We start from the raw sequence: 230,686 nt of genomic DNA on the forward strand, positions 1-230,686 counted from the left end.
TTTCTTCAAAGGCTACTCTATGATTTTGTAATGTTTCTTTTAAGCTTATATTCAAACTTTTCACATTGAGCATGACACGAATTTCTTCTAAACTATATCCTAATACTTTAAGACTCACTATTTTTGGGAGCGCTAATATATCTCTATCTTTATATACACGGTGTCCTGAACTTATATTTTTTTCAGGTTTAAGCAGGCCAAGTTCATCGTAATACTGTAGTGTCCGTATTGATATACCCGTTCTCTTTGAAAACTCACCAATTGAATAGCCTTCCTTTTTGCTCATCCTATACTCCTCCTAACAATATGTTTACAAAAATCATACTCCCTCACGTAACTGTAGGTTCAAGCCTTTTTTCAAAAAAGAATGAATCAAGTCCCTCACTGCATATATTGAACTATACCTTTTCTTAAGGAGGGCTTGCTTGATGCGTACTCCTTTATCCTTTGATAAAGATACTGCCATATTGTTAGCATCTTGTTGTGAGTTAACGTATGAACAATATAAACAAAATGGGATTTTTGAAATACCTGATGGATTCCAATATGTACAAGGCTTTCAAGGAAAAGCGATTCAAACGATGGAATGGTTTGGGTTCATATTAGAATCTGAAGATACGATTATTGTAGCTTTTAGGGGCACACAAACAGATACAGATTGGATTATCGATTCACTCGTCAACCAAAGGCCATACCCATACGCTTTAAATAGCGGAAATGTTCATAACGGTTTTCTTTCAATTTATGAATCTTGCCGGGATTCTATTATGGATATGCTCGTGTCATTACCAGCCCATAAGAAACTTCTTGCAACAGGCCATAGCTTAGGCGGTGCGCTCGCCACACTACATATACTCGATGCGCGTATCAACACCGCCTTCGCACAGTACGGTCTTTATACATTTGCCTCTCCCAAAGTGGGCGATATTGCATTTCGTAATTATTATAAACTACAAGTAGCTAGTAGCTTTCGCTTTGTTAATTTATTTGATGTCGTTCCTCTTCTCCCTCCGCGCAATGTCCATTTTAATGAACAAGACTGGGAATATGCACATGTTCATCACAACATGACTTTTACAAAAAACACAAAATCTATTACAAATAATCATGCCATGACAACATACAAAACATGTCTGACTTCTCATTTTTAACCAGTAAACAATTGGAAATTAAATATCCTTATACTATAATAATATATGAAATTATTTTTCGGATGAGGGGACCTTACATGCTAAAATTTATCTTTGCACTTTTTCTCATTGTAATTTTTACGTTTACGGGTTTCTTTACATTTTCATACTTTGCGACTGGAGAATATGGTGGAACAGGTATCATGTATACTGCCATCCCATTTCTTTCTTAAGCAAAAACGGAAAAACGAGCTTAATGAGATTAAGCTCGTTTTTTAGCAATTATATTCCTCTTTTAAAAGTGAATACACTTTAGCGTCCCTATACGTATTATTCATTTTTACACTTTGTCTCCATGAATAAAAGTCCCTTCAAAAGGGACTTTCACTTAATACTGTGTAACCGCATTACCAATACTCCAAATCTCATTACTATACTGTAAAATCGTTCGATCACTCGCAAAATGACCAGACTGTGCAATATTTAAAATCGACATTTCTAGCCACTTCGTTCGGTTTTCATACGCTCTACCAACAGCTTCTTGCCTTTCCGCATATGGACCAAAATCTCGCAAAACGAAGTATTCATCATTTTGAATTACAAGTGAATCATAAATCGCTTCAAATTCAGCTCCCGACTGTGCAAAGAAACCATTCGTTAACTGATCTACTACTTTTTTAATATGCATATTGTGATGATAATAATCACTTGCACGATATCCACCATTTTGATAGTAATGAAGAACCTCTTCCGCTGTTAAGCCAAAAATGAAACAGTTATCATCACCGACCCGGTCTTTTATTTCAACATTAGCTCCGTCTAACGTTCCGAGTGTAATCGCACCATTCATCATAAATTTCATATTCCCTGTTCCTGATGCTTCTTTACTCGCAGTTGAAATTTGCTCACTCACATCCGCAGCTGGGAATATATCTTCCGCTAAAGACACTCGATAGTTTTCTAGAAAGATAACTTTCATATATTGGCTTACGTACGGATCATTATTTACTTTCCTTGCGAGTTCATTGATTAATTTAATAATTTTTTTCGCATAGTAATAGCCAGGTGATGCTTTCGCTCCAAAGATAAAAGTACGCGGATAAAATGTAAAACTAGCATCCTCTTTCAAACGGTTATACAAATATAAAATATGAAGAACGTTTAATAGTTGTCGTTTGTAAGCATGTAGTCTTTTTACTTGCACATCAAAAATAGAATTAGGATCAATTGTAATCCCCATTTTATTATGAATACGCTCCGCTAAAATCTCTTTACGCTCTTGTTTTACCTCTGCAAATTTTTCTTGGAAACTCGCATCGTGTTGAACTGTTTGCAGCGCTTGAAGCTTAATCGGTTCTTTCTTCCACTCTGTTCCAATCGCCTCTGAAATCAGGTTTGTCAGCTGCGGATTCGCCTTCATTAACCAACGTCTATGAGCGATTCCATTCGTTTTATTATTAAACTTATCTGGATAAAACTCATAAAACAATCGCATTTCACGTTGCTTTAAAATTTCCGTATGAATTTTTGCTACACCATTTACGCTATGGCTACCGACAATTGCTAAATGAGCCATTTTCACAAGATCATGCGCAATAATCGCCATCTCTTCAATACGATGCCATTCATATGGATAACGTTCCCAAAGTTCATGACAGAAACGTTCATTAATCTCTTCAATAATCATATAAATTCTCGGTAATAACGGTTTAAAAATGTGAATTGGCCACTTCTCAAGCGCTTCTGATAACGTCGTATGATTCGTATAAGAAATCGTTTGTGTCGTTATGTGCCAAGCTTCTTCCCATGCTAGTTTTTCTTCATCTAATAAAATACGCATTAGTTCTGGAATCGCCAAAACTGGATGTGTATCATTAATATGAATCGCGATTTTCTCATGTAATTGACGAAGGTCACCATATCTTTCTCTATGCATACGAACGATATTTTGCAAACTTGCTGATACGAGGAAATACTGTTGCTTCAAACGAAGTATTTTCCCCTCATCATGCGTATCATCTGGATATAAAAACTCCGATACAGCCTCTGTTTCACGCTTATATTTCAAAATATCTTTGCAATTTTGCGGGAAAGGAACTGGTTCAGCATTCCAAAGTCTGAGTGTATTTACAGTACTCGTCTCATAACCTACTACTGGAACGTCATATGGTACTGCCATAATCACTTCTGCATTCGTATGCCTGAACTCTAAACGCCCATCAATGTATAGCGGTTCAACATTGCCGAAATAACTTACTTCTACAGCTTGATCATGCCTTCTTACTTCCCATACGTTTTCATGAAGAAGCCACTGTTCTGGAAATTCAACTTGATAACCATCAACAATTTTTTGATCAAATAAGCCATGTTTGTAACGAATTCCACAGCCATGACCTGGTAAGTTTAAAGATGCAAGTGAATCAAGGAAACAGGCTGCTAATCGTCCAAGTCCACCATTTCCAAGACCTGCATCTGCTTCCACCTCTTCTAATTGTTGCAAAGAAATCCCAAGCTCAGAAAGTCCTTGCTCACATACATCCCTGATGCCTAAATTTAATATGTTACTTCCAAGCAAACGCCCAAGTAAAAACTCAATGGATAAGTAATACATTTGCTTTTGCTCTCCAGACCGATAACTTTCGTTCGTTGCAATCCATTGACTATTCATATACTCACGTACCATGTACCCAAGCGTATTGTATTGATCACGAGTTGTAGAGTCTTTAAAACTTTTACCATACATCGTCTCTAACTTTTCTAGAAAAGCTGATTTGAAACTTTCAACATGAGTAAACATTTCTTCACCACCTACATGTTATTCCATGAGACTTTTATACAATTTCTTATAGGCAAGAGCTGATTTCTCCCAGCTATAATCTTCAGTCATCGCTTGTTTTACAAGCTGCTCCCATACCGGTTTATCATGATAAAATTCAATCGCACGAAGAACCGTGTGCAACATGTCATGCGCATTAAAGTTCGTGAAACTGAAACCATTTCCTTCTCCAGTTTCTTCGTCATAAGATTGTACAGTATCATTTAATCCGCCTGTCTCTCTTACAATCGGAATTGTACCGTACGCTAATGCGATAAGTTGTCCAAGTCCACACGGTTCAAATAGTGATGGCATTAAGAATAAATCACTTCCCGCATACACTTGGTGGGCTAGTTCTTCATTAAATCCGATATACACTTTTACCTTCTCAGGATACTCGTATGCCATCCACTCAAAGAATTGTTCATATTCAGAATCACCTGATCCTAAAATAATAAATTGCACATCTTCCTCCATTATTTCGCGGAATACAGTACGTACTAAATCAAGACCTTTTTGCTTCGTTAATCTCGTTACCATCGAAATAATTGGTGTATCTTCTTTTTCTGGCAAACCAAAATAACGCTGCAAGGCGCGTTTATTTTCATTCTTTTCCTCTAATGACTCTGCATCATACTGAGCAGTAATATACGAATCTGTTTCTGGATTATATACGCTCGTATCAATTCCATTTACGATGCCGCTAAGCTTACCATTATTTTTTCGTAACAACCCATCTAACTTCTCACCGAAAAACTCATATTGAATTTCCTCTTTGTATGTCGGGCTAACTGCTGTAATTTGATCAGAAGCGATAATTCCGCCCTTCATAAAGTTCACATTTCCATAAAACTCTAGCTGCTCACTATGAAAATATTCATCACCAAGTTCTAACAAGTCGTACATCACTTCAGGAGGAAATACACCTTGGAACTGCAAATTATGAATCGTATACACCGTTTTAATATGCTCATATAATGGATTATCTTGATACTTTTCACGCAGTAAGAAATTCACCATAGCTGTATGCCAATCGTGGCTATGAAGAACATCCACTTCGAAATCAAGATGCGGAATACACTCTAAAACTGCTTTCGAAAAATAAGAAAAACGCTCTCCGTCATCATAATGACCATATAGAGAATCTCTCTTAAAATAATATTCATTATCTATTAAGTAATACGTAATCCCGTCTTGCTCACCTTTTAAAATTCCGCAATATTGATTTCTCCACCCAAGCGGGACGTTAATTACTTTATGTAACGTACATCCATCCCTTAATTTTTGCGGAATAAGACTATAATTTGGAAGTATAATGCGAACGTCCACGCCTAATTTTTTTAGCTCTTTTGGGAGCGCACCTGCTACATCAGCTAATCCTCCCGATTTAACAAATGGTACACATTCTGATACTGCAAATAAAATATTCACTTGTTGTCCCACTGCACGAAAAGCTTATACGACTTCCCTTGCAGCTTCCTCCCTTCGAGTTTTCATTTGAATGAATGCTTTAATCAGTGGAGGAAAAACCCCCACTGATTCTTTTAAGAATAACTATTAATCGTACTGTTTTGAATGCTTCCTTTTTCTACAACATATGGCTCATCGGCGTTTCCTTTTAGTACAACACCGTCACCAATTTTCACGTCTTTATCAATAATAACACCGTCTATTATGCAATTATCTCCAATTTGGCTCTTTTGCATAATAATACTATTACGAACAATTGAACCTTTTCCAATTTTAACAGAACGGGAGACAACACTATTTTCTACTTCACCCTCAATAATACTGCCGTTTGCAATCATCGTATTTTTCACTACTGCACTCTTCATATAACGAGTTGGTGGCTCATCTTTTACTTTCGTAAAGATTGGTGCTTCTTTCTTAAATAATTGCTTCCAAATAGAAGGCTGCAAAATTTCTAGGCTATGTTTATAGTAACTTTCAATAGAATCAATAATAGCTACATATCCTGTATGTTCGTACGTAGTAATATGCAGTGATTTCCCGCTCTTTTCTCTCACTACATCAAATAAACTGTATTGCTCCACATCTTTATATGTCTCAAATAAGTCTAGCAATAATTGTTTCTTTAACACATATGTTTGAAGCGAAACCCCTTCATGACAAACTTCAGTAATATCTGCAGACGTGTGTATATGTCGCTCTAACACCGCTTGAAAGTTTAACGCTGTTACAAGATGGCTATTCGTAATAACAACATATTCTTCTCTGCTTCTTAGAAAATAATCAATATGTCTTCTAAAATGTGCAAAAGATCCAAATTCGTCATGATCACATTGGCAGTTCGGTGGGAATAAAAACAGTCCATCACGCTTTCTATCTAAATCCCACTGTTTTCCTGAACCGACATGATCCATTAAAGAACGATTTTTATGACTTGTAAAAACCGCCACGCTATGAATATTAGAATTCACCATATTTGAAAGCATGAAATCAATGAGGCGATAACGGCCTCCAAACGGTAACGCCGCTAATGAACGATGCCCTGTTACTTTCTTTAAGGAAGGAAAACTTCCCGTTGCATTAATAATTCCTAACATTTTTTCTCCCATTCATTTCATCCCCCTTTTCTATTTTCCTTCAGCAATTAGTACTACATCATCAACATTTTTTTCTGGACGAATTATTGTCCCATCTTCAATAACCATTTCCGATCCAACGATCGCTCTTTCAATCACAACGTTTTTACCAATCTTTGCCCCCGGCATAACGACAGAATCGATTACCATACTACCTTCTTCCACCGTCACTCCTTGGAATAAAACAGAATGCTTCACGTCCCCTTCAATGACGCACCCTTCATTAATAAGTGACTCTTCTACTTTTGCCTGCTGTGCAATATATTGAGGCGGCTCGTTTGGATTTACAGAATAAATGCGCCAATTACGATCGTTCAAGTTCAACGATGTTTCATCGCGAAGTAAATCCATATTCGCTTCCCATAAGCTTTTCACCGTTCCAACATCTTTCCAATATCCTTCAAATGGATACGCCATCAACTTCTTCCCTTCATCTAACAAGAGCGGAAGTACATCTTTTCCGAAGTCATTACTAGATTCAGGGTTTCTTGCATCCATCTCTAAATATTCTTTTAAAATAGCCCAGTTAAAAATATAAATTCCCATTGATGCAAGATTACTTCTTGGAAATTGCGGTTTCTCCTCAAATTCAACAACTTCCATCTCTTCATTTGTATTCATGATGCCAAAGCGACTTGCTTCATCCCACGGCACTTCAATAACAGAAATCGAAACGTCCGCTTCTTTCTCAATATGGTAATCTAGCATTTTGCTGTAATCCATTTTATAAATATGATCGCCTGATAAAATAAGGACATATTCTGGTTCATACTGACTTAAATAGTTTAAGTTTTGATAAATAGCACTTGCCGTACCTGTATACCACTTCACACCTGAAGACTCCGCATAAGGAGGTAACACAGTGACTCCACCGTTTACACGATCAAGATCCCAAGCATTTCCGATTCCAATATAATTATGAAGTTCTAACGGTTGATATTGTGTTAAAATCCCCACCGTTTCAATACCGGAGTTTGCACAGTTACTTAACGTAAAATCAATAATGCGATATTTACCACCAAATGGAACAGCTGGCTTGGCTAAATTTTTTGTTAATGCACTTAAACGACTACCTTTTCCCCCTGCTAGTAACATTGCTACGCACTTTTGTTTTTGAGCCATCTTGTTTTTTGCTCCCCTTTCTCGTCTTCACTGGTCGTAATATGGATACGCCAAATGGTGGAATTGTAATTTCTACATGTGCCGCTTGATTATGATATGGCTCTAGAATCGTCTTGAGACGTTTCTTATTCACTTGCCCCGATCCGCCATATTGCGCCGAGTCACTGTTTAAAATTTCGTTATAGTACTCGAAATCTGGTACACCTACTTTATAGTTTTCATATGTAGCTTTCGTAAAATTACATGCGACAACTAACGCATCTTCCTGCTTATCCCCTTGGCGGATAAACGAGAAAATACTTTGCTCATTATTATTAGCATCAATCCACTGAAATCCTTCAGGCGAGTGATCTAACTGCCAAAGTGGTTTTGAGCGCTTATACAATGCTATGAGCTCTTTAAAGTAATCATGCATATTACGATGCATTTCAAAATCATGTAAATTCCAATCTAAATCTTCAAGGTCTTTCCACTCATCAAATTGCCCGAATTCTCCACCCATAAAGAGTAATTTCTTACCTGGATGAGTAAAGAAATATCCATATAATAAACGAAGCTGAGCAAACTTATCCCAGTAATCTCCCGGCATTTTATTTAATAACGACTTTTTCCCATGAACGACTTCATCATGAGAAAGCGGCAATATGAAGTTTTCAGAGTGAGCATATATTAAAGAGAATGTCATTTTCTCATGAATGTATTTCCGGTACTCTGGCGCACATTCCATATATTTCAGCACATCATTCATCCAACCCATATTCCATTTATAATTGAATCCAAGCCCACCCTCGTATGTTGGAGCTGTTACAAGTGGCCAAGCTGTTGAATCTTCCGCTGTCATAAGAAACTCTTCATCTTCTGCAAACACGGCTTCATTTAACTCTCGTAAGAAAGAAACAGCGTGTTCATTGCTTTGCTCTTTTCCTTCTTTATTCCAGTACAGCATATTCGCAACTGCATCTACCCTGAAACCATCAATATGGAAATGCCTCATCCAAAATAACGCATTTGAAATTAAGAAATTACGTACTTCTCTCTTCCCTAAATCAAAATTAACAGTTCCCCATACCAGGTTTTCTTGTACGTCTCTATCTTTATATTCATAAGTCGGTGTCCCATCAAACAAATATAAACCGTGAGCATCTTTACAAAAATGCCCCGGCACCCAATCTAAAATGACACCGATTCCATATTTATGACATTCATCGACAAAATACATCAAATCATGTGGCGTGCCGAATCTACTTGTCGCTGCATAATATCCTGTTCCCTGATATCCCCAAGAACGATCATATGGATGCTCAACAAGCGGCATAATTTCAATATGTGTAAATTGATGTTCCACCACATACGGAATGAGCTCCTCGGCCATTTCTCTGTAAGAATACAGAGCGCCATCCTCTTTCTTTTTCCAAGAACCGAAATGTAATTCATAAACTGTCATCGCTTCTTTATAAATCGATTTTTTCTTTCTCTTACGAATCCAGTTTTTATCATTCCATTCATATCCCTCTATATCAAAAACTACAGATGCCGTATTTGGTCTTACTTCTGCATATACTGCATAAGGATCCGCTTTTAAAATAACGTCACCATCCATCGTTTCAATCGCATACTTATATATATCATTCTCTTCAATATGCGGTGCAAACAAGGACCAAATCCCCTCTTCTGTCACTTGTAGCATCTTATGTTGCTCATAATCCCATTCATTAAAATCCCCAACAACACTCATTGCTTTCGCATGAGGAGCCCATACTGTGAATCGTACACCTCGCATCCCATCTTCCGTCACAATATGTGCCCCAAAGATGTTATAACTGTCATAGTACTTTTCTGTATGAAACTCATCTCGTTTCACTTCTTCACAATTTATTACATCCAATATGTTCACCTCACTAAGATGACAGAAATTTTAAACACTTTAACTGTTTCTGCAAAAAACTGAAATATCCTTGTTGTTTTTAAAAAATATTCGTTTTTTTCTTAAATTTCATTTAAAATGTTCACATTTATCGTGTAAAATATCGAATTTTGACGAATATTCATTGCGAACGCTTTATTCCCCTTACTATTTCTCACCTTTCATTGTTGCTCAATATTTATTTTATTGGTTTTTCTCTGTATTTCACGCTCTTTCCACGTAAAATACAAACAAAATAATCTTTCATAAAAAAATGTTTCTCAACATTTTTTGTCACAAAATTTATTGAAATGTAAAATTCATAAGCATATACTTGTTCTCAATAACGAACAGCATGCTTCGCAACTATAATTCATACTGAAATACTATGTTTACTTATTTCATACTCGTTGCGAATGTTTGCTATAAAAATCAAACTAGGGGGCTTTCTTATGTCATTGAAACAAAAAGTAGGAATGGGAGTTGTCACTGCATCACTAGGCTTATCACTTACATTTGGCGGTGTATTCGCCTATTTCAGCGACTCCGAAACATCGGGTAATTCATTTCAAGCCGTCTAACTACAAAACTAGGTACTGAAAAAGATGGTAAGCTGCTTGGCCAGTATTATTACGCACGACCTGATGAAAACCTTGCAGGTGATGTAAATGGAGATAAAGTCATTGATATTAAAGATGCTGAAATTATCGCTAGCAACTATGGTAAAAAAGGAGTATCTGTAAAAGACGGCGATCTTAACAAAGATGGTATTGTCGACGAAAAAGATATTCGTTTCGTTGAAAAGAACTTCTTGAAAAAAGGGCCAGATGCAGCTAAATCACAAACGCCTGTTGAAAAATCAAAAAGCGGTACACTTGCAGATATTTTAAAGAAATTAGGATTAACACCGAAAAAATAACACATAAAAGCACTCTATTCGAAAATAGAGTGCTTTTTTCTATAAATGACCCTTATCCAGCAAAAGGGGTATATTGGGGATATACAAGGGAAACCGGAAAAGGAATTTATATTAGATTATATAAAAACTCAGAGGTAGGAAGCAGTTTCCCGCCTCTGAATTATTAGCAGTTATTATAGTACTGGTGCCATTGTTTCTTTTAATACTTTTACAGAATGAGCGAACTTCACTTTTTCTTCTTCGTTTAATTCAAGTTCTACGATTTCACGTACACCTTCGCGGTTAATAACAGCTGGAACACCTACGTAAGCATCTTTCTCACCATATTGACCTTCAAGGTATGCAGATACAGTTAATACGCTGTTCTCGTTGCTTAAGATCGCTTTAGTTACACGAAGTAGTGACATACCGATTCCGTAGTAAGTTGCGCCTTTACGTTCAATAATGTGGTAAGCTGCATCGCGTACATTTTCAAAGATTTTATCTAAATCTTCTTGGTTATACTGTTCGTTGTTCGCTAAGATTGTTTCTAGTTTTTGTACACCTACAGTAGCGTGGCTCCATACTGGAAGTTCAGTGTCACCGTGCTCACCAACGATGTAAGCATGAACGTTACGTGGATCTACATCTAAGTAGTCACCTAACATGTAACGGAAACGAGCAGAGTCTAAAGTAGTACCAGAACCGATTACGCGCTCTTTCGGTAAACCAGATTCTTTCCAAGTTACGTAAGTTAAAATATCAACTGGGTTAGTTGCAATTAAGAAGATTCCATCGAATCCGCTATCCATAATACCGCGAACGATTTGTTTAAAGATCTTTGTATTTTTCTCAACTAAGTCTAAACGAGTTTCGCCTGGCTTTTGTGGTAATCCAGCAGTGATAACTACTAAATCTGCATCTTTACAATCTGCATAGCTACCGCTCCAAACTTTTGTTGGTGCTGGAGAGAATGGTACCGCATGGCTTAAGTCCATTGCTTCTCCTTCTGCTTTTGCTTCATTAACATCTACTAGTACGAATTCTTCAGCTACACCTTGGTTGATCATTGAGTAAGCGTAACTACAACCTACAGCTCCTGTTCCTACTAATACTACACGATTGATACCTTTTTTCATGGTAATTTCCCCTTCCAATTGTTTACATCTATTTTTTATTATTGTTTAAGTAATTAATTAAAATACTAATTTAATGTTGTTTAACTTCTTTACATTCATATTGTAGCACGGATTATTGTGAATTCCTTCACAAATTATGACCTATTTGTGAACTTTTTCACATAGAGTGTAAAGTTGATGGAATAGGTGTGGAATCCATACCAAATTAGGTGTTTTCTTTAGATTGTGAATAAAAATGTATGATTCGATTACTCACTGTAACTAAATTTACTTTCTATCCTAATATTCACAAAAAATGTAATCACATTATAAGATTAAACTGACTGATCACATCATACCCTAACAAGATGGACGTCAATTAGCTTATATAGAATACTGTGAAATAAATGAATTAGCCTATACTTTATCACCTCCCTTTTAACCATTACTATATATTAAAAAATATCCGTTAAAATTACGCATTCTTTTCTAGTAATAAACCATCCAATATAAGTGATAGGCTATGCAAAGCTTTAGACAACTGCATCTCTGCATCTTCAGAATTCGCAATCCAACAAGCAAGGTCCACTAGTCCGCCATTTATGAATCTTGCTAAAGCTTCACAGTCCGTCTTTTCAATAATAGAGTCCTTCATTAATTGTTGAAGTATCTCCGCCATCGTCGTTAAACATTGCGACTGTGATGATTGATAATAACTATTTCCTAATACTGCCGGTGCATCTCGAAGTACGATTCGCTGAATTTCTGGATTAAGTGCCATTGTTAAATAAGCTCGACAGCGCCCAACAAATCCTTCCCAATTTCCTTCCGCCTCATCTGATACTTTCCGTAATTTATTATCCATTTCCATATCAATTTCTTTTACAACTGCTTCTAGCAATCCTTTTTTATCGCCAAAATGATGATAAATTGCACCACGCGTTAAACCGACAGATGCAGTAAAATCATCCATAGATGTGTTTACATATCCAACTGTACCGAAAGCCTCTCTTGCTGCACTCAGCAATTTAGCGCGTGTTTCAATGATCATTTCTGCTCTTGTTTTTTTAACCATCTTTTCCTCCTACTTCTATTCATTCTCTTTATTCAAAATGAATCCCATTATAGTATCGTTCTCTATATAAAAGAATAACTCCTTTTAACGTTAGCTCTCCATCCAGAGATAAAACATTTCAATTGACATACGCACCGTATGTTAATATGATATTGGCATACGGTGCGTATGTCAATTTTTTCTAGCTTACAAGATAATATAACTTCTTACTTATACCCTAAATTGACTCACTGTCCCTTTTTATAGAAGGTATTAACGACACAGAGGAGGAGTTACAAGAATGAAGAATGTATATGTAAACGTCAAATACTTTGGTGATTATTATGTTTAATTCCTACCGTGAGATTTTCAGTGCTTCTGGTACAAAAGGATTCTCATTAGCAGGCTTTATAGCTCGGATGCCCATATCAATGATGGGGATTGGTATTGTTACAATGTTATCTCAGTTACGTGGTGACTATTGGCTTGCCGGAGCCGTTGCAGCCACCTTCACATTATCATCAGCTTTACTAGCTCCTCATATTTCTCGTATGGCTGATCAATTAGGGCAATCTCGTATACTTCTTCCGACTACAGGTATCAGTGTTTTCTTTACGATTCTCTTACTTCTATGTACGAAATATGAGGCTCCTTATTGGACGCTATTTCTATCCGCCTTATGTGCGGGTTGTATGCCAAACATGTCGGCCATGGTACGTGCACGTTGGACTAAACTATACCGTGGATCTCATAAATTGCATACAGCATTTTCCTTCGAATCGGTCGTCGATGAGCTTTGCTTCATCATTGGTCCTGTATTATCCGTCAGTTTAAGTGTTATGTTCTTCCCAGAAGCAGGACCACTTTTATCATGTGTTTTTCTTACAATCGGGGTATGCCTATTTACCATGCAAAAAAGCACAGAACCACATGTACATCCCCACGACATTACAAACAAAGGAACAGTATTTAAAATTGATACATTACGAGTGCTTGTATTCACACTCATCGCTATAGGTACTATATTTGGCACAATAGATGTAGTTAGTGTGGCTTTTGCTGAGCATCAAGGAAACACAGTAGCTGCTAGCTTTGTCCTTTCCGTCTATGCAATCGGTTCATGCCTGGCAGGTCTTATTTTCGGCACTCTTAAACTCAGTACTCCACCATATAATCAATTTTTAATAGCAGTCACACTATCAATGGTAACAATGCTGCCACTAGTTTTCGTAAACACTATTGCTTGGCTAGTAGTTATTGTTTTCTTTGCAGGCTTATCTGTTGCCCCTACTATGATTATTACTATGGGACTGGTGGAAAAAATCGTACCTGAATCAAAAATAACCGAAGGAATGACCTGGGCAATTACAGGACTTGGTATTGGAGTCTCTCTAGGATCAGCGGTAGCTGGTTTAGTTATTGATACTTTTGGAGCTCGCGCAGGATTTAGTGTGGCTATTATTGCAGGAGGCCTTGCCTTAACTATTGCACTTTTAGGATACAAAACTCTCCACTCCGCATATAGTCATGCTGTTATGAAACCGGATGGGCATTCAGCGGAGAGTTAAAACATATTCAAAAAATGGGATTACCTCTTCTTATGTATAAAAAGAGGTAATCCCATTTAAATTAATATAACTTTTTTGTATCGTATCTTGAACGATATCCTCTGCTTCTGCTGGTGTTACTCCAATTTTAAGCAAATATCTATAAATACTTTTTGATGTTTCTATAATGACCTTTTCATACCCCATCGCTCTCTCCTTTCTATTAGTTAGACGGTTCAAATAGAAAAAAGTATACAAAAATCTATAAAAAAAAGCAGACTATGAAAAGTCCACTTTTATACAACAAAAAAGAGATAGCAGATTATGCTATCTCTTTTAGTATGACCCGTACGGGATTCGAACCCGTGTTACCGCCGTGAAAGGGCGGTGTCTTAACCACTTGACCAACGGGCCAAAATCTGGCAGAGAAGAAGGGATTCGAACCCTCGCACCGCGTTCGCGATCTACTCCCTTAGCAGGGGAGCCCCTTGAGCCACTTGGGTACTTCTCTATAATATGGCTCCGCAGGTAGGACTCGAACCTACGACCGATCGGTTAACAGCCGATAGCTCTACCACTGAGCTACTGCGGAATAATTATGGTGGGCCTAAATGGACTCGAACCATCGACCTCACGCTTATCAGGCGTGCGCTCTAACCAGCTGAGCTATAGGCCCATAAAAAGCGGGTGAAGAGAATCGAACTCTCGACCAGAGCTTGGAAGGCTCTTGTTTTACCACTAAACTACACCCGCATTAAATTAAAAATGGTGAGCCATGAAGGATTCGAACCTTCGACCCTCTGATTAAAAGTCAGATGCTCTACCAACTGAGCTAATGGCTCATTTTGAAAGTGGTGCCGGCTAGAGGACTTGAACCCCCAACCTACTGATTACAAGTCAGTTGCTCTACCAATTGAGCTAAGCCGGCTTGCGATTTCAAAATGGTGGCTCGGGACGGAATCGAACCGCCGACACGAGGATTTTCAGTCCTCTGCTCTACCGACTGAGCTACCGAGCCTTTATGTAAAAAAATGGCGGTCCCGACCGGGGTCGAACCGGCGATCTCCTGCGTGACAGGCAGGCATGTTAACCACTACACCACGGGACCATTTGGTTGCGGGGACAGGATTTGAACCTGCGACCTTCGGGTTATGAGCCCGACGAGCTACCGTACTGCTCCACCCCGCGATGATATAATATTTAATTTAGAAAAAATGGAGGAGGTAGAGGGATTCGAACCCCCGCGCGACTCTCGCCGCCTGTCGGTTTTCAAGACCGATCCCTTCAGCCGAACTTGGGTATACCTCCGAGATATGAACTTTGAGTGGTGGACCTTGTAGGACTCGAACCTACGACCGGACGGTTATGAGCCGTCTGCTCTAACCAGCTGAGCTAAAGGTCCTTTATGGTAGCGGCGGAGGGGATCGAACCCCCGACCTCACGGGTATGAACCGTACGCTCTAGCCAGCTGAGCTACACCGCCATAAGTTATATTCAAATAAGTGGAGCCTAGCGGGATCGAACCGCTGACCTCCTGCGTGCAAGGCAGGCGCTCTCCCAGCTGAGCTAAGGCCCCATATTTTGAAAATATCGGGAAGACAGGATTTGAACCTGCGACCCCCTGGTCCCAAACCAGGTGCTCTACCAAGCTGAGCCACTTCCCGTTAATAAAAAACGCGCCCGAGAGGAGTCGAACCCCTAACCTCTTGATCCGTAGTCAAACGCTCTATCCAATTGAGCTACGGGCGCATATGGTGCCGAGGGCGGGGGTCGAACCCGCACGGTGGTCACCCACCGCAGGATTTTAAGTCCTGTGCGTCTGCCTGTTCCGCCACCCCGGCATGTCATACTGAAAATTGGAGCGGAAGACGGGATTCGAACCCGCGACCCCAACCTTGGCAAGGTTGTATTCTACCACTGAACTACTTCCGCAAGACATGTTTGAGTTATTTTATTAAAAGTGCGGGTGAAGGGAGTCGAACCCCCACGCCAAAGGCGCTAGATCCTAAGTCTAGTGCGTCTGCCAATTCCGCCACACCCGCATATTATAATTTAAAAAGAAAAAATGGGGCGACTGATGGGAATTGAACCCACGAATGCCGGAGCCACAATCCGGTGCGTTAACCACTTCGCCACAACCGCCATGATTTTCTGGTGCCGACTAGAGGACTTGAACCCCCAACCTACTGATTACAAGTCAGTTGCTCTACCAATTGAGCTAAGTCGGCTAAATGGTGGAGGATGACGGGATCGAACCGCCGACCCCCTGCTTGTAAGGCAGGTGCTCTCCCAGCTGAGCTAATCCTCCGAATTGCCTGGCAACGTCCTACTCTCACAGGGACAAGGTCCCAACTACCATCGGCGCTAGAGAGCTTAACTTCCGTGTTCGGTATGGGAACGGGTGTGACCTCTCTGCCATCATTACCAGACTGTATTCATTTAAGACAAGAATTATCATAACTTATTCGACATTTAAAGTCAACAAGTTTTTTATATTCTTTCAAAACTAGATAACATTGCTTCATATTATATGGTTAAGTCCTCGATCTATTAGTATTCGTCAGCTCCACATGTCACCATGCTTCCACCTCGAACCTATCAACCTGATCATCTTTCAGGGATCTTACTAGCTTACGCTATGGGAAATCTCATCTTGAGGGGGGCTTCATGCTTAGATGCTTTCAGCACTTATCCCTTCCGCACATAGCTACCCAGCTATGCCCTTGGCAGAACAACTGGTACACCAGCGGTGCGTCCATCCCGGTCCTCTCGTACTAAGGACAGCTCCTCTCAAATTTCCTGCGCCCACGACGGATAGGGACCGAACTGTCTCACGACGTTCTGAACCCAGCTCGCGTACCGCTTTAATGGGCGAACAGCCCAACCCTTGGGACCGACTACAGCCCCAGGATGCGATGAGCCGACATCGAGGTGCCAAACCTCCCCGTCGATGTGGACTCTTGGGGGAGATAAGCCTGTTATCCCCGGGGTAGCTTTTATCCGTTGAGCGATGGCCCTTCCATGCGGAACCACCGGATCACTAAGCCCGACTTTCGTCCCTGCTCGACTTGTAGGTCTCGCAGTCAAGCTCCCTTATGCCTTTGCACTCTACGAATGATTTCCAACCATTCTGAGGGAACCTTTGGGCGCCTCCGTTACACTTTAGGAGGCGACCGCCCCAGTCAAACTGCCCACCTGACACTGTCTCCCGGGTCGATGAGACCCGTAGGTTAGAATTTCAATACAGTCAGGGCGGTATCCCACCAGCGCCTCCACCGAAGCTAGCGCTCCGGTTTCAATGGCTCCCGCCTATCCTGTACAAACTGTACCAAAATTCAATATCAGGCTACAGTAAAGCTCCACGGGGTCTTTCCGTCCTGTCGCGGGTAACCTGCATCTTCACAGGTACTATAATTTCACCGAGTCTCTGGTTGAGACAGTGCCCAAATCGTTACACCTTTCGTGCGGGTCGGAACTTACCCGACAAGGAATTTCGCTACCTTAGGACCGTTATAGTTACGGCCGCCGTTTACTGGGGCTTCAGTTCAGAGCTTCGCTTACGCTAACCCCTCTCCTTAACCTTCCAGCACCGGGCAGGTGTCAGCCCCTATACTTCGCCTTACGGCTTCGCAGAGACCTGTGTTTTTGCTAAACAGTCGCTTGGGCCTATTCACTGCGGCTTTCCGTTAAGAAAGCACCCCTTCTCCCGAAGTTACGGGGTCATTTTGCCGAGTTCCTTAACCAGAGTTCTCTCGCACACCTTAGGATTCTCTCCTCGCCTACCTGTGTCGGTTTGCGGTACAGGCACCTTTTATCTCGCTAGAAGCTTTTCTTGGCAGCGGGGAATCAAAGACTTCGCTCCATAAGGAGCTTCCCCATCACAGCTCAGCCTTCACGATAAGCGGATTTGCCTACTTATCAGCCTAACTGCTTGGACGTGCACAACCAATCGCACGCTTCTTCTATCCTTCTGCGTCCCTCCATTGCTCAAACGATAAAGAGGTGGTACAGGAATATCAACCTGTTGTCCATCGCCTACGCCTGTCGGCCTCGGCTTAGGTCCTGACTAACCCTGAGCGGACGAGCCTTCCTCAGGAAACCTTAGGCATTCGGTGGACGGGATTCTCACCCGTCTTTCGCTACTCATACCGGCATTCTCACTTCTAAGCGCTCCACCAGTCCTTCCGGTCTGACTTCACTGCACTTAGAACGCTCCCCTACCACTGATACCATTGGTATCAATTCGCAGCTTCGGTGGTGTATTTAGCCCCGGTACATTTTCGGCGCAGAGTCACTCGACTAGTGAGCTATTACGCACTCTTTAAATGGTGGCTGCTTCTGAGCCAACATCCTAGTTGTCTAAGCAACTCCACATCCTTTTCCACTTAATACACACTTTGGGACCTTAGCTGGCGATCTGGGCTGTTTCCCTCTTGACTACGGATCTTATCACTCGCAGTCTGACTCCTAAGGATAAGTCATTGGCATTCGGAGTTTGACTGAATTCGGTAATCCGATGAGGACCCCTAGTTCAATCAGTGCTCTACCTCCAAGACTCTTACACTTAAGGCTAGCCCTAAAGCTATTTCGGGGAGAACCAGCTATCTCCAGGTTCGATTGGAATTTCTCCGCTACCCACACCTCATCCCCGCACTTTTCAACGTGCGTGGGTTCGGGCCTCCATTCAGTGTTACCTGAACTTCACCCTGGACATGGGTAGATCACCTGGTTTCGGGTCTACGACCACGTACTAAACGCCCTATTCAGACTCGCTTTCGCTGCGGCTCCGCCTCTTCAGCTTAACCTCGCACGGGATCGTAACTCGCCGGTTCATTCTACAAAAGGCACGCCATCACCCATTAACGGGCTCTGACTATTTGTAGGCACACGGTTTCAGGATCTCTTTCACTCCCCTTCCGGGGTGCTTTTCACCTTTCCCTCACGGTACTGGTTCACTATCGATCACTAGGGAGTATTTAGCCTTGGGAGATGGTCCTCCCAGATTCCGACGGAATTTCACGTGTTCCGCCGTACTCAGGATACATTCAAGAGAGAACGAAGTTTCGACTACGGGGTTATTACCCTCTGTGACGGACCTTTCCAGGTCGCTTCGTCTACCTCGTTCCTTTGTAACTCCGTATAGAATGTCCTACAACCCCAAGAGGCAAGCCTCTTGGTTTGGGCTAGATTCCGTTTCGCTCGCCGCTACTCAGGAAATCGCATTTGCTTTCTCTTCCTCCAGGTACTTAGATGTTTCAGTTCCCTGGGTCTGTCTTCCATACCCTATGTATTCAGGTAAGGATACCATACCATTACGTATAGTGGGTTTCCCCATTCGGAAATCTTCGGATCAAAGCTTACTTACAGCTCCCCGAAGCATATCGGCGTTAGTCCCGTCCTTCATCGACTCCTAGTGTCAAGGCATCCACCGTGCGCCCTTTCTAACTTAACCAAACTAAAATTAAAAAAATATGAGCTACACTGTTATCTAGTTTTCAAAGAACATACATTTAAACTTGAGAGATAGTTCTCTCAAAACTGAACGAAACAAAACAAGTCAACGTTTATTGATGAACTGCGTTCATCAATTCTCCATAGAAAGGAGGTGATCCAGCCGCACCTTCCGATACGGCTACCTTGTTACGACTTCACCCCAATCATCTGTCCCACCTTAGGCGGCTGGCTCCATAAAGGTTACCCCACCGACTTCGGGTGTTACAAACTCTCGTGGTGTGACGGGCGGTGTGTACAAGGCCCGGGAACGTATTCACCGCGGCATGCTGATCCGCGATTACTAGCGATTCCAGCTTCATGTAGGCGAGTTGCAGCCTACAATCCGAACTGAGAACGGTTTTATGAGATTAGCTCCACCTCGCGGTCTTGCAGCTCTTTGTACCGTCCATTGTAGCACGTGTGTAGCCCAGGTCATAAGGGGCATGATGATTTGACGTCATCCCCACCTTCCTCCGGTTTGTCACCGGCAGTCACCTTAGAGTGCCCAACTTAATGATGGCAACTAAGATCAAGGGTTGCGCTCGTTGCGGGACTTAACCCAACATCTCACGACACGAGCTGACGACAACCATGCACCACCTGTCACTCTGCTCCCGAAGGAGAAGCTCTATCTCTAGAGTTTTCAGAGGATGTCAAGACCTGGTAAGGTTCTTCGCGTTGCTTCGAATTAAACCACATGCTCCACCGCTTGTGCGGGCCCCCGTCAATTCCTTTGAGTTTCAGCCTTGCGGCCGTACTCCCCAGGCGGAGTGCTTAATGCGTTAACTTCAGCACTAAAGGGCGGAAACCCTCTAACACTTAGCACTCATCGTTTACGGCGTGGACTACCAGGGTATCTAATCCTGTTTGCTCCCCACGCTTTCGCGCCTCAGTGTCAGTTACAGACCAGAAAGTCGCCTTCGCCACTGGTGTTCCTCCATATCTCTACGCATTTCACCGCTACACATGGAATTCCACTTTCCTCTTCTGCACTCAAGTCTCCCAGTTTCCAATGACCCTCCACGGTTGAGCCGTGGGCTTTCACATCAGACTTAAGAAACCACCTGCGCGCGCTTTACGCCCAATAATTCCGGATAACGCTTGCCACCTACGTATTACCGCGGCTGCTGGCACGTAGTTAGCCGTGGCTTTCTGGTTAGGTACCGTCAAGGTGCCAGCTTATTCAACTAGCACTTGTTCTTCCCTAACAACAGAGTTTTACGACCCGAAAGCCTTCATCACTCACGCGGCGTTGCTCCGTCAGACTTTCGTCCATTGCGGAAGATTCCCTACTGCTGCCTCCCGTAGGAGTCTGGGCCGTGTCTCAGTCCCAGTGTGGCCGATCACCCTCTCAGGTCGGCTACGCATCGTCGCCTTGGTGAGCCGTTACCTCACCAACTAGCTAATGCGACGCGGGTCCATCCATAAGTGACAGCCGAAGCCGCCTTTCAATTTCGAACTATGCAGTTCAAAATATTATCCGGTATTAGCCCCGGTTTCCCGGAGTTATCCCAGTCTTATGGGTAGGTTACCCACGTGTTACTCACCCGTCCGCCGCTAACTTCATAAGAGCAAGCTCTTAATCCATTCGCTCGACTTGCATGTATTAGGCACGCCGCCAGCGTTCATCCTGAGCCAGGATCAAACTCTCCAATAAAGTTAGTTTGTCTAGCATCTAAAAATAAAAATTGACGTTCACGTTGTTTGTTTCGTTCAGTTTTCAAAGAACTTATCTGCCGCTTCAGAAGCGACTTCATCATATTAACATCTTCATTTTTCGATGTCAACTATGTTTTTCAATTTCTTTTTTGTCGTTTTCTGCGTTTCTGCATCAGCGACGTTTATTAATATATCATGTGAAAAAATGAAATGCAACACCTTTTGAAAACTTTTTTGAAACCAACTACATTTCTTTTTTAATATCATATACTTAAACGAAACATCTCTTTCATTTCTAAGTAATTCCTACATATATTCTATAGAAAGTCACTCTGTCAAAAAACGTTTCTTTCTATATAAAGTGAAACTTTAATCAGTGGGGTGTTCATCCCCCACTGATTATTAGCCTTCACCAATCGGGCATTTACGGGCAGTCGTCTCCCACCTAACTTTCTCGCATTCGGCGAATTTTGAGGCGGGGCTGACTGCCCGTTAATGTGGGATAAACGTTTTATTCATATACCATATCATACAAGGAGGAATATACATGGACTACACCGACTTATTAATAAAACTAGGTCTCTCGGCTATTTTAGGATTCGCTATCGGTTTAGAGCGCGAATTAAAACGTAAACCACTCGGCTTAAAAACGTGTTTAGTTATTTCTATTATTAGTTGCCTCCTAACTATTGTTTCTATTAAAGCAGCTTACAACTTACCACATACCGATCATATGAATATGGATCCACTTCGACTTGCCGCTCAAATTGTATCAGGAATTGGTTTTTTAGGTGCCGGTGTAATTTTACGCAGAGGAAACGATAGTATTGCGGGGTTAACGACCGCCGCTATGATTTGGGGTGCTTCTGGCATCGGCATTGCCGTTGGAGCTGGTTTCTATATCGAGGCTATTTTCGGAATGTGTTTCCTTATGATTAGTGTAGAACTTATACCATTAGCGATGAAATACGTCGGTCCTAGATCATTTCGCCAACGTGATATCGCAGTGAGACTCGTTGTACGAAATATGGACAATATCCCGACCGTAATTGAAGAAATAAAAGAAATGGATATAAAAGTTAAGAACATGAAGCTCAAAACATTGGAAAATGGTTCGCACTATTTACATTTAAAATTGTCTATCGATCAAAAAAGACATACTGCTGATGTTTATTATGCTCTTCAGCATCTTGAAAGTGTTCAACAAACTGAAGTTGAAAGTATGTATTAATTATGAAATGAACTCTCTTTTTAATTAGAGAGTTTTTCTTTTTTCTATAATGGTAACAATGAATGTAGTCCTGAAAAGTAAGGAGGAATAGGAACTTGAAATCCCGTCCGAATTTAGTAGATACATTTCGTGATTCCATTATTTTCCGTTTAATTTGTTTTATTATTGTACTTACTGCCTTCTCCGGCTTTCTTATACATATATTAGAGCCATCTCACTTCACCACATGGTTCGACGGGGTTTGGTGGTCAATCGTTACCATTTTCACCGTTGGATACGGCGATTTCGCCCCCCATACAACGATAGGAAAACTTATTGGTATATGTATTATTTTATTAGGAACGGGATTTTGTTCTTATTATATGGTTCTATTCGCTACCGACATGATTAATAAACAATATATGAGAATTAAGGGTGAAGCAGCTGCTACCTCTAATGGTCATATGATTATCGTTGGCTGGAATGAGCGTGCAAAACATGTTGTAAAACAAATGCACATATTACAACCGGACCTTGATATCGTTTTAATTGATGAAACACTTTCTTTACTTCCAAAGCCATTTCATCATTTAGAATTTATAAAAGGTTGTCCGCATCACGATCAAACTTTATTAAAAGCTAACATTACAACAGCTCACACTATATTAATAACAGCGGATAAAGAGAAGAACGAAAGCTTAGCAGATACACAGTCCATTTTAAATATTTTAACTGCAAAAGGACTTAATCCAAACATTCACTGCATCGCTGAACTTCTTACTTCTGAACAAATCCAAAATGCAACGAGAGCTGGCGTATCAGAAATTATAGAAGGAAATAAATTAACGAGCTATGTATTTACCGCTTCTCTTTTATTCCCTTCCATTTCAGGTGTACTATTCTCACTTTACGATGAAATCTCTGATAACAAATTACAACTGATGGAGATTCCCCCGTCCTGCACCGGACAATCCTTTGCAAATTGTAGCTATACTCTTTTAAAGCAAAACATTCTCTTACTAGGTGTAAAGCGCGACGAACAATATATGATCAATCCAGTTCATTCTTTCATTCTCATCGAAAGCGACATACTCATCGTTATTCACCATTAAAAAAATGATTTTCTAGTTCTTGTACCAATACTTTACCAATATTGACATACTTTCTTTTCACATCTCCATCTGGATCTTGCGGCTCCGCAAATTGATCCAATCCACTCGTTCCAGCTGTTAAAGCATTAACATTATCATCTAGTTCGTCTTGATATACGTGCGAAAGAATATACGGTGTTTCAAGACGGACTATTACACCAGGCACATCTAGTTCCCCATCCACCGCTGTAAATGGTACGCGTAAAAATTGATACCCTTCTTCTTCGTCGATTTTATAATCAAAGCATCCTTTATCATAATCCCAATTACCGCCAATACTATATCCAAGTGGTTTCATAACCTCTTCTAACTTATATAACGCATATGTACATCCTTCTAATTTTGATTGAATCGGAATCAAGCCCATCCCTCCTAGACTTTTCCTTTAGCATACCCATTCTAGTTTGAATATACCGATGTACCTTTCAATAAAATAATAAAAAGCGACCGGAGACCCGATCGCTTTTCATTATTTTAAACGCTCTTCTAATTCTGCTTTTAATTCTTCAAATCCTGGTTTCCCAAGTAAAGCAAACATGTTTTTCTTGTATGCTTCTACTCCTGGTTGGTCAAATGGATTTACGCCTAATAGGTAGCCGCTCATCGCACATGCTTTTTCGAAGAAGTACACAAGGTAACCGAATGTGTACTCATTTAATTCAGGGATGTTTACGATTAAGTTTGGTACTCCGCCATCGCTATGTGCAAGTAATGTACCTTCGTATGCTTTTGTGTTTACGAAGTCTATCGTTTCACCAGCAAGGTAGTTTAATCCATCTAAATCGTTGTCGTCTAATTCGATTTTTAGTTCGTGTGTAGATTTACCTACTTTAAGAACTGTTTCGAATAGGTCACGACGACCTTCTTGAATGTATTGACCTAATGAGTGTAAGTCAGTTGAGAAGTTTGCTGAAGATGGGAAAATACCTTTTTGATCTTTTCCTTCACTTTCACCAAATAACTGTTTCCACCACTCAGAGAAGTAGTGAAGTGCTGGCTCATAGTTAACAAGCATTTCAATTGTTTTCCCTTTATTATATAGAGCATTACGAACTACTGCGTATTGGTAAGCTGGGTTTTCTTCAAGTTCTGATTTCGCGAAATCATTATGACCAGCAGCTGCACCTTTCATCATCTCTTCAATGTTTAGGCCACTTACAGCGATTGGCAATAAACCTACTGGTGTTAATACAGAGAAACGACCGCCAACATCATCTGGAATAACGAACGTTTCGTAGCCTTCATTATCAGATAATGTTTTTAAAGCACCGCGCGCTTTATCTGTAGTCGCATAAATACGTTTGCGTGCTTCTTCTTTTCCATACTTTTCTTCTAATAATTTACGGAAAATACGGAATGCGATTGCAGGCTCTGTTGTTGTACCTGATTTGGAAATAACGTTAATAGAAAAGTCTTTACCTTCTAGTACGTCCATTAAATCTTTCATGTAAGTGGAGCTAATGTTTTGTCCAACAAATAGCACTTGTGGAGTTTTACGTTGTTCTTTAGAAAGCGTGTTATAGAAAGAATGGTTTAACATTTCAATTGCTGCGCGTGCTCCTAGGTAAGAACCACCAATACCTACAACAAGTAAGATGTCAGAGTCATTTTTAATTTTTTCTGCGCATTTTTGAATGCGAGCGAATTCTTCTTTGTCATATTGAAGCGGAAGCTCTACCCACCCAAGGAAATCGTTCCCAGCTCCAGTTTTTTCGTGGATTGCATGATGTGTTACTTTTACTGCATCACGTAAATAAGTTAGTTCATTTTCACCGATGAAGGATAACGCTTTAGAATAGTCGAACGTTACATGTGTACTCATCTTTTTCCCTCCAATTATGTATATGTATTTCTGTATTCACTTTAGCGAAACTAAAGTTGTAAATCAAGCGATTCAACAATTGTAAACGTAACCATTATTTATTTTTTAGAAAAAGTTCATTTTTTGCATAAAAATTCGAATTTTTCGGTATAGATGTATATACATCGTTTTTCGTACATTTTTCATGTATAAAAACAACAAAACTATACCATTCTATAAAGGAGTTAAATTTTCTTATTAACTCCTTGCTTGCTCACGCTTCACATTAAGGGGGGCTTTTCATGAGTACCTTGCAACGTATCGCATTAGTCTTCACTGTAATCGGCGCTGTTAACTGGGGACTGATCGGGTTCTTCCAGTTTGACTTAGTAGCGGCTATTTTCGGGGGACAGAACTCAGCTCTTGCACGTATTATTTACGGCATCGTTGGTATTTCTGGGCTTATCAATCTCGGCTTACTATTTAAACCATCCGAGAATCTTGGTACTCACCCAGAAACACATGAAATTCAATAGTCAGTATGTCTTTTTCGCCTCCGACATACGAATATGATTGCATGCAATCATATTTGCAAATATATATATCATAAGTCACAGTAAAAGAGGAACGCTCATATGCGTTCCTCTTTTACTTTATTACCTCCGACTCTTCAATCCATTCTGCTAGCTTTTCTCGCAGTGTATTAAATCCGTTCTCTGATGGATTCGGTATAAGAATTCGTCCTTGCTTTCTTTTCGCCGCTTTTAACGATAAACTCATTTTTCTGTGTTCTTCATCAATTGAAAGTACTTTTACTTCTACTGTATCTCCGACCTTTAAAAAGTCATGAATGTCTTTTACATACCCATTTGTGATTTCAGATATATGCACAAGTCCTTGTGTTTCTGCATCCAAAGCTACAAATGCACCGTAATCTTGAATTCCAGTTACTTTCCCTGTTACAACCACTCCCGTTGTATATTGTTCTGACATGTGAAACACTCCCATACGTTTACCATTTTCTCTACAATTGTAAATAGCAAAGCAGATGTATTTATTGTTAAATATCCGATTAGTGGTAAGTATCCTAAGTAAAACACCGAGGATACTTCCACCTTATATTAGTAAATTATACCACTTTGATAGAACTCATTCAAAATTCACGAAAAAATTTCCTATAATACGTATAATTCTCCAATATTAGGATAGAATACTAACACATGGCTTTCTAGTATTCCCCCCCTTTTATGGACAAAACGTATTGTGTTTTGTCCTTTTTTTATTCTCTATGAACCGTTCCATTCTCTTCATTGCTTCCATAAGTTGCTCAAGCGATGTTGCATACGAACAACGAATAAATCCTTCACCACTCCCGCCAAACACATTTCCAGGAACAACAGCCACTTTTTCTTCTAATAATAATTGTTCTGCAAATTCTGCTGAAGATAGTCCAGTTGAAGCTATAGAAGGGAAGACATAAAATGCCCCGCCTGGCACATGACATGTTAAGCCCATTTCATTGAAAGATGTCGTCATAAAGTTACGACGTTTTTTATAGCTATCTCTCATTCGAATTACTTCATCATTTCCCCCGCGTAATGCTTCAAGCGCTGCAAATTGAGACATCGTCGGTGCACACATCATTGAATACTGGTGGATTTTGAGCATTAATTCTGAAAATTGAACAGGGGCTGCAATCATCCCAAGACGCCATCCCGTCATGGCAAACCCTTTTGAAAACCCTGAAATTAAAATCGTATGGTCACGCATATTTTTAATACTCGCGAAACTCGTATATGCTTCGTCGTATACGAGCTCTGCATAAATTTCATCCGATAACACGATTAAATTATACTTCTCAACAATAACAGCTAGCTTTTCTAATTCGGATTTATTTAACATTGCGCCTGTTGGGTTATTGGGAGAACAAAGTAATATTGCCTTTGTTTTCGTTGTAATAGCTGCTTCAATTTGATCTGGCTGTACTTTAAATTCATCTTCTAATGAAGTCGCCACTGGAACTGGGACCCCGCCCGCTAACGTAACAAGCGGTGCATACGAAACGAAACTTGGTTCAATAATAAGTATTTCATCATCAGGGTTTACAATAGCACGCATCGCTACATCTAGCGCTTGACTCGCTCCAACTGTAACAATGATTTCATCATTCGGATCATAAGATACTGCAAATTGTTTTTTTAGATACTTTGCTATTTCTTGACGGAGCTCCAATAATCCTGCATTTGCTGTATATGACGTATATCCTTGTTCTAAAGAACGAATACATGCTTGCCTTACATTCCAAGGTGTAACAAAGTCCGGCTCTCCCACTCCAAGTGAAATAACACCTTTCATACTTGCCGCTAAATCAAAAAACTTTCGTATACCGGACGGTTGTAAAGATTCTGCTACTCTAGATAGGTCAAATTGCTTCACGGTGTCACCACAATTCTCTTATCATCATCTGTCTTTTCATAAATAATCCCCTCATGTTTATACTTCTTCAAAATAAAATGAGTTGTCGTTGAAACGACAGATTCAATTGTTGCTAATTTCTCAGAAACAAACATCGCTACTTCTCCCATCGTCTTTCCTTCTAATGTAATAGAAAGGTCATATGTCCCAGACATTAAATAAACGGATTTCACTTCTGAATAGCGATAAATTTGTTCAGCTACTGCATCAAAACCGACACCACGCTTCGGTGTAACTTTCACATCAATCATCGCCGTTAAACCAGTATGTTCTTTCACTTTTGTCCAATCGATATGTGTTACATAGTCCACGATAATCTTTTCACTTTCTAATTTCGTAACCATTTTTTTCACTTCTTCTACTTCTATATTTAACAACTTCGCTAATGTATCTACAGATAAACGACTATTCTTTTCAAGACAAGCTAATAATTCCAATTCTTTCTCTGTCACCATATAAATCATCCTTCCTTTCAGTTTCTGTCTAAATTATACAAATACTCTTTCCAATTTGAAAAGAAGATTTTTTTTGAGAATTATGTCAAAATAAAGTGAAACTTTAATCAGCGGAAAAATGCGTGATAAAGCGAAAGGGGATGGAACCGTGAAACCAAAAGTATATATTGCCGAACCAGTTCCAACATTTGTAGAAAACTATTTATCAGAACACTGTGATTTTGAAAAATGGGATCAAAACGAGAAAGTACCTCGTGATGTTCTATTAGAAAAAATAAAAGATAAAGATGGGTTATTAAATTTCGGATCTACTATAAATGAAGAGTTATTGCAGGTTGCTCCTAATTTAAAAGTAGTAAGTAACATTTCTGTTGGCCATGATAACTTTGATTTAAAAGCGATGGAAAAACAAAATGTTATCGGAACGAATACTCCATATGTGTTAGATGATACAGTAGCCGATCTCGTTTTCGCTCTTATGTTATCTGCTGGTCGCCGTGTTTGCGAACTCAATTCCTATGTAAAAAATGGTGAATGGAACGCTGAAATTGGAAAAGAACACTTCGGACTAGATGTACATCATAGTACGATTGGTATTATCGGAATGGGACGAATTGGAGAAGCTGTCGCAAAACGAGCGAAATTCGGCTTTGATATGAATGTCCTTTACTATAACCGTCGCCGTAAAGAAGAAGCTGAGCAAAAATTTGATGCTACATATTGTGATTTACAAACTTTAATCAAACAATCTGATTTTATTATTCTTCTTACTCCATTAACAGATGAAACGTATCATCTTATCGGTGAAAAGGAATTTTCACTAATGAAAGAAACAGCAATATTCATTAATGCTTCTCGCGGGAAAACAGTAGATGAAACTGCATTAATTCATGCGTTAACAGAAAAGAAAATATTTGCAGCCGGCATCGACACATTTACACAAGAGCCGATTCAAAAAGAGAATCCGCTCTTATCATTACAAAACGTTGTAACTTTACCGCACATCGGATCTGCAACATTAAAAACTCGACAGCAAATGGCAATGACAGCTGCTGAAAATTTAGTAGCAGGATTACAAGGAAAAACACCACCTAATATTGTGCGTGGGTAATTATAAAGTGAAACTTTAATCAGTGGGGGTTTTGTCCATCCCCCACTGATTATTAGTTGAACCAATCGGGCTTTTACGGGCAGTTATCTCCCACCTAACTTCCTCGCATTCGCCGAATTTTGAGGTGGGAGTCTACTGCCCGTTAATGCGGGATAAATAAGCGAAAGTCAAGATGACGATGTCATCTTGCCTTTTTTTGTTAACATATTTTGTTTCTTGCCGGGAGATGATATGAACAAAAATCAATGGAGTGACAAAAAATGAACCATGAATGCAAATGCCCTTACTTCACTTTTTCCACTCGCGGGACTACTATTCATTACGAATTGTATGAACATAATACTAAAAAAGAACGACCTACTTTCGTACTCGTTCACGGCTTCCTCTCTTCCTCATTTAGCTATCGACGACTCATTCCTTTACTAACAAAGGAAGGTACAGTAATTGCCCTTGATTTACCACCATTCGGAAAAAGTGATAAATCTCATCTCTTTAAATATTCTTATCACAATTTAGCAGCTATTATTATCGATTTAATCGAACATTTATCTCTCTCGAATATTGTATTAGTTGGCCATTCTATGGGCGGACAAATTTCACTCTTTGTAAACCGTTTACGCCCTGAATTAATTTCAAAGACGATTTTACTATGTAGCTCTAGTTATTTAGCACGCGCAAACTTACCTTTACTGTACTCCTCTTATTTACCGTTCTTCCACTTATACGTGAAGAACTGGATTATTCGAAGGGGCATCGTCCATAACTTAATGAATGTCGTTCATGACCATTCATTAATTGACAATGAAATGATGGAAGGCTATGCTGCTCCTTTTTATGATGATCGTATATTCCCTGCTTTAACTCGAATGATAAGAGACCGTGAAGGTGACTTATCTTCAACTGAATTACAAAAAATCGAAACCCCAGTATTACTCATTTGGGGTGAAAAAGATCGCGTCGTCCCTGTACATGTAGGACACCGTCTCCATAAGGACCTACCTAATTCAACTTTCATTTCTTACGAAAATACAGGGCACTTACTACCTGAAGAAAAGCCCGATCATGTTTATGAAGAAATTATTACGTTTGCGACGCAATAAAGTGAAGCTTTAATCAATCAGTACAAATGAAAATAAACAAAAAGGCTGTCGTAAATTCCGACAGCCTATAACGAACAACTTCCGCCTTCTTTTAGTACGAGTAACTCTACTGCTAATTTTTCGCATTTTTCAAGTGCAGGTACTTCTTCAAAAGACATAAAGTATATATGTTGAATCTTCTTTGCGATGTATTTCGGATCATCAAACACACTTACGACGTTTACAACATCGCTCGCTTCTGTTTCATAAAACTCCGGTCCCATTTGAAACGGATCCCAATTTTTCACAACCTCAACCATTTTGTCATATGCACCCATCTGCTTCCCGCCTTTTCACTTTTTAATGCTTTTCTTTATCGTATCACATCAGCTATTCTATAAGAAGAGTGAGAATTTTCATAACTTAACAGTTTGACAGAAGAAAGGAGCAAACATATGCAACTATTTCATAAAACGGTAAATCGTCGCGGAACGCATAGTACAAAATGGGATACATATAAAAATGAAGAACTCATCCACGCTTGGATTGCCGATATGGATTTTGAAGTACCAAAACCAATTCAAACTGCATTACAAAAACGCACAGAACATCCTATTTTCGGCTATACACTTCCTCCTGAAAATATTGGGGATATCATTTGTAATTGGACGAAAAGCCAATACAATTGGGAAATACAAAAAGAATGGATTGTATTTAGCGCAGGTATCGTTCCAGCTCTTAGTACGAGCATACAAGCTATAACGAAAGAAGGAGAAGCAGTACTCGTACAACCTCCTATTTATCCACCATTTTTTGAAATGGTCAAAACAAATAATAGACAATTATGTGAGAGTCCCTTATTTAAACAAAATGGCATATATAAGATAGACTTCAAGCATCTAGAAACTCAATTTAAACAAGGTGTAAAACTAATGCTTCTTTGCAGCCCTCACAATCCTATCGGGCGCGTTTGGACGAAAGAGGAGCTAACAAAACTCGGTACGTTATGTACGCAATATAATGTAACCGTTGTCGCGGATGAAATTCACGCCGATATTATTTATAGAGGCCATACTCATACACCGTTTGCTTCTTTATCTGAAGAATTAGCAGCACGCACTATTACTTGTATGGCTCCGAGCAAAACATTTAATATCGCTGGATTACAAGCATCGATCATTATTATTCCGAATGAAAATCTCCGTAATGCCTTTATGTCTATCCAATATAGACAAGGATTCCACGGATTAAATACATTTGCTTATACAGCAATGCAAAGTGCCTATACAGAATGTAATGATTGGCTAAATGAAATTCGATTGTATGTTGAAGATAACGCTCAATTTGCTTGTGAGTATATTCAAAATCACATACCAGCTCTTTCTGTAATTAAACCAGAAGGTAGTTTTTTACTGTGGATTGATTGTTCCCACTTGGATCTTTCTCAAGATGAACGAACAGCATTGCTTGAAGAGAAAGGTAAAATCATCGTTGAGCCTGGTGAGAAATACGGAACAGGTGGAGAAGCCTATATCCGAATTAACATTGGCTGTCCTAGATCTGTTTTAGAAGAAATTTTAAACAGACTACACCATACATTCTCATAACAAAAAAAGGAGGCTATCCCAAAATGATTTTGGGATAACCTCCTTTTTTTGGTAAATCGATATAATTCCACTTACTATCAGGCGGTTTCACAACAAAAGCTACCATTCACGGTAGCTTCTATTTTTTCTTCATATCCGACACTTTTTTTACGATAACACCGCAAGCAATTCGGCCACCAGATTTACCCGTTGGTTGTGTCATACCATCATCAGCGTTTTCTGTAATAATAATAGACGCTCCATCTTTTCTATGAATCGTCGTTTTTCCTTCTTCAAGCGTTATATGCGGAGCATCGATTTCTGCTTTAATCTTTCCCGGACCGTCTGCAACTACGTTCGGTAAATCACCATTTTCCGCACCTTTCGGATTCAAGAGCCCATGTTTTTTATTATCCGGATTAAAATGATTCCCAGATGATTCGAAACGTGGCGCTTTACATTCTCCGATTTCATGCACATGTATCCCGTGTGGTCCTGGTGTAAAGCCTTCCGCTTTAATCGTAATTTTCACTCCACTTGTTTGCTGAACTACTTTTGCAGTCCCAACTTCATCACCTGAAGCATTATGTAATTTCACATCAATTTCTTTCGGCTTCCCTTGGTCACAACCCGCCATTAGAAATAATAAACAACAACTGAAAAAAAGCCGTCTTTTCATTCAATTCCCTCCAAAATGCTTTCTGCCCTTAGATTGTCCGAGCATAGAGGGAAACATACAAAAATGAATTACCGTTTCTTTTCAGCTAAAAGCTTTTCTTCTACTTTCTGTAATCGCTCTGCTTCTCGTTTTGATACACGAATAAACATACGCCACGTAGCGACCGCACCGATGATAAATAGAACGCAAACAATACCTGGAATAATATACTCCGTTTTATCTTCTGGAAAATATAAAGGCATCATATGAAACACTCCTTATCGGGGAATTTATAGTAAGAATAAACATCAGAATTTTCTGTTTTATCATCTTAAATTATAATTGAAGCCTGTCATATTCTCAAGGGGGCGTTCCGAAAGCGAATGATTTCTTTGACTCCTTCGCGCACTTTCCTTACTATAAACTTGAGGTGAAAAATATGAGCGAAACATTTGAAATTGGTGAAATCGTTACTGGTATTTATAAAACTGGAAAATACATCGGCGAAATTACAAATAGCCGTCCTGGCAGTTACGTCGTAAAAGTACTAGCTGTTTTAAAACATCCAGTGCAAGGTGACTTACATAACGTAAAACAAGCTGACGTACCATTTTTCCATGAAAGACGTGCTTTAGCTTTTCGTGAACAGACGAACATTCCAGAGCAAATGGTGAAGAAATATGAAGGAGAAATTCCGGATTATACAGAGTCACTAAAATTAGCATTAGAAACTCAAATGAATTCATTTTCTGAAGATGATTCACCTTTTGCGGGGCGTAGTCTAGAAACACTTCAGCAATTGAAGCAAGATTACAAACTTTAAAAAACAAAACGACCAAATTACATATTTTGCAATTTGGTCGTTACTGTGTACTCACTTTCTTTAACACTTTCGAAAAATCAATAAGTTCCCCTAATGTCGGAGGTGCTGGTTTGACTAAATACTCTTTATCTTTTTCTACTAACTTAAAAATATTATATGTCGTCATCGCATCATCAAGCGCACAATGATGCTTTCCTGTTCCTGCTTTTCCATACGCCTCAATTGCTTTCCACAGCCCTGTTTGATTTCTCTCTCCAAAAAACTTCTTATACTCAAGCGATAAATCACGACACTGTCCAAAGAATGGAAATTCTACTCCCGCCATTTCACAGTTATGCTTTAAGACTTTCATATCCATATTTCCCCACGTTACAATCGTCGGTTTACCACTCTTTTCATATTCTGCAAGTTTCTCAACAAGTTCATGAAAAGAAATTCCTTTGTCCACTACTTCCTGTTTAATTCCTAAAAATTTTTTACATCGATCCGTTAAAGACGGAAATGTTTTCGGTCTAATATGCGATGAATACGTATCTTCCACCTTACAACCAACAACTGAAACGAGTCCGACCTCAATAATTTCTGGGAAAAAACCTTTTGGCTTTTTTCTATGCTGGGGCATCGTAAACTCAAAGTCTAAAAACAAAAATCGTTGTTCATCCATACGATCCCTTCCTTATCATATTTGTCATTCCTTTCTATTTGACACTCCTACACGAACAAGCTCGAATGCTGATTCGATTTTAAATATTCAGATTGGATGTATCTTATATATATGTCAGATGCCCACAAATATTTTTAAAAATAAGAAAAAATGACCTATGCAGAAAATATGACAAAATAAACCCTTTCATTTACATCCGCCATTTTTCTACTTTATAATGACGTTATGTGTGTTTCATCTAGTTAATTTTTTGACACACTAAGAAAAGTGAATGAAAGGAGATGAGAGTTTTGCACGAAACAACGCAAGAACTCGCAAACTGGCAGTATTATTTCGCTATCGCAGTCTTTTTAATTACATATGCCATTATTATTTCTGAAAAAATTAACCGTGCTGTCATCGCACTTCTTGGTGCAGCATTCATGGTAATTGCAGGGGTCGTTGACTTACACAATGCCTTTACGAAACATATTGAATGGGGAACAATTACATTACTCATCGGTATGATGATACTCGTAAACATTACAAGTAAGTCAGGTGTCTTCCAATACGTTGCCATTAAAGCCGCAAAAGGAGCACAAGGAAATCCAATTAAAATTTTAATTTCACTTTCCTTACTTACCGCGCTCGGTTCCGCATTTTTAGATAACGTTACAACAGTACTTCTCGTTGTTCCAGTTACTTTATCTATTACGCGCATCTTGCAAGTAAATCCTGTTCCATATTTACTTTCTGAAATTATTTTTTCAAATATCGGAGGAACAGCAACATTAATTGGTGATCCGCCAAACATTATGATTGGTTCTGCAAATAAGCATTTAGATTTCAATGCTTTCTTATTCAACTTAGCACCTATCGTAATCATCATTATTGCTGTTACGGCAACAATTCTTTACTTCATGTACCGTAAGCAATTAATTGCTGATCCTGTACAAATTAAAAAATTAATGAGCTTAGATGAAAAACAATACATTAAAGACCCAGTATTAATGAAGAAATCTTTAACAGTACTTGGCCTTACTATTTTAGGTTTCATGACTCATTCCATTTTCCATATTGATGCAGCTATCATCGCCTTAACTGGCGCTACTGTGCTTATGCTAATCGGTGTGAAAGAGCATGAAATTGAAGAGGTATTCGCAAGTGTAGAGTGGGTAACAATCTTCTTCTTCGCGGGACTATTCGTACTCGTTGGAGGACTTATTGATATCGGGCTTATCAAAATGTTAGCTCAAAAAGTAATTGGAATAACAGGCGGAGATATTTCTCAGGCATCTATCCTTGTTCTATGGGTATCTGGTATCGCCTCTGCAACAATCGATAACATTCCATTCGTTGCAACAATGATTCCACTTATTAACGATATGGCAGTTGGGCTAGGTTTATCACCTTCTGACGCACAAATCGACGTACTATGGTGGGCATTAGCATTAGGGGCTTGCTTAGGTGGAAACGGAACATTAATCGGAGCTTCTGCTAACGTAATCGTAGCCGGAATCGCAAGTCGTGAAGGACATAAATTCAGCTACATGGAATTCCTTAAAGTCGGCTTCCCAATTATGATCGTTTCATTAATCATTTCTCACATTTACATTTACTTACGCTATCTTATGTAGTAGAAAAAAGCGCCCTGCTCAGCAGGGCGCTTTCGTTCTTTTTTCAGCATATCAGAATTATTATAGAACCAAATATATCGACCGCTCGACAACTTTGATACGCCTACTCGTTATACCTCACCGGCTCATTCCGAATAATGAACAAATGAATCGGCAAGAAAACCGAAAATGTGATTGTATGAATGATCGTAAATAGTATGGAATTCGTTCCGTATCTATCCAAAATAGCATAGATAAGATAAATAGACAGTACAAGTGATACAGCTGTTGCTAATATATATAGAATTGGTACGAAATTAAAGATGAAGCATCCAACATATATGCCAAATACTTTCCACCCTGCTTCTTCTTTTAAGAAATCTGGTAATTTATCTTTCGCTAAATCACCCCATATCTTACTATTTATAAACGGAATAAAAGCAAGAACACCATCAGTTGCACCATCATTTTTCGCCATCGTATAAAGTGCAAAAGCCGTTAACAAATACGAAATAATTGCCCAAATTATTATAACAAGCATAAACGCAAAACTAAGAGCAAAGAAACCTGCTAGTACGCCTTGATCTTCCATCTTATCCTCTCCTCTCTCTTCTCAACATATTTCATTACAGTGCAAGTTATGTTTTAAAATTTAACCAAACTCTTTGTATAATAAGAAGAGAAAGATAATGAGAGAGGAGTACATACCTATGCATCCATTTGTAAAGGCATTACAAGAGCATTTTACAGCTCATCAAAATCCCGAAAAAGCAGAACCGATGGCACGTTATATGAAAAATCACTTCCCGTTTCTCGGTATTCAAACTCCTGAGAGAAGACAGTTATTGAAAGACGTAATTCAAATACATACTCTCCCAGATAAAAAGGACTTCCAAATTATCGTGCGTGAACTTTGGGACCTACCAGAACGTGAATTTCAAGCTGCCGCACTCGATATCATGCAAAAATATAAAAAACACATAAATGAAACTCACATCCCATTTTTAGAAGAACTTATTGTCACAAAATCTTGGTGGGACTCTGTCGATAGCATCGTCCCTACATTTTTAGGTGCTATCTTTTTAAAACATCCAGAATTAATTTCTGCATATATTCCAAAATGGATTGCATCAGAAAACATATGGTTACAACGTACCGCTATTTTATTCCAGCTAAAATACAAACAAAAAATGGATGAAGAACTCCTTTTCTGGATTATCGGTCAACTACATTCCTCAAAAGAATTTTTCATTCAAAAAGCAATTGGCTGGGTCCTTCGCGAATATGCAAAAACAAAGCCAGATGTAGTATGGGAATACGTTCAAAACAACGAACTCGCTCCACTTAGTAAACGTGAAGCAATTAAGCACATTAAGCAAAATTACGGAATAAATAACGAAAAAATAGGCGAGACTCTATCATAGATAGGCACGCCCCTCTATTGTGATTTAAAAAAGAACGTGTTAAAATATGTTCATTATTATTAATATAAGTAGCGATGACGGACTTATAAGTACTTGCACAAAAAGCGATTCAGGGATAGTGAAAGCCTGAAGCTGCAAGGAAACGGCAGTCTCGAGCAATACGTGATGAAAGTGGATGTGCAAAATGCACATCAACTAGGGTGGAACCGCGGGTATATACAAGCTCGTCCCTAGGCATGATTGCCTAGAGACGAGCTTTTTTTGTATTTTAAAATTAAAAGCGCAAGCGGCTCGCTCAGAATGTGAGGGGGATGGAGCTTCTGACATAGATGCGTTTTTGCCTCGGCGGAAGAAGCGAAGCCACCGAACATTCTAGCCGCTGGAGCTGGATATACCTAAAAGCGGAGGTGACTTGCTCAGAACAGAAGGGCATTGGAGCTCCTGACGAAGAGGCGCTTTTTGCCTCACAGGAAGGCGCGAAATGACCGACTGTTCTAGTCACCAGCGCTGGAGCTAGCGGAGATGCCCCGTTTCCAAAGTACCCATCACGTCATCGCAAATACGTTAACTTTCAAAAGGAGGATTTTATTATGTATTCAATGGAACAAGTTGTAAACTTAGCGAAACATCGCGGTTTCGTTTTCCCTGGTTCTGAAATTTACGGTGGTCTTGCAAACACATGGGATTACGGTCCACTTGGAATCGAATTAAAAAATAACGTCAAAAAAGCTTGGTGGAAAAAATTCATTCAAGAATCTCCACACAACGTTGGTTTAGATGCTGCTATTTTAATGAACCCAAAAACTTGGATCGCTTCTGGCCACGTTGGTAACTTTAATGATCCAATGATCGACTGTAAAAAATGTAAAGCTCGTCACCGTGCTGACAAATTAATTGAAGATGCATTAGACGCAAAAGGTATCGAAATGGTCGTTGACGGTCTTACTTTCGACCAAATGGCTGACTTAATGAAAGAACATGAAGTAAAATGCCCAGATTGCGGTAGCCAAGAATTCACGGAAATCCGTCAGTTCAACTTAATGTTCAAAACATTCCAAGGTGTTACAGAGTCTAGCACAAACGAAATCTTCCTTCGTCCTGAAACAGCACAAGGTATTTTCGTAAACTTTAAAAACGTACAACGCTCTATGCGTAAGAAACTTCCATTTGGTATCGGCCAAATCGGTAAAAGTTTCCGTAACGAAATCACACCTGGTAACTTCACATTCCGTACACGTGAATTCGAACAAATGGAACTTGAATTCTTCTGTAAGCCTGGTGAAGATTTAGAGTGGTTCGCATTCTGGCGTGAAACTTGTAAAAACTGGTTACTTTCACTTGGTATGACTGAAGAAAGCATGCGTCTTCGTGACCACGGTGAAGACGAATTATCTCATTACAGTAACGCAACAACTGATATTGAATTCAGATTCCCATTCGGTTGGGGCGAACTATGGGGCGTTGCATCTCGTACAGACTTCGATTTAAAACGTCATATGGAACACTCTAACGAAGACTTTAACTATATCGATCCACAAACGAATGAGCGTTATGTGCCTTACTGCATCGAGCCATCTCTAGGTGCAGACCGTGTAACATTAGCATTCTTATGTGATGCATATGAAGAAGAGCAATTAGAAAACGATTCTCGTACAGTTCTTCGTTTCCACCCTGCTTTAGCACCATATAAAGCAGCTATCTTACCATTATCTAAAAAGCTATCTGAAGGTGCTACTGAAGTATTCGCAGAACTAGCTAAAGACTTCATGGTAGACTTTGATGAAACTGGTTCTATCGGTAAACGTTACCGTCGTCAAGACGAAATTGGTACTCCATTCTGTATCACATACGACTTCGACTCTGTTGAAGACAAAGCTGTTACAGTACGTGACCGTGACACAATGGAACAAGTTCGTATGCCAATTAGCGAACTAAAAGGTTTCTTAGAGAAAAAAATCCAGTTCTAATTATAAAAAAGAGGCGCTCTATTGAGCCGCCTCTTTTTACTTTTCACGTTTTTCTTTAATTGCTACTGTACATCTTGATATACATAGTAACTCATCATTTTCATCAATGATGCGAATATCCCAAACCATTGTCGATTGCCCTCTATGTATTGGTGTTCCGATTGCTGTTACAATTCCATCTTGCTTTGAGCGAATATGATTTGCATTAATTTCTAATCCGAAACAAATACATTTTTCTTGATCAATTAAATTGTATGAACCAACACTTGCCACAGTTTCTGCTAATGCAACAGATGCACCACCGTGTAAAAATCCAAACGGCTGATGCGTGCGTTCATCAACAGGCATTGTAGCAACTACTTTATCCTCTGTCATTTCTAACAACTCAATTCCAAGCGAATCCATTAAAGTTTTTGACATATCGTTTTCAACCTCTCTCACTTTAGATCAAATGTATAATTTTACCTGTTTAATTTCAAACTACCTATAACACTTATATAAGGAGGTTTCACCTAAATGAAACAGAAATTTTGTATACTATTGCTTATGTTCTCCTTGCTGACTATTGTACCAAATTGTGCAATAGCAGCCAAAGCATCCAACCTGACAATCAACGTTAAGACTGTAACGCAAAAAGGTAAGAAACCTTATATAGAATATCAAATTAATAGGCCTTCCTTTCACAACTTTTCTGATTCAAAATTTCAAAATAAGCTGAATTCCTATTACAAAAACTCTACTGCCAAATTTAAAAGTAAATTAGAAAAAGAAGCTAAGAAATATTATAAAGAAACAGAAGGATCTAGCACACCTTTTCATCCATACGTTGCAAATGTTGACTATAAAGTAGCTTTAAACAAACCACCTTTCCTCAGCCTATATGTGAATTACTATCAATATACAGGCGGAGCGCACGGACTGTATACGTGGAAGGCAAATACATTTGATTTAAACGAAAAAAAATTATTACACTTAGACGATTTATTTCAACAAGAGGATAAATATAAAGAAATAATTCGCACAGAGATTGTAAGACAAATTAAACAAAATGAAAGCATTTATTTTCCTGATGCAGTCGAAAAAGTAACGAGCACTAAAAAGTTTCACTACTTTTTAGAACCGGATAATCTTGTAATTTATTTCTCTTTATATGAAATTGCTCCTTATTCAAGCGGAATTCCACAGTTTCGTATTCCATACACATTGCTTAGAGACTATTTAAAGCCTTCTTATCAAAATATTTTGATTGACAACAAGTAAATATTTTCGCTACGATAATGTTAACCTAAACACAACTGGAGGTTAACATTATGAAGAAGCTTCATGTTTTAGATTTAGCATTAGCTGCCATGTTCGTCGCTCTTATGGCTATTGGTGCAAATATTGTATCGTGGGCACCATTCTTACAAATAGCGGGCATTCCATTATCTATGCAACCATTTTTCGCAATTTTAGGAGGTCTTCTTCTTGGGAGTAGACTTGGGGCATTATCAATGACTGTTTACATGCTTGTTGGAGTAGCAGGTGCGCCAATCTTCGCTAACTTCAAAGCTGGATTTGGAGCACTTTTAGATCCTACTGGTGGTTTTATTATCGCATTTATTATCGTTGCTTACGTATCAGGAAAACTAGTAGAACAAAAAGAACGACCAACATTCAGCACCTTTGCAATTGCTTCTTTCGTCGGAATCATTTTAACGTATATTATCGGTACTACTTATATGTACGGGGCAGTCAATATTTTCATGGGTGGTAATATGAGTTATAAAGCTGCCTGGATGATTATGATGTGGTTCGCAGTAAAGGATATTGCGTTTACAATTATCAGCGCTATTATCGCACCTCGCATATACTATGCTGTACGTCGTTCCGCTTATCAGCATTCTCATTCGACGATTTCATAATAAAAAAGGAGCTGTTCCTATAGGAACAGCTCCTTTTTTATTATATTAAGACTCTTGCTTCATTTGCTCGTCTAAAACTTTCTTCATCATTACTAGCATATCATCACGTAATTCTGGGTGCTGCAATGCCATTTCAATTGTCGTTTGAACGAATCCTAATTTTTCACCAACGTCATAACGCTTTCCTTCAAAATCATATGCAAATACACGTTGAATTTCATTTAAGCTTTGAATTGCATCCGTTAACTGAATTTCGCCACCCGCTCCAACTTGTTGCTGTTCCAAGAACATAAAGATTTCAGGAGTTAAAATGTAACGTCCCATAATCGCTAAGTTTGAAGGCGCAGTACCTTGCGCTGGTTTTTCAACGAATTTACGAACTTGATAACGACGTCCCTCTTGCTCTAACGGATCAATAATTCCGTAGCGATGTGTTTCTGCTTCAGGAACAGTTTGTACACCAATAACAGAAGAAAGTGTTTTGTCATACTCGTCCATTAATTGACGTAAACATGGTTTTTCAGCTTGAACGATATCATCGCCTAATAATACTGCAAACGGCTCATCTCCAATGAATTTACGTGCGCACCAAACAGCATGTCCTAATCCTTTTGGTTCTTTTTGTCGAATGTAATGGATATCTACCATTTTAGAAGAAGCTTGTACTTTTTCAAGTAACTCATACTTTTTCTTCTCTAATAAGTTTTGCTCTAATTCAAATGCGTTATCAAAATGATCTTCGATAGAGCGCTTTCCTTTACCAGTAACGATAATAATATCTTCGATGCCTGATTTTACTGCTTCTTCTACGATGTATTGAATTGTTGGTTTATCTACAATTGGAAGCATTTCTTTTGGCATTGCTTTCGTTGCTGGTAAAAAGCGTGTTCCTAATCCCGCTGCCGGGATAATTGCTTTTCTCACTTTTTTCATGACAAATACCCTCGCTTTTCATTCTAATTCTCTTAGTAAAGTGTAAATTTATAACACTCGCTCGTAATAATCCTCTACATCAAACAAAACTACAAGAAAAGAGGAGGCCGTTCTCCGTTCTCCTCTTTTCCTATCAGTAGCACTCTATTCTATTATAAACGATTCATAATATCTTCTTTAATAGTAAGTAACTTTTGTTCACTATTTTGTAAGGAATCATCTTGTACACCAAAGTAGAATTTAATTTTCGGCTCTGTTCCAGATGGACGTAAGCAGAACCAAGAACCATCTTCTAATTGATATTTTAACACATTTGATTTCGGTAAGTGAATCTCTTCCTTATTTCCATCTTGTAACGTTGTAATGATGCTTTCTTTATAATCCTCAACTGCAACGACTGTTAAACCAGCTACTTCTTTCGGAGGATTCTCACGGAATGTTGCCATCATCTTTTGAATCTGTTCGGCACCATCTTTTCCTTTTAACGTTAACGATACAAGGTCCTCACGGAAGAACCCATACTTCTTAAATACTTCTAGCAGACCATCGTATAACGTTTTACCTTGTGATTTGTAGTATGCAGCTACTTCACATGCAAATAGGACGGATTGCACCGCATCTTTATCACGGCAGAATGGACGGATTAAATAACCGTAGCTTTCCTCATAACCGAATTGGAATTCATATTGTCCACTTTCTTCATACTGTTTAATTTTTTCACCGATAAATTTAAATCCAGTTAACGTATCAACTGTATCTAAACCGTATGCTTTTGCGATTGTACGGCCAATTTCAGACGTTACGATTGTTTTTAAAACAACACCGTTTTCTGGAAGCGTTCCGTTTTCCTTCTTTTGTGATAATAAGTAATCAAGCATTAACGCACCTGTTTGGTTACCAGTTAATACTTGGAACTCACCATCGTAATTGCGAACTGCTACACCTAGACGGTCTGCATCAGGATCTGTTGCGATTAACACGTCTGCGCCTACTTTTTCACCGTCGCGAATTGCATACTCAAACGCTGCATGCTCTTCTGGGTTTGGTGATTTTACTGTAGAGAAGTTTGGATCTGGTAACTCTTGCTCTTTTACAACAGTTACATCTGTAAATCCAACTTCTTCTAAACCACGGCGTACCGAAATATTTGATGTTCCATGCAATGGTGTAAAGACGATTTTTAAATCTTTTCCTACTTCTTTCACCATCTCTTTATTAATAATGACATTGTTCAATTCTGCTGCATACGCATCATCTACTTCTTGTCCAATTATATGTAATAAACCGTCAGCTTTTAATTGCTCAACATCAGCAACTTCAACTGTTAATTCATTCTCTACTGCATTTACGTAGCTAATTAACTCATCAGCTTCCTTTGGAGGCAACTGGCCACCATCTTCACCATATACTTTATAACCGTTATATTCGGGCGGATTATGGCTTGCCGTAAGAACGATTCCACTTGCTGTATGTAAATGACGAACTGCGAAAGAAAGCACTGGTGTTGGACGTAAGCTTTCAAATACATATGTTGTAATACCGTGTGCACCAAGAGTAGCAGCTACTTCCATTGCGAATTCAGGTGATTTATGACGAGAATCATACGCGACAACAACACCGCGTTTTTTCGCTTCTTCACCTAATTTTTCAATAAACATAGCTAATCCTTTTGTTGCTTTACGAACTGTATATACATTTAAACGGTTCGTACCAGCACCAAGTTCACCACGCATACCACCTGTACCGAACTCTAGATTTTTATAAAAGCTATCCTCGATTTTCTTCTCATCTTGCTTCATGTTTTCTAGCTGTTCTTTTAATTCTGCGTCTAATTCTGCATATGAAAGCCAGCGACTAAATTCTTGTTTCCAATTCATACTTCCATCTCCTCTCGCCTGTCGTACCTTCATTATATGAAAAAAACAACCTGAATCTCAATATTTTTTAAAATCTAGCAGGATTTTACTATAAATATTTGTATACACTATGGTTAAATACTCCACCAAAGGGAATGAGGATTATGCAAGAATGGGGCTTGTCAGAAGAGCTCAAAATAAAAACAAAGCAGATGATTGAAATTGCTGAAAAAGAATTATCAAACATGAAGCATGCAATCGATAAAGAAGATGAATGTATTTTATGTAAAATGGAAGATATTCATCATATGTTAACAAATGTACAGACGTTAGCAGCTACATATTATATTCAAGCATATTTATCACCTTATACGGAAAGTTCACATTTCATCACTACAGCTGTCCAACATTTAAGCGCTCGAAAACACGGTGCTCTTATTATTGTGGAACGAAGTGACGCTCTTGATTCTTTCATTCAAACTGGAACGACATTAAACGCACACTTAACCGCGCCACTACTTGAATCGATTTTTTATCCAGGGAACCCTCTTCATGACGGAGCCGTTCTCATTAAAAATAATCATATTGTCTCAGCAGCTAATATTCTTCCATTAACAAAAAGCATGGAAATCAATCCTGAGCTAGGAACACGTCATAGGGCTGCAATTGGCTTATCCGAGAAAATTGATGCACTTATATTAGTTGTCTCTGAGGAAACAGGGCGTACTTCATTCGCTTTAGGCGGGACGTTATATACGATTTCTTTATAGGACGAATCTTTCACTATGTAGCACTTTTTGGAACGGTAAAATAATAAATGAAATTATATCAACCGTAACTCCAAATATATCGATGTTTCGACAAGGAGTATCGACTTACCGACAAAAACTTACAATAGTCATACCATATCAATAAGAAAAGGCTATCCCAAAAATTTGAGACAGCCCTTTCTTCAAAATTATTCTTCTCCGAAACGCTCAACAATTGTTGCAAGTGTACGCACCATTGCACCTGTTGCTCCAGATGGTCCTAAATCATGTGCTCCTGATGTTTCAGATGTTCCAGCGATGTCTAAGTGTACCCATGGTGTTTCTTCTGCAAATTCACCAAGGAATGTCCCAGCCATAACCGCATGTCCTTCACGGCCTGGTGAGTTATTTAAATCAGCAAATTTACTGTTCTTGACACGTTCTTTATCACGTTCAAAAATCGGCAATTGCCAAATTGGCTCATCCGTTTCCATAGAAGCCTCTAACACTTGTTCAAACAATTCTTCATTATTTGTCATCGCGCCTGTTGTATGATTTCCAAGTGCAACAATTACACCGCCTGTTAATGTTGCAACATCAACTAAGTAATTTGCGCCAAGTTTCTTCGCATACGTAATACCGTCAGCTAACGCTAGGCGACCTTCTGCATCTGTATTTAATACTTCAATTGTTTTTCCGCTCATAGATGTAATAACATCATCTGGCTTAAATGCTGTACCACTTACAACGTTGTCAGTTGATGGAATAACAGCAATTACATTTTGCTCTGGGCGAAGTTCACCGATGATCTCCATCGCGCCAAGAACAGCTGCAGCTCCGCCCATATCACCTTTCATACCAACCATGCCTTCACGTGGTTTTAAAGAATAACCGCCTGTATCATATGTAATCCCTTTTCCAACAAATCCAATTACATCTTTCCACTCTTCTTTTCCTTTATAAATAAGAGCGATCATTTTTGGCGGTTCAGTAGATCCTTGGTTTACTGCAAGTAATGCACCCATACCAAGCTCTTCCATCTCTTCTTTCTCAAGAACCTTATAATCCATATCGTATTTTTCTGCTAATTCAACTGCATACTCAGCAAGCTTTGTCGCTGTTAATACGTTTGGCGGCATATTTACAAGCGTACGAGCTGAATTCGTTGCACGTCCATGTACGTATCCTACCGTTAATGCTGCTTCAATTTCTTGTGTATCTTCTGCTGTAATAGCCGTAAACTTCTCTAATTCTACACGATCCTTTTTATCTGATTTATACGTTTGTAATTCATATGTACCAAGACCTTGTACTTCTGCCGCAATATGAGCTACATCAATCGCATCTAATTTATCTGTCACGAAAGAATCAAGTAAGATTGCTGCATCTTGTACTTTTGCTGCTTGTAACGCTTTAAACGCCTTACCAAGAGCAGCACGTAACGTTTCCGTTGTATATGACTCTTTCTTACCTAAACCAACAAAATAATAACGTTTAACATTTGTTTTTCCTAAGCTATGTACTTTTGAAATTGCTTTCTTCTTAGTTGAAAGTTCTTTTTCTTCTAATAAAACTTGTAATTGTCCTTCAAACGCTTTATCCAGTTCTTGTACAAAGCTACTCGTTTTATCTTCTTCAAATAAGGCAACAATTACCGCTTCATGACTTACTAATTCTTTTTGTACTTGAAACATGTTCAGACCCCCTAAATTTCTCTACGTCCATTATAACTTTATTTTCGATAAAATGCGACAATTCTAAATTCTGTTATTTCATATAAAGTGAAACTTTAATTAACAGGGGTTTTGTTCATCCCCCACTGATTATCAGCCCGCACCAATCAGGCGTTTACGCGCAGCAGGGCTCCCACCTACCTTCTTTGCTCCAGCTGAATTTTGAGGTGGGAGTTTTACCGGCCGCAAATAGCAGGATAAAGATGCTATCTCCAATATCTTCTATGGTGAAATAAGACAAGAAAAAAGTCTAGCGTTATTACCACTAGACTATCTTTGTTTTAAATATTGGCCACGAAACACTTGCATCGTTTCGTCTTGATTTAACATCGTTAACTCTTCTTCCGAAAACTTGCCATTTCCTATTTTCACTATATACACATTTACTTTTTTCTTACCCCATTGGCTATAAACGTCTTTCACCGTATCATAATATAAATCGAGACGATTTCCTTTTATAGCACCGCCCTTATCAGCTACAACACCATATCCGTAACCTGGCACGAATAGAATTGTCCCAAGCGGGAATACGCGTAAATCGGCAGCGATTGTGGAATATAAATCCCTTTTTGCTTTAACACCTGAATATGTAATGCCATACTCTGGATGCCCCGGCCTCTTTCCAGTCGACTCTATACCTGATGTATAACCAGTTGCAGTCATTTCTATAACACGATATTTAGACCAGTCATTTGCCTGCTCTAAAGCATTTATCACTTCTTTACTCGGAGCAACTTTTTTCTCAATTTCTGCTGCATGTACTTCTTTTACACTTGTTCCTTCATATGATTTTATAATCTCTAATAAAGAAACTCCTGTGAAAGCCTGCCATGTTACGCATAATGCGAATGCAAGTAAACAAGTCATCATAATGCGAATACAATATCGTTTTAACATTTTTATATTCCACACTCCTTCATCGTTAATCATTCCCTATACGATGAAGGAATATGCAAAAAAATAATCTCCAAATTGATTGGAGATTAAAACATTTGATATCCACTTTTTCGAAGTTTTTTAATTATGATTCCTGCTAAAGCAGCACCTACTAATCCAGTAGATAGAATAAACACATCTGCGTGTCCTAAATGCGATACACTTGTCCCAAATGAAGAAAATGTTTCTTTTGGCTTTGAAAAATAGTCCCATACACTCGCTTTATTAATAATAAGCATACAAATAATCGGATATACAATAACCATTACCCACGTAGCCCGCAAAATCATGTTGAGTAAAAATCCAATTCCAAAAAATAAAATAAAGAACAACATCATTGAAATAAGTAGTACCGGTATACTCACTTCTTCTCCCTCTCCTTCGCATACGCCGTAAACACATGATAAGCCGTATAACCAAATTGCTCTCCTGGATTTAATGTTTTGTCCATTTCAAAATGCGACTCTGCTCTTCCTTCTAATAAATATTTGATGAGTACAGAAGTATTTTGATCATCTGCAATATTTTCTGGATGTAAAAAAGCTACTTCCGACAATTCTTTCTCCTGTACGATAACGTCTTCTCCCTCTGGCTCTAGAAGAAAAATAATCATATTATCACTAATTTCATTATGAATAACACCTGAGCGAATACCAATAATCCCCTTTACATGAGCAACAATGCCTGTCTCTTCCAAAATTTCACGTTTCACAGCTTCATCAACAGTCTCGCCTTCATTAACAAAACCAGCAGGTAAAGACCATTGCCCTTTCAATCCACCGTATTTTTTCTTAACGAATAGCCATCTCCCATCTTCTGTAGCTACTAAGCCACTGACAGCTAACCACACTTTCCCTCGCTTCCCCATGATATAACCTCCTCCACCAAAACGAACAGAATATTCTTTCTTTTTTATATATTATACTATATTTTCAATACGAAAAAAGCAGAAACAGCTCATAGCCGTTTCTGCTTTTTCTACTATATATTAAAAGAACTTCAATTTACCTTTTTTAAGAACTAATAAAGGTCCGCCTAGTAAGAATAAGTAACGGTTGTCGATTACTTTCTTCATGAATGAAGCTTTCCAACCTGTTAACTTTTTACCCATAACAACGCCCATTGCATCGTCATGACCTAATGAACATACAGATCCTTTATTATCAAATGCGAACTTTTTCATTTCACCTTTGCCGCGAACTAACACAGTTAAATTGTGTGCAATATTATAACCTTCTTGAATTGCAATCTGTGCTGTTGGTGGGTATGGACGGTTAATCTCTTCGTTGATGATTAACGCTGCATCACCAACCATGAATACATCTTCATGACCTGGAGCGTGCATGTACTCATCCACTTTAATACGTCCGCGCATTGCTTCAAATCCAGACTCTTCCACAATACCATTACCACGAACACCTGCAGCCCAAACTACAGTTTCAGATTTAAGAAGTTCAGCATCATCACCGTTGGCAACGATAATACCTTCTTCAGTTGCTTCCTTAATTGCTGTACCGATGCGGAATTCTACACCTTTTTTCTCAAGTTGTTTTACAGCGTACTCTACTAATGCTGGATCGAAACCAGGAAGTGCTGTTGGAGCAGCTTCTACACAGATGATACGTGCTTTTTCACGTGGAACATCGTACTCTTTGCAAAGTTCAGGAATACGGTTTGCAAGCTCACCTACGTACTCGATACCAGTAAATCCAGCGCCACCAACAACGATTGTTACTAACTCATCACGTTTTTCAGTCGCATATTGAGCGAATTTTCCTTCCATATGCTCACGAATTTGACGAGTTGCATTAATGTTAGTGATTGAGAATGCATGCTCTTTTAATCCTTTAATTCCGAACGTTTCTGATTCGAAACCAAGACCGATTACTAAGTAATCATACTCTAATTCACCATCTTTTAAGATAATATGTTTTTCAGCAGCTTTAATCTCTACTACTGTATCTTGTACAAAGTTCACTTTATTTGTATCGATAACGTCTTGAATATCTAGACAGATTTTATCATCTTGTAATGTACCAGCTGCACTCTCATGTAACCAAGTTGCTTGGTAGTGATAGCTGTTGTTGTTTACTAACGTAATTTCAGCTTCACTTACAGATAATGTTTTTTGCAGACGAACAGTCGTAATCATCCCGCCATAACCTGCACCTAAAACTACGATTTTTGGAGTCTTCACTAAATCACAACCCTTTTCTTTATATAATAGTAATAAAAAATAATACCAAGTACTAAAAACTCTATTTGTCAAGAATGTGGAATTTATCACATTCTATATCATAACAAAACGCAGTCAAAAAATCGTACGAAATTTGTCATAGAAATTTAACATAATACTTCCCTATATTAGTCGGTTTCATTCCATAATTCAAGCACCTAGAGAATTATCAATATTTTAAAATAACATAGCGTTTTCAAGGGTTTTTCAGCCTTTTTTTCATGTATTTTCCTTTCGCTATATTTTATACAATTCTAAAACATCTATGTGCAAACTTACTTATTATTCAGTCGTTTTCAGAAGTATTATTAACTGAAATATGCTATCATTTATTTGAAAGTGTCATCATTTGCAGGATTTTCATGTACATATGAACAATATATGAAATCAATATTAAAATTCCATCATCTATAGGGGGAATGAAAATGACAGAAAATCAAAAAGTTTACGACATAACGATTATTGGTGGTGGCCCAACAGGACTATTCACCGCATTTTATGGCGGAATGAGACAAGCAAGTGTAAAAATTATTGAAAGCTTACCTCAACTTGGAGGGCAATTATCCGCACTATATCCCGAAAAATATATTTATGATGTAGCTGGATTCCCAAAAGTGCGCGCACAAGAGTTAGTTGATAACTTAAAAGAACAAATGAAAAGGTTCGATCCAACTGTTTGCTTAGAGGAAGCTGTTGATACGCTTGAAAAACAAGCTGACGGTATATTTAAACTTGTTACAAATAAACAAACTCACTACTCTAAATCTGTCATTATTACTGCTGGTAATGGTGCTTTCCAACCACGCCGCTTAGAATTAGAAGGCACAGCAAAATACGAAAAGAAAAACTTACATTATTTCGTTGATGATATGAATAAATTTGCTGAAAAACGCGTCGTTGTATTCGGCGGCGGTGACTCAGCAGTAGATTGGACAATGATGTTAGAACCGATTGCGGACAAAGTTACAATTGCTCATCGCCGCGACAAATTCCGTGCACATGAACATAGCGTAGAAAGCTTAATGAATTCCCGTGCAGAAGTAAGCACACCTTACGTTCCAGTTGAACTTATCGGTGATGATACTATTGAACAAGTTGTTCTTCAGCACGTAAAAACAGAAGAAAAAATTATCATCGATGTTGATGACGTAATCGTAAACTACGGCTTCGTTTCTTCACTTGGTCCAATTAAAAATTGGGGCTTAGATATTCAAAAAAACAGCATCCTCGTGAACTCAAAAATGGAAACAAATATTCCTGGCATTTACGCTGCTGGTGACATTTGTACATATGAAGGAAAAGTAAAACTCATTGCTTGCGGCTTTGGTGAAGCACCGACAGCAGTAAACAATGCAAAAGCTTACTTCGATCCAAACGCAAAACTTCAACCAATGCATAGCTCAAGTATGTTTTAATATAGAAATGAAAAGAGCTCCTTTTACATGAAAGGAGCTCTTTTGTTATAAAGATCCCTAATCCAAATTACCTCTCTTTCTTCACAGCTATGTACTTTAGAAAAAAATACCACATACTCCTAAAATAGGTTACAATAAAATAGAACGTATGTTTCATTCAATGGAGGGAAATTTTATAATGAAAGAACCTATTATCATTAAGAAAGAAGCTTTCCAAGCAATCGGTGTTTCTATTACGACGACAAATGAAAAAGAGGCATCTACTGAAGGGAAAATCCCACAACTTTGGAACCAATACTTCCAAGAACAAATCATGCATCACATCCCAAATCAACAAACAAAAGAAACATTCGCTTTCTACTCAAACTACGAATCAGATGAAACTGGTACATATCAATTTACTATTGGCATGCCTGTTTCTTCATTAGAAGACGTTCCTGAAAATATGACAGCCTTAACAATACCTGCCGCAACGTATGCGGTATTTACAACGAGAAAAGGTCCTGTGTCTGAAGTCATTTGTGAAACTTGGGAATATATTTGGCAATGGTCGAAAGAAAACAAACGTGCTTTTACAACAGACTTTGAGCTTTATGACGAAAATGCAGTAGATCCAAATAACGTACAAGTGGATATTTATATTGCTTTAGCGTGAATGACAAAAAAGAAGATACCCTTTGGTATCTTCTTTTTTGTCGTTAAATAGCCACTGTGCAAATTCATTATTATTGTCTACAATGAGAAAGTGCAGTATAGAAATATTAGAAACTGTATAAAGTGAAACTATACTCAGTGGGGGTTTACGGGCAGTTGGTCTCCCGCCTAACTTCTTTGCCCTAGCCCAATTTTGAGGTGGGAGACCAACTGCCCGCAAATAGCGGGATAAAACGATTGTTAATAAGTTTTTTAGTCTAAATTTGGTACATAGAAAGGAAGCAATATGGAGGAACTACAACAAAATAAATCTGCTTTAGAAGGAAGCGGAAAACCGTTATTAAAAAATACGAACTTCCTTTTCCTTTGGGCAGCTACTCTCTTTTCAAGTTTTGCTTTAGCCTTTTTTACTTTTTCACAAACATGGTACATAGCAAAAACATTAAACCTTGAGGCTTCACTCGGTATTGTTTTCGTGGCTCTTAGTGTTCCAAGACTCATCTTTATGATTATCGGCGGAGCATTAGCTGATAAATTCCCGAAAAAAAATATTATGTTTTACTCTAATATTATTCGCGCTATTCTTGTCGCAACCATTCTCACCTGGTTCATCGTCGGTGATGTAACACTATATACATTTGCTTTGTTTGCTTTGTTCTTCGGACTTGCTGACGCTTTCTTCTGGTCAGCAGATGGATCTATTCTGCCTGAACTTGTAGCAAAAAGCCGTTTAACACAAGCAAATTCACTTACTCAAATGACAAACCAAGGATCGGTCATCTTGGGCCCTGTACTTGGCGGTATTCTCATTAAATTTACGAACTATGAAACAATCTTTTCAATTACAATCCTGCTACTCATTATCGCTGCGATACTCGTTCAAAAAATACAATTTACAGTACCCGAAAAAAATGAAACAGATAAAGGCATGTTTACTTCTATTAAAGAGGGAATTTCATATGTAAAAGAATCACCATTTCTTTCAACTTTCCTTATATGTAGCGCCTTTTTAAATTTATTTTTAATCGGCCCAATGCAAGTAGGCTTCCCGCTCTTCGTCAAAAACGTTCTGCACGGTGATTCACTTCAGTTTAGTTACTTAGAAGCGTCTGTTGGCGGCGGGATGGCGATAGGAGCTGTCATTGTCGGATTAAAAAACATTAACCGCAGACGTGGTCTATTTTGTATTATCATGATGCTACTGTCTGGTGTATTCTTCCTAGCCATCAACTTTAGCACCGTACTTTGGCAAGCGTTGTTAGCTGGAATGTTTTACGGTATTACAATTGCGATGGCTATCGTTCCACTTATGGCGATGATTCAATCAACAGTAAAAGAAGAGATGATGGGACGCGTTATGAGCTTACTCATGCTTTCATCGATGGGATTCATTCCGCTCTCTTACGCATTTACATCGCTTGCACTTGGGATAGGCATTCCAATTGTAACGGTTATGAAAAGCGGTGCAATCGCTGTTATCGTCTTTGTACTATTTGTAGCAATTCGTGTTCCAGTTGTAAGAAAGTTCGATTAGCTACTTGGAGTCATGTATTATACGCATGGCTCTTTTTTAAATGGATCGAATAACGGTATTCCCTTACTTCTCCTTAATGCCGCTCCCCACTCTAATCCAATTTCTAAAAATAAATCTCGCATCGTACTATACAATAGTGCTCCAACATCTTTACGAATTTCTCCGTACTTATACGCTCTCACAACACTTTTCACCCTCCAAATTAAATTTCCACGCACTTCTTCATCAGCTAATATTCCCTCTAATAAAGCACCTTGCTCTAATAATCCGCTCTTTTTATAAGCAAGTTCCACCTTACTCCAAAATATATTAATCTTCTTCGGATTACTCGCCATCGGCACCAGTGCATATATAAAAGGCTTAGGTATATCGTGACGACAATACGTTTCATCAAGCTCGTACGTTACTTTTCTTTTCTCTTTTATTTGTGGAATGTTTTTAGAAAGAATTGTTTCCCCCTCATTTTTTTGCTCGTTTCCACTACTGCCATCTGTACGATCATCACTTTCACATGCGGACATTTTCATACGGTCATCCATGCGGTCAATTGCAGATTTAAGAAATACATATAAGTTTGCACTATATCCCCCGCGCTTATATCTTTCTTTTGTCGCAACACGTTTTATAATTCCTAGCTCCTCTAACTTTGCAATCGAGCGGCGTACCGTACGAATACTCTTTCCAACATTTGTAGCAATCGTCTCCATTAACGGACAAGCAACTCCCACTGTTTTCTGTTTCTCATTCACTGCATACTTTCCTAAAAAATGAATAATGATAGCATCCGTTTTATTCAATTGAAATCGATAGCACTTCAAAACTTGTTTTTGATATGTATTAAACTCTTCTTTACTTCGAAATTGACTATATGGTTTCATTAAATTATATAAGCTTCCCATTTTTATCACCTCACTTATAGGTAAGAAATAGGCAGAGAAATTGGCGTGATATTTAATATTTTTTATCCCGCATTAACGGGCAGTAAGACTCCCACCTCCAGATTCGGCGAATGGGAGGAGGTTAGGTGGGAGATCAACTGCCCGTAAAAGCCCGATTGGTTCAACTAATAATCAGTGGGGGATGGACAAAACCCCCACTGATTAAAATTTCACTTTATTGGAGATGAAAATATGATTGTAATTAGTGCTTGTTTAGGTGGTATTGCTTGTCGGTATGACGGTAACGATAATCTCGTTTCACAAATAGAAGAGTTATTACAGAGGGAAGATACCATCCTCGTTTGTCCCGAAGTATTAGGCGGTTTACCAACACCACGCCCTTCTGCTGAAATTATCGGCGGTAATGGCGATGATGTTTTAGATGGAAAAGCAAAAGTAATGACGAAAGAAGGACAAGATGTCACGGAGGCTTTCGTGCGTGGTGCTTATAAAGCATTAGAACAAATAAAAGATTTAAACCCAGAATATATAATTTTAAAAGAACGCAGTCCATCTTGTGGTAGTTCTACTATTTACACAGGGGAATTTAACGGCAATAAACAAACTGGTTACGGAGTGACAACTGCTTTATTCCGCCGACATGGATTTAAAGTAATTTCAGAAGAGGATTTTGAGAACGAAAAAAGGAATTGACCCTGTTCGTCAATTCCTTTTCCATCTGTCTTATTTCACACCTAATTTTTCTTTCACTTTCGCAGGAAGCTCGTCCTTTTTCACTTCTTCCCAAGCTGTTACACCTTTTTTATCTGAGTGGTATACGCGTAGGAATGCTTCTTTACGAAGATTTTTTTGCGCTATGAATTCTAATTCTTTCTCTTTACCATCTTTATCAAAACCAGTTAGTTTATATTCGTAATCTTTATACGGCTGACCATTATCAGCTTTACCATTATATTCTTTTCCATCTACTGTAATTTGAACGTAATACTCATCTTTACCCATACGGTTTAAATCACAGCCAACTAACAAACTTGCGAATACAACTAAAATACTAAAAAGTGCAATATATCTTTTCATTTCCTTCACCTCATGTGTTTTTCTTATATTGTTATCTTAAGGCCTAAGCTTTAAAGAAGAAATTCAAAAACATGACATGAACATTACACTTTTGTAAGATAGTAAATTAAAACTTTAATCAGTGTTTTTTCATTGAAAACGTTATTGACACTCATCTAGCCTAGTCATGACAATCTATTAACGCCAATAACGTCTTCCACGCCAACTTTTCCACTTGTCACGAATCTTATCACATAATTTTCTTATACCGCTTATTACACCCTCTATTACGCACTCTATTATGATATCTATTACAAGGTAACTTACGAATCTAATTATAGGTTTAATCACATATCTCCCTACGAATTCAAAAACATCGTCGATCTTGCGTCCCCTTCTTCTTGCATATATTCGTTATCTTTGTCATGCTCTTTTTCTTTTTAGCGCAAAAGAAAAGACCTTCCTAACGATTTGGTTTCATCGCTAAAAAGGTCTTTATATGCAACCTACCCATTCAATTTCCACTTAGAATAAAGGGATGAAAAAACTTAGCAATCTTCTGGCTTACCAGCATTCGACGCTGTACGGAAAGATGATCCGCATCCACATGATGCGATCGCGTTTGGATTGTCGATTGTGAATCCGCCGCCAAGCATAGATTGCTTATAGTCAACTTTCACTCCCTTTACAATCGGAGCACTTTCTTTATCGATAACAAATTCAACACCGAAAAACTCAAGAACTGTGTCGTCTTCTTTTGGTTCTACTTCAAATCCTAAGCCGTAAGAAAGACCACTACATCCGCCGCCATGTACAGCAAGGCGCACGTACTTCTCTCCATCTTCAGCATCTTTTAACATATCTTTAATTTGAAAAGCCGCTTGTTCTGTTACTTCAATCATGAAATACACCATCCTTTCTGTTCTCATTCTATTATACATCTTTACGCTTCTATCTTGTACTCATACACTCCGCGGCAAATTATTTCCGCAGGTCCTTTCATTAATACATTTCCTTCTTCTGTCCATGCGATCATTAAGTCGCCGCCTGCTAAGTGAACCGTAATTTCTTTACCGTGTTCCATTTTCCCATTTAAAATTGCCGCAACGACAGCTGCGCATGCTCCTGTCCCGCAAGCTTGTGTTACACCAGATCCTCGTTCCCAAACGCGGAAATTCATCTCTTCATCATTCAAAATCTCGATGAATTCAACATTCACTCGCTCTGGGAACATTTCATGCGTCTCAAGAACCGGTCCTAACGTTGTAAGAGGCGCTTTTTCTACATCATCAACAAAAATAACCGCATGTGGATTCCCCATTGAAACAGCTGTAAATGCATAACGGTGATTATTGTATAAGAAGTTTTCACGAATAAATGGTGTTTCTCCTTCACCAAGCATCGGTATCTCTTCACGTGTTAAACGAGGTGCTCCCATGTCGATTTTCGCTAATGTAACTTTGTCATCTTCTACCGTTACTTCTGCCGTAACAATACCAGCTAACGTTTCAATTGTGAAAACTTTACCTTCTACTAGTTTATGCTCATACGCATATTTCGCTACGCAGCGTAAACCATTTCCACAGCTCTTTCCTTCTGAGCCATCGTTATTAAACATGCGCATTTTTACTGGTGCCACGTCAGAAGGACAAATTAAAATCATTCCATCTGCACCAATACCAGTATTAATATTTGAAACCTTTTCCGCTACAATTGCTAAATCTTCTTCTCTAATTTGTTCCTCAAACATATTTACATATATATAACTATTTCCAAGACCATGCATTTTTGTAAAAGAAAATTGGCTCATTTTTATTCACTCCAAAAATAATTTATTATTTCAAGTATAAAATGCATGCTTTTAGAACACAATATGAATGTCCCCCGTTTCTCATATTTGACAGTGTTTTGGCAATAAGCCGTTCTTACACAAATCGTGTAAGAAAAAAGCCCTTCTAAAAGGGCTTTTTTTTTCGAAATAAACACTCCTAATAAAGTGAAACTTTAATCAGTGGGGGGACGGGCAACAGGGCTTCAACCTAAATTCTTTGCTTCAGCTGAATTTTGAGGTGGGAGTCTTACTGCCCGCAAATAGCGGGATAAATGAAAAAAGAAAAACGTTGCCTGTTTGCAACGCTTTAAAACATTGGATTTTCATCCATATAATCATATACATTATTTACAAGTTCTTCTACTGTTGCACCTTGTACCACTTCACCATTTACAAGTGCAAATGGACCTTCAAAACAGATGCCACAATATCCTAAACAACCATATTCCATTACGTCTAAATTAGGATCTTTTTCTAATTTTTCTAAAGCTGCTTGCGAACCGCTTGCAAGGTTACCTACACAAAATTCGATTAATGGTTTAATCAAAACTCTCTCCCCCCTGTATCTCTAAACAAATTACCATTTACTTTATATGGTATGTGCATACCTAATTTGCGAAACGGATAAGTAACCCTCTCTACTTGTTACCATTCCACTTTATTTATAAGAAGAAAACTAAGCTGTTTCTTGTTGTTTTCGTTATATATTCTAAACTATTTAGTTACTTCACTATTTCACTTCATAATAGATGGTCTTCTTTATATAACATACTACTCATAATGAAATAGTAAATAGTAACTAGAAAATGAAAACCACTTACTTTACTTTTCTTCTTATTGTACAACAGAGTATTCATTCATGCATTGTTATTTGTTCACAAATTCGATATAATTTGATTGTGTAAAGTCAAAATATTTTATTAATATAAAATTGTATGATTAGGGGATATTTCAACAGAAAAGGGGTAATCCATCATGAAACACCTCGTACTACTAGGTGGTGGCTACGGTGGAATGAGAATTCTGCAGCGGCTACTTCCAAACAACCAACTTCCAGATGATGTACAAGTGACATTAATCGACAAAGTACCATATCATTGCTTTAAAACTGAATATTATGCATTAGTTGCGGGTACAATTTCAGAAACGCATATTCGCATACCGTTTCCTGAGCACCCACGTCTCAATATTCAATACGGAACAGTAACAAATATTGACCTCGAAACGAAGGCCGTTCATCTCGATGGCGGTGAAACGATTCAATATGATGATTTAATTATCGGGCTTGGCTGTGAAGATAAATATCATAACGTTCCTGGGGCAAAGGAATATACACATAGCCTACAATCAATTGAACAAACACGTAAGACATATGAACAATTAAATAGCTTAGAACCAAATGCAACAGTAGCTGTCGTTGGGGCTGGTTTAAGCGGCGTTGAAGTGGCAAGTGAACTTCGCGAAAGCCGTTCAGATTTAAAAATCTATTTATTTGATCGAAAAGATAGAATTTTATTCCCATATCCAGAGAAATTAAGTAGATACGTAGAAGAATGGTTTGTAAAACATAAAGTTACCATTATACGAAACTCTAACATTACAAAAGTGGAACCAAACATTGTATACAACCATGATGAACCACTTGAATGTGATGCAATCGTCTGGACAGCTGGTATTCAAGCAAATGAAGTTGTTCGAAACCTTCCAGTAGAACAAGATGGTAGCGGACGGGTTGTTTTAACGAAATATCACAATATTCCAAATAACGAGCACGTTTATGTCGTAGGAGATTGTGCAGCACTTCCACACGCACCATCTGCTCAACTTGCTGAAGGTCAAGGAGAACAAATTGTCCAAATATTATTAAAACGTTGGAATAATGAACCCCTTCCTGATGAACTGCCTGTTATTAAATTAAAAGGTGTTCTCGGTTCTCTCGGCAAAAAACACGGATTTGGTTTACTAGCAAACCAACCATTAATGGGACGTGTACCGAGATTATTAAAATCCGGTCTTCTTTGGATGTACAAATATCATAACGGTTAATACTTTAAAGGCTGCCTACATAGTAGACAGCCTTTTTCTATTCATTTTTAAAAAATAACTTTCTCAATATAGATTCACGAAACTTCCCTATTTTAATATTAAAAACTATCAATTAAAAGTGTATGCTATATGTAAGAGTTGTTTCATTTTATTATTTTCTTTAGGACCGAATACGTTCGGTCTTATTTTTTATGCTATAAGTACTACACATAATAGGAGGCATTTCATTTCACTTATGAACTTAACAAAACTAAATAATCAAATAGAAGTGAAAAAGAAAGAATTAATCCACCTCGTTGAAAAATATGGATTTTCTCACGATAAAGTCATTTCTCTCAGTCAAGACTTAGATCGCTTGCTAAACTTATTAACGAAGCTAACTTCCGTCTCAAAACGATCTAATCCTACAAACAAAGAAAAAAGATGTTCCCTCTGAATAGACTTTATTTTTCTATTTTTCTCCCTTTTTGATACGATATAACTAGAATCAGAAAGGAGCAATTTATGTTTATATTAAAAGACATCATATATAAAGATATTCTACACATTCCTTATTTACAGATTCAAAAAGAAAAAACAACTTGTATTATCGGTGAAAGTGGTAGTGGCAAAAGCACATTACTTCGCATGTTAAACGATTTACAATCACCAACATCTGGCACAATTGAATATAACGGAAAATCTATTTTAGATTATCCTCCCATTCAATTACGCCGTGAAGTTGTCATGCTCGGACAAACTCCGCCTATTTTTGATGGAACAATTAAAGATAATTTATTAATGGGACTTCGATTTTCTGAAAAGCCATTTCCAAATGACGATGCCCTGCAAGGCGCATTAACGACTGTTAGCCTAGATAAAAAATTAGAAGATAACGCCTCTTCTTTATCAGGTGGCGAAAAACAAAGACTTGCTTTCGCTCGTATTATACTAATGGATCCGCCCGTCTATTTATTAGATGAACCAACTTCGGCACTAGATGGTGACACAGAACGCCGCGTTATGAAACAATTCACTCTACTGGCAAGAGAAAAGAAAAAAACAGTTATCTTCATCACGCACTCGCAACAACTTCCAGAAGAAATCGCAGACGATATTATTGAAATTAGTAAAACAAACGGTGCAACTAGAAAGGAAGTGCTATCAATTGAAGGGCGTTATTGAACTACAAATTTGGCAACTTGCAGCTGCATATATTTTCATCCTTATTTTAATCGGGCTTGTGAAATTAAAAGGAATACCGCGTGAGAAACAAATTACAATTGCTACATTACGTATGACAATTCAGCTCGTACTAGTCGCATATGTTCTTACATACATATTTGAAAATAGTAATCCGTTTTATACAATAGCTCTCATTACTTCTATTACTACATTTGCGATTTTCAATATTTATAAACGAGTTAATATTCCAATGTCAAAAGAATTAAAACGAGTAGCCGCCCTCTCCATGATTGCTGGATCAATTGGCCCTCTTCTACTATTTATCTTTGTCATTATCGGACACGATCCTTGGTATGCTCCGCAATATATCGTTCCTATTGCCGGCATGCTAATCGGTAACGCTATGACAGGTATTTGCCTCGGGGCAAACACCTTTTTAAACAGTATGAAATCACAAAGAGACCATATTGAAGGTGCACTTATGCTTGGCGCAACTCCAAAACAAGCAGCTGCTCCGCTCATACGGGACGCTTTCGATTCTGCTATTTTACCAACAATTAATTCCATGGTCGGAATGGGAATTATAAGTCTTCCAGGCATGATGACAGGACAAATTTTATCCGGTGTATCACCATTTACAGCTATCCAATATCAAATTGCGATTATACTTGGCATTTCTGGAAGTACAGCTTTCTCTGTTATTATCTTCTTACAGCTTGGGTATAAAACGTTCTTTAATAAGCGGTGCCAGTTGAAAGAAGTTGAAGTACAATCATAAAAAAGACGCTCTGCAAGTTACTTACAGAGCGTCTTTTTTCTTTGCTAATCTTACGCTTTCTTAACGAACTGTGATTTTAACTTCATAGCTCCGAAACCATCGATTTTACAATCAATATCGTGATCTCCTTCAACTAGACGGATACTCTTTACTTTCGTACCAATCTTTACAACTGAAGAAGTTCCTTTTACTTTTAAATCTTTAATTACAGTAACAGCATCGCCATCTTGAAGAACGTTTCCGTTCGCATCTTTTACAACTTTTGCACCATCATTACTTTCAGCTTCCGCTTCTTGACCCCACTCATGGGCACATTCTGGACATACGAAAAGAGCGCCATCCTCATACGTATATTCTGAATTACATTTTGGACAATTTGGTAAAGTAGCCATAAATTCATTTCCTCCGTTCATTATTTATACGTAAAAATCAAATCGAATTTTTACATGTCGATAAATAAAATTTGTATAGCATTTCTTTATACTGCCATAGTCTCACGTTATTGACAAGCCTACCTCAAATTCTCATTTTTTATTGTATTTTACAAAATTTCAATTAGTATGGCGTTTGTTTACTAATGTTTTTCTCTTCTTGTTACATATCCTTTCTCATAAATAAAAAGAAGAATCTTCATTAGACTCTTCTTTTTGCGATACATCATTATCTATTTATATTAATACCAGGCATTTTCTTCAATATAAAATTGATACTCTTCTGCTTCTTCTTCATTTAACTTTTTATCGTTTAAATAAATTTCTTTCCATTCAAATCTCTGTTTATCTAAATACACAGCGAACTTAATCTTTACATCCTTTTTTTCCTCATAATCATAACCAGTAAATTCTACTATATCAAAACGTCCTTCTTTTTTTACATACGTCCATTTTGGATCATCAGTAAAAACTTCCAATGTAATCCCTTCATCACTTAAACGAACTACATCTTTTATATTCGGTTCCGTCGGTAAATACGATAACCCATAACCAGCTGCACCAAATACTACAAATAATAACGCATTTAATCCAAGCATAATCCCAACATGAGTGCCACCCTTTGTTTGGAAGTAATAATTGTGTTGTGCATCAGATAACTCTTTTGCCTTATGTAAAACGCGAACTGTATGCTTGTAATATAAACGATTCCCTTGCCATCCAGTAAATAGCATAGTTCCGAAATAAACAATAAAATCGATCCACATCGGGATATCTATAAAAACAGAGGTAATTAAAGTAGGAACTCCTACTAATGCAATAATAATAAATAATTTATACATTTTGCGATAAGCTAACCACAATAATGGGAAGAAAAAGGCTATCCAGTTCCAACTATTTCCCTTCTCGGGATCTTTTGCTTTCCCCCACTTAAAGTCGTAATATGCAGTATTATTTCTCACAACTTTATGTAACTCTTTAGGAGCTATCGCTTCCTGTAAAACAGTGTCCTTCACGTACATCATCCTTCTCTTATTTCTATATAACTTTATTGTATATCTATAAAAAGAAGGAATCTAACAAAAAATAGTTATATTTCATAAAAATGAACAAAAATCGAATACATTCCGACAATTATCCATTCTATATTCCATTTTACTATTAAATATATTAGAATACTCATATATAAGACATTTAATACACTATGTTAAACATCTTGTATATTGGCAAAAAAGGATGTATCAAAATCATTTTGACACACCCTTCTCCTATTAAACTACTATTGTAATATGACCTAGCCTAAAATCTCGACTTAAGAGACTTCACAAATTAGCTCTCTACTATTTCAAACATATTTCCACTTACACAACTATCCCACATTACCCTTCACTTTCTCAATAACATCTTCTATACGCTTAGCTATACATTCTGGCTCCCAATCTCCCTCACCATGCATAGCTGTATAAACCGGACAATTTTCATCATTACTATCTACAAAGATCGGGTCTCCGAGATAGGAATCTATCCCAATTACAATCCAACCGTCTTTCCACTCTCCGTCTTCATTCCCGATTAAGCTTTGCCCTTCATCATCAAAGCTATAACCAAGTTGCCCTTCTTCTATTTCTTCACTATTAAATAATTCTATTGTCATTGGTTCAAATTCACACTCTAACTCAATTTCATTATCCTCAGCGCGATCTACATGTGCTAAAAGTTGTTTAATTTTATTGTGGTTAATCATAAGATTTTCTCCCTCTATTGCGCAATTTTTTAATTAACTATAATATACAAAATAAAGTTTATAAAACTATTATTTGAGGTGACCTAATATGAAGACTACACTTTGGGCAGAAGATGACTATTTAAAATTAGCACCTATTAACGACGAACTAATAAAAAAAGCAGAAGAAGTACTAAACGTAAAGCTCCCAGAATCGTACATAAATCTTCTAAAAGAACAAAACGGAGGAACTCTTCGATTAGATGCTCACCCTACTTCAGAGCCAAATTCTTGGGCAGACGATCACGTTAATGTTTCTGGATTATATGGCATTTCTTTTGATGAAAATGAGTCTAGTATTTTAGAGAGCCATTATTTAATTCAGGAATGGGACATGCCTGAGAATATCGTGCTTTTATCTGGTGACGGACATACGTGGATTGCACTAGACTATCGAAACGTAGCTGAAAATCCTCCAGTTATATTTATCGATAATGAATTTGAGGAAATTATTGAATTAGCACCTAACTTTGAAAGTTTCTTACAAAACTTAACTACATACAATTATGATGAAGATGAAGAGTAAACCTATCTCTAAAGGAGTGCGCAATAGTGCAAGATTTCATTATAAAGTGAAACTTTAATCAGTGGGGGTTTTGTTCATCCCCCACTGATTATTAGCCTTCACTAATCGGGCTTTTACGGGCAGTTGATCTCCCATCTAACTTCTTTGCTCCAGCCGAATTTTGAAGTGAGAGTCTTACTGCCCGTTAATGCGGGATAAACATCAAAAAGAACAGTCTATTGCATAATGTTTCACATGAAACTATCCATATTTTAGATTATCTTTCGACTTCTCATTCCTTGCAAAGTACTTTTTCATTATATAAAAATAGTAAAAGCATCCTTTATATGAAGGATGCTTTTACTATTCACCTACCACTTCCCCCTACACTCTTCAATTACATACAGCAAATACCGCTTCGTCATATCAGCCCGTCTCCACCTAGAGAGCTTTCGCTTTCCTTCTGGATTCTGCCTCATTCGCTCTACTTCTCTTAATAAAGGCTCCCACTTATGAGAGTAAAGTTTCAACATGTATTGTAATCCTCTATCTTTTGAAACAATTGTTTTATGATCTAACGTATATAAAATACGTCCCATCGTAACGACAGCTGATTCTACCCATTCTTCTATGAAAAATAAATAAGGACGCTTCGCTTTTTCAAGCCAGTAATGTTCTACGTTGTATTTCATTGTATTTACTACATCGTCCCACTTTATTTGAAAGGAAAGGTCTTCTACTTCTTTCCCGCTAACTGTAATACCTTGATTTTTCAATGTCCACCATGTGACCGCGTTAATATCCCAATGACCAATATCAGCCTTACCATCAGTACAATACACGTACTCATTTATTTCATGATTGTATTTCCCTAAGTCAGCAAGCGGAATATACATACCATCCATTCTTTTACCTAACGTACTTTTACTAATTTTTTTATGCAGTTCTATAATTTGTTGTTTTTCAGCTCCATTCACGGAATCACTTATTACCGTAACAAAATCAACATCGCTCGTTTCTATATGAAATGCTCCTAGCGCGATTGATCCGTAAATATATACCCCGACTATTTTTTCATCCGAAAAAATTCCTTTTAATTCTACTATGTACTGCTCCATTAATTGCTTTACTTCTTCTGGTAAAGCATGTTTTATTCCATTCTCCACATCTATCCCTCCAATAAAAAAAGCCTTCGCAAATTCGCAAAGGCTTCATGCTTTATAAATATTTCTCGATTTCTTCGTAAACATCCTTCAAACGAGGATTTCCTTCTCCAACAATCTCTCCATTCACAAGAACGACTGGATAAAATAAATCTTCTTCTACTACGCGCTCTGCGAATGCTTTTTTATCTTCATCTTCTTGTTCTTGTTGAAAATCAATATACTCGAAATTAAATTTATTTTCTTGTCCTTCATATTTACGACCAATCGCCGCTTGTAACCACTCAAACGTTTCTGTTGAAGATGGCATTCCAACGCAGCTCGCACAAATTACTTTCGTCCCATACACTTGCACATTAACCATTTCTTCTCCCCCACTTCTTGTTTCAACAGTATATTCAGATGTCTTAGTACATAAGCACATCATTTTACAAACTTATTCCATACCCCTATACTGAAAAAACACGTTGTACACACGATATAATATTTTGACAATAAAACAAGAAGAGAAAAAATAGATTTTCCCCTCTATCTTGATTATAATAAAACTGATGAAAGGAGTCGATAAAAATGGAAAACCCACATATGCAAGAACAGGTACTAGAGGTATTAGATAAATTACGTCCATTCTTACTTCGCGATGGCGGAGACGTTGAATTAGTAGACATTGAAGAAGGTATCGTAAAATTACGCCTTATGGGTGCATGCGGAAGCTGCCCAAGTTCTACAATCACACTAAAAGCTGGTATCGAACGCGCATTACTTGAAGAAGTACCAGGCGTTATTGAAGTAGAACAAGTATTTTAATCTAAAAGCGGAAGCGGCTCGTTCAGAACAGAAGGTCATTGGAGCTCCTGACGAAGAGGCGCTTTTTGCCTCACAGGAAGGCGCGAAATGGCCGACTGTTCTAGCCGCTGGAGCTAGATATTAATTAAAAGCAGAAGCGGCTCGTTCAAAGCTACTTCTAAGAAAAGAGACCAAATTTGGTCTCTTTTTTTGTACGCAAACAAGACATACTCCCCTACACTATTAACATCATAAAACAAAATTGGAAATCCTTCTCAAAAAATGCGATAATTAATATATAGTGAATCGTTCACACATATACAGCGAAAAACATAGGGGGGACGACGTATGCCAAAAATAGGGAGTACTTTTGTAACAATTCAAGAATTAGAGCAGAAAAAAGAATATTTATTAAGTCTTTCACCCGTTATACCGACATGGAATACGAGCTATCAATTTTTATTTAAAGAAATACAACAAGAATTATTAAAAAAGGTAAATGAAAAAATTGAAAGACACCACATTATTTTAACTATATGTACAGATCAAAAAGTAGGAGCATAGCTTCTTATTATATAAAGATAGACACGGGTATCTGTTGTGGTATAAAAAAAAGACCTCAATTGGTCTCTTTTTTATACGTTTAAGACAGCCAATCTAATTTCCTAATGCCTAACTTATCAACAGGTAAACGAAATGACTCGTAAAAATGATTCATAAATTGCTCAGTGCGCCTCACATCATGTAAAATGATTTCTAAACGGGCTCTATATATGCCTTTTTGTTCTTCGTTTCCTGTTTGATAATATCGTTCAATTGTTTCAAAGTAGTGAAGCGGGAACAGAAGCCTTGCGAATAATAAGCGCCAACCAAATGAAGAGAGCGAATAATTACGTTCATAATCTGCAATGAATTGAACTACCGTTTGCTCCCAATCTTTCTTTTTTTCTATCATCATATAGCGAATACATTCTGCTATATCTCTACTTGGGTGATCATATACCCAATCAAAAGGAAGTTTTAAACGCTTCGTTTGCTGCCATAATAAAGGTGTAAATCGTTCTTGGCAAATTGTTGCTGCGTCAGTTATTTGTGGTGTATCGTCCATTTCTGTATCGACAACATATTGAATTGCATTTTCTGCAACTCCTAAGTAATACGGGAAGGATTCAATAAACAATTGATCGAATACGTCTGAAGGATGGTTCATCACTTGCGATTGCCAAAACCTTTCTAATTGGTCGAGCCTTTTTTCCCATAGTGCTTTCCATTCACCAATGCGGCTTAATTGCTCAACTTCTTCTGGAAAGAATGCGCCACGTTTATGGAATATAGAAAGCTCACTTCCTAATGATGTAGCATGTCGCTCTAACATACGCATACCTTTTAATAAGCAGTAATTTTTTTCTTCTATCTCACTTACATAGTAGCCGTGTATAGTCGGAACGAAAGTCGAAACAGTTATATCCCCTTGCTGGTTCATATAATCACTGAGCTTTTTCATCTCTACAAGTACTTCTTCCTCCATTTCTCCAATTGGAACAAGTACATAAATTCTGTTGCGAATCCAAAAGCTTTTATAGGGGCCAAGGGGGATTAATTCTTTAACATGCATGTGATAATGCTCATAAATATGCTGAATCATCGCAGTCGCCACCTATGGTTTTTCTTTATATATATGAGCTTGTGCTCGCCTTTCATTCCTATGCACATGATAAAGCAATGAAACGTATACAAATACTAAAAAGAAAAAAAGGTGATAAACATGAAAGACTCAAATCAACTACAAGAAAGAGCATTACAACTATTACAAGAGCGCGGTGTAACAATTGACGATATTGCTGATCTTGTTCATTTTCTTCAAAAGAAATACCATGCAAATTTAGAGATGTCAGAATGTCGTTATAACGTTGAGCGTGTACTATCAAAACGAGAAGTACAAAACGCTCTTATTACAGGCATTGAACTTGATGTCCTTGCTGAAAAAGGAATGTTAAGTCAGCCGTTACAAGATATCGTAAAACGCGATGAAGGACTATATGGAATTGATGAAGTCATCGCACTTTCAATCGTTAACGTGTACGGGTCAATTGGCTTCACGAACTTTGGATATATCGATAAATTAAAACCAGGTATTTTAGAATACTTAAATGATAAATCAACTGGAAAGGTGCATACATTCCTTGATGATATCGTTGGCGGAATCGCTGCCGCTGCTTCAAGTCGTTTAGCGCACCGTGCTGAGCATTCGGAATAAGGGGTCTAGGCCGTCAGTTTCATACTGACGGCCTTTCATATTCCATAAGCATGAACTCTCTTCCACGGCTCAAAAAAAGAGGTCCTACTTGAAATCCAATGTTTTTATACAGCCTAATCGCTCTCTTATTGAATGTCGCTACACTCAGTCGAAACATTTTCGAATTCAATTCCTCAGTAGCAAATGCTATTCCCGCTTGAAAAAATATTTCCCCCATCCCTTTCCCTGTTAACTCCGGCTTCATTCCAAGCCCAATATCTACTACATCTTCTCCCCTATATAAATTAGCATCTCTTCCCCCTGGCACTTGTGCATTTTCTCCAAAACAAAAATAGCCGATGAATTCTCCATTCTCTCCGCAACAACCGTAATACGTTCCATCTAGCAACTCTTCTATTACTTCAGCATCTCCCGAAAAGCTATATAACGTATAGGGATTTTCATACTTCCACGTATTTATTTCTTTCGCTTCTTCTTCTGTTAACTTATGTATATCCATTCATCTCGCTCCTTATCAAATACTCTACTAATCTATATGTATTTACTCATTCATTTTCCAAACTTGATTCTCCTCTAATCGTAATATGCATAGTTACATACGCACACCCCTTTAAAAAATGCTAAGATTTATTTGAATCGCTGTTGTTACACTTCTTGATTAAGAAAGACTGTTAACCGGAAAATTAACGTCTTATCAAACTCAAGCAATTGGCACGTTTTGTCATCATGAAAGACACTCGAAAGAGTGTCTTTTTTCTATACCTGAGCAGGACCTGCTCATTTACAAAATTAATGCATAAATTAATATAACTCTTTAAACGCATTATTCCCTTTCTATATGTTGCGGCGTTCGTTGCGACATATTCGGATAATAAAAAGCACTCCAGCCAGAGTGCTTTTTACTTTCAAACAAGGAGGTTACATATATGGATAGTACTCTTGTATTTAACTTTGGTATCGGTATTGTTATCATTTTATTCGTCTTCTTTGTTCTTTGTATGAGTGGAGTATAGCAATCTTTTATGCTGACAACTCCTTTAAAGTATCACTCAATTTAAACTTTCTTAATTGTAATGAAGCAATCATTGCTGCTCCTGCTCCGAGTATAATGCTAGCTAGTGCCAATATTAAAACTTGATTATACGGAATGATAATAACCGTTAACTCTAAGCTTGATAACACAATATAACTAAATACAATTCCACCTAAAACCCCAATACAACCAGCTATCGCTCCAAGTAAAGTGCCCTCTAATAAAACAATCCGTCTCATTTGCTTCGGAATAGCTCCTACCGCACGAATCATACTAATTTCAGCACGTCTTTCATGTAAACTTGAGACGATCGCATTCATTAACCCTATACCAGAAATAATGAAAACAATTACAACTAACAAGCGAATTAACATCATCATTTGCGATAATAACTGTTCTTGTTCTTTCAATAAATCATAACTGTTTATAACTTCTACATTCTCTTTATTATTTGTAATTTCTTTTACTTGCTTCTTAATCTCTTCAAATGATTGATTAGAATTTGTCATAACTTGAATTGCTTCATATCCTTGTACATGAAACTTATCTCGTGCCCATTGTTCACTCACAAAAATATCTGATCCTCTTAACCTTAATCCTTGCTCAATTATCGAAACGACTTTAATCGTTTGTTTTTCTTTCCCTTTCCCTTTCCCTTGTACTTCAATCGTATCATGCAACTGAATCCCTAAATTTTTAGCCGTTTCTTTCGTAACGACTCCCTCACCATCTTGTAATGGCTTATTTAAATTTTGTCCTGAAATCACTTTCGCCTTCGTTACTTTCTGATACGCTACAATATCATTACCCACAACCTCTATTGAATCATAATTAAAATTATTTTTTCTCGCATGTTCATACCATTCTTGATTTGCCTTTTTAAAGTCATAATTTATAAGTTTTGCTGTAAAATCAGTAGCATTCCCTACACTTGCATCTACACCGTCAACTTTTTTAATCTTCTCCATCCAACTAAACGGTAAAACCTCAATTCCTTGCGAATCCATCGGTACACGTACTACTAAATCAGCTGGTAAATGCTTTTGTAATCCTTTCTTCGTACCTTCATACATAGAGTTTACATACATTGTTCCAACAAGGGCTAACATAAAACCAAATGCTAATATAGCAACTGACACAGCTGCCTTATTACGATAACGAATTACATTTCGACTACTAATCGTCGTTTCAATTCGAAATATCATTTGCAAAGGTTTCGCAATAACTGGCGCTATTATACGAATAAATAGCGGAATCGCAAATAACAAACCAACTGCAAATAACAGTGCTCCAATCGCACTTGGATTAAAACCGACATACTGTTCTAATACGTTACCCGCTAGTCCAATAACAGTACCAATAATTAAAATGCTACAACTAAAAGCACTCCATCTTTTTTCTGTTTTCTCATTACTAGGAAGACCTGGCCGAAGTGCTTGAACTGGTGGAATCTTCCTAACCATGAAAGCTGGTATAATAGCCCCTATGACAGACATAACAATCCCTAGTAAAAATGTAATGAGTAAAATCTCACCTGAAATCGAGAATGATTCTTTCCCTGCACTCTCAATATTCACCCATTTATTAATGAATGATGCCGCGATTGTTTGCGTACCTGCCCCAAGAATAATCCCTGCTAGCGATCCAATCGCTCCGATGCATAAAGCCTCTAATAAAACGACTAATATAATTTGATTTGGGTTACTACCAAGTGCACGTAATAGTGCCCATTGCTTAAATCGACTTCTGACAGATAAGAAGAAACTTCCCATTATTAAAAGGGCTACAACAAATAAGGCAATACCACCTAAACTAAAAATTAACGGTTTCATTACATTTAGTCGTTCAAATGCCTTATCGACATAAGTACGTTGGTCCACCTTTATATTTTCTATCTTCTTATTTACATCAAGAGCAATTGCCCTTTTCACATTTACATCCTGTGCTTTCACTTGAACGAGGTTGAATTGATTTTGTAGATTTAGTTCTTTTTGAAGCCAACTAATTGGAAAATAAGAACCATGCCCCATTGCCGCCATTAACGGTGGATTCAAAATCCCAACAACTTTCACAGTCTTTTCTCCATGCGGCGGAAACGGCAGCTTGATCATATCTCCTACACGTATATTTTCACGGTCTGTATAACCTTTTGTCAGTGCTACTTCAGCACCTTCTTTCGGATATCGACCTTCTGCAATCTTATAAGAACGCATTTCTGGAGAATCTTGCTCAACACCCCAATAAGACGGCTTTCCTGATAGCTCTTTATAATTTGGTAAAGGATACGGTATAAGTACTTTTGATATTTTTTCAGCGTTTTCTAAGCCAACTATCTCTTTTAAACTTTCATTATTTAAATACATATCATTTTTTATATATCCAAATTGCAAATTATAATCTCCATAACGACTTACTACTTGTTCCTTCACACTTTGCTCGACTGATTGATTGCCTAGTAATAACATCGTCGCTAACATAACACCTAAAGCTGCACCGAGGGCAATCAACATATTTCGCAACCAATTTTGTTTCATCGATTTTACCGCATACTTAATTACCCATCGCATCACCTTTACCTCCTACTTTAAAGTGACGATTCATAATCTCTTGAATTTGAGTAACTTGTTGCGGGATATTTCGAAATTTCCACCCTTTACTTTCAGTATGCTCATGAATCACCTCACCATCTAATAAGAAAACGACTTTATCAGCATGGGCCGCTACGAACGGATCGTGCGTTACAATGACAGCTGTTTGCCCTAATTCATCACATGCATTGCGAAGTGCCGCGATAATATTTTTGCTGTTTTCTGAATCTAACGCCCCTGTTGGCTCATCTGCTAATATAATAGCCGGCTCATTTGCAAAAGCTCTTGCTATCGCAACCCTTTGCTGTTGCCCACCTGATAACTGTGCTGGTAAATGCTTTTCTTTTCCTTTCAATCCAACGAGCTCTAATAAACGATTTGCTGTCACCGTTGCCTTCTTTTGCGAAACATTATCTAATAGTAAAGGCAACCCTACATTTTCCTCCGCATTAAACACTGGAATTAAATTAAACTGCTGAAAAATAAAACCGATTTTATGCCTTCTAAATAAAGCGAGCTCTTTTTCTTTTAATGTTGAAATCTCTGTACCATCAACTCGAATACTACCTACCGATGGAATATCTAATCCACCTAACAGCTGAAGTAAGGTCGTTTTACCCGATCCACTTGCCCCCATAATACAAACAAAATCTCCTTTTTGAATTTGAAGATTAATATCTTTTAAGATCTTTACTTTACTATCCCCAATATCAAATGATTTTTCTAACCTTTCAATTTCAATAATATTCATCCCAATATCCCCTTCTCTCTATTTACCAATCTATATATTCTATTCGGAAATGCAAAATCCCTACTATTTTGTATTTTTTTGTCACATACTAACATTTATATTAACCGGTAGTAAGTGCCCGATTAGTGTGAGCAAATAATCAGTGCGGGATGGCCCACCCACCGATTAAAGTTTCATTTTATTTCTCATGTCAGAAAAGTTGATTCTCGCAACGAAAGTAACCATAATAGTTACACAAATATATAAAAACTATTCACATATCCACAAATAGGAGGAAGAACAATGAAACATGTAATCGTTTATGCACACCCGAATACAGAAAGCTTCAACCATGCAATTTTAGAAACTGTAAAAAGTGAATTAGAAAGAAAAGGGCATGAAGTGCGCGTTCGTGATCTATACGAATTAAATTTCAATCCAGTATTAGGTGCTTCCGATTTCACCTCATTTTCTCAAGGAAATACACCAGAAGATATTAAAGAAGAGCAAGAGCATATCTCTTGGGCTGATAGCATTACATTCATTTACCCCGTTTGGTGGGCAGGACTTCCTGCTATTCTAAAAGGATATGTTGACCGCGTATTTAGCCACGGCTTCGCTTATGCTTACGGTGAAAATGGCATTGAAAAGTTATTAAGCGGTAAAAAAGGATTATTATTATCTACAATGGGAAATACAAAAGAAGCATACACAGCAGGCGGTATGTTTGACGCAATGAAGAAAACAGCGGATGTTGGTATTTTTGAATTTACAGGCATTGAAACACTTGAGCATACATTCTATACAAGTGTTCCTTCTGTGGATGACAGTGTGCGTAAACAATATCTTGAAGAAGTTAAAGACGTAGTGAATCGTGCGTTTTAATAAAAAAACTCCGGTTATAACAACCGGAGTTTTTATTTCATCATCAATTTCGGAATATATCTTTGAAGAATGCTTTCTAATTCATTCATATCTTCCTGTCTAATAAGTAAATTCACATTATCATTCATTTTTTCTCGCCCGCGATATAAAAATATATTTTCTTTTGGATTTTCCCATGTTGATGTTTTATAGCCTTTTAATTCTTCGTATGAATAATAGTTCAATCCGTCTATTACACCTTTTTCATATATTTGTACACTTTTAATAAGATTGATCGCTATTAAAATCATAAAACAACTTGCTACAGCATAACTACCTGACTGAATGAGAAACTGTTCAAATGTACCAATATCACCACTTACGTATTGAGCATATATATACATACATTGTCCGATAAAGTACGCTGGTCCAAGTAAGGCAATCCAACGTCGTTTCACCCGAGGATATGTTGCAATGAGTTTTCCCGCGCTTTTTTTCATTTCATTTATTTTATATATCTTCCATAGAACAAAGAATAAAACACATAATGTAAAAATAAACATAATACATGACATCCAGTACACTCTTATTTTCCCCCTTCACATCATTACATATAAATTTTACATTTTAAATCCTTATAGTACATATGCAATTGTGCATAAAAAAACAGGCAACCGTTCCCGGTTACCTGCCTTTCATTACATCTTCTCAATCCACTCCGTCAAGTTGTGCACAACTTGCGTCGGTTGTACTTCATATTCTGTTAACTTGTCCACAGTTGTTACTCCAGTGTGGACAAGAAGGGTATGCATACTAGCATTTATCCCCGCTAAAATATCTGTATCGTAGTTATCCCCAACCATTAAAGCTTCTTCTTTTCCTATGCCAAGCACTTTTAACGCTTGTTCCATAATGATTGATTCTGGTTTACCAATAAAGATTGGGTCCACACCTGTTGATACTGCAACAACTGATGTTAATGAACCGTTACCTGGTAATAATCCGCGCTCAGTCGGAATTGCGATATCCCCATTTGTTGAAATAAACGTTGCACCGTTACGCACAGCAAGGCACGCTTTTGCTAATTTTTCATATGTGATATCGCGATCTAAACCAACAACAACGAAATCAGGATTTTCATCCACAAGTTCAAAGCCTTTTTCCACAAGTGCAGCATGTAAGCCCTCTTCACCAATCATATATACAGTTGCATCTTGTTTGCGCTCATAAATAAAGTTAGCTGTAGCCATACTCGTTGTGAATACTTGCTCCGCTTTCGCTGGAATATCGAAACGAACAAGCTTTTCTGCAACTTGTTCTGGTTTACGAGTTGAGTTATTTGTAACGAATAAATATGGAATACCGCGCTCTCCTAACGCTTTTACGAAGTCGCTTGCTTCTTCAATTTGCTCTTCACCGCGATACATTGTACCGTCTAAGTCAATTAAATAGCCTTTATACATCTGTTTGTCTCTCCTTCTATGCTAACGTTCTCACCTATCATACCACTCTTATATTAACCCCTTTTTCAAAAGAAAAAAACGCTTTACCTTAAAGCGTCCCATAACGTTCATTTTTTCTCTTTTATTTGGTACGAACAATTACAATCGCCCACGCACATGTTCGTTAGCGCTTTCACATTTGCGCCTGTAAATAACCGCTTGTACATATCTTTTTCATCTTCACACACTTGCGGGAATTTCTCCGCTATTTCCTTTAACGGACAGTTTTGCTTTTCAAGTATGAAAGAGCGTTCCCCATCTCTCTTTATTTGAACCATATAACCATTTTTCTCTTGCATAGCAGCTATTTCCTGTACTTTATATGCTAAATTACTTTGATTACTTATCTTCTTTTGCAACTGCTCTTCCATTCGTTTCGTTCTCGCTTGTAAAACGTAACGAAGTATTTTTTCATCGCCCATTCGAGCTAAATCATCTAGTATTTCAATAGCAAACTGCTTATATTCTTTCGGGAATGTATCTTCTCCCTTTTGACTTAATCCATACAAATATGTTGGGCGTCCAACTTGCTGCCTTACCATCTTTGAATAAATTAGCTCATCATTTTCTAGTTTACTTAAATGTCGACGAATCGCCATCTCTGTAACTTCTAAAGCTTCGGCTAATTCTGCTACAGTATGCTCTCCTTTTATCTTCAGTAATTGTACAATCTCTTCTCTCGTAGTACGTGCTTCCCCCATAGCTCACCCTTCTCCCTTTTCTTTCTCCTATACAATATAAGATCCCCAAAGGAATTCCCGGGGATCTTATAAGCACAATTATTCTGGTACAAATGCAGATACAGGTCCTAATTCCTTTTCTAAATAACTGTGAATATTCGCTGGGTATTTCTCTACCACGGCGATATGTTTTTGAATCGTCTTATATAATTCATCATGATTCATTTGAATATAATCTTGCGTAAGCATTTTTCGAAGAAGAATAATTTCTTTAATATGCGCTCCCTCTTCTCCACTTATAACTCTCTCGTCCATTAAAATATCAATAATATCTTCGTAACTTCCTGGATCGCGCATAATAAATCCATCAATCATCGCATTCCCTACATCTAATATACAATCGATAATAAGATGCGCCATGCGCTCTAATGCGTAAAATTCAAACTCGGTTTCATATGTCTTTTTCTCTTGAAATGTATTTGTTGCTCGTTCTAAACATACTAGCATTTGTTCTATTTTTTTTCTGTCTACGAAGTACATGAATGTCACCTACCTGGAAATTAAAGCATTTACATTTTAATTGTAACGCTTTCTTCTGAAAAAATCGACAATTTTTCGAATTCACCTTTTCCTCGTTATTTGTTATAGTTATATTTGTATGATTTTTGAAATTGGAGGAATGCAACCTTGGAACGTGAACTCGCACTAGAAATTGTCCGTGTAACAGAAGCAGCAGCCTTAGCATCCGCACAGTGGATGGGCCGCGGAAAGAAAAACGAAGCAGATGATGCAGCAACTACAGCTATGCGTGATATGTTCGATTCAGTAAACATGGCAGGTACAGTTGTAATCGGTGAAGGAGAACTTGATGAAGCACCGATGTTGTATATTGGTGAAGAACTAGGAACAGGTAACGGTCCAGAAGTAGATATCGCCGTTGACCCATTAGAAGGTACAAACATCGTTGCGAAAGGCCTTGCAAATGCAATGGCAGTTATCGCAATCGCAGATAAAGGAAACCTTCTTCATGCTCCGGATATGTACATGGAAAAAATCGCGGTTGGTCCAAAAGCAGCTGGTAAAATTAGCTTAGATGATCCAATTGAAAAAACAATTGATATTGTAGCAGAAGCAAACAATAAAAAAATTCGTGACCTAACGGTTATCATCCAAGAACGTGAACGTCATCAAGATATTATTGACCGTGTTCGTGCAAAAGGTGCACGCGTAAAACTATTTGGTGATGGAGATGTTGGTGCATCAATCGCAACAGCTTTACCTGGAACAGGTATCGACTTATTCGTAGGTGTTGGCGGAGCTCCAGAAGGCGTTATTTCTGCAGCAGCATTAAAATGCCTTGAAGGTGAAATGCAAGCTCGCTTAGTTCCAATGAACGAAGAAGAAGAAGCTCGTTGTCGTGAAATGGGATTAGAAGATCCTCGTCAACTTCTTATGTTAGATGACTTAGTATCTGGTGATGATGCAATCTTCTCAGCAACAGGTGTATCTGCTGGTGAATTATTAGACGGCGTGAAATTCCTTGGCGGAGATTTAGCTGAAACATATTCTATCGTAATGCGTTACAAAACAAGAACAGTACGTTTCATTAAAACGCATCACCATTTAGATCATAAACCACACTTAAACTTAGATATTTAATAAAGGAGCCATGTGTATGGAAGAACGTTTCTTTCTGTACGACGATACAGTCGCTACAAAAACGCGTTTCGTTAGCTTTTTGGGGGAAAATGAGCGTCATGATTTAGCGCTTCTATACTCCGATCGTCATTACGGTAAAACGATAGTCCTTGATATGCAAAGCAACAAATTTGCTATCATCGGTCCTGACGATTTAAATGAACAAGGCTACTTAGAGCATGCATTTTCGATGTCTGAAGAAAATGCAGAAGAATTACGCTCATTTTTATTTGAACTTATATAATTTATCTGGTGCACCAGCTATGTTAGCTGGTGTTTTTTTACAATTTATATTTTGAATTTTCAATCTTATGTGTTATACTTATGAACAAATCTATTTGGATAGAAAGGACGTTATCTGCGTATGCCAACATTTACTTTGTAATGGACCAGCAATTGGATAGCATTACTCTCAAAAAAGCACCGTGCTTTTTCAAGGGAGTAGTCTGCCCATTCCCATTACAAAGGAACGTAACGCATCTGTAGTATGATGTTTACGGAGGTTCCTCTTGGGGGAACCTCTTTTTATTTTTGTCTACTTCTTATGTCTTCATACTACAAGACATCCAAATAGCTGTATTACGTTCCTTTACCAATATATAAGAGGTGAAGGAAAATGCAGAAAGTACAACTTTCTTGGAGTTTATATAAAAACGAACTAGCAACAATCGAAAAGTATTGTAAAAATTGCAGACGCACTACCCTATTTACTGACACGAACATTCGCAGACATAATGCAAACGGAAAGAATATATACCGATTTGCAATTTATAAATGTCCGAAAGATCATACGTGGAATCAAAAACTTCATATTTATAAATCATTTACTGATCACGTCGAAACTGTCGATATGACTCAGCAAGAACAAACGGAAACAAGTACTACCATTTCCATTACACAATACAAAGAAAGTGGTATAGCCGAAATAACGATCGTATTAGACATAGTTTTCGGTTCCCACCGGATTGATAAAGTGTTATCCACATATATTTCAGATTGGAGCCGTGCACTCATTGTGGAGAAAATTAAAAATGGAGCTATCCAACTAAATGGACAACAAATGAAACCAAACAAGACGCTTTCTGAAGGTGATTACATTTCAATTTGTTTGTAAGGAGGACTCTCATGTTAAAGGTGAGAAAAGGTACGATTGATTTATTGAATGACTTAGATGTAATGTATACAGCATGCAAAGAAGCACTCTTACAGAACCAAATTTATCAATGGGATGATTCTTATCCGACGCGAGAACACATTTCCTATCATCTAGAACAGGCCGAATTGTATTGTCTATTCCAAGATCAAGTACTTGTCGGTGCCGTCGTCTTAAACGAAGCACCGTCTCCAGAATACAAACTAATTGACTGGTCAGAAATAGACGGACGCTTTCTTATCGTCCACTCTTTTGTCATCCATCCGCTCGCGCAAGGCAAAGGATATAGTAAAGTACTATTATCCTTTTGGGAAAACGAAGCAAAACAAAAAAACTACACTGGAATACGCCTAGATTGTTTTACAGGTAATCCGGTTTCATTAAGCCTATATGAAAAAAATAATTATATTTGCCGAGGTGCTGTCTATTTCAAAAGTAAACAGCCTCCTCATAATTGGTATAACTGCTATGAAAAAATCCTCTTACAATCGTAAGAGGATTTTTTCATTTCTTCACTTTTCGTAATACAAAGTGTGCACAACCGAAGTTACAGTACTCGTATAAATACTCTGATAAAGTACTAATTTTCGTATCATATGTCGAACGTTGATTACTATCATCAAAGAATCCGCGCAATCTAAGTTGCTCATAACCCCAGTCTCCAACGATATAATCATATTTATTTAAAATTTCTGCATAGCGCTCTTTAAGTGCTTCTTCACTAAAACCGTCACGAAAGTTTTTAATTACTTCGTACTGAACATTATTAACGCTCACCGTAGTATGAATCTCTTGCTTTTGCTCCATTATGAACTTCCTCTCTAAGCATTCTTCTTTTTATCGTATCACAAAGCATAACAACCAACAATTTCAAATACAAAAAATTGAAAATTAGTGCATGCTATGGAGAAGGAGGTGCTACATCGTGAAAAAACAAATTATACTCTCTCTTCTCACTCTTTCCTTATTTGCAGGCTGCCAATCAACTAATAAAGCCGAAATGGAGCGTGAAGAAGGAAGTCGTGTTCTTGTTTCCAACAAAAACGACATGTATCATACGGAAAATACAAATACACGGCTCACAAGGGTGGGCTATTCATCTAAACAAAAACATGAAGTATCTAACAAACAAGTAGGCGCCATTAACCGTGAGAAAGTCGCTGAAATGATTACAAGCATGACAGTCAAACTTCCTGACGTCACCAATGCCGCTACACTCGTTACCGACGACGAAGTGTTCGTTGTATACCGTGCAAACACAACGGATCCGAAACTCGTAACAGATCAAGTATATAAAACTGCTTTGTCCATCGTTCCTCGCTATTATAAAGCATATGTATCAACAAACCAAAAGTTGATTTCTCAAATTCAAGGTCTTCAATCTGGCAGCTTAAACGATAAAGAATATGAACAAAGTCTTGATATGTTAAAACGTGAAATGAGCGATAATCCTCATTTGAACAATACGGGGGATCAAACTTTAAATGACATGATTAAAAAATAAAAAGGTGGAGAAAACCTCCACCTTTTTACTATTTCTTACGATCCGCATAAACCTCCATCGCATCACACATAAACTGCGCTAAACCTTCACCAAACTTATCAATATTTTTCGTAAAACGCTCATCAGCAACATACATTTGACCGAGTCCCTTAAAGGCCTCTAATGAATATTCACCGAAGTTTTGCAAGTAATCGTACCATACCCCGATTGCGGATTGCGCCTCTTTAGAATCCGGTGCTCCATTTCGAAGTGTTGCTAGATTTCTGTAAATATTATTAAACTCCTCCTGTTTCTCTTTAGACATCCCCTTCGCTGTTTTATTCGCTTTATCTACAGCCTCATCTCCCCATCGTTCACGTGCTTCTTCTTCGTACGGGTTATGACTAAAATCAAATCCTTCAAATTTCTCTTTATTCGTCATATCAATCTCTCCTTTTGTATGCTGAATTGTTTTATTAATCGTCGCTATCACCTTATCTAACCTTGCACGCTTTTCAAGAAGCATTTTCTTATGAAGCTGTAGTGCTTCTTCATGATCAAATGATGGACTCATGATAATTTCTTTAATCTTCTTCAAAGGGAAGCCTAGTTCTTTAAAAAATAAAATTTGCTGCAGTGTCTCTAAATTTTCATTGGAATACAGACGATATCCAGACTCTGTCGTCTCGTCTGGGGTTAATAACCCAATTTCATCGTAATGATGCAGTGTGCGCACACTAATTCCAACTAAATTAGCTACTTCTTTTACCTTCATTGTCATGTGTATCTCCCCCTTAGTACATACAATAAAGTATGACGCAACGTTAGAGTCAATAAGTAAATTCATTTATCTCTAAAAGTTTCATCTCTCCCATATTTCATGCATAATAGATATGTACATATATTAGAAAGCGGTGAAAGTATGGTTTCAAATACTGTAATTGCCAGCATCATATTTCAACTCGTTGTTTCGGTTCTGGTCCCAATTATTGTACTCGTTTATTTCCGTAAAAAATATAATATTAATTGGAAAGTGGTCGGCGTTGGTGTTCTTATCTTTATTGGATTTACCCAAATTCTCGAAACACCGTTCCACCTATTTATGCGTGGTAATCCAGCAATCGCTCCATTTTTAGAAAATCCGTATGTCTTTGCAATTTATGGCGGACTAACTGCTGGTATTTTTGAAGAATTAGGACGCTTCGTTGCCTTCTTCTTCCTACTAAAAAAATATCTAGAATATAAAGATGGCTTCGCTTATGGAATTGGTCATGGCGGGATTGAATCCATTTTAGTTGGCGGATTCTCTGCATTGCAGACACTTATATTCGCTAATGCTATTAACAATGGTAGCTTCGCTCAAATGGCAGAAAAACTACCACAATTAAATCTTGTAAAGGATATGTTAATAGAACAACCTGCCTATTTATACTTACTCGGTAGCCTAGAAAGAATTATGGCACTCGTGCTGCAAATTGCCTTCACAATGCTTGTCGTATACGCAGTAAAACAAAAGAAATACATTTTCCTTGTTTACGCTATATTATTCCACGCACTTGTAGACTTTTTCGCAGCACTTTACCAAACAAAAATGATTAACATCTTTGTAGCAGAAGGAATTACTCTTCTCTTCGCGATTGGTGGTTTCATTCTTATTCGTAAAATGAAAACGAAATTAGTAAGTGTGCCATATAAAAAATAACCCACCAGTTGGTGGGTTATTTTTTATATGGATTTTCGTAGTGATGATAACTTTTCCCCCCTTGCAGCTCCCTCTTTGTTTCCGCATCTATAACGATGTACTTTTGGAACTCATCTACTTCATCTTGAGAAAAGGAAGCGAAAAAATAAAGTGAAACTTTAATCAGTGGGGGTTTATCCACTGATTATTAGTTGAACCAATCGGGCTTTTACGGGCAGTTGATCTCCCATTTAACTACTTTTCTTTAAAACTGAATTTTGCGGTGGGAGTCTTACTGCCCGTTAATGCGGGGTAAACTTGGCGATCAGGGTGAATAAAAAAATCTTGAAACACCACGCTACTCCGACAACCCACGGCTGTTTTTTGTCTGAAAGAAAATTCTTCATCGGGCACTTCTTTAAATAAAATCTTTTTCCGAACACTATATTCTGCATTTTTATATTCTTTATACACCTTTTTATCTAACTGTTCGTAAAACACATCCTCACTCACAAATGGCTTATTTCGATTGCTTGGATAGTCTAATTTTTGATTTGATTGTGCATATGCTGTGGACAATTGCGTGAGAAAACAAATACTGAATACAATGCATATCATTTTTTTCATAATTGCACCTCAAATTTTCATTATCCACATTACTTTTCCACATACTTATATCACTATTCCGTTTCCAATAAAAAGGAATTTTTTCCACATTTGTCGAAGTATATAGCGTCAACTTGAAAGATGGGGATGAATTATGAAGAAAATTATTGTAATACGACATTGTTCCGCAACTGGACAAAAACGTGATGCCGAATTAACGTTTGCCGGAAAAGATCAAGCTAACACCCTTGCTGCATTCCTCTTAGAAAATCAGCTACAAATAGATCATATTATTTCGAGCCCATTTGTCCGAGCTATCGATTCCATTCGGCCCTATGCGATTCAAGCTAACCTATCTATCGAAGAGGATGAACGATTAGCTGAACGTATATTAAGCAACGTTCCGATGGATGATTGGATGCAAAAACTAGAATCTACTTTTACAAACATAGATATTGCCTTTTCAGGCGGAGAGTCAACAAAACAAGCAACGGACCGTGCTATATCGCTTATCCAAGACGTTTTAAAGTTAAACCATACTACAACACTACTCGTTACACATGGAAACTTACTTACGCTCATTTTAAAGCACTTTGATCGTACGATCGGCTTTAGTGAATGGAGAACTTTAACGAATCCTGATGTTTACGAAATTACAATCGATGAACAAAGTTTCATAAAACGATTATGGGAAGCATCGTCCAAGTAGTATCCCTTTCCAAAACACTCAGTTGACGCCACGAGAAGAGACTGTATTAACAATAGAGAGGGGTATCATTCCATATGTATGAAGATGTACTTTCTTTACTACATAAAACAAATGCTTCTTATGAAAAATTTGAACACGAACCAGTACTTGACTATGAAACAGATCGTATCGTTCGTGAAAGACTTGGTTTGCAAGGCACTCCAAGTAAAAGCTTATTTTTAAAATCAAAATCCGGGGAGCATTACGTATTCTTTACGTTAGAAGGCACTCGCCTCAACCGAGGAGAGATGAAAGAAATAACAGGAGAGAGCTTATCTCTCTGTTCTCCTAATGAGCTAAGAGAAGAGACTGGTTGCACTCCTGGATGTGTAGCTCCTTTCGGTTATTCACAAAATGTAACGATTATTGTGGACAGTTCAATTTATACTTACGATAAAATTTTAATTACACCTGGTGTACCTGAATTTACAATTGAATTATCCACAGAGGAATTAAAAAAGATTTTATCCACATGTCAAAATAAAGTTTTAGAGTATAAGAAAAAAGAGAGCTAATGATTAGCTCTCTTTTTTCATTATTTCGCTTCTGCTGTTTTTTCTTTTGCAGAACGTACTTGCTCGTCCGCATGATAAGAAGAACGTACAAGTGGACCAGCTTCACAGTGGCTAAATCCTTTGCTAAGTGCAATTTCTTTTAGCTCTGCAAATTCTGCTGGTGGATAATATTTAATAACTGGTAAATGCTTCTTAGATGGTTGTAGGTATTGTCCAAGAGTTAAAATATCCACATTGTTTGCACGTAAGTCATCCATTGCTTCAATTAAATCTTCTCTCGTTTCACCTAAGCCCAGCATAATGCTCGATTTAGTTGGAATATCAGGCTGCATTTCTTTTGCTCGACGTAAAAACTCTAATGAACGGTCATATTTTGCTCTAGCGCGAACTCGGTTAGATAATCGACGTACTGTTTCAATGTTATGGTTCAAAATATCTGGTTTTGCATCCATTAACATTTTTAAGTTTTCTTCTACCCCACCCATATCAGATGGTAATACTTCGATAGACGTGAATGGATTTTCACGACGTACAGCGCGTACTGTTTCAGCAAAAACAGCTGCTCCGCCGTCCTTTAAATCATCACGTGCAACCGCTGTTATAACAACGTGCTTTAAGCCCATTTGTACTACAGAATCTGCTACGCGTTCTGGCTCTTGTAAATCAAGCTCAGTTGGTAAGCCTGTTTTAACCGCACAAAAACGACAAGCACGTGTACAAACCGCACCTAAGATCATAAATGTTGCTGTTTTCCTTACAGCCCAGCATTCATGAATATTCGGACATTTCGCCTCTTCACAAACTGTATGAAGATTCTTAGAACGCATCATTTTCTTTAAGCCTGTATAGTTTTCATTCGTGTTTAACTTAATTTTCAACCATTCGGGCTTGCGCTTATACTCTGTTTGTTTTGTCATGGTTATCAACTCCGCACAATATGAAATAGTTTACCGTGTTCGCTTCTTTCAATGTAACATATCTATTCTAACGTATGAAAGCGATTTGCTCAAATGAAGATTCTAAGATTTTTTCCAATCGTTCCCTATAATGAAATACTCCGTATATCCCACACTAAAAAGAGTGATGTTGTGAAAGGAGTCTATTTCATGCTTCGAAAAATTTCTCTTTTGCTTTCGATTTGCTTTCTTCTCCACCAAAACATCGCTTACGGTGAAGATAATCAGCAAAGCATATATGAAAAGCGCATGGCACTATATAAAGAAACTGAGCAATCTTCCGGTATTCCGTGGTATTACTTAGCCGCAATGGATCAATACGAAAGAAACATACGGAGCGTAAGAAAAAATATTCCGAAAAAACCAGATGCCATCATTTCCCTTTATTTCAAACCTGAAATATGGGCTGGACCTGTTAATAGTAATGATACTCTCCCCCATACAATTTCTCTATTTGGCGGAATGGGTTTAGATGGTGACAAAGATGGATTTGCAAATGCAAATAACGACCGTGATCTTCTGCATACAGCAGCAACTATTTTAAATAAACAAGGAACGTCGGAAGACCGTATTAACATTATGCTTTGGGAATATTATAGACGTGCAAAAACAGTTGAATTAATTACAGAATACGCCCGAATTTATAAACATTATGGACGCATTAATTTAGAAGGTAATGCTTTCCCTCTCCCGATTCGCAGCGATCATAGCTATCGTAGTACTTTCGGTGCTGGTAGAAGCTTTGGTGGCAGGAGGATTCATGAAGGAACCGATATTTTTGCTGGATATGGCGTACCAGTACGATCAACTTGCTATGGCGTTATTGAAACAAAAGGATGGAATCGTCTTGGTGGATGGCGCATTGGTATTCGTGACCTTCATAATAATTACCACTATTACGCTCATTTAGGCGGGTTCTCTAAAGAAATACAGCTCGGACAAATTGTCGAACCAGGAAAAGTAATCGGATTTGTCGGTAGTACCGGCTACGGTCCTCCTGGTACAGCTGGAAAGTTCCCGCCTCACTTACATTTCGGCATGTATAAAGACAATGGCTATACAGAATGGGCTTTCGATCCATACATGCATTTAAGCCTTTGGGAACGAAAAGAACGAGCAAATACAAAACGATAACCGTAGCAAATTGCTACGGTTATTTTTTATAAATAAAAATCAATAAAACACTACTGACTAATTATCCGTTTTCTTTTTATCTGGTACAACAACACCCCCACTTCCGTAATAAGTAGGCACTTCACCTTGAACGATGCGCGTCGCAATCGGAATGTTTTGCTTCACTTTAATTTCTTTCGTGCGTAACGGAATCATAACTTGTAACGTCACTTCCACTTCCATAATAATTTTGATCGCCGTATTATTAATTCCTTGCGGCTCAACTAATTGTTTAATATCCGTATTCACATGACCAATTGGCGTAAAATTAATCGGAATATCCGGTCCTATATTACCAAGAAGCGCATTATCAGTTATGCGCCCAAAAGGAACTGACATAGATACCCCATTCTCTTCAAAAATACCAAGTGCTTTCGTATCCCCTTTTTCTACTTGTTGTAAATATTTTTCTATGTATGCAGTAGTCGATGTTAATATTTCATTTACTTGTTTTGTATTTAAATCAATTGTAGATACTTTCCCGTTCCTATCCGTTTGTACTTTCATTAATGAATCTACATCAAACCCTTCATTAATTCGGTCTTTTACCGCTTTCGTCATAACTGCTGTTGCCATTTTATGAGTCTCTGTTTCCCCATACTTAATTAACGTTGGCTGAATACTTTTATTTACAATCCATAAACCTTGAACTACCATTACGATAAAAATAATAAATGAAATAAGCAGTATATACCGAAAGGAAATCGGTCCCCTTCGAAACCGCGAATTTTTCGAACGAAATATGCCCATAAGAAAACCCTCCTTCTTATATTATTTCTATGCAAGAAAGAGGGATGATATATGCTTATCTCATTTTTAATAGTGCATCTTTTCCGATTGTGCCTACCGGAATACCTAAAGCTTCGGCTCCAGTCGTTACTGATTCCAGCGGTGCTTCAAGAAGTTGTTCAATCGTTCTTACACCAACCGCACGGCCAGCAATAATTCCTCGATCACCTAACTTCTCATTTAGAAGACCTACATCTAAAGCACCGCACATAATATATCCTTTATCGCTCATTACAGCTAGCAAATTTGTCTTTGGAAGTTTTACGCTAACAGCAATGAACGTATAGTTATCAATTATAATTGGCTCTACATTAACCATAGTTCACACTCCTCTCTTTCTTATCTTTATGACAAGAGAAAAATGAGTGTTACAAGTTAACTAGCCTATAGTTTGACTGAAGATGTATAAGTTATCAACATGTCTGTTAACACATCTCTAAGCAATTCCGGCATATAATATTGTTTGTCAGAAAGTGTGGATAGCTCTGGGTATAAGTACCCGAATGTAAACATATCAATCGTTCCTACCGTATATATACGATCTAATTCCAGCGATTCCCCGTTAATTAATACATCTTCCAGTAAAATTTTATTCCCCGGAATCGTATCTGGAATGACTTCTACACCAGCGTAAATCATTTTTCCCATCACTTTTCCACGAAATCCGAATCCTTTTACCTCAAGGTTCTCCATATTCGGACGACGCGCTTTCAAAATAACTTCTCTTAACGTTTTCCCTGGTACTTTTAACATACATGGATTAATTGGATGTGGACAAATCCGATGAATATCTCCGCGCGTCACAACACCTTCATTTAATCCCTCAAGAAGTACACCAGCATTCACCATCCCAACATCCGCATTACACCACTCTTTAAGTGCACTTGCCAACATATGAGAAAACGTCGTCTCCTTAAACCAATCAACCGGCAATGATTCTTTTAAATGAACGACAGGCTCAGCCATTATCTGTTTACTTTCTTCCTTTAGCATTTCAATTGTGGATAACGGCTCGCTATAAGCACCTAACCGTTCTGTCTTAATCGCTCTACCGTCTTTTTTCAACAGTCTCTTCGTCTCTTTATCCACAGTAAGCTGAACGTGACCAACGTAATGTCCCCACTTTTCACAACAGCAAAGCAAGGTATTATCCACAAGAACACCGCGCTCAAATAAATGATGCGTATGTGCCCCTAAAATAACATCTATATCATAATGCTCCGCCATATACTCATCCATACTTTTTCCAAGATGAGAAAGCACAACAGTAATATGAGCTGTATCCTTAACTTCTTCTAAAATAGACTCTAAATGGATGATTGGATCTTCAATATGCCAATCGAGCATATGATAAAACTCTGGATAAGCTACCGTTAATCCAATAAAGGCAATCGTAATCCCATCTGTCGTTGTATGTAATTTATAAGGCTTCGCCCACGCTGGACGTACACCCTCTTTTTCAAATAAGTTCGCTACAAGCACCTCAAAACCAGCATCATCATATAGACGATTCAAATGCTCTTTCGCCAATGTAATTCCTTCATTATTTCCGATCGTTACATAATCATATAACGCCTCATTTAATAATTTTGTATTCCCAAGTCCATTTGTCGCTTCCGAAATACTATGAAAACGATCCACATGATCGCCAATATCCACAGTTAAAACAGTCTCTCCCGCTTCCTGTCTTCGCCTTTTCTCCCCTTGTACAAACCGAGAAATTTGCGGCCAATTTTCAAAATGACTATGTATATCGTTTGTATGATAAAGGTGGATGATCGTTTCTTTATTTATATTCAGAGAAAAAACCTCCTCTCAGTTCCTTACTGCCATTTACGCTATACGTACGCAATAATCCTGTAAATACTTTTCGTCTTTTCTTGCTATTTTACATTGTACTCGCATTATAAGAAAAAGCCAAAGATTGCCCTTTTAATATGGAAAACTTTATATTACTTTTTCTAGTCTGTTGAGTAGTTTGAGGGGGAGAATTTTTCGAGAGGTTTAGGGAGCAATGCAGCGGATTTGTCAGTATCTTTGTCTTACTTCCATATAGGTGCTCCTCTCGTATTTAAATGTTGAGGGGGATATGAGGGACTTCTTTTGTCTTACTTTGTCGACAAATCGATATTCCTTGTCGAACCGCTGATATATTGAAATAATCGCCGATATATTCCGAGTTGTGGTCGATATATTTGAAAAATCGTCGATATATTTCATTAAACACCCACCCGGGTATCTTACAGTCGAACCCGAATATACAACATAAAAAAGCGCCCTGCTATGCAGGGCGCTTTCTTCATACATATATTATCCAGTTCCAGCGGCTAGAATGTTCGGTGGCTTCACTTCTTCCTATGAGGCAAAAAACGCCTCTACGTCAGAAGCTCCATCCCCCTCACATTCTGAACGAGCCGCTTCCACTTTAAATATTAACCAATAGAACCTTCCATCTCAAACTTGATTAGACGGTTCATTTCAACTGCGTATTCCATTGGAAGTTCGCGAGTGAATGGCTCGATGAAGCCCATTACGATCATTTCTGTAGCTTCTTGCTCAGAAATACCGCGGCTCATTAGGTAGAATAATTGTTCTTCTGATACTTTAGATACTTTCGCTTCGTGCTCAAGTGAAACGTAATCGTTTTTGATTTCGTTGTAAGGAATTGTATCAGATGTAGATTGGTTATCCATGATTAACGTGTCACACTCGATGTTAGAGCGAGAGTTTTTCGCTTTTGGTCCGAATTGTACGATACCACGGTAAGTTACTTTACCACCATGCTTCGCAATCGATTTAGAAACGATTGTTGAAGACGTGTTTGGTGCTAGGTGAATCATTTTCGCACCAGCATCTTGGTGTTGGCCTTTACCAGCAATCGCGATAGATAATGTTAAACCACGAGCGCCTTCGCCTTTTAAGATAACTGCTGGGTATTTCATCGTTAATTTAGATCCAATGTTACCGTCAATCCATTCCATCGTTGCGTTTTCTTCACAAACCGCACGTTTTGTAACTAGGTTGTATACGTTGTTCGCCCAGTTTTGGATTGTTGTATAACGGCAATATGCATCTTTCTTAATGATAATTTCTACTACCGCACTATGAAGTGAGTTAGTCGTGTAAACAGGTGCTGTACAACCTTCTACGTAGTGTACGTGTGCGCCTTCGTCTACGATGATAAGCGTACGCTCGAATTGTCCCATATTTTCAGAGTTAATACGGAAATACGCTTGAAGTGGTGTATCAACTTTAATACCTTTTGGAACGTAGATGAATGATCCACCAGACCAAACTGCAGAGTTTAATGCAGAGAATTTGTTGTCTGTTGGTGGGATTACTTTTCCGAAATGCTCACGGAAAATATCTTCGTTCTCTTTTAATGCGCTATCTGTATCTTTGAAGACGACTCCTAGATCTTCTAGGTCTTCTTTCATGTTGTGGTATACAACTTCAGATTCGTACTGTGCAGATACACCAGCTAAATATTTTTGCTCAGCTTCAGGAATACCTAATTTATCAAATGTCGCTTTAATTTCCTCAGGTACTTCATCCCAAGACTTCTCAGATTTCTCAGATGGTTTTACGTAGTACGTAATTTCATCGAAATCTAAGTCGTTTAAGTCGCCGCCCCATTGTGGCATTGGCATTTCATAGAACTTATCCAGTGATTTTAAACGGAAGTCTAACATCCACTGTGGTTCTTCTTTCATACGTGAAATCTCTTCAACGATTTCTTTTGTTAAACCGCGTCCAGCACGGAAAATCGAAACGTCTTTATCCTTGAAACCATATTTATAATCGCCGATATCTGGCAGTTGCTTCGCCATGTTGGTGTGTCCCTCCTTATATAACCTCGTTTTTAGGAACCTTTAACATTACTTATCTTCGTTTAAGCCCTTTTCTAACGCTTTCCACGCTAATGTTGCACATTTAATACGTGCCGGGAACTTGCATACGCCTTGTAATGCTTCAATATCTCCTAAATCAATGCTGTCATCATACTCTTTTCCTAGCATCATGTCAGAGAAAATTTTAGAAAGCTTAAGGGCCTCTTCAATTTTCTTTCCTTTTACTGCCTGTGTCATCATTGAAGCTGAAGACATTGAAATTGAACATCCTTCGCCTTCAAACTTCGCTTCTTGTACAATACCCTCTTCTACTTTCATCGTAAGTTGAATACGATCGCCGCAAGTTGGATTGTTCAAGTTAACGGTAACACTATCTTCTAACACGCCATGGTTACGAGGATTTTTATAATGATCCATAATAACTTGACGATATAACGTATCTAAATTATTAAATGACATTTGTGAAATACTCCTTTGTCTTGATTAGTGATTCAACAAATGTATCAATTTCTTCTTTTGTATTATATAAATAGAAGCTCGCACGTGCTGTAGAAGAAGCTTTTAGCCACTTCATAAGCGGTTGTGCACAGTGATGTCCTGCGCGAACCGCAATGCCTTCTACATCTAATACAGTTGCTACATCGTGAGGATGTACGTCTTCAATATTAAATGTAACTAGACCAGCGCGATGCTTTGGACCATAAATTGTAACGCCATCTACTTCTGATAGTCTCTCTAAAGCGTATTGCGCTAATTCATGTTCATGCTTTTCAATATTATGAAGACCGATTTCTTCTAGGAAATCAATTGCCGCACCAAGTCCGATTGCATTACCGATAATCGGTGTACCTGCTTCGAACTTCCACGGAAGCTCTTTCCAAGTAGACTCTTGTAAGTCTACGAAATCAATCATTTCACCACCAAATTCAATTGGTTCCATATTGTTTAGCAATTCTTTCTTACCATATAATACGCCGACACCTGTTGGTCCGCACATCTTATGAGCAGATAATGCGTAGAAATCACAGTTTAAATCTTGTACATCCACTTTCATATGAGGTGCACTTTGTGCTCCATCAACGATCATGATTGCACCGTTTTCATGTGCGATTGCTCCGATTTCTTTTACAGGGTTAATCGTTCCAAGTACGTTAGAAACGTGCATGATAGAAACGATTTTTGTATTCGGTGTAACTGTTTGACGAACATCTTCTAAAGAAATTGTACCGTCTAGTTGAAGCGGAAGGTATTTTAAAGTTGCACCAGTTTTCTTCGCAACTTGTTGCCACGGAATGATGTTACTATGGTGCTCCATGTAAGAGATGACGATTTCATCGCCTTCTTTTACATTATCAAGGCCATAGCTAGCTGCTACTGTATTTAATGCAGTTGTCGTTCCGCGCGTGAAAATAATCTCTTCCATTGATTTCGCATTAATAAACTTGCGAACTTTCTCACGTGCACCTTCATACGCGTCGGTAGCTTTCGTACCGAGCGTATGAACACCGCGATGCACGTTAGAATTATATTCTTTATAATAACGTTCTAACGTTTCAATGACTTGAATTGGTTTTTGAGAAGTTGCTGCACTATCGAAATATACAAGTTGTTTGCCGTTCACTTTTTGATCAAGAATTGGAAACTGTTTGCGTATTTCATGAATATTCATTAGCGAACTTTCCTTTCAATTACCTCAACAAGCTGTGCCTTTACTCCTTCAATTGGAAGCTCATTTACTACAGGTGCTAAGAATCCATGGATGACTAAACGTTCTGCTTCGCGTTTTGGAATACCACGGCTCATCAAGTAGTATAATTGGTACGGATCTACGCGACCTACTGAAGCTGCGTGACCTGCCATTACATCATCTTCGTCGATTAAAAGAATTGGGTTTGCATCACCGCGAGCTTTTTCATCTAACATAAGAACGCGAGAAGATTGTTGTGCATTTGATTTAGATGCACCGTGTTCAATCTTACCAATTCCGTTAAAGATAGATGTTGCACTATCTTTTTGTACACCGTGTTTTAAAATCCAACCTTCAGAGTGTTTACCGAAGTGAACAACTTTAGTTGTAAAGTTTTGTGTTTGGTTACCACGACCAATTGTTACTGTTTTTGTATCAGCATATGATCCGTCGCCCATTAAATTCGTAACGTTCTCTGAAATTGTGTTTCCGTCATTCATAAGGCCTAGAGCCCAATCAATACGGCCGTCACGTCCAACAATGCCGCGGCGGTTAACGTAAGTTGTTACGTCTTTTGCTAATAGATCAACCGCACCGAATTTCACTTGTGCGCCTTGTTCCACAATTACTTCTGCTACGATATTTGCAATACCTTTAGCATTTTCATTTGCAACGTAGTTTTCTACATATGTTGCAGTACTGTTCGCATCAACTACGAATAATACGTGGTTATATACGTTAGCTTCTTCGCCGTCTACTAAGAATACAGCTTGAAGTGGAGTTTCAAGAACAACGTTTTTCGGAACATATACGAATGCACCGCCGTTGATTAATGCAGCATGAAGTGCAGTTAGACGATGCTCGTCTACTTTCACGCCGTCTTTCATTAAGTACTTTTGTACTAATTCAGCATGCTCTGTTGCAGCTGTTACGATGTCTGTAAAAATAACACCTTTTTCTTTTGCTTCGTCTGCTAAAGAAACGAAAGCAGTTGTACCAGTACGTTGTACTAATACGCTGTTATTTTCATCGATTAAGTTTTTCACTGCTTCTGGAAGCTCTGTTAAAGAACTTACAGGCTCTTGCTTAGCAGCGTCGCCTTTTCCGATAAAGTCCCATTTTTCAATTTTCGTTTTATCAGGCGTTGGCATTGGAAGTTCAGTTGCTTGTGCAAGAGCTTGTAAGCGGAACTCAGTCAACCAAGCAGCTTCGTTTACTTCGCTTGCGCGCTGACGGATTGTTTCTTGATCGAAAGGTAATGTACCGATTGTCATGTTTATGCTCCTCTCTTACGCTTCTTGCTCTGCTGTTTCGTCTTCAATACCTAATTCTTTTTTAATCCAGTCGTAACCTTCAGCTTCTAGACGTTGTGCAAGCTCAGGGCCACCAGATTTAACGATACGACCGTTCATCATAACGTGAACGAAGTCTGGAGTGATGTAGTTTAATAAACGTTGGTAATGCGTAATCATTAGGCAGCCGAACTCTTCGCCGCGCATTTGGTTAATACCTTTAGATACAACTTTTAATGCATCGATATCAAGACCTGAGTCGATTTCATCTAAGATTGCGATTTTTGGCTCAATCATCATTAATTGAAGAATTTCGTTACGTTTTTTCTCTCCACCAGAGAAACCTTCGTTTAAGTAACGTTGTGCCATTTCTGGATCCATTTCTAGGAATTCCATGTTTTTATCTAAAGTACGGATAAATTTCATAAGAGAAATTTCATCGCCTTCTTCACGACGTGCATTAATTGCAGAACGTAAGAAGTCCGCGTTTGTTACTCCGCTAATTTCACTTGGATATTGCATTGCTAAGAATAGACCTGCTAGCGCACGCTCATCTACTTCCATTTCTAATACATCTTCACCGTCGATGATGATGCTACCTTCTGTTACTTCATACTTTGGGTGACCCATAATCGCAGAAGATAAAGTTGATTTACCTGTTCCGTTAGGTCCCATAATTGCGTGGATTTCTCCACCTTTTACTTCAAGGTTTACACCTTTTAAAATTTCTTTGCCATCGATTGATACGTGTAAGTCTTTAACCGTTAATGTAGAACCAGCCATCTCAATACCTCCATTAATCCTCTATATACATTTTAAAAATTACTAAAACGTTCATATTCTCATTTTATTCTCATTCTAATCTTATATCAAATAAAATGATATCGCAAACACTAAGAAAATGTAACAATTTTTTCACAAATGTATATAATTATTTCCTTTACATCCTCTTATGATACACCTTTCTTCTTATATATATAAAGAAAAAAGGACTGGATGATTCCCAGTCCTTCCCAGCACCTATTCATTTACTGGAAGTACAGCACCTTTATATTCTTTATTGATAAAGTCTTGAATTTCTTTTGAATGCAATACGTCTACTAACTCTTTAATTTCTTTTTTCTTCTCGTCACCTTTACGAACTGCGATAATATTTGCATAAGGAGAGTCTGATCCTTCAATTGCAATTGCATCCTTTGTTGGATTTAATTTCGCATCAATTGCGTAGTTTGAATTAATAAATAAAGCATCACCTTCATTGTTTTCGTACAGCTTCGGTGAAAGTCCAGGTTCTACATCTGTTTTAAACTTTAAATTTTTCGGATTTTCTACAACATCTTTTACTGTTGCTTTAACAACATCTACACCGTCTTTTAATTTAATAGCGCCGCCTTTTTGTAACAATGCGAGCATACGGCCACGCTCCGCTACGTTATTACTCATAATAACTGTTCCGCCATCTGGAAGTTCTTTTAAACTTTTATATTTCTTAGAATAAATGCCCATTGGCTCTAAATGGATTTTTCCTGCGTTTACAATTTTATATCCCTTTTCTTGAATTTCTTTATCTAAGTAAGGAATGTGCTGGAAGTAGTTCGCATCAATTTCTTTATCCGCTAACGCTTTATTCGGCAGAACATAGTCCTGAAATTTTTTAATCTCTAATTTAATACCCTTTTTCTCTAATATCGGCTGTGCTTTCTCTAAAATAACAGCGTGCGGCACGTTAGAAGCTCCAACAACAAGCTTATTCTCCTCTTTCCCCCCGCAAGCGGCTAATGTAAATACAGATAATGCTGTAACAACTGACAATAGAATCTTTTTCATATGATGTCCCCTTCTCCCCTATAGTTATGTAGTAAAAAAAGGACCGGCATACACCAGCCCTTTTTCCGCAATTATTCTTTTACAGGAACAACTGCCCCTTTATATTCTTTAGTAATAAAGTCTTCAATTTCTTTAGAATGCAGTACTTCTATAAGAGCTTTAATCTCTTTTTTATCTTTATCGCCTTTACGAACAGCTACTACGTTTGCGTATGGAGAATCATCGCCTTCAATTGCAATCGCGTCTTTTTCTGGGTTTAATTTCGCATCAATCGCATAGTTAGAATTAATTAGAACAGCGTCGCCTTCTTTATTGTTATACACTTGTGGCAATAGACCCGGCTCGATATCTGTTTTGAATTTTAAGTTTTTCGGATTATCCGCAATATCTTTTGGAGTTGCTTTAACTGGCTCTACTCCGTCTTTAATTTTTAAAATGCCTTCTTTTTGTAAAATTGCTAAACCACGACCATGATCAGTAACAGAATTACTCATAATAATTGTCGCCCCGTTTGGAAGTTCTTTTAAGCTCTTATATTTTTGAGAATACACACCAATCGGTTCTAAATGAATTTTTCCTGCTATTTCAAAATCATATTTCTTATCTTTAATCTCTTTTTCTAAATACGGAATGTGCTGGAAGTAGTTTGCATCTAATTCTTTATCTGCTAACGATTTATTCGGTAACACGTAGTCTTGGAATTTTTTAATCTCTAACTCAATTCCTTTTTTCTCAAGTAACGGTTTTGCCTTTTCTAAAATTTCAGCGTGCGGTACGTTAGAAGCACCAACAACAAGTTTCTTTTCATCTTTATCTTTCCCGCCACAAGCAGCTAACCCAAAAATTGAAGTTGAAATAAGTGCTGTAAGTAATAATTTTTTCATTTGAAATATCCCCCTGTTTTCATTATCTTTTATCTATTCGAGTCGTTAAACTATCACCAATCCACTGAATTAAAAATACAACGAGTAATACACAAATTGTCGCAACGATTGTTACATCGTTATTTCCACGCTGGAATCCCTCTAAGTAAGCAAGTGTTCCAAGACCACCAGCACCAACAACACCTGCCATTGCTGTATAGCCTACTAAAGCAATAGTCGTAACCGTAATACCAGATACTAACGCTGGTAACGATTCTGGAATTAACACCTTCAAAATAATTGTGCTTGTTTTTGCTCCCATCGCTTTTGAAGCTTCAATTACACCTTTATCAATCTCGCGAAGCGCGATTTCAACCATTCTCGCGTAAAACGGTGCTGCACCAATAATTAAAGCTGGCAGCGCTGCACTCGCTCCGAGTATTGTTCCAAGAAGAATCTTTGTGAACGGGATTAATAAAATAATTAAAATGATGAACGGTATAGAACGGAAAATGTTTACGAACGCTCCAATCACCGTATTAATCGCTTTATTTTCCCATAAATTATCTTTCGCTGTCATAAAGAGTAATAATCCTAAAATAAGTCCTAAAACAAATGTGGCAAGCGCTGCGATTGCCGTCATATATAACGTTTCACCAGTTGCTTCTAACATTTGATTCCAATCAATATTTGCGATTAACTTATCCATGTGCAATCACCTCCAGCTCTACTTGATCTTGATGAATCCCTTCTATTGCTTGCTGGATCGCTGTTTCTTCACCATTTAAATGAACGACTAAACTTCCGTAAGATCCGTTATTCGTTTGCGCGATATTTCCTTGCAAAATGCTAACTTCTATATCACCGCGCTGCATTAACCTTTGAAGTACCGGTCTTTCTACCGCTTCACCGACAAACTGCAAACGAATTACTTTTCCATCTGGATACTTTTCTATTAAACTTTCAATCGTTTCATTCGTATCTTCAGAATCAGTTAACTGCTGTACAAATCGTTTTGTAATGTCTTGCTGTGGATTACGGAATACGTCAAGTACTGGACCCGTTTCTACGATTTTCCCTTTCTCCATTACAGCAACTCGATTACAAATTTTGCGAATAACGTGCATCTCATGCGTAATCAATACAATTGTTAAGCCGAGACGCTTATTAATATCTAACAATAAATCTAAAATTTGATCTGTCGTTTCCGGATCAAGAGCTGACGTTGCTTCATCACATAAAAGTACTTGTGGATTATTCGCTAACGCTCTTGCAATCCCGACGCGCTGCTTTTGTCCACCACTTAGCTGAGATGGGTACGCGTCTCCTCTTCCTTCTAATCCAACAAGATGAATTAACTCATCGACACGTTTTCTTCTCTCCGCCTTATCGACACCTGCAATTTCAAGTGGGAATGCGATATTTTCACGCACAGTTCGTGACCAAAGTAAGTTGAAATGCTGAAAAATCATTCCAATTTCTTGTCTTGCCTTACGAAGTTCATTTCCAGTAATCGCTGAAATCACACGATTCGCAATTGTAATTTGGCCAGAAGTTGGTTTCTCTAACTGATTAAACAATCTAATTAACGAACTTTTCCCAGCGCCACTATATCCAATAACACCAAATATTTCACCCTTATCTACTTTTAAGTTGGCGTTATCTACAGCAGTGACATCACCGCTTTTTGCCTTATATATTTTCTTTACATTTTCTAATAAGATCATGATGTTCACCCCTTTTTTGTTTGGATAGACTCTGCAATTTTTTTATTTTTCATGCGTGTAGTCCATCGTTATAGCTCCTCTTATTATTTGAATGTCCTCCGCATTCAAACGACAAAAAACCTTTCCGCTTCTAGAGAAGCAGAAAGGTTTTTATGCGTATATAACAACATTATCCCTCTCTCTCATCTCTCAAAGCATTTGCTTTGCAGGAATTGGCACCATTTCAACATAAGTTGACGGTTGCCGGGCTTCACAGGGCACAGTCCCTCCACCTCTCTTAATAAGAGAAATCAGATTAAATTTTCGTCTGATTTAAAATTTATGAAATTGTCTATATTTTATGAATTGAATTGTATCAATATCCACACGCGCTGTCAACAGAAATTTTCGTAAAAAAAGAAACTTCAGAATTTTAAGCTCCGACTGACATCGGTTTACATATATGAAACATCGATTCAACTAATAACATCGTTCGATACGTTCCAGAATATTGTACCCGTCCATCACTCATTAACTTTTGCAACCTCATATTTCCAGTCACTAATTTTTGTACATCCTCTTCCTCTAAACAAACGATTTGTTCCGTTCCTCTCGCCTCTTTCAAAAGTTCTATATAATCTCTTGAAATTTGTAACGAACAGCATTCATCTCCAAAACGAAAATTAACAGTTCTTTCTCCTTGCCTTAAAAGCGGTTCTAAATGATATTGACCATTAGCGTAATTTACAAATGATTGAAGCAAAGAATATAATTTCATCCTAAACCACATCCCTCATATCACTTTCTATTACATACCATTCCCTCTTATTAAAGGGCAATCCTGTTATTTTCGCTCGACAAATACTGTATCTATCACGCATGTCGACATATTTCCCAAGAAATATGTCGAGGCGGCAAAAACTTTGCCGCCTACTTTAATTCCGTATATAAATATTCAACCGAATGAAATGCATATATTTTCTTCATCAGTGTCCCATTTTCAAAAATAAGTAAACACGGTACACTTTCTATCCCATACTTTTTCGCTAAATGCGGGGCATAATTTAAATCTAACATTCCAATTTTCAAATCTTCAATCGTCATCTCAACGACCGTTAACATCTTCTTTGCCAATTGGCATGTTCCACACATTGGTGTATACACATATAACACTGTTTTTTCTTCATTTCCTATTAGGGCTGTAGCTTCGGCACCTGTCCAATCAATCACTTCTATCATTCCTTACCGTAAATATTCTGTATAAACGTCAATGTCTGCTCCCCATAATACATTTGCTAAATGTGAAGAAGGTGCAGTCGCCACCTCGCGATACGAGCGATCAATATAAATATGCTCTGCTTGTGGAAATTCTTTTCGGAATTGTTTCCTTAACTTTTCTCCTGCATCATCAGCATCTACTAGCACATATACATCCTTATCAAAAAATTGATCAATGAGCTCATCCATTTTCGACAAACCAATTGTACCATTTGTACAAACAATTTCCACTGGTTCACGAATAATAGATTCAATCTTTCTTCTATCCGATTTACCTTCTACAATAATGACTTTTTCCACATAAATCATATGTCATCACCCGATCACCATATACTATACAACCTTTAACTTAGTATATAGTATATTCGTTATTTTCATGTTGTTTCCTGTTTATTTTTGCAAAAGAAAAGCGGAACCGACTGTTTAGCCCTGTTGGCTAAGGTTCTTTCGTACAGAAGACGCTTTTTGTCTTCTCGTACGGAAGGTTCTTAGACATGAAGGGCTAGGAGGTGGAGCTAGACAATGAAAAGCGCAAGCGGCTCGCTCAGCATGAAGCCTCCATGAAAAAAGTTTTTCAAAAACGTTCTCCTACATAATAATTAATATATATGTTTTTAAATTCATTATGTACACAACATAAAAAAGGACAGCACAAAGGCTGTCCTTTTTCTTCGACTATAATTAGTCTTGGTTTGTCATTTCTGCATATTTTTCTGCAGTTAATAACTTCTCAACTTGGCTTGCATCAGAAAGTTCAACTTTAACCATCCATGCACCCTCGTATGGAGATTCGTTAACTAGTTCTGGTTGGTCACTTAATTCTTCGTTTACTGCTACAACTTTACCACTTACAGGTGCGTATAATTCAGAAACTGTTTTAACAGATTCTACGCTTCCGAATGGCTCGTCAGCTTGGATTGTTGCACCTACTTCAGGAAGTTCAACGAATACGATATCGCCTAACTCACCTTGCGCAAAATGAGTAATACCGATAACAACCGCATTACCTTCTGTTTTTACCCATTCGTGTTCTTCAGAGTAACGTAAATTATTTGGAATGCTCATGACTGTACCTCCAGTGAATGTATTAATTATGTAAAAATACCTTATTGGTACTTTTTCCACACACTTTCAAACTGCTCTTCGTTAAAACCAAGTGTTACACTCGTTCCATCTGTTACAATTGGACGTTTAATTAACATGCCATCAGATGCTAAAAGCTCATACATTTCGTCTTCGCTTGCATCCTTTAACTTATCTTTTAAACCAAGTTCGCGGTAACGCATTCCACTTGTATTAAAGAATTTTTTTAATGGTAATTCACTTTTCTCATGTAAATTACGTAAATCTTCTTTTGACGGTGGATTTTCAACAATATGAATCATCTCATATGCTACATCGTTTGCCTCAAACCATTTCTTTGCTTTTTGACATGTGCCACATTTTGGATATGAATAAAATGTTACTGTCATAAATTCACCTACTTTTTTACTAACCTTTACCTTTATCATATAGAAAACATTTTATTATTTCAAACGATTATTCGCTAAACTTTTACTTATTTCGTGATAATTTTTAATAATCCTGCTAATTTTTCTTATTTTTCCGCCATTTATTAAGAAAAAATAAATATATAATTTTTTTAAAATTTTTTCTCATCCCACGCCGAACATATATCTTAAACAAACGTTTGATTAATTTCATATTTTTCTACCTCAGCCTTCGGAATACGTAGATTCTTTTATACCGAACATATACCTTAAACAAACGTTTGATTAATTTCATGTTTTTCTACCTCAACCTTTGGAATACATAGGTTTTTCCCTACCGAACATACCTCTTAAACAAACGTTTATTTAAAAATAAAAAGAGCCCTTTTACAGGCTCCTTCATCATCGACTTAAATAGTCCGAAATTGTTTGAAATACTATGATATACATATTATGAATATTTTGATCGGAAACAGTATCATTATATAACCCCATACCCCAATACTGTCCTTCAGGGCTTCCCATGTTTACAAACCCTTGCGTATACATCATCGCTCTATCTCTTGGCGCATTGTCATAATCTAAATCTTTTTCAGTAAAAATCAAATATGGTCTATCCTTTAAACCGATAAAAAATACTGGTTTCTTTAATGATAAAAATAAGTCCGTATACTGTTCCTTTGATGCTTCTTGAAAATATTCTTTCATGACGAGAAAACCATCAACCTTTGCTGATTTCTCCTGCATCTCCTCTAACTTAACGTTTTCAAACTTTATATTTCTAAACGTATCTTTCGGCTTTTCACCAACAACTCCAATTACGAGTGCTCTCCCGTTGTATTCTAATTTCTCTCCTTCTTTATCCTTTGCACACCCAGTACTCACTAGGCATAACAATATAAAAACTAAGAAATAAAATGAACGCTTCATATAGCACCCTCCCCCTCTTTTAAGTCAAGTGACAAAAATGTAAGGTGAATTCAAGAAAATGTAAGTAAAATCGATAGCCCAATTGGATTTTCTATATTATAATCAATTGAATTTATTTACATTACTAAAACATAGGAGATTATCATGAAGAAATTTAAACTTTCATCTCTTCTTCCGTTAAGTTATATACTTCTACTCGTACTCGTAAGTCCCCTTTACGATGTATTAAATAAATCTACTGTTCACGCAGTAGATGTCACAACTGTAGTAGATGATTGGATTCCATTTGTGAAAGCATTTATTATTCCTTACTTACTTTGGTTTCCATACTTATACGGTGCACTTATTTATTACTGTTTTGCTGATCGAAAGCAATATTATGTCACTTTAAGTAGTGTAATTCTTGGAAAACTTGCTTGTTTTTCGATTTACTTTTTTTGGCAGACAACTGTACCACGCCCAACCGTCGTTGGAACAGATGTATTTTCCGAACTAGTCCGCTATATTTATAGTATTGATCAACCAGTAAACTGTTTCCCAAGCATTCATGTCCTTACGACATTTGTAATTATGTTAGCTGCCTTTAAGCGTAGAGAACAGCATACTTTGGAATATTACATCCTTACTTTCTTCGGTACGCTTATTATTTTATCAACATTATTTACGAAGCAGCATGCATTTGTAGACGCCATTTCTGGAATGACGCTTGCAAGCGTACTTTACTTCGGCGTTCAGTTGTTATTAGCAAAAGAAACCGTACGTGTTCCAGTAAAACAAAATCAAAAAATGTAAAAAGCAGACTGTGGCTTCAGTCTGCTTTTCTCTATATTAAGGAGATTTTCAAATTAAGATTGTGGTACAGTCATGTCACCAGAATGAATACGACCTGCTTTTTTAAGAGCAATGTAAAGTATATAAGAAACAGCTACTGGAATGATGATATAAGTGATTACCATCGCTGGGACAACTTCCCACCCTTGGCTGGAAATTAAATTAATTGGTGCGATAAGAGAGCTTAATCCAAGACCTGCAATTTCTTTTCCTGCTTCCAGTTGGAAAATTAGTGCCGATACTGGGCCAACTATTGCACTGGCGACGACAGTTGGGACGAGAATCATTGGATTTTTAGTAATGTTCGGTAACTGCACTTTTGGAGTACAAAGTGCCTGGGCTAATATGCCACCTAAATTATTTTCTTTCGCTGAAATAACAGAGAATCCGATAAATTGAGCAACACATCCTGCAAGTGCTGCACCGCCTGCAACACCATCTAAGCTAAGCGCTATCGCTAACGCAGCTGATGAAGCTGGAGAGATAAGTAACAATCCCCAAACTACAGCAATCACGATAGAAGCGATAAACGGGCTACCAGCTGAACTATCTTTAATGAATGCTCCAACTGTATTTAAAACTGGGCTAATATTTTGAGCTAACCAAATACCGACTAAACCAGAACCTAATATTGCTGCAAATGGAACGAGCATCATATCTAAAGCAGTTTTTCCACTTAATCGTTTACCAATATAAACTGCTAAAGTCGCTGTTAATAATGCACCGATTGGTTCACCTGTTTTAATGATAAGACCAGCTTCAGTAATTGAAATTGAACCAGCTCCAATTGCTCCAGCTACCATCGCTGAGAAAATTACGAGTCCGTTTGCACCAAGCATAAAAGCAATTCCGGCTCCAATTGCTGGTGCCATAAGTGATTTTGCAACAACTCCGATTGTAATAAGTAATGGGATATCAACAATTCTTCCTATATTTTCGATCAGTAAACCAATTCCAAGGGATACGAAAATACCCTGTGCGATTCCGGCAGAAGCTTTAAACACACGAGACATTATATATTCCTTCATTTGTTTCACCTTCTCCTATAATTTAGTAACCAATTGTTTTCATATAATCGCGTAAAACATCGTTTGATTTTGCAAAGCGACTTTCTTCATCTTCTGATAAGTTTAGTTCTACCACTTCTCTTACACCGTCTCTAGTAATAATTGCTGGTACTCCTGTACAAATATCGTATTCGCCATATTCACCATCTAAAATGGCTGAAACAGCGATAACACGGTGATCATCATTGAAAATTGAGCGAGCAATATAAGCTAAAGAATTTCCGATTCCGTAATAAGTAGTTCCTTTACGCTTATAAATTTCCCATCCAGCTTTTGCAGTCTTCTCAACAATTTCATCTAAATCTATTTCACCAAATTGGTCTTTTTTCTCTTCTAAAATTTGTAAAATCGGCTTTCCACCAACAGTTACGTGAGACCAAGCAACCATTTGAGAATCACCATGTTCTCCTAATGAATACCCATGAATACTACGAGGGTCTACATGTAACATTTCAGATAAAATTGTTCTTAAGCGAGAAGAATCTAGTGATGTACCTGTACCAATCACACGATTTCTAGGTAATCCAGATAGCTTCCACACTTGATATGTAATAATGTCAACTGGGTTCGATGCGAGTAAGAAAATGCCATCAAATCCACTTTCCATTACGCCACCAACAACACCCTCCATAATCTTAGCGCTGGCTCCTAAAGTGTCTAAACGACTTTGTCCAGGCTTCGGCGCTGGTCCTGCTGTAATAATGACAATGTCCATATCTTTGCAGTCTTCATAACTTCCTGCATATACTTTTGTTCTTGTATTTGTAAAGTTAATGCAGTGCGATAAGTCCATCGCTTCTCCAACTGCACGTTCATGATTTATATCAATTAACAATAGCTCTTCGCAAATCCCTTGGTTTACAATGGAATACGCACAGCTTGATCCAACTAATCCAGTACCGATAATTGCAATTTTTCTTGTGTTTCTATTCATAGCAATCTCTCCTAATTGATTATGTAGTCTATTTCTTTCGTTCTTTACACCCCTAATTATAGAGGTTCTCACGATAGAAACCATGGATACTTTGTGAAATATTGAGCAAAGTTTTTGTCCTTTTTGTGAATTGTTATATTTAATTTTCGTCATATTTGTTACAACTGAAAAAATATTTATTATGTATTTATTGACATATACCAAACAAAAAAACGAGCGAATCCATTCGCTCGTTTTTTTCATCACACTATTCCGCACTTAATTGACTTTTCAATTGCTGTACAATCATTGGATTAGCAGGCGCTGCCGGTTTGTAATAACTCTTTTGCTTTGCATATTCATACATATTACGTTGACGCATCTCATCTTGATTACGAATTTGAATTAACGTTTGATGTAACTGTTCATTATCAGACTGAGAAATATAATTTGCATAACTTGTTAAACTTGAGTTTAACCCTGCTAAATAATCATTTACCATATCTTTTTCATTCATTTCTCTTTTCCCCCTATCCTAAAAAAGTCATTAACTGCTGTTTCGTATTTCGTGCATCTTGCGCATCCTTTTGTAGCATTTGTTTCAACTCTGGATCTGTACAAGCCTGTGCATACTGGTCCAATTTGTTAATAATCGTCGCATGTCCACCAATTAAATGACGTAAATTTTCTACTTCAAGCTCTGTTAAGTTTTGCATAGAATACTCCTACCTTTCTTTGTTCATTCACGATTTAGTATTTATTTCTTTTAGGATTATATGCACTAAAAAAACCTTAGAATCGCTTCTAAGGTTTCCTCTTATTCATACTCAAGCTGCAACACCTATAATTAACGAAAGAATTAAGAACACAACTACCACTTGTAATTTTGCCTCCAGCAAACCGCAGCCTACTATACAAAAAGCATGATCAGTAACAAATTCACGTTTTTTTGCTTCCTATTCAACCCCTCATTACATGTAATCCTTGAATAAACGTTTCCAATAATACATGTAAACTTTTATCTAAATCTAGTGGCAAACCAAATCCACCTTGCTGTTCAATCGACGCAAATCCATGACAAATACTTCTGAATCCACGTGTCGCATGAAGTGCATTCTCTCCCTCTAAGCCATACTGTTGTAAAACCTGAAGACAAAGCTTTACAATTCCGTCACCTGCTTTTCTTACTTCTTCCTCTCGTAAAAAAGTTGCTTCATATAATCCAGGATGTTTGCGTACGAATGCGACATACGCTTCTCCTAAAGCATGAATTGCTTCGTCCATACATTTACCCTCAGCAGCTTCTTCCAGTCTGTTATGCAGCTGTTTTATTCCGTACATACCAAGATTTTTCCGTACATCTTGTAAACCGTTCACATGATTGTATAGCGAGGGTGAACGTACCCCTAATCTTTTCGCTAATGAAGCTAACGTTACTTCTTGTATTCCATTTGTATCTGCAATTTCTGCCGCTGTTTCTACAATTTTCTGTAATGTAAGTCCGATTCTCGGTGACATAAATTATCCCTCTTTCCTACCTTCTATATTCCGCTTAGCTTCCTTAATAGCAAGTTTTATGACAGTGCCCGGATTCTTTATCATTTTCCCATGTCCTGCCGCAAGCAAGGAAGGCTCATATTCACTTAACTTCTCTGCACTTTGTAATGATATTTCTTTGCTCCACGTTGCCATCGCAGGAAACGGAAACCAAAATTTCATTTGTCCCGAAACAGCCATACCTCCTCTTGTTTGGAATGCATCCCCGACAATAAGAGCTTTATTTCGTACATCAAGAAATGACATGGAGCCTGGCGTATGTCCCGGTGTCATAATCGCAAGAAGGGATCCAACTCGGTCGCCATCTTCCAATAAAACATCAGGTACCGTTTTTACTTTTTTAGGTACACCGCCTTTTATCGGTATATTCGGTTCATCCTTTTGTAACGTCGTATCTCCTTCTAACAGCTTTGCGTCCCGCTTAGAAATATAGACTGGAACATTAGGAAGTACTTCCTTTAACGCGTCTAATGCACCGATGTGATCATCATGCGCATGTGTTAATACAATCTTAGTAATTGGCTTCCCTATTTTCTCAGCCGCCTGTAAAATACCTTTTGTACTATATGGCAAAGCCGCATCAATTAAAGTTAAACCATCTTCTTCCTCCACAAAGTAACAATTCACAGGAAACACTCTTGGCAAAAATGACAATTGATATACCGTTTTTTCATGCATCATTCTCATATTTCCATCTCCCTTTTCACGAAAACTAATACCATTAGTTTTATTATACTAATGGTATTAGTTTTGTGTCACTAAAAATTTCATTTTTACAAAAAAAAAAGAAAAGTAGCCGTTTATACGACTACTTTTCTTTACAGCTATTAAACTGTGTAACGCTCATCTTCTAAAATTTTCGCAGCGATTTCACGTTTCTTCGGAATTACGTTAAGTGGTGTGTGGCGAGTTAATTTACGTAATGACGATAACATCATGCGCAGCATGTCGCCATTTTCAACTGCGATAAGTGTTTCTTTCGCATCTGCTTCGATTTCGTTGAATGCTTCTTGGCAGAATACTTCAGTGTATAACACTTTTTGTTTATTCTTTTCAAGACCAGTTGTTTTAATTGCTTTTTCTGTACGAAGAAGAGCTGATTCCATTGCGTAAAGATTGCTTACGATGTCAGCGATATTCACAAGAATTTCTTGCTCTTTATCTAATGCTTTACCGTATTTTTGAGCTGCTAATCCAGCTACCATTAAACCGATTTTCTTCGCGTTCTTTACTAAATATTTTTGAAGTGCTAATGGCTCATCGCCTACTTCTTCTGGCATCATCATCATTAACTCTTCTTGTAATTTTTGTGCTTTTTGTAGTAATGGTAATTCACCTTTCATCGCTTTACGTAAGAACGTACCTGGTACGATTAGGCGGTTAATTTCGTTCGTTCCTTCGAAAATACGGTTAATACGAGAATCGCGGTACATTCTTTCAATCTCGTACTCTGCCATAAATCCGTAACCACCGTGAATTTGAACACCTTCATCTACTGTATAATCTAACACTTCAGAACCGAATACTTTATTTAAAGAGCACTCGATTGCATATTCAGCGATAGAAGCTGCTACTGCTTTACCGTCTTTTACTTCTTCTTCAGATAATGTGCTCATGCGGCTTTCGAATAAACCTACTGTACGATATACAGAGCTTTCAGCTGCATATGTTTTCGCTGCCATATTCGCAAGTTTCTCTTGAATTAATGGGAAGCGAGCGATTGGTTGTTTGAATTGTTGACGTTGATTTGCATATTGTGCTGAAATTTCTACTGCACGTTTCGCAGATCCAACTGTACCAACACCTAATTTATAACGACCGATATTTAAAATGTTGAACGCAATAATATGGCCTTTACCGATTTCACCAAGTAGGTTTTCTTTCGGTACTAACGCATCTTCTAAAATTAACGTACGAGTTGAAGAACATTTAATACCCATTTTCTTCTCTTCAGGGCTTGTAGATACACCAGCGTAGTCTTTCTCTACGATAAATGCTGAGAAGTGCTCACCGTCTATTTTTGCGTATACGATAAATACGTCAGCGAATGCAGAGTTTGTAATCCATTGTTTTTCACCATTTAATACGTAATGCGTACCTTCTGCATTTAAACGTGCAGTTGTTTTTGCACCTAATGCGTCAGATCCTGAACCTGGCTCAGTTAATGCGTATGCAGCTAATTTTTCACCAGTTGCAAGTAGTGGTAAATATTTTTTCTTTTGCTCTTCGTTACCGAATAATACGATTGGTAAAGATCCGATACCAACGTGAGCACCGTGAGTGATTGCAAAACCACCAGCGCGCGAGAATTTCTCTGCGATTAACGCTGAGCTTACTTTATCAAGACCAATTCCGCCGTACTCTTCTGGTACGTCAGCGCCTAGTAAACCAAGTTCACCAGCTTCTTTTAAAAGACGCACAGAACGATCAAATTCGTGTTGCTCTAAATATTCAAGCTCCGGAAGAACTTCATTTACGATAAAGTCCTCTGTCGTTTTTGCAATCATTTTATGCTCAGATGAAAAATCTTCTGGCGTAAACACTTGATCAATCGTAATCTCCTCTACTAAAAAGCTACCGCCTTTAACCGCATTTCCTACTGTTTTTTCCATAAAAATTTCCTCCTTCATATTTTCATAAGCCGCTTCTCTCATTTTGAAAGAAGCTGGCTCTCATTTTTTTTATAAACCTTTGTTGCTTCCATTCTTTGCTTTAGCGCCCTCTTGTTCTGAGCGAGCCGCTTCCACTTTTTTTTATAGTAATTCAAACACTCCCGCTGCTCCCATTCCACCGCCGATACACATTGTTACGATACCGAATTGTTGGTTGCGACGTTTCATTTCGTGAATAAGAGATAGTGTTAGTTTCGCTCCTGTACAGCCAAGTGGATGTCCAAGTGCGATTGCACCGCCGTTTACGTTTACTTTTTCTTCATCTAGACCAAGTTCACGAATAACTTGGATAGATTGAGAAGCGAATGCTTCATTTAGTTCAAATAGACCGATATCAGATAGCTCTAAACCAGCTAATTTTAACGCTTTCGGAATTGCAGCAATTGGGCCGATTCCCATTACTTCTGGTGGTACTCCAGCTACTGCGAATGAACGGAATTTTGCAAGTGGCTTCATGCCATCGCTCACTGCTTTTTCACGATCCATTAATAGTACAGATGCTGCACCGTCACTCATTTGTGAAGAGTTACCAGCCGTTACAGAACCGCGAACATTAAATGCTGGACGTAATTTACCTAAAATGTCTAGCGTCGTCTCTGCTCTTACACCTTCGTCTTGTGCGAAAATGATTGTTTCTTCTTGCAGTTTGTTGTTTGATCCAACCGAGCGTAACGTCACATCTACAGATACTGTTTCATCCGCAAAGTTCCCTGCAGCTAATGCTTTCGCAGCACGTTGATGACTTCTTACTGCAAATGCATCTTGTTCTTCACGAGAAATTCCATATTTCACAGCAACTTGCTCTGCTGTATGCCCCATACCCATATAATATTCTGGTGCTGCTTCTACAAGGCGACTATTCGGACGAACAACGTGTCCCATCATTGGAACTAAACTCATTGATTCCGCTCCGCCTGATAATACAGCTTCAGAGTGACCAAGCATAATGCGCTCTGCTCCGTAAGCGATACTTTGTAAACCTGAAGAACAGTAACGGTTAATTGTAATAGCTGGAACATCGTAAGAAAGTCCTGCTAGCCCGCCGATATTACGAGCCATATTTAAACCTTGCTCTGCTTCTGGCATCGCACAACCGAAAATTAAATCATCGATTGGTCCTTCATAATTCGCACGCTTTAACGTTTCTTTTACTACTAACGCCCCTAGATCGTCAGGACGAACTGTTTTTAATGAACCCCTCTTTGCTTTTCCAATTGGTGTTCTTGCTCCCGCAACAATGACAGCTTCTCTCATGAACGATATCTCCCCTCGTTATTAGTTACGTAATGGTTTTCCTTTTACAAGCATGTGCTGCATTCTTGCTTGTGATTTCATCTCACTTACTAAGCTAATAAATGCTTCACGTTCTACATCTAATAAATACTGCTCATCAACTTCTGTTCCGTACGGCACTTTTCCGCCCGCAATGACATATGCCAGTTTCTTCGCAATGTGCAGATCATGTTCAGAAATGTAACCTGATAAATGCATTGCCTCTGCACCAAGTACAAGCGCTGCATATCCTGTCTCACCAACAACTGGTATCTTTTTGCGGATAGGTGCTTTATAACCTGCTTCATATAAAGAAAGTGCTTTTTGTTTCGCATCATATAGTAAGTGATCACCATTCACACTAATACCGTCTTTATCGCCTAAGAAGTTGTTCGATACAGCTTCTTGTGCTGATGTAGAAACTTTCGCCATCGCTACAGATTCGAATACTTTATTCGCAACTTTTTGTAAGTCGAATTCTACACCGTTTGCCATTTTGTTTAAGTGTTTAATGTATAACTCTTTGTTACCGCCTCCGCCAGGGATTAATCCAACACCTACTTCTACTAAGCCCATATATGTTTCGCTAGAAGCTTGAATGCTCGCTGCTGGTAAACAAACTTCTGTACCACCGCCAAGCGTCATACCATATGGCGCCGCTACAACTGGCTTAGAAGAGTACTTAATTTTCGTCATTGCATCTTGGAAGTTTTTCACAACCCACTCAATTTCAAAGTAGTTGTCGTCTTGTGCTTCCATTAAGATCATTGCAAGGTTCGCACCAACGCAGAAGTTCTTCGATTGGTTTCCGATAACAAGACCTTTATAATTTTTCTCTACTTCATCAACAGCGTAGTTAATCATTTGCGTAATATCCATACCGATTGCATTGCTCTTCGAATGGAATTCTAAGCAAAGGATACCATCGCCTAAATCAATTAAGCTCGCTCCGCTATTTTTCTTTAACACACCGTTTTTCTCTTTTAACTGCTTAAGAGAAATTGCTTTTTTGTTACGTTCGATTAGCTTATATTCACCATTGTCGTAATAGTAGCTATCGCCGTTATCATGTTTATAGAAAGTAGTGAAACCTTTCTCTACCATTTCTTTCACCCAAGTAGGAACAACTGCGCCGTTTTCTTCCATCTTTTGAACAGACTTTTCAACGCCGATTGCATCCCAAATTTCGAATGGTCCTTGCTCCCATCCGAAGCCCCATTTCATCGCTTGGTCAATTGCAACGATATCGTCAGCAATTTCTTTATGAAGTTTTGCAGAGTATAAAAGAGTTGGTGTGATAATATTCCATAACAACTCTCCTGCGCGATCTTTCGCGTATACAAGCGCTTTCAATTTATTCGCTAATCCTTTTTCTTGCTTACTTAACTCTACGGATGCAGCTTTTAATTTTTTGCGCGCTTCGTATTCCATCGTTTCAGGGTTTAATTCTAAAATTTCTTTTCCTTGTTTTAAGAAGAAGCCTTGACCTGTTTTGCTTCCAAGCCATTTTTTATCAAGCATGTCATGCATGAAAGCAGGTACTTTAAATACATCACGCTCTTCTTCTTGTACATTTTCATATACGTTATTTGCAACGTGTACAAATGTATCTAAACCAACAACATCTAATGTACGGAACGTTGCGCTCTTCGGACGACCAATTAATGGACCTGTTACAGAGTCAACTTCTCCAATGCTATAGCCACGCTTAATCATTTCTTGAAGCGTCACAAGCAAGCCATACGTACCGATGCGGTTTCCAATAAAGTTTGGTGTGTCTTTTGCGATAACAACGCCTTTTCCAAGAACGTCTTCGCCAAATAGTTTCATGAAGCTTAATACTTGTGGATCAGTTTCTTTCGTCGGTATTACCTCTAGAAGTTTTAAATATCGTGGTGGGTTAAAAAAGTGTGTTCCTAAGAAGTGTTTCTGGAAGTCGTCTGAACGACCCTCTGCCATTTTTTCAACGGAAATGCCTGATGTATTTGAGCTCACAATTGAGCCTGGTTTACGAACAGCATCTATTTTTTCAAATAGTTTCTTCTTTATATCTAAGTTTTCAACTACTACTTCAATAATCCAATCTACATCAGCTAGACGCTCAAGATCATCTTCTAAGTTACCTGCTTCAATCAGTGCTAAATTTCCTTTCACTGTCAGAGGAGCTGGTTTTTGCTTTAATAGTTTTTGCACAGCCGTATTACTAAAACGATTTCTCACACTTTTATGTTCTAATGTAAGTCCCTTCGCTTCTTCTTCTTTCGTAAGCGCAGGTGGTACAATATCAAGCAATAATGTCGGAATACCAATATTAGCTAAGTGTGCCGCAATTCCTGAACCCATTACGCCTGAACCTAGAACAGCAGCCTTTTTAATTTGGAACATCCATTTCTCCCCCTATTCTTGAATGAATGCTCATTCAATTTTTCGACATAAGTCGCAATCAATGAGTGAGCCTCTACTAATAAATATATGATACAGTTTGAATTTTCGCAATATATTTATTGATAAAATTTTCTGAAATAAATATATTTCTTTCATTTGGCTATGCTATACATGTGTATTTTCTTCATTAAAATGCACTTTTCCTTTTTATAATCTGACGAAACTGGGGGAATATATATGGCAAAACTTAAGAAGAACCCTTCAAAAGCTGGAATTAGCGCAGCAAGCGTAACTGGAAATGCAGGCCCGCATAATCAAGGTGTTGAAAAAGGGCGTCAAGGTAATAACCAACAATATAAGAAGCATAATATGGGCGAAAAATAACGCTATATTTTTGGGCAGAGAACGTGGCATAATGATTAATGGCTGCTTTTTCTGCCCAATTTATTTGTACATATGGAAAACAAAAGAGGGAACGACGATGAAACGAACAATAATTATGATTGTAATGATTGCCACACTATTTACAGGGATGATTTTCTTCTCTTATGCACAAAGGCAACAAGTTGTAAGAGCAGATCAGCCTAACATTACTGGGCAATACGGGATTACAATCGATGCAGACACAGGTGAAATTTTGTATGGAAAACGGGAAGATGAACGCTCTTATCCGGCTAGTATAGGGAAAATGATGACTACCTTACTCTTACTAGAAAATGTGAAAGAAGATGAAGAAATTACGGTTACAGAGAATGCGATTAAAACGGAAAGTCAAAGTAAGAAGATTAAGCTTCGCGCGGGTGAAAAGTTAAAACGTGATGAGGCATTAAAACTTATGCTTATTATTAGTGCAGACCCAATCGCTGAGTCAATTGCAGAACATATCGCAGGATCAAAAAATGAGTTTGTGAAAATGATGAACGCTAGGGCGAAGGAACTTGGGACAAAACATGCGACTTTCAAAAACGCAAGCGGTGCTGATGCACTTGGAAATAAAGTATCACCATATGACATTGCTATTATTACGAAAGAAGCCTTGAAGTATCCGATCGTTTTAGAATATATGAATTCAATACATACAACACTACATACTTCAGAGCGTTCTCCGAAAATCGCAAACTATGGACGGGAAGAACTATATGATGATCCATATGCGATTGGAAGTAAAAGCGGTTTATCAGCACTCGGAAAATACACAGTCGTAACAGTTGATGAAAAAGACGGTAAACGCGTCATTAACGTCGTGTTATCTTCTACTCGTACGCAGCTATATCCTGATACGAAGAAAATGGCGCACTACGCATTTCAGCAATTAAAATAACCAAGGAGTATTTTCTCCTTGGTTATTTTTTGATCATACCTTTTAATACGAACGCAACGTTTGCTGGACGTTCTGCTAGACGGCGCATGAAATAGCCATACCAGTCGTTTCCATAAGGCACGTAAACGCGCATTTTGTAACCTTCTTTTACTAGCTCAAGTTGACGCTCTGTACGAATACCAAATAACATTTGGAATTCAAATTGATCCCTTGGAATGTTGTGTTCTTCCGCAAGTTTTTTCGTATATTCAATAATCGCTTCGTCATGCGAAGCAATTGCAGTGTAATTTCCATTTAATAAGTGCATTTTAATAATTTTTTTATAATTGTCATCTACATCTTTCTTTTCCGGGAACGCTACTTCTTCAGGTTCTTTATAGGCCCCTTTTACAAGACGTAAATTAGGATTATAAGCGTTTAAATCTTCAATATCTTTTTCTGTACGATATAAATAAGCTTGAATAACAGTACCAATATTATCGTATTCAGATTTTAATTGTTTAAAGATATCAATTGTTTTTCCGCAGCGCGTATAGTCTTCCATATCAATTGTAATAAACACACCGTTTTCTTTTGCAGCTTCTAAAATACGGCGCATATTGTTCATTACGATTTCGTCGGAGATATCTAATCCCATAGAAGTCATCTTTAAAGAAAGCTGTGAATTAAGACCTTCTCTTCCAATTGCACGAATCGCTTCAATCGATTCGCTGGCCATTTCATTTGCTTCCGCTTCGTTATCAACGAATTCACCTAAATAATCGATTGTTACACAAAGACCTTGCTTATTTAATGCTTTAATTGCAGCTGTCGCTAATTCAATCGTTTCCCCTGCGACGAAGCGACCTGCACCAAAGCGTAAACCGTACTTTTTAGCCAGTTTTGTTAGCGCTTTATTTTTAGATAAGAAAAGAAACGAATTTCGCATTAATTGTTCCATGTAATTCACCCCTACGACTATAATTTATCTGTTTTTTACCCCTCTTCAAAATTATATCATTGTTTAAAATTATTTGATACAAATAATTATTTAGATAATTTATAAAATACTATCAAAACATTTAAAACCCTATATTCTCGTTTATAAATATGAAGAAAATATTTTTCGACATTCAGAAAAAACGGGTTTACTAGGGAAAAAATGAGCATGCCGAAAATATTCGACATGCTCACAAAACCATTTATATTTCATGTAAATTATATAAGGATATTAATAACAAAAACTTGAGGTAACATTATCTCAAGCCTTCTTACTTCTCATTTCGCTTCTCATCATTCAGCTTTTTAATATTCGTAATTAACTGTACCATCTCTTCTTTTGCATCTGGATACGTCTCATTCCAATGTTTCACTAAAGCTGGCATCGTCTTAGCCATATAAGAATAAAGTGCCCATTTCTGTACCTGCTCTTTTCGCTCTTCGTTGCTCTCTCCAAGTAATAGTTCCGTGTATTTCTCTAGCAAGCCGTCAAACTGCTCATTAAACTTTTCACTCATCTTATTTTCCTCCTATATGAAAAAAGCAGCGAAGATCGCTGCTTTTTCTTATAATTTTGATCGAACAGAGTTTAATTTCTTCTCCATCGTACTTACTTTATCACGGCGATCATCGATACGAATTGTTGTCGCAACGCGCTGTGCACCTTTCGCGTATGGAACTTCATGCATTTGTTGAATGACTTCTAAAATGACAGGAAGATCTCCTTCAATTACTGTATTCATCGGTGTTAATTGATACTTCACGCGATCAGCATTTTTCTCTAGTACCTTTTGTACTTCTGCTACATATTCACTAACACTTGGATTACCTGTTCCTACTGGAATAATCGATACATCAACAATTGCCATAATAATCTTCCTCCTATTACTGCTTCTTATATATCCATTGTCTATTTTACCGAAATTCTCATCATTTTACTAATACGTTACTCTTCTACTTTAAACTGCTCAACCAATCTTTCTAAGTCCTGCATATTCTCTGTCAAACTTTCCATCGTATGAGCTACTTTTTCTAAATGATTCACTTGTGACTCAGTTGCTGCATTTACCTCTTCAGAAACAGCTGCACTCTCTTGACTCGTGCTAGCAATTGTTTGCATAACTTCTGTAATTTCTTCTTGCTCGTGACCTATGTTATTTACCTCTTCTACAATTTTTTCAACTGAGGTACTAATAGTATTTACAACTGACATAATTGTGCGGAATTCTGTCTCCGCCTCTGTCGTAACTTTATTTTGTATATCCGCAATGTCTTTCAATTTACTTACAACTTCTACAACTCGTTTTACTTCTAACTGCACATCGCTAATCATTATTGTAATCTCACCCGTTGCCTCTTTTGATTGTTCAGCTAATTTCCGAACCTCTTCAGCAACAACAGCAAAGCCCTTACCTTGCTCACCTGCACGTGCTGCTTCAATTGAAGCGTTTAAAGCCAGTAAATTCGTTTGATCCGAAAGACCTTTTATAAGTTCTACCACATTTTGAATCGATCCAACCCTTTGCTCTAACTTACCGGACGCTTCTTCCGTATGAACAACGATAGAAGATGATTGTTCTCTTGTACGAACTAAATTACGCATCATATTTAATCCTTGCTTAGATGCCTCTTCAGCTTTGCCAGCCACTCCTTTTATTTCACCAACGGAGTTATTCATTTGTTCCACTGACTGCGCCATATTCTCGAGCTGTTCTGAAACTTCATCTACACTATTAGCAAGAGTGGACGCTCCTCCGCTCACATCATCCATTGCACCTGATACTTCTCTACTAGCTGCTACAGTTTCATTCGTTAAATAATGCAGATTGTGAGTCGATTTCTGTACTGTCGATACACTATTTTTAATTTTACTTACCATTTCATTCATTTGCTCAACCATATCATTAAAGTGAGTCGTAAGCATACCAACCTCATCTTTACTTGTCACCTTCATTTGTAGTGTTAAATCACCTTCCGCTACTTTTTGAACGTGATTTGTTAATAGTTGTAATGGTCTTGCTAATCTTCTTGAGAATAAATATGATGCTACTATTCCAACTAATAAACTAATACACGCCATTATAATAACTGTATTTCTCGTACTACTTAACAATCCATCAATCGTTTGTTTCGGATAAAAGATTCCTATCTTCCATTTCATCGCATCAAATGACTGACTATAAACAACTACATCTTCACCTTTTAATGTAGTGACAGCATATTTTGTTACCTCTTTATTTAAACTCTTCATAAGTGGCTCTTTAGAAACATCTTTCCCTACTTTTTCTGGATAAACAAGAGCCATATTTTTATCATTTATAATAAACATTTCTCCGTCATTATTGTATTGAATATTGTGAAGCAATTTCTGAATTGTTCCGAGCGATACATCCATCGCAACAACGCCTAATACAGATCCATCTTGAGCTGTAATTGCTTTAGAAACCCCTACACTTAACTTTCCTGTCGCAATTTCATAAGAAGGTTGTCCCCAATGAACCCTTTTCACATCAGCCTCTGAATCTTTATACCACGTTCTTGTCGTTGGATCATATCCTTCTGGCACTTGCCCACCTTCAGCAAGATTGGCACTTAATGTTTTTTTATCTTTCGTACCAATATATAAATCTAAAATACCGGGATGATTCTTTTTATACTCTGCAAACTCTTTCGTTAAAAACGCTTCCTCTTCTGGAGTAACCCCATCTTGAATCATATTACGAATCATCTCACTGTTCGCGTAATACCCCATATCTTCATCAGTTCTTTGAACAAATGTCGTAAGTTGCTCTGTCACAAGGTCCATCGTATTTTGAGAATACTGGTCTAAGGAACGCACTTCCTTTTCTTTCTGTAATTGATACATAGCTGTACCTAATATTACGAACATCATAGAAATAAGTACCGAAAATACTACTGCAATTTTTAAACGTAAACTTCTCAACATATTCCCTCAAGCATCCCCTTCTCGGTAAAATTTAATCGTATTAATCACTATATTAAGTATAATAGATAAATCAGAAAGCTCAATCCATATAGTTTAAAAAATTGAAATTTATTCTCATTTCAATCAACTTACTTGTTATCTCAACACTTGTGTAAAAACAAATAGTTCATTATCCTTAACATATAATCTCATTCGTTCGGAGGGAACTATGCTACAAAAATTCGGTTTCTCACAATATGAAAGCCAAGCTTATGAAGTTGTCGTATCAAGCAATGACCCATTAGATGCAACAACTATCGTTAAACATTCAGGTGTTCCAAAAGCAAAAATATACGAAGTGTTAGCACGACTCATTGATAAAGGGATGGTAATGGATTCTGTTTCTGAAAAGAAAAAATTGTATACAGCATTACCACTCAAGCTAGCAATTGAAAAGTTAACGACAGAATTCCAATCTAATATTAAAGAACTTGAAAATAATATTTCTAAAAAATCATTTACAGATGACCGCGTTTGGAGTTTAAAAATGCAGTCTTCTATTAAAGTACAAAGTAGGCAACTTGTAGAAGATGCGAAAGAATCCATACGCATCTCCGCATGGAACGATACCCTTTTAGAATATCTTCCTTTACTAGAACAAAAAGCAAAACAAGGCGTCCAAGTCGAGTCCCTCATAGTTGGAAAAGTGGAAACTGACTTAGAAAACATGCATTTTTTAATCCCAGCTCAAGAACCTAACGCATTAGAGCGTTATTTACTACTCATCGTTGACGATAGTGAAATTTTATTTGCTGGTGTAGAGCAAGAATCATGGCAAGCGATGAAAACAATGTCACAACCTTTCGTGAAGTTCTTTACGGAGTTCTTCTATCATGACGTTGCACTTGCGAAGATTACAGAGAAGCACCATGATCTCTTTATGCAGGATGAGGAAATTAAGGAATTGTTGATGAAGTTGAGGTATTAACAATTCCCAAAATCGATTCTACCATTTGAATAGATAATATAATTTTTCATACAAAAAAAGCTGTACCAAACGGAGTTTTACATACTCATTTGGTACAGCTCTTTTTTACGCTTTCGCTAATTTAATTTTATGTAGTTGGTTTTTCGGATGGTTTTGATTTGTAAATACAGAACGTTCATTTTACGATTTTTTTTGCTCCTTTATCTCCATCAAAAGCTCAATAATCTTCTCATTTTGCTCTACTTGTTTCTCAGAATTCTGATAGATGAAACGAATCCATCTAAATACAAAAATAATAAGAAATAATGGGACTAAAGAAATTAGAAAACCAATAATTGAAAAATTAGACTCCATATACTATCACCTCGCTATATACTCCCTTCTCCATTTCTCTACTAACCCCTGCAATTTTTCACACAAAAAAGAACCTATCAAATGATAGATTCTTCTTTCGTAAGCTGATTCGAACGTCCTCTCGTAATAGAGAAAATCGCACAAAGCAGTGCCAATATAATGAAAACGCCGCCTACCCAAGCGTTATATATAACAGATGATTTCTCAATAACCACTCCGCCCACTGTTGAGCCAAGTGCAATTCCTAAATGAAGTGCAGAGTTATTTAAACCTTGCTGAATACCAGCTGATTCTGGCGCAATTTCAATTAAATAGTTTTGCTGTGCTGGCGAAATTGCCCAGCTCAGCATACTCCAAAGCCCCATCATAATAATGAAAAGCGGGAATGAGAATGTCATCATCGGCAACATAAAGATTGCACATGCAAATACGATAATGATGGAAATAATACTTTTCTTCGATCCCCATTTATCAGCAAGCCAGCCTCCAAGGCCACCTCCAAGTACCGCTGCAATTCCGAAAATGAAGTAAAACACACTAATCCAATTTGCTTCAACATGCATCACATCTTTTAAAAACGGTGTTAAATATGCGTATAGCGTTAAATGACCTGTTAAAAATAAAAATGATGTTAACTGTGCGCTTACAATTTTTTTATCCTTTAACGTAGCAATTTGTTCTCTTATTGATAATACCGATGTCGCTGGTACTTTCGTTAAGAACAACGAAATACAAGCAATCGCCATAACCGTTAATATTGAAATTAATACAAATGGTGCACGCCATCCATATGCATTTCCGAGCACAAGACCTAGCGGTACTCCAAGTACGAGTGATCCACTAATACCCATGAAAATGATTCCAATTGCACGCGCACGGAAATGCGGCTCTACTACACTAGAAGCAAGTGTTACCGATAGTGCAATAATAAGCGATCCACTCGCTGCACAAATTACTCTCGAGAACATTAACATCTCGTAATTCACACTAAATGCCGAAATGATATTTCCAATTAAGAAAATTGATAATGCCACAACATACAATTTCTTTCTTTCAAACTTGCCTGTTAATGCTAATAAAACTGGCCCCGATAGAGCGAATACTACTGAAAATATTGTAATAAGCTGACCAGCTGCACTAATCGACACACCTAAATCATTAGCAACTAAATCAAGCGTTCCTCCTATAATTAGCTCAACCGTTCCGACTACGAAAGCCGCAATAGCTAAAATATATACACGAAAATTCAAGCCTTTCCCCACACTTTCTCTTTTGGTTACTACCATTATAGTAACCAAAAGAGAAAGTGGACGCAAGTACAAATTTTTTTACAGCAAAAAAGCAGGCGTATAATACGCCTGCCCTTCAATCATTAAACTCCAGTTTCTTTCTTCTTATTTAAGTACCAATATACCGGAAGTCCAGTAAATACAATTCCAATTGATAAGAAGCAGCTTACCGGATCGTTAATAATCGCACTTCCAAGTACAAACAATGATCCTAAAATCGCGACGATTGGTACGATTGGGAATAACGGTACACTGTATGCACGCTCTTTATTCTTGTTACGTTTTCTTAAAATGAAGACACCTATAAATGTCATTACATAGAAAATATAAATAATGAATACGGAAATCTCGGATAGCTTATTCGGATCACTAATAATCATTAAAATAATTCCTAATATGATTTCAACAGTAATCGCATTTGCTGGTGTTTTAAATCTCGAATTTTCTTTTGCAATAAACTTAGAAAACGGAAGGTGTCCACGCTCTGCCATCGACATCGGAATACGTGGGAATGTTAAAATCTTTCCATTTAAACAACCGAAAATAGAAATGATAATACCAATACTAATAATTTTCCCGCCATATTCTCCAAGTAACATTCCCGCAGCTGTCGCCGTTGCGTTTTCTCCAAGGGCTACAATTTTCGCTGCTGGTAATACATTTAATAACGCTAAGTTAATTAATACGTAAGCAGCTGTTACAATTAAAATCCCAACTGTCATTGCCTTCGGTAATAACTTTGTTGGATTCTTCATTTCTCCGCCAATAGAAGCAAGCAAAATCCAGCCATCATAGGCAAATAAAGTTGCTAAAATTGCCATCCCGATACTTTGATTTTCTGATATCGGTACAACTACGTTGAAGATATCACTATTCCCTTTCCAAAACCCTAGCACAACAATTAATATAATTGGAATCATCTTCCCAACTGTCGTAACCGTTTGGACGATGCCCCCATATTTTGTTCCCAAACTATTTATAACGCCTAGGAACACAACTGTTCCAATTGCGATTGGTAAATTCCAGACTTTATCTAAATAGAAAAAATTCATCATTAAAGAACTAAAATACAAACCTAACGTTCCAATAATAGCTGGTCCATAAACAATTGTTTGCATCCAGCCAGATAAATACCCCCAAAAACTTCCGTAAATCTCCTCTAAATACGTATACAACCCACCATTTTTCGGAATTTGCGCTCCAATTTCGGCTACTGTTAAACCACTTGCTAACGTCAACAGACCACCAATTACCCAAGCAAGAATAGCCATATTAGAACTCCCTGAGTAATCTAATACGCTCCCTGGTTTCATAAACACACCAGACCCAATAATAGTGCCTACTACGATAGAAAGTGCTACTGTTAAACCAATTTTGTTTTTCTCATCATGATGCATGCTGCGTATCCTCCTTCCAATTCTAGTGTGATGCAAAAATGAAATAAAAAAACACTCCTCCCTAAAAAAGGGACGAGTGTTGTATTCGTGGTTCCACCCTTGTTTCAATTAGTAAAGTGACACACTTCACCAATTTCTCAAGTCTAAATAACGGTTTTTGCCGGCATGCAATTACTAGATATACGTTCACTGCTGCAGTTCAGAGGTGGTAATCGATTTTCCCGTATTAGGAAGCTCACAGCCAAAGGCCTCCCTCTCTGATAATCGTAAAAAACTGATCATATCCTCATCATCACTTCTTGATGTCGAATTTTGTAGTTGTTTCCCATTATATTGAATTGTTAGAAAAAATCAATATATTTTTTATATAACATAAGAAACATTTCTCTTCTTATATTATAACAGAAGTTACCATTTTTCTCTATTTCCCTAAAAATGGTATAATCAATGTAGAAGGTGTACTAATAATGATTGCTATTTTTTGTATCAACGCTACGGTTCTTTCTTTTATATTCGCTATCATGTATCGATATAATTATCCTGGTTATAGCATTTTAGCGGTAGCTATTATACCAGCTGCTTCCTTCTACGTATTAGGTAAATACCGATATACTGAAGTGTTTATCGGTTTTGCAATCTTCTACTGCATCTTTGGATACATACTAACAATGAAAAGAATTTCAATGAATCATTAAAAGGGACCGATTTCTGCTTACAGAAATCGGTCCTCGCATTTGTCGTATGTACCTTTCGGTTGCCCGCACGAAAGATACTACATAGTTCAATTATTTATCATCTTTTTTCATAAAAAATTTATGATTTGGAAGATCCACATTTAAATCTGCTAATTGTTTCTTTTCCTTTTCTAGAATCGCTTTCGCTTTTTCTTTTGTCACCTCATCTAAGTTTGCAAAGATGTCTTCATGCTTCCCTTTCTCTGGAAGATTCACACCTAGTTTTGTCAATTCTTCTTTCGCTTGCTCGCGAGTTAATTTCCCGGACTTTTCTTGCTCAAAAATAGACTTCGCTTTTTCTTTTGTCGCCTCATCTAGATTCACGAACATATCACCGTGCTTCCCTTTCTCTGGGAATTTCACACCTAGTTCTTTCAACTTCGCTTTCGCTTGCTCACGAGTTAGTGTTCCAGACTTTTCTTGCTTCAAAATTACTTCCGCTTTTTCTTTTGTCGCCCCATCTAAATCCGCGAACATGTCACCGTGCTTCCCTTTCTCTGGAAGCGTTACGCCTAACTCTTTCAATTTCTCTTTCACTTGCTCATGCGTTAATGCTCCGGACTTTTCTTGCTCAAAAATGGACTTCGCTTTTTCTTTTGTCGCCTCATCTAAATTCGCGAATATATCTTTGTGCTTACCTTTCTCTGGGAATTTCACGCCTAGCTTTGTTAATTCCTCATTTGCTTGTTCGCGAGTTAATTTCCCGGATTTTTCTTGCTCTAGAATCGACTTCGCTTTTTCTTTTGTCGCCTCATCTAAGTCCGCAAGCATGTCTTTGCGTTTCTCCTTCTCTGGAAGTTTCACACCTAGTTCCTCTAACTGTTTCTTTGTATCATCCATAATCGTTTTTACTTTTTGTTTTGTTGCTTCATCTAAATTCTTCTTTGCAGTTCCTTTTGTAACTTGCTCAGCTGCTGGAGTATTAGTTGCCGCAAACGCTGGTATACCAGCTCCTCCTACAATTCCAAATGATAGAGCACCTGCAATTACTAAATACCCAACTGTTTTCTTCTTCATAGGAAATTTCCTCCTTCATAGTTCTAAAGCATGTACACTTTCGTATACAATGCCAATAGTAATGTTGGTTTCTTAAAATTTCCTTAACGATTTAAATAAAAAACACCGCTCATCACGAGCGGCGTTTTTCTAAGCTTTTTGTAATTGTAATTCTTCACGTTCTATTACTTTTCTTAATACAATTGTTTGTGTCATTGTAAATAAGTTACCTGTAATCCAATACAGCACCAGTCCTGATGGCGCCGCAAATCCCATAAATAGAATCATTGCAGGCATCATAATTTGCTGTATTTTCAGCATTTGAACTTGTTCTCCAGGCGTTACATTTGATTGGAACACCTTCATTTGAATAAATGTTGTTAACGCTGCGATAATCGGTAATATATGATATGGATCTGCATGTCCTAGGTTCACCCATAAAAATGAAGATGTACGAATCTCTTCAGTTCGGCTAATGGCATAATACAAAGCAGAGAAAATCGGCATTTGTATAAAGATTGGCCAGCACCCAGCTAACGGATTCCAACCGCCTGATTTCATTAGTTCTGACATTTCTTTTTGATACTGCTTTTGTTTTTCAAGATCTTTACCCACATCACCGTATTTCTGTTTCAGCTTCTGTAATTCAGGTTGCATTTTTTTCATTTTCGCTTGGCTACGATATTGCGAAACAGCTAATGGAATCATTGCTGAACGAATAACGAGCGTCATGATAATGATGGCAATCCCGAAGCTAGCTCCAGGTATATGATGAGCAACAAATTGAATCATAAATGAGATTGGATATACGAAATAATGGTTCCAAATTCCCGTACTATGTGAATCAATTGTACCTGCATTGCTGCAGCCAGATAAAACAAAAACAAGTAATAATGATAAACTAATGAGCCTAGCTCGGTATGATTTTAACATGTTCATTCCTCCAATGTTTCGTAATTAATTAGCGAAACATTGGTGTATACGGACCTACCTCGTCACTCTCTCCACTCGATTCTTGTCTGCGGACAGAACGAATCATTCCATATTTATAAAAAATAGAAAATAGCGGTACATTTCTTGTACCCTCTTCACACGTATCTACTAGTTTAAAAGCTCTCTGTCTACCGCTCGATGCTTGCTGACGCACAAAGCGAGAAACGTTAGCAAGAAAAAAGACTTCTAATACACAAAGCGCTGTCGTTACAAACGATATATATAGAATTGCATCCTGCAATAAAAATTCCATCGCTTCACATCCTTAATAAAGTCATTTTAGCATATTCAGCAAACATTCTCTATTTCCTTTTGTTCTCAAAAGTTTTTTTGCATATTTTCTCAAAAAATTATGCTAGAAAACCAATGTATTCGCTTTCTTTAGTATATTCACACGTATCTTTGAATAGGTTTAATTTGTTAGAAATTTATAAAATTTTTGCATTATAATAAAACTATTGCCAGTTTTTGAAAAAAGCTTTATTCTCTTCTTGTAATCAAAAATGAATATGGAGATGAAACATACTATGGGTCAACTAGGAGACGCCGATTACGTTCCCGACACCGCCTTTTTATCCTTCCCAGCAGCTAAAACATTTCATTTAGAATTTATCATACAGTTAGTTGTTATTTTTATAGCTTCTATTTTGTATGCAATTTCTATGAATATGTTTTTTATCCCGCATAATATGATTAGCGGTGGGTTCGCTGGTGTAGGGATGATTATCGGTTATTTAATGCACTACAATATCGGAGCACTTATCTTTTTACTAAACATTCCACTTCTTATTTTAAGTCACTTTTACTTAGGAAAGAAGACAACCTTTTTAACGGCATACTTTGTGGCTGTATCATCTTTAGCGATGAACATTATCCCAGTACACCAAGTTTCAGACGATATTTTACTGTCTTCTGTATTCGGTGGTGTCATCTGCGGTGCTGCCTCAGGAATCATATTCCGATTTGCTTCTTCAACAGGTGGTTTTGATGTTGTTGGATTGATTGTAGCGAAACATCGCGATGTTTCAATTGGAGCAATCATCTTTGGATTCAACTTAATCTTACTTGTTGCAGCAGGATTTATTTTCGGATGGGATATTACGCTTTATACGTTAATTAGTCGGTTTGTAGTCAGCAAAGTAATTGATGCCGTGCATACAAAACATATTAAATTAACGATAATGACAATTACAGAAAAAGGTGAGGAAATAAAAAGCTCACTATTACATCACGGCATACGTGGCGTAACAATGGTAGATGCTGTCGGCGGCTATACAAACCATAAGAAAAAAATGATTTACACTGTCGTAACTCGCTACGAGTTGGGCGAAATGAAACGTATTATCCGCCAAGTGGATAATAAAGCATTTATGAACATTACTGAAACAGTTGAAATTGTCGGCCGTTTCAAACGTATATAAAAAAACGCAAGGAACTACAATTCCTTGCGTTTTTTATTTTTTACACTTATTACAAAATCAGATAATTCTATTATTGTATCACTAAATATGTTATAATAAAACTAGACTTACAAAAAAGAGTATATAGACTTGGAAGTTTCTCTTATTTTTATAAGCAAAAAGAAACGAGCAGTCGGGTATATTTCAGACACCATACACGTAACGGTTTAAAAAAACCGATCATCTTAGTTATTCTTCACTGATCTTTTTATAAAAGATACGTACAACTAAAATTCACTTCAATATACTATACCTACCTTTTTGACTTCCAAATCATCTTATTACATAAGGAGATGAACATATGAATCAATATATACGATACACACTAGCTGTCCTATTTGCGATCGTCGGCGGCGTGATCTGTTTCTGGACAAACACAGAGCTTGGAGAGAATATCATTTTTAATGGAATCGAAACCCTTGTAAGCGCTTCAATTTTAGGCGGATACATTTTCTTCCTCTTCAATCCAGAAGAAAATGCTCAAAAAACAATGTTATTAACAATGATCGGAATCGTTGGTGGATGTATTTCCTACTCAATGACAAACTATACATTACCACTTCAATTAAGCTCAGCTTTCTTCCACGGTCTATGGACTTGGTTTATCGCATTCTGCCTAGCAGACGTATTCAATCTATTACAGGACACTGAAGAAGAAAATGGTCGTCAAATTGAAAGTAACTCGTAAGCTGGAAGATATTCTTCCAGCTTTTTTGTTTACTGTTCTTTCCTGTTCTTTCCTGTTCATACCCCATCACCAAAATAAAAAGAAGTTACCTCCACGGCAACTTCTTTCCCATATACCCCACTTAGTATTCAATTAAATATATCAACGATTTTTAAAATATATCCATCGTTTCTCCACTTATATCAGCGATTTTTTCATTATATCGACGGTTCGACACTCAAAACGCACAACATGCCTATCCCCCAAGTAACTTACTGCCGAACTCAACGATTAAAAAGATAATTAATAGGATCGCGAGTACCTTTAATGCTACATACGCCACTTTAAAAACAGCATAAATGAGCAAGACTATCAAAATAATCGATAAAATTTCCATATGTATCTCCTCCTATCTCTTTTATTCTACCTGTACTTCGTTTTTTATGAAATCGAATAAGATGACATATAAAAAAGAGGATACCTCACCCATCGTAAGATACCCTCGCCTGTAGCTGCTCAAACCATTCTCTCTCTACTTGTAAATATCCCATTCCACTCTTCTCAGCACTCTCCAATTCTTTATCAGCTTTCTTCATATAAAAGCGGGAAGCTTCCATATCGTCCTCTAAATATTTAATAATTCCTTGTGTACGGTAATATCCGTTTAAATCCATTTTGGTAATGGCCTTTGCATGTTCCTTTGCTTCTTGCAGAGAAAGGCTATCCATCTGATAAAGAGCTTTATATAAAAGATACCAACTATGAAAACTACCAACGAAAAATCTATTTTCCTTCGTTACAGATAGCTGAACAATTTGTTCTATATACGGTATCGCTCTTTCTATTCCCTTTTGATCAGCTCGGGCATAAAAGACGAGCATAAGTCCGCTCATTATCTCTCTTATACTTTTATCCTCTTTTAATTTTTCCTCACTAAGTTCTACTAATCTCTCATCCCAATCTTTCGGTCTTTTATAACTAAATAACTCACTCGATATTTGAATCGTATATAAATGTTGCTTAGCTTTTTCATCATCTTTAATTAAAATGAGAAATTGCATGCCATCACTCAGAAGCGTTCCTTTTATCGGCACGATTGTAACTGCAAAAATCACAAAGTGGAAAACGGAAAAATATAAAAGATATTGATAATAGCTCACCATGTATATGTAACCTGAAGTAATACCGAATAATAAACTCATAATTGGTCCGCCTAAAGTCATCCACGCCCATTTCTTTGAAAGGTTCGGTGTCTCTATAGAAGACGGTGCTAACATCACCACGCCACCAAAGTACGCCCATAATTTATTTTCTCGAATGCGTAATTTCCCCTTTTCTTTTTGAACAGTGATAGGTCCTACTGTCATAAATTTAAAATTCAAACCACCTATCAAACCAAATACTATGTGCCCTAGCTCATGAATGGCTAACACTAATAATACAATTCCAAATACTGCCCATATATTCAACATTACTTCTAATTTCCCAGTTCGAATTACTCCGTATAAAATGGACAGAACTAGCGCCGCCGTCATGGAACCAGCTGGCCTTCTTAAAATATCCACCTTTTTCTCCCCTTAATAAATCATTTTCCTCTGCATTTCGTACATGAATTTTCCGAGATGCAATATCCAAATAAATGAGATTAAGCCAATTAATACAAAATCGATATCACTAGCCGCTGTATATATAACGGCAGCCCACCATACATATGCCAATATTGTATTCGTAAATTCATATGCTTTATATCCAGCCTCATGCACAATGTGCTTTAATCCTTCATCTGCGTTTTTCGTCCACATTTTCATAGATTCCATATATGTTACACCTTGTTCAGGATATAGCTTATTATAACGATTTTTTGTTATGAGCCCGATAACCACTACAATAGTTAAACAGACAATAGAAGCTACTAAATTCCACACTGCAAATGACACATTTGTATCCTGTAACAGTGCACGTCTACATGTAATAACTGCATATACAAACCATGCCTGCGTAACTATATCACCTACACGTAAATATATACTTATAATGCCTAATTTTCTGCCTTGTACGCTCTCTTCTTCATCGCGTGCCTCCGCTAACATACGTGTATTCTTCCAAGTGTAGTACATCATTAAGATTCCAAAAATAGTACATACACCTATAAATGTATTAGATGATAATTTTCTCGGTTCATTCGAGAGTAAATTTAAAGCTATATAAGATGTTAAAAAGCCACCCATCATACTTAATGCTATTTTCCCCACAAAATCAAATTGTTTTTTTCGTTTACTCTTCATCTTCATCGTCCTCTTCCCCCTCCACCAACATAAATATCTCCTCCACCGGCGCTCCAAAAATTTGTGCGATTTTTAGCGATAACACAATAGATGGTGCATAATCTCCGCGCTCAATTAAACTAATGGTTTGCCGTGATGAGCCAATCGCTTTCCCTAAATCCCCTTGTGATAAACGATGCTTTGCTCGGAATTCCCTCACTCGATTTTGAAGCTTCATGTCTTCCCTCTTTTTCATTTATTTAATTAAAATTGTAAATAATATCCTTATCTTTGTCAATTATAATTGTCATTTTGACTTATATACATGTCAAAAACGAATATATATTATACTAAACATAACGTATATAATAATCTTCAAGAACTACATAATTGAGGTCAACGTAAACTTCCTTATTACTGAAAATAGCACCTACCAAGGTTATAGCACTGGCTTTTCTAGTGAATTTAATAAATATGAACCCCTTTCCGAACTAAGCGACGATACGTATGAACTTTCACCTAATAGAACGGGAACGTATTATATACCAGCCACCGGTTACGGTATCGATGGAAAAATAAAAGCAAACTGGAAAATACAATAAAAAAGGCAGTGCTTTTGCACTGCCTCCCTAAAATCTGACATAGAATGGATTCCATATTAACTTGCGTTTTGTAAAAATACTCGTTTTAGTTGCTTGCGGAAACGAACGCTTAACGTAATTGCTACAATGACAATCGCTCCGAAAATGATTTTGCCGATATGATCTCCCAGTAATCCGAAAATATCATGTAAGTTACCACCTAACCAGTAGCCGCCAATTAAGAAGAACGATACCCAGAATAAAGCACCTGAATAAATTGTAATCGCAAAGCGGCGAAACGGTAAGTTAATGATACCTGCAAAGTATCCTGTAAAATGACGTACACCAGGAATGAAGAAGCCAATAAAGATAAGGAAATATCCGTATTTATCGAACCACATTCTCGTTAAATCAATTTTTCTTTGTGTTAAAAATACGTACTTCCCGTATTTTTGAACAAAAGGCATACCAAGCTTATTCCCTAAAAAGTATTGAATCGTCATTCCTACACTTGTCCCAATAAAGGATAGGATAATTAAAATAGGTAAACTTAGATCACCCTTCTGTGCTAAAAACCCCGCATATGCTAATGTTGGCTCTCCCGGAAACGGAAGTGCAATATATTCTAACAGCAAGCCTACAAGTACTACATAATACCCATATTGCTGAAATAATTCATGAACCCATTCCATGTCATCTCCCCTTTCATTCACGTACAACTTGTTACTATTATTGTATAAAAAAATTGTCGAAATAACTATCACAATAGCTTACATTTTTATTACATTTTTGTAAGGCTCATTCTAAAGTTTTTTGTTCTCTATTTACTTATATCTATTAGCATTTAAAAACAAGCTAACAACTATATATCACGCGAAGGAAATCCATTAATATACATATTTTTCATCCAGTTTTTAACACTCGAAAACCACCTTATTTTGTTCTCAATAAAAAACCACCACAAACTCATACTAACTTCATATTAGCTTCATATACGTATTGTAAGATTATATCGGAATTTGTTGAAAAATTTAACTAATATATGACTAAGCATTAAATTGAATAAATATAAGTAGTTTTTCGAAATTGAAAAAAGGGTGAATAAGAAATGGAAGCTTATAAAATGCACGATTTTATTAATACAAATGTTGAATCTCATCAAAATGAAACCGTTTTTAATTTACACATATGTGAAACAAGTGAATTTGACGTAAGTTTAACAAAATCTACAACACTGTCTTTTATCGTTTCAAAAAAGAACATTAAGATTGTTACGAAAAAATGGATTAATTCAAATCAAGAAAGCATGATTGGTAAAAGTTACATCATTCCAACGAAAGCTTTCCACTACTTCTTACCAATTATTTCTGAAACTGAAGATGAGCTAAATATTCAAGTTCAAAGTTTTGGACTACATGGTGAACTTTTATTAAATGAAAGATTACTTATTGATAAAAACAACAAATGTAATACAAAGATTACTACCTTCTTTGAAACATTAGATGAAAATGTAAATAAAGTATTACGAGGATTGCAAATTCACTGTATGTAAGACTATTACAATAGTAAAAAGGAGAATATAATGAAAAAACTATTATTAAGCGCACTATTATCATTAGGATTTTTAACTATTCCATTCACAAATGCTGAGGCAGCTACAACAAAAGATCAGCTTATCGTGAATACGCAGTTAAATAAAATGGATTATTATCAAAACGGACAATTTATAAAGAGTTTTACTGTCGCTACTGGAAAAGCAGCCACACCTACGCCTAAAGGTACTTTTCAAATCGTTAATAAAATTAAAAACCGTCCTTACTATACAGGAAAAATTAAAGGCGGCGATCCACGTAATCCACTTGGTGACCGTTGGCTCGGACTAAACATGGCAGGAACTTACGGAACAACTTATGCGATTCATGGTACTAACAATAATCAAGCAATCGGCAAATGGACAACACTTGGTTGTATTCGTATGTATAACAATGATATACACTGGTTATTTGAGCGTATTCAGCAGCAAGCTACCGTCACTGTAAAATAACCTAAAAACAAGATTTATGTGTAGCCAAGAATTTTATATCTTGGCTTATTTTATTTATTCATTTACAGTAGCAAAACAACTGTATTTGCATATATAATAAGAATAGGTTTCGTTAAACAACATCAAAACATTGATAAACATGGATATTAAAATTATACAGTTATAATATTTTATAAATTTTACAATACATACTATAATAGAACTAATGTAATTCTGAAATATTCAGTTTCTCTAAACCATTCCCCTTGCTACTTTCATGATGACTTTATAGCGGGGGCTTATTATATGTATAAACAATTTGAGTTATCCAAAAAATGATGAATTCGAATATTGCAGTAAAAAGCGTTATTTAGGAGGTGTTACTATGACGCATATACTGGTGATTGAAGACAACCCAGATATACAAGAACTGATTCGTGAATTTCTAATGGCACAAAACTTTACTGTTGATGTCGTTGGCGCCGGAACAGAAGGCATTCTTCTTTTCCAAAAAAATTCATACGATCTTGTCCTCCTTGATGTGATGTTACCAGATATAGATGGCTATAGTATTTGTAAAATTATGCGAGGACAATCTGATGTACCGATCATTATGTTAACAGGCTTACATAATGAAGAAAGTGAAATTAAAGGATTTGAGTTAGGTATTGATGACTATATTACGAAACCGTTCCATTACACCGTATTTATTAAACGTGTAGAGGCTGTATTAAGAAGGGCAGCAACGAAGGAAGCAGAAGCTGCAACTATACTACAATTCCATGAATTGATGTTAAATTCTACAGCCTATGCCGCTTATGTTCATGGTAATCAAATTGAATTGACAACAAAAGAATTTGAAATTTTATATACTTTACTGCAAAATCGGGGAAAAGTATTATCAAGAAGTGATTTGTTGAATAAGGTATGGGGCTATGAACATTATGGTGATGTAAGAGTTATAGATACACATATTAAAAACTTAAGAAAAAAATTAGGGATTCCTTATATTAAAACGGTGAAAGGCATTGGCTACAAAATCGAATCGTAGTACAGACAACATCACCAAAAATATTTTCATCAAAACCTTATTATTTTGTATTCTTTTATCACTTTGTCTTTATCAAATTATTTATTTTCTAGCTTCAAACTACGATAAAGAACGTTTTGCAAAAGAAAATGGAGCGCTGTCTACAGAACAAGCGGATTCAGACAAACAAAACGACCAAAGTAAAACGAATCAAAGTAAGGCTGTTTCAGAGAGTATGATTTCCAATTTCCAATCTTCTATTATAGATTATAAAGCACTCTCTACAGCCATAAATCACCTTTTGCAGCCTAGCCAAACTGTAAAAGCAAAAGAACATACCCAAAGTATTGCGGGGAAAAACAGCACTTCTGCTTCACTTACAGAAACGGAAAAGCAAGTCGCTACTAATGATGCCTTACATAAACAAAATGCAGCAAATAACACAAATGATACACAAGATTATCCAAAATTAGCAGATGCACTGCAGCAATTAGCTCCACATATTGGTGCGACAATGCTTGCATTATCTTTACTCGGATCTTTAATTTATACAAAACTAATCGCCAAACCTTTTCAATTTATGAGCGATGCTTTAAAAGATATTATGAATCTTGATTTCTCAGATAAAAAGCTACTTAACAAAAATACAGACCAAACCGATTTTAATTTACAAGTAGCTGCTTCACAGGTCCCAAATATTGTGAAGAATTTACATGCAAGCAATCAAGATTTAAGAAATGAGCTCAAAAAGGAACAACAGTTAGAACAATCTCGTAAAGAATTTATTTCTATGGTATCCCATGAATTAAAAACACCAATCGCGGCAGTTATGGGACAACTCGATGGCATGATTCACGGAATTGGTGCTTATAAAGATAGAGATAAATATTTAAAACGCTCTTATGAGATGATGCAAGATATTAACATATTAACGGAAAAGATGTCAGAATTATCCAAAATACAAAACCCTCAATTTAAACCTGATTTAAAAGTTATCTCATTAACTAATATTATTGAGGATGTTATGAAGAAAGTAGATTACTTTGTATCTGTAAAGCAATTAAATGTTCAATCTAACATTAAGCAAGATGTACAAATTTTAGCTGATCCTAAATTTATTCAAACTGCTATTTTTAACATTATTTCAAATGCAATTCATTACACAATTGACCATCAGCATGTATATATAAAGCTTTATGAAAAGCCAAACGGTTATGCATTAGAAGTATTAAATACAGGTTCACAAATTGATGAGGATAAACTCGCCCATTTATTTGAGCCATTCTATCGCGCAAACCCTGGCAAACACGGATTAGTACAAGGTAGTGGCCTTGGGCTATATATTGTAAAACAAATATTAGATAAGCATCAGTTTCCTTATGGGATACAAAACACACCTCAAGGTGTAAAATGTTCTATTTTATTCCCAAAAGCAATGTAAAAAACCTACTACAATTTCATACCCCAAATTCATACTTCGTATGAATGGCGGAATTTTGTAGAGTATCTTACTCTGTTTCGTTCGCCCGTTATCCTTATTTGGATAGCGGGCGTTTTTTATTATTTAAAAGGAGGATTTTCATGGAGAAATTTAAGTATTTATTACTTGTTTTATTCGGAGCTTGTAGCTACGGCGTACTTTCAACTATTTTCAAACTCGGATTCATTGATGGATTTTCAGCACATCAACTATTAGGAGGACAATATGTCTTCGGATGGATCGGGCTTCTTCTGCTCGTTCTTTTCGTTTCACGTCATAAAGTAACAAAAAAGCAATTCTTTTCTTTACTAACAGTTGGCACAACAATGAGTATGACTGGTATCTTCTACGCTATTTCTGTAGAAGAACTACCAGCCTCTATCGCTGTTGTCCTACTCTTCCAATTCACATGGATTGGTGTCGTTATAGAAGCAATCGCTAATCGAACATTACCAAGCCGTGAGAAAGTTATATCTATCATTATTTTATTTACTGGAACATTGTTTGCAGGCGGTGTCTTTGAAGGTCTCGGACAAAACTTTTCCACGAAAGGTATTATCTTCGGTCTATTAGCTGCCGTCTCTTTCTCATTCTATGTATTTGTAAGCGGGCGCGTTGCTACAGATGTTCCGCCTTATACGAAAAGCTTTCTTATGACAACGAGTGCTACTCTTATTGTATGCTTATTTTTCCCGCCTACCTTTTTAACGGACGGCGCTTTACAAGCAGGCCTATGGAAATATGCTTTCTTCCTTGGACTGTTCGGGGTTATTATACCTGTCATTTGTTTTTCAATTGGGGTACCAAAAGTCGGAACGGGACTTGGTACAATATTAGGTGCAGCTGAATTACCAACAGCAATTATCGCTTCTATTACACTTGTTCATGAAGTTGTATCGCCAATGCAGTGGATTGGGATTGTGGTTATATTACTCGGTATTTTCACACCACAACTACTTACTGCTAGGAAAGAAAAAAAACATAATCGTGTTCATAGTGCGTGACAACATCAACTTGTATATAAATGTGAATAAAGTTACGATATGTTAAACTTTATTACTACCTTCAAAATAACATATGATATTGCGGCTATTATTCTCGTAATCCTTGCTGTGCTTTTCTTTTTGAAAGATAAGAAAGAGGGTTATACAGCATAACAAAAGACCTTTCATTTATTTGAAAGGTCTTTTCCTTATATTTCACTTTACCGCTCCATATAACTTCTCTACCTCATGTTCAATTTGTTTTACATCGATTCGCTCAAATAATGGCTGCACATTATCAATTCGGTTTGGCAACGTATTTTGAGGTTCCCAATTTACTTTAACACTCGATAATGTATTTCTAACTCTTTCACTTGAAAACGGTAAAAATGGTTCAAGCAGTTGTGCAAAGTTTGCTATTAGGTAAACACAATTATAAATTGTTTCCTCACATGAAACTGGGTCGTCTTCTCTTTGTTTCCAAGGCTGCTTTTCATCAAAGTATTTATTTGCAAAGCGTACTGCATCAAATATTGTTTCTAGTGCCACCTTAAATTTAGTTTGTTCAATCGCCTCTCCTACACTTTTATATAATCCTTCTACTTTATCTTTCAGCTCTACATCAATACTTCCCTTCGATACAGTACCACCATAATATTTTTCAATAAACTTTAATGTCCGGTTCACAAAGTTCCCGTATGCACCTAACAATTCACTATTATGACTGTAAATGAATTCATGCCATGAAAAATCAGTATCACGATTTTCTGGTGCGTTAACTGTTAAAAAGTAACGAATAGAATCTGGATTGTAGCGTTCTAATATGTCAGGCACCCATACTGCCCAGTTTTTACTTTTCGATAATTTTCTTTTTTCTACTGTTAAATACTCATTCGAAACGATATGACGCGGGATCGCTTCTTCTCCTATTCCAAGTAATACCGCTGGCCAAATGATTGAATGAAACGGAATATTATCCTTACCATGTACATAATATGTTTTCGCTTCTTTATCCCAAAACTCTTGATCATCTTTCCCTGTTTCTTCAGTCCAGCGTTTACTCGCCGAATAATATCCTGTCACTGCTTCAATCCATACGTAAATTTTCTTATCTTCATATCCTGCCACTGGAATTGGTACCCCAATTGGTAAATCACGTGACACTGCCCTATCTTGTAATCCTTCCTTTAAATATCTCTCTGTTAATTGAATTGCATTGTCGCGCCATGTTCCTTTCTGCTTTGCAATTTCTACGACCTCTTTAATTTGCTGCTGAAATTTATGCAATGCAAAATAGAAATGCTCTGTTCCCTGTACTGATGGCGTACTACCACATAACTTACATTTCTTTTCTAACAAATCGAGTGGATCTAAAATAGCGGAACAAGCATCGCATTGATCGCCCCTTGCTGCTTCATGACAATGCGGACAAATACCTTCTACATATCGATCCGGTAAAAATTGCGTACACGTTTCGCAATAAGCTTGTTCAACTACTTTTTTATAAATATAACCTTCTTCTAATAGTCGCAAAAAGACTTTTTGAACAGTTTCATGATGATGCTCGCTATCTGTACGTGTATAGCAATCATAGGTAAAACCAAGGCTACGAAAACATCGCTCAAACTCTTCGTGATACTTATCAGCAATTTCTTTCACCGTCACACCGTCTTGCTTTGCTCTAATTGTAATCGGTGTTCCATTACAATCACTTCCTGAAACATACAACACATGCTCACCTTTTGCCCTGTAATAACGTGCTAAAATATCTCCTGGTAACAAACTAGCAATGTGTCCAAGGTGTAACGAACCATTTGCATACGGCCAAGCGCCTCCAATAAAAATACTCATCTTATATTCCTCCTTTAAAATATAAAAAGCCCCGCCCTTATCTTAAAAAAGATAAGGGCGGGGCTGTATAAACAGTCGCGGTACCACCTTATTTCGTCAGTCATTCGCATAACTAACCTTAACAAGTACGGAGCTATATGCTCTTATACTGTGGTTTTGATAACGAGTACCAACTCTCGTCGCCGCCTACTATTATCATTTGATAAGTTCAGGACGAAGCTCAAAGGCCATTGTTCAAAATGAATATTCTTGCTTCTTCTCAGCTACCGAAGCTCTCTGGAAAGAATGGTTCCATTCTACTTTTCCTTTTCAACGCTTTTATGTATAAAACTTATTTTACGACTTAAAAACAGAAAAATCAAACTTTTATTCAAAAAAACAGGAAATCCTACTCATTCACCGAATAACTATACGTTCACAAAAGGAGTGATAAAATTGAATCAAAAACAACTAAGTACTATTAATGAAAAAAGCTGGAACGCAGCTGCTTATGAAGCTTGGACAAATCGCCACGGGGCGCCAGAGGATTATGCGAAAAAGCTCATGGAAGATCCCGTGCGCGAGGTAAATCATTATTTACCTTACATACAATCTCCAAAAGGAAAGCGTATTATTAATTTACTCGGATCAAAAGGAAATAAAGCAGTTGCTCTTGCTCTTTTAGGAGCCGATGTAACAGTTGTAGACATTTCAGCAAGTAATGAAAAATACGCAACCGAACTAGCCGAAGCTGCTGGTGTCTCTATTCAATATATCATTTCCGATGTACTAGATTTAAATCTATCCCAATCATTTGATATCGTGTTACTGGAACTTGGCGTGCTCCATTACTTTTTAGACTTAAAGCCACTATTTCATATAATCTCTCACTTACTAAAACAAGATGGGACCTTTATACTACGTGACTATCATCCCGTTTATACAAAATTATTAGGAGTAGATCATCCATCATTTCGAGCAAATGGAAATTATTTCGACGAGGAACTTATTGAAGATGACGTAGCTTATAGTACTCTCCTTACGGGATCACAGAAATACGCTTTACCGAGAACAAAAATTAGGCGCTGGACACTAGGAGAAATAATTACATCAATGGCAGAAACAAATTTCAAGGTTGAAAAATTGATTGAAGAACACGGATCTCATCAAAAGTGGGTTTTCCCTTCTACTGCACCAGAGGGAATTGAAGAGCGTATACCTGGTCTATATACATTAATTGCGACAACATGCAAAAAAGGATCCCTTCACGGATAGGATCCTTTTTTTGCATGCTTACGCATATAAGTTGAGGTTGGAGATTACCATAATTCTGTAGAATAGGACACAAGATATTTCAACATTCGTCTCTGACTTACGTCGTCAAAAAGGGGTATGACCAACATAACGAAGAGTAATGTTCAGTTGATAGTGATAATCGTTATCAACTAATTAGAAGTATACAGGATGTTATTTCAAATTACAATACCATTTCTGATTTTTATTTATGAATTTTTTGATATACAAATGTATACATTTTAAGAACATTTACTCACATTAATCTGCCATATTCCATTATCTGCTATAATTTTCACTGAACAGATTAATAACTTCATAATAATGTTTTTATTAATTCCGTTTTTTATATTTATAAATCATAATAAACAGTTTCAAAAAGGTAGGGGTAACGATGAAATATATTAGTATTCGAAAAAAACTTCTGTTCACACTCTTAAGCATTTCTTCTTTATTTAGCATTGCTCTTATTGTTATTCTTTCGTTCGCCATGAGCCAAGCAAGTGAAATCGAAACATTAAAAAATGATGTATCAAAAAGAGCAACGATTTTAAAAGAACGTGGCGATTGGTTCCAAGCGCAGGTCGCTGGTTTACAAGAATATTTACTATCACATGACCAAAAAGGATTGGATAAATTCAACCGAGAAGGAAAAAAACTAGCTGATACTAGGGAGAAAGTAACAAGTGATAAAAAACTCCCAGAAGGAATGAAAGAGGCCATTTTAATGGGAGCAAAATGGCGCAGCGTCGTAGATAATGAAGTCCTCCCTCTTGCACGGGAAGGAAAATGGGATGAAGCATCCAAAATTGCTCTTGCTCAAACAGATTATGTAAATGACCTTTTAAGTCGTTTTACTAAATATGCAAATGAAGAAAATGACAAACGGGACGTATTAATTGCTGACGTAGAGTCTTCTTCATCCCTTATTCAATATATTATTTTCTTCTCACTCATTACATGTACATTAACGTCTATTCTATTGGCATGGTGGTTCTCTGGTAAACTCGTTAAACCGATTCGACAAATTGATGCGAAGTTAAAAGAATTAGCTTCTCAAGATGGCGATTTAACCGCTAGATTACACGTAACGAGTAAAGATGAAATTGGTGACATCGCAAATTCCTTTAATCAAATGCTTGCTAACTTACAGCGTATAATAAAGCAAGTTCAACAAACATCAACAAGTGTAAAAGAAGCTTCTGAAAATGTATTTATCGAAACAACTGCTTCTATGGAAAATACCGCAAAAACTAAAGAGACTATGAATGCTCTTGAGCACAATATTCGTTCACAAGTTTCTAGCATTGAAGAAAGTTCAACCGCAATGGATGATATGGCAACGAGTGTTCAGCGCATTGCACAAGCTGCCTCTTCTGCCGCTAGCCTAGCTGTTACAACTTCTGAAAAAGCAGATGATGGAAATAAAGTCATTGAAAAATCTATTACACAAATGCATACAATTAACGAAGCTGTTAACGCTACATCACAAGTGGTAGAGCGACTCATTACACATACGAATCATATTGATACTGCACTTCAATCTATTTCTAATATTGCCGAGCAGACGAATTTGCTCGCTTTAAATGCTTCTATTGAAGCGGCCCGTGCTGGTGAACATGGAAAAGGATTCGCTGTTGTTGCCGATGAAGTACGGAAACTTGCTGAACAATCTCAGCTAGCAGCAAATGACATTAACCATTTACTTCATCAAATTCAAGCGGACACAAAAATAGCAAATGACATGATGACACAAGGTCAGTCAGAAGCTTCTGAAGGAATTACAGTCATTCGTACCGCTGGATCTTCATTCTCAGAAATTGTTAATCACATTAACAATTTCTCTACACAAATACAAGAAATGTCTGCAACTGCTGAAGAAATGGCCGCAAGTTCTGAAGAAATGAATGCAGCTTTAAATAATATCGCTTCTATTTCAAATGAAGTTGCTGCCGAAACATCGAAAACAGCAACTTCAGCTGGTGACCAAGTAAACAAAATGAGTGTCGTTGCTAAAAAATCATCAGAAATGAAAACAATTGTGCAAAAACTTGAAGTGCTCGTTTCTCATTTCAAAACAAATAGTTAAAATGAAAATTTCATTTATACTTCTACGAACTCTAAATTGTTAGAAAGAGCGATTTAGAGTCTCTCTTTTTTCACGCTAAAATATCTCTTTCTATCTCCCATTCTGTCTGCTATAATTCCTAAAGGAAAGAAGAAAGCTTTATTCCAGATGGAGTAAAGCTTTCTTTCAATTTTTTACATTAATTAATTAATTCTAATACTAAGATTTTACAAGGAGGATTTTTATCATATGAATTTTATTAGCATTCGAAAAAAACTAATGTTCATGATGGGAATGATTTGCGCTTTATTCGGCATCGCCTTAGCTTTTATTTTATTCTTTACCACGGATCAGTCTCATAAAGCTGAAACATTACAAAAAGAAATTTCTCCTCTTGCAACAGAATTGAAAGAGCGCGGAGACGCTTATCAAGTACAACTTTCTGCTTTAAGAGGTTATTTACTACAACATGATCAAGTCGAATTAGACAAGTTTAATGAGATGAGTAAACGTCTTGAAGATACAAAAGGGCGACTTCTTTCTAACCCTAACACTTCTCAGTCCGTGAAAAGCACAATGGAATTAGGATCCACTTGGAGAAAGTTCATTGAAGAGAAAGTATTCACTCTTGCAAAAGAACAAAAATGGGAAGAAGCTTTACAAGTAGCTTCTACAGAGAATGGCACTGTTTATAAAGTAATCGGTGATTTCACAAATTACAGTAATGAACAAGCTAAATTACGTGAACAATCTATTGAAAAAATTGATCAATCTTCACTACGAATTGAATATGTTGTCTTCTTATCACTTGTTATTTGTATTGTAACTGCAATTATTCTTGCATGGTGGTTCTCTGGTAAGCTTGTAAAACCAATTCAACAAATTGATACTAAACTAAAAGAATTAGCCTCTCAAGAAGGCGACTTAACAGCCCGTCTACAAGTAAATAGCAATGATGAAATCGGTGCTATTGCCACATCATTTAATAAAATGTTAGAAAACTTGCAGCATATCATTAATCGTGTTCAAAAAACATCTGTAGAAGTACAAACAGCTTCTGAAAATATGCTAGAAAAGACTAATACATCACGCGAGGCAACAATAAGAGTTCAAAGCTCGATGTCCAACTTAAATTCAAGTATTCAATCGCAAACTTCTAGTATGGAAGAAAGCTCGACTGCGATGGATGATATGGCAATAAGTGTTCAACGTATTGCAGAATCAGCTTCGTCTGTAGCCGAACTAGCTGTAGCCACGTCAGAACACGCTAACGACGGAAGTACTGTAATCCAAAAATCTATTTCACAAATGACCACGATACACGAAGCTGTGAATTCTACATCAGAAGTAGTCGAACGTCTAATCACTCATACAAAATATATTGATACAGCTGTACAATCTATTTCTAATATCGCTGAACAAACAAATCTACTTGCTTTAAATGCTTCTATTGAAGCTGCTCGTGCCGGTGAACAAGGAAAAGGATTTGTGTCGTAGCTGATGAAGTTCGTAAACTTGCTGAACAATCAAAAACAGCAGCAACAGATATTAACCAATTGCTGCACCAAATTCAAAATGATACTGAAACTGCTAGCTCTATAATGTCTCAAGGGCGTTCTGAAGCATTTGAAGGTATTAACGTCATTCGTGAAGCGGGCTCTTCCTTCACAACAATCGTCGGTCAAGTGAATACAGTGTCTACTCAAATCCAAGATATATCAGCAACTGCTGAAGAAATGGCTGCAAGCGCTGAAGAAATGAACGCTTCACTTAATAACATCGCTTCTATTTCAAATGAAGTATCTAGTGAAACAGCCGCAACGGCACAATCTGCTGAACAGAAAGTCATCGTGATGAATGAAATGACTCTCACTGCAAAACAAATGAAACAAACAGTTGAAGAATTAGATCAGCTTGTATCTCATTTTAAAACTGAATAGCTTTTCAAAAAAATATTCCTCTCTCAGGGAGGAATATTTTTTTGAGCTCATTTCCTGCACTTATCCCGCATATCCGTTATAATGAGAACCGATATCATTAATATTTAGGGGGTGCTACACATGTCACAACAAGCATTTGAAGAAAAGTTATATGCAAACTTAGAAGCTGTTATTGACCCTGAGCTAGGTGTTGATATTATCAATCTTGGATTAGTTTATGACGTTACAGCAGATGAAAATAATAATGCTGTCATTACAATGACGATGACTTCTATCGGTTGTCCAATGGCTGGCCAAATCGTATCAGACGTTAAAAAAGTATTATCAACGAACGTACCTGAAGTAAATGAAATAGAAGTAAACGTTGTATGGAATCCGCCATGGACGAAAGAACGTATGTCGCGTATGGCGAAAATCGCACTAGGTATTCGTGATTAAATAAGGAAAAGACCTGACAATCCAGTCAGGTCTTTTTTCTCTTATTATTTTACTCCTACAGCGTCATAAGCTTTCGTTACAGCTTGTACCTCTTTAGAGTTTTTACCGAATAAATCTTCTGCTGATTGAAGTGCAGCTTGGCGCATCATTTTGAAATCAGAGTTTGCAGTTAAATATTTTGTAAGAGCACGATAGTAAATTTTTTCTGTCGCTTCACGGCCCACTCCAGTTACTTTCACATTGTAATGCGTGCCGCCCTCAGACACTAAATACGCCGCCTTATTGTTAATACTACTGTTAATATGAACGCCGCCATTATCAGCTGTTCCAGTATAACGTTTATTATAGTGATCTGGGTAACCTTCACCTGGTTTTAATGGGTTTGGAATAGATGCTGGATCCTTTAGAGAACGAAGTGCATCTCCAGGTTTACCAGGTGTATAAATATCAGCACCTAAATCCCAGCTCTTCTTCTCAACCATGACGCCCATAATATCAGATAACGATTCATTTAACGCTCCTGATTCATTTTTATATACAAGGTTTGCTGTATGTTCAGTTACAGCATGCGTTAATTCGTGACCGATAACATCTAGTCCAGCAGATAATGGAATGAATGTCTTACCATCGCCATCACCATACATCATCTGAACACCGTTCCAAGCTGCGTTATTCCAAGATTCACCTACGTGAACAGTAGAAATAAGTCTCGCACCTTTATCATCGAAAGAGTTACGGTTAAATGTCTTTTTATAATAATCATATACTTTTCCTGCATTCACATGCGCATCAACTGCCGCTTTATCCTCGAAGAACTTAGATTTACTTACAACTTCTTCTCCTGTATATCCAAGAATTTGTGAGAATAAATTAAACCAGTTTTCATCCATATTCTCTGCATCAAATGTATGGACACCTTGTCCTCGTTTACCATCAAATAAGTTGAACGCTCCTGTTTTCGTATCTTGAGCAATTTCAAATGATTGTCTAGCACCTAATACTCCGTAACCAAATCCAGTAATGTTATCTACAGCATTATATTTCTCAATAACATTTCCATTTGTTGCATCAACAAAGTAATGCCAATATCCTGGAGCTGGTTTCGAAACCGACGCTTTTACAAGATATGCAAGATAGTATTGACCATCTTTTTCATACACATATAAATCTTTTTTCACACCATCATAATTCTTTACTTTGCCAATTTCTTTCTCAATATTAGCTTTTGCAATCGTTTCTGCTTGTTCCGCACTAATACTTGCAGATGCAGGAATATTTTTATTATCTAAATTCGGAATAACTTGTCCGAAAAATGCTTTTACATTATTCTCTTTATCAAGCGTAACTGTTTGATCTGAACCATACACAGGAATGTTATTATGCTTCTCAACTAACTTCACATGTGTTGTACCAGAATCAGCATCTTTTTCTTCGCCAACGATATTGAAATGTTTGTCAATATTTCCCGCTAGTTTAAACATATCCTTTTTACTCTCTAAATATTGAAAGACCGTCTCTTTTTTATCTAGTCCTTCCGGCGCTTTCCATTCTTCACCTATGTAAGCTGGTGTTTTAAACTCTTGGTGATACTGGATTTTTTGCTCTTCTGCTTTCGTCGTAGTTGCTCCAAATGCCCCAAACCCACTTGCGATAACAGTTAATGCTAATGCTGATGAAATTACTTGCTTTTTCAATCTAACACTCCCCATTTCCCTAAAAGTTTTTAACACTCTTATAAAATTCTGAATAACTTTCCTGATACCTTCTTCCAAAAATTGAGAAAGTTTTTTCTGTTAATTTAACTCACACAAAAAAGGATATCGTTTCCGATATCCTTTTTCCTATAACTTTTCATCTCGCTATTCACATACTTAAAACCGCCATGGGTTAAAGTTTCACTTTATTCCATTTTCATTTCAATCGCTAAGTAGTGAGAGTTTTCTTTCGCTTGAATACGAATATCTTCTTCTACAGCCTCGGCTGCATCACGCATTCCAAGTGTTTCACCGTTTACAACGCTGCTACCTTCAATTTGTACAAGGTACAATTGACGTCCTTCTTTAACAGGAAAATGAATTTCTTTACCAGCTTCTAATGATAAAGAATATAAATTTGCATCTTGATGAATATGAATTGGTGCATCTCCATCAGAAGGAGATACCATATGGAACCACTCATTTTCACGTTTACTCCAATCAAATTTAAACTCACCATAGTTTGGTTTATGACCGTCGCGGTCTGGTAAAATCCAAATTTGCAATAAACGTAATGTTTCACTTCCTAAGTTATGCTCACTGTGAAATACACCAGTACCTGCACTCATATATTGAACATGCCCACGCTCAATTGTCCCGCGGTTCCCCATACTATCTTCATGTGTTAATTCACCATCTATAACGTAAGAGATAATCTCCATATCACGGTGCGGATGCATATCAAAACCAGTTTGTGGCGCTATTAAATCATCATTCATAACACGTACTGCTCCAAAATTCATGTTGTTTGGATTATAATAATTTGCAAAGGAAAAATGAAAATGTGTATTTAACCACCCGTGATTTGCTCTTCCCATATTTTTATGATCAACTTTTCTAAACATATCCTTCACCTCATATTATCTCGAAATCGAGATAATTATTTTTAATTTTTATCACTGCAACTTCTTCAGTAATTCTAATAATTGTTTTTGTTCTTCTCTATTTAACTTATCAAATTGTTCTGCTTGAAATGTTTCTTGCGGCGGGACTATTTCTTCATATAGAACCTTTCCCTCTTCTGTTAATGAAATATATTTCGTGGTACCTTCTTGTTCACGCTGAATCCAATCTAGTTGCTCCATCTTATTTAAAAGTTGAGTAACATTTCCTTTCGTAACAAACAACTTATTTCCAAGTTCTTGCTGCGTTAAACGATCGTGTCCTCCAATTTGAACTAATACATCAAACTGAGCGGCAGATACATTCCACTTTTTCAAATGCTGATTCGTCTCACGAATACTTCTATTATAAAAGCGTGATAAACGAAACCATAATATTAATCCAAGTCTTTCCTCTGCTTTCATTCCATCACCTCGCTCATTTGATACTATTAGTTTAGAACTAAACTTATTAAAGGTCAACTACTTATTTTTAATTAGCAACAAATAAAAGCACAGTGATTTTCCTCCACTATGCTTCAGATTAAATTTCTATTTTTATATTCATCTAGCTTCCTCTCCGCGAAATGCCTCGCATCTTTCTCAATCCATCTTTCTTCGTATAGTTCATTTCCAACATATAGTACATCGTCCTTATGCTGCATCGCATGCCTGAATTCATGCAATAGCGTTTTGAGCACTTGCTCATACTCTTCCCACATACAAACGAAAATTAATTGTTTTTCTTTATGATAAAAACCACCTACTGGGAATAAAAACTCCTCTTCTTCTTCTCCTAATGATAAAAGTACATGATTCGCATCACACGTATCACAAAAAATAACTGGCGTTGCACTTACTTCAATAAGAGAAAACAAATCATTTCTTAACTTTTTGACATCCCAAGGAAGCTCCGAATCCAACACATACCAATTCTCAACTTGTTGATATACATTTTGAAACTGGAGTTCCATTTCTCAATAATCCCCTTCCTAAACTCCCTTTTCCTATATATATGCCACAATATGGTAAATATTAAACATACACTTTCATCCTTTAAAAAATGACGATAAAAAAGAATCTATGTCAGCATAGATTCTTTTTCCGTAATCACTTTTTTTTCATCATTTTTTTAAATATAAAATAACCAATTGCACAAACAATAGCAGCAAGTGCAAAGTATTTCACATATGGCCCAGCTACTTTATTAATACTTTCCCACTCTGTTCCTAATTTAAAACCTAAATATACAAATACAATTGACCATGGAATAACAGCTAGTGTAGTTAGCGTAATAAACTTAGCATGTGACATTTTCGCAATACCCGCTGGTATCGAAATAGCATGCCGCACAACAGGAATAAAACGCGCTGTAAAAATAACACCAGTTCCGTAACGATTAAACCACGCTTCAGCATAATCAATATGTTTCTTCTGAATCAAAATATATTTTCCATATCGCTCAAGAACAGGTCTTCCTCCGTATCGACCGATCCAATAAATGAATAGTTGTGCGATTACACCACCAATTGTACCGAACGCGACAGCCCCCCAAAATGTAATGCTTCCTGTTGATACTAAATAACCTGCATAAGATAATACGATTTCACTTGGGATAACCTCTATCATTAATCCCAGCATAATTCCCCAATAACCAAGTCCTTCTAGAAAAACTAAAACTGAATGAATCAACTCTCCTAACATCATTTACCTCTCTTTACTGTTTTCATTGCAAAAAATAAAAGTACAAGCAGTAAATATCTTGTACTCTTATTTTTTCAAAATTTATCTAGTCTTCGTATCCCACTTAAAGATTTTATTTAAAAATTTATATACATTCTTTGACTCTTTCGTCAGAAGTGGACCTAAGATCGATAGTATAAGCACGTATAGTGCTGAGAATGGTTTCAGTACTGACATTAAACCACCGGCGATGCCGATATTAGCCATAATGATGGAGAATTCTCCTCTTGAAACGATTGTTAATCCAATATTTGTTGATGCTTTATGAGATAATCCAGCTTGTCTTCCTGCAATCATCCCTGCAACAAAGTTTCCGACGATTGTAAGAAGGACAGCACCTAACGTTAACCATATCGCCCCGCCTAATGAAAACGGATCGATACTTAATCCGAAACTGAAGAAGAAAATAGCTCCGAAGAAGTCTCTAAATGGAACAACAAGATGTTCAATTCGATCACTATGCTCTGTCTCAGAGAAAACTAACCCTAAAAGAAGTGCCCCGATTGCTTCTGCAACGTGAATTGTTTCTGAGAAACCTGCAATAAAGAACAACGAAGCAAATACCACAATAATAAAGATTTCATCTGAACTAATATTGAGCAATCTATTTAATAACGGCGTTGCTTTTCTAGCCACAATAAAGAATAGAAGCATATATCCTAAAGCAATTCCAATTGAAGTAAGGGCACCTAAGAAGGAAGCGTGATCCCCAAGAACTAAGCCAGAAACTACTGATAAATATACAGCAAGGAATATATCTTCAAACATAATAATTCCTAAAATTAATTCGGTTTCATTATTACCAGTTCTTCTTAAATCAACTAATACCTTTGCAACGATAGCACTAGAAGAAATCGTAATAATACCCGCAATAATTAAGATTTCGAGTAACGGGAATCCCATTATAAATCCATATAATAATCCTAGTGAAAAGTTAATCAAAATATAGATTGTTCCGCCAATCGCGATAGAACGTCCAGATTTAATTAGTTTTTTCATCGAAAACTCTAATCCCAGATAGAAAAGAAGGAACAGAACACCAATCCTTCCAAGGAAGGATATCACACTTGCACTTTCAATAAATTTGAGATCGATAACACCTATTGTCGGCGCGTGCGGACCTACTAACATGCCAAGAACGATTAGAAAAGGAATTACTGAGAATTTAAACTTTCCAGCAATTACCGCCGCAATTGCTACTAAAACTAAAGCTGTACCAACTTCAAAAATTAAAGTATCCATCTAGTCAGTCCCCCTATTCGAAAGTAATTCATTAATAATCTTTTTAATTTCTTCTCTCTCACCAGAAACTACAAGCATATCTCCTTCTTCAATCACCGTGTCTGGACCTGGATTAAATAGCTTTTTCATATTCTTTTTCATAACTGCAATTATCGTTACGCTATATGTTTTTCTTATTTCAAGGTCGCCAATTGTTTTTCCGATTGCCGGAGCTGCATTCTCCACTTTAAACCACTCAATTGCTAAACCTTCAAAGACCATCTCAACATTTTCTAATGCCCTAGGTTTGTATACCATTCCACCTAATATTGCTGCAATTTGTCTCGCCTCTGAGTCACGTAATGAAATACTTGATAGACTTTCTTCATGATCTGAATCAAAATGATACATTTCTCTACGCCCATCATCATGAATGACAATCACCATCTTTTCGTTACCTTTCGTAACGATTTGAAATTTATAACCAATACCCGGAAGTTCACTTTCTCTAATATTCATATTTAGCTCCTCCATAACTTCTTTATTTTAATTTTCTGTTTTTCTGTCTTTTATTCATCCAATCAATTTTAGAAATTCTAACCATTCAGGATACCTATGACTTGGAAATCTTTTATTGTAATAATAAGTGGCTCCTAAAAAGATACTTAAAGATGTAACGATAAAAAATAAATTACTTCTTATTTTCAAACTCTTAAGACTTACTTTCAATAAAGATTCTTCTTTCAAATTATCCCCTCTTTTTCGCTTTAAATTTAGTTTTTTAAAATGTAAATAATTCTAAAAATATTACGATGTAACATAATCATAACACAAAACGTATTTAAGTAACATGATTTTTTAGAAAAATTGATTCTAGTATATTTTTTGCATATAATTTTCTTATTACGAAAAAAAGGAAGTGTATTATATGGTTGATATCTTTAGCAGATTCCTTGAGGTAACGAATAATATTTTATGGTCATATATTCTTATTGCAATGCTAATCGGCTTCGGTCTTTATTTCTCTTTTAAATTAAAATTTGTCCAAATTACTCATTTCGGTGAAATGGTCAGTTTAATTAGTAAAGGGTTCAATCGAAAAGAAAAGAAAAAAGATAGCGTCTCTCCATTCCAAGCATTTTGCTTAAGTGCAGCTGCACGTATTGGTATCGGGAACTTAGCTGGTGTAGCATTAGCCATTTCAATGGGTGGACCTGGCGCAATATTTTGGATGTGGTTTATCGCTATCCTTGGAGCAGCTACTAGTTTCGTAGAATGTACGCTCGCGCAAATTTATAAAGTAAAAGATGGAAGCAGATTCCGTGGTGGACCAGCGTATTACATGGAAAAAGGGTTAAACAAACGCTGGATGGGTGTTTGGTTTTCGCTTCTTATTACAGTTGCGTACGGATTAATTTTCAATTCTGTACAAGCAAACACGGTAACAATAGCATTTGAAAATGCTTTTGGACTAGAGCGAACGATCGTAGGAGCTCTATTAGCTTTATTAGTTGCAGTTATTATTTTTGGTGGTATCAAGAGCATTTCACGTATTACAGAAATGATTGTTCCTCCAATGGCAATCATTTATATCGGCGTAGCTGTTTTTGTCGTAATTAACAACTTCACTATGTTACCAAGCATTTTTACAGAAATATTTAACAGCGCATTTGGTTTAGACCAAGCTATCGCTGGTGGTATTGGAGCAGCAATCAAATTCGGAATTCAGCGCGGTTTATTCGCGACAGAAGCAGGTATGGGTAGCTCTCCTAATGCAGCAGCAACATCAGATGTATCTCACCCTGTAAAACAAGGACTTGTTCAAGCATTAGGTGTTTTCGTAGATACATTCTTAGTATGTACATCAACAGCGTTTATCGTATTATGTTCTGGACTTTACAAAGGATCGAATTTAGAAGGTATTGAATTAACACAACAAGCATTAAGTTCACAAATTGGACCGTGGGCAAGCACTTTCTTAGCGATTATTATTTTCCTATTCGCTTTCAGTTCTTTACTAGGAAACTACTATTATGGTGAAACAAACATCGCATTCATTAAAGAAAGCAAAACATGGTTACTGATTTATCGTGTTGCAGTTGTCGGAATGGTGTTCTTCGGATCTATCGCTGCCCTTCAAACAGTTTGGAGTTTAGCTGATTTCTTTATGGGACTAATGGTATTCACAAACTTAATTGCCATCTCATTCCTTAGCAAGTTCGCCTATGCGGCATTAGTAGACTATATTAAACAAAAGAAACAAGGAAAAGATCCTGTTTTCGTCGCAAGTTCTATCCCTGGCTTAAAAAATACAGAGTGTTGGGATGGGCAAGATTTAGAAGAGAAGAAACAAGTTGGATAACAACTAAAAGCGGAAGAGGCTCGCAGGAAAAAGCGAAGCCACCGAATATTCTAGCCGCTGAAGCTATATAATAAAAAATCCCTATTACTTCATAGTAATAGGGATTTTTTATTTACAACAGTTCATAATTTGTTCAAATTAATTCCAGCAAAAGGGTTGATTTATACAAATTACTAGATTATAATAATTATAAATTAGTAATTCATATAAAATAATAACTCAAGAGGAGATTGATCATAATGAATACACAAGTAATCGAAGCATTAAACAAACAAGTAGCAAACTGGAGCGTTTTATTTACAAAACTACACAACTTCCATTGGTACGTAAAAGGACCTCAATTCTTCACACTACATGAAAAATTTGAAGAGCTTTACACAGAATCAGCTACTCACATCGATGAAATCGCAGAACGCATTTTAGCAATTGGCGGCAAACCAGTAGCAACAATGAAAGAATACTTAGAACTATCTTCTATTCAAGAAGCAGCTTACGGAGAAACTGCAGAAGGGATGGTCGAAGCAATCATGAAAGACTACGAAATGATGCTAACTGAACTGAAAAAAGGCATGGTAATCGCTCAAGAATCTGACGACGAAATGACATCTGACCTACTACTAGGCATCTACACAGAACTAGAAAAACACGCTTGGATGCTACGTGCATTCTTGAATCAATAATAGATTAAAAGCAGAAGCGGCTCGTTCAGAGTCGCTTTTTTTCTATGGGGTTGTCATGCATATTAGTACATGAAATTTATATCAGCGATTTTCCAATTATATCGACTTACCGACAAATCACGACAATATTAGCCTCCCTCCCCTCCACTATTTTTATCAATATATTACAATCTCTTTTATGTTAAAATATAGGAAACACCCTTTAGTAATTAGATCCAAAAAGCTTGTCCAAGTTCATCATTTACTACTTAAATGACGGGAGTGGTTCAGTTGAAAGACTACTTAATTAGAGCATTTTTTGCGTTAATAACAGTTGGGATTCTCTTACTCATAGCTAATATTTTCAACATACGTGTCGAGGTTAAAGACTATGCTTTCCTCGTTGTTGTAGCTATTGGTGGCGGTTGGGGTGGCTGGTACCTGTATAAAAAACAAAGTAATCAAAATGATAAAGGCATTCCAAAATAATATGGAATGCCTTTTTTCTCTAATACATAATTAAGCTTAAACCACTAATAAAATCAGTCCCCAAAAACATCATACAACCCATATTCTATCGTAAATAAAAAGAATTCATTTTGAATATAGAAATAGTCCAAAATCTTGCATAACAGAGGTATGCCCCATTTGCCGCAACATTGTGGCTATATTCCCACGGTGATATGCTCCGTGGGTGACGACGTGTAGTATTGTTTCAGAAACCGTCGTATCCAGGAGCCCAGCATACGGATTATCAACCTCAAACACTTTTTCATAATCTTGTTGACTACTTAAATATTCTTTATATCGTTTAGATAATTCATAAAAACTAGTTTCCATTTCCTCAATATTTTTTGTTTCTAGCTGTTCTTTCAATTGGTTTGTGTGTACCATTGCATCACTCATACTTTTACCAGAAATAATCTCAAGCCAGGCTAAATCTGTGAGGTATATGTGAGACATTACTTTTGCCACCGAAGAAAAACCACTCTTAACTTCCTTATGGAAAATGTCTTGCGGTAGTTCTTTTAAGCGATTTAAAATAACTTCATTTGCCCATAAGTGGTAGTTATACATTTTTAATACAGAACGACCCATGCTCATTTCTCCTCCAAATTTCATTTTAATGATTAGATTATGATACATAGCTGCTTAAAAATTCCCAAAGGATTACATCTATAAAATTTATTCTGATTACGATTAAAAAAACCTCTATTAACTTCATAAAAAACATTCGCCATCTTCCACAATCTGACCCTTTAACGGAACAATTCTATGTCACTCAATAAATCCTTACTCACCGTTTATTCAGATGTTCTTTTTTTAAGTCAGCAAAACATACCTCCATCTACTTCCCCTCTTCCAACGATTTCACATCTCGCTATCAATATATTCAACCAAATTAAAAACACATGTCTTTTTGCGATAAAAAGACATGTGTTTCCAAAATCCACTATAAAAATGTACTATGATAACTGCTTCCACTTCGTCCCCAAAACAGGACGCTCATAATTTTGTATTTCATGAATTAATTTAGCAGCCGTCTCAGCTGAAACGATTAACTCTTTATTCGATGGGTTCATAAAGCCTTCTTCCGCTGCGCGATCAACCATTTGCAGAATTGGTCCGTAGAAGTCTTTAATATTTAATAAACCAACTGGCTTATCATGTATACCAATTTGTGACCAACATACAACTTCAAATAGCTCTTCAAATGTTCCGTATCCGCCTGGTAATGCAATGAAAGCATCCGCAAGCTCTGCCATTTTTGCTTTACGTTCGTGCATCGTTTCTACTTCAATTAATTCTGTTAATCCTGTATGAACGATTTCACCACGGAATAAACCACGCGGCATAACACCTGTTACACGTCCACCTAAACGAAGAACTTCGTTTGCTACTTCTCCCATTAATCCAACGCATGAACCGCCGTATACAAGCTCATAATCGTTCTCAACAAACATTTTCCCTAACTCTATTGCCTGCTCCTTAAATTCTGGTCTTTCCCCTAAATTTGAACCTGCAAACACACAAATCTTTCTCATTCCTACACCCCGAAACTATATATTGTTATGATACAATGGGTATTGTACAACATATTGAAGGGATGAGAAAGAAATGGATATCGTCGCATTTCAAAGATGGGTGGAGGAATTTTACGAAAAACGAAGCTGGTCACAGTACAATTCCTTTATTCGCTTAAATTTCTTAACTGAGGAAGTTGGGGAAGTTTCACGCGTTGTTCGCGCAATTGAAATCGGTCGTGATCGCCCTGATGAACAAACAAAAACACAAGAAGAGCTAAAACAAGAACTAAAAGAAGAACTTGGTGATGTACTATCTAATCTTATTATTCTTTCACAAAAATATGATTTGGATTTACAAGACATTATGGAAACACACGTCACAAAGCTTTCAAAAAGATTCGAAACATCTAAATGAGAACATTATCAATTGTGATATAATGTTCTTGTCAAAATAATAAGGGGGATTTTATGTTATCTAAAAAATTGCACGACGCACTAAATGAACAAATGAATTTTGAATTTTACTCTGCCCACGCTTATATGGCAATGGCTGCTTACTGTACAGCGGAAAGCTACGATGGATTCGCTAACTTTTTCCTTGTACAAGCTGAAGAAGAGCGTTTCCACGCAATGAAGCTTTACAACTACATTAATGACCGCGGCGAGCGCGCTATTATTACTGGATTTGATCATCCTAATAACGAATATGATTCTGTATTGAATGCTTTTGAAGTAGCACTTGAGCACGAGCGTGAAGTAACGAAGCGCATTTATCACTTATCTGATATCGCTTGGGATGAGCGTGAGCATGCAACAATTACATTCTTAAAATGGTTCGTCGATGAGCAAGTAGAAGAAGAATCTTCATTCGATAGCATCATCCAAAAATTAAAACGTATTACAAGCGATTCAAACGCATTATTTATGCTAGATGCTGAATTAGAGAAACGTACATTTACGCCTCCAGCTGAGTAATATTTCAATCACCTTAATAAATGTATTAAGGTGATTTTTTTATTTTCTCTCTAGCTTAAAATCACCTTAAATTTCCTTGCATTTGACATAGTACCAGTAAAAAAACGGTATTATTTTCAATATGAAGTGAAACTTTAATCAGCGGGGGTTTTGTTCATCCCCCACTGATTATTAGCCCTCACCAATCGGGCGTTTACGAGCAGCCCGACTCCCACCTAACTTCTTTGCTCCCGCCGAATTTTGAGGTGGGAGTCTTACTGCCCGCAAATAGCGGGATAAAATAATATACAAGGAGAGAAAAAATGAATCAGCGTGTAGAAGCTGTTGATGCAATCCGTGGTTTCGCTTTGTTTGGTATTTTACTTGTCAATATGACCTTAATTCAATTTGGGTTCTTTTCCAGTGAAAAACCAACTTACATATTTGGAAAACTTGATGAAGGTGCTAATTGGTTTATTCAATTTTTCGGCACCCACAATTTCATGTCCCTATTCTCTTTTTTATTTGGTCTTAGCATTATTTTGTTGCAAAAAAGTATTATTGCGAAAGGAAAAAAATTCTTCCCCACATACATAAGACGTATTATCATTCTTTTACTACTAGGCTACATTCACGGCACCTTTGTTTGGGAGGTAGATATTTTATTTGCCTACGGGGTTATCGGGATTTTCTTAATGATGTTCATCAATCGAAAACCGAAAACGTTGCTCATTTGGGCATCTATTTTACTAGCACTCATTATGCTCGCATCTTACCAATCGGAATCAACATCGAACCCCTATGATGATTTCGCACCTTATACTGAAAAGGAACATAAGGTCCATGAGACTGGAAGCTATATGGATCATGTCAACTTTAGATTGACTGAAAATCCTTTTGATTATATGGGGATTAACGGTGTATTCGGATTAGTTTTCATATCAATTTTCGCAATAATTTTTATGTCTCCACTTTTCTTACTCGGAATGTATGTAGGGAAAAAGGGCTGGCTATTTGAGGTCGATCAACATATACCTGCTGTCAAAAAAATATGGCTTATCACTGGGATTTTCTCTTTTACGATTAAAATCTTAGCCATGTTCTTGAAACATCCGATTTTAATTATGTTACAAGATAGTCTTACACCAGTAACCATTACCTTCTTTTACGGAAGCACGATTATTTTATTATTCCATTACAAAAAGGTAGCGCGTTTACTAACATACATGGCAAACATGGGAAAAATGTCGGTTAGTAATTACTTAGCGCAATCTATTATCGCAACAACTATTTTTTACGCATATGGATTTGGCTTATACGGTAAAATTGGCTATTTCTTCGGTATTCTTTTAACTATTGGAATTTATACGATTCAATTATTCGTTAGTACCTATTGGCTACAGAAATACCGAATGGGGCCTGTGGAATATGTGTGGAGATTGGGAACTTATTTAGAGAGACCACGGTTTAAAAAGGACTTGGATAAAGCAAGTTAAACAAAAAGTCGTTTATCCCCCGAAGTGAGAGATAAACGACTTCGTTTGTTTTTATTAAAGCATAACCCCAACGATAATCGCTGATAATATACTTACTAACGTTGCACCGTATACAAGTTTTAATCCGAATGAAGATACAACGTTTGCTTGTTTGCCATCGATACTCTTCGTTGCACCTGCGATAATTCCGATTGATGAGAAGTTCGCAAATGATACAAGGAAGATAGATAAAATACCTACTGTACGAGCTGATAAATCACCAGCTACTTTTCCAAGGTCAAGCATTGCAACGAATTCGTTCGTTACTAATTTCGTTGCCATAATTTGTCCTGCTGTTAGCATCTCTGATGTTGGAATACCCATTACAAATGCTAACGGTGAGAAAACGTATCCTAAAATGCTTTGGAATGTGATTCCGAAAATTGAATCGAATACACCGTTAATTGCTGTAATTAATGCTACGAAACCGATTAACATCGCCGCTACTGTTACAGCGATAGAGAAACCAAGCATAATATATTCGCCTAACATTTCAAAGAATGTTTGTTTCTTATCTTCTTGTAATTCTAAAATATCGTCTTCTTCTTTTACGTCATATGGATTAATGATATGAACGATAATGAATCCACTAAATAAGTTTAGTACAAGTGCTGTTACTACATATTTCGGATCAATCATTTTCATATAAGAACCGACGATTGACATTGATACTGTTGACATTGATGATGCACAAAGTGTGTATAAACGATTTTTCGGTAATTTGCTTAGTTGATCTTTTACTGTAATAAATACTTCACCTTGACCAACAATTGCAGCTGCCACCGCATTATATGATTCTAGTTTTCCTAAACCGTTAATTTTACTTAATACGAAACCGACTGCACGAATGATAATCGGTAAAACTTTAATATGTTGTAAGATCCCGATTAATACCGCTAAGAAAATAATTGGTAATAATACTGTTAAGAAGAATGGTGCTTGTCCATCGTTCGCTAAACCACCAAATACGAAATTAACCCCAGCTTCCGCAAATTTTAAAATAGCGCCAAACCCATCTGCAATTCCTTTTACTAACACAAATCCGACCTTTGTATTTAGTAAGAAATACGCAAGTACCAATTGAATTACAAGCATAAGTGCAATTGGCTTATATTTAATTTTCTTACGATCTGAACTTATAAGGAAACCTAGTACAAACACTACAAGTAAACCGACTAGAAACATTACTATTTTCATATGTGAATCCTCCACTTCTCTCACGAGTTATTGGTCGTATAACGTATAACGAATGACGTCTGACCATTGATGTTAAAAAAATTTAAAACCCCTAAATATTATTCAACTGTTATCTAAAATCAGTAAGCGTTTACATAAATTACAATTTATAAAAGGTAGCCTCTTCTCTCCTACCATACTTGAAAGTCTGAAATTGATACCACCTACAAATCAAATTGTAAGCGTTAACTAATTGAAATGCAATATAAATTTTAAAATATTTTTATATGTTAATATATTCCTAAATAATTGGTTTTTTCATGTAAATTTACCATAAAAAAATAGCCCTAGCTATGAGCTAGGACCATCTTTTTTACCCCGCTTTAACGGGCAGTAAGACCCCCACCTCAAAATTCAGCGAAAACAAAGAAGTTAGGTGGGTGATTAACTGCCCGTAAAAGCCCGATTGGTGAAGGCTAATAATCAGCGGGGGATAAAGCCCCCCACTGATTAAAGTTTCACTTTATAACATAACACCAACGATAATCGCGGATAAAAGACTTACTAATGTCGCACCGTATACAAGTCGTAATCCGAATGATGAAACAACGTTTGATTGGTTTTCATCGATCCCTTTCGTTGCACCTGCAATAATTCCGATAGATGAGAAGTTCGCGAATGATACAAGGAATACAGAAAGAATACCAACTGTACGAGCTGATAAATCACCAGCTACTTTTCCTAGATCAAGCATCGCAACAAACTCGTTTGATACTAATTTTGTTGCCATAATTTGTCCCGCTGTTACCATTTCTGCTTGCGGGATACCCATTACGAATGCTAATGGAGAGAAAATATATCCTAAAATAGCTTGGAATGTAATACCGAACACTGAATCAAACAAGCTATTGATTGCTGTAATTAATGCTACGAAACCAAGTAACATTGCTGCTACCGTAATCGCAATCGTGAAACCAAGCATAATATATTCGCTTAACATTTCAAAGAATGACTGTTTTTTCTTATTTTCTAACTTCAGTGTATCTTCTTCTTCTGTAATATCGTACGGGTTAATAATATGAATAATAATGAAACCACTAAATAAATTTAATACAAGTGCTGTTACTACATATTTTGGTTCAATCATTTTCATATAAGAACCAACGATCGACATCGATACTGTCGACATGGAAGATGCACATAGTGTATATAAACGATGTTTTGGGATTTTACTTAATTGATCTTTTACTGTAATAAATACTTCTGCTTGCCCAACAATTGCGGCCGCTACTGCATTATATGATTCTAATTTTCCTAAACCATTTACTTTACTTAGCATAGTACCAATAGCACGAATAAATATCGGTAAAATTTTAAAGTGTTGCAGAATTCCGATTAACACTGCAAAGAATACGATTGGTAATAAAGCTGTTAAGAAGAATGAAACCTCTCCTTTATTAACAAGGCCACCAAATACGAAAACGATTCCAGATTCCGCGTATCCAAGAAGCGCTCCAAATCCATCTGAAATTCCTTTTACTAAAATATAACCAATTGGCGTATTTAATAAGAAATACGTTAACGCTAGCTGAATAACAAGCATAATTGCGATTGGTTTATACTTAATCTTCTTACGATCAGAACTTATAAGAAAGCCGAGTACGAATACAACTAGTAGTCCTACAAGAAACATAACAAACTTCATTAATAAAATCCTCCATTTAACTCTTCATTAACGTTGAACGTCTGACTACTCAAAACAAGGAATAATCCGAACTTTCCATTTCTCCTCCAAAACCTTCAATCGGATATGAAAAACCATAAAATCTCTTGTCTCAAAGCCATTTTCCATTCTAACACAAATTATAACTCACATCCGCACTTTTATTAAAAAAATACATTTTATTATAAAACACTCATTAATGTTCGTATTTTCCCTCTTCCTTTAGTTTATCACCATAAAAAAAACGAGCATCAAATTTCTCTGATGCTCGTTCCTTTTTATTATACAGCTTTTTCTTTATCTGCTACTGCTGGCTTGTCCCAGCACTCTGTATTGTTTAAACCAGGAATAGACTCCGCATAAAAGACTGGATCTTTTCCTTGTTTCTTTTGTTTTACGTAATCTGATAATGCCGCGAAAGCATACTTAGAAAGGAATACAATCGCCACTAAGTTAATAATAGCCATGATACCCATGAATAAATCTGCTAAGTCCCAAACAATTTGAATTGTTGCTACAGAACCTAACATAACCATACCAAGTACCGCGATTCGATAAACATTTAGTAAAACTTTACTTCCATTTAAAAACTCAATATTTGTTTCACCATAGTAGTAGTTACCTACTAATGAACTAAATGCAAACAAGAAGATTGCAACTGCTACAAATATAGAAGCCCACGGTCCGATATGTTGACTTAATGCTTGTTGCGTTAATTGAATTCCGTTTAAATCAGCCGCTCCAGGCACATCTGATAATAAAATGATAAATGCTGTACAACTACAAATTAATAATGTATCTGTAAATACCCCTAAAGTTTGAATGAAACCTTGTTTAACTGGGTGCGTTACGTTTGCAGTCGCAGCTGCGTTTGGCGCACTACCCATACCTGCTTCATTTGAGAATAACCCACGTTTTACCCCTAGTAAAATCGCAGCTCCTAATCCCCCGCCCACTACTTCTTTAATTCCGAAAGCATGTAAGAAAATTTCTTTAAATACATATGGAATTGCCGTAATGTTTGTTACAACAACGAATAATGCCACTGCTACATATATAATTGCCATTACTGGAACAATCATTTCAACCGCACGTGCAATACGTTTTACTCCGCCGAAGATAATGATTGCAAGTAAACCAGCCATAAACAGACCTACAAACTTACCATCTGTGTTAAATGCTCCATCAAAAGCCGCCGCTACTGTGTTTGACTGCACGGCGTTGAAAATTAATCCGAAACTAACTGTTATTAGAACAGAGAAGACAACTCCTAGCCAGCGTTTCTTTAAACCCTTTTCCATATAATACGCTGGACCACCACGGAACGCATTCCCATCTTTTACTTTATAAATTTGCGCTAATGTGCTCTCTACAAATGCAGAAGCACCCCCAATTACCGCGATTAACCACATCCAAAATACCGCTCCTGGTCCACCTGCTGAGATTGCGATAGCTACACCAGCTAAGTTACCAGTACCTACACGAGAAGCTGTACTCATACAAAAAGCCTGGAATGATGATACACCACTTTTTTCTTTTTGCGCTTTTCTTGTTTTTGAACTCGCTCCATCCCCAAGTAAACGAATCATTTCTCCAAAGTAACGTATTTGAACAAACTTTACTCGGAAAGAAAAATAAAGCCCAAGTCCAATTAGCATTGCAATAATAATATATGACCAAAGAACATTATTTATATCCCCAATAACACTAGTTAAAAAATCCATCATTGCGTTCCCCCTCTTCATAACACTAAGAAGATTATATTCTAAAAACTTTTAACAATCAAGAATTTCCGACAAGAAATGTAAGGTTTTATAACATGTAAATGTTAACAATTATAACATCCGTATTTTTTATAAAAATTATATCAATCATCTTTTAGCCTTAATATCATTAATTACAACAAAAAAACGAGCATCGAATTCATCTCGATGCTCGCCTTTTTATTATACTGCTTTCTCTTTATCAGTTACCACCGGCTTATCCCAACACTCTGTGTTCATTAAACCAGGGATAGAATCTGCACGGAAGACTGGATCTTTTCCTTGTTTCTTTTGTTTCACATAATCCGCTAATGCTGCATATGCAAATCGTCCAAGAAGTGTAATCGCAATTAAGTTTGTAATTACCATTAGACCCATAAATAAGTCTGCCATATTCCATACAACTTGAAGCGTCGCAATAGAACCGAATAATACCATTCCCACTACCGCAATACGGTAAATCGTTAACCAAGTTTTACTTTGTTTAATAAATTCAATATTTGTTTCACCATAATAGTAGTTTCCTAGAAGAGAACTGAATGCAAATAAGAAAATAATAATTGCTAAGAAACTGCTTGCCCACGGACCAATTTGTGAACTTAATGCATTTTGCGTTAACTCAATACCTTCTAAATTTGTTGCTTTATATGCACCAGAACATAGTACGATAAATGCCGTCGATGTACATACTAAGAATGTATCTACTAATACGCCAATTGTTTGAATAAAACCTTGCTTTGCTGGATGTGTTACATCCGCTGTTGCTGCCGCGTTTGGTGCACTACCCATACCTGCTTCGTTAGCAAATAATCCGCGTTGAATACCATATTTCATTGCAGCACCGATACCGCCACCTACAGCTGAATCTAAACCAAATGCCCCTTTAAAGATTTCTGTAAACATATCCGGTATTAAATAATAATTTTTAATAACGACGAAAATTGCTACTGCAATATAAATAAGCGCCATTGGCGGAACGATCATTTCAGACATACGCGCAATACTTTTTACACCACCAAAAATAATAACCGCAACTAATACCGCTAACACAATCCCAACAACGTAACGCTCAATACCAAAAGCATTTTTAAATGCTAATGTAACTGTATTTGCTTGTACGGAGTTGAAAATTAATCCGTAAGTAATTGTAATTAGAATAGAGAACCAAATTCCCATCCAACGTTTATTTAAACCTTTTTCCATATAATAAGCAGGACCACCACGGAAGCCACTGCCATCTTTTATTTTATAAATTTGCGCAAGCGTACTTTCTACGAAACTTGAAGACGCCCCAATAATCGCAATAACCCACATCCAAAATACAGCTCCAGGTCCTCCCATAGAAATAGCTAGCGCTACACCAGCTAAGTTCCCGATACCAATACGAGCTGCTGAACTCATACAAAATGCTTGGAATGACGATACACTTCCCTTTTTACGTGTCTTTCCAGTTAATCCATCACTCATTAATCGAACCATTTCCCCTAAATGAGTAATTTGTACGAATTTCAATTTAATAGAAAAATAAAGACCTAAACCAATTAACATTGCAATAAGAATATATGACCAAAGAATTGTATTCGTTGACGAAACAAATTGCTCTAAAATATCCATACAATTAACCCCTCCTTTTCTCCATAAAACGAATTATATTTAAAAAACATTTAAAAATCAACATTTTTCGACAATTTGCAATTTCCAAATATTAGCCAGACACGAAGTAACAATATCTTTATGACCCTCCTCCCTCTAACTGTGCATACTAAAACAAAAAGTAAATCTACAAACTACCCCATTGACAAAAACACCAACCTGTAACTATAATGATTACATCAGATTGTAACAAACCTTATTACAACAAATTCATTTACTTTCAGATATACACTTTAACAAAACACTTTGGAGGGATTTATTATGAAAATCGGAATCATCGGAGCAACTGGTAAAGCAGGAGGTCGTATTTTAAAAGAAGCATTAGATCGCGGACATGAAGTAACTGCAATCGTAAGAAGCGCTGCAAAAATTACAGAAGAAAATGTAAAGATTTTAGAGAAAGATGTATTCACTCTTACATCTAACGACCTACAAGCATTCGATGTAGTTGTAAATGCATTCGGTGCTCCAGCCGGACAAGAACACCTTCACGTAGATGCAGGAAACGCACTTATCGAAGCTATGAAAGGTGCACCTAATACAAAATTACTTGTTGTTGGCGGCGCTGGTAGCTTATTTGTAGACGAAGAGAAAACAACACGTGTATTTGATACACCAGGATTCCCAAATGAATATCTTGCAACAGCTCAAAACCAAGGTAAAAACTTAGAAATCCTAAATCAAACAAATGATATTACTTGGACATTCATTAGCCCTTCTGCACTATTTGCATTAGGAAAACGCACAGGCTCTTATACAGCTGGAAAAGACAACCTTCTTGTTAACTCAAAAGGTGATAGCTACGTAAGTTACGAAGACTTCGCAGTTGCAGCACTTGATGAAATTGAAAATCCAAAACACGTAAACGAACGCTTCACAGTTGTTTCTGAAGCTGAGTAATAGAAAAAGCTCGTAAACATAATGTTTACGAGCTTTTTTATCATCTGTTATATTGATTCGGTTTATGTGGTTCATTTGGTGTATAGGGTTTATTCGGTTTATTATCATGACCATTTGCTTTTTTCCAACTTACCGCCAACTCTGGACTTGTTTTTTCTTCACTACGCTCAAGTAACACAACCGCATTTTGAATCGTTGGTGTTCCTTTATGAGCAATTCCTTGTAATTTCGTTAAATTTCCTGATACTTTAAAGCTAAATCCACCCGCTGGTGTTTGTTTCGGAATTAAAATGCGGAATTTCTCTCCTACATTAAATTCAGTTTTCGCTTCGCCTTTTTCATTTACAAATTTCGCGCCTTCTGGAGCACCTGTTGCTTGCACCTTATACGTTCCACTTTTCGCGTTTGTTTCCACTGTATATAATCCTGTTTCAAAGAAATCATTTTTCAATACTGCTTGTTGTTCTTCTGATGGTACTACACTCATCGTAATTTCTTGTAGTTCTTCACTAGCGTTTGCTTTCGCAACGATATCTTTCGTTACTTTTTCTACATTTTTATTACGGAAATCTAAATCGTTAATATCAATTTGTTTTAACGCATTCCACACCGCAAGCTGCGTTGCGTAATGTGCCTCTCTCCAATCGGAAACGCCTAAGTCTTGTGGACTCTTCTGCGGATACCCGTTTAATAGTACACGGTATACGTTAATATCTACTTTACCCATTTCAGGTAAGTCTTGGCCGCTCGGAGATTTCAAATCTACATTTAAGCAAAATGCAATTTTTCCATCTGCCGTTTTAATAAGCTCTGTTCGAATTGGTTTCTTCTTTGACCTACTATAGCTCCAATCCATTTCATACTTCGTATGATCCATAACTTCTGCGAATGCTTTTTGAAGCGGGAATAATAAGTTCGCAAATACAAATAAAACACTCAAAAAAGCGGCCATTAGCTTGAACGATCGTTTTATATTCATCTCTACAACCCCTTATAAAATAACAAATTTACTACTATGTATTATTTAGTTAGAAACGTTTTTTATGCATAGACAAAACAAAAAAGAGTGCAAACTTTTTTGCACTCTTTGAACTTACCTCTATTAGAAATCAAAGTTATCAGGATCTGGACCAACGCGGTGGTTCTGATTTAAAGCATCAATCTTTTCCATATCTTCTTTTGTTAATTCGAAGTCGAATATATTAGCATTCGCAATAATGCGCTGTTCTTTCGTTGATTTCGGAATTGTTACAACTTCATTTTGAAGGTCCCAACGTAAAATGATTTGCGCTGTTGTTTTACCGTACTTATCAGCAACTTCTTGTAAAGTTTCGTTATCTAATAATTGCCCTTGCATAAGTGGTGACCATGCTTCCATTTGAATACCTTGTTCTTTACAGAAAGCTTGTAATTCTTTTTGTGTTAAACGAGGGTGGTATTCCACTTGGTTGATCATCGGTTTAATTTCTGCATCTTTCATCACATTTTGTAGGTGATGGATTTGAAAATTACTTACGCCAATTGCACGTACGCGATCTTCTTTATAAAGTGTTTCTAACGCTCTCCAAGAATCTTTATATTTCCCTTCTACAGGCCAGTGAACAAGATATAAATCTAAATAATCTAGTTCTAATTTTTTTAAGCTCTCTTCGTATGCAGCAAGTGTCGTTTCATATCCTTGATCTGCGTTCCACACTTTTGAAGTAATGAATAAATCTTCTCGAGAAATTCCTGCTTCTTTTATACCAGCGCGAATGCCTTCTCCAACTGCTTTTTCATTTCCATAAATCGCAGCTGTATCAATGCTACGATATCCTTCTTTAATGGCTACTTTCACAGCCTCTACAAGTTCCGGTCCATCTTCTACTTTAAATACACCTAAACCGAACCAAGGCATTTCCACACCGTTATGCAATGTTGTTTTACTTTGTAAATTTTTCATTATATTTTTCTCTCCTTTATTTTGCTTGATCTCTTTTTTCTAAGTTCATACTCCAAGCTGTTAAAATAACAGCGCCTACTACCATAATGCCGCCTACCCAAGCTGTATGAATTAATCCTAACGAGTTCGTTACAATGCCGCCCAAATAAGCCCCAAGAGCAATTCCTGCGTTAAATGCTGCAATATTCATTGCTGATGCGATATCAACGGCACTCGGCACGAAACGCTCAGCCAATATAACGACATACACTTGTAGTCCTGGAACATTCATAAACGCGAATAGCCCCATAAAAATAATTGTGATAAGCCCTGCTACTTGAAACGGTGCTGTAAATGTTAGTACGAATAATACAATTGCTTGAACAAAGAACATGTAAAATAGTGCTCGAATTGGATTATGATTCGATAATTTTCCGCCAATCATATTCCCAATCGCAATTGCAATCCCGTACACTAATAAAATGATTGTAACGGTACTCGATTTAAATCCTGTTACTTCTTGTAATAGCGGAGATAAATACGTAAATGTTACGAATGTTCCTCCGTATCCTAATGCAGTAATGACGAAAACAAGTAAGAGTCTTCCGTTCGTGATAAGTTTGAATTGATCACGAAATGATACTCGTGTACCCTTTTTTAAGTTAGACGGAATTAACATGCTGTTTGCGACTAAGGCAACAATTCCAATGACCACAATCACCATAAAAGATGCTCTCCAGCCAAATTGTTGACCAATAAACGTTCCAATTGGTACACCTGTAATCGTCGCAACGGTTAAACCAGTAAACATAAATGCTATTGCACTAGCACGTTTATTCTCTGGTACAAGTGCAGCCGCAATTGTGGATCCGATCGACATAAAAACGCCATGTGCAAACGCAGAGACAACCCTCGCGATAAGTAACACAGTAAAACTCGTTGCTACCGCTGCAATTCCATTACCGATAATAAAGACAATCATAATCCACATTAATAATGTTTTTCGCGACATACTAGCAGTTAACGAAGTTAAAACAGGAGCACCGAATGCTACTCCTAACGCGTATAAAGAAACGGTTAAGCCCGCTGTTGTAACAGAAACATGTAAATCTTCCGAAATAGATGGTAATAAACCGACACTAATAAACTCGGTTGTACCAATTCCAAATGCACTAATTGCTAGCGCTAATAAAGCAAACATACTTCTTCGATTCGTCTGAACAGCCGAAGATGATACTGCATATGAATTCAATTGAACTCCTCCTTAATGCGAGAAATCCAATCATAATAGTGTGATAAAAAGGCCTTTTTATCTTCTACAAAAATAACTTTACTGCTGATAAATGCTATTATGAATGGCTTCACTCTTTTTTTGAAGAACGCACTTTAAAGTACGATAGGTACCCAAAAGTAACATAGGCACTTTTTAGTACCGTACTACTCATTTCCCTCTTACGTATGCTATTATGAAACATATTCAACACGATAAAAAGTACGTACTTTAAAGTGCTATAGGCACTAAAAAGTAACATTTAACTTATTTAGCTTCTTTTGTTGAAGAACTGAAACTTACATTCATCAAAGGAGAGTTTTATATGAAGAAATATAATATTCCTGTCGAGGCGACTTTAGAGGTTATCGGTGGCAAATGGAAAGTCGTTATTCTTTGCCACTTAACGAAAGGTACAAAGAGAACGAGTGAACTAAAACGTTTAATGCCTGGTATTACACAAAAGATGTTAACACAGCAATTACGCGAATTAGAAGAAGACGCAGTTATTCAAAGAAAGGTATACAATCAAGTACCACCGAAAGTAGAATATTCTCTTACAGACTACGGTTGGTCTTTAGAATCCATTCTTGATTCTCTTTGTACTTGGGGCGAATGCCACCTTGAAAAAAGTGGTAACACATCGATGCTAATTACAGAGGATGAACAATAAGAAAAAGGAAAAAATGAACAGCAACTTGTCCATTTCCTCCTTTTTTTCTTTATATATATGTACATTTTTAAGATAGATAAAATAATTTATGCGCTTTCATGCCTTGTCAGTACTAGGTTACAGAATCAATATCAAATAATTAGGAATCATTTTTATGTTAACATACGTGTATATAGTATATAATATAGGATATATATTATATACACTTTCCGATAAGGGAACTTTCCATTATGCGGACAAGCCATGTATCGGACAGTTCATAAATAATAGGTAGGACATTATGGTTTTGGATTTATGATTTCAGCTTACTTGCTGTCATAAATTTAAAGGCATTTTATTGTGCTTTGTGAAACTTTGTATAAAGTTTCGCAAGTGTTTACTATCTTATCTATCAAAAATAAGAGTATTGCTATCGTAAAGGAGAATTGGAGATGCCAGAAACTATGACTCAAACAAAGCCAGAACAAGAAACTGTACAAATTTCTGCTAGCCAAGGACAACTTGATGTACTTGATCAGTTGTTAAAACCTGAGGTACAAGAATCATTAACAACACTAGTAGAACAGCTTCCAAAATTAACTGAGCTTGTTAACATTTTAACTAAGTCTTATGACTTCGCTCAAACTGTTGCTACTGATGAAGTATTAAAAAGCGACACTGTTAGTGCAATCACAGAGCTTGTAGAACCTGTAAAAGATACAGTGAAAAGCATGGCTGCAACTGCTATCGAAGCGAAAGATCGTGCTGATGAAAGCAACGAAGTTATCGGCCTGTTCGGTCTATTAAAATTACTAAAAGACCCACAAGCACAAAAAATGTTCCGCTTTGTGAACGCATACCTTCAAATTAGTGCAGAACGTAACAATAAATAATTTAACTTATAACAACAATTAGTAAAGACGGGGGATATCATACTATGTCAAAACAAATTGTCATCTTAGGCGCTGGTTATGGCGGTCTTCTTGCCGCTTTAAACGTACGTAAATATTACAGCAAATCAGAAGCACAAGTTACAGTGATTAACCAATACCCAACGCACCAAATCATCACTGAATTACACCGCCTTGCAGCTGGTAACGTTGCTGAGCAAGCAATTGCAATGCCACTTACAAAGCTTTTCAAAGGTAAAGACATCGATCTTAAAATTGCAACAGTTGAGTCATTCTCAGTTGATAGCAAAGAAATCAAACTAGCTGGTGGCACTACGCTATCTTACGATGCACTTGTAGTTGCTTTAGGAAGTAAAACTGCTTACTTCGGTATTCCAGGACTAGAAGAAAACAGCATGGTATTAAAATCTGCTGCTGATGCAAACAAAATCTACAAACACGTTGAAGACCGTATTCGTGAATACGCTAAAACGAAAAACGAAGCTGATGCTACAATCGTAATCGGTGGTGGCGGATTAACTGGCGTTGAGCTAGTTGGTGAGCTTGCTGACATTATGCCTAAACTTGCAAAAAGCCACGGCGTAAATCCAAAAGAAGTTAAACTTCTTCTTGTTGAAGCAGGTCCAAAAATCCTTCCAGTATTACCAGACCACTTAATCGAACGTGCAACTGCTAGCTTAGAAGCACGCGGTGTTACATTCTTAACAGGTCTTCCTGTAACAAACGTTGCTGGTAATGAAATCGACTTAAAAGACGGTCAAAAAATCGTTGCTAACACATTCGTTTGGACAGGCGGCGTACAAGGTAATCCATTAATTGGTGAATCAGGTCTTGAAGTAAACCGCGGTCGTGCAACTGTTGATGCACATCTACAATCTACTTCTCACAAAGACGTATTCGTTGCTGGAGACAGCGCTGTTGTCTTCTCTCCAGACGGTCGTCCATACCCACCAACTGCACAAATTGCTTGGCAAATGGGTGAGTTAATTGGATACAACTTATACGCAGCACTAGAAGGCAAAGCATTCGAAGAGTTCGCACCTATCAACTCTGGAACACTTGCTAGTCTAGGACGTAAAGATGCTGTTGCTACAATCGGAGCAAGCAATACTCCGCTTAAAGGTTTACCAGCATCATTAATGAAAGAAGCAAGTAACGTTCGTTACTTATCACACATTAAAGGTCTATTCAGCTTAGCATACTAATCTGAATATAAGCCCGAATCATGCCCTGCATGGTTCGGGCTATTTTTATCCCGCTATTTGCGGGCTGATAATCAGTGGGATGAACAAAACCCCCCACTGATTAAAGTTTCACTTTATCCGTAATTTTCTCTAACTTATTTATTCGACAAAAGAATAATATAACCTCTTTAATTATCAAAATATACTGACTTTTTTATGTCGAAATTGTGTATATGAAAAGAGCGGAAGTAGATATCTTCCCTACTTCCGCTCTTTCACAAGAACTATTCTCCTAATTCCACTAAGCTGTAGTTCTTCTTCCCTTTACGAATAATGATGAATCGTCCATCAAATGAATTTTCTACAGTAACATCCCTACTGACATCCGTTACTTTTTCACCATTCATAGATATAGCCCCATTATTAATATCTTCACGCGCTTGACGTCTAGAAGGTTCAATTCCTAAATCAACTAGCCACTCTACGATATTTTTCGTCTCTTTTGAAGATTGGAATGTCGGCATCTCTTTAAAGCCTTGTTCAATTTCATCAGCTGTTAACGACTTAATATCTCCGCTAAATAACGCTGCTGTAATTTTCACTGCCTGTAAAAATGCTTCTTCTCCATGAACGAATTTCGTCATTTCTTCCGCTAATACTTTTTGTGCTTCACGTTTATGAGGCTCTGTTTCTACCTTCGCTGCTAATTCATCAATTCGCTCTTTCGTTAAGAACGTAAAGTATTTCAAGTATTTAATTACATCACGGTCATCTGTATTCACCCAGAACTGGTAAAATTCAAACGGTGTTGTCTTTTCCGGATCAAGCCAAATAGCACCACCTGCTGATTTACCAAACTTCGTACCATCTGATTTTAATAATAATGGAATCGTTAATCCGAATACTTTCGCTTCATGACCTTCTAACTTACGAATTAAATCTAAACCACTCGTAATATTTCCCCATTGATCACTACCACCAATTTGCAATTGAACATCTTCTTTTGTGTATAAATGATGAAAATCCATCGCTTGCAAGATTTGGTACGTGAATTCTGTGAAAGAAATCCCTGTATCTAAACGACTTGCGACAATATCTTTCGCTAACATGCTATTTATGCTAAAGTTTTTTCCGTAATCACGTAAAAACTCGATAATGTTTATTTTATGTGTCCAGTCATAGTTATTTACCATCTTCACTTCGCTATTCCCGCCAAAGTCAAATAGCTTTTTCATTTGCGCTGTTAACGCATCTACATTATGCTGCACCACTTCTAAAGTTTGCAGTTGACGCTCTGATTGACGTCCACTTGGATCACCAATTGTTCCTGTTGCCCCGCCAATTAAAATAACCGGATGATGACCAGCTAATTGAAATCTTTTCATCATCATGAACGGAATCAAATGTCCGATATGCATACTATCACCAGTCGGATCAACTCCGCAGTATAGTGAAATCTTTTTCTCTTCTACTAACTTACGTAAACCTTCTTCATCTGTCTGCTGATTCACAGCACCGCGCCATTCTAATTCATCAATAATATTCATCTTTTGTCATCCCCTTTATTTTTTAAAAACAAAAAAGCCCCTATGTCTATGACATAGGGACGATTATTCACCGTGTTACCACCCAGTTTGCATAAATAGCATAGCTATTCATACCACTCTTAGCAATAATATCGATTGCTAGTCCGCTTAGCGTTACCTAAGATACTCCAGAGTGTAATTCACAAGTTTGTTTGTGCTAGGTTCCAGCAACCCCTAGCTCTCTTTGATAACAGTGACAAACTGCTACTGGGCTCTTTCAACGTATATTTTATTTGTTAAATTATTAGCCATTATATTGAATCCAAATCAAATTGTCAACAATACCCAAATGTTATTTCGAAATAATTCATACTTTTATACGTTTTTTATTCAAAGATTACTGTAGATCTTCTCCAATAATCCTTACTTCTCTCTCTAATTTCACACCGAATTTTTCTTCAACAGTTGTTTGTACAAAATGAATTAAATCGATATAATCTTGTGCAGTTCCGTTATCAACATTCACCATAAATCCAGCGTGTTTTAAAGAAACTTCAACTCCGCCAATTCGCTTACCTTGCAGTCCTGATTCTTGAATAAGCTTACCCGCAAAATTATTTGGTGGACGCTTAAATACACTGCCACATGAAGGATACTCTAAAGGTTGTTTTGATTCACGCTTATACGTTAAATCATCCATCTTTTCCTTAATCTCTTCACGTACACCTTCTTCAAGTTCAAACCTCGCTTCAAGAATAATGTAATGATTGTTCGCAAATACACTCTTACGATATCCAAATTCAAATGCATCTTTCGTTAAAGTACGTAGCTCTCCATCACCTGTCATTACGACAGCTTCTGTTAGCACATATGCAACCTCACCGCCATATGCACCAGCATTCATATATAACGCTCCGCCAACTGAACCTGGTATACCACAAGCAAACTCAAGTCCTGTTAAACAGTGATCTAATGCAATTCGTGACACATCAATAATTGCTGCACCACACCCCGCAACAATCGCTGTCCCTGTTACAGTAACATTTGTAATATGAATTAAACTTACTGTAATCCCGCGCAGACCACCGTCTTTAATAATAACATTAGAGCCGTTTCCTAAAAACGTAACTGGAATATTGTATTGATTCGCATACTTTATAACTTCTTGAATTTCATCATAATTCGTAGGAGAAACGAACACATCCGCTTTCCCGCCCACTTTAATATGCGTATGATTCTTTAACATTTCATCTTGCTTCACATGACCTTCAGGCAATACTGTACTTAAATATTTATAAACCTCGTGCATATTCATTTTACGATTCCTCTATTTCTATAATCTTTTTATCCCGCTATATACGGGTCCATAATATCCCCACATAAAAATGCATTACAAAACAACAGCTAACGTGGTGAATACAGTGTACATAAAGCACACCTATAAACCTCTTAAATTATAAGAGGTTCCACTCATATTAAAATATATATCGCATAATAAAGCAACCCAAATGGGCTACTAAACTTGACATGTAACCATATAGACAACAATTTGTAAAATATATAGGTTTTTCAAAGTAATACCCTTCAATATCTTACTATACCATACGAAAGAAAAGTGGTATTTTTTTGTAATCTTTACTTTGTTTATGACATATAAGAAAATCGATTGAAAGCGGGAGATAAGACTCTCATGAAGATACTAAGTGAGATACAGGAATCAAAGGATTTAACGAAGGAATTTCAAGATGAAGTGGCAGTTGCGAAAGAGAAGAAAAAGCCGTGGTAGAAGTTTTGGTAAGGTTTGTATATAAACTACAAAAAGGTAGAAAAGTATACTTTTCTACCTTTTCGATTAGTGGAATAAAGATAAACCAATTTTTAAACAATGCTATTAGTTTTTAACCACTTTTCAAAAATTAATCTAGATTGTTCTTCAGTAGCATCTTTATCCCCTATTGAAAATATTTTCAAACCGTAACCAACAAATTTTTCACCTAAATTATGTTTACTAGCATATTCATACAAAAAATCCGCGTCAGCTTCATATTCTTCAATAAAAACATCCCATATAGGCTTGTCTATTTTCTTATATGCAATAACTTCTAAATCATATCCATCTTCATAATATCCTATATGCATATGTTGGTGTTCTTCATAGTTACACATACTATTAAATAATCTCTCCTTTACCAAATAATATGATGATCATTCAAATTTGGCGGGACATGATAATGTAAATATGGTCCTTTATTTTTTACTGGACCATAATCTAACCTAAATAACACTTTTTTAGTAACTTTAGATCTGACTTGAATAATTCTAGTTTTATATGGACCTTCAAGAATATATTTATTTGGTGCGTCTAATGCTTTTTGTACATAAGGTCTCGCTATTTTCCAACCTTTATCTGCAGCTGTTCTTCCCGCTTTTGAAGTTAAAACCCTTAATGCTCCAATAACAAGAGCTGGTAATATTTCTTGTTTAACTATTAATTCACCTGTAAGAGGATTTTTTTCAATAACATATTCAACTCTTGGTTTACTTAGTTCTCCTTCTAATTGTAAAAATACAGGGTCAGTTACTAAAAAATCATATTCGTTCTCGAATTTTTCAAAATCGAAGTTAGAAACATCGACATTAGATAAATCAATACCACCAGCTGCCTGTCAGCTACTAGACGACTTGGCTCTTACTTAGAGACTGGATTTTCACCAGCAAGCAGCGGACCAGATGAGCTGGACACGCCATAAAAAAAGAGCACATCCCACAGAATGTGCCCTTTCTATACTCATTAAATTATTTTTCGTTCTCTTCTTTTTCCTTATCAAACCATAATAGCTCATCGTCATCAACTTCACCATTATAATTGATTAGAATCTCTTCTCCCGCTTTTATATCTTTGTAAGCAAAGAAGTTAAACGTATGATTCTCGAAGACAATATCATACGTTGCATTCGGATTATATGCATGATTAAATAACATGCCGTATCCTAACAGGAATGCCGTATGATTTACCCCATACTCAAATGCGTAGTCAGCAAGTAACGTTTTCTCAATGTGTTCATGCTGTTCATTCGGATAAGAGATAACTGGTGCTGAGTGAATCAACTCACCCTTTTTAATATCACGAGTTGCAAATACCCCTCTATTAAATTCTCCATCACTAAGTTCAGAAGTCTTAACTTCGATCATATGCGTCACCTATATAATTCTTTCTTTGAAGTATTTTATTCCGCTATTTGCGGGGTTCAACTAATAATCAGTAGCGTATAGCCCCACTAATTAAAGTCTCAGTTTATCTCCTTAAGCTTGGCAGAAAACGCGCAGAAAAGCAATTAAATTACTATCAAGTATTCATTTAAATGAAAAAAGAGCACACATGGTGTACCCTTTTTAAGAGATATTACTTTTCTAAAATATCTTCTAGCAACTTCACTTGCTCGCTAACAGTATGTAACGTCTTCACCGATATATCATTTCGATGCTTTTCTTCTTCAACACTCGCTAACACTTCTTCCGTAGCTGCAGAAGTTTGTTGAATTACGTTAGAAGCATGTGTAACGTCCTTTACGATATTCGTCGTTTTAGCTTGGAAACTTTCTTGATGACCAACAATCTCCCTCATTACATCATTAATCGCATCAATAAACTTCCCTAAATCCGTTACATTCGTCAAAACACTTGCTAACATTTCGTTACATTCTTCTTGTACTCTTTCTGACTTCTCTACCTGCACTTCTACTTTACTTGCTTGATTACTAAACTCCTTCAAAATTCCTTGAATTCTCCCCGCAGAACGATTCGATTCTTCAGCAAGCTTTAATACTTCATTCGCTACAATAGCAAAACCTTTTCCATGCTCGCCTGCCCTTGCAGCTTCAATATTTGCATTTAAAGCTAGCAAACTCGTCTGACTTGAAATATTCGTTATTACATCTACAATTTCATTAATTTGTTTCGATTGTGTCATTAATTCTCTAAATATCGTTCCTGATTGTGAAACAACATCATTTAAACTTCTCATGTTAGCTTCAAAATTTCTTAAAGTATTTACACTACCCTTTGAGATTTCCAAACTTTTATCAACACGCATCGACGCATTTCTTACTTGAGAGATGATTTGGTCAATATTTCCCTCCATATCATTCAATACTTCTACTGAACGTGACATCATCTCTGATTGCGATTGAGTTCCCACTGCTACTTCTTCAAAAGCAAAGTTAATTTCACTCATTGACTCCATCGATGTATTCATATTTTGTCTTAAATGATTGAAATTACTATCTAGTTTCACAACTGTTCTCTCAATAAGCCTTTGCGTTTCTTCTAACTCCTGAGCTTTCTTCATCACCGCTTGCTTCTCATCACTTAAACGAGCCAACAGATTAGAACCAATCTTCGTTACACCCCACATTGCAATCGTTACAATCGCTAACAAGCTTGCGAAATTTGCAGCTTCAGATGACGCTGTATACGCAAAAAATTGATTTGGCCAATAACTACAAAGTATAAATGTAACAACAACTGCTACCCCGCCAAGAATTAAAATAAGACGTTCACTCAAATAAATAAGTGAAACCGCTAATGTAAAATAGACCATTTGAAATACAGCTGGGCTTTCATTAAATGCTTGTACCATAATGAAAGACATAATAAGTAGCATACATGTCATGATGTATTTATACATTGCTTCCATACTTTCTATAAAAGTAAGCAGCGTTCCAAATACTACGATAGAAATACCACACATCCAAAATGCTATTGCTCTCTCTGTAAAAATATATCCGTAATACCCAATCGCGATTATCCCAAGGAAGAAACTACACATCGTGATAAATAGCAATAAATGATTTTTCTGTGATTCTTTCTCAAGGTTAGAAAAACAAGTTCTCTTTAACCACTCCATATATGAAGCCCCACCTTCTACTCATACGTATCGATTACTTCAGCTTGAATACCGCACTCACTGGGTTATGATCGCTATTTTCAAACTTCAAATCTTTCCCTTGTACATTTACAATTTCAACATTCGGTGAAACGATAAAGCCATCAATAATCGTGACGAAATTTTCACCTTCCACATATTTCTTCACATCATCTCTCACAGTCATAACAGACGGATCTACAGCCCACTTAAAGCCACCATCAGTAAAGTCCTTTGGTAACTCTACTAACCACTCAGGACGCTCTTTCACGAACTTCGGATCACTTAACTGAGCGTTAGAAATTAATTGATTCCAGTCTCCGCCCATTATTACATAATCACCATTTTTATAATGCTTGTTCATATATTCTTTTAAATACTCCACTTGCTGCTTTCTAATTTTTCCGCCTTCATCATAAGCAGACAAATGTAAATTTACGAGTCTAACAAATTTCCCATTATTAACAGGAATTTTATGTTCAACAATCGCTCGGTCTAAATCAAATAAACGCTTTGGCCACGGCTCCATTCCAGGAAGCTGAAATCTCTTCGCTGTTTGAACCGTATATTTAGAAAATGTACTTAATCCAGCTTCAGCATATCCCATTGGACTTGTGATTGGTACAGGAACCCATTTTGTATCATAGTTCTTTCCGAACGAAGAAGTATAATCAGGCAGTCCTTTTTTCAAAAATTCATGCCCATTTACATCAAATGATCGCATTGATTTTATATCTACTTCTTGTAATAGCGCAAAATCACTATTCTCATTTTGTAAAAACGAAAGCATATTCTTTAAGTTAGTTTCCGTTTGTTCTTTACTACTTGAACCAGACCCTTTTCCCCCATCCATAAAGAAGTCTTGATCCTTATCTAGTCCAGCATATCCAATATTAAATGTTGTAACTTTAAATTCATTTTCATGCGCAATTACGCGCTCCTTATTGTTTTCCACCTTCAAGCTTATAACATCAGCCGGCTGTTCTTTTGTAAGTGTCATATAAGCTAAAAAACCACCTACAACTCCCACACCTACTAAAATACATATAAGTACTATTTTTAATAACTTTTTCAAACAAACGACTCCTTTTCTAAAACATACGATTTTACTTTTCTTTATTTTCAGTTAAATAAAAAAATGATAGACATACGAAATATTTTATCACACTGAAAACCTTATATCACTATATTTAGTTTATAAGTAAGGATTCCTTATCTTAAACTATTATATAAATACAAAATGCACCAACTTCTCTACTGGAAATTAAACGCAATGTTTAGTACACTATATGTAATAATCATGGGCGATGGAGTTCGCCATAACCGCTGCTTAGCTAATGACTCCTACCAGTATAACTACTGGTAGGAGTCTATTTTTTTGAGCAAGCTATTTAAAGAGGTGAGGAATTTGATTTATATTATCGTCGGTATAGCCGGTATATTAGGAGCCCTTTCTCGTTATTATTTAGGTCTTACTATTCATACATTTTGGCATCATTCTTTTCCATTAGCTACATTACTCATTAACTTAGCCGGCTGCTTCTTATTAGCATGGCTAACTACGTATATCGCCCGGCTAAACATCTTACCTTCAGAGGTTATCACAGGCATCGGGACTGGATTCATCGGTTCCTTTACGACGTTTTCAACATTTAGTGTAGAAACTGTGCAATTAATCAATCATTCTGAATGGAGCACGGCTTTCTTATATGTATCATGTAGCATACTTGGCGGTCTCATTATGTCTGGACTTGGCTATACACTAGGTGATTTCTTAATTAAGAAATCACTTACGGAGGGTGATCACTTATGATGGAAGCTTTATTAGTGGCAACTGGAGGTTTTTTCGGTGCGATTACACGATTTGCAATTAGCAATTGGTTTAAAAAAAGAAATAAAACACCCTTTCCAATTGCTACATTCCTTATTAATATAACAGGAGCATTTTTACTCGGGTATATAATTGGCAACGGAGTCTCTACAGGATGGCAATTATTATTAGGAACTGGATTTATGGGCGCATTCACCACATTTTCGACACTTAAATTAGAGTCCATTCAGCTTCTCAATCGCAAAAAAATTTACACATTCCTTTTATATTTAAGTACTACTTACATAATTGGTATCCTATTCGCATTCCTTGGAATGAAGCTCGGTGGAATATAAAAAAGCGACTCTATTGAGTCGCTTTCTTTCATAAGAAGTATGTCCCGCCATATGGAATGGAAAATAAAGTGAAACTTTAATCAGTGGGGGTTTTGTTCTTACCCACTGATTATTAGCCTTCACCAATCGGGCGTTTACGGGCAGTTGATCTCCCACCTAACTTCTTTGCTCCTGCCAAAGTAATAGCCGATCCTACTTGTCTTTCAGGATAACAATAATGATTCACCATGATTCAGCTCACTTTTTATTTTTCTTCCCTATCGTATGTTTCTATTTCATGGCAAGTGTTTTATTACGCTGTCTTTTTTCGAAGCACCGAGAAAAGAGCCACAAACAAAATTGCAACAATTCCAGTGAAGGTAAATAAATATGCTAACGGAATTAAGTAAAATGGCTCCACTAAAGTTCCGTCTGGTTTTACTTCCGAACCAATTACATTAAACATAATGATGCATAACACTCCTAAAAATATTGGACTAGAAGCTAATAAATATTTTTTCATAATATATTCTCCTTTGATTTCACAATTAATTTATCTGCATTCCTTTTTACTATTCTCAATACCATCATAATAAGCCCACTAACATTTTAAGTCAACAACTTTTTATTGTTTTACAATAAAAAGTTGTTGTTAAATACAATGAAAAAAGGCTATAGACAATGATCGTCTATAGCCTTTTCACTCCATTATTTCGTTCTAAAATATTCCTTCTGGAACATGCACATTCTTATCGCATTATGGTAGTTTCCATCAACGAAAAACTCGTCGAGAAGTTCTCCTTCTACCATAAATCCAACCTTTTTATAAACATGTACAGCCTTTTCATTCTCTTTATCAACAACTAAATAGAGTTTATGCATATTTAATACAGAAAAAGCGTAATCCATCGCTAAACGCGTCGCTTCCGCTGCATAACCATGTCCTTGATAATTCGGATCAATAATAATCTGGAATTCAGTTCTTCGATGAATATAATCAATTTCCACTAACTCAACTAATCCAACCATCTCATTATCTTTCTCCAGGATAAAACGGCGTTCACTTTGATCGTGGATATGTTTATCATATAAATCCTGTAGTTCTACAAAAGCCTCATACGGCTCTTCAAACCAATAAGACATAATATGTGCGTTATTATTAATTTCGTGCACGAACTTTAAATCTTCCCGTTCTAAAGGACGTAACTTTAATTCCTGACTCATTTCTATAACCTCCAAGTAAAATAACCTCTTCACTTAATTTCTCAATTTTTTTCGATTTCAAACGTCCTAATTACATTGTAAACCTTCAAGTAACTTGAAGGTCAAGGTACAAAAAGTAGTGCAAACTTATGTCTGCACTACTCTTTTCTCAAATCCCTCATATTTGATATGTATAAAGAAATGACTAAAACAAGAATAGACCCTGCATATAACAACGTCTCCATCGGTTCATCGTGAGACACGATAATTAATCGAATTAAAGCCGTAATCCCGATATAAATAAAATACCGTAACGGAAAATGATAATTAGATTTAAAATACTTAATAATTAATGCGATAAACTCGAAGTATAAGAAGTAGACAATGATGCTTTCAACTAACTTATACGGTGTGTATTTCTTCGCTGAAAATATGTATTGAACAAAAGTAATCGTCTCGTTAATTAAAAAGATTGATAAAACAATGGATAATATGATTAACGCTATATTTAATATCCACTGTAAAACGCTAGCTATATAATGATCGATATTAAATGACTTCATTTTCTCTTTTAGCTCCCTTTCGTGTAAGTACTTATTCATTATAGCAAAATTATACTTACAGAAATGTTAAATCATATATGATCGTCCTCTTTCACGATTACTTCACCATTCGGATATTTATGCTTAATATAATCGCTTCCCCAATCGCAAAGCACCTTCAAACCCTTTTTTAATGATTCTCCCTGTTCTGTAAGAGAATACTCAACTTTCGGTGGTACTTGATTATATACTTTTCTAGACACAAGCCCATCTTTTTCAAGCTCTTTCAATTGCTCAGTAAGCATTTTTTGTGTAATACCAGTTACCAATCGTTTTAACTCACCCGTTCTTGTCGGTCCGCTTGTTAAATGATATAAAATGTGGGATTTCCACTTACCTCCGATCACATCCAAAACGACTTCAATTCTATTGTTATACTCTTTTTTCATATTGAACTCCTTCTGTATTTTGATAGGCACTTTCTCGTGCCTATGTCACGAGATGGTGTCTATATCACGGAAAAGTGCGTACTTTTCATAATATCTGTACTATACCATAATGATGCATGTAAGCAACTTATAACAGAGCATTAAATTAGTGGAGGTATTTTAAAATGAAAAAAGAAAATCGTACTGCAAATTTTTATGATGTGATTCGTGAGCGCCGTTCCGTTCGCTCTTATGATCCTTCAGTTACAATCTCTGATGAAGAAATTAAAGAACTTTTAGAAGAAGCAATGCTAGCACCAAGTAGTTCCAACTTAAACCCATGGCGTTTCATGGTAATTACAGATCAAGACTTAAAAGAGAAACTTCATCCAATTGCTTTAAATCAACCACAAGTGCTAGAAGCATCCGCTATGATCGTAATTTTAAGCGAAAATAATGCCCATGAATTCGAACATATCAATAAAGTGAATGAACGTGCAGCTGCTGCTGGATTCATGACAGAAGAAATTAAAAACAGACTGAACAACAGTATTCGTGAGTTTTATGCACCTGTAAGCGAACAAGGAAAAAGAGAATGGCAAATGCTTGACGGTGGTTTGCTAGCTATGCAATTTATGCTTGTTGCAAAAGCGAGAGGATACGATACAGTCCCAATGCTTGGCTATAACGTTGAAGAATTCCGCAAAGCATTTAACGTTCCAGAAAACTTAACTGACGTCTTAATGATTGCATTAGGCAAAGCAAAAGAGCCAGGATTCCCAACAGTTCGATTAACTGTAGATGAAGTAACGTCTTGGAATGGCGAGTTTTAATCACAGTGTTTATCGTACTTTTGGAATGAAAGTACGATAAACACTATTAACGAAACTATGATGGTAGCAACCATAATCATAATGCAAAACTACAACCTAATCGAATAATACAAAAAAGAAAGGCGGAGAAAACAATGCTTGAAGTTTTAAATCGAATTAATGAATTAGCTAAAAAACAAAAAGAAGAAGGTTTAACAAAAACAGAATTAAATGAGCGCACAGAATTACGCGAGAAGTATCTTCAAATTATTCGCGGTCAAATCAACACCACTGTTACAGGATTAAAAATATTAGATCCTTTAGGAAATGACGTGACTCCTGAAAAATTAAAAGAGCAACAAAAGCTATCACTAAACACAGATAACAACGCATGAAAATACCCAGCTCCTTTGTTACTTAATGATTCATCTAATAGTACGTTTGCTTAGATGCATCATTAAGTTAATATCTACTTCCCCATCCACTTTCTGTTTCTAAATCAAAAAAACACAAACAAATTGTCCCCATCTTTTCTTTGCATCCTTTAGCTTTTTCACAATGAAACCATATACGTCAAAATCTTTTCATGACGTTATTACTTCCACATAGTTGCAATTTATATAATAACGGTACAGTACAAATAACTTGCTGTATAAATAATTGTGGGGGGATTAATGATGAACGAAGCGTTACTATTAGTCGACATACAAAATGATTACTTTGAAGGCGGCAATATGGAATTACATCAACCTGAAAAAGCCGCACAAAAAGCGAAAGAAGTCTTGAAAGTATTTCGTGAAAAACATAAAACAGTTATTCACGTACAACATATTGCGAACAATGAAGGAGCTACTTTCTTCTTACCTGAAACAGTAGGTGTTCAAATTCATGATGATGTACAGCCAATTGCTAACGAAAGAGTCATACAAAAACATCACCCTAACAGTTTTTTAAGAACCAATTTATTTGAAACATTAAAGAAAGAAAAAATAGATCAACTAGTCATTTGCGGTATGATGACTCATGTATGTATTGATGCAACAGTACGTGCTGCCAGTGATTTAGGATTTCAATGTGTTGTAATTGAAGATGCTTGTACAACAAGAGATTTAGAATTTCAAGGAAATCTGATCCCCGCAGTACACGCTCATCAATCGTTCATGAGTTCGTTAGAGTTTGGTGATATTTATGCGAAAATCATGTCGGCAAACTGTTTTATAAACAAGAGCAAATAAAGAATTACAGTTCCATAAAAAAAAGAAAGAATAAATCTCTTATTCTTTCTTTTTTTCGATTGTCTTAATGACAGTATTTATACGATAATCACCATAATGTAAAACATCTGCAAGAGTCTCTTCTAATTGCTGGTGCGAAGATGTGTGAAGAATCATGATATAACACCCATCGCCACTTATACGATACATTTCAGTAATTAAGTCCGTTTTTTCAAAAAAAGTTTGAATTTGATTATGATAATGTGGTGCATGCAGAAATAGTGTAACAAACGTCATAATAGACCCTTCTAACTTAGCCCTGTCGATATCTATCGTATATTTTTGAATGACACCCGCCTCTTCTAATTTATTAATTCGTTTCCCAACAGCCTGGCCAGTCAAATGTACTATCTCTCCAATTTCCTTCCAGTTCATTCTAGCGTTTTCTTGTAGTAACTTTATAATTTTAAAATCTGTTGAATCAAACATGGACATCCCCTTCCTATAGGAATCACCTTCTATAAGATCATCATTTCCCCTACAATTCATCTTAAAAACTTTTACAATACACTCGATTAATTCTATTAAGAATTACATTACTGTTAACAGCTTTCCTTCTTCCTTTACTATGTATTTTTCGATTACTCGTAGGTATCAGAAAAAAATTGATAAGCGTTCGAAAGGGCCATCCAGTAAGCTAGCGATTGTTTTTTATAAATATGAAAATTTTTTAGGAATTAGTTTATCTTTTTTTAATGATTTATTTAGAGGGAGTTTATACTCGGGGATTAACATGATAAACGTAGTAACTAAGTTCGTTGCTCCCACCTGAATCTTTTCATATAACAAAAATTTAGAAGGACGAACTGCTACTATAATCGCAAACCGTACTAACTAAAATCATACGATAAGGAGACGATAAAAATGAATAAAAAAACAAAAGTACTATCATCCATACTGCTAGGATTCACATTAGCATTAACAGGTTGCGCTGGCACGAAAGCTGAAGAAAATCATAGTAAACAAAAACAAGAACAAGCTGCGAAAGATACTAAAAAGGAAAATAAGTTAACTAAAGGGCAAAAAATGGCTAATATTCTTAGCGAGACAAATTGGCAAGGTACAAGAGTGTATGACAAAGATAAAAATGACTTAACGAAAGAAAATGTAAACTTCATTGGTCTTGCAAAATATGATGCGAAGTCAGGAAGATATGAATTTTTTGATGCTAAGACTGGTGCAAGCCGTGGCGATAAAGGAACTTTCTTTGTCACAAATGATGGGAAGAAAAGAATATTAATTTCAGAATCGATGAAGTATCAAGCTGTTGTTGACATGACAAAGCTAAATAAAAATGTATTTACCTATAAAAGAATGGGGAAAGATGCTAACGGTAAAGATGTAGAAGTTTTCGTTGAACATGTTCCATATAAAGAAAAAGAGCTTTCTTTCACGGATCCGGATAAGCAGCTAAACTCTACTACAGGTGATATCGTTAAAAACGTGGATGGAGATAAAATTTTAGGCGGAACCCTTTGGCATGGAACAAAGGTATTAGATGAAGCCGGTAATGATGTAACGCAGTTTAATTCGAATTTTATAAGTCTAGCAAAATTTGATGACAAGTCTAATAAATACGAGTTCTTCAATAGCGAAACAGGTCAAAGCCGCGGTGATTATGGCTACTTCGATGTTGTACATGAAAATAAAATAAGAGCTCATGTTTCAATTGGAAATAATAAATATGGTGCGGCTCTTGAACTTACTGAACTGAATAATAAGAAATTTACGTATAAAAGAACTGGTAAAGACCAAGCGGGTAAAGACATAACTATATTCGTTGAACATGAGCCTTATAAAGATGATATAAAACCACAATTTAGCTTTTAAAAACGTTTGATTACAAATCCTGTACTGAGCTGCAGGATTTTTTTAAAGAAAAATCATTTATGATTCCCTTGAAAAAAATTGTCTTATATTCCCCTCAACAATTCAGCACTATTGTTGAATATAATATCTCTCATTTTTTTAACAGCTTTAAAAAGCCTTACTACACATAAATTGTAGTAAGGCTCCGACTATTTAAGATGAAAATTTTATTATCTCTATACAAATAAGGTTTAGCAAATAATGTTACTATAACCTCAAAAAAAGAAATCTTATTTTAGCTTTCCTATTGATAAGTTAACACGATAATTCCCATACTTTAATAGTCGCCCCAGAAAGTTATCCAATTCTTCATTAGAAGCAAAATGTGTTTTTAATAAATAACATCCCTCACCACTTATACGGTCTACTTCAGAAATCCCTTCTTCTTTTTGAAAGAAATTCATAAACTCTTGATGATTAGCTGTTGTTACGAATAAAGTAACAAATGCAGTCACTACTTGTCCTAATTTGATTCGGTTTATTGCGATTGTATATTGTTCAATAATCCCTAAATCCTCTAATCTTCGAATTCGATTTCCTACAGCCTGCCCCGTCATATGTATTTTTTGACCAAGTTCTTTCCATTGTATTCTTGAGTTTTCTCCTAATAATTTCAGTATCTCAAAATCTGTTTGATCAATGATATAAACCAATCCTTTCATCGTGAAAGTAGAAAGTCAGAAAGTGTTTCGCCAACTTATTCTGCTTGTCGATACAATTCACTATACTTAGTTTATCCTCTTACATCACATTGTTTATCAGTTATATTTACTTATAACACAGAGGACGCAACAAAAAAATACATCTAGATTTAAAGGCGGTTACAAATATGTTATTACAAGAGATTTTATCGTTCAATGAACAATTTGTAGAAAATAAAGAATACGCTCCTCGTGAAGCGACAAAACTGCCTAAAAAACGTATGGTTGTTGTTTCTTGCATGGACGCTCGTTTAATTGAGCTACTTCCAAAAGCTTTAGATATACACGATGGTGATGCAAAAGTTATCAGAAATGCAGGTGGTAAAATTGCCTCTGCTTTCGATAGTGTTATGCAAAGTGTTGTCGCATCAGTATATGATCTAAATGCAGATGAAATCTTCCTTATCGGACACCAAAGATGTGGTGCGAGCCAAACTAATCCAAAAGGAACACTTCAAAAAATATTAGATCGTGGAGTAGCTTCACCAGAAATTTTATCAGCGATTGAATATGCTGGTGTTGACCTTGAAAAATGGTTATTTGGATTCGATGATGTCAACGGTTCAACTCAAGCTAATGTTGATTTAGTAAGAAATCATCCACTTATTCCAAAAGATGTTCCTGTACATGGTTTAGTTATTGATCCTCACACAGGTAAATTAGATTTAATAGTTGATGGATATAAAGCATTAAATGGTATGAAAAATTAATTATTACTTAAATGAAGGGAAGTTATTAGATATGAATAGACAAGAAGCTACGCAAAAAATTATGGAAGCAAAAATTGCAAAAGGTTTAACATGGGAAGAAATTTCAAAAGTAAGTGAAAACTCTGAGACTTGGGTTGTAACAGCGTTATTAGGACAAGCTACAATGACACGTCCAGAAGCAGAAAAAATCGGTAAACTATTAGAATTAGATGAAGAAGTAGTTCAAGCATTAACAGTAGTTCCACTTAGAGGTCAAGTAATGCAAATGCCTCCTACTGACCCAATCTTATATCGATTATATGAAATGATGTTACAATACGCACCAACTCTTAGAGAATTGATTCTAGAAAAAGCTGGCGAAGGTGTAATGAGTGCAATTAACTTCAATCTAGGTGTGGACACACAAGAAGATCCAAAAGGTGGCGACCCTCGTATCGTGATTACACTTAACGGGAAATTCTTACCGTTCCGTACATGGTAATTAATTAAAAATCTATCTATATAATTAAAGTGATTTTATAGATTTACAAAATCCATCCTTTTTAATCTAGCTGTGTAGAAAGGATGGATTTTTACTATGAGATTCTTTTTATACAAGGGAGAATAATATGAATAAAAAATACGTCGATACGAGCTTTAGCATTCTACAGTGGTTTGTGTTTTTATTAGCAAATGCAATTGCATTGCCGATCATTATTGGTGGCATATTCCATTTATCAATAGAAGATATCTCAACATTAATGCAACGAACTTTTTTAGTTGTAGGAGTAAGTTCATTTATACAAGCATGGTTTGGGCATCGCTATCCCATAGCGGATGGGCCAGCCGGCTCATGGGTAAGTATATTTGTCATATTGGGACAAGTCGCTATGCATCAGGGACAAAGTGCAAAGGATGTATTACAACTTTTAGAAGGTGGATTAATTATTGCAGGTATATTACTCTTCGTCCTTGGTATAACAGGGCTTGTTCATCGAATTCTACGTTTATTTACACCCTTGGTTACAGGAACTTTTCTTTTAATATTATCTCTTCAGCTTAGTGGTGTGTTACTAAAAGGAATGATGGGATTACAAGGAGCTGTAACTCATCCTGATTATACAACGGCTGCTATTTCGCTCTTTGTTTTTGCCCTTATTACTTTCTTATCAATTAAAGGGAACGGATGGATGAAAAGTTACGCTGTGTTACTTGGAATTTCATGTGGTTGGCTTTTGTATGCTGTATTAGGAAAATCATCTCATATGCCTTCACACACACCGTTAGTTAAGTTACCAGAGCTATTTTCTTGGGGCACACCTAGATTAGATATTGGAATGGCTCTAACTGCAACTTTATTTACATTTCTTTTAGTTGCAAATACAATCGCTGCTATTTCGGCTGTAAAACAAGTGGCTCCGTTATCTAAAGAAAATGAAAAGCAAATACTGAACCGCGGCGTGTGGGCCGGAGGTATATCGCATATTATCTCGTCGTTGTTTTCTACAATTGGAATTGTACCATTACCTGCATCAGCAGGATTTATTCAACTAACAGGACAAAGAAAAGTGAAGTCGTTCCTTATAGCAAGTCTTATATTAGCAGGAATTTCTTTTATTCCTTCAATTGTAAACTTTATATCCTTGCTACCAGGTCCTATTGCTAATGCCGCACTTTTAGCAACATTTGTCCAAGTAATAGGCATTTCATTTCAATCCATTTTACGTGAAGAATTAAATCAACGCCGATTAACTATATTAGGAATTTCATTATTAATCAGTTTGGGAATGATGTTTCTCCCAGAAAGTGCATTTAGCGGAATTCCTTCTTCCTTACAATATGTTTTAAGTAATGGATTACTTGTGGGTACCATGCTTGTCATTCTATTGGAACAGTTTTGGAAAGAGTAAAATTTGTGACTAAGTAAAAAAGCGCCCTGCTTACAGGGCGCCTTTTTATACCTAATGACTAATACTAGCAGTTGGGTATAATGTTGTTCCTCCAATTGAAACTTTTATTTCATTTGTTAATGGAACATTTTGTTCATTAATAATTGTTCTCCACCATTCCCATGCAAGACCAGTACATTCTCTTGCTACGATTTTTATATTTTTTGAATTTGGTGGAAGAGGGATAACTGTAGAGTAATGAGCCGTTTTGTCTTTGCCGCTACCATCCCATGTTTTATGTGTTAGTACTTCTTTACCATTTTGATCAAATGTGAATTCATCCCAAGATACATCAAATTGCGCAACGTAAGCACCGTAATGATCCAGTGTCATTTTAGCACTTGAATATTCTGTAGTTGTCGTCTCGATATAATCTGTATTGTTATGAACGGCAGCAGTTGCATTATCTTTTAAAAAAGTACTTGTATATGAAATTGGGTATGCTGGATTTTTAAGACTTAATTCAGCATTATCTTTAATGATATTTCGGATTTCATTGAAATCTTTAGTAACAACCTTGTTATGCTCTTTCGCATCTCCGCCTAATACTACAGCAGTAAAGGTACTTTCTTCAAAAATATCTTTGTACTGTCCATTCGTTTCGACGCTGTTATTCTTAAGTAAGGCTTTAAAAGCAGCTTGTACATCTTTGCTCTTAGATGTTGTTTCTAATTTTACATAAACAGTTCTACCATAAGCTACATTTGAGACCATAACAGGTGGAGCCGAATTACTTACACCTTTACGAGTTAACTCACCAAAAGTAACACTATTATCAAAAAGATCGGATGGATTGTTAGGTAGTTCAGCACTTACGGTATAAAATATTTGCTTATATGCCGCTACCATCACTTTTTTCTCTCCATTTGCAATCGCATTAAAATCAATGTTTAGACTGTTATCAAGATATTTAGCGTTAACGTTAAGGGCACTTGCGATTTGTGATTTACTATAAACCATAGATTCTGTATACTGCATTCTTGCAGGTAACGTATGTGTTTTAGAATACTTTTCATTCCAAGTAGATACTAAATCATCTACTGCTCCAGCCACATTACCATATGTCGGATTTTGGACAGTAATTGTATTTTCTTTTCTCATGCCAGGTAAGTCTATACTAATATTCAAAGGCTTTCTCTTAGCCACTAATAAACTCGGTTGATTGTCTGCAAAAGCTTTATTTGCAAGTTGTACCGCTCCTGGATACGTACGATTCACCACAGAATCAATAATCGAAATATCGACTGGTGAAGTTGTAAGTGATTTTTTCTCGCGTTCCACTACTACAAATTTACCATTTGAATTGATACTTTCTTTCGGAACAAAACTCTCTACCTTATCACCATTTACAGCTAAAACCTCTTGATTATTATATTTAAGATTTGCTATACCAGTATCAATGCCACTAGCATTTTTGGTTACATCAGTTGCATTACCTACTTGTGTTTCTGCGAAGGAAATAGATGAATAATTAATAGTGCATAGACTAACTAATAAACACGCAAGGAACTTTCTTCTTTTAGTGTTTTTCTTAATATTCAGAAAAATCACCCCGTTCTTTTTTTAGTAAGATATGATAATGATTGATAAATGATAGCTAACTAATAAACCTACATAAATGCTTTCAAAAGTTCTTGAATTAACGGGATTACGCCACCTACAAATTTCAAAACTGCCATTGCGATTTCCATATTATTTCCTCCTTTTTTATTGCTACGAAAATGTGATTTATCTTTATGCCCTCATTATAGTGACCCCTTACACTTTTATCAATACACTCTTATATGCAATATTACATACAAAAAAAACAAGCTGAATTCTTATAAAAAGTTATACAGAGATAATTTTTTTCGTTTGGTAAATACTTGAAAAGGTGAAGCATTCCTTTGCATTTTATGAGTAATTTACAAGTTTATTGTTGGAAGCGTCGCAGGACTAGAAGTAATGAAATACATGCAGGACTGTTACGAGCATCCAGAAATATTAAGAGTCCTCATGGGCAATCACATAAAAAAAAGCTGCTGCCTATAAAATACAGACAGCAACTTCAACTAGAGTAGCTGGCATGATTTACGCAAGCTACAGTATTTTTTTGACATACTCATTTTTTACACTTTGTAACTAATAAACAGCGATTGGCCCATAAGGACCATTGATAATTTCTATTTTTGTTTCAAAAATATCTGTCAAAATTTCCGGGTCCATAACCTCTTCTACTGTTCCAAAAGCAGCAATTTGTCCATCTTTCATAGCACAAATTTTATCAGAATATTTGGCTGCAAAATTTATGTCATGCATAACAGTCAAAATTGTTCTTCCAAATTCATTAGCCGCACGTCTCAAATGCTCCATCATTTGAACAGAACGAGCAACATCAAGATTGTTCAGAGGCTCGTCCAAAAGTACATATTCAGTCTCTTGGCACAACACCATCGCAACATATGCCCTTTGTCTTTGACCACCAGAAAGCTCATCTAAATATCTATTCTCTAAATTAGTTAAATCTAGAAAATCGATATATTTAGAAATAATAGCTTCATCCTCTTTAGTTAATCTTCCCTTTGAATAAGGAAAGCGCCCAAATCCAACTAATTGTCTAACAGTAAGCCTAGTTACAAAATGATTTTCTTGTCGCAATATAGTCAAAACTTTTGCTAAGTCTTTTGATTTGGATTCAGAAACATCCATATTTGCTACCTGAATTTGGCCTTCATCCATATCTAAAAGTCTTCCAATCATCAATAGTGTCGTTGACTTTCCAGCGCCATTTGGTCCAATTAAAGAAGTAAAGCCCGCTTTTGGTATTTCAATATCCAAAGGTCCTATTTTCACCTTATCAGTATAGAACTTTTTAACATTATCAATTTTTATCATAAAGCCCTCTTCCTTAAAACTATAGTTAAGAATATTATTCCACCAAATAATTCAATAATAACTGAAACTACACCTTGAGCATGGAATACATGATACATTAAAAAGTATGCACTCGTCATTATCAAAAATCCTATTGCAAAAGCCATTGGAAAAATATATCTATGATCATAAGTTGACGCGGCCTGATAACTCAAAGTTGCTACTAAAAAGCCGTAGAAAGTAAGTGGCCCAATTAGAGCTGTTGAAATGGACATCAAAATAGCAACTAATACTAGCGTATAAATTACACTAGGTTGATATTTAACTCCAAAAGAAGTAGCAACATCCTTTCCTAGTGACAAAACATTCAAATTCTTAGAATGAGCAAAAATTAATACTGCTACAATTATGATCATAGGAATTACAATAGGAAAATATGCAGGATCTGCGTGATTAACAGAACCAAATAATTTCGCTTGTAAAATATCAAACTCTGAAGGCGCAAGTAGCTTTCTCATAAAAGTTGACACAGAATTTAGTCCGGTACCAATAATAATTCCAACTAAAAGCATAAGTTGTAAATTCCCGTATTTACCGGAAAGTAACCATCCATAAAGTATCAAACTCATGAAGACCATAACAACAACTTGGAATACAAACGATCCAATTCCATTAAAGTTTATTAATGCACTAGCACCAAAGAAGAATATTGTACTCGTATGAATTGCTGAATAAAGTGATTCGAAACCTAAAAGCGAAGGAGTAATAATCTTATTGTTCGTAATAGATTGGAAAGCAACTGTCGACAAGCTATGGCAAACTGCAGCAATAATCATCGCAACAATGGCTATTATCCTTCTCTTAACAACTGGGATAAAAGAAGGTGAATCTATCGGAACTGGATTGTTATAAACTAAAAGTCCATATGAAGAAAGGAGACCTAAAGCGATCAATGTTATTAGTACAATCCAATAACGTCTTGCTTCCTTCTTAGAACGAAAAGCGCTAGCTGATCTACTTTCATTATGAAGGCTAGAATCGATTTCGACATTTTCTTTATTTCTATAGTCTAATGTGATCATCGCAGCCTCCTTGGTTTTCTTTTTCTCAATAAAATAGTAATAAATACGACTGCTCCCACTGTTGCAAGTATTAAAGAAACAGGTACTTCAAAAGGCTTTATAATTGTTCGAGAAATGATGTCACAGGCAGTTATTGTCCCCATTCCGATCACACATACCCAAGGTAAATTACTCCTAAGATCATCACCTCTAAACATTGAAACAATGTTTGGAACAATTAATCCCAAGAAAGGTAAGTTTCCAATAACAGCTGCAACAACTCCAACTGCAACAGAGATAAGGCCAGTCCCAAAAAGAACAATTCTATTGTAATTAACTCCAAGGCTTGTTGCGACATCTTCTCCTAGTCCAGCTAGAGTCAATCTATTAGCATACATAAAAATAAGCAAAGTAACGATAACAATCAGCCATAAATATTCATATCTTCCCACCTGAACGGTAGCAAATGAACCTACAAACCAAGTTTCAATACTTTGCGTCATTTGAAAAAGGAGTCCCAAAAAAGTAGACACTGCAGAAATAACTGCTCCAAGCATCAATCCAATAATCGGGACAATTAAAGACGAACGAAGTTTAACTCTTCTTAAAAATAGAAAGAAAATCATAGTTCCTATAAAAGAAAAAATGATTGCACCAGTCATTCTTTGAACTAACGTCGGGGCAGGAAATAATAAATATACAAAAAGCAGGCCTAAGCCTGACCATTCAATAGTCCCCGTTGTAGTAGGTTCAACAAAACGATTCTGTGTAATTAATTGCATTACGAGCCCTGCCATCGCCATTGCAGCTCCGGTAAGCATTAATGCAACTGTTCTCGGAACACGAGTGATGAAAAACATCTCCATTCCGTCCTCTTGTCCACGTATATCATAAACTCCAGTAAACAGTGATATAATCCCTAAAATTATAACAACTATAATCGCTATTATAAAAGGTTTTGTCCATATTTTATTGTGGTTATAAAACTGGGGTTGAGAAATATTCTCAACCCTAGAAATCATATTTTTTGACACTGTTTCGTACTCCTTTACACTACTTAGCTAAAGTTTTTGCGATATTTCCAAATAACTCTATATAAGTCTCAATTGATTCATTTGTGTAAGTATCTGCTGGTGCATAAACAATTTGTTTTTTAGAAACAGCAGTTGTGTTTTGAAGAGCAGGTGATTTAGAAATAACATCCTGAGCAGGAGCTGAAGTAGCAGCATCAGATGTTGCAGCATCACGATCTAATACGAAAAGCCAATCAGGATTTGTTTGTGCAATAGCTTCAACAGAAACGTCATCACCTTTATGACCTGCAGTAGAATTAGACACTTCTAGTGCTGGAGCCCAACCGAAAATCTCATACATTGGTCCCCAAACGCGACCAGAGTGAGGAGCAGCAAAACCAATATTCCCACCAGTAACGATAACACTCATAACTTTATCTTTTCCATTATAAGCAGATTTTACATTTTCAATAGATTTATCAAAATCAGCTACTAATTTTTTAGCTTCTTTATCTTTATCAAAGATTTTTCCTAAAGAAATTGTAGAATCTTTAAGTCCTTTTACTAAGTTTTCTCCAGGCTTAGTAGCTTTCTCAGAAACATCAACATTAAGATCAATAACAGCTGCATTTGGCACTAATTTTTTGATCTCTTCGTAATGGCCAGCAAATCTTTGACCAACGATTACAAGGTCAGGGTTTGCCGCTGCAATAATTTCAAGATTTGGTTCGCGGTGATTTCCAATATTTTGAACTTTACTATCCTTTACATATGCTGAATCTGCAGGCATTACATCCTTTGGAGCAGCCGCTAATTTAATTCCCCAATCAGCTAAAGTTTCAAAAGTTCTATTATCCAAAGCAACTACATTTTTTGGATTTACAGGGACTTTAACAGTTCCATGTGCATCAGTGATTTCAACTGTTTTTGGCTTATCACTACTATCACCTTTATTAGCTTTCGAAGTTTCCTTACTTGAATCCGAGCAAGCTGCTAACATTAAAGTGAAAATTGCTAAAATACTTACTAATTTTAAAAGCATAGTTTTTTTCATACGTATACTCCTTATAATGTAATTTAGTTCGAAAATGATAACGTCCATAGATTAAATTAGATAGTAACCTTTATGCATCTAAATTGCTATTGATAATCATTTTCATTTGAATATCCTGTTAATAAGTATAGTCATTAATTATGTGAAAATCTTGTGAATGGTGTGAGTTAATAAAATTAAACATAAACTAGATACAGTCTCATCTAATGCGCACCAGAGTCATCCCCCACACGTACTAATCAATAGATTGGGCACCTTATAAACCATGATTTCTACTACAAAAAAAAATGCCCATTAATAGCTAATTTTTCATAATCTATTGTCTGGTAGTAATCTTCTTTTTATAGTTTCCGTCTTTTAATATTTCACAGAAACTATTTGATTATCAGGTTTAATAGAAAAAACGAGTAAAACTGTATGAAATAGTTTTACTCGTTTTTTCTATTATGACAAACTGTACTTTACCTATTATTTTATTTTTATCATTCAACCATTGAATAGCCTCTGCCATGTATCGTTTGAATATATCTCTCTTTCTTCTCGCACTTTAACTTTTTTCTTACATACCCAATATATAAGTCTACTACATTTGGATTGACTACTACGTTATATCCCCAAACCTGATTCAAAAGCATTTCACGGCTCAATATTGTATTTTTATTCTTAATTAAAAATACAAGTAAATCGTACTCGCGCTTAGTAAGCGAGAGATTTTTACCACCTTTTTTCACAATATGGCTAGATGCATCAACAAAGAGATCTTTAAACTGAAAAAAGTTTGTCTCATTTTGTTGGATACAGTCACTTCTCCTTAAAATAGCTTGAACCCTCGCTACTAATTCTTCTTTCACAAATGGTTTTCTTATATAATCATCTGCTCCTGCTTGTAGCCCTGCTATGCAATCCTTGCTAGAAATATTGTCGGTCACAATAATTATCGGTGTCGTTTTAACAAGTCGTATTTGTCTACAAATTTCTGGCCCCGATATACTTAATGAATCCCAATCCAATATGATAATATCCCAATCTTGTTCATATACTATATTTAAACCTTGGTTTTCATTGTGAAGTTTTAAAATGAAATAGCCCTCTTGCGTTAGACCGCTTACGATTTTCTTTGCAAAAGACCGTTCATTCTTAATTACTAACACCTGCTTCACCGATGGTTCACCTCTACTTCAATATAACTTAGTTAGATAAAAAGTTATCCCCAAAAAATAATTTAAGATTTATAAATATTAAATCCCTAAAAAAAGCCATTATAACAGCTTATTAGGAGAACTCTATATAATCTTACAATAGATATGGATAAAAACACAAAATATATGAAGATTTAAATACATATTATTTAATCATTAAGAGCAACTATATTATCTAGCTGCTTATTATCAATAACGATTCCCTCAGTTTCTGTTTCAAGGGTACCGTCCTCAACTTAAGCATTTTATCAAACCACAAAACAAAAAGAACCATACCCCCGCCACTCTGGCAAAGTTATGGTTCATATCATACAAAATAAAAAACCACCAAACAGTTATGTATTGGTGGAGACGGTGGGAGTCGAACCCACGTCCAAAAATATCGGCACTTAAGCTTCTACGAGTGTAGTCGATATATTAGCATTTCGCGAACTCTTCGGCCTATCGACAGGCTTCCAAGTTGCTAGTCTGATTGTTCTCTTCCTTCGCCCTCAGACGGCGAACTCCGGCGTAGTCCACTTAGTTTGAGTCCCTTACCCTACCACATGGACGATGGAGGGAGGAACCTTTAGTGCAATTAAGCAGCTAAAGAAAGATTGTTTTGTTTGCCAATTATAGGCTTTGACGTTTTAACGAGGCCGATCCCCTCGACTCGCAACCTAAGCTCGAACTATCCCTGTCGAATCCGTAACGTCCCCATGATAAAAATGGAGCATACGAAGAAATATCGTGATAGCTACTAAGAGCTGTTTTTCAATGTGCAACAATCTTACATAAGTTATTATATCATACGCGCGCCGTTTTACAAATGTAAATATCTGTATTACATCTTTTGACGATCACGGAACACGCGTGCAATTTCACGTTTAGCTTCTTTCTCTTTTAAATCGTGACGCTTATCATATTGCTTCTTACCTTTTGCTAAACCAAGTGCCATTTTCGCAAATCCATTTTTCAAATAGATTCTAACTGGAATTAATGCATAACCTGTTTCTTTTGCATAACCTGCTAGCTTATCAATTTCTTTCTTATGAAGAAGTAACTTTCTTGTACGAAGCGGATCGTGATTAAAACGATTCCCTTGTTCATATGTATTAATATGCATATTATGAACCCATACTTCACCGTTATGTATACGTGCAAACGCGTCTTTCAAGTTCACGCGTCCAGCGCGAATCGACTTAATTTCCGTTCCTTGAAGGACAAGCCCTGCTTCGTATGTTTCTTCGATGAAATAATCATGAAATGCTTTTTTATTTTGCGCAATAACCTTACCTGTACCCTTTGGCATATAACGTCCCTCCTCTATTTTTACTATTGTAACAAATGTTAATAAAAAGCGAAAGTGGCTCGCTCAGAATCTTTGGACATTGGAGCTCCCGACAAAGAAGCGCTTTTTGCTTCGTCCGAGGGCGCGAAATGGCCAATAGATTCTAGCCACTGTAGCTGGATTCCAATAAAAAGCGAAAGTGGCTCGCTCAGAATGTAAGGCGAAGCCACTCTTTTCTTACTTGCGCTTTTTCTTTTTCTTCTTGAATCCTGGTACATTTTCAAAGAATCCTTTTTTCTTCTTACCATTACCATTACTATTACTATTTCCATCTTTTTTCCCTGGCTGACTAGCGGATGTGGATGCAGATGCTTTTCCTTGTCCTTGTCCTTGTCCTTGTCCACCACGATCAAACTTTCTTCCTGTGCCGCGTTCACCACCGCGCTCATTACTACGTTCGCTACGTCCACCGCGTTTCTTTCTGCCTGTTCTTGGCTGTTCAATCACAACTGGACGATCTTTGAACTTACGACGAGGTGTGCCTTTCATGCCAACGATTTCAAAGTCGATTGCACGCTCGTCTTTATTTACGTTAATAACACGAATTGTAATTTCGTCACCGATGCGGAATACGTTACCTGTACGTTCTCCGATCATCGCAAAATGTTTTTCGTCATAACGGTAGTAATCATCTGTTAAATAGCTAACATGTACAAGACCTTCAATTGTATTTGGAAGCTCTACGAATAAACCGAAGTTTGTTACAGAGCTAATCATACCGTCATACTCTTCACCGATCTTATCGACCATATACTCTGCTTTTTTCATTTCGTCTGTTTCACGCTCTGCTTCAACAGCACGGCGTTCCATATTAGAAGAGTGCTCTGCAATCTCAGGTAAGTTTTCACGCCATTTCGCTTGCGTTTCGTTGTCTACTTTACCATTAATGATGTATTCACGAATCAATCTATGAACAATCGTATCTGGGTAACGACGAATTGGCGATGTGAAATGCGTGTAGAACTCAGTTGATAAACCAAAATGTCCTAAGCTGTTCGAATCGTAACGTGCTTGCTTCATAGAACGAAGCATAACTGTTGAAATGACTATTTCTTCCGGCTGACCTTGAACCATTTCAAGAATTTGCTGCAATGCACGAGGGTGTATTTCATTCGCACGTCCTTTTACTGCATATCCGAAGTTTGTTACAAACTCGAAGAAACGCTCAAGCTTATCTTCTTTCGGATCTTCATGGACACGGTACATAAACGGTACGTTCATCCAGTGGAAATGCTCCGCTACTGTTTCGTTCGCAACAAGCATAAACTCTTCAATTAACTTCTCTGATACAGAACGATCACGCATTACAACATCAGTCGGTTTTCCTTCTTCATCTACTAGTACTTTCGCTTCTTTAAAGTCAAAGTCAATCGCACCACGGCGCATACGTTTTTCACGTAAAATTTGTGCTAACTGCCCCATTTCTTTAAACATTGGTACTAGCGGCTCGTAGCGTTCAATTAGCGCTTCGTCTTCATCTTCTAAAATGCTTCTTACGTCAGCATACGTCATACGCTCTGTCGTTTTAATTACACTTTGGAAAATCTCGTGTTTTACAACATCACCTAGATTGTTGATTTCCATTTCACAAGATAGTGTCAGACGGTCTACTTTCGGATTTAATGAACAAATACCGTTTGATAAACGATGCGGAATCATCGGAATTACACGGTCTACAAGATATACACTCGTTGCTCTCTCTGCTGCTTCAACATCAATTGGAGAACCTTCTTGAACGTAATGACTTACATCCGCAATATGAACGCCAAGCTTATAGTTACCGTTCTCAAGCTTCGTTACTGTAACAGCGTCATCTAAGTCTTTCGCATCCGCACCATCAATTGTAACAATCATTTGATCACGTAAATCACGACGATCTTTTATATCTTCTTCTGAAATCGTTTCTGGTACACTGTTTGCATGCTCCATCACTTCTTCAGGGAATGCTAAAGGTAAATGATGTTTATGAATGACAGATAAAATATCTACTCCTGGGTCATTTTTATGACCTAGAATTTGAATAACTTCACCTTCTGCGCTTAAACGGTTCTCTGGGTAGCCCGTAATTTTCACAACTACTTTATGGCCTTCTACAGCGCCCATAGATGCACTTTTCAAGATAAAAATGTCACTTGTCCAGCGTTTATTATCAGGTATAACAAATCCAAAGTTCTTTGACTCTGTATATGTACCAACTAGTTCCTTCGTTCCACGCTCTAAAATACGAACAATCGCGCCTTCTTGGCGTGATCCACTTGATTGTGTGCTAACACGTGCTAATACTGTATCACCATGAAGTGCACCATTTAATTCTGTCGGCGGGATGAAAAGATCATCATCTCCTGTTTTCTTCTCTTCTGGAACGACGAACGCAAAACCACGTGCGTGCCCAATTAATTTACCGCGTACTAAATTCATTTTTTCTGGAAGACCGTAGCGGTTACTACGTGTGCGGATAACAAGCCCCTTCTCTTCCATCATTACAAGTGCCTTTACGAAATCTTTAAAGCCCTCAGAGCCTTCGATTCCAAATGCCGATTCTAATTCTTGTATCGTTAACGGTTTATACGCTTCTTCCCTCATAAATAATAACAACTTATCAATATGTTCTTGCATGATTTCTTCCAAGCAGAAATACCTCCTTTAAACCCTTATATTATTTAGTGTATCCGAAAGATGGGGGATGTATAAAGTGAAACTTTCATCAGTGGGGGTTTTGTTCATCCCCCACTGATTATTAGCCCTCACCAATCGGGCTTTTACGGGCAGTTGGTTCCCCCACCTAACTTCTTTGCTTTCGCTGAATTTTAAGGTGGGGGGCTTACTGCCCGTTAATGCGGGATAAAGTGAAACTTTAATCATCTCCCAATGATTTTTTACAGCTTTCATAAAGTGTAACTTTAACCAGTAGTTTTTTGTCCGTCCCCACTGATTATTAGCCCACAAATAGCGGGATAAAAATTCCCTTATGAAAAAAAGAGGCAACTAGACCTTACCAATCTAGTTGCTCCAAGAAGTTATATACATCCTCATGTAGCACATCACGTTCTTTATCAAGTGTAATGACATGCGTAGAGTCTTCATACCATTTAATGTTTTTTAACGTAGATTCTACACCGTTATAAATAATGTTAGCACTATCTGTATTAATCATCTCATCATGACGTGCTTGTACAACGAATGTTGGAGCATAAATCATATCAACATTATTGCGTACGTCACGAATCAACTCCTGTAATGCTTTTAATGTATTCATTGGTGTCTGTTTAAATTCAAACATTTCCTGCTCAATTCGTTCTGGTGATTTTTGCTCACGCTTTTTATATTCGCGGGCATATGCCAATATACCTTGGTACATAATTTCTTCACTTTTAATGTACATCGGTGCACACATTGGTACAACACCTAAAATCGGTAATGTATAAGCAAGTTTTAATGAGAATACTCCGCCTAATGATAATCCAACCGCAGCTATTTTCTCGTAACCTTGATCTTTTAAATGCTGGTAAGCATTCATTACATCTTTCCACCAGTCTTCAGGGCCTGTATGAACAAGCTCTTCTGGTGGTACGCCGTGTCCTTTATAAATTGGCGCATGACAAGTATAGCCTTTCTTCTCTAAGAAACGCCCTAGCATGCGTACGTCAGCTGAGTTTCCTGTGAATCCATGTAATAATAAAACAGCGCGGTCTCCACCTTCAAATGTAAATGGTTTCGGAGATGCTAATTTCATCATGTACTTCTCCTCTTTCTCTTCTGTAATCTAGTCGTATTCTTTCTATTCTTAGTGTACCATATTTATAATTCTATAATCTAATTAGAAACTTTTTTTGAATAACAAATCAAAAAAAGAAGAACCATTAGCATAATCCGCTAACGCTTCTTCTTTTAATTTTATAAATTTAAGTACGTAACACCAATTGTTAGTACGAAGAATAGTACAGCTAAGACAACTGTAACACGGTTTAATACCGCTTCAATTCCACGTGCTTTTTGCTTACCAAACAATTGCTCTGCACCACCTGAAATAGCGCCTGAAAGGCCTGAGCTATTACTAGACTGCATAAGTACCATAACAATCATTAAAATCGATACAATAATAAGTAAAACTGATAATAACGTATGCACTTGGCGTACCTCCTACAAAGATTCAGTTATTTTAAATGTAGCATAAATCCTATAGAAAAGCGAGAGCTATAGAATCGCTCTCGCTTTTCTTCTATTACATGAACATCATTGCGAATAACGGTCCAAGCAAACATGTCAAAATTGCTGTTAATGTCATTGTTACCGATCCAATAACACCTTCATGCTCATTATTTTTCATCGCTCTCATAACACCCATAATATGAGACGCACATCCAAAGCCAATCCCTTTACCAACTGAGTTTGTAACACGGCTCCATTTTAATAAAATTGGTCCTGAAATCGTTCCAGTAATCCCTGCGATAACGACGAATGCTGCTGTTAAGGACGGGACACCACCAACTTGTTCAGATACACTCATCGCAACTGGCATTGTCACTGATTTTGGTAAAGAAGATAAAATTAAGCTTTTATCTGTTCCCATAAGTGTGGCGATAGCAAAATCACTTGCAATAGCAACCGTTGTACCTACTAATACACCACCAGCAATTGGTACAACATATTTTTGCAGAACATGACGTTGTTTATAAAGCGGGATTGCAAATGCTACAACACCTGGTCCTAGTAGCTTCGCAATCCAGCCACCACCACTTTCCATATAATTTTGATATGGTATATCAAGCATTATAAATAAGAAAGCCATTAATCCTGTTGCAACAAGCATTGGAATGGTAAATGGTGTTGGAAATAATTTGTAGATTTTTTTAGATAATTGATATAATAGCACCGTAAAAAGAACCCAACCGATTCCGATTAATATTTGGCTCATTGTGTCTCTTTTTCCTTTCTATTCGCAAGATATTGTCCTGTATGTCCTGCGACAATAATAATTAAAAACGTACTCGCTACAACTGTAATGAAAAGGGAAATTCCTTTACTCATAAAAAAAGCACCGTAATTCATTAAGCCAAGCGTTGGCGGAATTAATAAAAACGGCATAATAGCAACGAGTGTTTCTGCTCCTAAATCAAACCATTTCACTGGAAGTACTTTTAGGCTAAGCAAAACAAGTAGGAGGAACATCCCAATCAAATTTCCTGGAATCGGAAGATTCAACATTTCTTGCACCCAATTTCCAACCATATAAAATACATAAAGAGCAGCAATTTGGACAAGAATCTTTGTAAGTTTCATGTTCATCATCCCTCATGTTTATACGATCTTCTGTTAATATCCTTATCATAGTATAAATTGTAAAAACCTGCAATTTATCAAATCGACAACGAAAACCCACTATATTATACGCTTACACCCTTGATATGACTGCGTTTCCTAATGTGATTTATGTCAAAAACCTTGACCTAATATACAAAGTTTATATTTTCTGAATTTTGATGGTTATTATTTTAATAAAACAAAATCCTTCACTCCATTTTTATTCTGCCTTCTCTCTAGCACACATATATATATAAAGATAGGTGGTGAACGCATGTCTAAAAAAATTCTCATTTTTTGTGATCCTGGAATCGACGATGCGATAGCCCTCCTCCTCGCATTCTTTATCTATGAAATTGAAATTGTTGGGATTGTCGCTGATTACGGCAATGTTCCAAAAGAAATGGCCGTACAAAATGCTCATTTTCTTAAACAAAAATCAAGAAATAGAGATATGAAAATATTTGGTGGTTCAGACCGTCCTCTCAATGGAGGTCCACCTGCTTTTTTTACCAATATTCACGGTAAAGAAGGGTTAGGGCCAATCATCCCAAATGAAAAGTTACAAAACGGAGAAATGGAGAATTTTTTTGAAGTTATCCCTCTTATCGAGCAGTATAAAGACGAACTAATCATTGTAAGTTTAGGGCGACTCACTTCCCTAGCTGTTTTATTTATTTTATGTAAAAACTTAATGCAGCAAATTAAATCTTATTATGTAATGGGTGGTTCCTTTCTGCACCCAGGTAATGTAACTCCCGTATCAGAAGCGAATTTTTATGGCGATCCAATCGCGGCTAACATTGTATTACAATCTGCATCCAACATGTACATATACCCGTTAAATGTAACTCAGTATTCCATCGTTACACCTGATATGGCTGAATATATTGAGGCGAATGGAAAGGCTTCTCTCGTCAAACCTCTATTCGATCATTACTACTATGGATATTACGAAAAAATTTTACCACAATTAAAAGGCTGCCCTTTTCATGACACGATACCGATATTAGCTTTACTTGATAATTCTATGTTTACCTACTACAAATCACCAATTACCGTCATGACCGAATCTTACGCTCAAGGAGCAAGTATCGGTGATTTCCGCTCTTTAGTAGGATCAAGCCCATTCACCAATCGGCCCTCGCAGCAAATCGCTATCGATTTTGATTATAATCTCTTCTTTAAATACTTCATGTCACTTATGACAGACGAACAATTTTAGCATAAAAAAACAGACCGTGATTTCTCACGGTCTGTCGTTATTTTCTACAATTATCGTTTGATGTTGTAGAAAGATTTGATACCATCGTAAACAGCGATTTCGCCTAGTTCGTCTTCGATGCGTAATAATTGGTTGTACTTAGCAATACGGTCAGTACGGCTCATAGAACCAGTTTTGATTTGGCCAGCGTTAGTTGCAACTGCGATGTCAGCGATTGTAGCATCTTCAGTTTCACCAGAACGGTGAGATACAACTGCTGTGTAACCAGCACGTTTAGCCATTTCGATTGCTTCGAAAGTCTCAGTTAAAGTACCGATTTGGTTAACTTTAATTAAGATTGAGTTAGAGATACCTTTTTCGATACCTTCAGCAAGTTTTTGAGTGTTAGTTACGAATAAATCGTCACCAACTAATTGTACTTTATCACCGATACGCTCAGTTAATAATTTGTGACCATCCCAGTCGTTTTCGTCTAAACCATCTTCAATAGAGATGATTGGGAAGTCTTTGCAAAGCTCTTCGTAGAAATCAACCATTTCTGCAGAAGTTAAGCCAGTACGGCCTTCGCCTGCAAGGTCATATTTACCAGTTTCTTTATTGTAGAACTCAGAAGAAGCAACGTCCATTCCTAAGAATACGTTCTCGCCAGCTTTGTAACCAGCTTTTTCGATAGCTTCGATGATTACTTCTAATGCTTCACGGTTAGAACCAAGGTTTGGAGCGAATCCACCTTCGTCACCTACTGCAGTGTTAAGACCTTTGTCATGTAATACAGCTTTAAGTGCATGGAATACTTCAGCACCCATACGGATTGATTCTTTGAATGTTGGAGCACCAACTGGTAAGATCATGAACTCTTGGAAGTCAACGTTGTTATCAGCGTGAGAACCACCGTTGATGATGTTCATCATTGGAGTTGGTAATTGTTTTGCATTGAATCCACCAAGGTAACGGTATAATGGAAGACCTACGAAGTCAGCTGCTGCGTGAGCTACTGCCATAGATACACCAAGGATAGCGTTAGCACCTAGTTTACCTTTGTTTGGAGTGCCATCTAATTCGATCATAGCACGGTCGATACCAGCTTGGTCAGTTACGTCGAAACCAACGATTTCTGGAGCGATTGCTTCGTTAACGTTGTTTACTGCGTTAAGAACACCTTTACCAAGGTAACGAGATTTGTCACCGTCACGTAATTCTACTGCTTCGTGCTCACCAGTAGATGCACCACTTGGTACGATAGCGCGTCCGAATGCGCCGCTTTCTGTGTAAACTTCTACTTCTACAGTTGGGTTACCACGAGAGTCAAGGACTTCGCGAGCATAAACATCAATAATTGTTGACATAATAAATTCTCTCCTTTTTATATAAGCAAATTATTTAATAATTGTTTTACCTGTCATTTCTTTCGGTTGTTCCACATTTAAAAGAGTAAGCATTGTTGGGGCGATATCTCCTAAAATACCACCTTCACGAAGCTCTACATCATTTTTTGTAACGATGAAAGGAACCGGGTTAGTTGTATGAGCTGTCATTGGTCCACCTTCAGCAGTTAACTCCTGATCGGCATTACCATGGTCAGCAGTAATAAGTGCTACACCATCTTTTGCAAGAATCGCTTCTACAACTTTTCCTAAACATTCGTCAGTTGCTTCCACTGCTTTAATTGTTGGCTCCATCATCCCAGAATGGCCAACCATATCACAGTTTGCAAAGTTAAGAATGATAACATCATGTTTATCATTTTCGATGTCATTTACTAAAGCGTCCGTTACTTCATAAATGCTCATTTCAGGTTTCAAGTCATACGTTGCAACCTTCGGTGAGTTAATTAAAATACGCTCTTCTCCTGGGAATTCAGCCTCACGACCACCGCTAAAGAAGAATGTAACGTGCGGATACTTTTCAGTTTCCGCGATGCGAAGTTGCTTTAATCCCGCTTGCGCAACAACTTCACCTAATGTGTTATCAAGGTTCATTGGCTTGAATGCCACGTAACCATCTACAGTTTCACTGAAATGTGTCATACAAACGAACTCAGGAATGTGAGGTACTTTTTCACCACGATCGAACTCACGGAAGTCTTCGTTTGTAAATACACGAGCAATTTGAATTGCACGGTCTGGACGGAAGTTATAGAAGATAACTGCATCATCATTATTGATTGTTGCAACTGGCGTGTCATCTTCGTTAACAATTACAGACGGCAATACGAATTCATCATGAATACCATTTGCATAAGAGTCTTCTATACACTCTTCTGCTGATTTATAAGTAGGGCCTTCACCATTCACCATAGCACGGTAACATTTTTCTACGCGATCCCAACGCTTGTCACGGTCCATGGAGTAATAACGACCAGAGATAGTCGCGAATTGTCCTACTCCTGTTTCTTTAATTACTTCATTTGTTGCATCGATATAACCTTTTGCTGTTTGTGGTCCAACATCGCGGCCATCTAAGAATGCATGGATATATACTTTCTCCACACCTTCTTTTGCTGCTAAGCGAAGAAGAGCAAACATATGGTTCATGTGACTGTGCACACCACCATCAGAAAGTAAACCGAATAAATGAAGAGCAGTACCTTTTTCTTTCACGCTTTTAATTGCATTTTGGAAAGTTTCGTTCTGATCGAACTCACCTTCACGAATTGCAACGTTTACGCGTGTTAAGCTTTGATATACGATGCGGCCAGCACCGATATTTAAGTGACCAACCTCTGAGTTACCCATTTGACCTGCTGGAAGACCTACTTCCTCACCAGAAGCTGTAAGCGTTGTGTGAGGGAATTTGTTCCAGTAACCATCAAAATTAGGTTTCTTAGCTTGTGCTACAGCATTCCCGTAAGTTTCTTCACGTAGTCCGAAACCATCAAGAATGATTAAAGCTGTTGGCTTTCTCATTTTACCGCCCCCAGAAGACCTAAGAACGAAGCAGGCTCTAAGCTAGCACCGCCAACTAAAGCGCCGTCGATGTCAGATTGTGCCATATACTCTTTAATGTTTTCTGGTTTTACGCTACCGCCGTATTGAATACGAACAGCTTCTGCAGCTTCTGGAGAAACAGCTTCTGCAACAACTTTACGGATGTGCGCACATACTTCATTTGCATCTGCAGAAGAAGAAGATTTACCTGTACCGATAGCCCAGATTGGCTCATAAGCGATAACAGTTACTTTAACTTGCTCTTCTGTTAAACCTGCAAGTGCTTTTGTTACTTGACCTGCTACTAGATCAAATGTTTTTCCGCTTTCGCGCTCTTCTAAAGTCTCACCACAACAAACGATTGGTGTTAAACCATGTTCAAATGCTGCAAGAGTCTTTTTATTTACTGACTCGTCTGTTTCAGCAAACATTTCACGACGCTCAGAGTGGCCAAGTACTACGTAGCCTACTTTTAAGTCGCTAAGTGCTACTGGGCTAATTTCGCCAGTGAATGCACCATTTTTTTCGAAGTGCATGTTTTGTGCACCTACTTGTAAGTCAGTTCCTTCAGCCTTTGCTACTAAGCGCTCTAAGAATAGAGCTGGCGAACAAACTACTGCATCAACAGCTGAAGCTGCTGGGATTTGACCTTTAACTTCCTCTACGAAGCTAACTGCTTCAGCTAGAGTTTTATTCATTTTCCAGTTACCTGCGATAATTGGTTTACGCATGCTTTGCACCGTCCTTTTTCTTTGGCTGCTACTTATTTGTCGTTAAGACAAACTACACCTGGAAGTTCTTTACCTTCCATGAATTCTAATGACGCACCGCCGCCAGTAGAAATGTGGCTCATTTTATCAGCCATACCGAATTTTTCAACAGCTGCTGCAGAGTCACCACCGCCGATAACAGAGTATGTATCTTCTGCATCTGCTAATGCTTGCCCTACTGCTTTTGTACCTTCTGCGAATGGAGTCATTTCGAATACACCCATTGGTCCATTCCATACAACAAGCTTAGAGTTTTTAATTACATCTGCATAAATTTCACGTGTTTTAGGACCGATGTCCACGCCTTCCCATGTAGAAGGGATAGAGTCGATACCAACGATTTGAGTTGTTGCAGTTTCAGAGAATTCCTCTGTGATTACAACATCAACTGGCATATAGAAGTTTACGCCTTTTTCTTTTGCAAGTTGCATAAATTCTTTAGCTAGTTCAATTTTGTCGTTTTCACATAGAGATAGACCAATTTCATGACCTAATGCTTTAACGAATGTGTAAGCAAGTCCGCCACCGATGATTAAGTTATCTACTTTGTCTAATAGATGACGAATTACACCGATTTTATCTTTTACTTTCGCACCACCGATGATAGCTGTGAATGGACGTTCTGGGTTAGAAAGTGCTTTACCTAATACATCTAACTCTTTTTCCATTAATAAACCAGATACTGCTGGTAGGTAGTCTGCGATTCCTGCTGTAGAAGCATGAGCACGGTGAGCTGCACCGAATGCATCGTTTACGAAGATATCAGCAAGTGCTGCAAATTCTTTCGCAAGTTCTGCATCGTTCTTTTCTTCGCCCGCATAGAAACGTACGTTTTCAAGAACTAATACGTCGCCTTCGTTCATTGCTGCAACCATTTCTTGTGCAACTGGTCCGAATGCTTCGTCCGCTTTTTTAACATCTTTACCAAGAAGCTCGCCTAAACGTGCTGCTACTGGAGTAAGACGTAATTCTTCTACTGCTTGACCTTTTGGACGGCCTAAATGACTTGCTAAAATTACTTTCGCACCTTGCTCTATTAAATATTGAATTGTAGGAAGAGCTGCACGGATACGAGTTTCATCTGTAATTTTGCCTTCTTTCATAGGTACGTTGAAATCAACGCGGCAAAATACACGCTTACCTTTTAAATCTACGTCACGAATTGATTTTTTGTTCATTGGATTTCCCTCCGACTACTAGTTAGGATTGACAAAACCCATTCAAAAGCTTAACACATTTGCTTCTAAAACGAAAGAAGAGAGAGAGGGAACAAACCCTCTCCCTCGTTTTGTCATTGATTGCTTATATACTTAAGAATTAAAGACCTTTAGAAGTCATGTATGCAGCTAGGTCTACTACGCGGTTAGAGTAACCAGTTTCGTTATCGTACCAAGAAAGTACTTTAACCATGTTACCTTCCATTACCATTGTAGATAATGCATCGATTGTAGAAGAAGCTGTACATCCGTTATAGTCGATAGATACTAATGGCTCTTCGCTGTATCCAAGGATACCTTTTAATTCGCCTTCAGAAGCTGCTTTGAATGCTGCGTTTACATCTTCAACTGTTACTTCTTTGTCAAGTTCAACAACTAAGTCAACAAGAGAAACGTTAGCAGTTGGAACACGTACAGCGCCGCCGTTTAATTTACCTTTAAGTTCTGGTAATACTAATGCTACAGCTTTAGCAGCACCAGTAGATGTTGGGATCATGTTTTCAGCTGCTGCACGAGCACGACGTAAATCTTTGTGTGGTAAGTCTAAGATTTGTTGGTCGTTAGTGTAAGAGTGAATTGTTGTCATCATTCCGCGTTTTACGCCGAATTTTTCGTTTAATACTTTAGCGAATGGAGCTAGACAGTTTGTAGTACAAGAAGCATTAGATACTACGTTGTGGTTAGCTGCATCGTATTGTTCGTGGTTAACACCCATAACTACAGTGATATCTTCGTCAGAAGCTGGAGCTGAGATGATAACTTTCTTAACTGATCCACCTAAATGTTTCTCAGCGTCTGATTTTTTAGTGAAACGGCCAGTAGATTCTACTACTACTTCTACTCCGTAGTCGCTCCATGGTAATTGAGCTGGGTCACGCTCAGCGATAACTTTAATTTCTTTACCGTTAACAACGATGCTGTTTTCGTTAGCAGATACTTCTGCATTTAAAGTTCCGTGAACTGTATCATATTTTAAAAGGTGAGCTAATGTTTTAGCATCTGTTAAGTCGTTGATTGCTACTACTTCTACCTCAGAGTTGTTAAGAGCTGCGCGGAATACGTTACGTCCGATACGTCCAAATCCATTAATACCAATTTTAGTCATTTAAATTTCCTCCTTGGGGGATTATATTAAAGGGTAATACCCTTTGTTAATTGTTTTGCTGCACCTTCATCTGTAATTAGAATTGAAGTGTGCCCTTGCTTTATTACAGCCTGTATTGCCTTTGCCTTTGAAGAACCTCCAGCGACTGCAACAACGTGAGATACATGTTGTAAATCTTCAAGTTGCATACCAACTGTTCTTACTTTATGAACAACATTTCCTTGTTCATTAAAGTAGTAACCGAAAGCTTCGCCAACTGCTTCGCTTGCCTGAATCTTTAACCAATCTGCTTCTGAAGTATTTCTGCGACGTGCCATTGTTAACGCATCACCAATTCCATGAATGACGATATTGGAAGATCGAATCAACTCAAGAACTTCTTTCACGGAGGGCTCTGTTACAATAGACGCATATGCTTCGCTACTAACGTGATCTGGAACATACAATAAGCGATAATTACTCATCGTATTTTGTGCCATTTTGGCGCAAATGGTATTGGCTTCTAACTCGACGCCTTCTCCAATTCCACCACGTGCTGGGACAAATAGCATATGTAAATCTTTGCAATCAAGTTGCATCATGTCCGCAGCAGCAGCTAGCGTAGTTCCTCCAGCCACAGCAACGATATTATTCACTGTCAGACGGTCTTTTATACAAGTCACACAAGCACGGCCCATCTCCAGTTTGACCCAAGGTGATTCATCACTATCACCAGGGACAACGAAAACTTCATCCAAGTCTAATGTTTCCTTAAGTTGTTTTTCTAAAACCTTTAACCCGGAAATTTCTTTCATAAAGTCTTCCAAAGCAAGAACTAAAGCTGTTCCTTCTTCTGTCAAAGTCATTCCAGAAGAAGCGACGTGAACTAAGTTTTGTTCTTTCAAAACTTGAACTTCACTTCGCAATACTCGTTCTGTCATACCGAGACTTGCAGATAAGTTTCTTCTTCCAATCGGCTGCATAAGCCTAATGTACTGAAGCACTTGCATTCTCGTTTGCATAACAGGTAGCAGATCAGGTAATAATTTTTTTGTGTTCTGAATCCATGAGCGCATATCTTTTCTCCTCACTGCATCGGTTCATTTCCCTTCGTGGTCACTTTATGTCCCGTAGTGACATTTTGCGTCCCACTTAGGTTAAAAAAATAATCCCTGCTACGTGTATTATTGTAACAGGAGACAGAAACTTATTCAACTCTTAACTGCATTGTTTATATAGTTTATTATGACACCTTTGTGAATGTTACCATATTCTACTTGTCTTCCGCCTATTTCTACAACAGGAATCATTAGATGGTATTTCTCTAAAAGGTCATTATCTTCATATATATCTATTTCCTCAATTTGAAAAGAATATTCATATTGTACTTCTTTTAAAACTTGTTTCGCCTTCACGCAAAGGCCACAATCTTTTTTTGTATATAGTACAACCTTCATCTTCTTCACCTATCCAATTGTTTTTCTTAGAGACGAAGCAGGAATATGCATTTGTTCTCTATACTTCGCAACCGTTCTTCGAGAAATAACTATTTCATGCTCTTCTTCTAATAATTTTGAAATCTTTTGATCCGAAAGTGGCTTTTTCTTATTTTCTGCTCCAACAAGCGTTTGAATGAATTGTTTCACACGCTTTGTAGAAACCGCCTCATCTTCCGTCGTAGAAATAGAATTACTAAAGAACGATTTCATCTCAAATAAACCGTGCGGCGTTTGCACATATTTATTACGCGTTGCGCGACTAATTGTAGACTCATGCACACCTAACTCTTCCGCCACCTCTTTTAAAGCAAGTGGTTTTAAATACTCTGGACCTCCCCAGAAGAAATCATGCTGTTTTTCCATAATAATATTCATCACTTGTAAGAGTGTTTGTTTTCTCTGTTTCAAACTGCGCATAATCCATTGCACATGCTGATACTTCTCCGATACGTAAGAAGCCACTTCACTTTCACTATTATTTAGTAACGCACTATACTCAGAGTGAATTTCAATTCTTGGCATATTTCTCTCATTCATCTGTAAAACGAGATGATCGCCATCTTTTTTTACCGCCATATCAGGCACAATATAAAGTGGTTTATCAGAAGAAAATGCAAGACCTGGTTTCGGCTGCAATGATGTAATACAGTTCACCGCATCCTGTAATTCCTCGTTAGTACACTTCAACACTTGAACGAGCTTTCGCCAATCTTTCTTAACGAAATAATTAAAATGATCATCTATAATTTCTTCCGCTAACCCATTCCTTCTTTGTAAGCGCTTCAATTGGATTGATAGACATTCCTGAATATTACGCGCACCTACCCCTGCTGGCTCTAACGATTGAACAAGCTCCACGGAACAGTCCACTACATCAATTGGCGCAGAAAGAAGCTCTGATAACTCTTCATTTGTTTCTTGTAAATAGCCATTTCCATCCATGTTCATAATAATGAAAGAAGCTGCTTTCCGCTCTTCTTCATCTATTTTATAATACTGTAGTTGATTTAATAAATGTTGCTGAATCGTTGTAGAATCCACACTGTAGATTTCCATTTGATTCTCGACTTGTTTTCGGGTACTTTTACTTGTGTTAGAGCTCTTTTTCTTCTCCCTCTCAAAACCACCTAACTCAATAAGGGGATTCTCTAACGATTGCTCATACAAAAACTCCGATAATTCTTGTACATTATACTGGAGCATTGTAATCGCTTGCCTTAACTCTTGTGTCATTGCCAAACGTAAGCTTTGTTCTTGTAAAAGACTTGCCTTCAAACTAATCTCCCCCTTGTTTCTATTGTACAATAAGTTTGGTAAAAGGAGAATCCTATCGCAGACACCCATTCCAAAATATTATTAATTTATATGTATTAATGAGATTTACATCTTACAACCGAAAAATGAATAATATTGAAAGAAAATAATAACGCATAAAAATTATTACCACATACTAATAGTAAATCTTATAACCAGATATAACAAGAGAGAAATAAAAAAAGGTCCTAACTTACAAATGTAAGTTAGGACCTTTTGACGCGCCCAGAGGGATTCGAACCCCCGGCAGACGTGGTACCGGAAACCACCGCTCTATCCGACTGAGCTATGGGCGCATGATTATAAAAACACTTCATTTTCTTCTCATAATAATAGCAATAAAATCCATCTAAATCAATAAAAATATCGCCTTAATCCTTTATATACCTTAGCTAGGAGCCTATAAAACACATCCTTCTCCTAAATTTTCCAATCATAAATTCACCCCAACTCACAAATTATAATCTTTGAATTGATATTCCAAAGGGGGCTTCATTCAATGACTGTAATTACAAAACTAAAGCAAACTGTTTCTGGATTAAAAAGTGCACAAGCTAGCTTAGAGGGATTCGCTCTTGATACGGATAACCAACAAGCAAAGCAACTTTTCCAAACAGCTGCGCAGCAAACACAAACAATTATCGATTCTTTAAACCCGCGTGTTGAAGAAGTCCAGCAAGAAGAACCACAATACACACAGCAATAACCAAAAGTGCCATTTCATCTAATGGTACACAATTTGAGAAAAGGATGATATGCAATCATCCTTTTTCTCTCACATTACATACTGCAATAGAAATGGAATGATTATAATGCGAAAACTTGGAATCATAACCGCGTTATTTATGCTCCTATTCGGTTCACTTACCGGATGTGATAATAGCCCGTTAGATAAAAAAGTAAAGAAAGAAGAAGCTAAGCGGGCAGATGAGAAAAAGGGCCCTAAATTAACAAAAATGAGTACAGAATCCTTTAATCAATCTATATCGCAAGACGCTAAGAAAAAAGCTCTTGCTATGGAGGGGATTATAGAAGCTACCGCAGTTAATACAAATTTAGATCTTTACATAGCCATCAAACCTGAACATCACGAAAGATTTGGTTTAAAACCTTTACGAAGTAAATTAAAAAAGAAGCTAAGTGATGAAAACCCTACTTTCGATATTCGTGTAAGTACAGACAAAAAGATTTTTATGCTCATAGAAGAACTTGAAAACAAAATTAAGAACAAGAAAATAAGCAAGGATGGCATTAAAGATCAATTGAAACTCATTCAATCAGAAATGGGATCTAATATTTAAGTTTTCTAAAAGAGAAGGAAGGATTCAAATGTCTAGTAAAGATAAAAATTTAACACCTGTGCAACAAGAATATAAAAAATTCGAACAACAGCGCGAACCGAAGCGCCCCGTTTTAAAAAATTGTATAAAAGCTTTTTTCGTCGGGGGATTAATTTGTCTAATAGGTCAACTGATTTCCACCTTTTATATTACCTATTTTGATTTCACTGAACGCTCTGCCGGGAACCCTACTGTTGCAACTCTTATTTTTATCTCCATGCTACTGACGGGATTTGGCGTCTACGATCGCCTTGGGCAATTTGCTGGTGCTGGTACCGCAGTTCCCGTTACTGGATTTGGTAACTCTGTTATTGCCGCATGTATTGAACATCGGACAGAAGGATTCGTTCTCGGCGTTGGTGGTAACATGTTTAAACTAGCAGGATCGGTCATCTTATTTGGCGTATTTTCAGCTTTTGTCATCGCTCTTATTAAAACAATTCTCTTTCAATGGGGAGGGCTGTAAATGTTACAAGGACACCGAACATGGGTATTCGAAAACAAACCAGTTATCATCTCAACAGGTGTAGTCGGCGGCCCATTTGAGGCAAATGGAAAAATCCCTGAAGACTTCGATACCCTGCATGAAGATTTATGGCTCGGACAAGATTCTTACGAAAAGGCGCATAAAATTTTATTTGAAGAAGCTTGTAGCCGCGCTACCGAAAAGGCGCAGCTCCGTAAAGACGATATTCAATTCGTACTCGCAGGGGATTTAATTAACCAAATAACTCCAACGAGCTTTGCATGCCGCACACTCGGAACACCTTATCTCGGTTTATTCGGCGCCTGTTCTACCTCTATGGAAGGCTTAGCACTCGGCGCAAGTATCGTAAATGCAAAAGGTGCAAAGTATTTATTAACTGGGGCATCAAGTCATAACGCTGCGGTAGAAAAACAATTCCGCTATCCAACTGAATATGGTGGTCAAAAACCTCCTACGGCTCAGTGGACAGTGACCGGTGCAGGCGCGGCTATTTTAAGCGACACTGGATATGGTCCACAAGTAACATCGGCCACCATTGGACGAGTTATTGATATGGGACTAACAGATCCTTTTAATATGGGTGGCGCGATGGCCCCAGCTGCTGTCGATACGATTGAAGCTCATTTACGCGAACGACAAATTGACGCCTCTTATTACGACTTAATCGTAACAGGTGACCTTGGACATGTCGGTCGCGAAATTGCTTACGACCTACTACATAAACATGGAACAAAGGTAAAGAGCGAGCAATTTCAAGATTGCGGAATCATCATTTATAGAGAAGGTCAACCTGTCATAGCTGGTGGAAGTGGTCCAGGCTGTTCAGCAACAGTCGTATACGGACATTTATTAAACCGAATGAAAAGAGGAGAATTCAAAAAAATACTTGTCGTTGCGACAGGCGCTTTACTATCTCCACTTACATTCCAACAAGAAGAAACGATTCCGTGTATCGCTCACGCTGTTTCGATTGAATTTGGAGGTGCGACGCAATGATTTTTTTCTGGGCTTTCGTCATTGGTGGACTCATATGCGTAATCGGACAGCTTATGTTTGATGTCGGCAAACTAACCCCCGCTCATACGATGGCAACACTCGTTGTTGCTGGAGCTATATTAGATGGATTCAATCTGTATGAACCATTAATCGACTTTGCAGGCGCTGGCGCAACTGTACCTATTACAAGTTTCGGTAATGCCCTCGTTCATGGCGCGATGGAGGAAGCAGCCAAACATGGCATCGTCGGCGTTATTACCGGCATGTTTAAAGTAACGAGTGCTGGTGTATCAGCTGCCATTATTTTCGGCTTCATTGGAGCATTGCTATTCAAACCGAAAGGATAAGGTGTTCATATGACAGTTATCGCCAGCGTTAAAACCTGCCTTGCCAGTGTAAGGGGCGCTCAAGCAAGTTTAAGCTCCCTTTCACTAAATTCACAGGACGCGGAATCAAAACGTGTATTTCATGAATGTATGTTAGAAATGGACAGCATCATCACCGATTTACAGAATAGAGTTTCAGTATTAGAACGTGAAGAACCTCAATATAAAGGGTTTTAAGTAGACTGGAGGAAATGACTATGTCTCACCTGCCGGAATGGACACTTGTCATTCTTCGCTCTGTATTCATATTAATTATTTTATTCGCTATTACGAAATGGTTAGGAAAAAGACAAATCTCTCAGCTCTCCTTTTTTGAATACATAGCCGGAATGACAATCGGTGACATCGCTGCCCAAGTATCTACAGGGCTCGATTCAAAATTTTTCCACGGCGTCTTTGCGATACTCATTTTCGCTGTGGTACCTTTTTTCACAGGAATCCTCTCTTTAAAGAACAAAACAGCTCGAGATTTTTTTGAAGGAAAATCTACCGTATTAATAAAAGATGGAAAAATACTTGAAGATAACTTAAAGAAAGAAAAGTATACAAGTGATGAATTACTTGAGCTTCTCAGAGGAAAAAATGCGTTCAGCGTAGCTGATGTTGAATTTGCTGTACTAGAACCGAGCGGTGAATTAAATGTATTATTAAAGAAAGATCGCCAACCACTTACAGCAAAAGATATCAGCTTAAAAGTGCCAAACGAAAAAGAACCGCAAACTGTTATTATGGATGGAAATGTACTAGATGAACCTCTTTCTGCTAGCGGACATAATCGCGCTTGGTTACATTCTGAGCTAGAAAAACTCGGTGTTGTCATTGAAAATGTCTTTCTTGGTCAAGTTGATTCATACGGACAACTTACTATCGACATCTATAATGATAAACTCCAAATGCCTTCTCCTCAAAACAAGCCTTTATTATTAGCATCCTTAAAGAAATGCAATGCGGATCTTGAATTATTCTCTTTAGAAACGAAATCAAAATCAGCGAGTGATATGTACAGTAAAAACGCAAAACAAATCGAGAAAATCTTAAATAAAGTAACCTATCTGTTAAAAGAATAAAAAATGAAAGAACGCTTCTATACAAAAGGCGTTCTTTTGCCTTTTCCACACCATTAATCACGTTTAAATTTATGTAATTCGGTTATGATGTTGAAGATACATAAGCAGGGAATTTTAAAAACATAGCGAATAAATCATGATACAACTACATATTTTTTGATTTAAAGTGGTTTCGTTTGACCTTCATTGACCATAATTGTATTATAAGACTAAGAAAGCTTTTAAAGGAGGAAATAACAGATGAATTTAATTCCTACAGTAATTGAACAAACAAATCGTGGAGAACGCGCTTACGATATTTACTCTCGACTATTAAAGGATCGCATCATTATGCTTGGTAGCGCAATTGATGACAACGTAGCAAACTCAATCGTTTCCCAGCTTTTATTCTTGGAATCTCAAGATCCAGAAAAAGATATTCACATCTATATCAACAGCCCTGGTGGTTCTATCACAGCTGGTATGGCAATTTACGATACAATGCAGTTTATTAAACCACAAGTATCAACAATCTGTATCGGTATGGCTGCATCTATGGGTGCATTCTTACTTGCAGCAGGTGAAAAAGGAAAACGTTACGCGCTTCCAAACAGTGAAGTTATGATTCACCAACCACTTGGCGGAGCACAAGGTCAAGCGACTGAAATCGAAATCGCTGCAAAACGTATCCTATTCTTACGTGAAAAATTAAACCAAATTCTTGCTGACCGCACAGGTCAACCACTTGAAGTTCTACAACGCGACACAGACCGCGACAACTTCATGACAGCAGAAAGAGCTCTAGAATACGGCTTAATCGATAAGATCTTTACAAATCGTTAATACACTTAAAAGCGGAGGCGGCTCGTTTAGAACAGGAGGAAGTTGGAACCCCTGATTCCGAGGCGCCTTTTGCCTCGAATGAAGGGGTGAAACGACCGACTGTTCTAGCCGCCGGAGCTGGATACATCTAAAAGCGGAAGCGGCTCGTTCAGAATGAGAGGGGGATGGAGCTTCTGACAAAGAGGTGCTTTTTAACTCGACGGAAGAAGCGAAGCCACCGACCATTCTAGCCGCTGGAGCTGGATACAACTAAAAGCGGAAGCGCCCTATTACAGGGCGCTTTTTTTATTATGTACAAGGGTATCACATACCCCACCTAGTATCTAATCCAATATATCAGCGATTTTTCAATTTTATCGACCACAACTCAAATTATATCGGCGTTTCGACACAACTTATCGACTTACCGACAATTTCCGACAAGTATGAACCACCAACATACCCCGACTGTTTGTTACCCCGCACCAAACAGAATGCCCGCAAGTAACAAAATAAAAAAAGCTATCGCACATTCGCGATAACCCTTTATTGTACATATGCAGTTAATGCTTCCAAAGCCTCTTCTGCATCTGAACCTTCTGTTGTGATTGTAATCATGCTACCAATTCCGATTGCTAAGCTCATAATCCCCATTATGCTCTTTGCATTCACTGTCTTTCCATCTTTCTCGATGAAGATATCCGCATGAAAGCGATTTGCCTCTTGTACAAACAACGCAGCCGGACGTGCTTGTAAGCCGTTTTTTAATGCCACTTTAACCAGTTTTTGAACCACAGCTCCATTTCCCCTTTAACCTTTTATTTTTTTGCTACTGTTTCCCCCGCGCGTAATTTCTCTGCAATTTCATCGATTTTACGCAAACGATGATTAATACCCGATTTACTAATTTTCCCCCCGGATACCATCTCACCTAACTCTTTCAATGTTACATCTTGATAATCTCTTCGTAACTGTGCAATTTCTCTTAATTTATCTGGCAAAATATCAAGCCCAACCGTCTCATCAATATAGCGGATGTTCTCAATTTGCCTTAGCGCTGCACCAATTGTTTTATTTAAATTAGCTGTTTCGCAGTTAACTAAACGATTTACTGAATTACGCATATCACGAACAATTCGAATATCTTCAAATCTTAAAAGTGCATTATGAGCACCTATAATATTTAAAAACTCTGTAATTTTTTCAGCTTCTTTCAAATACGTAATGTACCCTTTTCTTCTTTCCAACGTCTTACTATTTAAATCAAATCCGTTCATCAGTTCACATATAGAATCATTATGCTCCTTATATAACGAAAAGATCTCTAAATGATAAGATGATGTTTCTGGGTTATTTACTGAACCACCTGCTAAAAATGCACCGCGTAAATACGATCGTTTACAACATTTCTTCTCGATTAATTCCTGCGATATATTTCGAATAAACGAAAAGTCATCTCGAACAATGTGAAGATCTGCTAATATTTCACGAGACTTCTCAACAAGCCGCACGATATATACATTATTTTTCTTCAATCGCATTTTTTTACGAACAAGTAATTCTACCGTCACATCATATCCTTTTTTCAAAAGCGTATAAATCCTTCTTGCAATTGCTGCATTTTCCGTTTGAATATCGATAGATAGGCGACGGTTTGAAAAAGAAAGCGATCCGTTCATTCGAAGCAACGCCGATAATTCCGATTTCTCACAGCATTCCTTCATTTCAAGGTTGGTCAACTCTTTCTTTGTTTCTGATGCAAATGACACAGTCAACACCTCCTTATACTATTACTTTGGAACAAAAATCTTGTCCTATATGAATGAGGAGCGTTACCTCAAACGAGGCAACGCACATTTATAACAATGAATATAAAATAGAAGCTAACTTTAATGTATCATGCCTTACAACACGCTCATCATATTTCGCTAATCTATCTTGAATGATTTCGATATTATGTTCAGCAAAACGATCTGTATCCAGTGCAACTGGTTCCGACATTTCTTCCTCATATAAATTACGTAATTCACGAGGAATATCACGATTATTTACAATCGCAGTGTCGATAAATGGTTTACCTAAATGATCATGTAACGCCTGCACATGATCAAACGCAGTATAACCCTTCGTTTCGCCCGCTTGCGTCATAACATTACATACATATACCTTCTTCGCTTTTGCAGCAAGAACAGCGTCTCCAATTTTGTTAACAACTAAATTCGGTAATATACTTGTGTACAGACTTCCTGGACCGAAAACAAGCAAATCAGCTCGTTTAATTTCCGTCAACGTTTCACATAACGGTTCTACATCTTCTGGAGTTAAAAAGACACGATTAATCTTCTTCCCGAAATGAGGAATCTTTGATTCACCTGTTACAATTTCTCCATCTTCTAATTCTGCATGAAGTACCGCACTTTGATTCGCTGCTGGTAATACACGTCCTCTGACATTTAATACTTTACTCGTTTCCGTAATCGCGTGGTAAAAGTCTCCTGTAATCGAAGTCATACCTGCCAACAATAAATTTCCTAACGCATGCCCTTTCAGTCCGTCTCCAGTTGTAAAACGGTGCTGAAATAAAGCCTCCACTAATGGTTCTACATCCGATAACGCAACAAGTACGTTACGAATATCACCTGGAGGTGGAATTTCTAGCTCATCACGTAGTCTACCTGAACTGCCTCCATCGTCGGCTACTGTTACAACTGCTGTAATATCAACAGGATATTGTTTTAATCCCCTTAATAAAACAGAAAGTCCAGTTCCACCTCCCATGATAACAATTTTAGGTTTTCTCTCTTTTTTCATCCCTTAATGGCCCTTTCTCTTCTCCACATCACGATGAGATACATGAACGCTATACTCTGGTTTCAAATGTTTCCCAAGGTACTCTGTAAGCGTAACAGAACGATGTTGCCCACCTGTACATCCAATCGCAATTACAAGTTGACTCTTACCTTCTCTTTTATAATGAGGCAGCATGAAAGTGATAAGATCCGTCAATTTCTCTAAAAACTTATGTGTTTCATTAAATTTCAACACATACGACGAAACTTCTTCATCCAGTCCTGTTAATGGCTTCATATGTGGAATATAATATGGATTTGGTAAAAAGCGAACATCAAATACTAAATCAGCATCAATTGGAATTCCGTACTTAAATCCAAATGACATAACATTTACACGAAATGCTTGCTCAGTTTCTGTTGAGAATAAGTGAACAATTTTTTCTCGTAATTCTTTCGGTTTCAAATCAGATGTATCAAGCACAATATTCGCTCGTGCCTTCATATCAGTTAAGAGACCACGCTCAGCTTCAATTCCCTTTAACGGCAAGCCAGTTGGCGCAAGTGGATGCGAACGTCTCGTTTCTTTATAACGAGTTACAAGTGTGCTATCTTTCGCATCTAAAAATAAAATATGAGGAATAATCCATGTACGTTCTGATAAATCATCAAGCGCTCCCCATAAATATTCAAAAAACTCTCGGCCACGTAAATCAATACCAAGTGCCACTTTATTCATTTTTCCTTTTGAATCTGCCATAAGTTCAATAAACTTCGGCAATAACATCGGTGGTAAATTATCTACACAAAAATATCCTAAATCTTCGAAACTTTGTAACGCTACCGTCTTTCCAGCTCCAGACATCCCTGTAATAATTACCATTTTTATATCATTATTCTCTGTCATCGTATCCTCTCCTTGCAGGTTTAACTCGGATCTAATCGATATGAAAGCAACTCAAAATCTGGGGTATATACAAATGTACCGTAGATTATACCATTCCCTTTAATTAAATAATCAATAATGTGATAATCTCCTGGTGCCATTGCTAAATCATCAATTTTATCAAATGTATGCCAACCAATGATGCCTTCTTCGCTCTCTAATTTGTTTTCTCCTGCAAAATCTGTTGCTAAAAAGGAGAACATCATCCATTCAGAAACAACTTTATCACCTTCTTGGATGACAAAAGTGAAGACCCCTTTTAATGCTGGATTCTTTAAATAAATACCTGTTTCTTCACGATACTCGCGAACAACGGAATCTCTTACTGTCTCACCACGCTCCATTTTCCCGCCCGGTGCAACCCACCAATTTCGGCGAGGTTTTTGGAGTAAGAGTACTTCATTATCTCTAATTAACACACAGTTTGTCACTCTTTGCATGTTTCTTCACCTCAGCTACTTGCAGCAAAATTTCTCACTGCATACTCATTTCATTATACTATCAAAAACAGTTTGCTACAACGAAGGTGCCAGTCCCCTTTCGCTAAGCAATTGTAAAAATTCTTTCTATAACAAGCAATCAAAATACCTTACTTCCCATGAATAGCACATAAAAATCCCCTTAACGATTTTTATCGTTAAGGGGATTAAAACACTTATTTCTTACCGAAATAAGTAACAACCGCAAATCCTAAAATAAAAGTAATAATTGAACTTACAATTGAAATTCCACCAGTCGGAATTCCAGGGAACACAATGACAATCGACCCGATAACGAGCCCAATAATTGCCGCAAATGTCATACTTTTATAACGATCTAACAAATAACTAATTCCTTTACTACTTACAACAAATCCGGCCATCACGCCGGCACCGATAACCACGATTAACGGTAAATTGAGTGTAGTTAAAGCGTTAATTGCTGTCGGATACACACCAATAATTAATAAAATAAACGATCCACTAATTCCAGGAAGAAGCATAGCCATACTAGCCATCCATCCTGCCAAAAATAAACCAATTGCATTTAAAATTGTTAACGTCGTAATCGGATCAGCTGCCTTATCTGGTTTAAAGAATGCTGTTATTGCAACAAGAATTGCTGCAATTATTAATAAGGCAATATGACTACCTTTAAACGTTGCCTTTGCATCAGCTTCTCTCATTAACATCGGTAATATACTAATAATTAAACCGAGGAAGAAAAATTGAGTCGGTTCATAATGATTTGCTAATAAATATTTAATAACATGACTTAACGTTAGAAAAGCTGCCGCTACACCAGCTGCAAGTGGGATTAAAAACGCTAAATGTTTTTTCCATTCACGACTAAAGAATCCGCTAATTGCTGCGAGCAATTGTTCATAAATCCCCAACACAACAGCGATTGTTCCGCCGCTCACACCAGGAATTAAATCACTAACGCCCATACAAAATCCACGATATATATTACGCCATTCCATACTGAATAAATTCCTCATTTCTTATAGTGATTTTTCCCGTAAATTCTAGTATAACAATAAGAAACACTATATTCTTAATTATTTTTGACAAAAGTTTGACATTTGAACAAAAAAAAGAAAGCCACCTATCGGTAGCTTTCTTCCAAAAAGGAAAAAACACCCTTATTTTTCTGTTACAGTCTTTAGTTCCTCTACTAACTCTTCTATATAATGCTGTGCACTCTGCGCTGCAATACTACCATCGCCTGTTGCCGTTACAATTTGACGAAGCATTTTTTCACGAACATCACCAGCTGCGAAAATACCAGGAACTTTCGTTTCCATACGCTCGTTCGTTTCAACATAACCATTTTCATTTGTAATACCTAGTTCAACAAACGGTTTTGATAATGGTAACATACCGATGTATATGAAAACGCCGTCAGTTTTAACTTCTTGTTCTTCTCCGCTGTTTACATCTACAAGTGTTACGCTTCCTACTTTACCATTTGCATCGTTAATTTCTTTTATAGTGTGATTCCAAATGAAATCTACTTTCTCATTTTGGAAAGCACGATCTTGTAAAATTTTCTGTGCACGAAGAGTGTCACGACGGTGAACGATCGTTACTTTTGATGCGAAGCGTGTTAAGAATACACCCTCTTCAACAGCAGAATCTCCGCCGCCAATAACAACAAGTTCTTTCCCTTTAAAGAATGCACCATCACATACTGCACAATATGATACACCGCGGCCGCCAAGTTCTGTTTCACCTGGCACACCAATTTTTTTATACTCTGCACCGCTTGCAACGATAATTGCACGTGCTTTATATTCTTTTTTACCAGCAATAATTGTTTTGTACTCTTTACCATCGATGATTGCTTTCACATCACCGTATGCATATTCGGCACCAAATTTCTTCGCATGCTCAAACATTTTATTTGATAAGTCTGGTCCTAAAATAGACTCATAACCTGGATAGTTCTCTACATCTTCTGTATTTGCCATTTGTCCACCTGGGATACCACGCTCAAGCATCAGTGTGCTTAAATTCGCACGAGATGTATATACCGCAGCTGTCATACCAGCTGGTCCTGCACCAATAATAATGACATCATAAATTTTTTCTTCTGACACACTATTCACTCCCATTCATTCATACACATTAAGTTACCCTCATTATACTGTTAGCATCATTTTTTTCCCAATGATTTGCCTACCCTACGTGTGCGTGCGCTTAACAGCCTGCACATACTTTCGTACAGTCGCTACAGATACATTATATACATCACCAAGCTCTGCCTGTGTCATCTTATTTCTTTGTTCGCCGCGCACAATGTATTCAATTGCCGCTGACCAACCGTACACATTTGTAAAAGTCGCTCCAGATGTATATAAACGTATGAACGTGCAAAACCAAAAATTTAAACACTCTTCGATTAATTCATCGTCTTTTTTCGTATAATTGTATAATGCATCCGCGATTCGTACGCACTGTTCAAATTGCTGTAAATCAGCTGGGATACTTTTATGACTATTAAGTAAAAAGAAATATTTTGCAAGTTGCGATACGATTGGAACACCATTTTTCGCTTGCGTTACATCAAAGAAGAATCCAACCTTCTCTGGTGTTGACAATTCATTCATTAAATATAAAGCTAGCATTTTCTCTTCTAGCGTCGTACTTTGCTGAAATGATTTTCGTAACTCTTCAAATAAAAGATTTTGTCCTTCATCTGCTAAATTCAGTGCATTCCACGGTTCTTTTCCTTTTTTATCAGGATGCAATTCTACAACATGTTGCCACATTTTTCCAGCTACTTGCTGTTCCTTCACCATATACGCAGAGTATGCAAACCAGTAATAAAAACTGACGTCTCCTTCATACCCTTGACGCTTTAATACTTTGAACCATTTATATGCAGGTTCAAAATGACCAATTGTTGCAAGTGTTGTTCCAAGTTTCAAACGATGCTCAAATGAAATTGGATATACCGAAACTAACTGCCCCGCTAATGACTCTACTTGCTTATGCTCTCCAATTGAATATAGAAAAATAAGCGTATTACAAAGCGCATGCATATTACCAGGATTTTTCTCTAAAATCATTTCTGTTAACTTAAGCGCTTGATCTACATTACCTGATTGAAAATGTGCAATCGCTAAATTATTATGTCCTGACCAAAATTCTGGATATTCTTTCGTAACAACTTCTAGTGTAGCAATCGCCTCTTCTAATTGTCCGTTACGAATGTAGCGGTTCGCTTCTTCTTGCATAACAATTAGCTCATCTTCATCCTCAATCTCTTCCGCACCCATTGCATCTTCTTCCATAATCTCAAGCAATTCTAATGTATCTTTTACAAATTCCTTCTCTTCCGCAACTTCTAAATATCGCTCTGCATACTTCTTCGCCTGTTGAAACAAGCCCATATATGCATAATTATTTGAAATAAAATAATAGCATTGCTCAAGTTCAGGATTGGATCTAACAAGCTTTAGAAATATCTGATTCGACTCTTGATATTCACCAGATTCAGATAATGCTATTGCTAGTTGGCATAAAATAAACGGCTCCTTTTCGCTTTGTGCTGCTCTTCGAAAATATTTAATTGCATCTTGCAATTTTTGCCCTTTATAAGCCCTCATCCCTTTTTTATAAAAGAAGTCCGCTAACTGATTAAAAGAGATAACTTGTCCGTTCTCCTTATATATTCTTTGATTTTTCCCCATATATCCTCCAGTTTTTTGTTTTCTTCGTTCACACATTCTTCTATCTATAAGTATAAACGATTCCGTAAAAAACAAAACAGTATATTATAATCAATTATTTCCTTTTTATTCATAAAAAGAGAAGGGAAATGTTACATTTTTAACATCAACCTTCTCTAGTGGCCATTTCCTCTTTCGTATAAATAATACGCATCGGATTTCCGCCTACGAAAGCGCCGCCTGGTACATCTTTATGGACAAGTGTGCCTGCTGAAACGATAGCTCCATCTCCAATTGTCACACCTGGTAAAATTGTCGTATTCGCTCCAATCATAACTTCATTCCCTATGACGATTTCTCCGAGTCGATACTCACGAATTAAATATTCATGCGCTAAAAGCGTTGTATTATAGCCGATAATTGAATTGTCTCCCACAGTAATCTTTTCTGGAAACATAATATCTGGCATTACCATAAGTGCAAACGACGTTTTCTTTCCTACTTCCATCCGTAAAAACGTGCGATATAACCAATTCTTTACGGATAAAAATGGCGTGTAACGTGCGATTTGGATGATAATAAAGTTTTTCATTACCTTCCAAAAAGAAACTGTTTTATACACATTCCACAATGAATTTTCTCCTGAAACAGGATAGCGCGTTGTCCGTCGCACTGAACTCTCTCCTCTACTTATATAAAGTGACACTTTAACCGGCAGGAATCTTACTACCCGTTAATGCGGGACAAAATCGGTAGTAAATCACTCATTTTATCTAGCACATAATTTGGTTTATACGCTTCTAAATACGCTCTACCTTTCAATGTCCATGACACCGCTACTGTTTTCGTACCTGCATTTTGTCCACCGACGATATCATGATGATTATCACCAACCATCAATGTTTCTTCTGGCTTTGCATCTAATAATTCGAGTGCTTTTTGGAGTGGTTCTGGATGTGGTTTCACATGTTCCACATCATCAATCGTCACGACAACATCAAAAAACTGATCCAGTTTCGAAAGCTTTAATCCCATTTCAACCGTCTGTCTCGCTTTCGTTGTAACGATGCCGATCTTATAACCTTGCTTCTTCAATTCTTGAACCGTTTCATATACAGTTTCATACTCTTCCACTAATTCATCATGATGCTCATGATTAAATTGACGATAACATGTAATCATCTCTTCAACCTTACTTGCATCAATCTTACTAAAAGTATCATGCAAAGATGGACCGATAAATGGCAATACATCTTCACGCTTATACTGATTAGAATAATAGTGATTTAACGTATGTAAAAAAGAAGAGATAATAAGTTCATTTGTATTAATTAACGTTCCATCTAAATCAAATAACACTGTATTTATTTTCATCGTCCTTAATCCTTTCATTACCTGAATATGAAAGAAGCAGCATCTTATATAAGATGCTACTTTTCTCTAATTTTCTAAATATCTTTTATCAGCTTGCCCCATTTTTCGTCTCACAATAATGAAAATGATAGAAATAACAACAATTCCAATAGACATTACTTGTGCAATACGAAGTGGTCCTAGCATTAAACTATCTGTACGCAAACCTTCTACGAAGAAGCGTCCCACTGAATACCAAATTAAATATGTGAAGAATAATTCACCACGGCGTAAATTCACTTTTCGTAACGCGAGTAGTAAAATAACGCCTGCAAAGTTCCATAATGATTCATATAAAAACGTTGGGTGATAATACACACCATCAATGTACATTTGATTAATAATGAAATCCGGTAAATGAAGACCTTCTAAAAACTGTCTCGTCACTTCATCACCATGCGCCTCTTGGTTCATAAAGTTTCCCCATCGGCCAATTGCTTGTCCTAGTAAAATACTCGGCGCAGCAATATCCGCTAACTTCCAGAATGAAAGCCCGCGTCGTTTCGCAAAAAGGATTCCTGTAATAACAGCCCCGATTAAACCACCATGAATCGCCAAACCACCTTGACGAATATTAATAATTTGACTCGGATTTTGCGAATAATATTCCCATTCAAAAATGACATAATACATTCTCGCAAAAAGAATGGCAATTGGTACTGCGATTAATACAAGGTCGATAAATGTATCTTTGTGAATACCAAGCCTTTCTCCCTCGCGAGTTGCTAGCCAAAGACCTAATAGCACACCTGTACCGATAATAACCCCATACCAATAAACAGGGAACGGCCCAAGTTGGACTGCTATACGGTCAAGCTGTGGTACAGAACCTAACAGCATATATATGACCCCCCTCTCTAGAGTCTACTCTTGATTTCCTAACTCAATCGCACTCATTAATCGTTCAGAGAACTGTTGTGCCGCATTGACTCCCATACGTTTTAATCTGAAGTTCATCGCTGCTACTTCAATAATAACAGCCAAGTTTCGACCAGGACGAACTGGAAGTGTAATCTTCGTAAGTTCTGTATCAATAATCTTCATCTTCTCTTCATCAAGACCTAAGCGATCATAATTTTTCTTTTGATCCCAAATTTCAAGATTAATAACAAGTGTAATACGTTTATAATTTCGTACTGCCCCTGCACCGAATAACGTCATTACGTTAATGATACCTAGACCACGAATTTCTAATAAGTGCTCAATTAAATCAGGTGAGCTCCCTACTAATGTATCTTCATCTTCTTGACGAATTTCTACGCTATCATCCGCAACAAGGCGGTGACCACGCTTTACAAGTTCAAGCGCTGTCTCACTTTTCCCGACACCACTTTGACCTGTAATTAAAACACCAACACCATAAATATCTACTAACACACCATGAACAGCTGTTGTTGGCGCTAACTTACCTTCTAAATAGTTTGTTAAACGACTTGATAATCTCGTCGTCGTTTGAGCAGAACGTAATAAAGGCACGCCTGATTCACGTGATGCTTGTAATAACTCATCCGGTACATCTTGATTACGAGTTACAATAATACAAGGCGTCTCCTCAGTACAAAGCGCTTTCATTCTCTCTTGCTTTTGCTCTGTCGTTAACGTATCAAAGAACGTAAGCTCCGTTTTTCCAAGAAGCTGCACGCGATCAGCTGGATAATATGTAAAAAATCCTGCCATTTCAATTCCAGGTCGCGATAAATCACTCGTATCAATCGGACGATGAATCCCTTCTTCACCACTTACTAACTCCAATTGAAATTGTTCAATTAAATCTTTTGTCCTTACTTTCGGCATATGTATAAACCTCCACTCCGCTGCGGGTTCAGTCTCATTTGATGTAAAATTCCATTCTATCGGATATTGTACCATTTTTTTCTGGAAACAAGAAACTCGGTTTCTAATAAATAGAAAAAAACATTTCATATGAATCATGAAATGTTTTTCTTTTTGTCATTTTCTCTTTTTTTCATGTAATGGTTCAACAATTACTTTTTCAATTATCATATTAAAAATAGAAATACAAATTGCCGCAACAATCGCTACACCAAATCCAGATATATTAAAGGCGTCCCCTAATAACGAATCCGTCATCTTTAACGTAATCGCATTAATAACAATTAAGAAGAAACCGAAAGTTACAAGAGTAATCGGTAGCGTAATTAAGATTAAAAGCGGCTTTACAAATACGTTTAAAATCGCCAATATAATACTCGCAATAATTGCAGTTTGTATATTTGCTATGTAAAATGCGTCTGGTGCAACCCCTTTTAAAAGTCCGGATACAGCGATTAACACAACGCTATTTACAAGAAGTGATACAATCCATCTCATTTCCTTACACATCCTTTTAACATATATATTTCATCATACGCTAATAGACAATAAACGCAAGTATCATACGAGCGCTTATATCAACTTATTCTACCCTTCATGCTTGTATACCTATTAACAACCTTACTAGTTTTCCTTAGTGAAATAAAAACCGAGTGCAATTCCCACTCGGCTTTCATTAACAACTTATTGTGATAACTCTACTTCTTTTATTTTCTCTTTCATTCTTGCTTTATCACGATCTAAAATCTCTTTTAAATACTTACCTGTATAAGAGCGCTCTTCTTTCACTACTTGCTCTGGCGTTCCGGAAGCAACGATTTGTCCGCCTTTGTCTCCGCCTTCTGGTCCAAGGTCAATAATATAATCAGCTGTTTTAATAACATCTAAATTATGCTCAATTACAAGTACCGTCTCACCACTCTCAACAAGACGTTGCAACACTTCTAGAAGGCGTGCAATATCATGTGCATGTAAGCCAGTCGTTGGCTCATCTAAAATGTATAACGTACGCCCTGTAGAACGACGATGTAATTCAGAAGCTAATTTCACACGCTGCGCCTCACCACCTGATAACGTCGTAGCTGGTTGTCCTAATTTCATATAACCAAGCCCTACATCTACAAGCGTTTGAAGTTTACGCTTAATCTTCGGGATATTAGCAAAGAACTCTACCCCATCTTCAATTGTCATCCCTAACACTTCAGAAATATTCTTATCTTTATATTTCACTTCTAACGTTTCACGGTTGTAACGTTTACCGTGACAAACTTCACACGGAACATACACGTCTGGTAAGAAATGCATTTCGATTTTAATAATTCCATCACCACGGCACGCTTCACAACGGCCGCCTTTTACGTTAAAGCTGAAACGTCCTTTTTGATACCCACGTACTTTCGCTTCATTCGTGTGCGCAAATACATCACGAATATCATCAAATACGCCAGTGTATGTCGCCGGATTTGAACGTGGTGTACGCCCGATTGGTGATTGATCAATATCAATCACTTTATCTAACTGCTCAAGACCTTTAATTTCTTTATGAGCCCCTGGCTTCGCTTTCGCCTTATATAGCTTTTGAGCTAATGATTTGTATAGTACTTCATTAATTATCGTACTTTTTCCAGAGCCAGATACGCCTGTTACTGCTACAAATGTTCCTAGAGGGAATGACATTTTCGCATTCTTTAAGTTATTTTCTTTCGCACCGACAATCTCCACTTTACGTCCGTCACCTTTACGTCTTTCAAGTGGTACCGGAATAAACTCTTTACCGCTTAAATATTTCCCAGTTAATGAATTCTCGTCTTGCATAACTTCAGCTGGTGTACCTGCTGATACAACTTGACCACCATGAATACCTGCACCAGGTCCGATATCAAGTAAATAATCAGCAGCCATCATCGTATCTTCATCATGCTCAACAACAATTAACGTATTTCCTAAATCACGCATTTCCTGCAATGTACGAATAAGACGATCATTATCACGCTGATGCAAACCAATAGAAGGCTCATCAAGAATGTAAAGTACGCCAGTAAGGCGAGAACCAATTTGTGTCGCTAAACGAATACGCTGCGCCTCACCACCTGATAAAGTTCCTGCGGCACGACTTAACGTTAAATAATCTAAACCGACGTTCACTAAGAACCCAACCCGTTCCTGAATTTCTCTTAAAATTAAATGAGCAATTTTTTGTTGTTTCTCCGTTAACTCAACAGTTGAGAAGAACTCCTGTACTTCTTGAACAGAATATTTCGTTACATCGGCAATCGTTTTATCACCAACGAAAACAGCTAAACTCTCAGGCTTTAAGCGTCCACCTTTACACTTCGGACAAGCTTGCTCTGCCATATATTTCTCCATTTGCTCACGAATATAATCAGAACTCGTCTCACGATAACGACGCTCAATATTCGGAATAACACCTTCAAATAAAATCTCATTTTCCTTTACTTGACCAAATTCATTCACATAGCGAAAATAAAGCTTCTCTTCCCCGCTTCCGTACAGCACTTTATCAAATAAATCCTTCGGTATATCTTTCACCGGCATATCCATATCGATGCCGTAATGATTACACACAGATTTTAACAATTGCGGGTAATATTGTGAACTTGTCGGTTCCCAAGGAGCAATCGCATGTTCATTTAATGACACATCCCAGTTCGGAATAACAAGTTCTAAATCTACCTCTAACTTCGATCCAAGTCCATCACAAGAAGGACACGCGCCGAACGGACTATTAAACGAGAACATACGCGGCTCTAATTCTCCGATTGAAAAACCACAATGTGGACAAGCATGATGTTCACTAAATAGAAGTTCTTCCTCTCCCATTACATCGATTAAAACTCGGCCCCCGCCAAGCTTTAAAGCACTTTCTAGTGAATCTGCAAGTCGGCTTGCAATTCCTTCTTTCACAACAATACGGTCAATAACAACTTCAATTGAATGCTTCTTATTTTTTTCTAAAGTAATCTCTTCCGATACATCCAGCATCTCTCCATCAACGCGCACACGAACATAACCTTGCTTCTTAATATCTTCTAATACTTTCGCATGCGCACCTTTACGCCCTGACACGATAGGCGCTAGCACTTGCAACTTCGTACGTTCAGGATATTCAAGAACACGGTCTACCATTTGTTCCACTGTTTGTGATGTAATTTCAATTCCATGATTCGGACAAATCGGCGTACCAATTCGTGCGAATAATAAACGTAAATAATCATAAATCTCCGTTACCGTTCCAACCGTTGAACGAGGATTACGACTCGTTGTTTTTTGATCAATTGAAATCGCTGGAGATAAACCTTCAATCATATCAACATCCGGCTTATCCATTTGCCCTAAAAACTGGCGCGCATACGCAGATAAAGATTCCACGTATCTACGCTGTCCTTCTGCATAAATCGTATCGAATGCTAACGATGATTTCCCCGAACCAGACAATCCCGTCACAACAACAAGCTGATTCCTCGGAATGGTTACGTCAATATTTTTTAAATTATGCGCTCTAGCACCTTTTACAACAATAAAATCTTTACTCACTCTTTTCACCCTTCCGCTTTTAATTCTAATAGTAAATCTCTTAATTCAGCTGCACGCTCGAAATCTAATGCCTTTGCTGCTTCTTTCATCTCTGCTTCCATCTTCGCAATTGTATTTTCACGTTCTTTTTTCGTCATCTTCTTAGCTGGTGTTGCTTCATATATTTCCGTATCCTCAGCTGCTGTTGTCGCACGAATAACGTCACGTACTCCTTTTTGAATCGTCTTCGGCGTAATACCATGCTTTTCATTGTAAGCTTCTTGTATACTACGACGACGCTGTGTTTCTTCAATTGCAATTCCCATTGATCTCGTTATGCGATCTGCGTACATAATAACGCGGCCGTTTGCATTACGCGCCGCACGACCAATTGTTTGAATTAATGAACGCTCTGAACGTAAGAAACCTTCCTTATCAGCATCTAAAATAGCTACAAGTGATACTTCTGGAATATCTAATCCTTCTCGTAATAAGTTAATACCGACAAGTACATCAAACTTACCAAGGCGAAGATCACGGATAATTTCAATACGCTCTAATGTTTTAATTTCAGAGTGAAGATAATTCACTTTAATTCCTACATCTTTTAAATAGTCCGTTAAATCCTCTGACATTTTCTTCGTTAAAGTCGTAATTAATACACGTTCATTTTTCGCAATCCGGTCATGGATTTCTCCTAATAAATCATCTATTTGTCCTTCAATTGGTCGTATATCAATTGGTGGATCTAAAAGCCCTGTTGGACGAATAATTTGTTCTATTGCTTTCGGTGACTGCTCTAACTCATACGGTCCTGGCGTTGCCGAAACGTAAATAACTTGATTCGTTTTCTCTTCAAACTCATCAAACGTGAGCGGTCTATTATCTAAAGCT

General features: G+C 37.0%; 237 protein-coding genes, 23 tRNA genes, 3 rRNA genes, 1 other RNA gene, 5 pseudogenes, 2 riboswitches and 3 other annotated features (2 of these 274 cut by a window edge). Of the genes and pseudogenes, 85 read left to right on the plus strand and 184 right to left on the minus strand.

What is annotated here, in order from left to right; genetic code table 11:
- A protein-coding gene (locus NSS97_RS24630) for a MerR family transcriptional regulator (protein WP_044443799.1) crosses the window boundary here: on the minus strand, positions 1–286 show its start. It extends 485 nt beyond the left edge of the window; only the first 286 of its 771 coding nucleotides appear in the window; it begins with the start codon at positions 284–286; the stop codon falls past the left edge of the window.
- Positions 287–428: 142 nt separating this feature from the next.
- Here NSS97_RS24630 and NSS97_RS24635 point away from each other — a divergent pair, with 142 nt between their 5' ends.
- A complete protein-coding gene (locus tag NSS97_RS24635) occupies positions 429–1,151 on the plus strand; it encodes a lipase family protein (protein WP_044443797.1) in 723 nt (240 codons plus the stop codon).
- A 77-nt stretch (positions 1,152–1,228) separates the two neighbouring features.
- Positions 1,229–1,363, plus strand: coding sequence for a hypothetical protein (locus NSS97_RS24640; protein WP_002015803.1), 135 nt, complete (start codon positions 1,229–1,231; stop codon positions 1,361–1,363).
- A gap of 155 nt (positions 1,364–1,518) precedes the next feature.
- Here the strand turns inward: NSS97_RS24640 and glgP are convergent, their stop codons facing one another.
- The 5 genes from glgP to glgB form a co-directional block, all read right to left on the minus strand.
- Complete coding sequence (gene glgP / locus NSS97_RS24645) at positions 1,519–3,927, minus strand: glycogen phosphorylase (RefSeq protein ID WP_107887290.1); 2,409 nt, start codon at positions 3,925–3,927, stop codon at positions 1,519–1,521.
- 18 nt (positions 3,928–3,945) lie between these two features.
- Positions 3,946–5,376 carry a glycogen synthase GlgA gene (glgA, locus tag NSS97_RS24650; protein ID WP_107887427.1) on the minus strand — a complete coding sequence of 477 codons (1,431 nt, stop codon included), beginning with the start codon at positions 5,374–5,376 and terminating at the stop codon, positions 3,946–3,948.
- A gap of 113 nt (positions 5,377–5,489) precedes the next feature.
- Complete coding sequence (gene glgD, locus NSS97_RS24655; protein ID WP_341114272.1) at positions 5,490–6,524, minus strand: glucose-1-phosphate adenylyltransferase subunit GlgD; 1,035 nt, start codon at positions 6,522–6,524, stop codon at positions 5,490–5,492.
- Positions 6,525–6,542: 18 nt separating this feature from the next.
- A complete protein-coding gene (glgC, locus tag NSS97_RS24660) occupies positions 6,543–7,673 on the minus strand; it encodes a glucose-1-phosphate adenylyltransferase (protein WP_002089246.1) in 1,131 nt (376 codons plus the stop codon).
- Entirely contained in the window at positions 7,621–9,558 is a 1,938-nt protein-coding gene (glgB, locus tag NSS97_RS24665) for a 1,4-alpha-glucan branching protein GlgB (RefSeq protein WP_341114274.1), read from the minus strand. Before glgB ends, glgC begins: the two co-directional genes overlap by 53 nt.
- 470 nt (positions 9,559–10,028) lie before the next feature.
- Between glgB and NSS97_RS24670 the strand changes: the two are divergent.
- Positions 10,029–10,151 (plus strand): annotated as a pseudogene (locus NSS97_RS24670) (TasA family protein); the annotation flags it as partial.
- Positions 10,142–10,495: pseudogene (locus tag NSS97_RS24675) on the plus strand (dockerin type I domain-containing protein); the annotation flags it as partial. The pseudogenes NSS97_RS24670 and NSS97_RS24675, both read left to right, overlap by 10 nt.
- A 173-nt stretch (positions 10,496–10,668) precedes the next feature.
- Here NSS97_RS24675 and NSS97_RS24680 read toward each other — a convergent pair.
- Both NSS97_RS24680 and NSS97_RS24685 read right to left on the minus strand, forming a co-directional pair.
- The gene (locus NSS97_RS24680) at positions 10,669–11,613 is read right to left on the minus strand and encodes an L-lactate dehydrogenase (RefSeq protein WP_002089250.1); all 945 of its coding nucleotides are present in this window, start codon (positions 11,611–11,613) and stop codon (positions 10,669–10,671) included.
- 454 nt (positions 11,614–12,067) lie between these two features.
- Positions 12,068–12,667 (minus strand): TetR/AcrR family transcriptional regulator, encoded by a 600-nt coding sequence (locus tag NSS97_RS24685; RefSeq protein ID WP_113734309.1) that lies wholly within the window; start codon positions 12,665–12,667, stop codon positions 12,068–12,070.
- Between the two features lie 323 nt (positions 12,668–12,990).
- Between NSS97_RS24685 and NSS97_RS24690 the strand changes: the two genes are divergently transcribed.
- Positions 12,991–14,214 (plus strand): MFS transporter, encoded by a 1,224-nt coding sequence (locus tag NSS97_RS24690; RefSeq protein ID WP_002192379.1) that lies wholly within the window; start codon positions 12,991–12,993, stop codon positions 14,212–14,214.
- A gap of 30 nt (positions 14,215–14,244) precedes the next feature.
- On the opposite strand, the gene NSS97_RS24695 is transcribed toward NSS97_RS24690, so the two are convergent.
- The 26 genes from NSS97_RS24695 to NSS97_RS24820 form a co-directional block, all read right to left on the minus strand.
- A complete protein-coding gene (locus NSS97_RS24695; protein ID WP_165927673.1) occupies positions 14,245–14,400 on the minus strand; it encodes a hypothetical protein in 156 nt (51 codons plus the stop codon).
- A gap of 135 nt (positions 14,401–14,535) precedes the next feature.
- A tRNA-Glu gene (locus tag NSS97_RS24700) sits at positions 14,536–14,607 on the minus strand.
- A 6-nt stretch (positions 14,608–14,613) separates the two neighbouring features.
- Positions 14,614–14,704, minus strand: a tRNA-Ser gene (locus tag NSS97_RS24705).
- Positions 14,705–14,710: 6 nt separating this feature from the next.
- A tRNA-Asn gene (locus NSS97_RS24710) sits at positions 14,711–14,785 on the minus strand.
- A gap of 7 nt (positions 14,786–14,792) precedes the next feature.
- Positions 14,793–14,869, minus strand: a tRNA-Ile gene (locus tag NSS97_RS24715).
- A 6-nt stretch (positions 14,870–14,875) separates the two neighbouring features.
- Positions 14,876–14,946: transfer RNA gene (locus NSS97_RS24720), tRNA-Gly, on the minus strand.
- Positions 14,947–14,959: 13 nt separating this feature from the next.
- A tRNA-Lys gene (locus NSS97_RS24725) sits at positions 14,960–15,035 on the minus strand.
- 10 nt (positions 15,036–15,045) lie between these two features.
- Positions 15,046–15,121, minus strand: a tRNA-Thr gene (locus NSS97_RS24730).
- 14 nt (positions 15,122–15,135) lie between these two features.
- A tRNA-Phe gene (locus tag NSS97_RS24735) sits at positions 15,136–15,211 on the minus strand.
- 14 nt (positions 15,212–15,225) lie between these two features.
- Positions 15,226–15,301, minus strand: a tRNA-Asp gene (locus tag NSS97_RS24740).
- Positions 15,302–15,304: 3 nt separating this feature from the next.
- Positions 15,305–15,381, minus strand: a tRNA-Met gene (locus NSS97_RS24745).
- 27 nt (positions 15,382–15,408) lie between these two features.
- Positions 15,409–15,501: transfer RNA gene (locus tag NSS97_RS24750), tRNA-Ser, on the minus strand.
- Positions 15,502–15,518: 17 nt separating this feature from the next.
- Positions 15,519–15,595: transfer RNA gene (locus NSS97_RS24755), tRNA-Ile, on the minus strand.
- A 4-nt stretch (positions 15,596–15,599) separates the two neighbouring features.
- Positions 15,600–15,676: transfer RNA gene (locus NSS97_RS24760), tRNA-Met, on the minus strand.
- A gap of 20 nt (positions 15,677–15,696) precedes the next feature.
- A tRNA-Ala gene (locus NSS97_RS24765) sits at positions 15,697–15,769 on the minus strand.
- A 14-nt stretch (positions 15,770–15,783) separates the two neighbouring features.
- Positions 15,784–15,857, minus strand: a tRNA-Pro gene (locus tag NSS97_RS24770).
- Between the two features lie 11 nt (positions 15,858–15,868).
- Positions 15,869–15,942: transfer RNA gene (locus tag NSS97_RS24775), tRNA-Arg, on the minus strand.
- A 3-nt stretch (positions 15,943–15,945) separates the two neighbouring features.
- Positions 15,946–16,034 (minus strand) — tRNA-Leu (locus NSS97_RS24780).
- A gap of 16 nt (positions 16,035–16,050) precedes the next feature.
- Positions 16,051–16,125: transfer RNA gene (locus NSS97_RS24785), tRNA-Gly, on the minus strand.
- A gap of 29 nt (positions 16,126–16,154) precedes the next feature.
- A tRNA-Leu gene (locus NSS97_RS24790) sits at positions 16,155–16,235 on the minus strand.
- Positions 16,236–16,259: 24 nt separating this feature from the next.
- A tRNA-His gene (locus NSS97_RS24795) sits at positions 16,260–16,335 on the minus strand.
- Between the two features lie 10 nt (positions 16,336–16,345).
- Positions 16,346–16,421 (minus strand) — tRNA-Thr (locus NSS97_RS24800).
- Between the two features lie 4 nt (positions 16,422–16,425).
- Positions 16,426–16,501, minus strand: a tRNA-Val gene (locus NSS97_RS24805).
- A 5-nt stretch (positions 16,502–16,506) separates the two neighbouring features.
- Positions 16,507–16,622, minus strand: a 5S ribosomal RNA gene (gene rrf / locus NSS97_RS24810).
- A gap of 101 nt (positions 16,623–16,723) precedes the next feature.
- Positions 16,724–19,645 (minus strand): 23S ribosomal RNA (locus NSS97_RS24815).
- A gap of 146 nt (positions 19,646–19,791) precedes the next feature.
- Positions 19,792–21,343, minus strand: a 16S ribosomal RNA gene (locus NSS97_RS24820).
- The 16S, 23S and 5S rRNA genes sit together here with 22 tRNA genes alongside, the layout of an rRNA operon.
- A gap of 549 nt (positions 21,344–21,892) precedes the next feature.
- On the opposite strand from NSS97_RS24820, the gene NSS97_RS24825 reads away from it, so the two are divergent.
- Both NSS97_RS24825 and NSS97_RS24830 read left to right on the plus strand, forming a co-directional pair.
- Positions 21,893–22,576 (plus strand): MgtC/SapB family protein, encoded by a 684-nt coding sequence (locus tag NSS97_RS24825; protein WP_002143579.1) that lies wholly within the window; start codon positions 21,893–21,895, stop codon positions 22,574–22,576.
- A gap of 95 nt (positions 22,577–22,671) precedes the next feature.
- Entirely contained in the window at positions 22,672–23,667 is a 996-nt protein-coding gene (locus NSS97_RS24830; protein ID WP_044439075.1) for a potassium channel family protein, read from the plus strand.
- On the opposite strand, the gene NSS97_RS24835 is transcribed toward NSS97_RS24830, so the two are convergent.
- Together NSS97_RS24835 and NSS97_RS24840 are read right to left on the minus strand one after the other, a co-directional pair.
- Entirely contained in the window at positions 23,654–24,067 is a 414-nt protein-coding gene (locus NSS97_RS24835; protein WP_002131278.1) for a YugN-like family protein, read from the minus strand. The genes NSS97_RS24830 and NSS97_RS24835 overlap by 14 nt on opposite strands.
- A gap of 108 nt (positions 24,068–24,175) precedes the next feature.
- Positions 24,176–25,528 carry a glucose-6-phosphate isomerase gene (locus NSS97_RS24840; RefSeq protein ID WP_002015845.1) on the minus strand — a complete coding sequence of 451 codons (1,353 nt, stop codon included), beginning with the start codon at positions 25,526–25,528 and terminating at the stop codon, positions 24,176–24,178.
- 281 nt (positions 25,529–25,809) lie between these two features.
- Here NSS97_RS24840 and NSS97_RS24845 point away from each other — a divergent pair, with 281 nt between their 5' ends.
- The gene (locus NSS97_RS24845) at positions 25,810–26,043 is read left to right on the plus strand and encodes a DUF378 domain-containing protein (protein ID WP_002034535.1); all 234 of its coding nucleotides are present in this window, start codon (positions 25,810–25,812) and stop codon (positions 26,041–26,043) included.
- A gap of 112 nt (positions 26,044–26,155) precedes the next feature.
- Here the strand turns inward: NSS97_RS24845 and yugI are convergent, their stop codons facing one another.
- The 3 genes from yugI to NSS97_RS24860 all read right to left on the minus strand — a co-directional run bounded on the left by yugI (position 26,156) and on the right by NSS97_RS24860 (position 28,437).
- Positions 26,156–26,500, minus strand: a complete 345-nt coding sequence (gene yugI / locus NSS97_RS24850) for a S1 domain-containing post-transcriptional regulator GSP13 (protein ID WP_002015848.1) — start codon at positions 26,498–26,500, stop codon at positions 26,156–26,158.
- 252 nt (positions 26,501–26,752) lie between these two features.
- Positions 26,753–27,943, minus strand: coding sequence for an aminotransferase (locus tag NSS97_RS24855; protein WP_002129685.1), 1,191 nt, complete (start codon positions 27,941–27,943; stop codon positions 26,753–26,755).
- Entirely contained in the window at positions 27,940–28,437 is a 498-nt protein-coding gene (locus tag NSS97_RS24860) for an Lrp/AsnC family transcriptional regulator (protein WP_002067952.1), read from the minus strand. Before NSS97_RS24860 ends, NSS97_RS24855 begins: the two co-directional genes overlap by 4 nt.
- Before the next feature lie 118 nt (positions 28,438–28,555).
- On the opposite strand from NSS97_RS24860, the gene NSS97_RS24865 reads away from it, so the two are divergent.
- Positions 28,556–29,548 carry a 2-hydroxyacid dehydrogenase gene (locus NSS97_RS24865; protein ID WP_002015852.1) on the plus strand — a complete coding sequence of 331 codons (993 nt, stop codon included), beginning with the start codon at positions 28,556–28,558 and terminating at the stop codon, positions 29,546–29,548.
- Between the two features lie 260 nt (positions 29,549–29,808).
- Positions 29,809–30,648 carry an alpha/beta fold hydrolase gene (locus tag NSS97_RS24870; RefSeq protein WP_002034539.1) on the plus strand — a complete coding sequence of 280 codons (840 nt, stop codon included), beginning with the start codon at positions 29,809–29,811 and terminating at the stop codon, positions 30,646–30,648.
- 65 nt (positions 30,649–30,713) lie between these two features.
- On the opposite strand, the gene NSS97_RS24875 is transcribed toward NSS97_RS24870, so the two are convergent.
- Positions 30,714–30,965 carry a DUF1871 family protein gene (locus tag NSS97_RS24875; RefSeq protein ID WP_107887284.1) on the minus strand — a complete coding sequence of 84 codons (252 nt, stop codon included), beginning with the start codon at positions 30,963–30,965 and terminating at the stop codon, positions 30,714–30,716.
- A gap of 117 nt (positions 30,966–31,082) precedes the next feature.
- On the opposite strand from NSS97_RS24875, the gene NSS97_RS24880 reads away from it, so the two are divergent.
- Complete coding sequence (locus NSS97_RS24880) at positions 31,083–32,234, plus strand: MalY/PatB family protein (RefSeq protein WP_341114281.1); 1,152 nt, start codon at positions 31,083–31,085, stop codon at positions 32,232–32,234.
- Positions 32,235–32,352: 118 nt separating this feature from the next.
- On the opposite strand, the gene NSS97_RS24885 is transcribed toward NSS97_RS24880, so the two are convergent.
- Positions 32,353–32,892: a superoxide dismutase family protein gene (locus NSS97_RS24885; protein WP_341114282.1), complete on the minus strand. Its 540-nt coding sequence runs from the start codon at positions 32,890–32,892 to the stop codon at positions 32,353–32,355.
- Between the two features lie 68 nt (positions 32,893–32,960).
- Complete coding sequence (locus NSS97_RS24890; protein ID WP_000982764.1) at positions 32,961–33,137, minus strand: hypothetical protein; 177 nt, start codon at positions 33,135–33,137, stop codon at positions 32,961–32,963.
- Between the two features lie 173 nt (positions 33,138–33,310).
- Between NSS97_RS24890 and NSS97_RS24895 the strand changes: the two genes are divergently transcribed.
- Positions 33,311–33,694, plus strand: coding sequence for a kinase-associated lipoprotein B (locus NSS97_RS24895; protein WP_044439089.1), 384 nt, complete (start codon positions 33,311–33,313; stop codon positions 33,692–33,694).
- 40 nt (positions 33,695–33,734) lie between these two features.
- On the opposite strand, the gene kapD is transcribed toward NSS97_RS24895, so the two are convergent.
- Positions 33,735–34,358, minus strand: a complete 624-nt coding sequence (gene kapD, locus NSS97_RS24900; protein ID WP_341099763.1) for a 3'-5' exonuclease KapD — start codon at positions 34,356–34,358, stop codon at positions 33,735–33,737.
- 290 nt (positions 34,359–34,648) lie between these two features.
- Here kapD and NSS97_RS24905 point away from each other — a divergent pair, with 290 nt between their 5' ends.
- Positions 34,649–35,974, plus strand: a complete 1,326-nt coding sequence (locus NSS97_RS24905) for an ArsB/NhaD family transporter (RefSeq protein ID WP_002145115.1) — start codon at positions 34,649–34,651, stop codon at positions 35,972–35,974.
- Positions 35,975–36,077: 103 nt separating this feature from the next.
- Here the strand turns inward: NSS97_RS24905 and NSS97_RS24910 are convergent, their stop codons facing one another.
- The gene (locus tag NSS97_RS24910; RefSeq protein WP_002034556.1) at positions 36,078–36,545 is read right to left on the minus strand and encodes a hypothetical protein; all 468 of its coding nucleotides are present in this window, start codon (positions 36,543–36,545) and stop codon (positions 36,078–36,080) included.
- Positions 36,546–36,663: 118 nt separating this feature from the next.
- On the opposite strand from NSS97_RS24910, the gene NSS97_RS24915 reads away from it, so the two are divergent.
- Together NSS97_RS24915 and NSS97_RS24920 are read left to right on the plus strand one after the other, a co-directional pair.
- Complete coding sequence (locus tag NSS97_RS24915) at positions 36,664–37,377, plus strand: DNA alkylation repair protein (RefSeq protein ID WP_107887281.1); 714 nt, start codon at positions 36,664–36,666, stop codon at positions 37,375–37,377.
- Positions 37,378–37,967: 590 nt separating this feature from the next.
- Complete coding sequence (locus tag NSS97_RS24920) at positions 37,968–39,344, plus strand: glycine--tRNA ligase (protein ID WP_002015863.1); 1,377 nt, start codon at positions 37,968–37,970, stop codon at positions 39,342–39,344.
- 36 nt (positions 39,345–39,380) lie between these two features.
- Here NSS97_RS24920 and NSS97_RS24925 read toward each other — a convergent pair whose 3' ends face one another.
- Positions 39,381–39,764, minus strand: coding sequence for a hotdog fold thioesterase (locus NSS97_RS24925; RefSeq protein ID WP_002034550.1), 384 nt, complete (start codon positions 39,762–39,764; stop codon positions 39,381–39,383).
- Positions 39,765–39,860: 96 nt separating this feature from the next.
- Here NSS97_RS24925 and NSS97_RS24930 point away from each other — a divergent pair, with 96 nt between their 5' ends.
- The gene (locus NSS97_RS24930) at positions 39,861–40,604 is read left to right on the plus strand and encodes a DUF3298 and DUF4163 domain-containing protein (protein ID WP_107887280.1); all 744 of its coding nucleotides are present in this window, start codon (positions 39,861–39,863) and stop codon (positions 40,602–40,604) included.
- 50 nt (positions 40,605–40,654) lie between these two features.
- Complete coding sequence (locus NSS97_RS24935) at positions 40,655–41,248, plus strand: ECF transporter S component (RefSeq protein ID WP_107887279.1); 594 nt, start codon at positions 40,655–40,657, stop codon at positions 41,246–41,248.
- A 45-nt stretch (positions 41,249–41,293) separates the two neighbouring features.
- Here the strand turns inward: NSS97_RS24935 and galU are convergent, their stop codons facing one another.
- Positions 41,294–42,181, minus strand: coding sequence for a UTP--glucose-1-phosphate uridylyltransferase GalU (gene galU / locus NSS97_RS24940; RefSeq protein ID WP_002015869.1), 888 nt, complete (start codon positions 42,179–42,181; stop codon positions 41,294–41,296).
- A 152-nt stretch (positions 42,182–42,333) separates the two neighbouring features.
- Complete coding sequence (locus NSS97_RS24945) at positions 42,334–44,058, minus strand: phospho-sugar mutase (RefSeq protein WP_107887278.1); 1,725 nt, start codon at positions 44,056–44,058, stop codon at positions 42,334–42,336.
- A 143-nt stretch (positions 44,059–44,201) separates the two neighbouring features.
- On the opposite strand from NSS97_RS24945, the gene cdaS reads away from it, so the two are divergent.
- The gene (cdaS, locus tag NSS97_RS24950) at positions 44,202–44,807 is read left to right on the plus strand and encodes a sporulation-specific diadenylate cyclase CdaS (protein ID WP_002067925.1); all 606 of its coding nucleotides are present in this window, start codon (positions 44,202–44,204) and stop codon (positions 44,805–44,807) included.
- Positions 44,808–44,995: 188 nt separating this feature from the next.
- On the opposite strand, the gene pepA is transcribed toward cdaS, so the two are convergent.
- The 5 genes from pepA to NSS97_RS24975 all read right to left on the minus strand — a co-directional run bounded on the left by pepA (position 44,996) and on the right by NSS97_RS24975 (position 49,652).
- Positions 44,996–46,480: a cytosol aminopeptidase gene (gene pepA, locus NSS97_RS24955; RefSeq protein WP_107887277.1), complete on the minus strand. Its 1,485-nt coding sequence runs from the start codon at positions 46,478–46,480 to the stop codon at positions 44,996–44,998.
- Between the two features lie 309 nt (positions 46,481–46,789).
- Positions 46,790–47,416 (minus strand): 3D domain-containing protein, encoded by a 627-nt coding sequence (locus NSS97_RS24960; protein ID WP_002089307.1) that lies wholly within the window; start codon positions 47,414–47,416, stop codon positions 46,790–46,792.
- A gap of 86 nt (positions 47,417–47,502) precedes the next feature.
- Positions 47,503–47,820, minus strand: coding sequence for a YuiB family protein (locus NSS97_RS24965; protein WP_002089308.1), 318 nt, complete (start codon positions 47,818–47,820; stop codon positions 47,503–47,505).
- Entirely contained in the window at positions 47,817–48,323 is a 507-nt protein-coding gene (locus NSS97_RS24970) for an NUDIX hydrolase (RefSeq protein WP_002015875.1), read from the minus strand. Before NSS97_RS24970 ends, NSS97_RS24965 begins: the two co-directional genes overlap by 4 nt.
- Before the next feature lie 120 nt (positions 48,324–48,443).
- Positions 48,444–49,652, minus strand: a complete 1,209-nt coding sequence (locus NSS97_RS24975; RefSeq protein ID WP_341114294.1) for an NAD(P)/FAD-dependent oxidoreductase — start codon at positions 49,650–49,652, stop codon at positions 48,444–48,446.
- A gap of 464 nt (positions 49,653–50,116) precedes the next feature.
- On the opposite strand from NSS97_RS24975, the gene NSS97_RS24980 reads away from it, so the two are divergent.
- From NSS97_RS24980 to NSS97_RS24990, 3 genes are all read left to right on the plus strand, one after another.
- The gene (locus NSS97_RS24980; RefSeq protein ID WP_044439138.1) at positions 50,117–51,106 is read left to right on the plus strand and encodes an NAD(P)/FAD-dependent oxidoreductase; all 990 of its coding nucleotides are present in this window, start codon (positions 50,117–50,119) and stop codon (positions 51,104–51,106) included.
- Positions 51,107–51,284: 178 nt separating this feature from the next.
- Positions 51,285–51,761: a GyrI-like domain-containing protein gene (locus NSS97_RS24985; RefSeq protein ID WP_002191058.1), complete on the plus strand. Its 477-nt coding sequence runs from the start codon at positions 51,285–51,287 to the stop codon at positions 51,759–51,761.
- A gap of 285 nt (positions 51,762–52,046) precedes the next feature.
- On the plus strand, positions 52,047–53,294 hold the full coding sequence (locus NSS97_RS24990) for an MFS transporter (protein WP_044439141.1): 1,248 nt from the start codon (positions 52,047–52,049) through the stop codon (positions 53,292–53,294).
- Between the two features lie 17 nt (positions 53,295–53,311).
- On the opposite strand, the gene NSS97_RS24995 is transcribed toward NSS97_RS24990, so the two are convergent.
- Positions 53,312–54,193 carry a helix-turn-helix domain-containing protein gene (locus NSS97_RS24995; RefSeq protein ID WP_107887275.1) on the minus strand — a complete coding sequence of 294 codons (882 nt, stop codon included), beginning with the start codon at positions 54,191–54,193 and terminating at the stop codon, positions 53,312–53,314.
- Positions 54,194–54,424: 231 nt separating this feature from the next.
- On the opposite strand from NSS97_RS24995, the gene NSS97_RS25000 reads away from it, so the two are divergent.
- Positions 54,425–54,886, plus strand: coding sequence for a DUF523 domain-containing protein (locus NSS97_RS25000; RefSeq protein ID WP_044439145.1), 462 nt, complete (start codon positions 54,425–54,427; stop codon positions 54,884–54,886).
- Between the two features lie 30 nt (positions 54,887–54,916).
- Here NSS97_RS25000 and NSS97_RS25005 read toward each other — a convergent pair whose 3' ends face one another.
- The 5 genes from NSS97_RS25005 to NSS97_RS25025 form a co-directional block, all read right to left on the minus strand.
- A complete protein-coding gene (locus NSS97_RS25005; RefSeq protein WP_044439147.1) occupies positions 54,917–55,270 on the minus strand; it encodes a YxeA family protein in 354 nt (117 codons plus the stop codon).
- A 177-nt stretch (positions 55,271–55,447) separates the two neighbouring features.
- On the minus strand, positions 55,448–55,633 hold the full coding sequence (locus NSS97_RS25010) for a hypothetical protein (protein ID WP_080784437.1): 186 nt from the start codon (positions 55,631–55,633) through the stop codon (positions 55,448–55,450).
- 164 nt (positions 55,634–55,797) lie between these two features.
- Positions 55,798–56,151 carry a HesB/IscA family protein gene (locus NSS97_RS25015; RefSeq protein WP_002034566.1) on the minus strand — a complete coding sequence of 118 codons (354 nt, stop codon included), beginning with the start codon at positions 56,149–56,151 and terminating at the stop codon, positions 55,798–55,800.
- Positions 56,152–56,192: 41 nt separating this feature from the next.
- Complete coding sequence (gene dapF / locus NSS97_RS25020; protein ID WP_002015893.1) at positions 56,193–57,059, minus strand: diaminopimelate epimerase; 867 nt, start codon at positions 57,057–57,059, stop codon at positions 56,193–56,195.
- Between the two features lie 328 nt (positions 57,060–57,387).
- Entirely contained in the window at positions 57,388–57,627 is a 240-nt protein-coding gene (locus NSS97_RS25025; protein WP_002015892.1) for a YuzB family protein, read from the minus strand.
- Between the two features lie 428 nt (positions 57,628–58,055).
- Between NSS97_RS25025 and NSS97_RS25030 the strand changes: the two genes are divergently transcribed.
- From NSS97_RS25030 to NSS97_RS25045, 4 genes are all read left to right on the plus strand, one after another.
- The gene (locus NSS97_RS25030; RefSeq protein WP_000682082.1) at positions 58,056–59,126 is read left to right on the plus strand and encodes an NAD(P)/FAD-dependent oxidoreductase; all 1,071 of its coding nucleotides are present in this window, start codon (positions 58,056–58,058) and stop codon (positions 59,124–59,126) included.
- A 235-nt stretch (positions 59,127–59,361) separates the two neighbouring features.
- A complete protein-coding gene (locus NSS97_RS25035; protein WP_044439152.1) occupies positions 59,362–59,562 on the plus strand; it encodes an aspartyl-phosphate phosphatase Spo0E family protein in 201 nt (66 codons plus the stop codon).
- Between the two features lie 68 nt (positions 59,563–59,630).
- A complete protein-coding gene (locus NSS97_RS25040; protein ID WP_002191064.1) occupies positions 59,631–60,290 on the plus strand; it encodes an ABC transporter ATP-binding protein in 660 nt (219 codons plus the stop codon).
- Positions 60,274–61,068 carry an ABC transporter permease gene (locus tag NSS97_RS25045; RefSeq protein ID WP_002129719.1) on the plus strand — a complete coding sequence of 265 codons (795 nt, stop codon included), beginning with the start codon at positions 60,274–60,276 and terminating at the stop codon, positions 61,066–61,068. Before NSS97_RS25040 ends, NSS97_RS25045 begins: the two co-directional genes overlap by 17 nt.
- Before the next feature lie 50 nt (positions 61,069–61,118).
- Here NSS97_RS25045 and phnA read toward each other — a convergent pair whose 3' ends face one another.
- The 3 genes from phnA to NSS97_RS25060 form a co-directional block, all read right to left on the minus strand.
- A complete protein-coding gene (phnA, locus tag NSS97_RS25050; protein ID WP_002089332.1) occupies positions 61,119–61,460 on the minus strand; it encodes an alkylphosphonate utilization operon protein PhnA in 342 nt (113 codons plus the stop codon).
- A 281-nt stretch (positions 61,461–61,741) separates the two neighbouring features.
- On the minus strand, positions 61,742–62,515 hold the full coding sequence (locus tag NSS97_RS25055) for a DUF2628 domain-containing protein (RefSeq protein WP_044439506.1): 774 nt from the start codon (positions 62,513–62,515) through the stop codon (positions 61,742–61,744).
- A 353-nt stretch (positions 62,516–62,868) separates the two neighbouring features.
- The gene (locus tag NSS97_RS25060) at positions 62,869–63,243 is read right to left on the minus strand and encodes a hypothetical protein (RefSeq protein WP_088033149.1); all 375 of its coding nucleotides are present in this window, start codon (positions 63,241–63,243) and stop codon (positions 62,869–62,871) included.
- An 88-nt stretch (positions 63,244–63,331) separates the two neighbouring features.
- Here NSS97_RS25060 and NSS97_RS25065 point away from each other — a divergent pair, with 88 nt between their 5' ends.
- Positions 63,332–63,808 carry an SMI1/KNR4 family protein gene (locus NSS97_RS25065; RefSeq protein ID WP_002015882.1) on the plus strand — a complete coding sequence of 159 codons (477 nt, stop codon included), beginning with the start codon at positions 63,332–63,334 and terminating at the stop codon, positions 63,806–63,808.
- Between the two features lie 350 nt (positions 63,809–64,158).
- Here NSS97_RS25065 and NSS97_RS25070 read toward each other — a convergent pair whose 3' ends face one another.
- Both NSS97_RS25070 and NSS97_RS25075 read right to left on the minus strand, forming a co-directional pair.
- The gene (locus NSS97_RS25070; RefSeq protein WP_107887274.1) at positions 64,159–64,953 is read right to left on the minus strand and encodes a nucleotidyltransferase domain-containing protein; all 795 of its coding nucleotides are present in this window, start codon (positions 64,951–64,953) and stop codon (positions 64,159–64,161) included.
- 52 nt (positions 64,954–65,005) lie between these two features.
- On the minus strand, positions 65,006–65,314 hold the full coding sequence (locus NSS97_RS25075) for a YuzD family protein (RefSeq protein WP_000248598.1): 309 nt from the start codon (positions 65,312–65,314) through the stop codon (positions 65,006–65,008).
- Positions 65,315–65,520: 206 nt separating this feature from the next.
- On the opposite strand from NSS97_RS25075, the gene NSS97_RS25080 reads away from it, so the two are divergent.
- A complete protein-coding gene (locus NSS97_RS25080; RefSeq protein ID WP_000431159.1) occupies positions 65,521–65,757 on the plus strand; it encodes a NifU family protein in 237 nt (78 codons plus the stop codon).
- Between the two features lie 327 nt (positions 65,758–66,084).
- Positions 66,085–66,300, plus strand: a complete 216-nt coding sequence (locus NSS97_RS25085; RefSeq protein WP_002068096.1) for a hypothetical protein — start codon at positions 66,085–66,087, stop codon at positions 66,298–66,300.
- Between the two features lie 79 nt (positions 66,301–66,379).
- Here the strand turns inward: NSS97_RS25085 and yutH are convergent, their stop codons facing one another.
- Positions 66,380–67,381 (minus strand): spore coat putative kinase YutH, encoded by a 1,002-nt coding sequence (gene yutH / locus NSS97_RS25090; protein WP_107887273.1) that lies wholly within the window; start codon positions 67,379–67,381, stop codon positions 66,380–66,382.
- Positions 67,382–67,501: 120 nt separating this feature from the next.
- Here yutH and NSS97_RS25095 point away from each other — a divergent pair, with 120 nt between their 5' ends.
- The gene (locus NSS97_RS25095; protein ID WP_002015902.1) at positions 67,502–67,993 is read left to right on the plus strand and encodes a phosphatidylglycerophosphatase A family protein; all 492 of its coding nucleotides are present in this window, start codon (positions 67,502–67,504) and stop codon (positions 67,991–67,993) included.
- A 19-nt stretch (positions 67,994–68,012) separates the two neighbouring features.
- On the opposite strand, the gene NSS97_RS25100 is transcribed toward NSS97_RS25095, so the two are convergent.
- From NSS97_RS25100 to NSS97_RS25110, 3 genes are all read right to left on the minus strand, one after another.
- Positions 68,013–68,492 carry a GNAT family N-acetyltransferase gene (locus NSS97_RS25100; RefSeq protein WP_002015903.1) on the minus strand — a complete coding sequence of 160 codons (480 nt, stop codon included), beginning with the start codon at positions 68,490–68,492 and terminating at the stop codon, positions 68,013–68,015.
- Between the two features lie 521 nt (positions 68,493–69,013).
- Positions 69,014–71,593, minus strand: coding sequence for an FtsX-like permease family protein (locus tag NSS97_RS25105; protein WP_341114303.1), 2,580 nt, complete (start codon positions 71,591–71,593; stop codon positions 69,014–69,016).
- Positions 71,577–72,365: an ABC transporter ATP-binding protein gene (locus NSS97_RS25110; RefSeq protein WP_044439170.1), complete on the minus strand. Its 789-nt coding sequence runs from the start codon at positions 72,363–72,365 to the stop codon at positions 71,577–71,579. Before NSS97_RS25110 ends, NSS97_RS25105 begins: the two co-directional genes overlap by 17 nt.
- A 282-nt stretch (positions 72,366–72,647) precedes the next feature.
- On the opposite strand from NSS97_RS25110, the gene NSS97_RS25115 reads away from it, so the two are divergent.
- Positions 72,648–73,229 (plus strand): NAD(P)H-dependent oxidoreductase, encoded by a 582-nt coding sequence (locus tag NSS97_RS25115; RefSeq protein ID WP_107887271.1) that lies wholly within the window; start codon positions 72,648–72,650, stop codon positions 73,227–73,229.
- A gap of 32 nt (positions 73,230–73,261) precedes the next feature.
- On the opposite strand, the gene NSS97_RS25120 is transcribed toward NSS97_RS25115, so the two are convergent.
- From NSS97_RS25120 to NSS97_RS25135, 4 genes are all read right to left on the minus strand, one after another.
- Positions 73,262–73,792, minus strand: coding sequence for an iron ABC transporter substrate-binding protein (locus tag NSS97_RS25120; RefSeq protein ID WP_107887270.1), 531 nt, complete (start codon positions 73,790–73,792; stop codon positions 73,262–73,264).
- Between the two features lie 114 nt (positions 73,793–73,906).
- Positions 73,907–74,671, minus strand: a complete 765-nt coding sequence (locus NSS97_RS25125) for a TIGR01457 family HAD-type hydrolase (RefSeq protein WP_002015908.1) — start codon at positions 74,669–74,671, stop codon at positions 73,907–73,909.
- 107 nt (positions 74,672–74,778) lie between these two features.
- Positions 74,779–75,411, minus strand: a complete 633-nt coding sequence (locus NSS97_RS25130) for a helix-turn-helix transcriptional regulator (RefSeq protein WP_341114313.1) — start codon at positions 75,409–75,411, stop codon at positions 74,779–74,781.
- A gap of 78 nt (positions 75,412–75,489) precedes the next feature.
- Positions 75,490–75,930, minus strand: a complete 441-nt coding sequence (locus NSS97_RS25135; protein WP_002015910.1) for a DUF86 domain-containing protein — start codon at positions 75,928–75,930, stop codon at positions 75,490–75,492.
- Between the two features lie 147 nt (positions 75,931–76,077).
- On the opposite strand from NSS97_RS25135, the gene glpX reads away from it, so the two are divergent.
- From glpX to NSS97_RS25155, 4 genes are all read left to right on the plus strand, one after another.
- Positions 76,078–77,049 (plus strand): class II fructose-bisphosphatase, encoded by a 972-nt coding sequence (glpX, locus tag NSS97_RS25140; RefSeq protein ID WP_002015911.1) that lies wholly within the window; start codon positions 76,078–76,080, stop codon positions 77,047–77,049.
- Between the two features lie 16 nt (positions 77,050–77,065).
- On the plus strand, positions 77,066–77,332 hold the full coding sequence (locus NSS97_RS25145) for a DUF3055 domain-containing protein (protein WP_002034592.1): 267 nt from the start codon (positions 77,066–77,068) through the stop codon (positions 77,330–77,332).
- 372 nt (positions 77,333–77,704) lie between these two features.
- Entirely contained in the window at positions 77,705–78,202 is a 498-nt protein-coding gene (locus NSS97_RS25150) for a cytoplasmic protein (RefSeq protein WP_107887269.1), read from the plus strand.
- 11 nt (positions 78,203–78,213) lie between these two features.
- The gene (locus NSS97_RS25155; protein WP_078185114.1) at positions 78,214–78,735 is read left to right on the plus strand and encodes a GNAT family N-acetyltransferase; all 522 of its coding nucleotides are present in this window, start codon (positions 78,214–78,216) and stop codon (positions 78,733–78,735) included.
- A 10-nt stretch (positions 78,736–78,745) separates the two neighbouring features.
- On the opposite strand, the gene NSS97_RS25160 is transcribed toward NSS97_RS25155, so the two are convergent.
- Positions 78,746–79,048: a YutD family protein gene (locus NSS97_RS25160; protein WP_002015914.1), complete on the minus strand. Its 303-nt coding sequence runs from the start codon at positions 79,046–79,048 to the stop codon at positions 78,746–78,748.
- Positions 79,049–79,166: 118 nt separating this feature from the next.
- Between NSS97_RS25160 and NSS97_RS25165 the strand changes: the two genes are divergently transcribed.
- A complete protein-coding gene (locus NSS97_RS25165) occupies positions 79,167–79,745 on the plus strand; it encodes a YhcN/YlaJ family sporulation lipoprotein (RefSeq protein WP_002015915.1) in 579 nt (192 codons plus the stop codon).
- Positions 79,746–79,773: 28 nt separating this feature from the next.
- On the opposite strand, the gene NSS97_RS25170 is transcribed toward NSS97_RS25165, so the two are convergent.
- Positions 79,774–80,505, minus strand: coding sequence for a MerR family transcriptional regulator (locus tag NSS97_RS25170; protein WP_002129738.1), 732 nt, complete (start codon positions 80,503–80,505; stop codon positions 79,774–79,776).
- Positions 80,506–80,604: 99 nt separating this feature from the next.
- Here NSS97_RS25170 and NSS97_RS25175 point away from each other — a divergent pair, with 99 nt between their 5' ends.
- The gene (locus NSS97_RS25175) at positions 80,605–81,426 is read left to right on the plus strand and encodes a YhfC family intramembrane metalloprotease (RefSeq protein ID WP_341114317.1); all 822 of its coding nucleotides are present in this window, start codon (positions 80,605–80,607) and stop codon (positions 81,424–81,426) included.
- Between the two features lie 294 nt (positions 81,427–81,720).
- Here the strand turns inward: NSS97_RS25175 and NSS97_RS25180 are convergent.
- A pseudogene (locus tag NSS97_RS25180) lies at positions 81,721–82,032 on the minus strand (hypothetical protein); the annotation flags it as partial.
- A gap of 133 nt (positions 82,033–82,165) precedes the next feature.
- Between NSS97_RS25180 and NSS97_RS25185 the strand changes: the two are divergent.
- Both NSS97_RS25185 and NSS97_RS25190 read left to right on the plus strand, forming a co-directional pair.
- Positions 82,166–82,720 carry a histidine phosphatase family protein gene (locus NSS97_RS25185; protein WP_002184735.1) on the plus strand — a complete coding sequence of 185 codons (555 nt, stop codon included), beginning with the start codon at positions 82,166–82,168 and terminating at the stop codon, positions 82,718–82,720.
- A gap of 74 nt (positions 82,721–82,794) precedes the next feature.
- Positions 82,795–83,274, plus strand: a complete 480-nt coding sequence (locus NSS97_RS25190) for a YbaK/EbsC family protein (RefSeq protein ID WP_002184734.1) — start codon at positions 82,795–82,797, stop codon at positions 83,272–83,274.
- Between the two features lie 20 nt (positions 83,275–83,294).
- Here NSS97_RS25190 and lipA read toward each other — a convergent pair whose 3' ends face one another.
- A complete protein-coding gene (lipA, locus tag NSS97_RS25195) occupies positions 83,295–84,191 on the minus strand; it encodes a lipoyl synthase (protein ID WP_002034580.1) in 897 nt (298 codons plus the stop codon).
- Positions 84,192–84,380: 189 nt separating this feature from the next.
- Between lipA and NSS97_RS25200 the strand changes: the two genes are divergently transcribed.
- Positions 84,381–85,364, plus strand: a complete 984-nt coding sequence (locus tag NSS97_RS25200; RefSeq protein WP_341114318.1) for a M23 family metallopeptidase — start codon at positions 84,381–84,383, stop codon at positions 85,362–85,364.
- Positions 85,365–85,421: 57 nt separating this feature from the next.
- On the opposite strand, the gene yunB is transcribed toward NSS97_RS25200, so the two are convergent.
- The 18 genes from yunB to NSS97_RS25290 all read right to left on the minus strand — a co-directional run bounded on the left by yunB (position 85,422) and on the right by NSS97_RS25290 (position 101,116).
- On the minus strand, positions 85,422–86,153 hold the full coding sequence (yunB, locus tag NSS97_RS25205; RefSeq protein ID WP_002129745.1) for a sporulation protein YunB: 732 nt from the start codon (positions 86,151–86,153) through the stop codon (positions 85,422–85,424).
- A 55-nt stretch (positions 86,154–86,208) separates the two neighbouring features.
- Positions 86,209–86,511, minus strand: coding sequence for a YunC family protein (locus NSS97_RS25210; RefSeq protein ID WP_002015926.1), 303 nt, complete (start codon positions 86,509–86,511; stop codon positions 86,209–86,211).
- 65 nt (positions 86,512–86,576) lie between these two features.
- On the minus strand, positions 86,577–87,992 hold the full coding sequence (locus tag NSS97_RS25215; protein ID WP_320435823.1) for a bifunctional metallophosphatase/5'-nucleotidase: 1,416 nt from the start codon (positions 87,990–87,992) through the stop codon (positions 86,577–86,579).
- A 632-nt stretch (positions 87,993–88,624) separates the two neighbouring features.
- Entirely contained in the window at positions 88,625–90,022 is a 1,398-nt protein-coding gene (sufB, locus tag NSS97_RS25220; RefSeq protein WP_002015928.1) for a Fe-S cluster assembly protein SufB, read from the minus strand.
- Positions 90,023–90,070: 48 nt separating this feature from the next.
- Positions 90,071–90,502 carry a Fe-S cluster assembly sulfur transfer protein SufU gene (gene sufU, locus NSS97_RS25225; RefSeq protein WP_002089369.1) on the minus strand — a complete coding sequence of 144 codons (432 nt, stop codon included), beginning with the start codon at positions 90,500–90,502 and terminating at the stop codon, positions 90,071–90,073.
- Positions 90,492–91,712: a cysteine desulfurase SufS gene (gene sufS / locus NSS97_RS25230; RefSeq protein ID WP_002015930.1), complete on the minus strand. Its 1,221-nt coding sequence runs from the start codon at positions 91,710–91,712 to the stop codon at positions 90,492–90,494. The genes sufU and sufS overlap by 11 nt, the downstream gene beginning before the upstream one ends.
- Positions 91,712–93,004, minus strand: a complete 1,293-nt coding sequence (gene sufD / locus NSS97_RS25235) for a Fe-S cluster assembly protein SufD (RefSeq protein ID WP_016121002.1) — start codon at positions 93,002–93,004, stop codon at positions 91,712–91,714. Before sufD ends, sufS begins: the two co-directional genes overlap by 1 nt.
- Before the next feature lie 15 nt (positions 93,005–93,019).
- Positions 93,020–93,805 (minus strand): Fe-S cluster assembly ATPase SufC, encoded by a 786-nt coding sequence (sufC, locus tag NSS97_RS25240; protein ID WP_002034576.1) that lies wholly within the window; start codon positions 93,803–93,805, stop codon positions 93,020–93,022.
- 237 nt (positions 93,806–94,042) lie between these two features.
- A complete protein-coding gene (metQ, locus tag NSS97_RS25245) occupies positions 94,043–94,849 on the minus strand; it encodes a methionine ABC transporter substrate-binding lipoprotein MetQ (RefSeq protein ID WP_016121003.1) in 807 nt (268 codons plus the stop codon).
- Between the two features lie 71 nt (positions 94,850–94,920).
- A complete protein-coding gene (gene metQ / locus NSS97_RS25250; RefSeq protein WP_044439212.1) occupies positions 94,921–95,733 on the minus strand; it encodes a methionine ABC transporter substrate-binding lipoprotein MetQ in 813 nt (270 codons plus the stop codon).
- A gap of 22 nt (positions 95,734–95,755) precedes the next feature.
- Positions 95,756–96,421, minus strand: a complete 666-nt coding sequence (locus NSS97_RS25255; RefSeq protein ID WP_002129754.1) for a methionine ABC transporter permease — start codon at positions 96,419–96,421, stop codon at positions 95,756–95,758.
- The gene (locus tag NSS97_RS25260) at positions 96,414–97,439 is read right to left on the minus strand and encodes a methionine ABC transporter ATP-binding protein (protein ID WP_002015938.1); all 1,026 of its coding nucleotides are present in this window, start codon (positions 97,437–97,439) and stop codon (positions 96,414–96,416) included. The genes NSS97_RS25255 and NSS97_RS25260 overlap by 8 nt, the downstream gene beginning before the upstream one ends.
- Positions 97,440–97,618: 179 nt before the next feature.
- A riboswitch (SAM riboswitch) is annotated at positions 97,619–97,726 on the minus strand.
- A gap of 125 nt (positions 97,727–97,851) precedes the next feature.
- On the minus strand, positions 97,852–98,196 hold the full coding sequence (locus NSS97_RS25265) for a hypothetical protein (protein WP_002015939.1): 345 nt from the start codon (positions 98,194–98,196) through the stop codon (positions 97,852–97,854).
- A 152-nt stretch (positions 98,197–98,348) separates the two neighbouring features.
- Positions 98,349–98,657 (minus strand): thioredoxin family protein, encoded by a 309-nt coding sequence (locus tag NSS97_RS25270; protein ID WP_107887265.1) that lies wholly within the window; start codon positions 98,655–98,657, stop codon positions 98,349–98,351.
- A gap of 3 nt (positions 98,658–98,660) precedes the next feature.
- Positions 98,661–99,005 carry a toprim domain-containing protein gene (locus tag NSS97_RS25275; RefSeq protein ID WP_000640865.1) on the minus strand — a complete coding sequence of 115 codons (345 nt, stop codon included), beginning with the start codon at positions 99,003–99,005 and terminating at the stop codon, positions 98,661–98,663.
- Between the two features lie 372 nt (positions 99,006–99,377).
- Positions 99,378–99,761 (minus strand): glycine cleavage system protein GcvH, encoded by a 384-nt coding sequence (gene gcvH / locus NSS97_RS25280; protein WP_000026895.1) that lies wholly within the window; start codon positions 99,759–99,761, stop codon positions 99,378–99,380.
- 41 nt (positions 99,762–99,802) lie between these two features.
- On the minus strand, positions 99,803–100,168 hold the full coding sequence (locus tag NSS97_RS25285; RefSeq protein ID WP_002129756.1) for an arsenate reductase family protein: 366 nt from the start codon (positions 100,166–100,168) through the stop codon (positions 99,803–99,805).
- 420 nt (positions 100,169–100,588) lie between these two features.
- Positions 100,589–101,116: a hypothetical protein gene (locus tag NSS97_RS25290; RefSeq protein ID WP_044439217.1), complete on the minus strand. Its 528-nt coding sequence runs from the start codon at positions 101,114–101,116 to the stop codon at positions 100,589–100,591.
- A 144-nt stretch (positions 101,117–101,260) separates the two neighbouring features.
- Between NSS97_RS25290 and NSS97_RS25295 the strand changes: the two genes are divergently transcribed.
- Positions 101,261–101,908 carry a phosphatase PAP2 family protein gene (locus NSS97_RS25295; protein ID WP_002192356.1) on the plus strand — a complete coding sequence of 216 codons (648 nt, stop codon included), beginning with the start codon at positions 101,261–101,263 and terminating at the stop codon, positions 101,906–101,908.
- Between the two features lie 53 nt (positions 101,909–101,961).
- Here the strand turns inward: NSS97_RS25295 and NSS97_RS25300 are convergent, their stop codons facing one another.
- From NSS97_RS25300 to NSS97_RS25340, 9 genes are all read right to left on the minus strand, one after another.
- Positions 101,962–102,975, minus strand: coding sequence for a PTS transporter subunit IIC (locus NSS97_RS25300; RefSeq protein ID WP_002089394.1), 1,014 nt, complete (start codon positions 102,973–102,975; stop codon positions 101,962–101,964).
- Positions 102,976–102,997: 22 nt separating this feature from the next.
- Positions 102,998–103,948, minus strand: a complete 951-nt coding sequence (locus tag NSS97_RS25305; protein WP_002034621.1) for an L-lactate dehydrogenase — start codon at positions 103,946–103,948, stop codon at positions 102,998–103,000.
- A gap of 247 nt (positions 103,949–104,195) precedes the next feature.
- Positions 104,196–104,444: a spore coat protein gene (locus NSS97_RS25310; protein WP_002015950.1), complete on the minus strand. Its 249-nt coding sequence runs from the start codon at positions 104,442–104,444 to the stop codon at positions 104,196–104,198.
- Between the two features lie 13 nt (positions 104,445–104,457).
- Positions 104,458–104,643, minus strand: a complete 186-nt coding sequence (locus NSS97_RS25315) for a hypothetical protein (protein WP_002112687.1) — start codon at positions 104,641–104,643, stop codon at positions 104,458–104,460.
- A 244-nt stretch (positions 104,644–104,887) separates the two neighbouring features.
- The gene (locus NSS97_RS25320; protein ID WP_107887263.1) at positions 104,888–105,445 is read right to left on the minus strand and encodes a WHG domain-containing protein; all 558 of its coding nucleotides are present in this window, start codon (positions 105,443–105,445) and stop codon (positions 104,888–104,890) included.
- 3 nt (positions 105,446–105,448) lie between these two features.
- The gene (locus tag NSS97_RS25325; protein ID WP_044439224.1) at positions 105,449–106,171 is read right to left on the minus strand and encodes an MBL fold metallo-hydrolase; all 723 of its coding nucleotides are present in this window, start codon (positions 106,169–106,171) and stop codon (positions 105,449–105,451) included.
- 140 nt (positions 106,172–106,311) lie between these two features.
- Positions 106,312–108,096 (minus strand): acyl-CoA dehydrogenase family protein, encoded by a 1,785-nt coding sequence (locus NSS97_RS25330; protein ID WP_002089410.1) that lies wholly within the window; start codon positions 108,094–108,096, stop codon positions 106,312–106,314.
- Between the two features lie 141 nt (positions 108,097–108,237).
- Positions 108,238–109,410, minus strand: coding sequence for an acetyl-CoA C-acetyltransferase (locus NSS97_RS25335; protein ID WP_001206332.1), 1,173 nt, complete (start codon positions 109,408–109,410; stop codon positions 108,238–108,240).
- A 21-nt stretch (positions 109,411–109,431) separates the two neighbouring features.
- Positions 109,432–111,813, minus strand: a complete 2,382-nt coding sequence (locus NSS97_RS25340; RefSeq protein ID WP_044439228.1) for a 3-hydroxyacyl-CoA dehydrogenase/enoyl-CoA hydratase family protein — start codon at positions 111,811–111,813, stop codon at positions 109,432–109,434.
- Positions 111,814–112,050: 237 nt separating this feature from the next.
- Between NSS97_RS25340 and NSS97_RS25345 the strand changes: the two genes are divergently transcribed.
- The gene (locus NSS97_RS25345) at positions 112,051–112,197 is read left to right on the plus strand and encodes a YuzL family protein (protein ID WP_001096346.1); all 147 of its coding nucleotides are present in this window, start codon (positions 112,051–112,053) and stop codon (positions 112,195–112,197) included.
- 97 nt (positions 112,198–112,294) lie between these two features.
- The gene (locus tag NSS97_RS25350; protein ID WP_033713142.1) at positions 112,295–113,134 is read left to right on the plus strand and encodes a D-alanyl-D-alanine carboxypeptidase family protein; all 840 of its coding nucleotides are present in this window, start codon (positions 112,295–112,297) and stop codon (positions 113,132–113,134) included.
- Positions 113,135–113,156: 22 nt separating this feature from the next.
- On the opposite strand, the gene NSS97_RS25355 is transcribed toward NSS97_RS25350, so the two are convergent.
- From NSS97_RS25355 to NSS97_RS25370, 4 genes are all read right to left on the minus strand, one after another.
- Positions 113,157–114,074, minus strand: coding sequence for a proline dehydrogenase family protein (locus NSS97_RS25355; RefSeq protein ID WP_002015957.1), 918 nt, complete (start codon positions 114,072–114,074; stop codon positions 113,157–113,159).
- 310 nt (positions 114,075–114,384) lie between these two features.
- Positions 114,385–114,630, minus strand: a complete 246-nt coding sequence (locus NSS97_RS25360) for a YusU family protein (protein WP_001290599.1) — start codon at positions 114,628–114,630, stop codon at positions 114,385–114,387.
- A gap of 48 nt (positions 114,631–114,678) precedes the next feature.
- A complete protein-coding gene (locus NSS97_RS25365; protein ID WP_088123675.1) occupies positions 114,679–114,981 on the minus strand; it encodes an MTH1187 family thiamine-binding protein in 303 nt (100 codons plus the stop codon).
- A gap of 77 nt (positions 114,982–115,058) precedes the next feature.
- Positions 115,059–117,059, minus strand: a complete 2,001-nt coding sequence (locus NSS97_RS25370; protein ID WP_341114331.1) for a methyl-accepting chemotaxis protein — start codon at positions 117,057–117,059, stop codon at positions 115,059–115,061.
- A 208-nt stretch (positions 117,060–117,267) separates the two neighbouring features.
- Here NSS97_RS25370 and NSS97_RS25375 point away from each other — a divergent pair, with 208 nt between their 5' ends.
- Entirely contained in the window at positions 117,268–118,026 is a 759-nt protein-coding gene (locus NSS97_RS25375) for a TrmB family transcriptional regulator (protein WP_002143655.1), read from the plus strand.
- Between the two features lie 180 nt (positions 118,027–118,206).
- Here the strand turns inward: NSS97_RS25375 and NSS97_RS25380 are convergent, their stop codons facing one another.
- From NSS97_RS25380 to NSS97_RS25390, 3 genes are all read right to left on the minus strand, one after another.
- Positions 118,207–118,380, minus strand: coding sequence for a hypothetical protein (locus tag NSS97_RS25380; protein WP_002034605.1), 174 nt, complete (start codon positions 118,378–118,380; stop codon positions 118,207–118,209).
- 77 nt (positions 118,381–118,457) lie between these two features.
- Complete coding sequence (locus tag NSS97_RS25385; RefSeq protein ID WP_002129783.1) at positions 118,458–119,642, minus strand: MFS transporter; 1,185 nt, start codon at positions 119,640–119,642, stop codon at positions 118,458–118,460.
- A 110-nt stretch (positions 119,643–119,752) separates the two neighbouring features.
- Positions 119,753–121,066 (minus strand): amino acid permease, encoded by a 1,314-nt coding sequence (locus NSS97_RS25390; RefSeq protein ID WP_107887261.1) that lies wholly within the window; start codon positions 121,064–121,066, stop codon positions 119,753–119,755.
- 65 nt (positions 121,067–121,131) lie between these two features.
- Positions 121,132–121,368 (minus strand) — a binding site (T-box leader).
- Between the two features lie 165 nt (positions 121,369–121,533).
- Between NSS97_RS25390 and NSS97_RS25395 the strand changes: the two genes are divergently transcribed.
- On the plus strand, positions 121,534–121,761 hold the full coding sequence (locus NSS97_RS25395) for a hypothetical protein (RefSeq protein ID WP_107887260.1): 228 nt from the start codon (positions 121,534–121,536) through the stop codon (positions 121,759–121,761).
- A 90-nt stretch (positions 121,762–121,851) separates the two neighbouring features.
- On the opposite strand, the gene NSS97_RS25400 is transcribed toward NSS97_RS25395, so the two are convergent.
- From NSS97_RS25400 to NSS97_RS25410, 3 genes are all read right to left on the minus strand, one after another.
- A complete protein-coding gene (locus tag NSS97_RS25400) occupies positions 121,852–122,817 on the minus strand; it encodes a hypothetical protein (RefSeq protein WP_107887259.1) in 966 nt (321 codons plus the stop codon).
- Positions 122,818–122,946: 129 nt separating this feature from the next.
- Positions 122,947–123,729, minus strand: coding sequence for a membrane protein insertase YidC (locus tag NSS97_RS25405; protein WP_044439240.1), 783 nt, complete (start codon positions 123,727–123,729; stop codon positions 122,947–122,949).
- A 28-nt stretch (positions 123,730–123,757) separates the two neighbouring features.
- Positions 123,758–124,042: a hypothetical protein gene (locus tag NSS97_RS25410; protein WP_002015967.1), complete on the minus strand. Its 285-nt coding sequence runs from the start codon at positions 124,040–124,042 to the stop codon at positions 123,758–123,760.
- Positions 124,043–124,316: 274 nt separating this feature from the next.
- Here NSS97_RS25410 and NSS97_RS25415 point away from each other — a divergent pair, with 274 nt between their 5' ends.
- Together NSS97_RS25415 and NSS97_RS25420 are read left to right on the plus strand one after the other, a co-directional pair.
- Entirely contained in the window at positions 124,317–125,210 is an 894-nt protein-coding gene (locus NSS97_RS25415; protein ID WP_000530031.1) for a YitT family protein, read from the plus strand.
- A gap of 340 nt (positions 125,211–125,550) precedes the next feature.
- The gene (locus tag NSS97_RS25420; RefSeq protein ID WP_002034640.1) at positions 125,551–125,937 is read left to right on the plus strand and encodes a DUF3938 domain-containing protein; all 387 of its coding nucleotides are present in this window, start codon (positions 125,551–125,553) and stop codon (positions 125,935–125,937) included.
- Between the two features lie 235 nt (positions 125,938–126,172).
- Here the strand turns inward: NSS97_RS25420 and NSS97_RS25425 are convergent, their stop codons facing one another.
- The 5 genes from NSS97_RS25425 to NSS97_RS25445 all read right to left on the minus strand — a co-directional run bounded on the left by NSS97_RS25425 (position 126,173) and on the right by NSS97_RS25445 (position 129,453).
- A complete protein-coding gene (locus tag NSS97_RS25425; RefSeq protein ID WP_080784442.1) occupies positions 126,173–126,313 on the minus strand; it encodes a DUF3985 family protein in 141 nt (46 codons plus the stop codon).
- Positions 126,314–126,398: 85 nt separating this feature from the next.
- Complete coding sequence (locus NSS97_RS25430; RefSeq protein WP_060749393.1) at positions 126,399–127,451, minus strand: site-2 protease family protein; 1,053 nt, start codon at positions 127,449–127,451, stop codon at positions 126,399–126,401.
- Between the two features lie 42 nt (positions 127,452–127,493).
- Positions 127,494–128,201: a DUF3169 family protein gene (locus tag NSS97_RS25435; protein ID WP_033713416.1), complete on the minus strand. Its 708-nt coding sequence runs from the start codon at positions 128,199–128,201 to the stop codon at positions 127,494–127,496.
- Complete coding sequence (locus NSS97_RS25440) at positions 128,191–128,436, minus strand: helix-turn-helix transcriptional regulator (RefSeq protein ID WP_002067963.1); 246 nt, start codon at positions 128,434–128,436, stop codon at positions 128,191–128,193. Before NSS97_RS25440 ends, NSS97_RS25435 begins: the two co-directional genes overlap by 11 nt.
- Positions 128,437–128,838: 402 nt before the next feature.
- A complete protein-coding gene (locus tag NSS97_RS25445) occupies positions 128,839–129,453 on the minus strand; it encodes a DedA family protein (protein WP_002129815.1) in 615 nt (204 codons plus the stop codon).
- Between the two features lie 416 nt (positions 129,454–129,869).
- Here NSS97_RS25445 and NSS97_RS25450 point away from each other — a divergent pair, with 416 nt between their 5' ends.
- From NSS97_RS25450 to NSS97_RS25470, 5 genes are all read left to right on the plus strand, one after another.
- Positions 129,870–130,313, plus strand: a complete 444-nt coding sequence (locus tag NSS97_RS25450; RefSeq protein WP_044439243.1) for a DUF3978 family protein — start codon at positions 129,870–129,872, stop codon at positions 130,311–130,313.
- Between the two features lie 30 nt (positions 130,314–130,343).
- Entirely contained in the window at positions 130,344–130,805 is a 462-nt protein-coding gene (locus NSS97_RS25455; protein WP_107887256.1) for a L,D-transpeptidase family protein, read from the plus strand.
- 364 nt (positions 130,806–131,169) lie between these two features.
- Entirely contained in the window at positions 131,170–131,835 is a 666-nt protein-coding gene (locus NSS97_RS25460; RefSeq protein WP_000148835.1) for a response regulator transcription factor, read from the plus strand.
- Positions 131,813–133,255: a sensor histidine kinase gene (locus NSS97_RS25465; protein WP_341114335.1), complete on the plus strand. Its 1,443-nt coding sequence runs from the start codon at positions 131,813–131,815 to the stop codon at positions 133,253–133,255. The genes NSS97_RS25460 and NSS97_RS25465 overlap by 23 nt, the downstream gene beginning before the upstream one ends.
- Before the next feature lie 140 nt (positions 133,256–133,395).
- Positions 133,396–134,298: an EamA family transporter gene (locus NSS97_RS25470; RefSeq protein ID WP_107887254.1), complete on the plus strand. Its 903-nt coding sequence runs from the start codon at positions 133,396–133,398 to the stop codon at positions 134,296–134,298.
- Positions 134,299–134,493: 195 nt separating this feature from the next.
- Here the strand turns inward: NSS97_RS25470 and metG are convergent, their stop codons facing one another.
- On the minus strand, positions 134,494–136,128 hold the full coding sequence (metG, locus tag NSS97_RS25475) for a methionine--tRNA ligase (protein ID WP_341114336.1): 1,635 nt from the start codon (positions 136,126–136,128) through the stop codon (positions 134,494–134,496).
- A gap of 50 nt (positions 136,129–136,178) precedes the next feature.
- Positions 136,179–136,450 (minus strand) — a binding site (T-box leader).
- Between the two features lie 113 nt (positions 136,451–136,563).
- Here metG and NSS97_RS25480 point away from each other — a divergent pair.
- From NSS97_RS25480 to NSS97_RS25495, 4 genes and pseudogenes are all read left to right on the plus strand, one after another.
- Positions 136,564–137,382, plus strand: a complete 819-nt coding sequence (locus NSS97_RS25480) for a class I SAM-dependent methyltransferase (protein ID WP_088040388.1) — start codon at positions 136,564–136,566, stop codon at positions 137,380–137,382.
- Between the two features lie 412 nt (positions 137,383–137,794).
- Entirely contained in the window at positions 137,795–139,489 is a 1,695-nt protein-coding gene (locus tag NSS97_RS25485) for a methyl-accepting chemotaxis protein (protein WP_341114339.1), read from the plus strand.
- Positions 139,490–139,717: 228 nt separating this feature from the next.
- Positions 139,718–141,408, plus strand: a pseudogene (locus NSS97_RS25490) (methyl-accepting chemotaxis protein).
- Between the two features lie 120 nt (positions 141,409–141,528).
- The gene (locus NSS97_RS25495) at positions 141,529–141,846 is read left to right on the plus strand and encodes a metal-sulfur cluster assembly factor (RefSeq protein WP_000082522.1); all 318 of its coding nucleotides are present in this window, start codon (positions 141,529–141,531) and stop codon (positions 141,844–141,846) included.
- Between the two features lie 44 nt (positions 141,847–141,890).
- Here NSS97_RS25495 and NSS97_RS25500 read toward each other — a convergent pair whose 3' ends face one another.
- The 7 genes from NSS97_RS25500 to NSS97_RS25530 form a co-directional block, all read right to left on the minus strand.
- Positions 141,891–143,540 carry a M4 family metallopeptidase gene (locus tag NSS97_RS25500; protein WP_131929177.1) on the minus strand — a complete coding sequence of 550 codons (1,650 nt, stop codon included), beginning with the start codon at positions 143,538–143,540 and terminating at the stop codon, positions 141,891–141,893.
- A gap of 206 nt (positions 143,541–143,746) precedes the next feature.
- Positions 143,747–144,445 (minus strand): pirin family protein, encoded by a 699-nt coding sequence (locus NSS97_RS25505; protein ID WP_107887251.1) that lies wholly within the window; start codon positions 144,443–144,445, stop codon positions 143,747–143,749.
- Positions 144,446–144,496: 51 nt separating this feature from the next.
- Complete coding sequence (locus NSS97_RS25510) at positions 144,497–144,907, minus strand: MarR family winged helix-turn-helix transcriptional regulator (protein ID WP_044439261.1); 411 nt, start codon at positions 144,905–144,907, stop codon at positions 144,497–144,499.
- A gap of 113 nt (positions 144,908–145,020) precedes the next feature.
- On the minus strand, positions 145,021–145,455 hold the full coding sequence (locus tag NSS97_RS25515) for a DUF3920 family protein (protein ID WP_002015986.1): 435 nt from the start codon (positions 145,453–145,455) through the stop codon (positions 145,021–145,023).
- Between the two features lie 136 nt (positions 145,456–145,591).
- The gene (locus NSS97_RS25520) at positions 145,592–146,185 is read right to left on the minus strand and encodes a DedA family protein (protein ID WP_044439263.1); all 594 of its coding nucleotides are present in this window, start codon (positions 146,183–146,185) and stop codon (positions 145,592–145,594) included.
- Positions 146,186–146,266: 81 nt separating this feature from the next.
- Positions 146,267–147,466 (minus strand): cation:proton antiporter, encoded by a 1,200-nt coding sequence (locus NSS97_RS25525; RefSeq protein ID WP_000380227.1) that lies wholly within the window; start codon positions 147,464–147,466, stop codon positions 146,267–146,269.
- Positions 147,467–147,964 carry a cation:proton antiporter regulatory subunit gene (locus NSS97_RS25530; RefSeq protein ID WP_002015988.1) on the minus strand — a complete coding sequence of 166 codons (498 nt, stop codon included), beginning with the start codon at positions 147,962–147,964 and terminating at the stop codon, positions 147,467–147,469.
- 409 nt (positions 147,965–148,373) lie between these two features.
- Here NSS97_RS25530 and NSS97_RS25535 point away from each other — a divergent pair, with 409 nt between their 5' ends.
- The 3 genes from NSS97_RS25535 (at position 148,374) to NSS97_RS25545 (ending at position 150,955) form a co-directional block, all read left to right on the plus strand.
- A complete protein-coding gene (locus NSS97_RS25535) occupies positions 148,374–149,807 on the plus strand; it encodes an alanine/glycine:cation symporter family protein (protein ID WP_107887248.1) in 1,434 nt (477 codons plus the stop codon).
- A gap of 239 nt (positions 149,808–150,046) precedes the next feature.
- Positions 150,047–150,487, plus strand: coding sequence for a Dps family protein (locus tag NSS97_RS25540; protein ID WP_002034654.1), 441 nt, complete (start codon positions 150,047–150,049; stop codon positions 150,485–150,487).
- Between the two features lie 270 nt (positions 150,488–150,757).
- Positions 150,758–150,955 carry a hypothetical protein gene (locus tag NSS97_RS25545; protein ID WP_000656312.1) on the plus strand — a complete coding sequence of 66 codons (198 nt, stop codon included), beginning with the start codon at positions 150,758–150,760 and terminating at the stop codon, positions 150,953–150,955.
- A gap of 105 nt (positions 150,956–151,060) precedes the next feature.
- Here NSS97_RS25545 and NSS97_RS25550 read toward each other — a convergent pair whose 3' ends face one another.
- Positions 151,061–151,564: a DinB family protein gene (locus NSS97_RS25550; RefSeq protein WP_341114348.1), complete on the minus strand. Its 504-nt coding sequence runs from the start codon at positions 151,562–151,564 to the stop codon at positions 151,061–151,063.
- 368 nt (positions 151,565–151,932) lie between these two features.
- Complete coding sequence (locus tag NSS97_RS25555) at positions 151,933–152,511, minus strand: LOG family protein (protein ID WP_033713135.1); 579 nt, start codon at positions 152,509–152,511, stop codon at positions 151,933–151,935.
- A 73-nt stretch (positions 152,512–152,584) separates the two neighbouring features.
- Here NSS97_RS25555 and NSS97_RS25560 point away from each other — a divergent pair, with 73 nt between their 5' ends.
- The 3 genes from NSS97_RS25560 (at position 152,585) to NSS97_RS25570 (ending at position 154,943) form a co-directional block, all read left to right on the plus strand.
- Complete coding sequence (locus NSS97_RS25560) at positions 152,585–152,908, plus strand: MazG nucleotide pyrophosphohydrolase domain-containing protein (protein WP_002034656.1); 324 nt, start codon at positions 152,585–152,587, stop codon at positions 152,906–152,908.
- A 53-nt stretch (positions 152,909–152,961) separates the two neighbouring features.
- Positions 152,962–153,468: a ferritin gene (locus NSS97_RS25565; RefSeq protein ID WP_107887247.1), complete on the plus strand. Its 507-nt coding sequence runs from the start codon at positions 152,962–152,964 to the stop codon at positions 153,466–153,468.
- A 302-nt stretch (positions 153,469–153,770) separates the two neighbouring features.
- On the plus strand, positions 153,771–154,943 hold the full coding sequence (locus NSS97_RS25570; RefSeq protein ID WP_107887246.1) for a DUF418 domain-containing protein: 1,173 nt from the start codon (positions 153,771–153,773) through the stop codon (positions 154,941–154,943).
- Positions 154,944–154,997: 54 nt separating this feature from the next.
- On the opposite strand, the gene NSS97_RS25575 is transcribed toward NSS97_RS25570, so the two are convergent.
- From NSS97_RS25575 to NSS97_RS25590, 4 genes are all read right to left on the minus strand, one after another.
- On the minus strand, positions 154,998–156,179 hold the full coding sequence (locus NSS97_RS25575) for a NupC/NupG family nucleoside CNT transporter (RefSeq protein WP_000706851.1): 1,182 nt from the start codon (positions 156,177–156,179) through the stop codon (positions 154,998–155,000).
- 502 nt (positions 156,180–156,681) lie between these two features.
- Positions 156,682–157,863 carry a NupC/NupG family nucleoside CNT transporter gene (locus tag NSS97_RS25580; protein WP_002089478.1) on the minus strand — a complete coding sequence of 394 codons (1,182 nt, stop codon included), beginning with the start codon at positions 157,861–157,863 and terminating at the stop codon, positions 156,682–156,684.
- Positions 157,864–158,162: 299 nt separating this feature from the next.
- Positions 158,163–159,605 carry an alanine/glycine:cation symporter family protein gene (locus tag NSS97_RS25585; RefSeq protein ID WP_033708503.1) on the minus strand — a complete coding sequence of 481 codons (1,443 nt, stop codon included), beginning with the start codon at positions 159,603–159,605 and terminating at the stop codon, positions 158,163–158,165.
- Between the two features lie 222 nt (positions 159,606–159,827).
- Positions 159,828–161,258, minus strand: a complete 1,431-nt coding sequence (locus tag NSS97_RS25590) for an amino acid carrier protein (protein WP_107887245.1) — start codon at positions 161,256–161,258, stop codon at positions 159,828–159,830.
- 300 nt (positions 161,259–161,558) lie between these two features.
- On the opposite strand from NSS97_RS25590, the gene NSS97_RS25595 reads away from it, so the two are divergent.
- Positions 161,559–162,197, plus strand: a complete 639-nt coding sequence (locus NSS97_RS25595; protein ID WP_341114352.1) for an NAD(P)-dependent oxidoreductase — start codon at positions 161,559–161,561, stop codon at positions 162,195–162,197.
- A 40-nt stretch (positions 162,198–162,237) separates the two neighbouring features.
- On the opposite strand, the gene NSS97_RS25600 is transcribed toward NSS97_RS25595, so the two are convergent.
- From NSS97_RS25600 to NSS97_RS25610, 3 genes are all read right to left on the minus strand, one after another.
- A complete protein-coding gene (locus NSS97_RS25600; protein WP_107887243.1) occupies positions 162,238–163,176 on the minus strand; it encodes a Cys-Gln thioester bond-forming surface protein in 939 nt (312 codons plus the stop codon).
- A 123-nt stretch (positions 163,177–163,299) separates the two neighbouring features.
- Positions 163,300–164,139, minus strand: coding sequence for an aldo/keto reductase (locus NSS97_RS25605; protein WP_445285994.1), 840 nt, complete (start codon positions 164,137–164,139; stop codon positions 163,300–163,302).
- 16 nt (positions 164,140–164,155) lie between these two features.
- Complete coding sequence (locus NSS97_RS25610; RefSeq protein WP_165927670.1) at positions 164,156–165,319, minus strand: MFS transporter; 1,164 nt, start codon at positions 165,317–165,319, stop codon at positions 164,156–164,158.
- A 394-nt stretch (positions 165,320–165,713) separates the two neighbouring features.
- On the opposite strand from NSS97_RS25610, the gene NSS97_RS25615 reads away from it, so the two are divergent.
- From NSS97_RS25615 to NSS97_RS25625, 3 genes are all read left to right on the plus strand, one after another.
- Positions 165,714–166,061 carry a winged helix-turn-helix transcriptional regulator gene (locus NSS97_RS25615; RefSeq protein WP_107887240.1) on the plus strand — a complete coding sequence of 116 codons (348 nt, stop codon included), beginning with the start codon at positions 165,714–165,716 and terminating at the stop codon, positions 166,059–166,061.
- A gap of 431 nt (positions 166,062–166,492) precedes the next feature.
- Complete coding sequence (locus NSS97_RS25620; RefSeq protein ID WP_002016003.1) at positions 166,493–166,933, plus strand: DUF1641 domain-containing protein; 441 nt, start codon at positions 166,493–166,495, stop codon at positions 166,931–166,933.
- A gap of 44 nt (positions 166,934–166,977) precedes the next feature.
- The gene (locus NSS97_RS25625) at positions 166,978–168,156 is read left to right on the plus strand and encodes an NAD(P)/FAD-dependent oxidoreductase (protein ID WP_002016002.1); all 1,179 of its coding nucleotides are present in this window, start codon (positions 166,978–166,980) and stop codon (positions 168,154–168,156) included.
- A gap of 263 nt (positions 168,157–168,419) precedes the next feature.
- Here the strand turns inward: NSS97_RS25625 and tyrS are convergent, their stop codons facing one another.
- Together tyrS and murB are read right to left on the minus strand one after the other, a co-directional pair.
- A complete protein-coding gene (gene tyrS, locus NSS97_RS25630) occupies positions 168,420–169,682 on the minus strand; it encodes a tyrosine--tRNA ligase (protein ID WP_012261963.1) in 1,263 nt (420 codons plus the stop codon).
- 52 nt (positions 169,683–169,734) lie between these two features.
- Positions 169,735–169,951: a binding site (T-box leader), on the minus strand.
- Positions 169,952–170,058: 107 nt separating this feature from the next.
- Positions 170,059–170,976, minus strand: coding sequence for a UDP-N-acetylmuramate dehydrogenase (gene murB / locus NSS97_RS25635; RefSeq protein ID WP_002016019.1), 918 nt, complete (start codon positions 170,974–170,976; stop codon positions 170,059–170,061).
- A gap of 351 nt (positions 170,977–171,327) precedes the next feature.
- Between murB and NSS97_RS25640 the strand changes: the two genes are divergently transcribed.
- Positions 171,328–171,447, plus strand: coding sequence for a DUF3967 domain-containing protein (locus NSS97_RS25640; protein WP_002016020.1), 120 nt, complete (start codon positions 171,328–171,330; stop codon positions 171,445–171,447).
- A gap of 92 nt (positions 171,448–171,539) precedes the next feature.
- Here NSS97_RS25640 and NSS97_RS25645 read toward each other — a convergent pair whose 3' ends face one another.
- The 5 genes and pseudogenes from NSS97_RS25645 to NSS97_RS25665 form a co-directional block, all read right to left on the minus strand.
- Positions 171,540–171,827 (minus strand): DUF3986 family protein, encoded by a 288-nt coding sequence (locus NSS97_RS25645; RefSeq protein WP_002089498.1) that lies wholly within the window; start codon positions 171,825–171,827, stop codon positions 171,540–171,542.
- 20 nt (positions 171,828–171,847) lie between these two features.
- Positions 171,848–172,318 (minus strand): annotated as a pseudogene (locus NSS97_RS25650) (hypothetical protein); the annotation flags it as partial.
- 139 nt (positions 172,319–172,457) lie between these two features.
- On the minus strand, positions 172,458–172,853 hold the full coding sequence (locus NSS97_RS25655; protein ID WP_000573650.1) for an SET domain-containing protein: 396 nt from the start codon (positions 172,851–172,853) through the stop codon (positions 172,458–172,460).
- A gap of 211 nt (positions 172,854–173,064) precedes the next feature.
- Positions 173,065–174,567 carry a DUF4077 domain-containing protein gene (locus NSS97_RS25660; RefSeq protein ID WP_107887239.1) on the minus strand — a complete coding sequence of 501 codons (1,503 nt, stop codon included), beginning with the start codon at positions 174,565–174,567 and terminating at the stop codon, positions 173,065–173,067.
- Between the two features lie 34 nt (positions 174,568–174,601).
- Positions 174,602–175,660, minus strand: a complete 1,059-nt coding sequence (locus NSS97_RS25665; protein WP_002167413.1) for an endonuclease/exonuclease/phosphatase family protein — start codon at positions 175,658–175,660, stop codon at positions 174,602–174,604.
- 219 nt (positions 175,661–175,879) lie between these two features.
- A riboswitch (Fluoride riboswitch) is annotated at positions 175,880–175,939 on the plus strand.
- Positions 175,940–175,993: 54 nt separating this feature from the next.
- Between NSS97_RS25665 and crcB (NSS97_RS25670) the strand changes: the two genes are divergently transcribed.
- Both crcB (NSS97_RS25670) and crcB (NSS97_RS25675) read left to right on the plus strand, forming a co-directional pair.
- The gene (gene crcB, locus NSS97_RS25670) at positions 175,994–176,398 is read left to right on the plus strand and encodes a fluoride efflux transporter CrcB (RefSeq protein WP_002143706.1); all 405 of its coding nucleotides are present in this window, start codon (positions 175,994–175,996) and stop codon (positions 176,396–176,398) included.
- Positions 176,395–176,751 carry a fluoride efflux transporter CrcB gene (gene crcB / locus NSS97_RS25675; protein WP_002167412.1) on the plus strand — a complete coding sequence of 119 codons (357 nt, stop codon included), beginning with the start codon at positions 176,395–176,397 and terminating at the stop codon, positions 176,749–176,751. The genes crcB (NSS97_RS25670) and crcB (NSS97_RS25675) overlap by 4 nt, the downstream gene beginning before the upstream one ends.
- 292 nt (positions 176,752–177,043) lie before the next feature.
- Here the strand turns inward: crcB (NSS97_RS25675) and NSS97_RS25680 are convergent, their stop codons facing one another.
- The 4 genes from NSS97_RS25680 to NSS97_RS25695 all read right to left on the minus strand — a co-directional run bounded on the left by NSS97_RS25680 (position 177,044) and on the right by NSS97_RS25695 (position 178,924).
- Positions 177,044–177,256, minus strand: coding sequence for a DUF3955 domain-containing protein (locus NSS97_RS25680; RefSeq protein WP_181295495.1), 213 nt, complete (start codon positions 177,254–177,256; stop codon positions 177,044–177,046).
- A gap of 182 nt (positions 177,257–177,438) precedes the next feature.
- On the minus strand, positions 177,439–177,954 hold the full coding sequence (gene speG, locus NSS97_RS25685) for a spermidine N1-acetyltransferase (protein WP_107887237.1): 516 nt from the start codon (positions 177,952–177,954) through the stop codon (positions 177,439–177,441).
- 137 nt (positions 177,955–178,091) lie between these two features.
- Positions 178,092–178,496 (minus strand): phosphate-starvation-inducible protein PsiE, encoded by a 405-nt coding sequence (gene psiE, locus NSS97_RS25690; protein ID WP_044439305.1) that lies wholly within the window; start codon positions 178,494–178,496, stop codon positions 178,092–178,094.
- Between the two features lie 71 nt (positions 178,497–178,567).
- On the minus strand, positions 178,568–178,924 hold the full coding sequence (locus NSS97_RS25695; RefSeq protein ID WP_016121030.1) for a winged helix-turn-helix transcriptional regulator: 357 nt from the start codon (positions 178,922–178,924) through the stop codon (positions 178,568–178,570).
- Positions 178,925–179,088: 164 nt separating this feature from the next.
- Here NSS97_RS25695 and NSS97_RS25700 point away from each other — a divergent pair, with 164 nt between their 5' ends.
- From NSS97_RS25700 to NSS97_RS25710, 3 genes are all read left to right on the plus strand, one after another.
- Positions 179,089–179,736 (plus strand): nitroreductase family protein, encoded by a 648-nt coding sequence (locus NSS97_RS25700; RefSeq protein ID WP_341114356.1) that lies wholly within the window; start codon positions 179,089–179,091, stop codon positions 179,734–179,736.
- A gap of 134 nt (positions 179,737–179,870) precedes the next feature.
- Positions 179,871–180,110: a DUF896 domain-containing protein gene (locus tag NSS97_RS25705; RefSeq protein ID WP_002129863.1), complete on the plus strand. Its 240-nt coding sequence runs from the start codon at positions 179,871–179,873 to the stop codon at positions 180,108–180,110.
- A 282-nt stretch (positions 180,111–180,392) separates the two neighbouring features.
- Entirely contained in the window at positions 180,393–180,950 is a 558-nt protein-coding gene (locus NSS97_RS25710) for a cysteine hydrolase family protein (protein ID WP_033707919.1), read from the plus strand.
- Positions 180,951–180,989: 39 nt separating this feature from the next.
- Here NSS97_RS25710 and NSS97_RS25715 read toward each other — a convergent pair whose 3' ends face one another.
- The gene (locus tag NSS97_RS25715) at positions 180,990–181,424 is read right to left on the minus strand and encodes an Lrp/AsnC family transcriptional regulator (protein WP_002099310.1); all 435 of its coding nucleotides are present in this window, start codon (positions 181,422–181,424) and stop codon (positions 180,990–180,992) included.
- Between the two features lie 429 nt (positions 181,425–181,853).
- Between NSS97_RS25715 and NSS97_RS25720 the strand changes: the two genes are divergently transcribed.
- The gene (locus NSS97_RS25720; protein WP_044439313.1) at positions 181,854–182,819 is read left to right on the plus strand and encodes a DUF4822 domain-containing protein; all 966 of its coding nucleotides are present in this window, start codon (positions 181,854–181,856) and stop codon (positions 182,817–182,819) included.
- 269 nt (positions 182,820–183,088) lie between these two features.
- Here NSS97_RS25720 and NSS97_RS25725 read toward each other — a convergent pair whose 3' ends face one another.
- Complete coding sequence (locus NSS97_RS25725) at positions 183,089–183,520, minus strand: Lrp/AsnC family transcriptional regulator (protein ID WP_002016035.1); 432 nt, start codon at positions 183,518–183,520, stop codon at positions 183,089–183,091.
- Between the two features lie 167 nt (positions 183,521–183,687).
- On the opposite strand from NSS97_RS25725, the gene NSS97_RS25730 reads away from it, so the two are divergent.
- The 3 genes from NSS97_RS25730 to NSS97_RS25740 all read left to right on the plus strand — a co-directional run bounded on the left by NSS97_RS25730 (position 183,688) and on the right by NSS97_RS25740 (position 186,158).
- Positions 183,688–184,269 (plus strand): beta-class carbonic anhydrase, encoded by a 582-nt coding sequence (locus NSS97_RS25730; RefSeq protein ID WP_002129867.1) that lies wholly within the window; start codon positions 183,688–183,690, stop codon positions 184,267–184,269.
- Positions 184,270–184,300: 31 nt separating this feature from the next.
- The gene (gene cynS, locus NSS97_RS25735) at positions 184,301–184,750 is read left to right on the plus strand and encodes a cyanase (protein WP_001081567.1); all 450 of its coding nucleotides are present in this window, start codon (positions 184,301–184,303) and stop codon (positions 184,748–184,750) included.
- 127 nt (positions 184,751–184,877) lie between these two features.
- Positions 184,878–186,158, plus strand: a complete 1,281-nt coding sequence (locus NSS97_RS25740; protein ID WP_107887234.1) for a purine/pyrimidine permease — start codon at positions 184,878–184,880, stop codon at positions 186,156–186,158.
- Positions 186,159–186,209: 51 nt separating this feature from the next.
- Here the strand turns inward: NSS97_RS25740 and alo are convergent, their stop codons facing one another.
- The 13 genes from alo to NSS97_RS25805 form a co-directional block, all read right to left on the minus strand.
- Positions 186,210–187,748 (minus strand): anthrolysin O/cereolysin O family cholesterol-dependent cytolysin Alo, encoded by a 1,539-nt coding sequence (gene alo / locus NSS97_RS25745; protein WP_002191134.1) that lies wholly within the window; start codon positions 187,746–187,748, stop codon positions 186,210–186,212.
- A gap of 570 nt (positions 187,749–188,318) precedes the next feature.
- Positions 188,319–189,071: an iron ABC transporter ATP-binding protein gene (locus NSS97_RS25750; RefSeq protein WP_002139178.1), complete on the minus strand. Its 753-nt coding sequence runs from the start codon at positions 189,069–189,071 to the stop codon at positions 188,319–188,321.
- On the minus strand, positions 189,068–190,132 hold the full coding sequence (locus tag NSS97_RS25755; protein ID WP_002089519.1) for an iron chelate uptake ABC transporter family permease subunit: 1,065 nt from the start codon (positions 190,130–190,132) through the stop codon (positions 189,068–189,070). Before NSS97_RS25755 ends, NSS97_RS25750 begins: the two co-directional genes overlap by 4 nt.
- Positions 190,129–191,145 carry an iron chelate uptake ABC transporter family permease subunit gene (locus NSS97_RS25760; protein WP_107887233.1) on the minus strand — a complete coding sequence of 339 codons (1,017 nt, stop codon included), beginning with the start codon at positions 191,143–191,145 and terminating at the stop codon, positions 190,129–190,131. Before NSS97_RS25760 ends, NSS97_RS25755 begins: the two co-directional genes overlap by 4 nt.
- A gap of 19 nt (positions 191,146–191,164) precedes the next feature.
- The gene (locus NSS97_RS25765; protein ID WP_002089526.1) at positions 191,165–192,178 is read right to left on the minus strand and encodes a siderophore ABC transporter substrate-binding protein; all 1,014 of its coding nucleotides are present in this window, start codon (positions 192,176–192,178) and stop codon (positions 191,165–191,167) included.
- Positions 192,179–192,660: 482 nt separating this feature from the next.
- On the minus strand, positions 192,661–193,338 hold the full coding sequence (locus NSS97_RS25770; protein WP_002089527.1) for a response regulator transcription factor: 678 nt from the start codon (positions 193,336–193,338) through the stop codon (positions 192,661–192,663).
- Positions 193,339–193,720: 382 nt separating this feature from the next.
- Positions 193,721–194,075, minus strand: a transfer-messenger RNA (tmRNA) gene (gene ssrA, locus NSS97_RS25775).
- A gap of 125 nt (positions 194,076–194,200) precedes the next feature.
- On the minus strand, positions 194,201–194,668 hold the full coding sequence (gene smpB / locus NSS97_RS25780) for an SsrA-binding protein (protein WP_002089531.1): 468 nt from the start codon (positions 194,666–194,668) through the stop codon (positions 194,201–194,203).
- 216 nt (positions 194,669–194,884) lie between these two features.
- The gene (gene rnr, locus NSS97_RS25785; RefSeq protein ID WP_445285996.1) at positions 194,885–197,323 is read right to left on the minus strand and encodes a ribonuclease R; all 2,439 of its coding nucleotides are present in this window, start codon (positions 197,321–197,323) and stop codon (positions 194,885–194,887) included.
- A 376-nt stretch (positions 197,324–197,699) separates the two neighbouring features.
- The gene (locus tag NSS97_RS25790) at positions 197,700–198,440 is read right to left on the minus strand and encodes an alpha/beta fold hydrolase (protein WP_165927671.1); all 741 of its coding nucleotides are present in this window, start codon (positions 198,438–198,440) and stop codon (positions 197,700–197,702) included.
- A 161-nt stretch (positions 198,441–198,601) separates the two neighbouring features.
- Positions 198,602–198,835 carry a preprotein translocase subunit SecG gene (gene secG / locus NSS97_RS25795; protein ID WP_002016062.1) on the minus strand — a complete coding sequence of 78 codons (234 nt, stop codon included), beginning with the start codon at positions 198,833–198,835 and terminating at the stop codon, positions 198,602–198,604.
- A gap of 94 nt (positions 198,836–198,929) precedes the next feature.
- Positions 198,930–199,622 (minus strand): LrgB family protein, encoded by a 693-nt coding sequence (locus NSS97_RS25800; protein ID WP_002129877.1) that lies wholly within the window; start codon positions 199,620–199,622, stop codon positions 198,930–198,932.
- Positions 199,619–199,996 carry a CidA/LrgA family holin-like protein gene (locus NSS97_RS25805; RefSeq protein WP_341114372.1) on the minus strand — a complete coding sequence of 126 codons (378 nt, stop codon included), beginning with the start codon at positions 199,994–199,996 and terminating at the stop codon, positions 199,619–199,621. The genes NSS97_RS25800 and NSS97_RS25805 overlap by 4 nt, the downstream gene beginning before the upstream one ends.
- Before the next feature lie 286 nt (positions 199,997–200,282).
- On the opposite strand from NSS97_RS25805, the gene NSS97_RS25810 reads away from it, so the two are divergent.
- On the plus strand, positions 200,283–201,233 hold the full coding sequence (locus tag NSS97_RS25810; RefSeq protein ID WP_107887230.1) for a nucleoside hydrolase: 951 nt from the start codon (positions 200,283–200,285) through the stop codon (positions 201,231–201,233).
- A 50-nt stretch (positions 201,234–201,283) separates the two neighbouring features.
- Here NSS97_RS25810 and eno read toward each other — a convergent pair whose 3' ends face one another.
- From eno to NSS97_RS25855, 9 genes are all read right to left on the minus strand, one after another.
- Complete coding sequence (gene eno, locus NSS97_RS25815) at positions 201,284–202,579, minus strand: phosphopyruvate hydratase (RefSeq protein WP_000103948.1); 1,296 nt, start codon at positions 202,577–202,579, stop codon at positions 201,284–201,286.
- A gap of 30 nt (positions 202,580–202,609) precedes the next feature.
- A complete protein-coding gene (gpmI, locus tag NSS97_RS25820; RefSeq protein WP_107887229.1) occupies positions 202,610–204,139 on the minus strand; it encodes a 2,3-bisphosphoglycerate-independent phosphoglycerate mutase in 1,530 nt (509 codons plus the stop codon).
- Positions 204,136–204,891, minus strand: a complete 756-nt coding sequence (gene tpiA / locus NSS97_RS25825) for a triose-phosphate isomerase (RefSeq protein WP_002159914.1) — start codon at positions 204,889–204,891, stop codon at positions 204,136–204,138. Before tpiA ends, gpmI begins: the two co-directional genes overlap by 4 nt.
- A gap of 32 nt (positions 204,892–204,923) precedes the next feature.
- Positions 204,924–206,108, minus strand: coding sequence for a phosphoglycerate kinase (locus tag NSS97_RS25830; RefSeq protein WP_002016070.1), 1,185 nt, complete (start codon positions 206,106–206,108; stop codon positions 204,924–204,926).
- A 139-nt stretch (positions 206,109–206,247) separates the two neighbouring features.
- A complete protein-coding gene (gene gap, locus NSS97_RS25835) occupies positions 206,248–207,252 on the minus strand; it encodes a type I glyceraldehyde-3-phosphate dehydrogenase (protein ID WP_002016071.1) in 1,005 nt (334 codons plus the stop codon).
- A gap of 26 nt (positions 207,253–207,278) precedes the next feature.
- Entirely contained in the window at positions 207,279–208,307 is a 1,029-nt protein-coding gene (gene cggR / locus NSS97_RS25840; RefSeq protein ID WP_002089545.1) for a gapA transcriptional regulator CggR, read from the minus strand.
- 135 nt (positions 208,308–208,442) lie between these two features.
- Positions 208,443–208,688: a glutaredoxin family protein gene (locus NSS97_RS25845; RefSeq protein WP_002089547.1), complete on the minus strand. Its 246-nt coding sequence runs from the start codon at positions 208,686–208,688 to the stop codon at positions 208,443–208,445.
- A 9-nt stretch (positions 208,689–208,697) separates the two neighbouring features.
- The gene (rpoN, locus tag NSS97_RS25850) at positions 208,698–210,005 is read right to left on the minus strand and encodes an RNA polymerase factor sigma-54 (protein WP_002016074.1); all 1,308 of its coding nucleotides are present in this window, start codon (positions 210,003–210,005) and stop codon (positions 208,698–208,700) included.
- Between the two features lie 259 nt (positions 210,006–210,264).
- Positions 210,265–210,340, minus strand: a tRNA-Arg gene (locus tag NSS97_RS25855).
- Positions 210,341–210,543: 203 nt separating this feature from the next.
- Between NSS97_RS25855 and NSS97_RS25860 the strand changes: the two genes are divergently transcribed.
- The 8 genes from NSS97_RS25860 to clpP all read left to right on the plus strand — a co-directional run bounded on the left by NSS97_RS25860 (position 210,544) and on the right by clpP (position 215,142).
- Positions 210,544–210,750, plus strand: a complete 207-nt coding sequence (locus NSS97_RS25860; protein WP_000216167.1) for a DUF1657 domain-containing protein — start codon at positions 210,544–210,546, stop codon at positions 210,748–210,750.
- Between the two features lie 106 nt (positions 210,751–210,856).
- Positions 210,857–211,345 (plus strand): YhcN/YlaJ family sporulation lipoprotein, encoded by a 489-nt coding sequence (locus tag NSS97_RS25865; RefSeq protein WP_002016077.1) that lies wholly within the window; start codon positions 210,857–210,859, stop codon positions 211,343–211,345.
- Positions 211,346–211,373: 28 nt separating this feature from the next.
- Positions 211,374–211,850, plus strand: a complete 477-nt coding sequence (spoVAC, locus tag NSS97_RS25870) for a stage V sporulation protein AC (RefSeq protein WP_002034730.1) — start codon at positions 211,374–211,376, stop codon at positions 211,848–211,850.
- On the plus strand, positions 211,851–212,867 hold the full coding sequence (spoVAD, locus tag NSS97_RS25875; protein ID WP_002089557.1) for a stage V sporulation protein AD: 1,017 nt from the start codon (positions 211,851–211,853) through the stop codon (positions 212,865–212,867).
- The gene (gene spoVAE, locus NSS97_RS25880; RefSeq protein WP_000575919.1) at positions 212,864–213,214 is read left to right on the plus strand and encodes a stage V sporulation protein AE; all 351 of its coding nucleotides are present in this window, start codon (positions 212,864–212,866) and stop codon (positions 213,212–213,214) included. Before spoVAD ends, spoVAE begins: the two co-directional genes overlap by 4 nt.
- A gap of 9 nt (positions 213,215–213,223) precedes the next feature.
- The gene (locus NSS97_RS25885; protein ID WP_002034728.1) at positions 213,224–213,430 is read left to right on the plus strand and encodes a DUF1657 domain-containing protein; all 207 of its coding nucleotides are present in this window, start codon (positions 213,224–213,226) and stop codon (positions 213,428–213,430) included.
- Between the two features lie 20 nt (positions 213,431–213,450).
- Positions 213,451–214,320 carry a DUF421 domain-containing protein gene (locus NSS97_RS25890; protein WP_002016080.1) on the plus strand — a complete coding sequence of 290 codons (870 nt, stop codon included), beginning with the start codon at positions 213,451–213,453 and terminating at the stop codon, positions 214,318–214,320.
- Positions 214,321–214,560: 240 nt separating this feature from the next.
- Positions 214,561–215,142 carry an ATP-dependent Clp endopeptidase proteolytic subunit ClpP gene (gene clpP, locus NSS97_RS25895; RefSeq protein ID WP_001049163.1) on the plus strand — a complete coding sequence of 194 codons (582 nt, stop codon included), beginning with the start codon at positions 214,561–214,563 and terminating at the stop codon, positions 215,140–215,142.
- Between the two features lie 525 nt (positions 215,143–215,667).
- Here the strand turns inward: clpP and NSS97_RS25900 are convergent.
- From NSS97_RS25900 to uvrB, 15 genes are all read right to left on the minus strand, one after another.
- Positions 215,668–215,916, minus strand: a complete 249-nt coding sequence (locus tag NSS97_RS25900) for an HPr family phosphocarrier protein (RefSeq protein WP_107887228.1) — start codon at positions 215,914–215,916, stop codon at positions 215,668–215,670.
- A gap of 23 nt (positions 215,917–215,939) precedes the next feature.
- Positions 215,940–216,890, minus strand: coding sequence for a DNA-binding protein WhiA (gene whiA / locus NSS97_RS25905; RefSeq protein WP_002016082.1), 951 nt, complete (start codon positions 216,888–216,890; stop codon positions 215,940–215,942).
- A gap of 88 nt (positions 216,891–216,978) precedes the next feature.
- The gene (locus NSS97_RS25910; RefSeq protein WP_107887227.1) at positions 216,979–217,932 is read right to left on the minus strand and encodes a uridine diphosphate-N-acetylglucosamine-binding protein YvcK; all 954 of its coding nucleotides are present in this window, start codon (positions 217,930–217,932) and stop codon (positions 216,979–216,981) included.
- A 3-nt stretch (positions 217,933–217,935) separates the two neighbouring features.
- Positions 217,936–218,817 carry an RNase adapter RapZ gene (gene rapZ / locus NSS97_RS25915; protein WP_002016084.1) on the minus strand — a complete coding sequence of 294 codons (882 nt, stop codon included), beginning with the start codon at positions 218,815–218,817 and terminating at the stop codon, positions 217,936–217,938.
- 20 nt (positions 218,818–218,837) lie between these two features.
- Positions 218,838–219,296 (minus strand): NUDIX hydrolase, encoded by a 459-nt coding sequence (locus NSS97_RS25920; protein WP_001190080.1) that lies wholly within the window; start codon positions 219,294–219,296, stop codon positions 218,838–218,840.
- Positions 219,297–219,511: 215 nt separating this feature from the next.
- Complete coding sequence (locus NSS97_RS25925; RefSeq protein ID WP_107887226.1) at positions 219,512–220,318, minus strand: undecaprenyl phosphate translocase family protein; 807 nt, start codon at positions 220,316–220,318, stop codon at positions 219,512–219,514.
- A 162-nt stretch (positions 220,319–220,480) separates the two neighbouring features.
- The gene (gene trxB / locus NSS97_RS25930; RefSeq protein ID WP_002089563.1) at positions 220,481–221,437 is read right to left on the minus strand and encodes a thioredoxin-disulfide reductase; all 957 of its coding nucleotides are present in this window, start codon (positions 221,435–221,437) and stop codon (positions 220,481–220,483) included.
- 84 nt (positions 221,438–221,521) lie between these two features.
- Positions 221,522–223,033: a tetratricopeptide repeat protein gene (locus NSS97_RS25935; RefSeq protein ID WP_107887225.1), complete on the minus strand. Its 1,512-nt coding sequence runs from the start codon at positions 223,031–223,033 to the stop codon at positions 221,522–221,524.
- A 145-nt stretch (positions 223,034–223,178) separates the two neighbouring features.
- Complete coding sequence (locus NSS97_RS25940) at positions 223,179–223,685, minus strand: acyltransferase (RefSeq protein ID WP_002139159.1); 507 nt, start codon at positions 223,683–223,685, stop codon at positions 223,179–223,181.
- 53 nt (positions 223,686–223,738) lie between these two features.
- On the minus strand, positions 223,739–224,386 hold the full coding sequence (gene ppaX, locus NSS97_RS25945; protein ID WP_107887224.1) for a pyrophosphatase PpaX: 648 nt from the start codon (positions 224,384–224,386) through the stop codon (positions 223,739–223,741).
- 66 nt (positions 224,387–224,452) lie between these two features.
- Positions 224,453–225,265 (minus strand): prolipoprotein diacylglyceryl transferase, encoded by an 813-nt coding sequence (gene lgt, locus NSS97_RS25950; protein ID WP_002034719.1) that lies wholly within the window; start codon positions 225,263–225,265, stop codon positions 224,453–224,455.
- A 24-nt stretch (positions 225,266–225,289) separates the two neighbouring features.
- Positions 225,290–226,219 (minus strand): HPr(Ser) kinase/phosphatase, encoded by a 930-nt coding sequence (gene hprK / locus NSS97_RS25955; protein ID WP_002016091.1) that lies wholly within the window; start codon positions 226,217–226,219, stop codon positions 225,290–225,292.
- 156 nt (positions 226,220–226,375) lie between these two features.
- Positions 226,376–226,756: a phage holin family protein gene (locus NSS97_RS25960; RefSeq protein WP_002089574.1), complete on the minus strand. Its 381-nt coding sequence runs from the start codon at positions 226,754–226,756 to the stop codon at positions 226,376–226,378.
- Between the two features lie 186 nt (positions 226,757–226,942).
- Complete coding sequence (gene uvrA, locus NSS97_RS25965) at positions 226,943–229,813, minus strand: excinuclease ABC subunit UvrA (RefSeq protein ID WP_002016096.1); 2,871 nt, start codon at positions 229,811–229,813, stop codon at positions 226,943–226,945.
- 5 nt (positions 229,814–229,818) lie between these two features.
- A protein-coding gene (gene uvrB / locus NSS97_RS25970; protein ID WP_107887223.1) for an excinuclease ABC subunit B crosses the window boundary here: on the minus strand, positions 229,819–230,686 show its 3' portion. The gene runs 1,109 nt beyond the window's last position; only the last 868 of its 1,977 coding nucleotides appear in the window; its start codon lies beyond the right edge, outside the window — the gene reads right to left on this strand; it ends in the stop codon at positions 229,819–229,821.

This window comes from Bacillus sp. FSL R12-0074, assembly GCF_038005725.1.
Classification (GTDB): Bacteria; Bacillota; Bacilli; order Bacillales; family Bacillaceae_G; genus Bacillus_A; species Bacillus_A mycoides.

Coding starts and splice junctions, on each gene's coding strand:
- NSS97_RS25275 (WP_000640865.1), bottom strand. CDS start 99,005: ATGATTTATGTGGAAAAAGTCATTATTGTAGAAGGTAAATCGGATAGA.
- NSS97_RS25110 (WP_044439170.1), bottom strand. CDS start 72,365: ATGAATATTATTGAAATTGAAAGGTTAGAAAAATCATTTGATATTGGG.
- NSS97_RS24635 (WP_044443797.1), top strand. CDS start 429: ATGCGTACTCCTTTATCCTTTGATAAAGATACTGCCATATTGTTAGCA.
- NSS97_RS25450 (WP_044439243.1), top strand. CDS start 129,870: ATGGAAGCTTATAAAATGCACGATTTTATTAATACAAATGTTGAATCT.
- NSS97_RS24875 (WP_107887284.1), bottom strand. CDS start 30,965: ATGGGTGCATATGACAAAATGGTTGAGGTTGTGAAAAATTGGGATCCG.
- NSS97_RS25530 (WP_002015988.1), bottom strand. CDS start 147,964: ATGAATATTAGAGAAAGTGAACTTCCGGGTATTGGTTATAAATTTCAA.
- NSS97_RS25065 (WP_002015882.1), top strand. CDS start 63,332: ATGAAGACTACACTTTGGGCAGAAGATGACTATTTAAAATTAGCACCT.
- sufC (WP_002034576.1), bottom strand. CDS start 93,805: ATGGCTGGTTCTACATTAACGGTTAAAGACTTACACGTATCAATCGAT.
- NSS97_RS24695 (WP_165927673.1), bottom strand. CDS start 14,400: ATGGGGTATGAAAAGGTCATTATAGAAACATCAAAAAGTATTTATAGA.
- NSS97_RS25435 (WP_033713416.1), bottom strand. CDS start 128,201: ATGAAGAGTAAACGAAAAAAACAATTTGATTTTGTGGGGAAAATAGCA.
- gap (WP_002016071.1), bottom strand. CDS start 207,252: ATGACTAAAATTGGTATTAATGGATTTGGACGTATCGGACGTAACGTA.
- NSS97_RS24880 (WP_341114281.1), top strand. CDS start 31,083: ATGCAACTATTTCATAAAACGGTAAATCGTCGCGGAACGCATAGTACA.
- NSS97_RS25035 (WP_044439152.1), top strand. CDS start 59,362: ATGAACTTAACAAAACTAAATAATCAAATAGAAGTGAAAAAGAAAGAA.
- NSS97_RS25515 (WP_002015986.1), bottom strand. CDS start 145,455: ATGGAACTCCAGTTTCAAAATGTATATCAACAAGTTGAGAATTGGTAT.
- NSS97_RS24690 (WP_002192379.1), top strand. CDS start 12,991: ATGTTTAATTCCTACCGTGAGATTTTCAGTGCTTCTGGTACAAAAGGA.
- lipA (WP_002034580.1), bottom strand. CDS start 84,191: ATGACAAAACAAACAGAGTATAAGCGCAAGCCCGAATGGTTGAAAATT.
- NSS97_RS24680 (WP_002089250.1), bottom strand. CDS start 11,613: ATGAAAAAAGGTATCAATCGTGTAGTATTAGTAGGAACAGGAGCTGTA.
- NSS97_RS25135 (WP_002015910.1), bottom strand. CDS start 75,930: ATGTACTTCGTAGACAGAAAAAAAATAGAACAAATGCTAGTATGTTTA.
- NSS97_RS25060 (WP_088033149.1), bottom strand. CDS start 63,243: ATGATTAACCACAATAAAATTAAACAACTTTTAGCACATGTAGATCGC.
- NSS97_RS25005 (WP_044439147.1), bottom strand. CDS start 55,270: ATGAAAAGATATATTGCACTTTTTAGTATTTTAGTTGTATTCGCAAGT.
- NSS97_RS25535 (WP_107887248.1), top strand. CDS start 148,374: ATGGTTGATATCTTTAGCAGATTCCTTGAGGTAACGAATAATATTTTA.
- eno (WP_000103948.1), bottom strand. CDS start 202,579: ATGTCAACAATTATTGATGTTTATGCTCGCGAAGTCCTTGACTCTCGT.
- NSS97_RS25790 (WP_165927671.1), bottom strand. CDS start 198,440: ATGAAATTAGCATCTCCGAAACCATTTACATTTGAAGGTGGAGACCGC.
- NSS97_RS24935 (WP_107887279.1), top strand. CDS start 40,655: ATGAAGAAGCTTCATGTTTTAGATTTAGCATTAGCTGCCATGTTCGTC.
- NSS97_RS25580 (WP_002089478.1), bottom strand. CDS start 157,863: ATGAAGTTTGTTATGTTTCTTGTAGGACTACTAGTTGTATTCGTACTC.
- NSS97_RS25285 (WP_002129756.1), bottom strand. CDS start 100,168: ATGACAGTAACATTTTATTCATATCCAAAATGTGGCACATGTCAAAAA.
- NSS97_RS24945 (WP_107887278.1), bottom strand. CDS start 44,058: ATGAATTGGAAACAAGAATTTAGTCGCTGGCTTTCATATGCAGAATTA.
- NSS97_RS25730 (WP_002129867.1), top strand. CDS start 183,688: ATGTTATTACAAGAGATTTTATCGTTCAATGAACAATTTGTAGAAAAT.
- NSS97_RS25145 (WP_002034592.1), top strand. CDS start 77,066: ATGGAAGAACGTTTCTTTCTGTACGACGATACAGTCGCTACAAAAACG.
- NSS97_RS25805 (WP_341114372.1), bottom strand. CDS start 199,996: ATGATGAACATGAAACTTACAAAGATTCTTGTCCAAATTGCTGCTCTT.
- NSS97_RS25175 (WP_341114317.1), top strand. CDS start 80,605: ATGCATAATAGATATGTACATATATTAGAAAGCGGTGAAAGTATGGTT.
- NSS97_RS25095 (WP_002015902.1), top strand. CDS start 67,502: ATGAAAGACTCAAATCAACTACAAGAAAGAGCATTACAACTATTACAA.
- NSS97_RS25380 (WP_002034605.1), bottom strand. CDS start 118,380: ATGGAGTCTAATTTTTCAATTATTGGTTTTCTAATTTCTTTAGTCCCA.
- NSS97_RS25445 (WP_002129815.1), bottom strand. CDS start 129,453: ATGGAATGGGTTCATGAATTATTTCAGCAATATGGGTATTATGTAGTA.
- NSS97_RS25540 (WP_002034654.1), top strand. CDS start 150,047: ATGAATACACAAGTAATCGAAGCATTAAACAAACAAGTAGCAAACTGG.
- NSS97_RS25920 (WP_001190080.1), bottom strand. CDS start 219,296: ATGCAAAGAGTGACAAACTGTGTGTTAATTAGAGATAATGAAGTACTC.
- clpP (WP_001049163.1), top strand. CDS start 214,561: ATGAATTTAATTCCTACAGTAATTGAACAAACAAATCGTGGAGAACGC.
- NSS97_RS25505 (WP_107887251.1), bottom strand. CDS start 144,445: ATGTTTAGAAAAGTTGATCATAAAAATATGGGAAGAGCAAATCACGGG.
- smpB (WP_002089531.1), bottom strand. CDS start 194,668: ATGCCAAAGGGTACAGGTAAGGTTATTGCGCAAAATAAAAAAGCATTT.
- NSS97_RS24890 (WP_000982764.1), bottom strand. CDS start 33,137: ATGATGCCTTTATATTTTCCAGAAGATAAAACGGAGTATATTATTCCA.
- galU (WP_002015869.1), bottom strand. CDS start 42,181: ATGAAAAAAGTGAGAAAAGCAATTATCCCGGCAGCGGGATTAGGAACA.
- NSS97_RS24860 (WP_002067952.1), bottom strand. CDS start 28,437: ATGGTGACAGAGAAAGAATTGGAATTATTAGCTTGTCTTGAAAAGAAT.
- NSS97_RS24845 (WP_002034535.1), top strand. CDS start 25,810: ATGAGTACCTTGCAACGTATCGCATTAGTCTTCACTGTAATCGGCGCT.
- sufS (WP_002015930.1), bottom strand. CDS start 91,712: ATGAATATTCATGAAATACGCAAACAGTTTCCAATTCTTGATCAAAAA.
- NSS97_RS25335 (WP_001206332.1), bottom strand. CDS start 109,410: ATGAGAGAAGCTGTCATTGTTGCGGGAGCAAGAACACCAATTGGAAAA.
- NSS97_RS25655 (WP_000573650.1), bottom strand. CDS start 172,853: ATGATCGAAGTTAAGACTTCTGAACTTAGTGATGGAGAATTTAATAGA.
- NSS97_RS25810 (WP_107887230.1), top strand. CDS start 200,283: ATGTCTAAAAAAATTCTCATTTTTTGTGATCCTGGAATCGACGATGCG.
- NSS97_RS25265 (WP_002015939.1), bottom strand. CDS start 98,196: ATGAAATTATATTCTTTGCTTCAATCATTTGTAAATTACGCTAATGGT.
- NSS97_RS25600 (WP_107887243.1), bottom strand. CDS start 163,176: ATGAATATAAAACGATCGTTCAAGCTAATGGCCGCTTTTTTGAGTGTT.
- tyrS (WP_012261963.1), bottom strand. CDS start 169,682: ATGAATATTATTGATGAATTAGAATGGCGCGGTGCTGTGAATCAGCAG.
- NSS97_RS25355 (WP_002015957.1), bottom strand. CDS start 114,074: ATGGAACAATTAATGCGAAATTCGTTTCTTTTCTTATCTAAAAATAAA.
- NSS97_RS25960 (WP_002089574.1), bottom strand. CDS start 226,756: ATGAGATGGATTGTATCACTTCTTGTAAATAGCGTTGTGTTAATCGCT.
- psiE (WP_044439305.1), bottom strand. CDS start 178,496: ATGAAGTCATTTAATATCGATCATTATATAGCTAGCGTTTTACAGTGG.
- NSS97_RS25350 (WP_033713142.1), top strand. CDS start 112,295: ATGAAACGAACAATAATTATGATTGTAATGATTGCCACACTATTTACA.
- NSS97_RS25370 (WP_341114331.1), bottom strand. CDS start 117,059: ATGTTGAGAAGTTTACGTTTAAAAATTGCAGTAGTATTTTCGGTACTT.
- NSS97_RS24865 (WP_002015852.1), top strand. CDS start 28,556: ATGCGTGATAAAGCGAAAGGGGATGGAACCGTGAAACCAAAAGTATAT.
- NSS97_RS25365 (WP_088123675.1), bottom strand. CDS start 114,981: ATGGCAATTGTTGATGTATCGATTATTCCAGTAGGAACAGGTAATCCA.
- sufD (WP_016121002.1), bottom strand. CDS start 93,004: ATGACAATCGGTACATTACCTTTCGATCAAGAAACAATCCGTCAGCGC.
- NSS97_RS24915 (WP_107887281.1), top strand. CDS start 36,664: ATGCATCCATTTGTAAAGGCATTACAAGAGCATTTTACAGCTCATCAA.
- NSS97_RS25625 (WP_002016002.1), top strand. CDS start 166,978: ATGTCAAAACAAATTGTCATCTTAGGCGCTGGTTATGGCGGTCTTCTT.
- spoVAD (WP_002089557.1), top strand. CDS start 211,851: ATGTTACAAGGACACCGAACATGGGTATTCGAAAACAAACCAGTTATC.
- NSS97_RS25075 (WP_000248598.1), bottom strand. CDS start 65,314: ATGGTTAATGTGCAAGTGTATGGGACGAAAGTAATTTGTGCGAGCTGC.
- NSS97_RS25085 (WP_002068096.1), top strand. CDS start 66,085: ATGCCAAAAATAGGGAGTACTTTTGTAACAATTCAAGAATTAGAGCAG.
- NSS97_RS25455 (WP_107887256.1), top strand. CDS start 130,344: ATGAAAAAACTATTATTAAGCGCACTATTATCATTAGGATTTTTAACT.
- lgt (WP_002034719.1), bottom strand. CDS start 225,265: ATGCTGTTAGGTTCTGTACCACAGCTTGACCGTATAGCAGTCCAACTT.
- NSS97_RS25305 (WP_002034621.1), bottom strand. CDS start 103,948: ATGAATAGAAACACAAGAAAAATTGCAATTATCGGTACTGGATTAGTT.
- NSS97_RS25615 (WP_107887240.1), top strand. CDS start 165,714: ATGAAGAAATATAATATTCCTGTCGAGGCGACTTTAGAGGTTATCGGT.
- NSS97_RS25115 (WP_107887271.1), top strand. CDS start 72,648: ATGAAACATGTAATCGTTTATGCACACCCGAATACAGAAAGCTTCAAC.
- NSS97_RS25410 (WP_002015967.1), bottom strand. CDS start 124,042: ATGGAATTTTTATTGCAGGATGCAATTCTATATATATCGTTTGTAACG.
- NSS97_RS25440 (WP_002067963.1), bottom strand. CDS start 128,436: ATGAAAAAGAGGGAAGACATGAAGCTTCAAAATCGAGTGAGGGAATTC.
- NSS97_RS25890 (WP_002016080.1), top strand. CDS start 213,451: ATGTCTCACCTGCCGGAATGGACACTTGTCATTCTTCGCTCTGTATTC.
- NSS97_RS24985 (WP_002191058.1), top strand. CDS start 51,285: ATGAAAGAACCTATTATCATTAAGAAAGAAGCTTTCCAAGCAATCGGT.
- crcB (WP_002167412.1), top strand. CDS start 176,395: ATGATGGAAGCTTTATTAGTGGCAACTGGAGGTTTTTTCGGTGCGATT.
- NSS97_RS25320 (WP_107887263.1), bottom strand. CDS start 105,445: ATGTCACCGAGAATCGGACTTACATTACAGAAAATTGTAGAAACAGCG.
- NSS97_RS24685 (WP_113734309.1), bottom strand. CDS start 12,667: ATGGTTAAAAAAACAAGAGCAGAAATGATCATTGAAACACGCGCTAAA.
- NSS97_RS25200 (WP_341114318.1), top strand. CDS start 84,381: ATGCTTCGAAAAATTTCTCTTTTGCTTTCGATTTGCTTTCTTCTCCAC.
- glgP (WP_107887290.1), bottom strand. CDS start 3,927: ATGTTTACTCATGTTGAAAGTTTCAAATCAGCTTTTCTAGAAAAGTTA.
- sufB (WP_002015928.1), bottom strand. CDS start 90,022: ATGGCGAAGCAACTGCCAGATATCGGCGATTATAAATATGGTTTCAAG.
- NSS97_RS25295 (WP_002192356.1), top strand. CDS start 101,261: ATGAAGAAATTTAAACTTTCATCTCTTCTTCCGTTAAGTTATATACTT.
- NSS97_RS24895 (WP_044439089.1), top strand. CDS start 33,311: ATGAGCGAAACATTTGAAATTGGTGAAATCGTTACTGGTATTTATAAA.
- NSS97_RS25375 (WP_002143655.1), top strand. CDS start 117,268: ATGCTACAAAAATTCGGTTTCTCACAATATGAAAGCCAAGCTTATGAA.
- NSS97_RS25190 (WP_002184734.1), top strand. CDS start 82,795: ATGTATGAAGATGTACTTTCTTTACTACATAAAACAAATGCTTCTTAT.
- NSS97_RS25300 (WP_002089394.1), bottom strand. CDS start 102,975: ATGAAGGAATATATAATGTCTCGTGTGTTTAAAGCTTCTGCCGGAATC.
- NSS97_RS24995 (WP_107887275.1), bottom strand. CDS start 54,193: ATGGGAAGCTTATATAATTTAATGAAACCATATAGTCAATTTCGAAGT.
- NSS97_RS25555 (WP_033713135.1), bottom strand. CDS start 152,511: ATGAGAAAGATTTGTGTGTTTGCAGGTTCAAATTTAGGGGAAAGACCA.
- NSS97_RS25660 (WP_107887239.1), bottom strand. CDS start 174,567: ATGGAGTGGTTAAAGAGAACTTGTTTTTCTAACCTTGAGAAAGAATCA.
- NSS97_RS25030 (WP_000682082.1), top strand. CDS start 58,056: ATGAAACACCTCGTACTACTAGGTGGTGGCTACGGTGGAATGAGAATT.
- cggR (WP_002089545.1), bottom strand. CDS start 208,307: ATGCGCTCATGGATTCAGAACACAAAAAAATTATTACCTGATCTGCTA.
- kapD (WP_341099763.1), bottom strand. CDS start 34,358: ATGGATGAACAACGATTTTTGTTTTTAGACTTTGAGTTTACGATGCCC.
- NSS97_RS25080 (WP_000431159.1), top strand. CDS start 65,521: ATGGAAAACCCACATATGCAAGAACAGGTACTAGAGGTATTAGATAAA.
- yunB (WP_002129745.1), bottom strand. CDS start 86,153: ATGGGCATATTTCGTTCGAAAAATTCGCGGTTTCGAAGGGGACCGATT.
- NSS97_RS25620 (WP_002016003.1), top strand. CDS start 166,493: ATGCCAGAAACTATGACTCAAACAAAGCCAGAACAAGAAACTGTACAA.
- spoVAE (WP_000575919.1), top strand. CDS start 212,864: ATGATTTTTTTCTGGGCTTTCGTCATTGGTGGACTCATATGCGTAATC.
- NSS97_RS25550 (WP_341114348.1), bottom strand. CDS start 151,564: ATGGGTCGTTCTGTATTAAAAATGTATAACTACCACTTATGGGCAAAT.
- yugI (WP_002015848.1), bottom strand. CDS start 26,500: ATGTCAGAACAATATACAACGGGAGTGGTTGTAACAGGGAAAGTAACT.
- NSS97_RS25485 (WP_341114339.1), top strand. CDS start 137,795: ATGAAATATATTAGTATTCGAAAAAAACTTCTGTTCACACTCTTAAGC.
- NSS97_RS25510 (WP_044439261.1), bottom strand. CDS start 144,907: ATGAAAGCAGAGGAAAGACTTGGATTAATATTATGGTTTCGTTTATCA.
- NSS97_RS25715 (WP_002099310.1), bottom strand. CDS start 181,424: ATGTCCATGTTTGATTCAACAGATTTTAAAATTATAAAGTTACTACAA.
- murB (WP_002016019.1), bottom strand. CDS start 170,976: ATGAATATGCACGAGGTTTATAAATATTTAAGTACAGTATTGCCTGAA.
- NSS97_RS25360 (WP_001290599.1), bottom strand. CDS start 114,630: ATGAGTGAAAAGTTTAATGAGCAGTTTGACGGCTTGCTAGAGAAATAC.
- NSS97_RS25710 (WP_033707919.1), top strand. CDS start 180,393: ATGAACGAAGCGTTACTATTAGTCGACATACAAAATGATTACTTTGAA.
- NSS97_RS24970 (WP_002015875.1), bottom strand. CDS start 48,323: ATGGGGAAGCGAGGGAAAGTGTGGTTAGCTGTCAGTGGCTTAGTAGCT.
- NSS97_RS25125 (WP_002015908.1), bottom strand. CDS start 74,671: ATGTATAAAGGCTATTTAATTGACTTAGACGGTACAATGTATCGCGGT.
- NSS97_RS25345 (WP_001096346.1), top strand. CDS start 112,051: ATGGCAAAACTTAAGAAGAACCCTTCAAAAGCTGGAATTAGCGCAGCA.
- NSS97_RS25420 (WP_002034640.1), top strand. CDS start 125,551: ATGAATCAATATATACGATACACACTAGCTGTCCTATTTGCGATCGTC.
- NSS97_RS25405 (WP_044439240.1), bottom strand. CDS start 123,729: ATGTTAAAATCATACCGAGCTAGGCTCATTAGTTTATCATTATTACTT.
- NSS97_RS25105 (WP_341114303.1), bottom strand. CDS start 71,593: ATGCGATGGGTAATTAAGTATGCGGTAAAATCGATGAAACAAAATTGG.
- metQ (WP_016121003.1), bottom strand. CDS start 94,849: ATGAAAAAGATTCTATTGTCAGTTGTTACAGCATTATCTGTATTTACA.
- NSS97_RS25325 (WP_044439224.1), bottom strand. CDS start 106,171: ATGAGAATGATGCATGAAAAAACGGTATATCAATTGTCATTTTTGCCA.
- NSS97_RS25595 (WP_341114352.1), top strand. CDS start 161,559: ATGAAAATCGGAATCATCGGAGCAACTGGTAAAGCAGGAGGTCGTATT.
- NSS97_RS24910 (WP_002034556.1), bottom strand. CDS start 36,545: ATGGAAGATCAAGGCGTACTAGCAGGTTTCTTTGCTCTTAGTTTTGCG.
- NSS97_RS25755 (WP_002089519.1), bottom strand. CDS start 190,132: ATGATCACATTAGACTATAGAAATAAAGAAAATGTCGAAATCGATTCT.
- rnr (WP_445285996.1), bottom strand. CDS start 197,323: ATGCAAGAACATATTGATAAGTTGTTATTATTTATGAGGGAAGAAGCG.
- NSS97_RS25520 (WP_044439263.1), bottom strand. CDS start 146,185: ATGTTAGGAGAGTTGATTCATTCAGTTTTAGTTTTTCTAGAAGGACTT.
- gcvH (WP_000026895.1), bottom strand. CDS start 99,761: ATGAGCATTCCAAATAATTTACGTTACTCTGAAGAACACGAATGGGTA.
- NSS97_RS24960 (WP_002089307.1), bottom strand. CDS start 47,416: ATGTTAAAACGATATTGTATTCGCATTATGATGACTTGTTTACTTGCA.
- rapZ (WP_002016084.1), bottom strand. CDS start 218,817: ATGACAGAGAATAATGATATAAAAATGGTAATTATTACAGGGATGTCT.
- NSS97_RS25150 (WP_107887269.1), top strand. CDS start 77,705: ATGCAGAAAGTACAACTTTCTTGGAGTTTATATAAAAACGAACTAGCA.
- metG (WP_341114336.1), bottom strand. CDS start 136,128: ATGAGTATTTTTATTGGAGGCGCTTGGCCGTATGCAAATGGTTCGTTA.
- NSS97_RS25460 (WP_000148835.1), top strand. CDS start 131,170: ATGACGCATATACTGGTGATTGAAGACAACCCAGATATACAAGAACTG.
- NSS97_RS25750 (WP_002139178.1), bottom strand. CDS start 189,071: ATGATAAAAATTGATAATGTTAAAAAGTTCTATACTGATAAGGTGAAA.
- NSS97_RS25185 (WP_002184735.1), top strand. CDS start 82,166: ATGAAGAAAATTATTGTAATACGACATTGTTCCGCAACTGGACAAAAA.
- NSS97_RS25725 (WP_002016035.1), bottom strand. CDS start 183,520: ATGAAAGGATTGGTTTATATCATTGATCAAACAGATTTTGAGATACTG.
- NSS97_RS25525 (WP_000380227.1), bottom strand. CDS start 147,466: ATGGATACTTTAATTTTTGAAGTTGGTACAGCTTTAGTTTTAGTAGCA.
- NSS97_RS25495 (WP_000082522.1), top strand. CDS start 141,529: ATGTCACAACAAGCATTTGAAGAAAAGTTATATGCAAACTTAGAAGCT.
- NSS97_RS25470 (WP_107887254.1), top strand. CDS start 133,396: ATGGAGAAATTTAAGTATTTATTACTTGTTTTATTCGGAGCTTGTAGC.
- yutH (WP_107887273.1), bottom strand. CDS start 67,381: ATGATTCAGCATATTTATGAGCATTATCACATGCATGTTAAAGAATTA.
- NSS97_RS24870 (WP_002034539.1), top strand. CDS start 29,809: ATGAACCATGAATGCAAATGCCCTTACTTCACTTTTTCCACTCGCGGG.
- NSS97_RS25170 (WP_002129738.1), bottom strand. CDS start 80,505: ATGACAATGAAGGTAAAAGAAGTAGCTAATTTAGTTGGAATTAGTGTG.
- glgC (WP_002089246.1), bottom strand. CDS start 7,673: ATGGCTCAAAAACAAAAGTGCGTAGCAATGTTACTAGCAGGGGGAAAA.
- NSS97_RS25430 (WP_060749393.1), bottom strand. CDS start 127,451: ATGACGGCGGCGCTAGTTCTGTCCATTTTATACGGAGTAATTCGAACT.
- NSS97_RS25740 (WP_107887234.1), top strand. CDS start 184,878: ATGAATAAAAAATACGTCGATACGAGCTTTAGCATTCTACAGTGGTTT.
- NSS97_RS25585 (WP_033708503.1), bottom strand. CDS start 159,605: ATGGATTTTTTAACTAGTGTTATTGGGGATATAAATAATGTTCTTTGG.
- NSS97_RS25645 (WP_002089498.1), bottom strand. CDS start 171,827: ATGTGTAACTATGAAGAACACCAACATATGCATATAGGATATTATGAA.
- NSS97_RS25830 (WP_002016070.1), bottom strand. CDS start 206,108: ATGAACAAAAAATCAATTCGTGACGTAGATTTAAAAGGTAAGCGTGTA.
- NSS97_RS25100 (WP_002015903.1), bottom strand. CDS start 68,492: ATGGATATACATAAGTTAACAGAAGAAGAAGCGAAAGAAATAAATACG.
- NSS97_RS25910 (WP_107887227.1), bottom strand. CDS start 217,932: ATGAAAAAAGAGAGAAAACCTAAAATTGTTATCATGGGAGGTGGAACT.
- gpmI (WP_107887229.1), bottom strand. CDS start 204,139: ATGAGAAAGCCAACAGCTTTAATCATTCTTGATGGTTTCGGACTACGT.
- NSS97_RS25255 (WP_002129754.1), bottom strand. CDS start 96,421: ATGGATAAGTTAATCGCAAATATTGATTGGAATCAAATGTTAGAAGCA.
- tpiA (WP_002159914.1), bottom strand. CDS start 204,891: ATGCGTAAACCAATTATCGCAGGTAACTGGAAAATGAATAAAACTCTA.
- glgD (WP_341114272.1), bottom strand. CDS start 6,524: ATGGGAGAAAAAATGTTAGGAATTATTAATGCAACGGGAAGTTTTCCT.
- NSS97_RS25160 (WP_002015914.1), bottom strand. CDS start 79,048: ATGGAGCAAAAGCAAGAGATTCATACTACGGTGAGCGTTAATAATGTT.
- NSS97_RS25610 (WP_165927670.1), bottom strand. CDS start 165,319: ATGTTTGCTTTATTAGCGCTAGCAATTAGTGCATTTGGAATTGGTACA.
- NSS97_RS25590 (WP_107887245.1), bottom strand. CDS start 161,258: ATGGATATTTTAGAGCAATTTGTTTCGTCAACGAATACAATTCTTTGG.
- ppaX (WP_107887224.1), bottom strand. CDS start 224,386: ATGAAAATAAATACAGTGTTATTTGATTTAGATGGAACGTTAATTAAT.
- sufU (WP_002089369.1), bottom strand. CDS start 90,502: ATGTCATTTAATAATTTAGATACGTTATATCGTCAAGTTATTATGGAT.
- metQ (WP_044439212.1), bottom strand. CDS start 95,733: ATGAAAAAATTATTACTTACAGCACTTATTTCAACTTCAATTTTTGGG.
- NSS97_RS25765 (WP_002089526.1), bottom strand. CDS start 192,178: ATGAAAAAAACTATGCTTTTAAAATTAGTAAGTATTTTAGCAATTTTC.
- NSS97_RS24990 (WP_044439141.1), top strand. CDS start 52,047: ATGGAGGAACTACAACAAAATAAATCTGCTTTAGAAGGAAGCGGAAAA.
- NSS97_RS25315 (WP_002112687.1), bottom strand. CDS start 104,643: ATGCAAAACTTAACAGAGCTTGAAGTAGAAAATTTACGTCATTTAATT.
- NSS97_RS24885 (WP_341114282.1), bottom strand. CDS start 32,892: ATGAAAAGACGGCTTTTTTTCAGTTGTTGTTTATTATTTCTAATGGCG.
- NSS97_RS25425 (WP_080784442.1), bottom strand. CDS start 126,313: ATGGAAATTTTATCGATTATTTTGATAGTCTTGCTCATTTATGCTGTT.
- NSS97_RS25935 (WP_107887225.1), bottom strand. CDS start 223,033: ATGGGGAAAAATCAAAGAATATATAAGGAGAACGGACAAGTTATCTCT.
- NSS97_RS25000 (WP_044439145.1), top strand. CDS start 54,425: ATGATTGTAATTAGTGCTTGTTTAGGTGGTATTGCTTGTCGGTATGAC.
- NSS97_RS25400 (WP_107887259.1), bottom strand. CDS start 122,817: ATGAAGAAGAAAACAGTTGGGTATTTAGTAATTGCAGGTGCTCTATCA.
- NSS97_RS25720 (WP_044439313.1), top strand. CDS start 181,854: ATGAATAAAAAAACAAAAGTACTATCATCCATACTGCTAGGATTCACA.
- NSS97_RS25310 (WP_002015950.1), bottom strand. CDS start 104,444: ATGAATGAAAAAGATATGGTAAATGATTATTTAGCAGGGTTAAACTCA.
- dapF (WP_002015893.1), bottom strand. CDS start 57,059: ATGAGCCAATTTTCTTTTACAAAAATGCATGGTCTTGGAAATAGTTAT.
- NSS97_RS25925 (WP_107887226.1), bottom strand. CDS start 220,318: ATGGAATGGCGTAATATATATCGTGGATTTTGTATGGGCGTTAGTGAT.
- NSS97_RS25800 (WP_002129877.1), bottom strand. CDS start 199,622: ATGAGCCAAATATTAATCGGAATCGGTTGGGTTCTTTTTACGGTGCTA.
- NSS97_RS25270 (WP_107887265.1), bottom strand. CDS start 98,657: ATGATAGAAGTGATTGATTGGACAGGTGCCGAAGCTACAGCCCTAATA.
- pepA (WP_107887277.1), bottom strand. CDS start 46,480: ATGTTTCAAGTACAAAAAGAATTAGTAAGTCATGAAGCGGTAATTGTT.
- NSS97_RS25845 (WP_002089547.1), bottom strand. CDS start 208,688: ATGAAGGTTGTACTATATACAAAAAAAGATTGTGGCCTTTGCGTGAAG.
- NSS97_RS25705 (WP_002129863.1), top strand. CDS start 179,871: ATGCTTGAAGTTTTAAATCGAATTAATGAATTAGCTAAAAAACAAAAA.
- NSS97_RS25390 (WP_107887261.1), bottom strand. CDS start 121,066: ATGCATCATGATGAGAAAAACAAAATTGGTTTAACAGTAGCACTTTCT.
- NSS97_RS25605 (WP_445285994.1), bottom strand. CDS start 164,139: ATGAAAAATTTACAAAGTAAAACAACATTGCATAACGGTGTGGAAATG.
- hprK (WP_002016091.1), bottom strand. CDS start 226,219: ATGCCGAAAGTAAGGACAAAAGATTTAATTGAACAATTTCAATTGGAG.
- NSS97_RS25340 (WP_044439228.1), bottom strand. CDS start 111,813: ATGTTCCAAATTAAAAAGGCTGCTGTTCTAGGTTCAGGCGTAATGGGT.
- NSS97_RS25415 (WP_000530031.1), top strand. CDS start 124,317: ATGGGTCAACTAGGAGACGCCGATTACGTTCCCGACACCGCCTTTTTA.
- NSS97_RS24930 (WP_107887280.1), top strand. CDS start 39,861: ATGAAACAGAAATTTTGTATACTATTGCTTATGTTCTCCTTGCTGACT.
- NSS97_RS24920 (WP_002015863.1), top strand. CDS start 37,968: ATGTATTCAATGGAACAAGTTGTAAACTTAGCGAAACATCGCGGTTTC.
- NSS97_RS25860 (WP_000216167.1), top strand. CDS start 210,544: ATGACTGTAATTACAAAACTAAAGCAAACTGTTTCTGGATTAAAAAGT.
- phnA (WP_002089332.1), bottom strand. CDS start 61,460: ATGGCTACTTTACCAAATTGTCCAAAATGTAATTCAGAATATACGTAT.
- NSS97_RS25695 (WP_016121030.1), bottom strand. CDS start 178,924: ATGAAAAAAGAGTATAACAATAGAATTGAAGTCGTTTTGGATGTGATC.
- NSS97_RS24980 (WP_044439138.1), top strand. CDS start 50,117: ATGACAGAAAATCAAAAAGTTTACGACATAACGATTATTGGTGGTGGC.
- NSS97_RS25260 (WP_002015938.1), bottom strand. CDS start 97,439: ATGATCTTATTAGAAAATGTAAAGAAAATATATAAGGCAAAAAGCGGT.
- NSS97_RS25565 (WP_107887247.1), top strand. CDS start 152,962: ATGTTATCTAAAAAATTGCACGACGCACTAAATGAACAAATGAATTTT.
- NSS97_RS25575 (WP_000706851.1), bottom strand. CDS start 156,179: ATGAAAATAGTAATGTTTCTAGTCGGTTTACTTGTAGTGTTTGTACTA.
- NSS97_RS25130 (WP_341114313.1), bottom strand. CDS start 75,411: ATGGGGGAAGCACGTACTACGAGAGAAGAGATTGTACAATTACTGAAG.
- NSS97_RS25040 (WP_002191064.1), top strand. CDS start 59,631: ATGTTTATATTAAAAGACATCATATATAAAGATATTCTACACATTCCT.
- speG (WP_107887237.1), bottom strand. CDS start 177,954: ATGAGTCAGGAATTAAAGTTACGTCCTTTAGAACGGGAAGATTTAAAG.
- NSS97_RS24640 (WP_002015803.1), top strand. CDS start 1,229: ATGCTAAAATTTATCTTTGCACTTTTTCTCATTGTAATTTTTACGTTT.
- NSS97_RS25700 (WP_341114356.1), top strand. CDS start 179,089: ATGAAAAAAGAAAATCGTACTGCAAATTTTTATGATGTGATTCGTGAG.
- cynS (WP_001081567.1), top strand. CDS start 184,301: ATGAATAGACAAGAAGCTACGCAAAAAATTATGGAAGCAAAAATTGCA.
- NSS97_RS25155 (WP_078185114.1), top strand. CDS start 78,214: ATGTTAAAGGTGAGAAAAGGTACGATTGATTTATTGAATGACTTAGAT.
- NSS97_RS25395 (WP_107887260.1), top strand. CDS start 121,534: ATGATTGCTATTTTTTGTATCAACGCTACGGTTCTTTCTTTTATATTC.
- NSS97_RS25290 (WP_044439217.1), bottom strand. CDS start 101,116: ATGAAGCGTTCATTTTATTTCTTAGTTTTTATATTGTTATGCCTAGTG.
- spoVAC (WP_002034730.1), top strand. CDS start 211,374: ATGTCTAGTAAAGATAAAAATTTAACACCTGTGCAACAAGAATATAAA.
- NSS97_RS25330 (WP_002089410.1), bottom strand. CDS start 108,096: ATGGAAAAAACAGTAGGAAATGCGGTTAAAGGCGGTAGCTTTTTAGTA.
- NSS97_RS24825 (WP_002143579.1), top strand. CDS start 21,893: ATGGACTACACCGACTTATTAATAAAACTAGGTCTCTCGGCTATTTTA.
- NSS97_RS25210 (WP_002015926.1), bottom strand. CDS start 86,511: ATGGTTAATGTAGAGCCAATTATAATTGATAACTATACGTTCATTGCT.
- NSS97_RS24840 (WP_002015845.1), bottom strand. CDS start 25,528: ATGAGTACACATGTAACGTTCGACTATTCTAAAGCGTTATCCTTCATC.
- NSS97_RS25015 (WP_002034566.1), bottom strand. CDS start 56,151: ATGATTGAAGTAACAGAACAAGCGGCTTTTCAAATTAAAGATATGTTA.
- NSS97_RS24925 (WP_002034550.1), bottom strand. CDS start 39,764: ATGTCAAAAACTTTAATGGATTCGCTTGGAATTGAGTTGTTAGAAATG.
- NSS97_RS25560 (WP_002034656.1), top strand. CDS start 152,585: ATGGATATCGTCGCATTTCAAAGATGGGTGGAGGAATTTTACGAAAAA.
- NSS97_RS25865 (WP_002016077.1), top strand. CDS start 210,857: ATGCGAAAACTTGGAATCATAACCGCGTTATTTATGCTCCTATTCGGT.
- NSS97_RS25885 (WP_002034728.1), top strand. CDS start 213,224: ATGACAGTTATCGCCAGCGTTAAAACCTGCCTTGCCAGTGTAAGGGGC.
- cdaS (WP_002067925.1), top strand. CDS start 44,202: ATGCAAGAATGGGGCTTGTCAGAAGAGCTCAAAATAAAAACAAAGCAG.
- NSS97_RS25570 (WP_107887246.1), top strand. CDS start 153,771: ATGAATCAGCGTGTAGAAGCTGTTGATGCAATCCGTGGTTTCGCTTTG.